Here is a 230,686-nt window from a genome sequence, read left to right as displayed (position 1 = left end):
GAACAAGATCACCTTCCATATCTTTAAATACAATAACGGTTCCAAGTTGCTCTAATGACTTCACAGCGATACGATAACATTCATCCATAAGCTGATTCCTATGGAGTTTATCTTGGCCCTCATCGTCATCCTGTTCAGTGATAAGCCGAATCGCAGCCACCGTAAAAAATGAACAATCCAATGAGATATTTAAGACTTTTGAACGGTGCTGTAGCTCTTGCCGGCCTATATTGCCAGTTACCCAGCGGTTTAGAATATTGTTGCGCAGAACTTGCCAATCCTCTTTAGCATGAAATTGTTCAACATCCTCTTGATTCAGCACTTCAACAATTTGTTCAATGGTTGATTCCAACTCATTTATATTAATGGGTTTGAGAATATAATTTTCAATGCCTAGACTCATTCCAGCTTTTAAATACTCAAATTGCTCATAGCCACTCAAGATAATAAATCTCATTTTTGAATCAAAAACCTTTATTTGTTGAATCAGTTCAAGTCCCGTAAGTTTGGGCATCGTAATGTCAGTAATTAATATGTCGATCCCTTCGTTATGATTGCGCAGAAATTCTAAAGCTTCTTCCCCATTAGTCGCTTGTCCCGCGATTCTCAATCCATATTTCTCCCATTCAATCACTGAACGTAATCCTTCAAGAATAAGAGGTTCATCATCCACGATAAGTATATTGTGCATTATTAGTACTCTCCCTTACGACTGGTATATTCATGATGACTATTGTTCCTTTATTTACTTCACTGGCGATCGTCAATCCATATTCAGTCCCGTAATAAAGTTTAATTCGTTCATTCACATTACATAGGCCTACCGAAGAAGGAGGTTCATCCATTCTCATACTGACTTGAAGCATTTGCTGTAGCTCTGTTAGCTTGCTGGGAGTAATTCCATTTCCGTTATCACTTATAGCAATTTGAATTTCCCCGCCAGATTCAGTAACTTCAATACGGATGAGATTGCCAAAACGGTCAGGTCTAAATCCGTGAACAATATAATTTTCAATGACCGGTTGAATGAGCAATTTAACGATAGAACAATTCATGGCAACTGGACTTATTTGTGATATGATTTGGAGCCTATCTTTATGTCTAATCTGAAATAGCTCCAGATACAAATTACAGTATTCAATCTCATCAGATATTGTAACGACCATGCTTTTCTTAATCATCGTTCGAAATAATGTCGATAAAATGTAAATCATCTGACCTACATCCTTCGCTCCTTGCGTAATTGCCCGCATCCTAATCGCCTCTAGTGTGTTATATAAAAAATGTGGATTAATCTGCGATTGAAGTGCTACTAGCTCTGCATTTTTCTGCGTAAGCTCCGAAATGTACACTTTATTAATATAGAGTTCTAATCTTTCACACATATAGTTAAAGTTGTTGGCAATTAGCTGCAATTCATCTTCTCGATTTAGGTGAATACGTGTGCTTAAATCGCCTTCCTGTAAGCGCTTCATAGATTTGATAATGATCTTCACTTTTTTAGAAAAACGTAAAATAATACCGTATGTAAAAGACATTGCAGTAATAATAAGCGCTGTGGTAATCCCGATAATCCAAGTTCGAACCGTTTTCATTTCGTTGTTGACCTGTGACTTCTGAATGATCCCTGCCATAATAAGACCTGAGCTATTCGTTGTATTTAAGTTAACCTTGGAGATCCCATCCAGTGTTGTCCAGCCATCGGCATGAAGCGCATCGATATGTGGATATCGCTGTCCCATATATCTTCCCAATGAATCATATATAACGTCACCGCTTGGGGTTAAGACCAACAATTGACCATTATTTTCTGCAACTTTTGTGCCAAGCCATTTTGAAATAAGTTCTGCGTCAAAATCTACTATGAGCATACCGATCGTTTTCAGTGTAATCGGATCTTTAATTTCCCTAGTCATTGTATATAAATTGTTATTGTCTTCTCTTATTTCCTTAAGCACTAATTTGGTTTCATGCGAGACCCAGCCATTCTTCGGCAAGGATAATTTTTGCTTAGAACCGTCCATGTCGCTCAAGTAGAATTGCCGGGTATTATTTTTATATAAATAATAAAATTCTTTCTCTGTACTGTATAAAATAACGTCATAAATCCCGTTTTTCTGATTCAAATAGGTTTTGAAATAAGTATCGAACGTATGAGGAACGGAGCTCCCTATGTCTGCATATTGATCTAAACGGTATTTAAGATAATCCTCATAATCATGTTGCAAAAAGTAGGACAAATCCTCACTGACAGAGGCATCGCTATAAATTTGCTGGATGGCTACTTGGATGCTTTCGTACTGCTGATTCATATACAAACTTACATAATCCAGCACCTCCCGATTGGCATCTACATGTTGGCGAGTGATCGTCTGTTCATAGTATTTATATACGGTAATGGATGAGGCAATTAACGTAATTATAATGATCGAAGAGTATATAGCTAAAATTTTATTGAACAGTTTTTTCTGCAAATGGTTTTGATAAAATTTCTTTACATTCAACAAAGCCACCTTCTTTCTAAATATCACCTTTAGGATTAGAAGCTTAACATCACACTTCTTTTTCTGCAATGGAAGCGCATGCATTTTTTATTTATAAATTCTAGCGCTCCAACTTTTCTCTCCACCGAGAGTTTACAACTCACACAAAATCGACTATAGTTGATTTCTACCCCCCAAACAAACCTATAATAACCCAAATAGATCTTAATTTCCTCGTCCCCCATCAACATATTGGAGGGGCTATTACTCATGTTTCTAACCAAACGCAAACTCAACTCCCAACTAAACGAAATTTCCGAATATCGTTACCGGGATCGTATACACATTCCTTTTTTCAACTCAATGATTGACGAACAAGGTGAAATTGCAGCCGAACCACCCGTGGATGGAGAATGGTCTAAGCTACGAGTTGGCGATACCTGGAAAGGCCGCGATTTGTATTTATGGCTAACGACAAATATAGACGTACCCGCTACTTGGGCAGGCCGTAGAGTACTGGGTCGATTTGATTTTGGCGAGACGGGTGCTGGAAATAACTCCGGATTTGAATCCTTATTCTTTTTCAACGGCAAACCCTATCAAGGTGTAGATTCCAATCATACCGAAGTGTTCTTGCCAAATGAAACGGTAGGCACTCAGCTTCCACTGACCTTCCGGTTATGGTCGGGACTCGAAGGTGGCGGCCCTAAAAAGGATCAGACACATGGCATTCGCATGGCTGAAATTTGTTGGCTGGATGAACCAACGGATGATTTCTATTTTACCGCGCTTGCTGTAGTTGAGACGCTGAACGTACTCGATGCCAAAACTCCAGAATACACACAACTTATGAGTACAGTGGACCGCTCCTTTCTTCTGATCGACTGGTCTCGCCCAGGTTCAGACAACTTCTACGCTTCGATCGGGGAAGCCCGCAATTATTTGCGTGATGAAATTAATAAAATGGAGAAGTCCTCACCAGTCACCGTTACCTGTATTGGCCATACCCATATTGATGTGGCTTGGTTGTGGCAATTGAAACACACCCGTGAGAAATGTGCGCGTTCCTTCTCAACCGTACTACGTCTGATGGAAATGTTCCCGGACTATACCTTTTTACAGACTCAGCCGCAACTCTATGAATATATCAAAAATGACTATCCAGAAATCTATGAAAATATTCGGGAACGTGTAGCTGAAGGACGCTGGGAAGCTGGCGGTGGCATGTGGCTTGAGGCAGATTGCAACTTGACCTCAGGGGAGTCTCTAGTCCGTCAACTACTCTATGGAACTCGCTTCTTACGTAATGAATTTGGGGTTGAATGTGACTATTTATGGCTGCCGGACGTATTTGGCTACAGCTGGTCCTTGCCACAAATTCTAAAAAAATCAGGAATTAATACCTTCATGACCACAAAAATTAGCTGGAATCAATATAACCGGATGCCACATGATACCTTTCAATGGCGTGGGATTGATGGCACTGAGGTGTTAACACATTTTATTACAACGCCTGAGCCTTGGTCGGAAGAAGATTCTTGGTTCTACACTTATAATGGCCGGATTATTCCTAAGACTGTAAAAGGAATTTGGGATACTTACCGGGATAAAGAAGTGAATCGCAATCTGTTACTTTCTTACGGATATGGCGATGGTGGCGGGGGTGTGAACCGTGAAATGCTAGAGATGCGCCGTCGGCTAAACGATCTTCCGGGTCTGCCGAAGATTGAAACAGGAACAGCGGGAGACTACTTCCGTACCCTGCAAGAAACTGTTGCAAATACAGATCGTTATGTCCATGTATGGGATGGCGAGCTTTACTTAGAATATCACCGCGGCACCTACACAAGCCAAGCCTACAATAAGCGGATGAACCGTAAGCTTGAACTGCTATACCGTGAGGCGGAATGGCTAAATACACTGCAAAGTGTGATGACAGGTGACTGGTCGAACTATCGTCAGACCGATTTAGACGAGGGCTGGAGAATTATTTTGCGCAACCAATTCCATGATATTATTCCGGGCTCTTCGATTCGTGAAGTGTATGAAGACAGTACGATTGAATATGCACAAGCAGAAGCAATAGGTCAGTCTGTCTGGGAGCAATCCAGTAAGGCACTTATGAGCGGAAATGAAGCCGGTAAATACACGATCTGGAACAATGCTGCTTGGGAGCTGACAGAACTCGTAGAAATTACTATTGAAGCCGGGATGGAAACAGGACATTGGATAAGTTCAGAAGGTAAACAACTACAAGCTCAACGTGAAGGTGACCGCTGGATCGTTGAAGTATCTAACATTCCTTCTCTCGGATACACCACCATTTCTTTCGTAGAAGATGTGAATTCTGAGTCTCTAAGCGCTCCATTCAAGCTAAATGAATCAGGAATTTCAACGCCTCACTTCGAAATTGAATGGAACAAACAAGGTCAATTAGTATCTATCTATGATATAAATGAACAAAGACAAGTATTAGCAAACGGAAGTCACGGTAACGTGTTCCAAGTGTTTGAAGATAAACCTCTGGCCCATGAAGCGTGGGACATTGACATCTACTATCAACAAAAAATGCGCGAAGTAATCGACTGCCGTAGTATTGAAGTCATAGAAAAGGGTTCACTGCGATGTGTTGTACAATTCACATGGAGTTATATGGATTCCACGATTAAGCAGCAAATGATCTTACATGCACACCATCGTCGTATCGATTTCGTGACGAAGGTAGACTGGCATGAGCGACAACAGCTAATGAAAGTAGCTTTCCCTGTTGCGATACGAGCTACCGAAGCCACTTATGATATCCAGTTCGGTAATGTTACGCGTCCAACACATTGGAACACTAGCTGGGATTACGCTAGATTCGAGACTGTGGGGCATCAGTGGGCGGATTTATCAGATCGTGGTTATGGCGTTAGCTTGCTGAACGATTGCAAATACGGTTATGACATCAAGGATAATGTGATGCGTCTATCATTAATCAAATCGGCAACGCACCCTGACCCTGAAGCGGATCAAGGCGAACATACTTTCACCTACTCTATCCTGCCTCATACTGGGGATTGGCTACAGGGTGACACCGTCCGTCAAGCTTGGTCCGTCAACAACCCTCTACGGAGCACCATGGGTCAAGCAGAAGTAGCAACCAAGTCGCTTATTCGCCTTTCTACTCAAACGGTTATGGTTTCTGCGATTAAGAAGTCTGAGGATGGTCAAAAATTAATCGTACGTGTGCACGACTATTCCGGAAGCCGCCAGCAAATTGATATGACTAGCGACTTGAATATTATTTCGTGGCAAGAGTGTAATCTAATGGAGCGTCCTGAAGGGGAAGTCCACACTGAACCTGTCATTACTTTTATACTTGAACCTTACGAACTAAAAACATTTGAAATCGAAGCAGAGAAATTAATAAAGTAATACACAAAAAATAAAGTAACATACAAAAATCGAGGTGTCTCTGTAGCCATGGATCAAAGGCTGCGAGGACACCTCTTTATATATTTTCTCACGATTGTTTCTTATGCTTTTAAGTATACACCTTGTGTAATGAGTGATCTTGACGTATACTCCGAGTAAGGGAGAGATGGATATGAGAAAACTGAGGAAAATCACAATATTCACAGGTATTGGATTATTCAGCCTTGTTTTGATTGCCATGTTTGCAATCAGCGCTTTTGTAATCAAAAGACCGGCGACTACCACCCCCGTAATCGCGGAAGTGAAGCCTTACAAGTGGAATAAAGTCACGCTAGACGAAAATGTCATATCAAGTGATGGATCAGAGTATTTTTTGTGGAATAAAAAGGGTGAAAATAATAACTGGATCATCTTCTTTTCCGGTGGCGGGGCCAGCTGGGATGCCCAAAGTGCAGCACACCCCATCAAGCTTATGAACTTTATTAAAGGTGGAGATACAGGCAACTATTTCCCCAACATCCCCTTCTATATGCTGACATTGCTGAGAGGCATGATGGATACGGATAACCCTGCCAATCCTTTTCATGGCTGGAATGTGGTCTATCTTCCCTATTCAACTGGTGATTTCCATATCGGCAACCGCACGGTTGAATATAAAAAAGATGACGGCAGCCCCTTTACTATGCGTTATAACGGTAGCAATAATGTGCGAAGCAGCCTCGATTGGATATATGCCAACGTGGATAAACCCGGCAAACTACTGATTGCTGGCGAAAGTGCTGGTGGCTTTGGGTCCGCTTTTTGGGCTCCCGAGATCGCCTCTCACTACAAGGACTCCGAGATCTTCCAATATTCGGACAGTTCCTTCTTGAAATCAGACAAGTGGCCAAATGTTGTGAAGCAGGAATGGCAGGCAGACTTCGTGAAGAACTTCGGATATGCCCCTGAAGCGGATATCATCGGGGCAGCTTTTAAAGCGAACGGCCATCTACTTCCTGTGAATGCGATAATATTGCAATCCTACTCGGTATTTGACGAGATTCTGATCCACTTTCAGAACAACATCAACGATTACAAGGGGCCAAGAGATCAAAGCATCATTAATGAGTGGTCACAGGAAATGCGGCAATCTGTTTCTTCTTTGGCAGCCACTTTACCTAATTATTATTACTATCTCACCGACTATGGACTGAACGCAAAGACGGGTACAACTCCGCACACTTTTGCCACCAGAGAGACCTTCTTTCAGGCTGAACAGGATGGTGTGAAGCTTCTGAATTGGTTAGGTGATGCGATCAACCGGCAGAACCCCTATTCAGTGGGCAGCAAATTCCTCATGAATTCGAAGCCAGCTCAGAAATAGTGCTAGAAGCAGCGGAAGAGTTGCAACAAGACAGGAGAGAAAATCAATGAATTTGCGGGAAAAGCAAATGCAAATGACAAGGGAGATCATTAAGGATACAGCGCTTAGCTTATTCTGTGCCCAAGGTATTGAGCGCACGGATATGGCACAGATTGCGGAACAAGCCGGCATCTCCCGGCGTACTTTGTATCATCATTATAAGGACAAAGAAGAATTAGCCGCTCAAATTTATGCCCTTAATCTAGAGCGGATGTTTGGACAGCTGCTGTTTGATTTTGATTTTGAACACCCTGTACAGTCATTGGAGAACATTCTCGATAAATATCTGGCGTTAAGAGATCATCAGGAAGCCCTGATCTACTATGATGCTATTTTTGGAGTTTACTACAGCACGCTTTCCAAAAATCCCGCAGAACTTCCTGACTTTAAGCAGGCTATGGAAGGCTGGTATTCACGGTTAATTCTCCTTGAGACAATTTCAGTCGCTCCGGAGGAAAAAAATAAGTGGCTGGACATTCTGCACAAGTCCACCCACCTGTATTTCATGTATTTACAAAAAGCCGTCATTATTACTCACCAGCGGGGGGGTGTGGTTACGGAGGAAGATCGGGTTATGGACCGGCAATTCAAGGATTTCATTATGTTTGGCGTACGGCAATCCAAGAATCAGACAAACCCTTAATTTCACTTATGGGGCAACCTGACGATAATCGTCGTTCCCGCTCCAACCGCACCGTCCACTTCTATGTTTCCCTGATGCAGGGAGACAATTTTTTTAACGATTGCAAGTCCCAAGCCATTGCCATTATTGTTTCCATTCCGTGATTTGTCTATTTTATAAAATCTTTGGAATACGGCGTTGAACTCTTCCGGAGAAATCCCGATCCCGTTATCACTGATGGTGACCGATACATCTGCTGCACTGTCATCTATACTGATGCGGATGTTCCCGCCTTCCGGTGTGAACTTGATGCTGTTGCTAAGCAAATTCATCCATACTTGCTTCAGCTGGTCTTCATCACCCTTAATTTTGACAGCTTCCGGCAGCTCAAGATCGATAACGAGGCCTTTGGCTGACCATTGTGGCTCACAGGTCACAACGATGGTTCTAATCTGCTCGTCAAGATTAAAGGAACCTGCGTTAAAGGGATGATGTTCAGAATCCAGGGAAGCGAGCTTCAGCAAATTATCACTTAACCTCGACAGACGTTCACTCTCTGCAATGATGATATCAAGATATTCAGAACGTTCCTCTTCCGCGATTAGATCATTGTTCTGCAATGCCCTGGCAAAGCCGGAAATAGACGTAAGCGGTGTCTGAATTTCATGAGAAACGTTGGATACGAAATCCTGCCTCATCTGTTCCAGCTGCTTCAGCTCCCCGGCCATCTCCACATAGCTTTGTGTCAGTTCCCCTATTTCGTCTACTCGGTTTACTTTAAGCTCTACCTCGAAATCACCCTTGCCTAGCCTTCTTGTCGCATTCGTCAAAGCTTTGATCGGCTCCACCAAATATCTGGCGGCAATAAGAATGCATAGACTACCCAGTAAAAGCACGAGTAAAAGCACAAAGAGCAGCATCCGATTGACGATATTTTCGTTCTCGGCAGAATACTGCAAGAACATTGCTTGCCACTCCCCGTTAAACAGAAAGGGCATCCCGATAAAGGTATCCTTATCTTTCGCGGAGGAACGATAGAGTTTTCCTTGCAGCACTTGTTTCACAGCATCGGGAGTGATAGTGACAGCCGGACTATCCTTGAGCCCATAAAAGGTATATTCCCCGGAATGATTATACAGGTGGATAGGGTATGCAGATACCTTAACCATACTATTCAAGAACTCGCCTGTATCCTCAGGCTTGGCGTCATCATAACGGTGAATGATCTCCTTCCCCACTGTGATCATTTCATTCTGTCCCTCGTAACTTATTTGTTTCTGAAAGACATACAAACCAATGAAAAAGGAACAGATCAGACTAAAGATAATGATGCCTAAAAACGTGAGAACGACGCGTACATACAATGTCTTGATCATAGCGCAGGGATCAGCCGGTATCCTAGGCCGCGGGCCGTTTCGATTTGAAATTGCTCGTCGTTACCGCAGAATTTCTCCCTCAACCGGCTTATATGCACATCTACAGTCCGGCCGTCTCCTTCATAGTTCAATCCCCAGATTTGAGAAATCAACTGTTCTCTTGTGAAGATTTGCCTAGGGTGACTAGCCAGCAGAAACAGTAGCTCAAATTCCTTCAAAGGAATCGTTACCGGTTCTTCATCACGCGTAACCTGGAAAGTGCGGCGGTTAAGCACCACATTGCCCAACTGCACAGACTGGGAAGAAACGACCAGCGAGCGTTTAAGCAAAGCCTTTACTCGCATCACCAGTTCAAGTGGATCAAACGGTTTGGTCAGATAGTCATCCGTGCCGAGTTGAAAACCTTTCACTTTATGTGCAGATTCTCCTTTAGCCGTCACCATGAGGAGGGGAATGTTGGCATCAGAGCGCCTGATTTCTCTGCACAGATCCCAACCATCCAATCCTGGCATCATAATATCTAGGATGACGAGATCGACTCGCGAGTTCTCTATAATGGACAGCGCTTTGGTGCCATCCCTGGCTTCTTTGAGGTCAAAACCTTCTTTTCGCAAAAACAAAGACATTAGCTTTCGGATGTTATCATCATCATCAGCAATAAGTATAGTAGCCACGATTGTCCTCCTCTCATAAGCTTACATTATATATGATAAATTCTTGACAAGAAACGAAGTTATCCGAACTGCCAACCCAACAGGTTCCAATAGTAGAAAAACAGAGTTATTGCTACAGCCGAAAGTGCCACTAGTGTATAATGCACACGCTTGAAAACTGTCCAGTATTTATTCTTCCAAACCAGTATAGCCGAGATTAGCAAAGCTAAAGTCAGACCAACCAAAAGGATTGGCATAACTAAACTGAGAGAAAGCGAAAGACTGATACCACTGAACTTCTGCATCGTGTCCATGGACATAACCACCATAAATATCGTGACGAAAGATAGCAGCGCCCACCCGGCAGTTCCCGCAGATAAGCGGATGGCCCACTTTTCCGGAGACGTCATCGCCTTGATCTTGCGTCTGGAGAAGATTAGCCCAAGCAATGCAGTGATGAAAATCAACCCCGAGCCGCCAAGTATGATAAGCCAAAACTTATTCTGATTCAAGAGTGGCGTACGCTCCAGCGGCATTTCCGGTGCCAGACCTAAGAGCATATGTGTAACCTTACCGGACTCATCTGTGCGGAAGCCTATTTGTTCGGTACCTCCCTCGAGCTGGAACAGATTCGGACCGATTTCTCTGTACAGCTGTTGTTCACTACCACTTCCCAAAGATAGCTTATTCTCCTCTACCTTAACATTTAGTTGGGCAAAAAAATTGAAAAATTTATCAATATCACTGTGGTTACGGCGTGTGAATTGATAGGTTCCCGCATATTTCTGAACAGATTCCGCAGAAGTGGAGAATTCAGGCTGCTTCGCTTCAGGATCGGGATAATAACGCTCACAAAAGGCATGGACTAGGCCTGCCGCGGAATCACCGCCCTGACCGCCGTTATAGGAAACAAAGATACCTATTTGCTTGGCAGGCACAAGATAAAACTCGGTATTAAACATGGGGTCGGAACCACCATGAGTGATTAGTCTAAGACCATTGATGCGTTTCTCAGAGAACCCCAGATCTACTCCCGGCAGACGTTTATCAAATTGGTACGCCGTTGAATGCATTAGTTCTGCAGTCTCGGTTCTAAGAATCTGCTGGTCACCATATTTCCCGTTCTGCAGATGGGCAATCATAAAGTGCGCCATATCTACTGCTGATACTGTACCCGAGCCGGCAGGACGAAAGCCGCCCTCGAAGGTAGGTGTGCCAGGAATAAAACTGCCGTTCTCACTCGTGTACCCTACAACTTGATTGGGTATGAATGACTCAGGCAAAGGCTCTACCACAGTCGAATATTTCATGTCGAGCGGATCGAAAATATACTTTTGTATATAGTCATTGTAAGGAACACCGCTGACTTCCTCCACTATCAGACCCGCGAGTGTAGCCCCGAAGTTCGAATAAGAACTCATCTCTCCGGGAGGTCTTACCCGTGCCAGCATATGCTCATTAAGTGTTTCCGAGATTGATCCCGGCAATTTGGCAGGGTCGGTAGTGATTTGATAACCCACTCCACCCTCTTCAAACCCCGCTGTATGTGTCATCAAATGGCGCATCGTGATCGGCTCAGGATAAGTAGCAGGGATCTTCACTGATTTCAGGTAGGTGTTAATATCAGTGTCCAGATCTATCTTGCCTTGTTCGACCAGTTGCATCACCGCTGTCCAGGTGAACAGCTTTGTTGTTGAAGCGATTCGAAACATGCTGGTTGTCGGATCAACCAGTGCCGCTTCTTCCAGATTGGAACTGCCATAACCTTTGGCTAAAATAATTTTGCCGTCTTTCACAATGGAGATAACCGCTCCCGGAATTTGCAGCCGGTTCATATCTTTTTCCATAATTCCATCAACGAAGCTAGTCAGTCCCGCGGTATCATCAAGATTGGCAAATGCTTCAATTTGAGCTGCCGGCAGCGCGGTTTGACCCATTTTGGTCTCAGCCGAGGCCTGTTTCCCGGGAAATACCAAGCTTGCGCCTAAGCCGACACTAATTATAGCCAATAGAGTCAGACCAGCGATCAGCCTTTTTTTCATAGGTGTTAACATTATTATCCTCCGAGTCATCATTTATTGGGGTGGATGATCATCCGCCTAACACTTATAGAGATTATCAGAGTATTATGAATGGAACGTTAACAAGACAATAAAAAAACTAGACAGCAATCCACTCTTAAAAGTGACGGATCATCAGTCTAGTTACATCAGAAAAACCTATAAAAAATACCATAGCGAACGTATGCCTACCACCTTACTGGAGCTCAGTCCCGATCCCTTTTTCTCTCGCCTTTTTCACGAAGTATACCGCTGTTGCGATATCAAAAACCGCCATCCCCATCGGACAAAAGAAAATCGGCTCATCTGCTCTGAGCTCATTCAGGCAATGGCGCGAGACAACATCGGTAATCATTCGGGTATCGGCACGAGTTAACCCATGTTTCAGATGAAGCTGCTGTATGTCAGTATTCTCGCGGCACACCTCATCCCAGTCGTCGACGATTATGGCCTTCACCGAAGCTAATGCCTCAGGCTTATAATCACGCAGTGAAATATTCAGTAGAAGACTACCTTCCGCCGGAAGCATATCGATATATCTATGATTGGATACGGTACAGGTGATAAAGATATTGGACTTTCGATAAACGTCCGCCCACGTCTCCTCCACTTCTATCCTATCCTTATATATAGATGAGATGTCTGACAAATCTACTTCCCTTATATCAAAGATTCGGATACGTTCAACTCGATCTCCGTACAATGCCATAACCATTTGAAAATGATATTGCCCGATTGGTCCCCAGCCGATAATGCCAAGATGAATCCGTTCAAGTGAACGAGCCTGCAAAAAGTGACCAATCATCAGTCCACTGATGGAAGCTGTCCTTACGATGCTGGGGAGCGGAGAGCTTAGGACGGATATAGGCTCGCCCGTAATGGGATCATTCAAGACAATGATGCTATGCGCTCGGGGAAGACCAGCCTGGATATTATCCGGGAAGCTGGAAATCCATTTGATCCCTGCTGCATTCACGTTCCCCCCTACGTATGCGGGCATTGCAATAATACGATTTTGAGGATTCTTATACCTTAGATAAGGTTTTACGGGCTGTGCGTAATCTCCAGAATCAAGTATGCGCACCGTAGTTTCTATCGATTCCACGAGAGAAGGCCAATCAAGCCCCACCTCCCGGATGTCCCGATCGTTTAAATACAGCATTCCACAACCTCCTTTTTCCGTTCGTTAAGCAAGGACATCTCCGCCGTCAGCCGAGAATTCCTGCCCAAATTCATTCTGAATCCATGGGTCAGAGTATACTGTATCGAGGTAACGCTCCCCTTTGTCATGCAGAATTACCGCACAGACAGCTCCTGGAGCCAATTCTTGCTCCATAAGCCTAACAGCGGCAAGGTTAGCCCCTGAGGATGCACCGGCCAGAATCGATTCATTCTGGGCAAGTGCTTGGCATCCTTTTACGATATCCAAGTCTGAGACATGCACGATACGGTCAATTAAATCCGTTCTGCAGAAAGGGGGTACGATGCCAGCACCCAGTCCCGGGAACCGCCGTTTCTCTTTGTTGCCACCAAAAATACTACTTCCCTCCGCATCGACGGCAACAATCTTAGTCTTCAGACCCTGATCCCTTACATATTCCGCGAGACCTCGAATCGTGCCGCATGTACTTACGCTGCAAAACAAATAATCCACTTCGCCAAGCTCAGTCACGATTTCTTTCATGGTCGTATGGTAGTGGGACAAATAGTTATTTGCGTTGGCATATTGATTCGGCCAGTAGCTACCCGGTATTTCCTCCAAGAGTCGCTGCACTCGATTCAGTCTAGCAGGCAGATATTCACCGGTCTCAGGATCGGGTTCGCTAACAAAGTCAATTTTTGCAGTTAATGCTTTCAGAATCTGCAGATTTGTTGTGGTAGTTCTTGGATCAACCACGCTAATAAATCGCAGCCCTAAATATTGGCAAATCATCGCCAAGCTAATCGCCATATTTCCCGAACTCGACTCAATAATAGTAGTTCCCGGCCCGATTTTCCCTTCCTTCCATGCCTCATGGATCATCCGCAGAGCTGGACGGTCTTTCGCACTTCCTCCCGGATTTAGCAGTTCCATTTTTGCGTAGACTTCGAACTCACTGTTCTGGAACAGATTATCCAGCTTGATTAATGGTGTTTTTCCGATAGTCGACAAGATACCGCCTTGGATATTTATGTCCACCTTAGCTTTGTCCTTCTGATAATATAACTTCTTGTTCTTGACCTGCCCGCTGGCCAGCGAATCCCCTTTAGCTACTATAATGATCTCAATATCATCAAGCAGATGGTTGCGAATCATCATCCCGATTTCCGGAATACACTCCCTGATTTCCTCTTTGATTACCGGAATAATAGAGGGCTTCACAGATTTACTCTTGATATAAATAGAGAGCGCATTGTTTTTTACCTTGACCCGGATGATCGCATCTTCAATATGGCGGTATACGACCTGCTCGATATCGTACAGGCTGATTTTCTCACCGTGCTTCAGTTCCTGACCCACTCTTTTTACAATGGACTCAAAGCTTTGTTGTTCAACGCCGTCTATCATCACAGGCCTAAAGTCCCTTACGACGTCATAAGTAACAAAACGAAGAGCTGGCAGCATCCTGCGGACAGTTGAGGTAAGCACCAGAATACTTTCATTGTTCCGAAGCGGCCTTACTTCTTCGTCTAACTCATGAACCCCGATTCCTTCCGCGAAAATTCCGTCGGCAAAAATGTACCTGCCATGATCATGGGAGTAATAAGCGATCGTACCGATTTCAATGGAGCCGTAAGTATCGATGATGTCTCTAGGCTCAATACCGAACAAGCCAGCCATATTCCGCTGCCACTCAGGCGGAGCAATTTCCCCTACCAAAATAATCTTGCGAATTCCGAATTCACGCGGGTTTCCGGCGGCATATACGATATGGTCAAGGATGGACGGCATCGTATAGAGCAAGTCAGGTTTAAAAGCTTTAAGCTGTTCAATATGCTGTTCGATTGGCAGTTCAAAGGGTATTGAACTTTTTTCTAATCCTAACCTTTCAAAAATGGTCAGCGCAGTATTTGCTGCATGTCCAGTGCCCATATCCGCCAACGCTCTCTTACATCCGCTTCCCGCAATAAGCTCGCCGAATAGCTTCGTTTTTATATCCACATAGTATTTGTCATCTTCCTCAGAGTAGAGGATTGCTTTTCTACGGCCTGAGCTTGTACCAGACGTCCTATAAACAGTCCAAGAAGGATCGATGGGTTGGTTATAATAGAAGGTTTCAAGTGTTTTCGAAGACATAAGAGGTAAGTTCTGCAAGTTATAATTCGTTTTCTCCCCATCGACCAGCCCCTTGTACCAAGGGTATTCGTCCATTACTTCTTGCACCTTATTCTGCAATTTACCGAGCAGCATCATAGCCGCCTCCCGTTGACCGCATGCTGCAGCCCAAGTTTAATAAATGCCTCCAATATTCATATGTAGAATTCTTTGCATGTGTTCGATTATTCTGTGGTTGCCCAAGCAAAAACTGCGTAATCCCGTAATATAGCCTATAGATATATAGAACGGAGGAACAAAATGAAGGAGCCAATACGGCGGATATCCAATAAGCTGACGAAAACAAGGGTACTGCTTAGAAAACAAGAGCTAAGGAAGTATATCCCGGTAACGAAAAAAATGAATAAAAACGTACTCTATGAGATGTTGCAAAAACATAGAATGGTGTACATTAAGCCCTGCTGTGGATCTTTGGGACAGGGTGTAATCCGGATTGAAAGATCACAAGAGCATTCCGCCAAAAAACGACCAGCCTACAGCTATCAATCCGGTACGCATAAACATACATTTTCTGATTACGAGATGGCTTATCGGGCAATCTTTAGCGAGACCCAAGGAAAATCCTATTTGGTGCAAAAGGGGATTTGGCTTTTGGTTTATGAAGGAAGGCCATTTGATATCCGGGTAATGGTGCAAAGAAATCTTAAGGGTGGGTGGGAAGCTACAGGCATTGCGGGTCGCGTTGCTCATCCTCGCAAAGTGGTTACGAATGGGAGCCAAGGGGGAACGATTTATCCGGTAGAGGCATTATTAGAATCCTACACAAACGTAGAGAATAGTAGCGCGTTGATCCGGTCCATGCAACAAATTGGAGTGAACTCCGCCAGACAGCTAAGCACAGCCTATCCCGGCCTGCAGGAAATCGGTGTGGATATTGCCTTGGATCGACGCCTTAAACCATGGATCTTGGAAGTAAATACGGCCCCCGATCCGTGCCCGTTTACCAAACTGAATGACACCAGCATGATTGAGCGAATTGTCAAATATGCGAAAGCCTATGGTCGCACATACAATCTTAAATGCATGAAGTCCAAACAGGGTATGGTCTGAACGGATTTGATTAGTGATAATACAAACAGCCCTGATATATAAAAGTCTCTACCAGGGCTGTTTGTGTTGTTTTAGAATTCGGAGTCGCTCACCTTAACAAGCATCTTCCCGAGGTTCGCACCTTGGAACAATTGCAGGAATGCTTCCACCACATTGTCGAATCCTTCAACAACTGTTTCTTCATATTTTAATTTACCTTCTGTTAGCCATTTTCCAAGCTCTTGAAGGCCTTCTGACTGGCGGGCTGCGTAATCACTAAGAACAAATCCTTTGATAAGGGAGCGGGTTTTGATCAATCTGCTCTGAATACGTGGACCCATATCTCCATCTGTACTGTTATAAGAAGAAATAGCGCCACATAGTGGAATACGTGCATAATCATTAAGCAAGCTCATCACAGCATCTGAAATCGCCCCACCCACGTTGTCAAAATAAACATCAACACCATTTGGACATGCTTCTTCCAAAGCCTGGCCTAAATTTTCCGTTGTTTTATAATTAATGGTTGCATCAAAGCCAAGCTCTTTTTTCAAATAGTCGCATTTATCATCGCTACCTGCGATCCCAACGACACGAGCGCCTTTGATTTTGGCAATCTGTCCAACAAACATCCCCACTGAACCCGCTGCTCCAGACACTACGACAGTCTCTCCTTCTTTCGGCTGACCGATATCAAGTAAACCGAAATATGCAGTGAGCCCTGTCAAACCTAGAACACTTAAGTAAGCCGATACTGGTGCAATCGAATCATCGATTTTGGTTACTGCTTTAGCATCTACAGTATTATATAACTGCCAGCCCAGCATACCGATGACTTTATCTCCAGCTTTGAATAGCTCCGATTTGGATTCTACGATTTCTCCCACAAGTCCTCCAGCGATGACTTCATTAAGCTGATACGGAGGAACATACGATTTAGCATCATTCATTCTTCCCCGCATATAAGGATCCACTGATAAATACAACGTACGTACAACAACTTGTCCTTCTTTTGCTTCAACTACAGGAATATCTTTGAACTCGAAATTTTGCTGGGTTGGCATGCCTACAGGACGTGAAATTAACAGGACCTGTTTATTTTTCAACTGATTCATAGATCACTACTCCATTAATATTTATTTTTGCTGCTACCTATAACTATTAACCAAACCCTGTACATGATTATCAAATAGTTATAAAACTATCAAACTATTAAGAAAAATTATAGGTTTCCGGACAGATTATAAACTGTCCAAGAAACCCGGTAATAATTCGCTAAACGTATCCTCTCGAAGCTGGCTAATCTTATTCTGCCCCATACGTGTGACACTTACTAAATCAGCTTCATACAAAATCTTCAGATGGTAAGACACATTAGATTTGTCCATTCCCATAGATTCACCAATGGACCCACATGTATTGTTCTCCTTATGGAGATGAAGATAACGAATCATTTCAATTCGTTTCACTTCTGCTAATGCTTTAAAAATCTTCACTCGCTTTTCATCATCTTTTAAGGAATATTGTTCGATAGTCATAAAACTATTGTATTCTTCTGATTGCGCAAAGTCAATTTACAATCCCATTTCTTAATCGGTTTCATTTTTGTATAATATACCAATCGGCATTAGCGCGGCTCTATTTATTAGGAAGGAGGGGTGGTAGAAATGGACATTACCAAATATGAAAATCTTGTTCCCCGTGTTTTTTTGTTTGTTGATCGCCGATCCTTCCCGGATTGGGAGATTACGAGGAGTAAAATCGATTTCCATGATCTTACCTTCATCGTAGAAGGGAAGTCTGACTATTTTATTAATGGAGAGAAATTCACGGTTGAAGCCGGAGATATGCTCTATGCCCCTTCTGGCAGCATTCGGGAAGCTCAGACCTTTAAGGAGGCACCCATGCGTTCCTTTGCCTTCAATTTCTTCTGGGAGGGGGAGGACAATCATGTGCAGCTCCCTTTTGAGACTGTAACTAGGAATTGGAGAACTAAAGAGATTCTAGAGGATATTAAAGAATTCTCACATGTCTGGATGGGCAAACAACCTTTCTACAAAATGAAGGCCCGGGCCATCTTTCAACTGATAGTGTACCGCTTATTAAGTATCGCCCACCATCAAGAAACACCTCTGATAGATCTAAGAATCCAAAAAGTGATGACCTATATTATGGATCATTATTCGGAGGAAGTTACGATCAAGGAGCTGGCAGATTTGGTTGCCCTAAACCCCGTATATCTTGGTAAGCTGTTTAAGCAGAACACTGGCTCCACCTGTAAAGAATTTATAAACAAGGTGCGGGTGAACAATGCTGAGATGATTCTATCGGCAGGTGGTTTTAATGTGTCCGAAGTGGCAGCGCACTGTGGTTATCAAGATGTCGCCTACTTCAGCAACGTTTTCAAAAATATAAAGGGTTATCCTCCGTCATCTGCCCTGAAATAACGGAGGATGCGAAGAAACAACCCAGTTGTTCGCCCTTTTAATTCAACCTAACTAAGAATGAACGCCTTCCCGCTAGTATAAAAGCTCTCCTCCGGCCCTAAATAGGAATAAGGAAGCTGGGCAGCGGACAATACAAGCTTTTGCAGAACCAGACCCGCATCCAATCCGTAAAAGCGGAGGGTATGAAGACCCTTCGTTAAAGCATGGCTGGTGGTCACAGCATGAATATTGTCCATAACCGCGCGGCACCATGGTTCATTCTCATGATTGCCGCCTTCAAAGTTCGTTGGTAAAGCATCCTTAATCACGGGTGCCTGATCATCGAAACCTATCGAATATTTCAACCCGCTAGTTTGTGACAGATTGTTTGTCGGCGCAATATACGCGGTTAAGCTATAATCGGTGTCCTGCTGCACTAGAATCCGATATTCCAGATAAGGTGCATCCTCCGGTTGTTCAAAAGATACAGCATCCGGAAACATTTTAACCGAGGATAAAGAACGTCCATAGCTGTCAATGGTCTTCCATACCACCCCTGATTTCGAAACACGAGTTATGGTATGCTCCGCTTCAATACACACGATATTATGGGTCTCGATGAATGTCATCGGTGGCACATCCGGAATGTCTATCCAATCCACAGCAGTCTTCACCTTAACTATATTTCCGGCACCGGAGATCGTAATTTCGCCCATCGATGCTTCTTTGACCTTCTCCCAATCTACGGAAACCTGAAGCGTCTCCCCTGCCTCAATCCAGCCGCGTATTTTCTCAAGCTTGATCCAATCCACGCTGCTCCGCACCTGATATTCAAAACCCGCTTCTCCACCGTTACTGATTGTGATGCGATAGTTTTCTTTTTGGAGATTTGTAAATACCGGAAGATTAGCTGTGCCGGAAACATACGCTTGTTCCGTTCCTTCCACATCGACAATCATTAAAGAACCTTTGGCGGGAGCCAGGGTGTTTACATCCGGATAGTTCCACCCTTCTGAATTCCAATGTATATACCCTACATGAGGGGAACTCATCATTCCCTGCCATTTTCCATTCGAAATTCCGCTATTATAAACCAGCTCCAGATACTTATCCCGTTCGATGGTTTCGTGGGTCAGAGCAGCGTAAGTATTTGCCAACATACTATTTCGTTTAGCGTATAGATGGTTCAGTCCAGCATAAATTTGCATTTTGACCACATTGGCCGAGGCAACAGCAGGGAAATATACGAGCTGGAAGTAAGCATCCTTTAGTTGTTCCGGGATTAGCTCATCGTATTTGCCGGCAGCCTTCTCGATCATCACCGCTTGCTCCAGAACTCTGTGCGCCTCATTGTAATGGATAGGACTGAAGGTGGACGGATAAATAATTTCAGGCTTGCGCCGACCGTTCATCCGGGTATAATCCCCTAACAATTGTGCGATTCCCAGACATGTCTCTTGTTCCAGCGCATATCCGAATTGCTGCTCTACCCAACGGTTGTTGTATTCCACAGTTCGATTGATTGCACCTGTCCCCCAAGCCTCAAAATCGTAGGCCAAATCCAGAAAGTAGGAAATGGGCAATTCCATAGGCTTCAAATCTCCGACGTTCACAATCCATACATCACGGATGCCATAGTCAAATGCCATACACATTTGCTCCCAGACTTTTTCAAGCGGGGTCGTATTTAACCATTCATAGGAATGCGGACCACCATGATAGTCAAAATGATAATACATCCCCCATCCTGCGCTGCGGTTACGTTCGTTTTTCGTCGGGATTTTGCGGAGATTGCCAAAGTTATCGTCAGCAAGCAGGATCGTAACGTCATTCAGAACATCCCAGTCCTTCAACCCTTCCACCCCGGCAGTGCCATACCAGTACTTCTCAACTTCCTTATAAACGGCCAAAATTTGCGGCGCATTTTCAAGATTGTATTTCTTCAATAGTTCTTTTTGCGTAAGTATAATGTCCTTCAGCAGATCAATATTCTCCTGGTCGGAGCCCTCCAGCGCAGAGTCACTTTCCCCCCGCATGCCTAGGGTAATCAAGTTATCAAAGTCCTGATTGCGCTTGATTCCGTCTTCCCAGAAATCTGTAATCGCCTGTTTATTACGGGCGAAATCCCATAGGTTACTTGTCCCGTATTGGCTGTATACCTTCTGCCATTCACTGCCTGCCCGGAATAAGGGTTCATGATGGGAGGTCCCCATAATAATTCCGTATTCTTGTGCATGCTTGGCGTTGGCAATCGGGCTGCTTTTACCATTCAGGCTGAATTCGGCGCTCCACATCGCCGGCCATAAATAATTCCCCTTCAAGCGAAGAATGAGTTCAAATACCTTGTCATAGAAATCTTCATTAAAGTCACCAAATCTTTGAGTTACCCAAGAACCTAAAGACGGCCAGTCGTCATTCAAAAAAATACCTCTATATTTAACCGAAGGCTCCTTGGAGATCACATGAAGCTGGTTATCAGGAATGGACAATGCCGGCTTCCTCTCCGGCACAATATCCGCCCAGTACACCCAAGGACTAACTCCAATCTTTTCGGAGATCGAATACAACCCGTAAATCGTCCCCCGTTTATCACTTCCTACAATGACGAGCGCCTTGTCCACTTCCGCTGTGGGTTGTTCAACCACCTGAATTTTATAACATTCTCTTTTACCTTGGATGGCCGATACATCAACGGTTCCCTCCGCGATTAAATCATCGATAAAATCATTGCTGCCTATCGTTCCAGCGATTATGACTGTTCCATCCAATTCGTTCAATTGTGTATATATCTCAGGCTCTACCTCTGTTACCTGTTTAACATCTGCTGCAAAAGACTGTGCCACCCGGCGTAATCCATCATAATCTTTCCCCTTGGGATCCACGTAAATCTTGGCAGCACTGCCCTGCTTCACAAGGTGAAATTCCTTCGTAGGCATGATAATTCTCCCCTTAAGCATCCAATTTTCGTATGACTAGGCACATTATATAAGTAAGCGATTTCAACTTCCATGTGTAAACTAGCAACTTTTTGTAATTATTAAACGAAACTTTGTTTATCGGTTGAACAATCAGGATATTTGGTGTTACTGTTAACAGGTATTCCTTCTAATAAAAATATGTTTTTTGCAAGCGCATCCATAACAAGAAAAGCTTATACAAAAAGCGAGGATGATCAATATGAAAAACAATAACGGGATCATTACAGGTGGCAAGATTGAAGGTCCAAAGGCGCCCAAGGATCCGGCTGAACGCAGGAACGGTTTTTTTGTGCTCTACGAAACCGCGATTGAGGCGACAGCCCGGTCCGAAGGTCCACCTTCACAGGAAGTTTATCTGGAAGGTAACTATCTAATCGACAAGGCCAGATATATTGGCGGCGTCACTGATGAGACAATCCTGGAGCTGCTAGGAAACTGCGTTGGATTTCGCAAATTGGTTCATAGTATTGGAGTGTCTGTGAGAAAGGATCCTGAGCAGAACGAGCCCATCTCTTTTCTATTGCAGAATTGGGGCAAAACCAGCAAATACGAAACAGGCAGCAGCATACGTGTGCCCTGTCCCCCCGACGGTTCAGAAGTCCTCTTGAAGTTAGAGGATTTGGAATGGTCTGAAGAGGATGCGGTGCTCGGCAAATTCGCTTTTGAATTTAAACATGAAGGCGAACTGGCCATTGCGAGTATAATTTTTTATTTGCATGACGGTTATTCTGTACCAGAGCTAGTCATTGAACCGCCCGTAGCGTTTGATTCTAATGAATACCGGGAGATCATTACCCAATCCTTGCTTCATCCGGGCAATAATAAAAGATTAAAAACTGCCATCCATAAGGCTATAAAAGGTGAGGATGTCACGATTGCTTATATTGGGGGTTCCATTACTCAGGGAGCAGGCGCTAAACCGATCCATACAGAATGTTATGCCTACCAATCGTATCTGAGATTTAAGGAATTATTCGGTACGAATGGTGGCGGGAACATCCATTTTGTGAAGGCTGGGGTAGGTGGAACACCATCCGAGCTTGGGGTCATCCGTTATGAAAGGGATATTCTCCGGGAAGGTTCTGTAACACCGGATATCGTGGTGGTGGAATTTGCGGTAAACGACGAAGGGGATGAAACGAAAGGCAACTGTTTTGAAAGCTTATGCCTAAAAATACTTTCCGCCGATAATAGACCGGCAGTAGTTCTCCTGTTCAGCGTGTTTATGAATGACTGGAACCTGCAGGAACGGCTCTCCCCCATTGGCCGGGCTTATAATCTTCCTATGGTTAGTGTAAAGGATGCGGTATCCGGGCAGTTCCGCCTAAGCAAAAATGAGGGGAACATCCTCTCGAAACGGCAATTTTTCTATGATATCTATCATCCTACTAATGATGGTCACCGGGTGATGGCTGATTGTCTGGCTTATTTATTCTCCGAAACCCACAAAACGCTAATGGACGAAGATGATCTCCTATTGGATCAGCATCCGGTCATCGGGAATGATTTTGCGGGAACCCTCCTGCTGGACCGTAAAAGCCATATTGACGCAGGCAGGATCGAGGTGGGCGGATTTTCGGGGATCGATACCGATTTGCAGCGGGTAGAAATGGATGCCAATCCTTTCGGAACTCCGGAATTTCCTCATAATTGGATGCATTCAGCGTCGTCTGATGAACACAGCTTCAAGCTGACGATAACAAGCAAAAATCTCATCCTCGTATACAAGGATTCTGGCAGCAGCGAATTCGGCAAGGCGAACATTTACGTCGATGGTTGTCTTGTAGTCACCGCTGATCCACATGAGAATAACTGGACACATTGCAATCCGGTAATTCTTTATCAAAATGAGGTTAGCTGGGAGCATCAGGTAGAAATCAGAATGGTGCCGGAAGATCAGGACAAGTCTTTTACTATACTGGGCTTCGGCTATAATGTTTAATGAGTTGACCTAGAGCGAGGATAACCCCGGTGTAATCTACATCTGGGTTATCCTTATTGTATCGCATGGAATTTTGTCCATTTTCCTCTAATGTACCGCACAATAAACAGCACCCCTTTGATCAACCAGTCACAATAGACAGCGATCCACGTTGCAAACATATCCATATGCAGCCCATATACCAATACATAAGCAAACATAATTCTACAACAAATCATAGTAATCATACTAACGATCATAGGGAATTTTGCGTCTCCAGCAGCTCGAAAAACCGTGGGCAGCGTATTTCCAAAAGGCCATATCAACATCATGACAATCGCATGACTCCAAACAATCTTTGTTGCCCAGAGTTCCGCTTCTGCTGAAAAATGATAGATGCCCAGTATGCTTGGAAATAAAACTAAAGTTACAATAGAACTGACTACCTGTGCCACATAGATAAAACCACTAATCCTTCTCGTATAATATCTAGCTTGAGCATACTCCTCAGCCCCCACACATCGGGAAATAACAACAGACAACCCTAAACCAATTGCCATTCCAGGTAATGCCTGCAAGGAGGCAATAGTACTTCCTACTGAATTTGCTGCTATTGCCGCCGTTCCAAATGTGGACACCAAACTCAATATTAGTAACCTTCCAATATAAAACATGCCATTTTCCAGCCCATAAGGCACACCAATTCTCATAATCCGTTTGATCATCTTAGTATCGAATGTGTGCCGCAAGGTCTTTTTCAGATAGAGGAGATTCTTAGAGTTAGAGATTAACACAAGAATACAAATAGCAGCGCCCGTTCTGGAAATTAAAGTTGGAATCGCGATGCCGGCTGTCCCCATGTCAAAACCATACACCAATAGCGCATTCCCTGCTATATTCACAAGGTTCACACCCAACATAATTTGCATAGGCAGCTTGGAGTTTCCCATCGTTCTGAATACGGCTGCACCTGCATTATATAGAGCCAAAAAAGGAACGGAAGCCCCAACAATTAATAAATAAGTATTGGCATGCCCATACACTTCTTCTGTAATCGTTCCAAAAAGCCCATTTAAAATAAAACCCTTCAGCAAATAAATCAATATCATAATCACTAGCCCAACTGCACCCGTAAACCATACTAATTGATTCGCTGCTTCTCTGGCCTGATGCGCTTGCTTTTTCCCAAGATATTGACCGACAATAACAGTTCCCCCAGTAGCCAATGCTGCAAATAAGCTAATCAACAGTAGCATGACCATTTCAATTAAAGATACACCCGATACTGCTGATTCTCCAACAGAAGCTACCATGATAGAATTCACCAACCCTACCAATGCTTCTAATAATTGTTCAATAATTAATGGCAGAAATAATTTCATTAGTTCTTTGTCTGAAAATAATCTTTGTTTCGTAATCGTACTTTCCAATTTACTCATAGGATTAGCTCCGTTTTGTATTGGTATTAAATCTATGGTAAATTCAAAAGCGATAAATATCTAATACCTATGCTGGATCGCGTACCATGCCTGAAGTGCATATTTGCGGCAAAGCTATTTTATCAGCGGTAATTTGGAAGGATGTTAAAAATAATGGATGTGCGTGTTCTCAGATATTTTATAACCGTGGCTAAGGTTGGTAATATAACAAAAGCAGCAGAAATCCTTCACATTACCCAGCCTACATTAAGTAGACAGCTTATGGATCTGGAAGAAGAATTGGGGGCCAGCTTGTTTATTCGGGGAAAAAGACAGATTACATTAACAGACAGTGGACTTCTCTTTCAGCAGCGGGCAAAAGAAATTGTTGCGCTATTGGATAAAACAGAACGGGATCTGGCAGAACAAAAAGAGCTAGTTGGCGGAGTAGTTTCGATAGGCTGTGTTGAGTCCTCTGTATCCAGGGCATTACCAAAGTTACTAGAAGAGTTCTCCAATCGGCATCCGAAAGTACAATATGAAATATATAGTGCGGATGGTGATGATATTCGAGAAAAGCTAGACCGGGGAAATATTGATATAGGTATATTATTGGAACCCATTGAAGCCGCCAAATATGACTACATTCGTTTGCCTTATCAGGAAAAGTGGGGAATTCTGATGCGGCGGGATGACCCTCTCGCTCAGAAAATCTCTATTGGGATTGAGGATATTCTTTCTTTACCACTAATTCTCCCCCGCCGTACCCTTGTACAAAATGAAATTGCGAGCTGGCTTGGAGTTGAGAATGACAGCCTATGCATCTTTGCTTCACATAATCTGCTAACAAATGCCATGCTGCTGGTAGAAAAAAAGCTTGGATATGCCATTTGTGTGAGTGGTTCATATACCATCCGAGAAAGCGAGCAAACTTGTTTTGTTCCATTTGAACCTGAACGTAGAACAGGTCACGTGTTAGCTTGGAAAAAGAATAATCTATTTAGTTCCGCAACAGCACGTTTTATTCAATTTATAAAAGATACCTATCATTAATCTCGCTTAAATCTAAACGTGGATCAGCAAGTGTATCTGTAAGACCTAGTTAAAAAAGCAGCTTCCGATGTGTACCGGAAGCTGCTTTTAGCCCTACATTACTGTTTGCGTTATGTTGGGTTCGTGACTCAACAGCTTTTTATCTAAAATGGCCTTCACATCTTTAACAAGCTGTACGGACGCTTCAATCTCCAATTTACTTGTTGAAACACTTTCAATACTGCAACCAATTGGAATCCCCTTCTCCAGCCCGAAATCTAGTAATTCTTCAAAGATTTTTTGCGATAGCTGGATTGATTTATCCAAAATATCATTCGAGTATTTTAACTCGTTTTCTAACCATCCCGGGATACTGATCCCTAACCACTTCATAAATTGTAATGTTTTCGCGGTGCCGCATGGTGCAAGATTAAATAAAATAGGAACCATCTCAAAACCGTTATTTGTATAGTAATAATATAAATCAGACAATAAATTCTTAGATGCCTCTACATTATAAGTTGCCTGAGTGATAAAAAAGTTGCACCCATTGTTGGTCTTTTCGACAACCCGTATATGCTCATCATTCTTTTTTATATGTCTTTCCGGAATGACAACCCCACCAAAAGTTAAATTACTATTTAACTGTTTGCTTAGCTCATAAGCATCTGGTAAATTCAATTTCACCTCTTGTTTACTTGATGAAGCGCCCACATATACTGAAAATCTATCTTCATTTTCGTCAGTTTTAACCCAATCCTCGAACTGGGCTCTTGTATCATTACCGACGCAACGGTAAATTATCTTTGGGACCTCCACCTGTCTTAGATATTTATCACCATAGACAGCCGGATCAATTGTTGGTAAATACGGATATGGTCTTTCATGATCCACTCTGTCTACTTCTTCCTGAACGTCGTACAGAATTAACGCATCTAAATCAAGGTTTTTAAGTCTTTCAACCTGTTTCCGGGCGATTTCCGAGATCTTTTCTGGTGCGTGGCTTGCTTTCGGTGGTGTCATCCCATATGTTAAAATACCCGGTTTTTTGCTCAATATTTTTTGTTTAAATGTATTCTCTGCCGCTCCCAAATTATAAAACCCCTCTACTCGTCGCTTTTAAGATAAGGTTACCATGGCAGGCTTAATATGTGTAACTTCTATTTGCTATATCTAGTTATATTTTAAAACTATGATTCCCTAATGATACTTATCGAGTAGTACATGTTGACAACCATTTGATGTGACTATAATATTAGAAGTCCTGCCAACCTTAGTTGGCGATAAGGGGACCGAAAGGTTCATTCTTATTTAAAAAGGGTGAGTATTATGAATAAAGAAGAATTAATGGAAAGCGCACGTAACACAAAGAAAGCCGCTTATGCCCCTTATTCTAAATTTCCAGTTGGAGCAGCCTTATTGCTTAAAGATGGAAATGTTATTAATGGAGTAAACGTAGAAAATGTGTCTTTTGGTGCTACTAATTGTGCAGAGAGAACAGCAATCTTCACAGCTATTACAAAAGGCTATACTAAAGGTGATTTTCAGGCTATAGCTGTAGCAGGTGACACAATGGATTTTCTGCCGCCATGCAGTATCTGCAGACAAGTATTATCGGAATTCTGTTTGCCGGACATGCCTGTCTATTTAACCAATGAGAAAAAAGAAATCTTAGAGCTGAGTTTAAGGGATTTATTGCCTTACGCATTCAAAAATTTAGAGATGTAAAAATAATTCCTCTCGTAGTGGAATAACAAAAACACGCGTACCTGTGTTAGACAAGTACGCGTGTTTTTTGTGTTAAAAAGCTTAGCTAGACACGAGTTCACAGACCAGACACACAGCGTAAATACGTTGTTACTTACCAAATCGCAATTCCAACCTTATCTTTTTCTTTAAATACTACCTTTATCATCTCCAAAGCATTTCTTACCCTAAATTCAATAAATTCTTTATCATAGTCTGTATGTAGTTCTATAGTATCTAAATTATCAAGCAAAATAAGGAATTCACTTTCCAGTTTTTCTGCATGATTCGAAACCAAATAAATTATTGTGTGGTGCAGGTACCTGCTCCTCCAAAAAATTAGTATCTACAATTATTCTTCCCTTTTGAATTACACTTATTATCAAACTCATATAGTTAAAACCTCTCAATGAACATCATCAATAATAAAAAAAACAAGCGATTCATTGAGATAAAAGATTAACACTTCCTCTCGATGATCGCTTGCTTTTAGTAGCTATGCATAGTCACATTTCTAGTTTTCTGTGATGTGCCACTAAAAACGGGACAAAACAGCCTAAATAGGCCCCATTTTGCCACTTATAACGAGACGGATGTGACACCAAAAACGGGATAAACAGCCTTTTTGTCATCAAAAACAGGATATCTTAAAATTTGAAATAATTTATCCACAAGCACCATAAAAATTTGAATCCTAGATTGAAATATAACACAAAGAAACGAGGGTTTGAATGCCCCCGTTCATCGCTTTCGCTGCCACTACTCCAAAAACGGATTCGTCTTAGCATATCCCTTAAAATCTTCATTGATGAACTTGTTCTGAGCAAAAGCTTTGGCAAAGTGCTCAAGTTCAATACAGTTCTCGTGTTTCTTCAAAGCAATCCAGGCAGCGTCTTCAATTAATTTCTTGATCGAATAAATTAAACCATCTGTTGCCTGGAATATTCTACTCGCCGTATTCGATTCGCTAAGACCCGACAATTTTTCAAAGGGAAGAAGTTGATCGAATTCATGTAATAAACGCATGAAATTTTCCTGCTGTTTACCTGTATCAAATTTAAAACGTTCTAACTTTACCTGATCAGGAACACGCTTTTTGAGTTGAATGCTATTCTCCAAGATTACGGTCGAATTCAGTTCTGGATTTCGTGGATCATCCAAACCAAAAAACACAAATGCAACGCCTGTCAAATTAATAATGTCCTTAAATGTTTCGGAGACTTTAAAAAGTGTTTTCTTCTTGTCCCGATCGATGATATTGTGAAATTCATCAATCATAATAAATTCAATTCCTGTCACTTTGATCAGTTGAACTAATCGTGTTAATCGCTCTGCATTATTGCGACCGTGTTCTGGTTTAATGGCGCCTAAATGGCTGAGAAGCTGAACAATAAGCTCGCCATGTGTAACCGCATGCGTTAATGTTACCGCCAATATGTTTTTTTTAAATCGAATCCCATCGTCCTCCTCTTCTTCCCATTCTTTATAGTTTTGCTTAAGATATCGCTCAAAAATAAAGGTTTTTCCTGAGCCCACTTCACCCGTAATTAGCAAGGAAGGTGGCACTTTAAGGATCACCGATTTTTCATGACACTCCTTAATTTTACATAAAACTCCGTTAAACTTAGGGTATGGGATGACGATATTTTCGATAAGCTTCATTCGATCTGCAAACGTTTCACTCACCACTGGTATCATAATAAGCATCCCCCCAATCCTCATTATCATCATATACAAGATTTTCGTTAAGATGGTTCATTCTTTCTTGATTCGCTTTGACTTTATCCTCAAGAACTTCTTTTTGAGTCTTTTTAGAAGTTGCATTGGAACCTTTTGTAGTGGCCTTTGCCTGATCTCGTTTCATTTTTTTATGTTTTTTCTGGTCCGCATTAATGTCGTTGGCTACATTTTCCATCGCCAATGCTTGTGTTATCATATCTTCCTGACGTCTAATTTTTTTGATTTCATCACGTATGGTTAAATGTACAGCTAAACTTAAATCCTTTGAATATTCTTGATCTAAACATAAAACCGTAAGATACTTTTTCGAAACATTAGTATCATCAAGAACATAAATTTTTGAAATATCATCTGGGTCATATTTAATAATTACTTCATTGCCTAGTCCCAGTCGCAACCGTTCTAATTTCAAATTCCATAATTCAGGGGAATGATATTTCAATCTACGAAATTGTATTCCATGATTTTGTATAGTTCTTTTTTTATACGGAAATAGGATGATACTTAACTCAAACATATCCTTGTATTGCTGCGGCGGATCTTTTTTAACCCCTTCTTTCCATAATTCTAGCGGAAAGTTTTCAATGCCTTCATGAAATCGGATGGAGTAAACATCCAACAGCCACTCAAAAAATATTTTCATAAAGGCATTTAATCCCATGACTGCTTTTTTATCAGAATCGTATTCCTTATCATTTCTAATTTTTGTGTTAGAAAATGTGGTTCCTGGAATTTGATGAGCAGTCTGATAATTAGCAGTTTGAAGAAAGCGCTCCACTATACCCTTCGAATAGGGATGTTTGGTCTTACAGTATCGATACTTAATACCCAGTTGATCGCAGGCCAATCTCAAGCTCTTATTTCTAAATTCTTTACCGTTGTCCAGAAGAATAGTTTCTGGCAGTCCATTCGCCAACCAATCATTTTTCAGGTGCGGATATTTTTCCTTTATATTTTTTTTACAAATTGTATTTCTAAGTGTCAGCATGGTCGTCACATACCCAGGAGAATCCATTCCAATATTTACACCAACGACATAACGAGTTTTCATATCCACAGCAACAGTTAAATGAGCCCTTGGTAAGGGTACTCTCGTTTCATCATCAACAAGAATTACATCAATTGGAGTTGAATCCATTTGTACGATTTCCAGTGGTCTCGTAGGCTTCTCCATCACACCGAAGTATCCCATTTTAGTTTGTACATATAGTTTTCCATATTGCTTCTTTGCAATTTCATATTTACTTATTTCCGAAATCACACGATACAGTGTTCTTAAACTAGGCATTTTTAATACTGGTTCTCCGTTCACCACTTTTACCTCGTTAATATGATGGACTTTTGCTAAGATTAATTTATGAATATTTGATATACTTCTTTTTTCTTTTACTAAATAATATATTTTCAAAATATCAGTTATTACGTTCCTAACTTCTTCACATATAAGTCTCTCTTGAGGCCCTTTTTTGTTATTATCATCAATAAGGCTTCGAATATCGTTTTCACTGTCAACGTATTCCTTAAGCCAATGATACAACCGAGTTCGCGAAGCTTTGATTCCTTGATTTTTCAATTCTGCCACCCGTTGGTTCACCCGCTTTGGAAAGCTAGGTTCATCAGGATCGTTTTCTAATAATGGTTCGATACACTTCAGTCTTTTTTCTGCTGCTGCTTTCTCATTCTCAGTCATGGACTCATAATCATTAATTTCGATCTCTTCATCAACTGTCTTGTCATTTTTACTAAGAAGTATTAAACGACTAGAATCCATCGTATTTAACAATTCCAGAATTTCATCCGAGGTAAACTCACGTTCGACATTGAAAGCTTCTGCAAGTGCAGTATATACGCATTCACTTTCTTGCTCAGGTGTATACGACTTACGAATAATCTTGTATCGCATCTTTTGATGAAGAAATTCTGTACCTACGTCAATCATGATTCTTTTCATAATTTAATATCCCCTTTCTTTGATATGTATGAATTGCTTAAAGTAAGGGGGGAGAATACTTCAGGTCATATTTACTCACAAATATATTTTTTAATGAAACTGTATTTTTTTGAAAGCAGATAGTTGATATCTCATTTTGTTGGATCAAAAGTATAATATTAGATATTTTAGCATTAGTCTCTTTAGCAATATTTACGATGGAAAAGTAATCATCATTTTGATTATATATTTTCTCAGTCTCAACTTTGACTTGGAGTTTCTGTATAAAGTTAACAACATCCTCTTTTTTAAATAAGTATTTAATAGGTAAATGCTCTTTCGAAATTATAGGATTTAAAAGTTCATATTCAACCAGTTGCAATACATGTCTGCGTCCAACATCTAATAGAGCTCCAACATCTCTAGAAGTTAGAAACGATTCAAAATTTTCCTTCCATTTTATTAATGCTGATTCTTTGAAGACTTTTATTTGCTGGCTATTAAAGACTTTTAATTGATAAGGTATTTCTCCAGCTTCAGCAAGCTTATTTATATGGTTCACTGAACTCCGTAAATAAGTAGCCGCTTCAGCTATAGTTAAGTATTTATTTTCAGATGATTCCAAATCTATACTAGAAAAAATTTTGCTCCAAGGAGAATATAATTCTTTTTTAATATTGAAAATATAATCTAAATAAGTATCTTTGCAACTTTCTTCATAATTCAAAATGGATTTAATATGTTCCCGTGTATTTCTCTTATTTGCATCAACGAGCTCATAAAGAAATTTTAATTTTCTTTTACTCAAATCAATAATTGTATTACAAGATACGGCAACCATCATTGATATCAAGAAAATATCATCATTGATCTTACGACTGTGCATAAAGCTCATAATTTTATCTTTTATTTTAAATTCACTATATAACTCATTATTCGAACTGGACCCTTCAAGAATTTTAAGAACAGAATGAAAAGCATTAAAAAACTCAGCGGGTTGAATTTCCCTATTCGTTGAATTCATAATTGGGTTGTTGAAATTCAATGCTTCATAAAGCAGTTCTTGTGATCTTAATATATTTTCGTTTGTTACAATGTTTGATTTGGAAAGGGAATAAATGTACCCACACCTACACCTTTCTAAAAATAAATCTTTAATTTTTATTCTTTCATGGCAACGTTGGCATTCATTAATTAAAAACGTTTTATGGAATTGGCATACCGTAACTGCTCGTATATCCCATGATATTCGGTGGTACTTTTTTGCTTTTAAACAATGTGGGCAGAATCTTGTCCAATTACTGAGATAATGGTGTGTAATTTTGCTATTTTCCTTTTTTTTGCTCTTGAAATATGAACTATCGAATTTGTTTAACAATAGACTTTCAAAAACTTTATTATTCCCAACAAGTTCTCTGGCATTTTCAAATATTTTCGTATCTCGCATGTAATTTATGCTAACGGTGCTATAAAATCCTATTAAAGCTTCGATACCAATATGTGCGCCCACTGCCAAACGATACAAGTAGCTATACAAACTTTCATCAGGTAAAGGAATTGGTTTAAACAGTGTCATGTAATCACCTCTATTAATATCAATGACCCGAAAATTTCAGAATATACAAAAATCCTAAAATTTTCTTTGGGAATAATAGGGGGATTGATAGATTACTTTTTTTATAATCATATCTACATCTTCTTAATTTGGTGAACATCCAACAGACACGTTCGTGAGAGCCCTATGGTTGCATTTTTCAACGTGCCCTCTCGGACCCACTTACGAAGTTTATATGTCGATAGTTGAAATTGTTGAGCAGCTTGTTCAATGGGGATGAACCTTCCTTTAAAGTCATCGACCATTTTCTTCTCAAATAAATATTGTTTTCTTCCATTCTTAAGTACCAATACCGTTGAAGGCTCAAGCAGCTTTGTCTTCATAAATAGATGCATTGTTTTCTCACCAATACCCAGGATCTCCATTACGTCTGATAAATGGTACCCCCGATGATATCGTCTTTCATTCTTGATGATCTCTACACATGCTTGAATATCTTGGACATCAAAATAAAGATTGGTCAGATTTGGATTTTCAACTGTAACATAAGGAATTAATTTCTCTTCCTTTAGAAAGCGAATGATGTGCTTAATAGAAAATCCAGTCACTGAATACTTAGTTATGGCAGCATGTAGCGAAAGTTTCCCTTCAGTGCTTTTAATTCTCGCCTTTTGGCATAAGCCAATAATTTCTTCAATCTGCTTCCTTTTAATCAGGCCACTCTTGTCAAAAGAAAAGTCTACGTGCAAAACACCTTCCCTGACTAACTTGGATACGGTATCACGCTGTAAACCTAACTGTTTGGCTGCCATATCCCTGCTTACTAGCTGGGCTTTTTCTTTGACTTTTTTTCTGAAATCATTTACGTTAATTCTTTTTCGAGTGATTCTTCCTTTTTCAATTGTTTTATAAGCAACCATTTGCAGTATGCGTTCGACTGCTTGATATGTTAAATTTGTACTTTTTTTCACTTCTTCTTTTGAAGCATAACCTCGTTTTTTTAACAGGGCCTTATGTTGTTTAAACACGGAGAAGTCAATTCTGATATTGCCAGCATCTGCTTCTTGAATCCAAAAATCGTTATAAGCGCTTTGAATCTTTAAACAATCCTTCTGTACAAACAATTTTTCAAACATTTTCTTTTGCTCATACATAGTGGCTGATGGTTTATCCTTAAAGCATGATAATACGCGGTGAAAATTCACTGGGAAGTTTTGATACATCCAGTACACATTGGTATAAACCAGGCTGTTTACTTTATTCTGAAATGAGGTTCCTATTTTATTCGTAAAAATATGAATCGGCGAATCTTCATGAACAAAACTTTTGAGACCTTCTAACAAGTAAAAACTGTACGAAGCTATTTGCATTGCATCAATAAAGGGTACTCCTGAAGTTGGTCCATCCTTGCTTTGTTCAGAAACTAACAATTGTTGAATGTATACTTGTGATTGAAAAAGGATTTCATCTTCGGTAACCTCCTCTGATTTCTCTTTCAAAAACGATTGACTACAATTAGGGCATGATTGGGTTTCCATAAACGATCTCATGCTTATTTTTCGTTTACAGTTTGGGCATTCATCAAGTAAATAGCAGTGATGCTTTAGGCAAACGGTAACTGGATGAAAACACCAGTGATATCTGTGGTACTTTCCCTCTTTTAAACAGCCAGGACAATATTTAATACCATTCTTCAGCAGCAGTCCCTTCTCCATATTTCTTTGTTTAAAATAATGCAGCGACATATTTTCTAAGAACTGATGCGGTTGATCTGACGAAGCAGCAATGGCTTGGATGGATTTTAAAGAGAAGATGTTGTTATCACAGTTCCTCATGTTACTAAAAAAAACACTTAATAAATCCTGAGTTACTGAACAACCATTAGAGGCAGCAATTCGGTAGACATAGCTGGACAAACTTTCTTCCATGTGGATAAGAGGTTTAAACAACAATTTAAACATAACGATCACCTCATTATCATTATGGTCAATTATCCCAATTTCATACTTATTAAATTTTAATTATCTGATATATGCGTTCATCATCATACATACTTGTATCCGTTGGGCATATAATTGAATTACGCCGTATTGATCGTGGCCTCTTTATTAAGGAGAGGACATACATGATTATTATTGGAAGTAACTTGTTATTGGTTATTGCGATGATCTTTACGATTTTGAAAACGAGTTTTTGGATTCGAGCGAAAATCACTATTGAAATTGGCAACCGCTCTAAAAAGAAAGAATAACACCGCTTTAACTAAAGCATATTCTTGAGTCCATAATCAATCGGCGCATTTGTCCTTTTAGGACAAATGCGCCACAAAAATAAATATATACAGACAAAGCGGACATTCTTGAGTGAATGTCCGCTTTGTAGTGCATTACAACAATTCCTACACAATCATAACCATATTATAATAAAAGTAGTGGATGATTTATTGAGACAAATACATTCAAAATGTGGAAGGAGAAAAAATGAATCTTACTGAATTACTAAAAATGAGGGGTTTCGATACTACGCAAGCAATCAAAGTCATTCGGCACCAAAATTCAGCATGCGATACTACACTATTATATAAGAAAGGAATGTTAGAATTTTACCAAAGTATTCAGCATAAACACGTATTTAAAGATTGTGATTATATATTGTCCTTTTTAGGTGATGTAGGAAGAAAGGCAGTATTCGTTGGGGCATATCGAAAAATTAATTATCAAATGTTTGACCCTACCAAAATATATATCCCCCAAGACTATCCATATCCTGAAACTTTGCAAAAGGATCGCTATTTTTACACCTTTGAAAAAATAGATTTACTGACAGACCTAATCGATCGTCTGGTTATTAATTGGGGAACGAGAATCTGGCATAATTGGTTAAAAGAATATCAACCAAGAGAAGTCGTGGAAATACTACCTAAAGGATATACAAAAGATTTTCCAGGTTTTTTAGAACTGATTGTATCTTTTGAAGAATTAAGCAAAATCATTCTTAATCCAGATGCTCATCGAATTTGGCATACTATGCTCTCTTCTGTTGCAGGAATCTATTTAATTTTGGATGGAGTAACAGGCAATCAATATGTCGGGTCGGCTTACGGTCAGAATGGTATCTTAGGTAGATGGAGAAGTTATGTAGAAACTCAACATGGAAACAACCTTTCCTTAATTCAACTTTTGCAGATTGATCCGAATAGACATAAAACATTTCAATTTTCAATCTTACACACACTGCCAATATCAATGACACCAGTACAGGTAATTGCTTATGAAAATATATACAAACAAAAGTTAGGATCACGTGCATTCGGACTGAATGCAAACTAAGCTAATACTCATTTTTAAAGCATCTAATTTTCAGGAACTTGTATTCATTTATTCATCCTTATTTTCTTTTTCAGCTATGTACGTTATCTTCATAATATTTTTCCGATTAAGTAGAGACTCTTTCGTATTATAATTTTTATTTCCAATAGAATTAACAATATAATCTCCGCGATGAGTAATATTTATTAACTTGAATAACTGAGGTGATTCTCCGATTAACTGAATTTCTAAAATTACATTTTTAAAGTATCTAGATTGTATCTCCTCAACCGTAAATTGAACTATGATCCACAAAAGTATGCATGTAATAACACATAGTCCTATAAACAGACATAGAAAGCCAGGAAGTGATGGGTCGACTGTTTTGATATCAAACGGAAATATCAAATCAAATACCCTAATAGCATTGACTGCTGAAGTGAAGAAAAACAAAATAACAAAAATAGCTAGGCTGACCATTGTCATTTTTCGATTTCTTTTGTGTAAAAAGAAAACAAAACATAATAATGGAATCAATAAAAAAACAAACAACCATGGAGTATACGTAATACCTGATACATTGTAGGTGGAATAGGCGGCCAAGCTAAGTAAGGCTATTATCATAGGAAGAATTGTTACTGCACTTATCATTCTTCCTATCTTAACGTTTGACTCCATTTTTTCAATTTTACTTAAATTCCGTTCTAAAATACGGCTTACTGTCTCTATTGGGATATTAGGTATACTCAAAATCCAAGCCTCCACCATTTATGGTTTAAAACACTAAATCATAATCGACTAAAGTCCATTCTCCTGTATAATCACGAGGGTGTCTAGGTTTTCTTTTATTCTTATCTTGAAAACACTTGAGTTTATCTGCATATAGAGTTATCAATTTTTCAACTTGTCTTTTCCTTGTGATGTATTTACTTGAGTCAGATCCCCACCCTATAATAACTATAGGATTTTCCACACAACTTACAACATCAAGAATATAACTATCATTATACCGTTCATAATTAAGGTCCCTATTCCGCAAGTTTTTAGTATCAGGGGTCATATAGGAAAATAAATTTATGACTTCAATACCACCGTACCCAGCATTGATTAAGAAATTCGTCACATTCATTACCGTTCTGTCGGTTAAAAGTTCAGTGGCTTTGCTTGGGTTGAGCATAAGAAGAACACCTTTTTTCTTCTCTTCATCCCATGTTCTTGAAAGTCTGTATCTGTATTCACCATTATCTGAGAATATCGCTCTAGATGTAATAGTACTTTCACTAATTTTAGGAATCATGGATAGGATTACATCTCCAATCAAACGCTTTTATATTTTTATTATCGTTTAATATAAATTCATCAGATATCTCTGTGTAATAGTTTGGATTTACTTTATTCAAATTGATATGGTCTTAATGATTATAGAAATTCATGTAAATCTCCAAATAATAAACTACAATATAACATCTTTAAAATAACAATTTTTTTCATGGGGAATTAATTGAATTCCTGCCGCCTTGTAACGGGCCATGACATCTTCTTCATCCCAGTTATTTGGCATTTTTGATCTTAGCGACATTTTTGTTAGTTTCAAGTTTTCTTCTTTGTTTATAGTTGCAGTCCATAATTTTTTTATTAATATTTGATAAATAAAGTCCTCCGTTAAAGATTCATCTCGTGCTTTGGCTTCACATTCATTAATGATATAGTTCTTTTTAGGAATTACATGTTCATAAACCAATTCGCTACTTTCCCATTTTCTATTCATTAAGCGCTCTAATGCATTCATACTGACGTAATCCGTGCTATATCGCCAGTTGTTATATTTCTTTGGCAAATGAGGCTTTATTAATGTAATATGGCAATTCGCTAAAAATTTATTTCGGGCCTCTCTCATTGAATTCATATAAATTTTGTCCTCAAAAGGAAGTCGATTTAGGAAATAATAATAATGCCTCGCTAAGCTTCTCATTATTTCTTCTCTTTCGGGAATCATTGTAATTCCTCCTTAATGACAGCTCACATTTAGCATTTGATATATGAAACAACCAATTCAAAGTGCTTTTTATTGAACATATTATATTTCGGCGACTAACCCTCTATTTCCTTTTTATTCATTATTTCGACAAATTTCCCTCAAATAGCTCAATTGCATTGTTAATTAAAGTGAAACATTTCGTTCACATTTGCGAAATTTGTTATACCTATTTGAATAATTGGCAATACCGTGAATTGGAGGTGTTGCACTTGCAGTGGCAGCTACAAGACACAGATCAATTTTCGCCTGGAATGGTCCAGTATTACGCCCGCCAGTTTTTGCTTCCCCCTTTTCTAACAAAGGTTCTTCTTACCGCTGGCATAACAAATGAAGATCTGTATTACACTTATGCCTACCCCAGCTTATCCGATTTGCACAATCCCTACCTCTTTAAAGATATGAAAAAAGTAGTGTATCGCCTCTATAAAGCTATGGTGCTTGGTCAACGAATTTGCATCTTTGGCGATTACGATGCAGATGGGATGACGTCAAGTGCGCTGCTATATCGAGCACTCTGCTTTCTTAAAGGAAATGTTTTCGTAAGGGTTCCCACTCGCTCGGAAGGGTACGGGCTCACAGCAGAAGCCGTTGAGAGAATAACAGCAGCAGAAAACCCTGCTCTCATCATCACGGTCGACAATGGATCGAATTCGCATGAGGCTTTAGCCGCTGCGGTAGTCAAGGGAATCGACGTTATTGTAACCGATCATCACGAGATCACGGGCGAACTTCCTAAATGCTATGCCTTTATCAATCCAAAACGAGAAGACGACACCTATCCTTGTACCCATTTATGCGGAGCTGGGGTTGCCTTTAAAGTTGTACAGGCACTGTTTGCCATACGGAAAGACCTCGATTGGACTAGACATGCCTGGGAGTATATAGAACTCGTTGCCTTGGGCACCGTTGCAGATTTAATGCCGCTCATTGGGGAAAACCGAGCGCTAGTGAAGCTGGGGATACACAAAATGAACGAAAACCCTTCACCTTTATTTAAACAGCTTTTTAAACTCCTACGAATTACAGAGATGGATAGCTCTATCCTCTCGTTTCTTATCGGACCTCTCTTTAATGCCTGCGGCCGAATTGGCGATCCCAATTTCGCGGTAAAGTTGCTCATCACTGATACAAATGATGAAAAGGATCTGATCACTCTTATTGAATTAAATGAAACACGAAAATATATGACAGAGATTCAGTTTGAACAGGTTGATCAGATTATTCAAAAGCAGCATCTTTATAAGAAAAATTTGATTGTCGTCATGGATGAACTACATGAGGGGTTAATTGGGATATTAGCCGCCAAAATTACCGAAAAGTATAAAAAGCCTGCAATCGTATTTACGAATCGTGGAAAGGGCTCTGCACGTTCGGTACCGAACACGAACTTTTCTATTGTAGGAGCCATTCAAAGTTGTAGCCAATACTTAAAGACCTATGGTGGGCATCTGGCTGCCGCAGGGCTATCCCTGGAGCCTAGTCAACTCCTAAGTTTTACGAATGCGATCCAAACAGGCGCTCTTAAACAAAACCTCATTCAGCCAATTAAAAGGTATCATCACGAGCTGTCCATCCCACAGTTCGATGATGAGTTCTTCGATCATTTCCGAATGATGGAGCCGTTTGGAATCGGAAATGAAAAGCCTCTGTTCTACAGTTCAGCAAACCCAAACCAGTATCAGGTGGAATTGTTCGGGCGAGACCAACTTCACGCTTCCCTTCACTTCCATCGAAAAAAGGCGCTCGCCTTTTTTAAAGCTCCTTTATTTCCAAATGCCCAAAGCCGCCACATGGAAATTCTGTACACTCCAAACTCCTATCAAAAGAAGGATTTTATTGTAAACGATTTAAATGTGCTCTAGCAAAAAATGAAAACGGACCCTCATACTTGAGGCGTCCGTTTTCATTACTTCTTAATCTGCATCATTTTATAAATGGTGAATGCGGCATCTGCCCGAGTTGTATCCGAATAATCCAAAGCTCCTTTACTATTTAGGCGAACAATCCCTCTATTGACCACCGCCTGAACGATCTCAGGACTCCACCAATCCCAATCTGAATTCCGATCCACAATTTTAATTTTTGGAGATTCGCCTTTCAATTTTAAAGCCCGCCCTGCCCAAAGGGCCATTTCAAGTCGGCCTAAGGCTTCATCAGGATAAAGTAGACTCATATCTGTTAATTTGAGGACACCGTGGTCAAGTGCAGCCGCGATGTATTCATTTGCCCAGTGGTTAACAGGCATATCATCACCATAAGCCGTTGTTTTTTTGGAATGCGGCCATCCTTGCGAAACCACGATCCATTGGATAAATTCTTCACGGGTGATAATATCCGTTGGTCGAAAGGTATTGTCTTCATATCCTTTAATGATTCCCTTCGCCAATAAACTTCGAATCACTTGTTCATCCTTATGTCCCTTCAAATCGCCGAAGGGCACAGACGGGGTGGAGATATGCAGATCACCGTTCGCATCGAATAGCCACTTGGGATATACCTGTCGGTTCATTGCCACTCGTTCATTGTTAATAGGAAAGCTCCCCCAGCCCCACACCGTTCCATCCGATCGAATCGCATACGTAGAAGCATCATTCACAGCATAATCGACTACTTTAGTGAGTGATTTATACAATACTTTTTCGTTGGAATTAGGACCTACACGCACTACTTTTCCGTTACCTAATTGTCCAAACCCATTATCTCCCCACATCCAGAGGTTACCTGACGTATCTAGTGCTCCGTGTGGGTCATCACCTTTTAGAGAAACAAAATTACTCATGTTGGAAAAACGAAAAAAGCTGGTTTGGGTTTTCCGCGTATAGATTACCCCGTCGCCTAACAAAACATAGCTCCAGCTTGCACCGACGACACGCTTATTCTTGAGCTGAGGTTGTAGTTGATAGCCTCTGCCAGAGGCAATGTATTGGACAACTTCGCCATCAGGTGCGGCCAAGTAATCTTTCACTAAAGATAAAAATTGATGATTCGGTGTGTATTCGATCGGAAAATGAGCATTCATCGGACTATTTCCGAAAATATCCGCAGGATTAGGCCCAGCAGCAGCCCACCCCCACCCCCAAATCGAACCATCCGTCTTCAGGACTAATGCATCCTGCCTGTTTGGGAATGAAACATAAGCGACATCTGACATGAGGAACGTCGGAATGAGTACATACTTCGCATCCATTTGACCCGATTGACCGTATTGATTATCCCCCCACGTGTACAAATCCCCATTTTCAGCTAGTGCAGCGGAAAACTCCATCGAAGCGAGAACCTGTTTAACTTTCGGCAAGCCCTTCACCTGGATAAGGGTAGATCGGAAGGTAGTCGTTCCATCTCCCAATTGCCCTTTTTCATTCTGTCCCCAAGCCCATACCGTACCATCATCTTTTAGTAACAAGGCATGACCTGCGGATTGACTGGAGATTTGTATAAATCTTGGGCTGACTGTCGCCGAATCGGCTGCGGCCGCTGGAGGATAGAACGGAAGAAATAATAGGATGCTACATAAAAGAATCACCAAACGTTTGATTCTAAAGTTCATGCTTTACCTCCGTCTCTGCGTATACATACTGCCTAATCTCGCGTTACAGCGTATTCTGTGTAAAAATATCGGACCGCATCATCGAGGGCTTTAACGTTTCATAATCCACTTTAAGCTCTAACATTGCCTTTGGCCAAAACGCAGTGGAAATCCCCCCATGACGGCGGCTAATACGTGATCTAATATGTCTTGCTACTGTGTGAGTTGATGGACAACTTCATCCACAATTTGAGGGAATCCACCGTAAGCAATAAAATCGCGGATTGCTGAAACCAAAAAGTAAAGGAAGACAACAAACAGAAGGACGCGTATCCACGAAGGAACCAGTTCATTAAACGTCCAGAGCGCCCATTTTAGAATACCGACGACGATTGCCTTTAGGATCGCGAACGGAATTTTCACCAGTTCGCCTGCAACGGCTTTCGCCGTATGAGTCGTGACGGCCTCAACTGGAGTCAAAGCCTTCTTTGCTAGCTTTGCTGTAAAATATTCAAACAGCGCCAAATCTCTTCCCTCCTTGCTTTACATGTGACGGAACGCTGCCACCATATCCTCAGCTTCAATGACCATGAGATCCTGGCTGCGCGAAAGCGCGAGGCGGTTGTTTTGGGCCATTCGCACCTTCTCGACGAGGTTACGTGCCCAGCGGCCGTTGCCCTCCAGCACACCGCCCGCTTGGGCAGCAAGAGCAAACGTCTGTTGCTCTAATGCCTCTACGGCTTCTGCCGTCAGGACAAACTGCTTGGAAGAAAACGAACGTTTTACGATGTCGACGATCTCATTCGCCGCATAGTCAGTAAAGGTAAAGCGAAACGGGATTCGTGAATGTAGTCCTGGATTTAAGGAAAGCAGTTCTTGCATCTCCTTATTGTAGCCTGCCAATATGACCACGAGGTCACCGCGCTGATCTTCCATGGCCTTGACGAGGACATCGATGGCTTCGCGACCAAAATCATTTGGAGATTCGGAGCGTGCTAAAGCATAGGCTTCATCAATAAAGAGGATGCCTCCTTTCGCGCGATTGATTAATTCTTTCATGTTTGCCTCGGTGTGGCCGATATAGCGGCCAACGATGCCCGCACGATCTGTCTCTACTACATGGCCATTAGCAAGTAGACCCAGTCCGTTCAAAAACTTCCCGATAATGCGCGAAACTGTCGTCTTCCCTGTACCTGGTGAACCCTCGAACATCATATGCATGCTAATCTTTTCCATGGTTAATCCTTGCTGCATCCGTTTTTGTTCCAATTCCACGTGATGGAGGAGGCTTTGGATCTCCTCTTTCAGCGAAGATAGTCCAACCATGGCGTGAAGTTCTTGCATCGCTTCGTCGCGGAGCTCGCGCTTACCGATAGCCGCAGGATCAATCTCTTGTTTTCCGTACTTTCGAGGCATACCTGCGGCTAGTCGTAGATCATCTGGCAAGATTTTTCCGATATACCGATCGGTATTTTCGGCTGACACGCGTTCGTTGTGCTCTTTAATGACGCGCTCCACGAAATTGCGTGCCCAGCGGCCATTCCCTTGGATCACTCCGTTACGGTGGCAGAAGTTTACGATCTCTTGGAACTCATCTTTAATTAAGTGGCAATCGTAGCCTTTGGCTTGTAGCATCGTGAACACGATCTGTCCAATCTCCAGAGGCGTGTAATCTGAAAATGCAAAGGTGTACGGCACACGGGAGCGAAAGCCTTGGTTTCGATCCAGGAACCGTTCCATATCGCTAGCATAGCCTGCCATAATAACGACAATATCCTCTCGGTAATCTTCCATCGCTTTGATAAGTACATCAATTGCTTCTTGGCCAAAATCGCTCGGGGAGTCCGATTTAGCTAGCGCATACGCTTCATCAATAAACAAAACCCCGCCCCAAGCTTGTTCAAGCAGATCGATCATATTCTCTTCTGTGGCACCGACGTGAGTACCGACAATGCTAGACCGATCGGCTTCGATCAACACCTGCTCTTCAATCAAGTTCATTCCATACAATAAATCGACCATGATACGCGCCATTTCCGTCTTGCCTGTGCCTGGAGGCCCTGAAAAGATCATATGTAACGTGGGTTTCGTCGAAGTGATCTTTCCCAGTCGCTGAGTAATCAGGTGTCCCTGCATTTGCTTAATAAAGCTTTGAATTTCAGCCTTTAGCGGAGCTAGCCCCACCATCTGGTCCAGTGTTGCAAGTGCTTCTTGCAGTACCTCCTCACGATCATGAGGACTTTCATTCTCATCTTCTTCTTCATATGGATTTTCTTCTATTAGAGCTTCCTCGTCCTCATCCTCTTCATACACTTGCTGCTCAGGCGGTGCTGGCTTTGCAAGCGCGGAAGCCTTGGCCGCTGTTTTTTGAGTCTGTGATGGCGCTACCGTGCGCTGAACAGGGCGTGAAGGAGCCAGTGTAATGACCTGTTCAGGTGCTTCCTTCTGAGGGGATTTTGCTGCCTGATAGGCAGCCATTCTCGCGCGGTTCATAAACCGCGCAAATAACCAACCCCCGAGCAAAATGAAAAGCCCCCGCCAGCTAAGCGCAATGTTTTCCACAGAATCAACAAAGAACGGATACACGAGCACATCCCAGCCACTGCCGATCAGCTCTACCTTGTTCATGAGCATCACTGAAAAACCATACATGACGATCCAGTAGGAAAGCATCAACCCTGTAAGAAACGTAGAGTCAAGATTTTGATATCGTTGCCTTGCTGTTGCGATCACGATAGCAACAGCAGCAGCCGCTATTGCCATTGTCAAACCTAATAGGGCGAACCCTACGCTAAAGGCAAGAATTCCATAAGCAATAATTGCGCATCCTTCTGCCATTCGCCGATGAAAAGAGGGTCCTGACAAAAACAAGAAGAGCGCCGTTGAACCATAACAAGCAAAAAGCATTTCCGCGTGCTCCACCGCAGGATCAGCGGAAAATAGACCTAACAAGGCCATGAATGCATAAGTGAGTGTTAACGCTAAAATTAAACGATTGGATACGATGAGTAGGCGATCTACGTTTATTTTCATATGTCTTATCCTTCGTTCTGGCGTATCACTCGTCGGGTTTCTTGAACCACTTTCCACTCTTTTATCGTCTTCACGATCGAAAACGGAGCAATGATCCAGCCAACCAATAACGTCAATATCGCCCGAAATGGATTCGACAGGAAGGTGCCAAACATGCGATATGCCCATGGCAAACTAAAACCAAGGTATGCGTAACCCAACTTCTCCCCTATTCCTGATGCTGATGTCACACCTCCGTATACGCCCAGCGCAGCAAAGACAAATGCAATCACAAAGCTACCTATGATTCGTTGTTGAACACGCTCGTTACTCTCCAGTAAGCACTTCTCACATTGCATGACCGTAAATCGTTCCGAACAAGCGGAACACATCCCTTTTCCGCAGCTATGACACTGCACAACTGCCCCTATTCCCTGGTGTTTGTAACACTCCATCCGATGTCCTCCTTGGTCATATTCCTTCAATTCCCAACTAGTGTATCACAATGTTCCTATGAGGTTCCATATTTAAAAATGTTCCTATCAGTCCGTTTTTGTGAACAGATTATTTCTTTAGACTCAAGAGTGGGAGGGACGTATGGATATATTAGAAGCGATTGGACAGAGAATACGCGAAGTAAGGTTGGAGAAGCAGTGGACCCAGGAAGAGTTAGGTGAGAAAATCAGTGTTTCGTATAGTTATATTGGCCGTATAGAACGTGGTCAAAAAAATATTTCACTTCAAACTTTAGAGAGAATTGCCCACGCCTTAGAGGTAAATGTCTTTCAATTTTTCACATATTTAGATGCTTCTCAACTAATTCAAAGTGAAAAAATGAAAGAGATTCAGAAAATTATCGAAGTACTTTATATGCAAGATCTTCAGACTATTCTGAAGCTTAAGCCTCTCCTTAGTGAAATACTTAAGCAAATGAGAAAATAAACGCAGTTGGCTGTTGCCAACTGCGTTTATTTTAATTTTAAATCAGTTTAAAATCATAAAAATATCAAATCTTTGATATAGGAATATCTAACTTAATAAGTTCATCATTCGATCTAGTAGATCTATCAGCGACTCTTGAGTTATTTGATAATAAGTCATATAAATTGTTACTATTGCAAGAAAAATAGTAACAATTGTTAAGATAATTGTTCTGCGTTGTAATGAAAAATTCGTCTGAATTGTTAGTATTTCTAGAGTGGTATCGATCATCTTGACTAATGACTCAGAATGTCGATATGTCTCATTAACTAGATGCTCCGCATTCGCTACAATATTCTTAACCCAATTTCCTCTATAAAGTTTCGAATCTGCTGGCTCCCACTTAATCGATAAAAGTTGCATCCTAGCTGCTCTATTTTGATAATCACCACTCTGTATTTCACTTTTAATTCTATTTAGCATATGTCCATTTCTCTCGATTGTCAGTCTTTGTTTAAGAATATTTTTGTACTTGATTTTTTTATTCTGAATTGACTTAAATATGCTGACCCTGAATACAGCAATTTGTTTACTCATAAATAATGTATATCTTCTGATAGCTAACATGGATAACAAACCTTTTATTAGATCATCTGATTGAATAATAATTTGATGATCTAGATCAGTGTACCCAGAATCTAATTCAATTAGAGAATTACATGTGATTTTAATAGAATCATCAATATTGGAATCTGATAAACTATCTGCATATAGCTGCCAAAAACCATCTTCAGAAATACTGTGTTCAACATATCTCATTGGTAATCCTATTGAATCCCAAAATTGATGCTCATAATTTCTATTTTCCCATGAGCAATATTCTTGTTTTATTTTATAAACTAACACACTTGGAGAATTAATCTTATTTTTATAAAAGAAAGATGATATATGATTACTACCAAGAAATGAAAAAAAACTCCATTTTAACTCAAGTATATAATCTTCAATTTTTCTTCTTTTAACGTATGTCGCATCATAATGAGAACTTCCCCAATATTTAAATATTTTCTTAATGCTTGGTTTGAAAACAATTTCCTCTACTTCATTCTGATTGATAATTTGACTTAATTCCATTAAATATGCATCTGATGGAATTAAACGATACTGAATAGCTATAATTGATGAAGACACTTGCGTTGACTGTATATTAATACTATGTAACAGTTTACCAATCTTTATGTTCTCTTCAAACTGAATGTTGCCTAGATTGCTCCATCGTGATCCATGAATGTTATTTAAATAATTATCAAAAGTTTCATCAACATGATTTGGATTATTAAAACTAAACCTAGCAGGGTACAATTTCAATAATCTTTTTATCCCATTTCTAATTTCAGGTATTTCTTCAACTAAAACCAAGTCCACAACTGTGATGGAAAGTAAATCAACTTGAACACCACTAGGTATTGATATGTCCTCATTAATACTTGAATAGTGAAGACCATGATACAAACTTGCTAAAAAATCATGTTTATTCCGCTCTTTCAAGTAGGGTTTTAGCATAATTAATTTTTTTGAGATCTTACGCTGCAATTTTTCAACTCTGTCAAATCTACTATTACTAAAAGGGTTTTTAATTTTCAAAATATATTCACCTCTACCTCTAAATATTTTTCTATTTCACAAATTTATAGTCTTCGCTATAGCGGCAATTGTGTTTAAAATTCGTACATCCATAGAACGGCCCTCGCGAACCTTTTCTATAGACCAAAAACCCTCCACACCTTGGACATACTCTTGGCTTTTTCAAAATCTCTACATGTCCATTAGTGTATTTACAGCCAGGATAATTTGTGCAACCTAAAAACGTTGTATTATTCATCCTACGCGTTAAATATCCCGTTTTGCATTTGGGACACTTTGGATTCTCCGCTACGCTCTCTTCTTGTGTCACCAATTCATACGGAATCTTATCCTTCTCGATCAGTTCCTTCACAAAAACAGACATTCGCTGCTCAGAGGCTAGAATATAAACGGAGTTTCGTGTGCGCGTTAACGCCACATAAAACAGACGTCGTTCCTCCGCAAATTCAAATACCTCTTGATCGGTCAGTACCCAGCCTAGCACAGGATCATCCGCGATTTTATTCGGGAATCCCACGAGACTGTTCTCCGCATTCAGCAAGATAACATGATCTTCTTCTAGCCCCTTGGATTTATGGGTTGTCAAAAACGAGATCTGAAGCTCTCGGTACTTCGAATAGGTAATTTGAGTCTTATCAGTATTCAAAAGAAATTCAGGCGCATCGTCCAAAAAATTAATATCAAACCCATTTCGACCGAGCAAAAGGATCTTCGCTCTTTTTCCAAAGTCCTTTATAATACGTTCAATGGCTACGCACAGCGCTACCGCTTTGTCTTTTTGGAACCCTAAGATTTGAATAGGTTCTGGATTTTGATGAATGGATTTCAGTTCTTTTCGTAACTGGTTTTTATTTCGCATCACAAAGCGGCCAGCTACATCTACAAGCTGCTGCGAGTTCCGATATGTTTGCTCGATCTTCATCAACTCATGGGCTCCAAAATACTGACCAAAGTGGGTGAAGAGCTGTAGGTCCGAACCCGCAAAGCGATAAATCCCCTGCCAATCGTCTCCAACACACATGACTTTGGCTTTCGTCTGCTCTCTTATCGCCTGAACCAGAGCAAAGCGGCTTTTTGAAATATCCTGATATTCATCAATGATAATATAAGCGTAGGGAAAGTAAGGCTTATTTTTCCTAACAATATCAGTAGCCTGGTTAACCATATCATTAAAATCGATACTACTTATCTTCTTCAAATGAATTTCGTAATAGTTGTAAATCGGCCGCACCAACGATAAGAATAGCTCCGTCCGCCTTTTCAAAAAAGGAATTTCGGCTTTCGTTTGGTTTTGCTGAACAAATGACTCGAATTGACCTACCTCATAACCACTGGATTTAAACAAATTAATAAAGGTCGATAGCAGCTTCACAAACTCCTTAAAGTATTTATCTTGATTCTCTTTATAAACACTATCAAAAATCGACAGATAATCGGCTTCTTGAAACTTTACCTTGTGGACCTGTAACTGCTCCCGTAGCTTCTCTAGGAGCACTCCCTGTTTATTGAAGTATGAGTACGTTTCAATCAGCGTCGTCCCCTGTGAAGCGTGTTGCTGTCGCTTCCACTCCATTCCTTCTAGATACTTCCGCTCTTCTATTTCACTTAGCCAAGGCGTACGTTCCTTTTCATCTACTCCAAAATGCTCAATGTAGAGATCATACGCGGGTAAGTAGAAATCGGGTTTGTACTGGCGATACTGTTCCGTTCGGGTATCAAGCGGATAGTCCCGCTCATATTCATAATCGATTGAATTCAGGAATAAGAAGTTCGCAATCAACGTCTCTTCAAAACTCTTTACCGTTTCACCTGCCAAGGTTTTTAATTTACCCTTTTGCGCTTTCACCGCATGATCAACATAATCCGTTTTCGATATTTTCCCCTTTAAGGTTTCAAAATCTAGGTTGCGATGGAAGTCATGGTACTCCCCCAAATTCTCAAACTCAGAATAATCTTTAGGAATACTAAGGTAATAGCCGAAGAATTCGATAAGGTGTTTAATCTGCTGACCTTCTTCAAATATCTTATCCTTCATATACGATTGTATAACTCCCGCAAGGTCGCTAAAAATATCAGGTTTGGCTTGTCGATCCTTCGCAATAATCTCAAGGCCCAAGGCATGAAAGGTTTTTACGGAAACAGGGAGGTGAAGACGGTGTTCGATCCTCTCCGTCATTTCTAAAGCTGATTTCTTGGTATACGAAATGAGCAGAATCTCTTCGGGCTTTACGCCCTTGTGTTCCACTAAGTACTTCACCTTACCCGCAATCGTGAGCGTCTTCCCACTTCCCGCTCCAGCTAACACCAAGTTGCTATCCTCATCGGTGACGACAGCAACCCGCTGCTGGTTATCCAGGGACTTCCCATCAATATCGCTAAGTAATTTCTCGGCCTCCAATAACTCTCTCTGGATGAATTTTTTATTCCAATCCGATCGAAACTTGGTTAGGCCTCTATAAACATTGATGCTGTCGGTCGTCGATTGGGAGATCCCACTGACATCCCCTGAGCTGAAGTAGTCAAATGTATCTTTATACTGAGAAGTCAGTTTCTCAGCTACAGAGTGTGTGAAATATTCCTTACGTGCATTCCCTACATCCAACAAAAATGTCGCAGTACGTTCCGTTTGTGATGCAATCTCTTCATTGATTTGCTCAGTAGTGGTGCGTAAATTGTAATACATACTCCAGTATTTTTCTTTTTGAGTTTGAAAAAGGGCTTTTATTTTCACATATCGAGGATCAAGATTACGTTCGATGGGTACCGCCTTAAAATAGTTATCAAGTAAAGGGTTGATGGTGTACGGAAGGTCTTGAGCATAATATTGATGCAAATGTTTTGATGTCGCATTAGTGATTTGCTCTTCAGAAATATAGAATCTCTGCGAGGATATTTCTTCAAATCGTTTCTGTAACCTTACATCTGAACCTGCATTAAGCTTCATTTGATATTCAAGCTGCTCCAACATTTTATTCCAATTAAGATTTTTAAAATAAGTTCTTATCCATGAAATCAAAATATATCACATTACCCTTCATGCTTATTGAACTAAGCGTAATTATTTTCCATAGATAATAGTACCAAATTTAAGGCTAATACACTCATGAATAATATTACAAAAGCTATCGTTCGACAAATGGATGTTATATACCCTGATATAGATAAATAAAAAAGCAAACTTTTTTACGAGTTCGCTTTTTCATTTGCGGTTTTAGAATACTTGTCCATATATTCATCCCAATAATTATCATCATCATTCACAATACTATGAAGCCAAAAATACATCATCAAGTTTTCTAAATACTGCTTCTTCCCTTTTATAAAAGGTTTCCCTGAAATACGCGGATAAAGCGTGTTTAAATTGAACAAATTGTTCTTCTGCTTAAAATCATAATTGTACTTAATCCATTGTTCATTACTTTTTATTTTATGCGATCGCGGCCAATACTCATCATGATCAAAAAAGTGTTCAACCCAATGAGAACAGAAAGCATACAGGTTAACATTATACTTTTTCCACGTCTCTTCTATCCAGAGATCCACTTCATCAGAAATCTTTATCTGAAACTCTGTACCCCTGGGTTGGCTTTGAATCTGATAGAAGTCCTTAATGAATCTATATAGCATTTCAGTCTGATCCTTTAAAAAAGGATTTTTTTTAATAACAAGTGCATAAATTTCATAGGAGGAACTCCTAAATTCATTATCTGTATTATATAGAAAAAATAAATCATCTTTTTTCAGTGAGCGTCCTATCGAACGATCGATTTGCTTGTTATGATCATCATAAATTTGTACTAACCAATCTTGAACCTCAATTAAAGATATACTCTTTCTGTACTTGTCCAGACGCTCATCATTTAATATGGTTTGTTCATCCATTTTCGTGATGTCGAGGTACTGATTAAAATACTCAAATACATAATCGACACATATTTTCATGTTAGCGGTTCGATCCTTTAAACTGAATTCGTTTATCTGATCTTCTTTCTTCCTACGAGCCATATACTCTTCAATCGTAAGCACGCTTCACCCTCCAATTTATCCTAGCTATTCATCCTCCACAGCCACTAAACCATCAACATAGTCCGTCATCTCTTGTAGCAAGTTTTTTGCTTTTTCATCATACACACTAGCTGATTTCTTTTTTTTCAGTAAAGTGGACTCTACCTCAGTCAGTTCTTGTTCTACATCCTCTAGATACCCTTTCACCTCAACCTCTGTGTGTTTAGGTAGCGGAGTCCCTAAGCTATTTTGGGCTGCTGCTGTTTGAAGCTGTTCCCACCCCAACCTAATTCCCTCTTCTTGGCTCCTCAAAGCATCCAAATAATTATTAAAGTCATATTCCACATTTCCAATTTGATAAGCATCATTCTGAATTTGATATTCATCATTTCCAAGGATGTAGAGCTTGTCCTGAACAATATAAAGCTGATCAAAATTGAGCGGCGTAACTTTAGCTGCGTTGAGGAGATCCTGCTTATGCTCTTTCATTTCTCCCCAGTGCTGTTCATAACTCTGAAATACGGCCTCAAATTCCTTAGCAATATTCTTGTTGGATTCCATATTTTTATTTAACAGTTGAATGGCTTCGGATAAGCGTTGATTCGCATGTTCCACGGCACTTTGTTGTTTTTTATTAGCAAGTTCTTGCGCTTCAGCTTCCTTCTGCTTTGCCGCCAAGGCTTTACTCTGCTCTATTTCGTTTCGCAAGATACTCACTGTCTGGTTATAGTCATCAACAGTTGCAGCAGTGAACGAAGCAGGCAATAAACTTCCATCTTTTTGATTTGGGAAGTACAGAGTTAACAAACCCTTATCAAAAGTACCAGTTATCGTTGTCCCGTTTAGACTGCTGAAAATTCCACCTTGAAAATTCAGACTGATATTTTTGTCACTAACCACCCCTGTAAAGGGATACGATTCCGTTTCGATTTCCTCTTTACTTTTTGATGTTCGCTGCATCGTACCGTTTAACTCTTGCTCCTGCTCGGTCCAGCTAATAAAAAGCAAGCCTGTCTCTTCTGTAAATAAATAACCCTTTAGAGCATTTTCTTGTGGAATAGGCGTAGGTACAGGTGTTATTAAGGCGGTTACTCCAGAGGGGACTGTCGGTGCTTTTGAATCAGAAATCTTTTTAGGTTCGTTAGACTGACAACCAGCCAGTGTAATAATAAAGACTCCAACAAATATCATTTTTTTAACACCATGGCCACTCCTAGTCATTTCGTTGACTACTTGGAATATCATCTCTGACTCCAAAGAACTCATCAAAATTCAAAGAATTAACAGTTCTTTTATCAATAAAATCGAATACATCAAATACACCATCATGAGGAATGGCTACATATCTAAATGTTGGAACGAATAAGCTAACTATTGAATCATCGAAGATTAAATCTGCAAACTGAGGATTTACTATAAGTTTCATTTCACTTATTACATCAATCCCAGCATCATTAGGATTATCAATTATATTCATAAATGAAACGCCTAAAAAGTGTATGTAATTGCATTGTCTTAATCGAGAGATTACTTCAGTCATTTTATATCTTATCTCATCAGCCGACTCAATATTAATTCTCTCAGGCAAATCAATAAATGCTGCACCAATAGCTGGATCGGGAGTAGGTATTTGCTCAATTGAACTCCTGATTTGAGCGTTTGCTCTTCTCATATTATTTTCAACGGCCGTCCTAGTTGTACCAAAAAGATTTTTGCATTCTATAAATAACCGAGGCTCGACAAAATATTCGCACAAGCTTTCTTGTGTGACTCCTTTTGCATCCATATTACAAAAATATATTGTTTTATTTTGAGAAAGAGTAGAGCCAATATAAAACTCATAACATAAACTGTCGTAATCTTCTTCATTTTTAGCTGAAATTAAGTTTTGAACTTTCTCATCCCATGCCTTAGGATTATTTCGATCAAAATATTCCTTTATACCTCTTAAGTTTTGCATTGATTCCAGAGGAACAAGAATTTTTGCTAATCCTTTCATTAATTCTTGTGTTGCTTGTCCATCTGACTGAAGAACTTCCATCGTCTCATACCATGTCTTTCCGAAATAAGTTCCCCTATTAAAGCGATAATTTGTTCTATTGAAAATTTCCTTTGCAAGTACAAGTATCGAGTTCAATTGATCAATTAATTCTAAACGTCCTCTTTCTCTATCATCCATAGAAATACCTCTTCTCGTCAAAATGAGAATCCAAATATCAATTCAGATGCATTAGGATTCATGTTATTCAATATCTTCCACTTGCTCATCTGGTAAAATCGCAAAATTGTTGTTATCAATTTCCTGATGGATTATACGCTTCTTTAACATCTTACTAACGATCTTTGCTCGCTCCTCAAAAAACTTATTGTAATTATTATCCCATACTCCAAATTCGTCTAGATCCCCAATTAAATGAGTCTGCATTGTTTCTTGAAGTTCGGGGTTGGTCTTTTTAAATTTGGTCATATAACGTGAGGGTGCCAACGCGCCAATTTCCCTCTTATTTAAATAGTCATCAACAATTGTTATGTTAAGAATGTGGTTGATGTAGAATTCATCCTCACTCTTCTTTTTCAAATATGCCCTTGGGAAGAAATGATGATAATTTTTACTGTTGGCTTGCTTAAGCCAATAATTACTAATGTTTACCGTCGAACGATCCACGAAAGACTCGGGCTTATAATACGCATACAAGCAAAGAATCGCTTTAATAAAACTTCGTCCAGCACTAAATGATCCATTATCGATAAGAAACTTTTCCGATGTATTGATAGGCCAATCATATTTTGGTAATTCGCCGCTAATAATTTGGTCTATTTTTTTTATGTCTTGCGCGAGTTTGCTTTCCACCCCTGACGAATATCTCCCTGAAAGAGACACCCGCCAGAAGAAATCTTGGAGCTGCTTTTGAGTATCACCCGTTGGTTTATCAGGATGAATATAAAAAAAGTAAGCAAAAGGAACAATCAATGCATTATAAGGCAAAAGCTGAGAAACAGGTATGCGAAAAAATGATCTAAAATATTCAACGGCTCTATGAATAGCATCTATAGCTTTATCCCAAACTGCAATAAATTGATCTTTACTGAGCTTTAGTATAACCTTTTTTTGGCACTCCTTCTCAAGAATCACTGAAACTGTCTGAAGAACGATGGCATCTGAGATTGTTTCATAATCAAGCGGGCGTAATTCTTCAACAAGCTCTTTATATTTTTCGGATAAATCAAAGTTTTTTTCTACATCAAAAGTTTTTGCAATCATAATTTCAAATACAGACAAGGGCTTGCCACCAACATTTATTCTAGTGAAGATCTCTGTTGCAACATCTATAGGTGCATCTTTGATCAGAACAATGGAATAGCTATATGCTTCAATCCGTCTTTTATATTCTTCAAGAAGACGTAAATATTGAGAAGGATACTCAGCTAGTAAGGTCAATCCGCCATAAAGCAAATCAGCTAGCTTTATGTATGAGCCAGGTTCCTTATCTGTAACATCTAAGGTCACAATCTGGTCATCCTTGGACGCTGTCAAGTCTAGGTATATCGCCGAATAATCATCAGCTTTGTTAGCATCACGTTGAATCTTCGCCCCCTTTAAGCTTGCAAAGAGACTTGTCATTCGTTGTTGGCCATCTAATACAAAATTAACGTATTCTCCTTCGACTGGTTCTGGAAGAATAATGTTCCCCAAATTTCGAACAGATCTAAGTCTCTCTTTAGTTCTCCAAAAAATGAATGTTCCAATAGGATAACCTTTAACAATACTGTCCATCAATTGTGCTGATTTTTGAATATCCCAAACAAAATCACGTTGAAATTGTGGAATTTTTATTTGCCCGCTCTCAATCTCTGCAATGATCGAAGAGAAAGCCTTCGACTGTGGTTCTGGAAGCATCATTTGAATACACCCTCTGCCAAATTTATGTATGAATTTATTATAAAAACAAGAATTCATTGAAATTAATGAAAAAGCCAACCGAAACATCAAGCTATACATGTTGATGTCGTTTGGCAGATGTTTATATTTCAATTAAAGAAATATTTTAAATCGACTTCTCGTTTGGTCTCAAATTTCATCCTGTCTTTGTCTTTTTTTTCTCAATCTTCGGTTTTTCATTCATTATGACGGGAATACCAAGTGGATCAGCTACTAACATTAAATTATTAATTGTTCTATTAATTGTATCCAGTATGTATTTCATATTTTCTTCTTTGTACTTCTCTTCATGATGAGTAACTCTTTTCATTGGATCACCTAGCGGAAGGCCATTATAGAACATTTGCATGGTATATCCTGCTTCTGCTGTTTTTTTTAGTAGAGAATCAGATATATCCACAAATGGCTCATAAATGAGTGTAAACTTAGCAAAAGCCTTCTTCTCTCCTTCTTCCACTCCTTTTCGATATTCAATTTCCATAAGTGCTTTAATCTCTTCAGGTCCCTTATTCTCAAGTGGATTCCTTTTCATTGCAAACGATTTAATGTAAGTAGAACTAATTAAACCGATTATAAAGCTAATTATTATACTTAGGATTGCCACGGTTAACGACATTTTTTTACTCCTTTACATTATAAAAAATAGCAAATCGCTTAGTACTATTTTACTACGCAAAATCATAATCTTCCACATAATTCCTTCATTTACATGGAAAAAAGACATTTTCTCACTATTTATTTAAAACTTGCAATAAAGCTTATCTAGCATGATAAACTAGCTTGTATAAAGAAGATTAAAGAAGTCTTATCAACTGTATATTGAGACCAAACAAATTCCAACCAACGTATTCATTAGAAAATTTCTGTATTCACTATTTCTCTATAATTTTTGTTTTTATTTGGATAAATCTTATAGAAAGAAGGTTCACTTATGTCTCACCATTCGTTATCCTTTTGCCTTAATTGCTCTATGCAGCTCACAATGGAAAACAAAGGGTCTGACCAATATTGCAGCGCGTGTATATCGATTTGTGATAAGTCATTTCAATCGTTCAGATCTCAGTTAGATTCAAACATACGACTTCACCTAGACAACGTATCAAGTCACGATTTAACCATTACCGAAAGAATGTTCTTGCATAGATCAAATATAGAACTCGCCAATTTGTATCGGGATTATATCTTTCCCTTTGTGACATACCATCAATATCAACTGAAGTATATACATTCATCAAGACTTTATCTAGAGCTTGCAATACATGGCGACTCATATTCAGACCTCTCAAGTATGGATATCTACCGCTATAATTGTGAACAGGACAATGTAACTCCAGACAAGGAAATTCCCTATTGGAACTGGATAAATGAAATAACCATTCTTATTAACTGTGACGTCAATGAAGCAGTTGCCGCTGTTACAGAATTATTAGAACAAGGCCTATTAGAACTAACTATCAGGAAGGGATTTACTTATTTTTTGATGATACCTCAAACATTAAAAAGAGGACCTAACTACTCCCCAGATCGTATGAGAGAAAATGCAAATTCTGATGGGATGTGGAGAGAGTAGTTTGTTGATCCTTTGACTTATATAGTCGAAAGTCTCCCTATGATAGGAATATAGCAAAGAGGTAATTTACAAATGATAACAAGTCAATTTAGAAAATTAATCAGACAATATCTAGCGCCCGCATTACATGAAGTTGGTTTTTCAGGAACTGATTATCATTTTGTTAAAGTTGACAACAACCATGTAATACACACTATTGTTATCCAGGCTGATAAGTATGGTGGCTCTTGCGTTGTTGAGCTAGGGGTTCATTTCGATTTCCTTCCAAACCCTTTGGGGGAATTAATTCCTGCCAAAAAAATAACCGTCTATGACTGTGAATTTAGAACTCGCATAGTTCATGAGTTAACCTGGTTTCAGTCAAATGTTCTACGCAAAAAGAAAAGTGAAGCTTGGTTTCGATATGGCGATACAGAAGATGAGTCAGTGGCTGTAGTACATAAAATGAGAGAAATGATTGTTCGTCAGGGGACAATGTACTTCGCTCAATTCAATGATTTTCCTCATATAATAACCTCAATAACAACGAACGAGTTATCTCACCGTACGAAGTTACTGGACGCCTATGGAGCGCCTTTGGATTTAAGATTAGCCTTGCTAATCGCACGTACACATGCTTTTCTCGGAAATACGGTAGAAGCCGCCAATTTCGCTCATCGGGGACTTGAAAACATCGGTAACGTAACAGGGCTAATTCAGGACTTCACAGAATGTATCGATTAAAGTATTAGGTAGATTAACGATCCCACGAGGAGGATGGTAGTGTTCTCACTAATTGAAGATTTTCAATATCGAGAAAGTTACTTTATTACTGGGAACCCTTGGTTACCAATAATTATTATTAGTATTTTAATTATTTCCATTGTATTTATCTTTAAGCTACTAAGAAAGAAGCGTTGATTAACTTCAGATGCTATTGACCTCCCATGAAAATCAAATCTAACAGACAGGATTGGTTGTACGTGAACCCCATACATTACGAAATCATAAAGAAGAATCTTACGATATCTTATAATGACAACGTGTTCGAACGGATATTACAATATGAAATTAAGCATCAAGTGGACCAATTAGATGTCGTAGAAGAACAAATCAACAGCTTCATTTATAAACAATATGGGAAGTCTTATGCTTCCTTTTTTTCAGATCAAAGCACAAAACTATTAAACAATGTACTCTTCCATACCTACAACTTCCATAAATATCACAAAAAACATTTCCGATATGAAGAAAATCTGACAGCTATGCTGCTTAAGACCGATTTACAAAATGTCGATTCTTCTTTTATCCGTTTGCCGTTTCAAAGCATCTATATTTCCGTACCTAAAAACAGCTTTAAATTAACCGCTGAGCAGAAGCATTTCTATGTAGAAGGATTCTATATTCACGAAGTAAACTTGGCTACTTTTGAAAGGGATCAAGTGATTAAAGAACTTGGTAAAGGGATTACTAAATTCATACGAATCTTAACTGTACTCACCCCTGTAGGCAGTGAAGCCCTCCCTTCAATTGAGGACTACAACTACATCACTCTCAATTTACGATTTAAACGTGGCAACGTATTTGAACAGTTGGAAGAGAACTATAATCGAGCAGGACTGACAAATTTTGCAGATCAAGCAACTGAAATCTTTTCATTTGTCATCAACGCTATTTTTTATTTGAATTCGTCATCACAAGAGGTCGATTACATCGAACTGAAGCAGGAAGTGGAGCAAGAGAAAACAGACGACAATCGTTCAACTAGAACTTCAAAAATCCCTTATTACGCCGTTGGGAAAACCATTGTGATTTCAAAACAAGGCGGAAAGCCTGCTCCTGAAAACAACATGGTTCAGCAAGGCACAGATAAAATTCTTGATAAGCAATGGCTCGTTCGAGGTCACTGGCGTAACCAAGCGCACGGCGAGAAGCTCTTGCTTCGCAAGCTCATTTGGATTCAGCCTTATTTAAAGGGAAATCTTCAACAGCCCTTACTTCATACTGATTATTGGGCAAAGCCATAAAACTAAGAGAACTTGAGGAGGCTATTTTTAATGCATAAATTTGAAGAAGAAGACGAATATCATGAAGGTGATTACGGAAAAAGAATATGTGATTTTTGCGGTAATGAGGTAGATTGGACCGAACCCGTTACCGATATTGATGAAAATGGAAAAGAATTTGAGCTGCGTTCATGCTTGATGTGTTCTTTTGACGGAACAGGTATTGCTAGCAGGGAAGAAATTCAAGCAATGATGGATCAAATGAAGAAGGACAAATGAAATAAATTATGAAGAACGGAAAAAATTAGTTCAATGGCAACAGCGGTTACCAAGAATTGGGTAATAACTCCTTGGTGGCCGCTTCTTCTTTTTGATGAAACAACCCAGCTTAACTTATTGAAGAGTATCCTTTCGAACAATTTGTACGTTCGTACGCAAATAATACCTGTCGTTACTATGAAGGGACAATGCGCTGAAGCTAGTTATTATTCGGTTTTTCTCACATAGATGATTCCCCATCCATATGTCTACAGGTGCGCCAATTGTAGCTCAGCATCTGTAATGATTCGTTTAGTCATACTTTATCCTCCATCTCTAATGCGCTCCATTTCCCGTTTAAGCCTTTATTAATCTTGTCCTAAAACCCTTTATGCATGAACACATAGACGTCTATAGAGCAAACAAGTAGACATAACATTAAGTCCAATGTCTTCCCTGGTATAACCTTCTGGAAGTTTTTATAAATCAGAAGCAAAATATACATTTCATCACATTTCGTGATCAACTTTAATTTACTGGAACAGTAATGATATGCTTGCCATCTATATCACTTCAGATGGCATTGATTTTTTAAAAGCTACATTCTAACCCATACCTAAAGTGAAACCCGCTAAGCTTGGCTTGCGGGTTATTTACTATATTTATAAATTTATCTCTTTCCTTTATTTCTTTTTATTTCGTTAATAATTCGTTCACCTAAATCAATGTTCGAGAATTTTTTCTTGTTAATCTCTTCTATATCAATGTATGTAGCTATTGTTTTCGAAGAATCACTAATAGTCACAAACACAAACTTAGCATCAACTTTTAATGGATCAATCTCACAGTGAATATTATAATCATCGCCTAGAATTCGTTGAATTTCTTTTACGGTCACTAAAACATCTTCTTTCGTATATCTTGGCGTTGCATCTAAATTCAATTCATTCACTAGTTCATTCACTAGGGTTGATAATATTTTAGAATCTTTCATAATATTAGCTCCTTTGCTAAAACAGGATAATTTTAAGTATTTACTAAAATAATATCATAATAATAAAAAAGGCAGTGTGATAATAATGGCAAAGTGTTATACAGAAACATTGGTACATTTAGTAATGAGCGACCCTGAATTCGTGTACATGAAGAACTTATTCGAGATTCTATTGATTACTGAAAAAATGCCTTCGGGATCAATCATGGATACAGAATTCTTAGATTTTGTAAAATCCATTAATGCTTCTTTGAAGACTAAGTATTAAAAATCCCTGAAAAAATTTGCTGTTCATTTTTTTAGTTTTCATTAAGAAACTTTTTTAATGAATTGATAAGGATGTACCGTATAAGACAATTTTGAGCATAATGTATTACACTAATAAGGAAAAATTGATCGTTGGAAAAAGCGGCGCCAAAGACTTAGGCAGTAAAGTCTTTGGCGTCGCTTCTTCTAATGAATCGACTCAGATTAACATATTGAAGGACATCCTTACAGACAATCTGTGTGTTCGGCTGTAGCTGTTTTCATTTGATATTCCTAAAATAGAGGATATCCTATCCATATCTCTACAGGGGCCACAATTTAAAATTGCACCTTTCAGATTATTATCCTTTGTGGGATGAATCGCTCTTTGCGCCTTCAGTAAACCAGATTCTTCACGTGCCGTCTAGAAGCCCTCTTTAAAAAAACACGTTAGTTTACTTAGGTCCCACTAACAACCATTCTTTAAAAAGCCTCAGCGCAGATATCGTTGTAATTAATTTATATGCATCTATTTTACTCCACGCTGATGGATTATCCCTCCCATGAAGAACTCTGTTTCTATTTATTAAGTTCGAACGGGAGTTATTAAATGGTCTATTCTTAAATAAACTATTTTCTAGGAGATAAACAATGGATGACCCAATGATATTATCAAAGCTTGTTGTTTCATCTTTTTCTTTAAGTTTAGGCCGTATAACATTAATGAGTCTCCATCCAATATCTTCGGTTTGACCAATGTTTTTAAGCTCATGCTCAATTGCTGTTAGCAGTGATGGAATACAGACTTTAAACATATTACTTTCAATGGATTCAAAACACTCCCGATAAAATTCTTCCCAATCCTTATTACTTGAAGAGAGAATATACTCCTTCTCATTTTTATACAAGCTTAAACCATTCGCTTCGAAATACTCTAAAAATTGTTTATCCTTACTATTCTGAATATCTGCAGTTCCGCCAATCCGTCTATATACAGGTAGAGACATACAAGCTGAAAGACACCAGCCATACTTCACATTGCTAACACATTCCTTTGTCAAATTTGTATAGAATTCTCCCAAATCATTTTCGGGGATCTCAGGAATATCAATTGTGGGTATCTCTAGTTGTTCAATTAGTTCAAACATCTCCTCTAAAACTTCCAATAATGGTAGAATATCCTCTAATTCTTGCGGCACCTTATCTTTAAAAAACTTATGTAGAGGTCTTGGCCATTTAGCAAGTGTCTGTGACGTCCCATTCATTTCATTGGAATCCTTTTTATTTAAACTCATCGAAATCCCTCCATCTCTTACTTCTACTCCAAAAATACTACAAATCTGAAGTAGCCGACCCCAACCCAAAAATCGCTTCCTTCAAATTTCCGCTTATGTCATCAGGCAAATAAATAAATGCTTTCATTTAAGTTGCCTCAATCAGTAACACATAATCAATATCAGCGTTCCTTTATTATCACGTCTAGCTGCGTCGGAATACAGGGCAGAAGTATTACGAAGTCGTGAAAATAAAGTTGCGCTCATGAATTTTATGCTCTGAAAATAAGTTAATTGACTCACTACACCAATAGTTTTAATATGCCCTAACGTTAATTCGAAAAATTATATTTAGCTATATTCTTCACCTGTTTGTTCTCATGCATTGTCTCACTCAATAGAAAAGAATCTATAATTAATGGCAGATTTTTTTGCTATTTAGGAAGTAAAATTGAAAAGAAAATACTAGTCGGAGGTTATGTTATCATGGACAAAAAACAAGAACCATCTATTGAGGAAATTATCATCCCTCATTTGGAGCAAGCAAAAAAAATGCTTGCAAACAGAGAACAGGAAAATCTGAGTCAGCTATTGAGTGAAGTAATTGATCTTTTGCAGGATCACAAAGCACAAATTGAGCACGGAGCGCTTAGAAACACAGCTTATGCCGATCTGCTCTTTCGCTATTTGCCATGTTTCGTGACTCCAATCATCATTACAGGGGAAGGAGAAATTCATAACGGCACCTGCTTTTTTGTGGAACTCGAAGACAAATGCATTGCCATAACAAATCATCATGTGGTCCAATTTTGGCGAGATCTTCGAAAAGAAGGAAAACCCGCAGGTTTTCAAATTGGCGATCTGATTCACAAGGAAAATCTAGAAGAGTTGATCCTTGGAGATTCGGATTTACTTGATCTTGCCACGATACTAATTACCCGCGATATTAAAGAAGAACTTACGCAAAAAGGAAAGCAGTTCTTCCGTTACCACCATACACGTAACGCTGAAGTGGGAGATCGAGTGTTTGCTTTAGGCTGGCCAGGCGTCCTGCGAGAAGACGAACATGATGAGTACCAATCCACCTCTTATTTTGTCGCCATCCAGGGAGAGGTGATGGATGCGACCGACCGTAAGTTGGTTGTGAGTATAGCGCGGGAAAATTGGGATAAACGCATGGGGGAACGGGAACTAGAAGAGTTGACTGAATTTGGCGGAATGAGCGGCGGGCCTATCTTCCTTTTTGTCGACGGTGTGCTCCATCTGGTTGGGGTGATCTTTCAAGACCTGGGTAAGGGCGGTCTATGGGGAGAGGGACTTCAAGCCGTTCATGCTCATTTCATAAATCCAGATGGCTCTATTGAGGAGTTATGATTGGAATGACCAATGTCCGTGAAAAAGACCTTGAAAGTACTATAGAGTTATTCCCCTATTGGAAACATTAGCTTTATGGAAACAGCGGCGACCAAGACTTAAGCATTAAGTTCATGGTCACCGCTTCTTTTTTGATTAGCTTATTAAGCTATCGGCACATGTTAGTCCAAAACCAACCTTTTTCTTTAAAAATTACTCTCTCATCTGTATTGAATTTCAATCTTCTTTATTCTTGTACTTGCTCATCATGAACATCCAACACAGTGTAATTTCATGGTAATATATACCTAGAAAATGAATCATAACAAAAAGGAGTATTGTCTGCATATGATTCCTACACATGTTTATTTAGAAAAGTTTGGACTTCACGGAATTGTCCGCATCTCCACCCGTTCATGGACCACAGGTAACCGCCCAATTGAAAACGATCGGACTGAAGAATTCGTGGTAGCAAAGCGCGGCAAGCAAACACTACGTCTTACCGTGAATAGTCTACTTCAAGGTGACGGCCAGCGGGATTCCTGGGCCAAAGAAGAATCGCTGAGTAAGGATGCATATGAAGAAATGGTACGCGAGCATGGCATAGTTGACAATGACCTCTTTTATCACCACTGGAACGGACGAGAGCAATTGAAGAAAGACTTGCAAGCAGCCGTCGAGCGGCGGTCCCTCGTTGTAACCAGTGCAATACCCTCATGGAAATTAAGGCAGGGAGGTACGGTTATTTTTGGAGTTGCCTCGGATTTCCGAACGCTTGCATGGGAAGCAAGGATTTGATAGCTGCTGATTACAGTCCTTCGCACGCGATTCGCCTTAAACTGCAAGAAAGTGAAGCCTATTTACGAGAGCATTAAGAAAATGGTTCTCCCAAATACGAAACTCTATTTTAAATTTGCTTTATCTAAGTCTACATTTCTCTTCGAATATGCACTCTGAACTACAGTGTATATCCAACAACATTTTCAACAAAAAAAGTATATATTAAGTATTCATACGAATAACCCATTCCCTAATGTTGATAGCTCTAAGATTTAATTCCATAAAATCAAAAGATGATAATCCAAACTGGATTAACAATGGACGTTTAACGGCTTTGAGTGAGTCATTACGTTAACGGAAAACATTATCTCAACGGTAACAGCAGCGACCAAGACTTAGGCAGTAAATTGTTGGTCGCTGCTTCTTCTTTCGATAAACAAACCCAGCTTAGCTTATTGAAGTACACCCTTACGGATAGAAAATAAAGTATAAATTGTCAGGGCCTTAAACTTACGGGCAGGATAGTGTAATCTCTGATTTGATTCTTAAGATGGTTTGCACCTATTAAGAGACTTACGCCATCGCTCTTGCTGGTATCATTAGTTCTTGCAGTTCTGACACAACAAGCCTCAAACCTGTAAATAAACGCTTAAATAGTAGAAGTACGATTTTATATTCCAAACCAAGCTTTAGCTTGCTGAAAGCAGCTGCGTTAGCAAGGGGCGTGGTTCAAAACCACCTACCTTCAGTAGCCTCCCTTTTAGTCGGCTTTAGCCGAAATCACTCCATGGTGGTTTAGCCCACCAAAAAAGAATCTCCATCCTTTAGGATGGAGTGGTTCAGTGGATTTCAAATAACAGTGAAATGGATTATCGCGAATAAATTAGTTGAGTTAAAGGGAGAAATTTGCATGCATGAAGTAAATAAACGGTATCAATCAGTAAAAGTAAGCTATTTGTTAATGCTCAAGTGGTTTATTTTTGGGGCTATATCCGTAGAAATAAGTTTTTGTATTATTAATTTCATGAAAGTTTTGAACAATAATTTAATCCAACTTAAATATGAATGGACTTTCTGGCTGCTCGTGGCCCTCTATAGCTTTTTATTAATAGCATTCTCAAAGGGAATGGGCAAAAAAGCCGCTAGTATATTGCGAAGTAAAAGGATAGATCTTCTCATTGTAACTTTATCGGGATCTTCTTCAATGTTTCTTATTGGCGGAGTCGGAATAGAATTCATTGAAGAATGGCTTCACTCCGTTCCTTGGTTATATTTAACATTAGTTTCAACACTTCCAATCGTATTTTACCTTTCGAGAGTTATTCGTGTACTTCAAGTCAATAAAGAATCATCTAAGAATCGGAGCAAATCACTTTTTTTGAGTGATAGCGAGGGGAAAATAAAAAGTGATGATGCCTTTGAAGTTTATGATACCGCAGAAAGATTTGCAGAGCGGGTATACAATCAAGGATCTCCCGAAAGTTTAGTCTTTGGGATTGATGCTCCATGGGGGACTGGTAAATCAACTTTTGTTAATTTATGCAAAGGAATTTGGGGTGAGCGTTTTAAAAATAATATTATAGTATATACCTTTGACCCCGTTAAACATGAAAACAACGATAATCTAATGGAAAAGTTTGTGAATGGTCTTGTAGAAATAATAAGAAGTAATTTTTTTGCGCCAGAACTCGAATCGTTGCTAGCAAAATATGTCCAGTTATTGAACGATTCAAAGTTAACATTCTCTATGTTTAATCTAAGATTCGGGATACCGTTTGGTAAAGCATCCGTTGAAAATATTCTTGAGAAATTACAGATCGTCTTAAGTAATATAGACAAGAAAATCATTATTGTAATTGATGATATAGATCGACTTAATTTCTCAAGTATCAAGGAAGTATTGTTCGTTGTTAAGAAATCATTTTCTCTTCCAAATATCTCATATGTAATGTGTTATGATACTGAAAATATTACAGCGCTGGAACAGCATAAATTAGATTCCGAGAAAATTATCGAGTTTCTTGAAAAGTTTGTTAACATTAAAATCAGTCTTTATTTGGATCATAAATTGTTGTTACAGTATTTTACTGAGAATAAGGATGAAACGTTAGATAGAAACTTACTTAGCAACCCTAAATTAGTGTCCAAAGCTGTAGAAGGTCTTAAAGATATTTTTGATTCTAGTGATTTTCATTTATACATTCCGTTTATTGGTGATGCAAGAAAATTAAAGAGGTTAGTAAATATAATTGTTATGCTAGAGGTAGAGAAACTAGATTTTTCAAACTCAGATTTTGATAAACATGATCTCATTCATTTACTGATGATTTATATGAATTATCCTAGTATATTTAGAAAAATATATTACACTGAGTCTCAAGGTAAACGCGGGTTCTTTTCAATTTCAAAAAATTCTTCAAGTCGTAAGGATAATAAATATACAAACTCTACAATGTACACGGAGTATCTAAAAGGTCTGAATAATAACCAGCAGTTTATTTTAAATCAAATATTTGACGCCGAAAAACGATTAGGTTCTGAAAGGAACATATCGGAGGAGAAAATTACATCTTATGCTTGTTTTAATGGAACAAAACACAGTACTAGTATAGGGAATCTTGAGCGATATTTAAACTTAATAATAAAATTGTCAAAGCCAATTCAAACCGAACAATATAAATTCTACGTAAACTTAAAAGATGAAATTTTAAGTGAATTAAGTATATCAGAGATTTTTAGTCGTAAAGAGTTTTCATTCTCTAAGGGTGAAGAACGTCATGAACAGTTATGGAGAGTATTATTGAATACAAGTGCGAACAGTTTTTCTTTAGAGAAATCAAAAGAGATCCTTCAATATGCAATAGACTCAATTAATAATTACTCTATATTAAGACTACAAAAACACGGGATAGGATTACGAGCAAGCTGGATTCAATACACTATAGTAAAATTGTTGGACAAGTTAGGGTGGGCAGATGACGCAGGAACACATTGGAATAATTCGGATTTAAATGTAATCGGGATTGCAGAGTGGATATTTGGAGAAAAACAATACAAAAATGCGGGGATATTGGATCTACTAGCTGCCGAGGAAAAAGGGGTACTTGGGTTATATGATCTGTTAACATTTCGTCTATATTGCTGCTCAGATCGAAATGAAGATATTTATAACTTAACAAGATCTCTATCTAGACATGGAGGAAAGCAAAATCCCACTTCGGGTGAAGTTAGAAGTATTGTTATTGGAGAAATGCGAGAAATTTCTCAGCATATATTTCAAATATTTAGATCTCAATATATTGATAAAGGTAAGAATATCTTCGAAGAGGTTTTGGAACTATCTTTAGATGAATCTTGCAGTAGATCGACTGATTATATTAAATTAAAAGTTCCATTTAACATCTTGGATAAAGAATTAAATAAGTTAAAATCAGAACTACTTTCATTTATGCTTTATCAATTAGGTAGTATAAAAATTGGTAGCGGGGTTCCATGCGGTTATTATGATATTAAAGGGAATAAGGATCTGCATGAGATTAACATGGAAATGAATAATTATCTCTTCGATTTTTGTTTTAACACACAGAACTCTGAAATGGCTACCGAATACTTCTTATATTATCTGTTTTTAAACTATACAACAGCTTACGGATATACAACTAAACACACTCCAAGCATTGAAGATTTTACTAATGTACTTAATAGAGATCGAATTATTGATTATTGGAAAAGTAATAAGGATGAAATTAAATCAAAAAAAATTACATGGGGCAGTGATTTAATTACAGGTAATAATTATGAAAGAAAGTTTACCGATTCTATAGCGGTTACTTATGAATTTCTAGATAAGTTATTAATAAATAGTGAAGGTCTGAATGAAATTAAAGATACCAATGAGTTTAACTGAAATGGATGAATCGATTAAGGTATAACGTGCATTACTCTAACAGGAAACGTGGGTTCAATGGAAACAGGCGGCGACCAAGACTTAGAAAGTTTAATCTTGGTCGCCGCTTCTTCTTTTGATAACTCCCCAGCTAAACTTATTGAAGAGCATTCTTACGAACAATTTGTACATTCGAACGCAAATAATACCTGTCGTTACTTTGAATCGATGATGGGCTGAAGTTGGTTATCATTCGGTTTTTCTCACAAAGATGATCCCCCATCCATATGTCTAAAGGAGCGCCAATGAGCATTAAACTTTTTAGTTCGGCGTCGGTTGTGATGATTCGGTTTTTCATTAATAAGACTTCCTTTCTAATGGGCTCCACTTCGCGTATAAGCAACTAAATGTCCTAACCACATAAAAGCTTTATATATGAATGAAAACGCGTCTGCTGAGCAATTAAGCGGGCTTCCTTTTATGTCCATGCTCCCTTAGCTATAATCAATCTCGATGTTCAAAAGTAGCGCCATAATCCTTCGTTTTTTCATTGCTAACTTTCTATAACCGAAACAACCCGCAGCAGTTAGAATATTAAATCTGACTTAATGAAAATAAAAAGGCTGCCTTTGTTTATCTGACAGAGTTCTGAAGAATTCTTTAAATTTTGGCTGACAAATAACCAATGTGAATTTACCGCTCTTGTGAGTGTACGATTTGATACATAAAGGATTATAAGCTTGGTATGTCTTTCCTTACTAACCATCCATGCACCATCGTTACAGGGCGCTTTATGGAACTAGAGAGAAGCATTAGTTTAATGAAAACAGCGGCGACCATGACATGGGTAATAAAGTCTTGGTCGCCGCTGCTTCGTTAATGAATTAGTTATTTTCTTCTTGCTGAAAAAACTTACTTACGAAGTTTTTTCTCTGAGTTTAAGTTATTTAGTAATAAAATTCACGAGAGTTCTGATAGCGATAATCATGTCATCATAATCCGTCTTACCATCTTTAAGAGCCACATTTAGTCCTAAAACTTTTATTCTTTGCATGTTAAGTTTTCTTGCTTTCTCAAAAGTGGGATTAGCCAAAACAATGTAGTGGTGGCTTTTTACAATTTCATTTAAATTCGTGTACAAGTCTACAAAGAATTTGACATTCAACGAAAATCCAAGATATAGTAAAGGACGGCTCGTTATAATGTGGTTTAATTTATACACTAATCCACTATCTTCGTACAACTTTGTATAATCTGCGGCAGAAACAATCATAGTATCTTTTCGTTTAATATGCCCATGGATGTGCAGAACTTGACTACTTTCATCAAGCAATTCTCTAAGATTGTCTACATCGTTTAAGCATAATGGTGCTCTATAATCTACCGAGTAAGATAGGAATTTTTCTAAAAGCAAATCATAATTCGTTGTAATATATAAATTCGAATTGAGCTTAATCACATCATAAAAATTATGAAGTTCTTCATCGACACCAGACTTTTGTTCGCTCTCAATGATTTTTATAATGGCATCTTTAATTTGGTCATCGTCATTTAGATAAACAGACCATTCTTTTAAGTAGTCCAATGCTTTTAATAAGTCACCTTGTTTCGTATAGTCCAAATACGTTTCTTGTTGGTTCGACTTTGAAAACATTGGATTAAATTTTTCAAGTAGCTGAGTCCAATTGGGAAGGCCCAACGGAACGGATAATCCTGAACCTATAAATGGTATGATTTTTGATCGTTCATTTTTCACTAAATCAAAGTTCTGCTGATACTCTTTTAGCAAATACTTATCTTCAAAATATTGTACGATTTCTAGTCGTAATTTATTTACGCAATCCTTGTCAATTTTATACTCACTATGATACTCGTGCTGAAAATCATTTGAAATTTCTTGACCGCAAACAATACATAAATCGGATTTGTTATTTGCTGACCATACAAGTTCATCATCATCCATGCATTCATAAATAACTTTTTCAGTAGAGTTTGAAATTAACCACTTATTTAATTCATCATATTCTGGACGATTCAAAAAACTCTCAAACATAAAACTGTCATACGTATTATCTGCTCCCTCATCTAGAAAACGCTCAATTTCATAAATGTGCTGATTAGTAATCTCTGTAGCTATTAAGGTTTGTAACGACATTATGAATAATCTCCTTATTAAATTGACGATAAGCGATAAGCGTCACTTTGAAATATTTTTTCCTGGCTTCAATTGTGGTTTGAACAACATCTAGATTAGATTTGTCGTTATGATCTACGAACCATGACATCGACCATTTTTCAAGATACTTTGTATTTTCAAAATCCGTTAACAGACTATAAATCGTGTCAGAGTTTGCAATACATCTTGTTGCCCTATTGGTACCAGTAGAACTTCTATTGGATTTTGCATTTTTATAAGATATTTTTGTTGGATATCCAATCATATCCAAAGACCGTGCTTTTATTCTCATATCATCTTCTTCGTAATTATTCATAATAAAAATGCCTAACATTAGCGCTTTAACCTTTTCTTTAAAATCATTCATTTGTGTAGCATTCGCGGGCTTCTTTCCACTCTTAATGTGTGCAGCAGCCTTTCTGCCAAACAAGTCTATATCGGATTTTGTTATGCTGTTAATATTTTTTCTGTCATCATCAATAAGTTTATTGAATAGTTCTTTGCAGTAATTGGACATCCCCTCTTGGTCTTGCTTAAACTCAAAATTCGCCTCAATACTTAAAGGTTCAATAATTTTTTTCAGCATGTACGTATGGAATGCACTAGGGCTTGTTATTTTATCGTCTTCATCCTCATCAAACATATTAGCGGTGTGTTTATTCAAAATCAGGAAATATCCTTCTTTAAAATTTATCTCTACACCACCCAGTAAATACTCATTCTTGGTGGATTCAACTTTTTTCACCACTCGTTTTCGATATATATTTTTCCCAACTAAGAATCGCATGGTTTGAATGATACCATTCTCTTCTGTGTAATCAAACCCAGCAATAAAATGGCCACCATCAACAGTGACATTTATCAAATCCATAAGATAAAAATCTTCGGCAGTGATCATTTCTTGAACGGGAACAGAAAGATAGCTTTTAAAACTATCAATTACCCGTTCTGCTCGTTTCAGGAATAATTGTTTCGCTGGTTTAATTGGAGACTTAATTTTATGGATATAGATATTGGTCAATCGCCCATATAAAATATGTTCAAACAGGAGTTCATTGATCCATTTTCTATATGAAGGTTTCTTAGCAATCAGTTTCTCATAATACTTATCAAAACCAACTGTAGAATCGGAGTAGCCCAGTTCATCAACAATGATTTCCTTGAACATTTCTACATCAATGTATTCTAAAAATTTGTGCCCATTAAAGACGTAAATTTTCTCTGCCTCCATAGCCATCCCCCTCTACTATGCATAATTATCTGTTGGCCTATAAACCAATTTAAAAATAGTTTTCATTAGAATGGATAAATTCGACATTTTACTTTCAAATCCTGCAAAATGATACTTTAATATCAAACGAGTTTAAAATAGTTTTTCCTTAGAAAAAATGTACAGTTATCACGCATAAAATACTCATCACCAATTTTTATTGTTAGATTATTATAAGAATGAATACATCCAATGGAATCGGGTTTGTCTAATATCCATGCTTCCACTTCTACAGCAGACATAATGCAATTATCAATTTGTTGGTTGGTTAGAATACGAATACGATTTTTATTATTTTTCATTTCCATTCTCTCCTTTGAGATAAAAATAAGCACCGCTAAATATACATGGTTTACCCATGGATATTCGACGGTGCTTCCGTTTTAAAAGTATTCAATTAATTTAAGAATAATCAATTCCAAATCTACTGTCAACAAATTTAGATTGAGAAGTTATCTATTTATTCGAAGCTCTGCCTCTATTGCAAAGCATATCGGGTAAAGTGAATGAAAATCATTATGTTTACGTGCAAGATTAGGAATCCAATAGCGACCGTGTGCAAGCCAATGCCGATAAGTTAATAGGCTTTTGTAGTCTGAGAATATATGTAAAACCCCAGGTTTAACTTTTTTCCAGCTCTCCAAAATATGATCCTCCAAAGATACTCTTTCTTTATTATCACTATATATTTTAAGAAATAATCGATCTAAATCACTTTTTCCTCTTTTATTCACGCGCTCATCAAAATCAACTCTCAGGCTAGCTTCAGTAGCGGCAAGTAAATTAAACGTAGAGAGACGGTCAAGTTCCGCCTCCCGAGAAATAAAAATTTCTTCAACTTCCCTGGGAGTGAGGCCAATAAACTGATTTGAAATAGGCTTAACTCCATTAAGTACATTTTGCTTCAATAATCTTAGCGACTCTAAAGAATCACTAAAATAGTTAGAGACCTCTTCTAGAGTTAGCTCGTCATGTGAACGCCTTAGCTTTGTCATCCACTGATCACCTTCATTAGGTTTTCTTTGAATGTTTCTACATTCACTTCAATATAATGAAGCTTTGGGGTGCGTATCATGAAATGCCACACCTGTTCTTCTGCTGGCTGAACAACTGGACTCTCTGATGCTGGAAGTTTATCAAATGGTGATTGCACCTTGAATTTGGGACCTCCTGAGTTTGTCAAGAGAAGAACAGCTTTCCCGAGAGGACCGTCCATATCAATGCGTCCCATGGCACCGATGATATTAATACCGATAGGAGTAAGCGTCACTCTAGACCTGCCGATTTGGATGATCATCTCGTCTACTTTATAACAGTATCCCTGAACACCGCTTAGTAGTTCTTCAAAGATGTCTCGTTTTTGTATGGTCAATTTAGCGGAACCCTCATCAACGTATACTTCTAATGCTTCTCTAGCAATTTTGTAGATCTCTTCAATCTGTCTACTAAAATCCTCGACTTGTTTTTCCGCGTTTTCAGGAGAAACTTCTTCTTGTTGAGATTTAATAAAATCATCAAAATCCATTGTATAAAACTCCTTTATTATGGTTATTATTCTTCGCTTAATTATCATTTCTAAGTATTAGTTGTTTTTAGGGAGAGTATGTTGACCCGCCATGATTGCAGAATTACCTTCCAGTTCATTAATAATTTCGTCAGCATGATCATAATATTTTTCACTAAGTTCCAATCTTTCCAGTTGTAACTTATCATCCAAAAACTTATGTTTCACTTCAAATTCAGTAAAAATATCAGCCCATGTTCTTACGTAAACTTTATATTTTTTTATTTTATAAACCAATCCGCGTGATCGCTCACCGTGGTTCATAACATTCTCATATAGGTTTTCAATGAAACCTGACTTATCTGGTTTATTCCCAATCAAAATGAACTCCCACTCCATCTGTGACGAATTAAACTCTTCTTGGTTCATGATTACATCCAGATAGCTTATAACCTGATCATATTGCTTCTTACCTAAGGGTACAGAAGGATGCTTTAATTCCACTACAACGTTACGTACTTTATCAATTTGTTTGTCCCATCTAACCATAAAAATATCCATTTCTTTACGTTTGTCCACATGCTCAATATGCCCATCGATCTCTTTCCCCGTTAGCAAGTGAACATGCCGACGTAATGCTTGCTCAAATTTAGGCTCTGCTGCTGTTACTAGGTGATATTGTTCCCCAAATATCCAATAATGTTTTTCAACAAATTGCTGTACATGCTTCACTTCATTTGCCATCAGTTCTTCATCATATACAATCTGCTTTAATTCATTTATGGCCTTGTATCGATCTTGTATCAATCGAATGGTCTTTATTACATTGGTTAGCCTTGTTTTCTTCAATACATCTGCTAATTCCGTTCGTTCGTCACTGTTCAGTTCAACTATTCCATTCAAAATATCAAAAAGGCGCTCTTGCTCACCTGAATCCATGATGAGATCCAAGAAGCGAACAAAGGTCTTCTTCTGCTCCACATTCAATTTAGAGAAAAGTTTAGGTTCTACTTGATACAACTCACGTATTAGTTCTTCTAATTCATCTTGTCTTGCCTTATCCCATGAGTTATTACCATACTTCGGGAATGCCTCAACTACTTTCAAATCTTTAATAATGGTATCTGTATATTCCTTTAAAAATGGCTTGCGTTTTTCTTTTAGAAATTTGTTAAGGTTCTCGATTAAAAATTTATATTCATCCGAATTTTGATCGTATCCAAATAAAGCGATTTCCGCTGGTTGAACCTCTCCAAAATGGAAATCGTTAAAAATTTGACTTTCAATAAATAGGCTATGATAAAATGTATCTCCCTTGTTGTTGAATCGAGTGTTGATTTTATGCTTTTCATTTCCTAATTGATCTAAGAAATAATATTTAGAATATTCTAAATTCATTCGTTCTTCCCAACGCACATATTTCACTTTAAATTCAGTATTGGTTGCATCATACCTGACCGTAAAAAACTCTAAATCCCCAACTACCCTAGAATAATCAAGTCGTTCTCCATTGATTGTTATTGCGAAGGATTTATCCGCATTAAGTTCTAGAAACCAACCGAATTCTTTACATAAGAACCTTTTTAAATCAGCAAGATTAAAATCTTTATATGTAATACCTTTCAAAAGCACGCATGTACCTGTTCCAGCCGAAGTTAGCTCGGGAGTAGACGTTTCATATGTATCTAAACTGTTTTCATTGACGGTTATTACATAACGCTTTATTTCTTCTCCATCTAAGTAGGTAGTAATCCATTGTGCCTCGGAACAGAAACGATGAAATGTCAGTCGACCTATTCCGTTTTTCCCATGGGTTGCTGAGCGTATATTCCTCTCCCGCATCAGTGGATCAACCTGTTTTTCAGATTCAAAGAAGGGAGTGAATTTACGCTCCAATTCGACTAAACTAATTCCATAACCATTATCGTTAATTTTAATATCACTCACTGCATCTAACCCACTATGTGTAGTATGAATTTCAATAGTGGTTGCCTTTGCATCAAAACCGTTCCAGATATATTCCGATACCGATTGTAAATAAGTAAATTTCTTTAACGATTTCTTTATCCCTTTAGTTGTTATTTGGATTTTTTTCATCACAATCAACTCCATCTGATGGGCTACTCGAATCGTACCATATTTTGTATTACCTATAAATTGTTTTCTTCAAAAGCGATAATTCAAGATAATTTTATATACTATTGACTTGGGAAGGAGAGAAATAACAAGCAATACTAGATATACAGAACCAAATAAGACATGATCACCAGATTTTTAATTTGTGTGGCTTCAATAATAATTCAAAACAAAAACCCATGATTTAGTATCATGGGTTTTTGTTTTGAATTATTAAGGTTTGAATCCAATAAAAGAACAGGGGATACTAATAAAATGTAAAACCCCTTAGCAGTAAGCTAAGGGGACCAATAAGGTTTTTTTAGTTTCGATGTAGTGGATCATCTTCACGCCCTGAAGGCTGCATATGTAAACCAATACGTTAAAGATACACTAAAATTCATTTTATGTCAAGACCTTTTTTTAAGTTAGCTATTTGTTCTTCAAGATCTTCAATTTTCCTTCTCTGTAGCATAAAATAATCAAAAGCGCATATTTTAGTGAATTTAAGTTCAATTTCCTCTAAAATCTTCGTGTTAGAGATAGAGCCGATAATTCCCGTTTTCGTAATTCGATTTTTCGAAATACAACGTAACTGATGCATCAGAATATAAGAATCGTTTTCGATTTGAGGATAGTCCTTCTTAAGTATAGGAATAATATCACCTTTAATATCTGGCGATAATTTATTTAAATCTAAGCTGGTTTGTGATGTAATTGGAACAACTATTACCATTCCAGTATAATCCGCTAAAACAATTCCTGTGTGTGTTAAAGCTAATTCTCTATCGATATTACTTGTTCCGAAATCAATACTAAGCAATTTCCCCTTTGTAAATTGTTGATTATAGTTAAAATCTTCTTTTCCGCCACTAATTTTTTTTCTAGAATACTCTCTAGTCCCTCCAGATTTAGAACCAAAGGTTCCGTACTCATTTAATATTCCTTCCCATAATATTTTTTTTATACATTGTTCCACTTCCAAGTCCTTTAACCAGTTATAAAAATTTTTAGAAACCTTATCAATTTCAAAGACAATTTCAGGAAAATCTCCTGCTCTTTCATTTTTTATGCTTTTATCTTTTAGTAAATCAAATAATTTCATTGTGTTTATTTTAGGCATTTATATTATTCCTCCCCATTTATTTCATTTTACGACAAATAGGGAGGTTTTCCTACCGAACAAATGTTTGAATATCGATTTAATCAACAATTGTATTATTACATACTTAGTACTGAATAATTCGGGATTTCATATATGAGATTATCTGTATAAAAATGAAGCGGAATATTATTTCACAACCAGTTTGACAACTTTAAAACACGGCTAAGTTGCTTTGGGTTTCTGCATTTCTCTTAAAAACCTCGAAGGGTTGACGCTTTCCAGGTATCCATTCCAATTTGAACGCTGCTTCGAACAGGTTATAAACAACTTACTTTCTGCTCGCGTAACAGCTACATATAAGCCACGCCGCTCTTCCTGTTCTTTGTCGGGATTCCCACCACTTCTTCCAGGGATAAAGTGATCTTCAAGTGCTATAATGAATACCGCTTTGTATTCAAGCCCCTTTGCTGTGTGAAAAGTGGACACCCCAACCTTGTTTACCTGTTGATCAATATGATTTGAATCATCATTCAAATCTATTTCTGCCAACATATCCGTAAGTGATGTGGAAATCGTCTTAGATATTCTATCTCTCAAAAGGTCAAGATGCCGCTTTTCTTCATAACTTGTTGCCTCATCGAATTCCTCTAAATCCGTCTCAATATCGAGCGCTTTATAGAGCCCATCAAAGATCTGGACAAATGACCTAACACTATTTGCTGAGAGGCAATACGTTGCCATTCTCTTAATTGTAGCATCCACTTCATCTTCAGCAAACATTGCGGAAAGTTTATCAAGCGTTACGCTGCCGAGGTTCGTTTCGTAATGACCATACAAATCAAAATCCTCATTTAGCTCATAACGTTTGGCAAAAGCATTCATTAAAGCTCCTAAGATAACCTCATTGTTCGGATCTGCAATTAGCTTCATTGCTGCGATGATAAATTCGGTCAGAAGTACGCTTTTGTTTGCAAAGTTTTTCCCAAAATGCTGGAATGGAATTCTTTTCTCAAGCAAATTCTTATCGATAACTTTTAGAGAAGGGTGTCGACTTCGGTACAAGATAATCATTTGCCGATATTCCATCCCTGCTTTATGAAGTTCTTTGATCTTATTTGTCACCCAATCTGCTTCCTCTTCCCACGTATTAAAACCCTTTCCCCATACCCCATCTCCTTCTTTGTTTGCTCGACCAATTAAACCTTTCTCTGTTCGATCGTCATTGAACTTAATCAAACGATTCGCGACATCAAGGACTTTTTGAGGGGAGCGATAATTCTCGTTTAACACGATTTTCTCCGCCTGCATTAGATCAATATATTCTTGTATGACAGTGGGTAATGCACCTCTCCACCCATAAATGGATTGATCGTCGTCAGCGACGGCCATTACGTGCTCTGCTTTACTGCTGAGCAAACGAATAAGCTCAAGCTGCATTCGATTGGTATCCTGCATCTCATCGACTAAAATATAGGGAAATGCATTTTGGTAAAGTTCCAGAATACTCGGTTTTTCTTTAAATAATGTTACGGTCTGAAGGATCGCATCATCATAATCAATCAAGTTATTCGCATTCATGCGCTGCTGATATTCCACTGCCGCAGCATGAAAATTTATTACTCCTCCATTTTCGGTCTTGTCCATGTAGTCTTTGAAATCAATAGAGGAGTTCTTCAACTCGCTAATTCTGCTTTTAAAATCTTTAGGTTTCATTTTTAGCTGTGTGCTTTTTACAACACTCTGTAGTAAATGCATTTGGTGCGCTGTAGAGATAAACGTAAACTCTCGGTTCATGTTGATTTTGTCTCCATACGCTTTTAAGACCCACATGCAGAAATTATGAAATGTGCCAATTCTTAAACGCTTTTGATCTACCGTACCAATTGAACTAACTCTTGATTTCATTTCATTTGAGGCTTTATTGGTAAACGTAATTGCCAGTATTCGTTTGGAATCCATTAGTCTCCCTGATTCGAACATATAGGCGATTCTACTTGTGATTACGCGTGTTTTCCCCGTACCTGGTCCTGCAAAAACCATCGTATTTTGGTCAAAAGATTCGACAGCGAGACGCTGCTGTGAATTAAGCTTTTCAAGACTCTTCATCATCTGCATCATCCACTTTCCAAGGTGATTCATAACCTGCGAGTTCAATTACAAGGTCCAAAGTATTTTCATAAAAATCTCTTTCAAAACTTTCCCAGAATGTCTCACCTATCATCCGCCCTGTTGTCCGACCTTTTATCTTGCGGAAGCCACCTGCAAGAGCTTTTCGAACACGTTCTTCAGCTTCAGGAACACTATTTAAAATGGGTACACAACTGGATAATTCCGCCCCCTGCTTACGAAGGTCTTTAATTTGCTCAGCTTTATCAGCATCAAAAGAGTTAACAGCTCCTTTTAAAGACGCAAACAACTCGTCAATGCGTTCTCTTGAAAGTGACTGTTCCAAGAAGGTAATTAACCCTTTAATCGGCGCACGCAGGCACACAAATCCTTCAATATCCCCCATATCAACATGCCTTGGCAATTCGTACAGATTATCTGTTATTGCTTTAATTTGATTGAGCTCTTCTTCATGTTTCTTGTCTTTCGAATCGTAATCAATCATCGCAGCGCTTGGAATGTCAAAGTTTTTGAGAAGTTGGATGAGTGCTTTAATATTATTTTTTCCACCTGCATTAATCACAGATATACCCGTACGATCCAGGTCATACAGTTCAGAGAACCAAGTATTTTCTAAACCCAAAGCAGGAAACAGACCCTGCTCTGTAGGTCCTTCCACAAGTAGCACTGCTTTTGCAAAAAATGCATCCGCTTTTCCGACATCCAAATGCTTTTCGTAAGATGCAATATAGGCTTCGGGAAACTTATCAGAAAGCTGAATAGTCGTTGCGCTTCCATCAGCTTTTTTTCGAACCAAACAGATTTGACGCGGATTGATCCATTCCAACAAACTAGGAGAGTGTGTAGCAACCCAGACCTGCCGCATTTTGGAGAGTTCCATAATTTCTCGGTACATGGATCTCTGTGAGTGCGGGTACAAGTGCGACTCAGGTTCATCTATTGCAAAGATCCCTTCTCGAAGCTTACCGATTCCTGCAAATGCCCGAAAAACACTCACGGTTAAGACACTTTGCAGTCCTAGACCCAATTGCTCAATATTCAAATATCGATCACTTCCTGCGTGCTTTAGCTGCAACTGAATATTTTTCTTAATATCAACGCTTGAAGAAGCCGCTACTGTAAGACGCAAAAGGTCATTAATATCGGGCATCTCGATGATTCGACGAGTAACCTCTGATACACCGTCTACAAAGGCACTGATATCGACGTTATCTTTTAGGGAATCTCCCGCTTCATCAAGTTTTTCGAGGATTACAGTTTCCTCTGCGGAAAGATCGATTTGCTGAAGAATACGGCCGAATAAGCTGCCCTTATTAGATTTGATGGCACGATGGTCACGAAGCGCATCTTGGTAATAAAACGAAATCAATCGCTTTTCCGTGAAACCAACTATCCTCTCTACCTGTCTTCCATAAACTAAGGAAGGTTCGCTTTCTTTTGTGTCCTTGTCGTAAACACAGTTAAACACAAGAGGTAAAAACCATGCTTCTTGTCCATCTATCTCTTCGATATCCACCATTCCAACAAAATGTGCTCGGAGTTCATCACTAAGATCGGAAAAAATAATCTCAACCTTAATTGGTTCATCTATATTATAGAAATCGGTCTCTTGGAACTCTAGAGTCCGAATGGACCGTTCAGGATTGAAAAGATAATGCAGAATCGTTAAGATGCTTGTTTTTCCTGCGTTATTTTCGCCCACCAGAACGACCATGTCCATTCCATTTACTACTTTCGGAACGATTGTAACTTCATCATCGAAGTTTCTAAAATTCTTGATATGTAATTGTTTAATTCTCACTATTATTCCTCCGATAAGGTTTTTATTATGACGAACCTGAAATATAGAACACTTTTATACATACGAACTTATCATATTTTGTCTAAAAATAATGTCGAATGTTGGGAGATTTAGTATTCTCATAATTTCCCCATTACTCCTTGTTTTTCTTCTATTCAATACGCTATTATAAAGCAGTGAATGCTGAGTATCTGGAGGATTAAAATGGATTGGAGACAATATGAAACACAAATTTACGAAAAGCTAAAATCCGAGTTTCCTGGGATTAATATCTTATTTAACCAAAAAGTATTTGGTCACCAAAGTAAAGTTGAGCGCCAAGTAGATGTTTTAGCGACTGGATCGATTCTAGGACATGATATAAAAATTGCAGTTGAGTGTAAATGTTATTCTAAAAATATTGATGTGAAAATTGTTGATGGATTCATTGGATTTTTAGAAGATATCAAAGCTAACCTTGGCATAATTATCACTAACCAGGGGTTTTCTCCAGCAGCCAAAAATAGAGCTGATGCAAAAGATATTCGTCTTGAGATTCTCTCTTTTGAAGAATTTGAAGAATTCGACTTCGCTGGGATGTATGAAGAAATTTATGAAGAAGAAGCAGGGTTAGATCCATTACCTGACGATGAAGGTGTTGCAGAACGAATAAATGAACATGATGATATTAGAGAAATCATCGACATAGCCGAGGAGTATAAAGGTTCATTATCTGGTTATTCAGAAGAGATTTTTGAATTTTATGAAGATATCAAAGAGAAGGTAAATAGCTCAGAAGATGTTGATTACGTAAAGGACACTTTGAATGATTTCATATCTATATTCCATAAGAATGATATTGTTAATGATAATAAATATAACTATTACTCAATAATTCTTAGCAATTTCTCGTTAGCTCATTTGGCTGCCTTTTGGGACGATCTAGATTTAGATATTAAAATCTTCAACTCAAAGGTGAATGCCATAATTGAAGAGTGCACTATCTCAGAGAATTTTTCTTTTGATTCCAATTTAATAGTGCTTAATAATCTGAATGATAAAAAGGCAGTAATCTACAGTTGGGGGAACGTTTCACCTGACAGGGGTGGGTCCGATAGAATTCCATTTCGATTAACTGTTGATGAGGATATCGAGGCTACGGGAATTGTTGAACTTAGCTATGGAGATTATGAGGTTTCCGATGGCGGCTATGCGAATCCAATTGTTGCAGATAATTTTGACTTAAACGTAAGAGATATAAAAACAAGTCTGGAGTTTTATATCAGTAGCTCACTTGAGATTTTCGTGAATTTTAGAGACAAACTCTACGAATTATATATTAAATAAATATAACGCAGAAAATACACAAGTGTACTTTCTGCGTTATATTTTTACAAAGGAACCACATCATCCTTTGAATATTCAGTTTGAATTAAGGGACTTTAATGACTTTGGCTTTTTTACCTTCAACAAGAATGAAATCACATGGAGCTAGCATTTCATATGCACCTTTCAGCTCAATTGTCGTATAAAATGAAAGATCCTCCTGTATGCTATAAGCATATCTAGTTAGTTTATCATTAAATAAACCATCTGTACTTCGCGGGAAATTTTTATAAGCGACTTCGTTATATTCAGTTTTCAACAAACTTATAAAAGCTTTTTCAGCATCTGCAATAACAGATAAGTCATCGGATAAATAATACATATCCTCTTCAATATCATTTTCTGTACTTATCACATTTATATTAGTTTTGTCGATATCAAAAAGAAATATAACGAGTTCATCTGTAAGACGCGATCCGTATGTTTTAATTTGTGCATTTGAGAGAATTTTCAACCTACCGTGATGAGCTTGCTCAAATAGCCTGGAAAAACTATCTCCCTTTTTTGAAATCCCTACGTAATAAAGCTCAAATCTTGTGAATTGTCTGAAATCAAATTCGCTTTCAACTTCTACTTGTATTTGATCACGCCAAAATAAAAAAAGAAAAATATCTGGTGTGAACCATTTTACTACATTTTCAGGTTTATTTAATGTAAACCGAATTAATTTCTTTCCCATTTCAAGATAAATAGTATCTTCTTCATCTTCTAATAAATTCAATTCCTCTCTTATATTATAATATATCCAAGGACTTTTTATTTCCCCCATTATTATTTTAAATTTTAGAATGCCTGTAAAGCCTTCTTTTTTCATTTCTTCATCATCAAAAATAAAAAACAACTCTTCTCTGTGCCCTATCATGTAAAGTTTTGATGCTTTAACACTTTCTCGAACTGCTTCTACCTCCCACAACCAAACACCCTCTTGATTTGAAATTGGAGGGTAAACTAACTGCAATTTATTAATTAAATGTCTCACCATATCACCCTTTTTATCATTTTATCTACAATGTATTTTAATAATTTGATTATTTAATTGATTCTTTTGAATGAGCTTGTTGTGAAATTCATCATTTTATTTTGTAGCCAATACTATTTATGTATAGGTCTAGAAATTGAAAATAATAGTAGTGATTCAAGCAATCTAATCTGACCAATCAAAATCAGATAAGATTGCTTGTATGGAAATTGTGTTAACTAGCGTTCCTTGGACGACCTCTTCGTTTCGATCCGTCTGCTTTCAAATCAACTATAATATTTTCAATACTTAGTCCATATTTGTGAATAGCATAATCAACTGCCATTAACAGTTCATTATAAGTCCACATAACAACTTTTTTATTATACCTTCTAGCTAAATCCTGTAGTTTAGCGGTAAACCCTTGCTCAAGTTCACCCGCAACAACAATGCCAATAACATGCGTCATTGTATCTGTGCACTTGCCATGGAATTGCTCAAGCATCTCCCGCCCTTTATCACTTGCACTTGTAATTTCTTTCTTCTCATAACTCTTAGCAATGCCTACAAAAACTGCATCGTCCATATTTAACATCTTCATGTTGAAGCTAATATCACCATATTCTTGACCATGATGGGGATGTAGCTGATGATTTGTAAAGGTAACAAAAGGTTTCATCACACAGCGAACGCTATGTTCTTTTTGACAAGCCTTACAACCATCTGAGCTTTGCTTTGAACACTTTTCCTTTAGGAGCTCCATAACTTCTTGTAATTCTTCTCTACGCTGTTTTGAAATTCTACGCCCCCATACTTTTTCAAACTCAGGGATATCCTCCACGCGGTACATGACTCTGGAGGCTTTATTAGCAGAATAGTGTACAACGTTATTAGAGAGATGGAATTGCTCCTCCTCAGCCATAAAATCAACCTCAGGGAAGTATTTCTTAATCATACGCTGCATCAATGATGTCAGAGCTGTATTAGGATACATCAACACACCGTCATACCAGGAGTTAACCCTTACTTTATGGCTCATCAGGCATGTTAGTTGATCCTGTTCTAAGTTTTCCGAGCAGAATCCACACTTTACGGTTGTGACTTGTCCCTTTCTGCTCAATACCATAATCTCAAATTTACCGCAGGATGGGCACACCAGATCCGCATGTTCCTGGCAGCCCTCACAATAAGGTCTAAACCGTAAGTTCATATGTTTCTTTAGTGCTGCTACTAGTTTTTCTGGCTTTTCGCTCAGTAACTTATAGCTTTCGATACCCTTCTTTTTGCAGATAACTATAGCTTTCATCAGTTCTACAATGGCTTTCTTTTCGTCTTGGCCATATGCGAATGTTTTAACTTCGCTGTCATCGGCAATACCAAATGAATTGAATTTTTCTTCAATATCACCATTAGCATGGATGGTATTCATGTGGTTCATGATCTGGCCAATTCGCCACAGCCCCCATCGTCTCATATCCGTCGCCTTCAATTGTCGCGTCAAATAAATTTTGCCCTTTTCACAGTTTACTCCCAAGGTAGAAAACAGCTCTCCATCTTCATCAATAGCCTCTTGGTAAACAGAACTTGGCGAGTCATATCCCTCGTACTCTGGATTTTGACTTATTTTATTTCCTAATTCCTTATCTGCTAATGTAATTTTTTCAATTTTTCCCGAAGCATCAGAGGAATTAGTACTGAAAGTCGTTCTTTTCATGGAGTCTTTAGGAAATACACGTTCAACAACAGACTTTGTAATATTCACGGGGATTAATAAGCAGGCAAAAGCTTCTTCAGCTATACTAGAAAGGGTCCCGACTAACAAATCACTGGGAAGATTAATATTTACGTACCGTTGGTCAAAATTGATCCACATAAATCCGTACTTTAACTCATAAATGAATTCATTCTGTTCAGTCTCAGGATCAATGAAATTATATTTTTCGTTATATTTGAACGCAATCTCCAAGGTTTGAGAATCAATAAGTGTCTGATCAACAGCAAATAATGAGGCTACATTGTCATTCGAATAGGGAACATCTCTAAGGCGTTGGTTTAATTTCTTGATGGCTTTATCTTCTTTGTGGGCTTGTATAAATGATGCTGAAGTGGTTTGCGGGTATAAGGACTGGAGATGAAAAAGACGAAAGTTAGGCCGATTACTATAACGATTTTCTTCAAAACATAATTCAATGTGTTCTTCAGTGATTTCAGGACTCTTATTAATAATTTCAATCAGTTTAGCTTTTTCAACACGTTGGAGCGCTTCTTTAATATTCTTCTTTGTTTCTCTTCCGTTCACTGCGCGGTATCGATTTTTTAAGTCTTCATCAGCTACATGGGTATACAGCAATTTGCGGATTGCTCCATTTTGAACGTGGAGCAGTTTACTTGATTTATTATCTGACGGCATACATTATGACCTCCCCTTGTTGGTTGTTATGGGAACCCTATGCGTTTCTTGCTGTCTTTTTATTAAAGAAGGGGGAGCCAAAATTCGCTCCCCCTATGCTGTTACTTGTTTTGATCTTTTAGAATTTGAGTCAGTGATTTGTCGCCAAGACGTTTTCTTAAGGTTCCAAGTTCCATATCACTTCGAACCCCAAAATCAACCCCATACTTAGCTTCGATATTCCCAACCCTTGTGTCTGCACGCTTCTGACGATATTGCCCATCCTTGTTACGATCACGCATTGAAATTCCTCCTCACAATGTTTGTTATTGCATAAGGAAAATACGGATTTCTTAAGAATAGAATTACATCTGTAAAATCTGTGCAAGAATGAAGTTTTACTTAAGATTGGTCTGAAATAGCCGATTTTAGGCTAAAATAGGGCTGAATTTTAACATTTGTTTACATATTTAAGATTTTTGCCTGTGGATATCCCGTTTTTGATGACATTCCGTCCCGTTTTTTATGGCGATATCCCGTTTTTGGTGGCACATCACATTTTCCCATAAAACACTTATTGGCTCTAACGTTTACCCACAGCGACTATACCCGCAATTGCCACAAGTCTTACAGCCCTCAATATTAATCAGCGAGGCGCTGCCGCAGGATGGGCAAAGGTCACGGGAAGCCGTAGCATGGTTATGTCCATGATGACCACCATGTCCATCTTCCGTAGCTGACGGAACGCTCGATTTTAACTCCGCATTTAACGCTTCATTGAAATCCTCCAGCTCCAAAGTTGCCGCAATAGGAGCAGGTACATGATCATCATGAGCATTGTTCAGCACATGTGATTCCAGTGCCTTAGCTACAGCGTCAGCAATGGATTCAACACGATTCGCACCGAAGCCTATAGCTCCTGATCCGCCAATGCCTTTCAGATGTTTAATCAACAGCTCCACTTTCTCACCATGATCTCCGTAACGGAGGAACAAGGAGCAGACACGGCCTAGTGCTTCTGCCATAGCAAAGACGTCAGAACCTGCTTTACCTACATTCAGGAAGATTTCAGCCGGTATTCCATCAAGGTCATTGATCGTAATATATGCCATCCCAAATGGTGTGTTGATTTTATAGGTAGCGCCGCGCAGAACCTGCGGACGTTTTTTGTATTGTTTATCCGCCTCTTTTGTAGTCACTTGAGGCGCTGGACTTGCTGCTACCACACTTGTACTAGCTTCTACAGTAGTTGCAGCTTCCTCTGCCGCACCCGGAGCGGCTTCTTTTTTGTCTTCCTTCTTCGTGGTTTCCAGAACTTGAACGTCACGGCTTCCATCGCGGTAGATCGTAACACCCTTACATCCTAGATCAAAGGCCATTTCATATAGCTCAGCCGTCTCTTCAACCGTAAAGTCAGACGGGCAGTTCGCTGTTTTGGAAATAGAGCTATCTACCCAGCGTTGGATCGCTGCTTGCGCACGGATATGATCTTTAGCTGACAGATCCATCGAAGTTACAAAGTAGTCCGGTAGCTCTTCACCTGGATGAGCTTCCAGCCACTCTTGAGCGATTGGAACAAACTGTTCATCATAGCCAAGACGACTTTGACGGAAATACTTGAAGGCAAAATAAGGCTCAATTCCCGTAGAAGTCCCCACCATTGTACCTGTACTACCTGTAGGTGCTTGTGTAATCACTGTAACGTTACGCATACCATGTTCACGAATCGCTTCACCAACCTCTGGATACGCTTCGACTATATTTTTCATAAAGCCGCTCATTAGATATTTCTCAGTATCAAAAGCTAGGAAGGACCCCTTCTCTCCAGCAATTTCTGCCGATGCAAGGTAGGCTTCACGAGCCATAAAGCCGTATAGCTTGTCCAGAAACTCCAACGATTCCGGGCTGCCGTAACGGATGTTCAATTTAATCATCAGCTCCGCCAATCCCATGGTTCCGAGACCCACGCGGCGTTCCTTTTTCTGATTCGCTTCATTTTCCGGGAAATGATAAGGTGTTTTATCAATTACATTATCCAGAAAACGGACAGAATAACGTGTTGTAGTCGCAAGATCTTCCCAATCTACATCATGATTTTTCTCATCGTAGAACTTGGACAGGTTCACCGCAGACAGATTGCAGACTCCCCAGCCTGGCAGGCCTTGTTCTCCACACGGATTCGTACAAATAATCGGGTTGAAATACCAGCTGTTAGACATCTGGTTATAGTATTCCATGAACACGACGCCCGGCTCAGCGGATTTCCATGCCGATTCAATGATCGTACGCCACACGTCACGCGCTTTTACGGTGCGATAATGGATAACGTTTTTGCCGGCAGCTTTCCACTTGTCGAGATCACCATCCCACATTTCGTTATATTCAGGATCGGTTGTATCCGGGAATACGAGATCCCAGTCCAGATCTTCTTTTACAGCCTTCATAAAACCATTGCTCACACATACCGAAAGGTTAGCATTAGTGACTTGGCCCATCGTTTGCTTCACGGTAATGAAGTCCTCAACATCGGGATGCCAATCATTAATCATTAGCATGAGCGCACCACGACGGCTGCCGCCTTGCTCAATAAGCCCCGTAGTATAACTAAACAAACCGCCCCAAGATACAGAACCACTGGATGAACCATTAACCCCTCTAACAATCGCACGACGAGGACGCAATGAAGACAGGTTAATTCCCACCCCGCCACCACGCGCCATAATCTCCGTCATTTCAGACAAAGTCTGCATGATGCCGCCACGGCTGTCTTTTGGAGAAGGGATTACATAACAGTTGAACAATGTTAATTCTTCACTAGCACCTGCACCAGCCGCAATACGTCCACCCGGCACAAGCTTCCAATCATCCAGGATTGAGCGGAATTTGCCCGCCCATTCTGCTTGAAGCTCAGGTGTCTTCTCTACAGAAGCCATCGCTGTGGATAGACGGTCCCACATTTCCTCAGGAGTTTTTTCTATATTAAGGGTCAACTTTTCAACATCCGATTTCACAAGCTCGCCACTGCGTGTCTTTACAGTTACAATTCGACCACTGCGCTCCACAATTTCTCCAACTTCCTTAGTTGGAAACTTCGGATCATCTTTGGTCAGCACCAATACAACATCGCCTACTTTAGCATTGTTGCTGTCTGCATCCTTCCAAGCATAACGATCCAAAAATATTTTTTCACTTAGCCCTTCAAGGCGTTGCTTACGTTCCATTTTACTCAATAAAAAAACCTCCCGCATGTGTAGTAGATATTAGTTTCCGGTCCAAGGTATGGGCCCACAACAAAAACTCCCTTACCATCCTCCGTTGCTTAACAGGTGTATGTAGGAAGCTCATCTTGTCAATACAAATACCAGCTAAGCACTCTATAAAAAATACATTTTCAAGCTTTTGTCACAATATATTGTGTGCGTCAGCTTTTAAACTATACCACATATTGTATCGAAGGTCTTATTCGAAAATAGAGTCAAGTTGCCGAATTATCGCAAACGTTGCTGCTTTTTCTCGCTCTTGCTCTCTTTTTTAAAGGCTATCGTGAAAAATAGGAGGTTATGAATTCTCTCGTTTACGAGCATACTACTCTTACGAATGGTGATATAAATCCGAGCTTGAGGAGGCTGCATTATGACGCAATTATTCCGTAATTCTCTACCCCAGCAAGGGGGAACACCCGCGCCGATACTGCCTGTTCCTCTTTCTTTTGACCGGAATTGGTTGCAAGATCTGGAGCTCAAATTGGAAAAGGGCGGCCCATGGGGAGACTACCGTTTATCTAAGCTTGCCGTACAAGGAGAGGAAACAGGTCTAGTAACGAGCTTCGATGAGCTGCAATGTATGAAGCATTTATCCGGCTTGTCCCCTCTTCCCCATCAGCTGGATACAGCGCATAAGGTTCTGTTCGAAATGTCAGGCCGCGCGATTCTTGCAGATGAGGTTGGACTTGGCAAGACCATTGAAGCAGGACTGGTGCTGAAAGAATATCTCGTTCGCGGTCTTGTCTCTAAAGTGCTTATTCTCGTACCTGCTTCTCTAGTATTGCAATGGGTTCGTGAGCTGAATGCGAAATTCGGCATCACTGCTGTCGCTCAGAAAAAGGCCTATTCTTGGGGCAACGCCATAGTCGTCGCATCGATGGATACCGCCAAACGCGATCCGCATAAGGAAATCTTGCTGGAAAATGAATACGATATGTTGATCATTGATGAAGCTCACAAGCTGAAGAATAAAAAATCGACCAATTATCTATTTGTACAGCAATTACGCAAAAAATATTGCCTGCTGCTCACCGCGACTCCCGTTCAGAATGATCTGGGCGAACTCTTTAATCTGATCACTATACTGAAGCCGGGGCAACTTGGAAATCAGGGCGATTTTGCCTCAAATTTCGTGGTTGATAAACGCCAGCCCAAGAATGAAGGTCAACTGCGGGACGAGCTTTCGAAGGTCATGATCCGCAATCGCCGTGGTGAAGGTCCAGTTAATTTCACGAAACGAAGAGTCCGTAATATTCCCTTAGTTCTCTCCCAAGAAGAAAAAGATTTGTATAACAGTGTTACTTCCTTTGTCAAAGACCAGTATCAGGAATCCGGCGGCAATCTTAGCAGCATGCTTTCTCTGGTAACCCTTCAACGTGAGGTGTGCAGCAGCCGGGATGCCGTCTTTATCACTTTAGTTAATTTGATCAAAAAGCTGCCTGCGGATTCACCAAAAAGAGACCGGATGATGGAGCTGCTACAGACCCTCCGTACCGTTAAAACAAACACTAAAGCTGAAACAACCTTAGCCCTCATTCAAGAAATGAATGAAAAGGTCATCGTCTTCACGGAATATCGCGCAACTCAAGAGTATTTACTACAGTATTTCCGTGAACATGGGCTGATGTGTGTATCTTATTCCGGCGGCATGAACCGTGGCAAAAAAGATTGGATGATGGATCTTTTCCGCGGCCGGGCTCAAGTTATGATTGCTACGGAAGCCGGTGGTGAAGGGATAAACCTGCAATTTTGCCACCATATGATCAACTTTGATCTGCCTTGGAATCCCATGCGCGTGGAGCAGCGTATCGGCCGTGTCCACCGGTTAGGGCAAGAAAATGACGTAGTGATCTACAACTTGTCTACGCAAGGCACGATTGAAGAACATATCCTGCATCTGCTGCATGAGAAAATCAATATGTTTGAAATGGTGATTGGCGGGCTGGATGTAATCCTGGAACGTTTTGAAAAGAAGGAATCGCTGGAGAAAAGTTTATACAAAATCATGCTCGAATCCCGCTCCGACGAAGAATTGCGGCATGAGCTGGACCATATTGGTGAATCCCTCAGTGAATTGACACAGGGTATTAAAAAAGAAAGTGGGACTGCGACATGACCCTCACCGCACAGGAAGTACGCAAGCATGTGATGGACTATCTTGAAGCCACTGAATGCTCCATCATTGAGGCTTCGCCCCTTCACGTAACTGTGAAATTATCACCTAGAGCTGACAAAATGCTCACCGACCGGCCGTATTATTGGGGATTCGTGGAGCGCACAGGTGTAGATCCTGAGACCCTTTCTTTCACCTTTGTTTTTGATCCGGAAAAATACGACAGTCAAGCTGCTGTAGAGATTCCCCCCATTGCAAATCGTAGTGCTGGCATTTTGAATCAGGTTGTCACCGGAAGCCTAACTACAGGTGTAACAAACGATGCAGAGGCCAGCGCTGACTTACTCGAATCCGCCTCCCCGGGCTCAGAAGCAGTGAGTGCTCCATCTACTGACCCGGAGGAAAGTATCCTAGCCCGCTACTTCGGCATTGTGCCGGCACTCCCACGAATTGGGCCAGGAATGATCCGCAGAGAGGATATTATTTACGGAAGCAAGCGATTGCAACAGATTTGGAACGCCGCTAGGGACGAAGGGAAATGCCTTTATTTATTTGAGGACCCGGGCAGCAGGCAGCGAAACACGCTGTTCTCTGCCGCTTACGAACCATGGCTTAGTGTCTGCTATAAAGTGGAGATGAGCTGCGATTTGAAACGTGAAGAACTCCATTATCTTGGCATCTCCCTAACAAAGGGAACCATCATTGATGACTTTAATGCAAAAGTTTCCACAAAAGAGATGATGCCACGCTTGCCGGAAAATGTGCATATCCAGCCTTATGAAATGACAGTAGCAGCCGCTACCGAACTATTGGAAACTCATCTTACCGCTCAGTTAGCAGAACTGGACTACACTTGGGCAGAACAGGCACGTGAGCGGCTAAGGGTTGAGCTGGATATCATTGATGTCTACTATGGAGAGCTGCTGAAGGAGCCTGACGAAGAAAAACGCCTAGCGACTCAAGAGCAGTATAATCGGCGCCGACAAGAGACCATTTGGCAATATGAGCCGCAAATCGCAGTTTCTGCGGTAACCTATGGACTGTTTCATCTGCGGAGCCTATAGAATGCGACCCTACTCGCTAAAAGCAGGCAAAAAAACAAGAGAACTTCCGCCTTCCGGCGCGACAGCAAGCAACAGCCTTTTTATAGCTTGTCCCCTACAATAAAAAGGAAGCTTATACTTTCTGAAATTTCATAACAAAGAAAGGTGAACGACGCCATGAAAATAAGTGTACGGCGGAGGCTGCTTCTTGCAGGTCAAAGCTGCTTCCTCCTGCTTCTATGCATCGGACTCATTGCAACGAGCTCCGGTTCCTCTTCTGCGCTTGCCGCTTCCAGAGTGAGTGTAGTTGATTCAGTCACACAGGATTTACTACCAGTACTGCAGATGGATATCTTACCTTCACCCGGCACAGTCCAGGAATTTGCCAAAAGTACACTGAACAAGCTCGCAGCAGAAGCTCCATTTACAGCCTGGAAGAACGCAGGAATAGAATATTATCCTCTGGGTCCAGGTACGCATAGCTGGCTTGTCAACGTTATGAAAGGTGAACAGCGGATCGGTTACATGATCATTTCGGCTACGGATCAAGGTGGTTATATGCTTAGCGAATATGGAGCTGGCACTTACGGTCTCCCCTATAGTTTATTAGAACTGCGCCAATTTTTGGTGCAGGAAGGACTTATACCTTCATCTTTTACAGGCAAAATAAAACTTACAGCCTTATATGCACCACTTCTACCCGTATGGAAAATCGCCATTGACGATAAGACGATTTTTATCAATGCTTCCGTACCCCAAGTTTTACCATGGACGCTCAGTAAAGCGGAAGAAGTGCTTAAAGGGCAGCAGACAGAAACGGATGTAATCACTAACTTAACTACTGACCTGTCGCCGCTTTCTGCCTATCAAAGCGGGGGAACAGATGATCCTTATAAAGATATCATGTGGTTGACCTCCCCAAAACTGCTTGCTGTAGGTGGAGACAATATCGCCGCACTGATTCGTCCCAAGGAAAGTATTGCTTATCAAGCCGCTGGCCGAAATGATATTGTAGGGGCCCCTTTTATGATTACAGGTTATCAAAACTGGTTGCCTGCTTCGAATAAAACAAAAGCAATAAACAACATGCCCACCGTTTATGCAGCATCAGGACCAGAAGGTAGAAGATATTTACCACTCACTGCCTTGCAGGCTATCGGAACACTGCACAAGCTGCCCGACAAAAATATCTATAACTAAACATAACAAATAACCTTCCGCTGCCACCCTCGACAAGGCACTGGAAGGTTATTTGTTATTTGTGAAATTCAATCCTTGTCACTGTGGCTCCATTTGCTTCGCCAGATCGACCAACCAAGCGGAAGCATACCGAACCATTTTTGTGACCACGGCTGCTTTGTAGCCGCTCTACGAGCATGAATGGCACGCGGATCCTCGATATAAACAACTACCTTCTCAGTGATATACTTTACAAGCTCATCGCCCCCGGAAGCCATTTGTAACACCTCCTACATTGTAAGTGAATTAAGATAGCCAGCGTCGTTCCATGCTCTTAGTGTGCACCACCAAGCATATATCTAAACTCTTGTCTCGAATTGTTCGAATAGGTTTACCTATTAAAGCACAATCTAACAAAGAATCTAGGGCACGAGGTTATTCACATGCAAGGAGGAGTTCATTTGAACAATGGGAGAAATAAAGCTTATTCCAAGACAGCAGCTGCAATATGTAGCTTGCGTATTACTTTAACCACAGTTGGACTTCTAATGCTGTTTATGGGGAGTGCATATGCTTCTGCAACTCCATCCAAACCCGTAGTGAATGATGAACGTCAGCATCTCTTAAGCCACGGTCACCGTATGATCTTAATTGACGCAGGACATGGGGGGATCGACGGAGGAACTTCCTACGGGAACATTCTTGAAAAGGATATTACATTAGATATCTCACGCCGATTATTTCTGCTGCTGCGCAGCGATGGATTTGACGTTGCCTTAAATCGTAATGGAGATTATGCACCAAGCGATGAGAACCGCTGGCTGCGCAGTAAATCCCGGCATCTGCGCGACCTTGCCCAGCGTAAAGAGCTGGCTGAGACATTACCAGCTACTGTAGTCGTCAGCATCCATGTTAACTGGGCACCTTCACCATCCAAGCATGGTCCGCTAGTATTATATCGCCAAGAAGGGCGCAGCTTTATCCTCGCCCAGACCATTCAGCAACAATTAAACAGTCTCTATAATATCCAGGCAGAGACAAGACCGGGTAAACCTTTTTATTTACTCAACAAAATAACCGCCACAACCGTAATTGTTGAGGCGGGTTTTGTAAGCAGTCCGACAGATCGCGAAAAGCTGTGCACCCCTAAAGGGCAACAAGAAATTGCTGAAGCAATTGCTGGCGGCATAGTAGCTTATCTTATGGAAGTGTAGGATTCGAGTTCCATTTCATTTCGTTTTTAACGAGATCAGAAATGCCTATAAATTCAACATCATCTTTTATTTGCTCAACACCGCTGCGGATGCCTGCGGCGGTTTCTTTTCCATATACACCAACATGACCAATGGTTACGCAGAATCGTTGATCCTTCGCCAGATTATTTACAAGACCCATTTGTTTCAGCACATGATTAGCTGTGTGTGTATCATCCAAAAAAATATGGTTCTCTACGCGCGGCAGTCCCATTCGATAAGCCATATTGCCAGCAACAGAACGGTAGTTGGTCTTACTGTCCACAAAAAACAATCCCCGCTCTTTGCAGACGGCTAAAATCACACCCATAATCCGTTCGTCCCCGGTAATCTTAGAACCCATATGGTTGTTTATACCGATAGCATAAGGCACATTATCGAGCGCGGCCTCCACCTTTTGACGCACTTCTTCATCAGACATCTTAGCCAATATAGCTCCGGGTCCAAGCCATTTAGGATTACCCTGGCGTGGCTCCATCGGCAAATGGACCAGAACATCATCTCCGCGTTCATGCGCGCGTGTGGCATCCTTCACAGATGTAGGCAAAAAGGGCATAACCGCCACAGTAAGCTTTATCGGCAGCGAAAACATTTCATCCGTCCCTTTCATGCCATTGCCGAAATCGTCAATAATAATTACGACCTTATTACGTTGAGATGTCTTCTCTTCACTTGATGTGTTTGTAGGTTTGTCTCTGGACTCGGCAGCTGAAACAGACGGTGCCATGGGAGCGATTAAAGTAACCATTAGAGCAGCAACAGCAATCCAAATTAGTAAATAACGATTAAACTTTCGACTGTCCTTCATCAAGAGGAACGCCTCCTTCGTCTTAAACAATTGTTCTCATTGTTTGGTTCACGAAGGTTAAATATGTACGAGGAGGGTTCGCAATAATTTACAATCGGGCTTTTTCTATTGTCCCCGCGCGTCTGCGGCAAGAATTGCTTCCAGCACATCCACAGCTTGAACTTCAAAAGGCATATTCCAGATGGGGCTATCCCCAGTACAGCTAGCTTCAGCCACCATCATTAATTGATCAATATCCTTACTGGTAATTCCAAGATCGTTGAGAGTAACGGGAAGGCCGATTTTTTTACAGAAGCCAATCACCTGATCAACCTCTTCATATGGTGCTTTCTCCAGTACAAGCTGAACGATCGTAGCAAAAGCAACCTTTTCACCATGAAGAGTATTCCTGCATTCCTCATGCAGCGTCAATCCATTATGAATTGCATGCGCCGCAGCAAGTCCTCCACTTTCAAACCCAATGCCACTCAAGTAAATATTGGCTTCAATAATATGTTCCACCGCAGGAGAGGTGATGCCTTGCTTAACATCTTTTAATGCCGTTTCACCCTCTGCAAGAAGGGTATCCAGACAGGCACGAGCTAATGAAAGGGCTGCAATAGTGCTAGTCCCACCTGCGTGTGTAATAGCCCCAGATTCTCGACAAGCTCTTGCTTCATAAAAAGTGGACAAAGCGTCTCCCATTCCAGCAACAAGCAATCTTGCAGGAGCTTTAGCAATGATATCGACATCTACGATAACCAGATCGGGATTTCTTTTTAATGGAAGATAACAGTCAAAGTCTCCCTCATCCGTATACAACACAGATAAAGCACTGCAAGGTGCATCCGTTGAAGCCACTGTGGGTACAATAACTACCGGGAGGTTACTCATGTGGCTTACTGCTTTTGCCGTATCTAAGGTCTTGCCGCCGCCAATCCCTATAATGACTTCGGCATCCTTCAAGCCAAGTACTGCAACTATCTCATTAACCTGATTACGGCTACACTCGCCCTTAAATTCACACATTACTAGCGGCATTTCGTTCATTTCAAAACTGTATGTGATCTCTTTTTTGTACACAGAGAAAATATAAGGATCAATAATGGCATAAGCTCTTGTCGCTCCAAGCTGCAAACAATAATCTCCCAGCTTACGAATTTCACCATGTCCTTGTATATATTTAGTCGGTGAGCAGATGATCTGCGTCATGGTTCACTCCTCCTTTTATTTACATTCATATTAGAAGGATTGACCACATTCAGCTATTAAAAAGATCCCTTTAACCACCAGCTTAAATGAATCCACCATTCACACGGATCGTTTGCCCTGTAACCCACTGTGATTCTTTACTGGCTAAGAACAACACAATGCTTGAGATATCCTCAGGCTCGCCTAAACGTCCAAAGGAATTCATATTCCCCACGGTCGCAATCTCTTCCGCTGATTTCCCTACGGTAAATAACTCCGTATTCACAGGTCCAGGTGAAACAGCATTGATAGTGATTCCTTTTCGTCCAAATTCTTTGGCCAGCTGACGAGTGATTTGTTCCACTGCTCCCTTAGTTCCTGCATAGACGCTGTAGGTCGGGAACATTTGACCCGTAACGGAAGTTGAAAAATTGATAATCCGTCCGTTGTCCTTCATATATTTAGCTGCTTGCTGGCATGCAAAAAAGGTTCCTTTCACATTGATCGCAAACTGCTTGTCGAAATCCTCTTCCGTCATATTTAAGATCGGCTTCGTAATCATAATCCCGGCGTTGTTGACAAGAATATCGAGTTGTCCATAGGCTTCTAGTGTGGTTTGGAATAATTGTTCGAGTTCTGCCACTTGGCTGATGTCTGCCCGAATAGCGACGGCCTCTCCACCCTTTTGCTTAATACCGGTTACGACTTTCTCGGCTTTGTCGGGGTTACTCGAATAGTTAACGACCACCTTCGCACCCTGTTGTGCCAAGTTCTCCGCAATTTCCCGGCCCATGCCTCTCGATGCACCTGTTACTAATGCTACTTTTCCAGCTAAATTCTGGTTCATCATTACTCCTCCTATTACTTTGTCCTTCTTGTTGGTCTGATTATAAATCGATCGATTACAAATTACAAGTAACATTTTTTAATATTTGTCATTTGAATTCGTTTTGCACACGGGATTTATACCGTTCATTTGCTACTTGTCGCTCAATTCAGCCTAATCTACGGGATTTATACCGTTCATTTGCTGCAAATCGCTCGATTCAGCCTAATCTACGGGATTTATACCGTTCATCTGCTGCTAGTCGCTCGATTCTGATCAATCAATGGGATTTATACCGTTCATCTGCTGCAACTCGCACAATTCAGCCTAATCTACGGGATTTATACCGTTCATCTGCTGCTAGTCGCTCGATTCAGCCTAATCTACGGGATTTATACCGTTCATCTGCTACTTGTCGCTCAATTCTGACCAATCTACGGGATTTATACCGCTCTTTCGCTACAAGTCGCTCAATTCTGACCAATCTACGGGATTTATACCGTTCATTTGCTGCAACTCGCACAATTCAGCCTAATCAACGGGATTTATACCGTTCATTTGCTGCTAGACACTCGATTCAAACTAATCTACGGGATTTATACCGTTCATCTGCTACTTGTCGCTCAATTCAAACAGATCAACGGGATTTATACCGTTCATCTGCTGCAACTCGCACAATTCAGCCTAATCTACGGGATTTATACCGTTCATCTGCTACTAGTCGCTCGATTCAGCCTAATCTGCTGGATTTATACCCCTATAAGACACAAAAAAACCTCCTGAATATCAGAAGGTTTTAAGTAGATGTTACAAAGAAATCCCGGAAAGAATCAAATCCCAAACGGAGGCGAAATCCTGATCAATCATAGCCGACTGCCACTCTATAGCATGTGCTGGATGATGATACCGCGAAGTAGCATTAAAAATTGCTCTAGCCGTTACCATTGGTTCCACCACTCTATACTCTTTGGATTGTATGCCTTTTTCAATAATGCCTGCGATTTGCCCAATTAATTGATCTACGTGTAGGGTAATCATATCCACCGCTTCTAAAGTTACAGCTGCATACATAGCAAACATTTCGGCATCATCCACAGCATAGGTGCGTTTACTACGAATCAGCGTATCCATCCATAATCGGAGCTGCTCTTTGGCATGCCCATCAAAATGCTCTGAAATATTCTTTAAGGGCTCTGAAATATTATGCTGCAACCATCTTTCGGTTACTGCTTCTCGCAAAGCAGATTTACTGGAAAAATGTCTATAAAGCGTACCATGACTTACTTTAAGCACCTTCGCTACATCAACAACAGAAGTCTTGTCCGGGCCAAAACGCCGGAGCACTTGTTCAGCCGCATCCAAAATGTTCTCTTTTGATAATGGAAGATCATTCGACATATGTATTCCCCTCGCTCTATCTCTGGTGGTAATTATCATAGCATATCATGTTCAAAAACGAACTGACAATATTACCAGTTTGTCATTCGTTAAATCATTATCAGTATATACTCGCGCCCAATTATTAAACTAAGGCCCCAGTTTGGTTTCTAATTCTCCGTAGCCCCTGTTCTCCATGAATTCGGACTGAGGAGCCCTTATTTTCAAAAATCACCGTAATTCATCATGCTATCGGACTCCAATGCAGCTATTCTCCCAAATCCCCTCCTTTTTGGCGTTCTAATGTGCAAATAAGAGCTATGCAGTCCGAAAAGTTAGCCAAACACACTAAATTGAGCAAATAGCTGCAATACGGTCCGTTACGATGAAGAAGCCCAGTATCTAGCAATGCACCTTCTGCAAACCTAACGATTTCGCCAAAAAACCTCCTTGATCTCTCAAGAAGGCGGGCAACATCATCTGCTTTTTTGCTCAATCCGGTCTAGCCTCGTTCTAACAAACTTACCGACATTCGCGATCGCTTGCTGCGCCTCTGGCAGCATATAAGCTAAAAATTGAAAGACACTCCACATGTTCTCCCATATTTCCAGTCCTACATGAACATTCGCGGCTTGTGCTCGTTCAGCCAACCTCGTTGCATCGCTTAACAATACCTCGTGGTCGCCTACTTGAACAAGTAAATCAGGTAATCCCTGCAAATTCATCCTTAAGGGAGATAGTATAGGAGCTAGTTCTGTCCGAGCACCTAGATAAACATCAATTATTCGTCTATTTCCTTCTAAGCTGCCTGTTGGATCAAACTCCGCTCGACTCAGATACGATTCACCATCCAAATGGACAAGATCTGTATGCGGCGAGATTAAAAAAGCACCCGCCGGCAATTCCACACCCGCATCCCGTAAAGTAATCAACGTCATCAGCGCAAGGCTGGCTCCAACAGAATCCCCTCCAAGCACGACATTCCCGGCAGAATATCCATTCGCGAGCAGCCACAGATAAGCGTCTATACAATCTTCATTAGCAGCCGGATAAGTAAACTCTGGTGCCAAGCGATATTCAATGATTAGGATCTTCGTGCCACTAGCTTTTGCAATTCGTGTAACCAGATCCCGATAAAATTCACAAGTCCCCGAAATAAAACCCCCACCGTGGAAATAAAGGATCACTGCATCAGCGGGTGAAGCAGATTTCACAGGAATAATCCACTCTCCGCTTAAGGTTCCAATCATGACCCGCTCGACGATAACATCAGTAGGACTGGGCATGTTTGCAGCGGTCGCGGCCATCTCCTGCCGTATTTGCCCGATAGACTTGCTATCCAATCGGTTGCTTTGTCGCAAATAATCTTTGATCGCTGCAAGCTGCTCTATACTTGTCTTTTCCATATCGTTAATCCCTCCTACAATTCTTTTCAACTCAGATTGTAAAGTCTGTAGGAGACTACAAGGTCAAGTTAAGAATCCATTTTTAAAATTTCGAGCGTGGACTGTACACCTGGGTGTTTATCTGTGGCTAACAAATTTTTTCTCAAATCTGCGAGGGCTGTTAGTTTTATTTCCTGTTTTGCAATTTCACCACGAACTCGATCCATTTTCTTATCCACAACAGTTACAAAATCATCTATGCTAATGCCGCTGCTTTCAGATTTAGTGAGTGCCTTCTTAATTTCCTTTAAAGTGAAACCACACAATTTAGCATTATGTATAAAAACAAGTCGGCTAAGCACCTCATCCGAATAAAGACGATAACCAGCTTCTGAACGTAAGGGAGTGCTAATTAATCCGAGCTCTTCATAATACCTTAACGTCTCCATTCACATTCGCCATTTTAGCAATTTGGCCTCGCAAGTACTCTGGCATAATCAGCGCCCCCTTATAATCCCCTACATTATACCAAATCCAGAGGCAGCAGAGGACATCAAAGAAGCATCAAGGGACAGCAAAAGAACGTCAACAAGTAACTAAGCTCCCTTTTAAAAACTCCTTATTCACGCACAAAAAAAACGACATTTCTGCCGTTTTCTCATTAATCATTTCCCAATTCACTACACTTCACTTCGAACTGCATTTTTCTGTATAAGCGAAATCTGTCCGGCATGAATGCCTGTATGATACATAAGTCTGCCTATCGCTTCAAGCGGTGTAGATGTGCCAAAAGCCGACTCCACACTCACATGCCATGCTTCTTCCGGAAGCTCCTGCATCGCAGCAGTTAGATTCTCATTAGAAACAGTCAGCAGATCAACAAGTTCACTCAATGTAGAATATGCCGCCTTGTCGCCTTGAGGATTAGGTTTTCCAAAAAACCACTCTGCGAACATAAACTCAACCTCCGCATTATGCTGAATTAATCCCCCAATCGTAGAGTTCCCTAGCTTAAGGTTAAGATCTTCTTCCGGCAATGCCTTCACCATTTTATGAAATCGCTCTTGCACCGCTTGCCAGATTGGCAACACTGAAGTGAAAGTCATAGATTATTTGCTCCCTTGTACAGTGGCTTCTTCATCTTTTTTCTTGTCGATCACCACATGGTTGAACAGGTTCGCATCTACGTCGATGTCAAAGGCCAAGCCAAAACCAACAACATAACGACCTTGGACAGGTGTCAATTCAAACAATGAAAAATCCAATCCACGCAGCAAATTCACCATTGCCACCCCATGATCAGCATTAAACAATTCAAAGATCTCCTCATGCCCGTCATTCCCGATATTGCTTGAAGTGCAATTCCACCGCACACGTTCCGTTGCAAATTTATTATTCGTCGCAGACTCATCTGCAATTAGAAGCGCATCTACAAACTCGTTGTTTTCCATATATCTGTAATGCTCGGCGATCTTACTAATGTAGATATACAGCTTGCCTTCATGCTTAACAAAAGGAGCATAGCTGATAAAAGGTTTTCCTTCGTCATCAATCAAGCTCAAAATCAGATTTTTACGATTCGCAATAAATTGCAAATAGTTTTCTTTATTTTTCTCTACATCTACAGGCTTCTTCATTATAAAATCCCTCCATTAATAGGTTATGTAATCTAGCCACGAATCTAGCGAACGGTACTTAGCAAATGAATACGAGGTTTCGTCTCTGTAGGAACATATTGAACTTCGGCATCCATTCGGTATATATCCCGGATCATATCGGTTGTCATAACTTCATTTGGTGTACCATACATCGCCTTTTCACCCGCCTGCACCACAACAATACTATCACTATAGGTAGAGGCTTGATTGAGGTCATGTAATACCATCACGACAGTCATTCCCATCCCTTGATTTAGCTCACGTACTAGCTCAAGAACTTCATGCTGATGCGAAATATCCAAGTAAGTGGTGGGTTCGTCAAGCAACATAACCAAAGGACGCTGCGCCAAGGCCATAGCAATCCAAGCACGCTGTGATTCACCACCGGATAACGAGGAAACTGCTCGATCCTTATAATCCTTTAAATGTGTCTTCTCCAGTGCCCAGTGGACAATGTCCATATCCTCATGATTTAATTTTTCGAACCATTTTTTATGTGGATACCTTCCATAGGAGACGAGATCAATCACGGTCATATCATTTGGTGCTTGGTTCTTCTGGCTCAGCATACACATTTTTCGAGCGACTTGTTTGGCAGTCATGGATTTTAGATCCGTACCATCGAGTGTGACCGCACCCGTATGATATGGGATTAGTCGTGATACCGCCTTAAGCAATGTAGATTTACCTGAGCCGTTCGGTCCTATAATCGAGACGATTTCACCCTTTTTTACGGAAAAAGAGAAGTTGTTAATAATGTTTTTCTGCTCATACCGAATCGAAATAGAGTCGACAGTAAACATGTTAGAACGCCTTCTTTCTCATCAGGTATAGAAAATAAGGTCCACCGATCACCGCCATAAGGATACCCGCAGGAATATCTAAAGGTGCAAATAAGGTACGTCCACCTGTATCTGCTATCAACAATACCAATGCACCAAGTCCCATACTCATCGGCAAAAGAAATTTATAGTCTGAACCCACCAACAATCGAGCCATATGTGGCACAACAAGCCCTACAAAGCCAATCATCCCAATAGCTGCTACAGAGATAGCCGCTAGAAATACTGCCAGCAAGGAAAGTAGAATACGAATTCGGTCCACATTTTCACCTAAATTCGAAGCTACCTGATCCCCTAAACGTATAATATTCGCCTTGCGGATCGCGAAAAAGGATAAGATCCAGCCTGCTATGGCATACGGGAAAACCATCATCAAGGCATTGTTCCCTTTAGCAGCCAGACTGCCGTTTAACCATTGGACCGCTGCCGGAAGTCTGTCACTGTACATGATGGTCAGGAGTCCTATTACCCCCCCGCAAAGAGCATTCACAGCAACTCCTGATAAAATAATAGTGATGGGCGAAATGCCGGTTCTTCTCCACGCTAATGCATATACAATCCCTGCAGCGATTAGTCCACCCACAAAAGCCGCAATTGGAATGAACTCCGTATATTGTGGGGCTGCAAGCATAATGACAAGCACACATGCAGCTGCTCCACTCGTTACACCGGTCAATCCTGGATCAGCAAGTGGGTTGCCCATCACGGCTTGCAGAAGAGCACCCGAAACCGCGATATTTGCCCCAATGATCATCGCCAGTAATACACGCGGCAAACGAATATCCCATATGATGGTCGCATTCACCGCTTTTGCCGCTGAACCAAAGATCGTGCTTAGGATGTCTGGTATAGAAATGTATACTGAGCCTAGTCCAATCGCAATTATAGCGGCAACGAACGCAAGTGCTAACGTTACAATAACAATAATTCTGCTACGAGATGTATTTATCACTTGCTGTCTCCTTTAATTATTCATAGAAGTATTTTGCAATTTCCGTTAAGGCTGTTTCCGCGTTAATAATCGAAGTGACACCGAAAACGCTGTAATCTAGAATGTTGATTTTGTTATTTGCATAAGCCGAGAGCTTTGTCCAAGTTTCATTTTTCTCTATTTCTTTTTTGAACTTATCCTCTGTCGCTCCGTGGTCGCCTGAAGCGAGTACGAGAATGATGTCTGGATCAGCGGCTACAATGTTCTCCATATTGATAGGTGAGTAAGTGTCAGTAACTTGCAATACAGAAGTTGCGATGTTATCAGCACCAAGCTTTTTAACCAAGCTACCTAAATAAGATTTCTCACTCATGACCATAAAGGAATCTGCGGTTCCGATTACGAGCAGCACGCTTGGCAGTTCTTTGCCTTCTGCTAATTGACTCAGCTCATTTTCTTTGTCCAAAATCTTAGTTAAAGCAGCATTCATTTCATCTTTTTTATTAAAATAAGTGCCTAATACTTTGAGGCTAAGCTTTAGATCCTCGAATGATTCTGTTCTCAAATATGCTTTTTGTAGGTCGATTCCTTCTAGCGATTTGTCTAACGTGCTGCGAAGTGATTCCGCTCCCAGCAGCAAGTCCGGTTCGAGTTTGGTTACTACTTCCAGATCCGGCGCCATAGGTGATCCAATACGATCAATTGTTTCGAAATCAGCAGGGATTGGATTCGTTGAAGTTGGTACACCTACCGGAGTTATGCCGAGCAAATAAAGCATTTCTGTTAACGGTACAGAAGTTGTTACAATACGCTCCGGTGCTGTGGCAGGGAATTGGCTTAAGGCTTCGTTGAACAACGTTTCATCCACACCATCATTCTCCAGACTGTACACCTTGCCGGCTGCTTCCGATGTATTCGCTACTTCTGTTGTATTTGCCGCATTTGCTTCTTTAGATTCATTAGCAGTTGTATTCGTTACTGCTTCATTTTTTGGATTGTCCGCTGTATTTGTAGACGAACATGCAGTCATTGCCGTAAGCGCTGCAATAACCAGGAGTACTAATAATTTTTTCAAAATCTATCCCTCCAAATATGTATATTTATACGTTTCATGTAGTGATAATGATTTTCATTTTCACTCATCGATTCCTATGATAATCGTTATCAATAAGAAGTGTCAAGAATTTTATTTTAATTTTAAATAAGAAGGATTTTCCTTATTGTCCGTTGAAGCCAACTAGCATTTCTAATAAAAAAGCCACGCCCTATGGGCGTGACTTCAAATAGTGGTGTATGAGATCCAAGCGTTAGTCAGTAGCTCCTGTATTTAAAACCCCATAATGAATAAGGTCTACAAACTCATTTTCTTTATAAATATGCTGTAACAAAACGCCTTCTTTCAGCATGCCAGATTTTTGCATAACCCGACCCGAACCAGGATTTGTAGCAAAGAATCTGGCATACACTTTGTGATAATGTTTTTCTGTAAAAGCAAAATTAATGACCGCTTTTGTTGCTTCTGTAGCATATCCATTACCCCAGTGTTCCTCACCTATCCAATATCCAAGCTCGCCGTTTCTGTGTGTCCGGTTATTTCTCAGTCCTATAGCACCATACAGCTCGTTTGTATTTTTATCAGTAATAGCGAATTCATATGAATTATCCTTATTGAACTCATCTTCATGTGTTTCAATCCATGATAACGCACATTCAATGGGGTATGGATAAGGTAAAGTTAATGTACTTTTGTAAACATTATAATTATTGCAGAGCTCACTGACACGCTGTGCATCAGACAATGCAAAAGGTCTTAAAATCAATCTTTCAGTAGTAATTGTTCTCTTCTCTGGATTGTACAATGGTATCCCCCCATTAATCTAAATATTATAAAACAAATACAAGCCAGATAAACAAAAAACTTGGCCACCACTGCTTACCCGCTTTCACAAACAGCCAGCCAAACACCAAAGAAAAAGCAGTAATATACAAGCCGCTTTGCAGACCATGTGTCAAATGACCTAATCCCCAAGTCAGCATTAAACCTATTCCGCCATAAGGAAGAGAAGGATTCTTAAACCATACTTCTCCTGCACGCTGCATTAGCGCAACCAATAGTACAACTAGTACAGCTTCCACAATGTAATATATGTTTTGAACCAAGGCAACCCATATGCCCATAAAACCATGTTCTAACTTAAAGTTTTCATATTCTCTATAAATCTGTGGAATGCTCTCCCCATTAATCCAAAATTCCAGCACTGCGAACAAAAAACTTGATATAAAAGCTACAATTAACAAAGGAATGACCTTAGAGCTCCAACGCAAAGATATAACCTGTTCAATCAACTTCCTCTTCCTGAACCAAAGTAGAAACATCATAGCTCCAACTGTCCACAATAGGGTGACTATGCTCCAATGAACAACTAGTACGTACCAAGGGCTGACAAAAAAGTCATCTATATTAAACAAATCCCCCCATAACCATTGATCTAATCCCATGATGAACATATCCATTCCTAACATTAAAAACACAAGCAGTCCTAATAAAAAATATTGAATACCTGATATATTCCCTTTTTGTTTCATGAAACCTCTCACCCGCCTTATATATTGTCCATTTTTGTACTATATTCCCAAAATTATGATGCTGAAAGTATGGCATCCCCTCAATCTGTTTGTCTGTAACAAATCACTCACTTGAATCATTGTTAGAAAAATAAAAAAAACAGCACGCATCGATATAAAATCGACACATGCTGTTTACTATCAGGACTTGTCCAAACTAGAATCTAGCCACAAAAAATTCGCGGTCTGCGGGAACGTTAAAACTTCTTATAGTAGCTCCACTCTCATCTCTCAAAGTGAGAAGATAAGGTACCGATGTTAAGGTACTAATTGTTGGGAATCTAACTACACCAAATTCGTCAAAATCAGCAGTTACTGTTGTAGTCCCAGCTCTTAATGAAGCTGTCCACCCCGTAGTATCTTTAGGTGTACCCGTTGCATTTGTACCAATAGCAACAACAATAAATCTATCCAGGGTCTGTCTAATTCTCCGTTTCTTTCTCGTAGGAGCTGCTTTCGCTTTTTTAGCCGCGAGAACTTTGCTAGCCATAACTGCTTTCTTGTTAACTGGTTTCTTAATCATTGCCATTTACTTCACCACTTTCTTTTTAGGATACGTTAGTAAATGCAAGAATCGTAAGGTTTGACCTCTCTTTCACCTACAAATCTGAAAATATGTTAAATCCTAGTTTCATAGTTTCGTGTCCACTAGCTCTGCAGTGCATATAATACCTTCAAGAGGTGATTCATTACTAATGAACGGTCAAAAATGGCTAGAGAAATATCATTCGAAAATGCACCATTCCTTGAGAAAAAGAGTTCAACGTTCCTATCTTCCAGGACATAAAGCGAATACCATTCCCGTTATCATTAAATTCAAACAAAAAATAACTACAGCCCAGCTACAGTCTTTACAAAACCATTTAAAATCCCACGACTTTCCGATCAGACATCATCTTCACCTGCTTAATTCGATATCATCCAAAGTTTCAAAAAGCTGCTTGAACCGGATGTGCCGCTGGGATGGAATCGAGAAAATTTATTTGGATCAAGTCAAAAAAACATCCCTTAATATAGCCACACCATCCATTGGTTCTACAACCGCTCAAAAGAAAAAGGGGCTTACCGGAAAAGGAATAAACATTGCGATTCTTGATACAGGGGTGTATCGGCACCCTGACCTGTTTCGCCCTGTTAACCGTATAGTTGCTTTTAAAGATTTTATCAATCATAGAAAACAGCCCTATGACGATAACGGCCATGGAACTCATATCGCAGGGGATGCAGCAGGCAACGGATGGATGAGTAAAGGAAAATACAAAAGCCCTGCTCCAGAGGCAGGGATAGTAGGTGTCAAAGTATTAGATAAAAATGGCGATGGATATGACTCTACAATCATTAAAGGAATTGAATGGTGTATTACGAATCGGAGAAGACTTCATCTTCGTATTCTTTCGATGTCATTTGGGGGTAAGGTGAATCTTCCTTGTTCAGATGATCCACTCTGCCAAGCTGTAGAAAAAGCAATTAAAGCCGGACTGAACGTTGTAATAGCAGCTGGAAACAGCGGACCGGGACGCAGTACGATCGAATCACCAGGAATTAGTCCTTCAGCAATTACTGTCGGTGCAGTGGATGACCGTCGCACGCTCACGCAAGCGGACGACCGAATCACTTGGTTCTCCAGTCGTGGACCCGCACCGGGAGGAAGGAAGAAACCAGATCTCGTTGCTCCAGGCGAGACGATCATCTCCCTTCGTGCTCCACGATCCAAGCTGGATCGCGAGCTTCCTTATTTGCGGATAGCTAAAGATTACTTTGTGCTGTCCGGTACCAGTGTCTCAACACCTATCGTCTCAGGAGTGGTCGCGCAATTACTCCAGAAGAACCCTTCTCTTACGCCTAAGCAAGTAAAATCCATACTAAAAAAGAACACGTTTCGCCTTAAACTAAGTCCTAACACAGCAGGATGCGGTGAGATCAATGCGCGGTTTCTATCGTAAATCCGCTTCTTTTTTAAAGGCAGTAATGACGGAAACCGACAATTCCTCTGTAAATATACCTGTAGGCTCTATTTCTAATAAAGCTGATTTCAAATCATCTTCAAAACATTCTAAGTTACCTCTAAATAATCGCTTAGAAGCATAAGACGTAGAATACAAATTTCCTAGTATTGAATCAACAGTCCATGTGATGGAATAACTCGGTAATACCCGTCTTTCAACGTCTTTAAAACTGGATCGCTTTACAACATCCTCATGTTTTTCTTGGGGATGTTTATATGTACCTTTTCCGGCTATTCTTTCGTCACCCAACCAGCGTTTCACTACTTCCTCTACCTTTTGTTTCCAAGGTAACGGTTCTTGTTGTTCATTAAAAGTATCAATTACAGCAATACCGCCGTTATCATCTAAACTATGATAGAGAATTTCAAGAATGGATTCTCGGTCCATCCAGTGAAACGCCTTAGCCATCATAATTAGACGAAAGGAACCCCAGTTATTGGATAGTTCTTCCCCTCTCCCCTGTTGCCAGCTAACATTCTCAACCCTGTTGTACTGTGATAACAGCTTTGCTTCATCTAGCATCTCTAGTTCAGTATCTACGCCAATGATTTCTTCGAACCAATCCGCGAACCTTAGCGCTAACTGCCCAGTACCACACCCTAAGTCTAGCAACCGGCCTTCTCCGTGAAGTGAGAATTTGTCCACTAGATATCGAATCAGTGAGGACGGATATAGCGGGCGATATCTGGTGTAATAGCTTGCAGTATCTTTGAACAGATCCGGTCCATAATCATTCATAGCTGAACTCCCCCTTCTTTTTTACCAAGGACAAAATCATAGCAGATATGTTATGCAAATAAAAGGCTATCCAGAGCATTCCGGGCAGCCTTTTATTTATGTGGATATAGCCCAAAATAATTAAAAATATTGACAATTAACTTCGTTGCATATATGGTTAATTACATAACTAACTAACCAATGAAGTTGGCGGTGAATACATGGGAAACTTAATGGATGATACACGACCGATATTTATGCAGATCGCCGAACGAATAGAAAATGACATCATCGAAGAAGCACTGCTGGAGGAATCACAAGTTCCTTCGACAAATCAGTTTGCTGTTTTCTACCAGATCAATCCGGCTACAGCTGCGAAAGGTGTGAATTTGCTTGTGGATCAAGGGATATTGTACAAAAAACGAGGAATCGGTATGTTTGTAGCTTCTGGAGCGCGTACAGTATTGATGGAGAAGAGAAAAGAACAATTTTATGAACAGTATGTAGTAACCATGATCCGTGAAGCTGAAAAATTAGGAATTACGTTGGATCAATTAACGATTATGATTCAGAGGGGAGACAACAAGTCATGAATGAAGTTGTTGAAATCAAAGGATTAACTAAGTCATACGGAAATGTCACTGCCATCCATGAACTCAGTTTTTCTTTGGAGAAAAACAAGATATACGGGCTTCTCGGCAGAAACGGTGCAGGAAAAACCACAATAATGCATATGATCACAGCTCAGCTTTTCCCCACAAGTGGTGTCCTGAACGTATTTGGTGAACATCCATACGAGAATAACCGGGTTCTCAGGCAGATTTGCTTCATTAAGGAAAGCCAAAGGTATCCGGACACGTACCGAATCATCGATGTACTGGAGGTATCCGAATTATTTTTTCCAAACTTTGATCGGGAATATGCTCACTCTTTAATCAAGGATTTCAATCTGCCCTTAAAAAGAAGAATAAAAAAGCTATCCCGAGGTATGCTCTCGGCTGTAGGAATTGTAGTAGGTCTAGCCAGCCGTGCTCCGCTTACCATTTTTGACGAACCCTATTTAGGACTTGATGCTGTAGCTAGAAGCCTGTTTTACGATCGCCTAATTGAAGATTATGCTGAAAATCCACGCACAGTTGTTTTGTCCACCCATTTGATCGATGAGGTAAGTCAGCTTTTAGAGCATGTTATCGTCATCGACAACGGCAAGCTAATAATTAACGAAGATGCTGAAACTCTTCGCGGGCAAGCTGTTACGGTAATCGGCGCGACAGCGAAGATCGAAGATTTTATCGACGGCAAACAAGTCATCTCCCGCGAGTCTTTTGGCGGATTGCTTACAGCCACCATTATCGGCTTCAACGTGAAGGATCAAGCACATGCTGAAAAGTTAGGCTTAGAAATCTCACCTGTATCTTTACAGCAATTAATTGTTCATCTCACAAATAAAAAATCTCTAGGAAAGGAAGTGACCGTGTAATGAATCCTACGGCAGGTATGTTAAAAATGCATTTCAGAGATAAGTGGTTATGGTTGTATACGCCTTGGGTAATCTTGTTATCCAGCTTCTTGGTAAATGTCATCGTCGCTTCTTTCATCCAAGAACCAATCTATACCGGCGGTCTCGTCTCTATCTTCATTTATATGTTAATCACCGGTATACTCATTTTGGTGCAGACCTTCCCTTTTGCTCTGGGCTTAAGCCAACGAAGAACGGATTATTTCATAGGCACTTCCTTAATGGCTATTATAACTAGCACCACCTACTCAATTCTCCTCTACCTGCTCGCAATCATTGAAAGCAAGCTTACGGGTGGCTGGGGTTTGGAACTACATTATTTTCATTTGCCCTTTTTAAATGATGGTAATGCCATGGAACAGCTGTGGATGTATTTTGTGCTCTTTCTTAATATGTTTTTTCTGGGGCTAATGATATCCAGCATCTTCCGGAGATTTGGCCGAAGCGGTTTGTTCATTTTCTCAGGGGTTACGTTTATCCTGTGCAGTCTAGGTGTATTGTTAATGACCTATAATCAGTGGTGGGTAGACCTCTTCAACTGGTTTGCTGGATATACCGCATTTGAACTTGCCTTGTGGTCCATGCCTTTGACAGTCGTGTACGCTCTTTTATCGTTTTTGATGCTGCGTAGAGCAACAGTGTAATTCATTATCCTATAAAAAACAGGTGTGTCCCAATAGCCATACAATGGTTGCTGGGTGCACCTGTTTTCTTTCGTTGCTTAGACTTTGATCTAGACAACAAACTTTATTGGATTCGAGCATAGTTGCGCGTGCGATGGTGCTATCGGATTCTGCGGGGCGAGTAGCTTAGAAGCAAACACAGTGTCGCTATTGCAGATATCGACGGGTCGAAACACAGATTAGTATTTCGCTAATCAGCGCGTCCGAAGGCTCTATCGGACTACTGACCTTTTTCGTGGCTTAAAGCACATTTGGATTTTATCGAGCCAGCTGACCTTATTCGTAGCATTAGAGCACATTTGGATTTTATCGAGCCAGCTGACCTTATCCGTGGTTTTAGAGCACATTTGGATTCTATCGGACCCAGCTGACCTTATTCGTGGCTTTAGAGCACATTTGGATTCCTATCGGACCCCACAGTCGCTATTGGCATAAAAAACGCCGAATTCATTCCTTTTTCCATACAATAGCTGCACTGGGGTCCGAAACTATGCTCAAAAAGCGATAAATGAGCAAATAGCTTCATCTGAGTCCGTTGGCCTCAGGTGATGATGACTCGGTGGTACGAGTAGCATAGAAGCAAAATACAAATTAGTTTTTATCCAATCTGCGCGTGGAGAGACGCTACCGGACTCCGCTGACCTTATTTGTAGCATTCGAGCACATTTAGATTTCTATCGGGCCAACTGACTTTATTCGCAGCTTAGAGCACATTTAGATTTCTATCGGACCCAGCTGACCTTATTCGTGGCTTTAGAGCACATTTGGGTTCCTATCGGACCCCACAGTCGCTATTGGTATAAAAAACGCCGAATTCGTTCCTTTTTCCACGCAATAGCTGCACTGGGGTCCGATACTATGCTCAAAAAGCGATAAATGAGCAAATAGCTTCATCTGAGTCCGTTAGCCTCAGGTGATGATGATGACTACACAGGGCGAGTAACGTAGAGGTAAAACACTAATTAGTATTTCCCCAATCTGCGCGTGGAAAGACGCTATCGGACTCCGCTGACCTTATTCGTAGCATTCAAGCACATTTAGATTTCTATCGGGCCAACTGACCTTATTCGTAGCATTAGAGCACATTTAGATTTCTACCGGGCCAGCTGACCTTATTCGTGGCTTTAGAGTACATTTAGATTTTATCGAGCCAGCTGACCTTATTCATGGTTTTAGAGCACATTTGGATTCTATCGGACACCACTGACCTTATTCGTAGCATTAGAGCAAATTCGGATTTTCATCGGACCCCACAGTCGCTATTGGTATAAAAAATGCCGAATTCGTTCCTTTTTCCACGCAATAGCTGCACTGGAGTCCGAAACTATGCTCAAAAAGCGATAAATGAGCAAATAGCTTCATCTGAGTCCGTAAGCCTCAGGAGATGTTTCTTAAAGATTTCTTTCGCTTAAGCACTACCGTCTGCTGAAAAACATAAAAAAAGGATTATAAAACTGCTGCTAGAGCAGTTCTATAATCCTTCTTAGCTATGCGGTCAAGAGGACTCGAACCTCCACGATATTGCTACCACTGGCACCTGAAGCCAGCGCGTCTGCCAATTCCGCCATGACCGCGTATTATAATGACTCGCTTATTGCGGTCACAAGATAGATCATACCACGCTGAGAATCCAACGTCAATATATTTTCGCCGTTTTCTTATCATCCATTAATTTATGGATAATTATTGCTTTTGTTGGCCAATATAAGGTATAATGAGAACAAAAGTTCGCATAATATAAATGAGGTGATTTATAATGGCGACTACAAAGCTAAACACATCCATTATTGATGAAGAAGTAACTAAAGAAGAACTGTCCCTGGTCAGAAGCTATTTGCTGCTAACGTTTATTCATAAAGTTTTCGAACGTGACTGCCGTGTAATCAGTAGAAGCGGCCTGTTTAAGACCCCTCAGCTATATATGGAGCTCGTATCTGGTGCCACAAAGAAGACGTCACTAATGCTTCAAGAGGTTACGCGCGAGCTGAGCTCCCATGATTTGAAGATTACTACCGTTCGCCAAGATCAGCGAGGAGTCGAAGCATTATATTCCTGCAGAGGATTTCAAGGAGAGATGAATATATTATGGCCAGGCTTCCGTCGAGAAATGATGTTGCGCATGCGCGCGTATCTCGGACTGTCCACAGAACTCTCCATACTCTCCAGAGAAGAGAATGCGTCTGAACTAGCTCTAACTATATAATCCCCAAATGACATTACAGAAACAGCTCCCGCCCAGTAGGGCGAGGAGCTGTTTTGTATTATGAAGATTATTACTGCGGAAATTATTACTGTGAAGATTATATATTATCCGGATCTTGTCTTGGTTCACTAAATGGCTGGAATATATAATTGCGATCCAGCTTCACTACTCGTCTATTCTGACGACGTATCATCACCTGAGAATCATCCCAAGCAAGAACTATCCCTTTAACATCGTTACTTTCCAAGCCATCGCGCACTACACGAATTTTCTCACCGGAAATCCGGTAGGCATCCAATTGCTCATCGCTAATCATCATTAATCCCTCCTGTCATAGCTTGTCCTATTTAGTCTCAGAAAAAAGACCCAAATGATAAATCATCTGGGTCTCATGTAGGCAATTAACGACTTGCATGTCTACTAAAGCATTCTTATATCAGCGCTTCATTCTTCTCAAACCAGAAGTCAAGAACTTTAGCGGACATCACACGTTGCTCCAGATACTCCACTTGGTTAGTTGTGAATTTCTCCCTCCACGGGAAGGATAACTCTTCGCACAATCCTTTGATTGTCAGAAGCTCTGACCAGGCTACATAGCGTTTGTACCAAAAAAACTGAGGATGTTCAATCATATAGGGATACAGATCGTCGAATTCCGTGTGTTTGCAATCCAGCGCACGCTCGAAATGATCCTTGGCCTCGGTTAATTTATCAATAAAAAATTGTTCAGTCACCGGTTCTTTCCCCATTGTGACGCCTCCTCCCTATGTCTAATTTTTATTATAAAGGAAAATCCATAGGGTGAAAAGCAGTTGTTTAAAAAATAGGCCTGTTCTTATTGCCAATTAGGTTATTCCCCAAATTCGATGGTGCCTCCATTTAGAGAGGTAATTCTTACGAGTGACTCCAGACGAATGCCTTGCTCTCTGATCGTCCGAGCCCCTGCCTGAAAGCTTTTTTCTACTACAACACCAAGACCAACTAGCTCAGCGCCAGAACGTTGAATGATCTTAATCAATCCACGCGCCGCATCACCATTGGCAATAATATCATCAATAAAGAGGATTTTATCCTCTGGAGAGATGAACTGGCGAGACAACATAATATCGGTAACGATTCCTTTTGTAAAGGATGGAACTCTTTCGCAAAGCGCATCCGGATCAGCTAACAGAGTTTTTTTGCGGCGTGCAAAAACTAGCGGCACCTTTAATTCATACGCGGTGGCAAATGCCACGGCAATGCCCGAGGATTCAACGGTCACAATACGAGTAATTCCTGAATCCGCAAACCTCCCGGCAAACTCCCGTCCCATTTCCATCGTAAGCTGTGGATCAACCTGATGATTTAGCAGTGCATCCAGCTTCAGCACCTCATCCGAAACGACGACACCTTCTTCCAAAATCCGCTGTTTCAACACTTCCATGACTTTGAACCTCCAATACCCTTTATAATCGCAGACATTCCGTACAAATTAATCACTGATCATAAAGCAATTACGACGGAAGTCATGTCCTACTGATCCTCATCATAACCTGTACTATACAGAGTACACAAGGTTATCCTGCACAGCACTCGTTATGAATTTTCTTTAGCTTCGTAAAACTATTAGGAGGGGAGCCATGAAATCACATGTCCGAACATTACAGATCGCTTTCACTTATATTGGCACCATTGTAGGAGCCGGATTCGCCACCGGACAGGAAATATTAAAATTTTTCACACGTTACGGGCACTGGGCAGTCCTGACCATCCTGCTCTCAACTATATTGTTCATATGGCTGGGTACAAAAATGATGGTCATTGCTCGGCGAATAGAAGCGGAATCCTATGAAGACTTTAACCGTCACCTCTTTGGGGAACAGGTTGGAAGCACCATCAGTTTGTTCACGATGGTCGTCCTGATCGGTGTAAACAGTATTATGCTTGCAGGAGCCGGCGCTATTTTTCAGGAGCATCTCGGACTTCAATATCAGACTGGACTACTTATCACATTGCTTGGTTCATACTTTCTGCTAAAACGAGGGATTTCCGGTATTCTGCAAATGAACAGTATTGTAGTTCCTTTAATGCTTACTCTGTCACTCATCATTATTTTTAATACTTTTCAAATTCCGGGAGCTGGACGGTTCCTGTTCCTTGATAACGATCGCTCTCTCTTTGGTGCATGGATGTCACCGCTGCTCTACACCGCCTTTAATTTAGGGATGGCACAAGCTGTTTTAGTCCCTATGGCTCGTCACACAGAGGAAGAAAAGTCCCTTGTATGGGGCGGTATTATTGGGGGTACCGGGATTGGTTTTATGTTGATCGCCGCACATTTCGCAATGAGCTCACAGATGCCAGGGATTCTCAAGTTTGAAATTCCGATGGGCAGCATCGCCGTCCGGTTGGGTACTGTAGTGCAAACTATATATCTGCTGCTGATCTTTTTGGAGATCTTCAGCACTTTTGTCGCCGATATTTATGGAGTAGCTGTACAGCTTAAGCAACGGCTTCCCCTATCAACTGCACTAATCACGCCACTTCTGATGCTGGTCTGCTATTTACTGAGCCAGTTTGGCTTTAGTTCACTGCTCTCCGTGTTCTACCCAATCTTTGGAGGTTTATCACTGGTCTGGGCTGTCAAGCTGCTGCGAACGCCATGGTCCTCTCCACCAGGAGATAATACCTTATCGAACTCAAAGGAGAAGGGGAACAGTCTCGTATCTGTAAAACCAATCACCCGAACTACACGGAAATAACCGCTGCTGTAGGAATCATACGTGCTGCCGCTTCCGCCACATGCTTGTGACAGGTCATCATCACAATCTGGCGGGAGATCGACAGTTCTCCAAGAAGTCCAAGCGCAGCATGAAGACGAGACTCGTCAAAGTTAACGAAGAGATCATCGAATAACAGCGGCAGCGATACTTGCCGTGACATGGTCTCTGCCAGTGCCAGCCGGATGGCAAGATACAGCTGTTCTGCCGTCCCTCGGCTGAGCAGTCCACTGTCCAGTAGTCCCCCGTCCTTGTGTTCAGCTTTCAGCTCTTTATGCCCTAGTGTCATAACAACCCTTTTATATTCCCCTTCCGTCAGCTTGGAGAAATAGTCTGAGGCAAGCAGTAATACCTGTGGCTGCTTCTCCTGCTCATACACACGGCGAGTTCGCCCGATTAGTTCGGCAGTTATCGCTGCCACTGCATATTTATCAGCCACGATCCGCAAGGCTGCTCTCTGCTCTTCCAGTTGCTGAATAACGGAATCCTCCACGCAGCGCTCCTTCAGATACTCCCTTTCCTGAAGCAGCTTGCCTCGTTGCTCCAGCAGGGTGTTCCAACCCTCTTCCTGCTGTTCCATCAACTCTTCAGCCAATGACCGCTCCAGCTGCAATGCTTCTGCATCATGATGATTTAATAGTTCCAGCAGAGCAGCAACCCGCATCTCCTCCCAACCACCGAACATAGCAAGCTCCCACTGGCGAATCGATTTATTCAGATCACTGCGCCGCTGCACAGCTGCTGACCTGCGTAAGAAATCCTCTCCACCACTCGCCCCGCCTTCCTGTATCAGAAGCTCACGCTGTTCTCTCAGCTCACCTAATATCCTGTGGCTCTCCTTAAGTTCTTCATCCACATCCTGCAATCTTGACTGCATAGTTTCCCGGCGAATCAAGTCCTTTTTCAGATCATCCCATGCTCTTTTTCGCAGTTCCAGCCAGCTTAGTAGGGTTAATGCAGATACTCGTTTCCCCTCTTGCGGATCTATTTCAAAGCCAGCTGCTGCTACACCAGACTCGTCGCTAAGATCAGCACCGGACTCATAAATAAGAGCAAGCAGCTCCTCCTCAAACACGTTACATTCTGCTTCCAGCTCCTTCAATCGTAAGGAAAGTTTATTCTCTTGGCGCAGCAGCTCATTCCCTTGTTCAACCATAGCAAAAATATCCGGCAGCCCTTCAGGAGATAATCCTTCTGGCAGCCTGCGTTGGCGAAGCCATTCTTCATATTGCTCTGCAGTTTCCGTGAATGCCGCCTCCGCCCGGTACATTTCTTCAGCGAGCAGCTTCTCTTGGCCTGCCAGCGTCTCCAGCTCCGTGCGGCAGGCATCACGCTCGGCGGCATAGCGTTCGATGCGCTGCCGCCAAGCTGACCAAGCCTCCATGAGTCTGCGAAGCTCCCTCATAGAGGCCTCCAGCCCGCCTGCGTCAGGGCTGGACCCCGGGGCGGCCGTCCGCCGCCCCGGCACAACGCTCTCCGGCTCCGCCCCGGAGAGCAGCTGCCCCGCAGCCGCAGCATCTCGGCTGCGGCTGCGCTGACGTCCCCGCCATGCTCTGGCGGGGACGCTTCCGGCCGGCGCGCTCCGCGCAAGCCGGCCCAAAGGGCCAGATCGGCCGCACACAGCAGGCCGATCGCAAGCACGGCGCTGGCTGGCGGAGCACCGGTCAGCCACAGCGCTGCGGGGAGCAGCACGGTTAGTGCTGCCCCAGCCCACAGCAGGCGCCGGTAGAGCGCGGCCATGCGCTTCGCGCCAAGGCCGTCACTTCCGGCGCCGCGCGCTGGCCCTTCGCTGAGCTGCGCTTCGCGCCAGCGTTCGGCCGCCTGCTGCAGCTCGTCCCACAGCTGCAGCACTTCACGGGCGCTGCGGGGAGCCAGCTGCGCAAAAGATTCCGCGCCGGTAGCATGCTCACGCGCCAGCGCCCGTTCTGCTGCTTGGAGCGACGCTGTGGCAGCGGCCAAACGGGATCGCAACGACTGCCGCGTTGCACCCTCCGCCTCCATGCGGCGGTCATAACTAGCGAACACCGCCGCAAACTTCCGTGCAGCTTCACGATCCGCTGCTGTACCGGAGAATGAAGTCAGCTCTGCAGGGCCCCAGCTCACATCAATGCCGCGCAGAATTCGCCGCAAATGCTCATTCAGCGCTGTTAATTCTCCCTCAAGCCGCTGTCTTTCCGTTCTACGGTTCTCGTAACTGCTCCGATGCCGGTCCAGCCGCTCCAAAGCAGGCCCCTGCGCTGCTAATACTTCATCTGGAGGGTTCTTTGCCAGTTCAATAATAAGCTCGCTTAGAAGACGTTCATAACGTACTACTGCTCCCTGTGCATTACGAATTTCTCCTTCAAACGCCTGAAAGCGAGTTGCTCCTTCTTCAGGAAAGGCTGAAATCAATGGCAATCCTTGCAGCTCTAGCTGAGCCTCGCTCCACTTTAGCCACAGCTCACGGACTTCCTGTGCTTTTCGAAACATCACTAGCTGCTCTCCAGTGAGCTTGCGCTGTTGTTCCAATTCATCTAGCTCCGACTCCGTTGCCCTAAATGCAACTATATTATCGTTATATCGCGGAAGATAAGAACGGCTCTCAACCATTTGTCGCTCAAGCTTTTCTATGGCTTGCACAACTTTTGCTGCTTCTTGCAGCTTGCCACGAGGTTTGTACAGCTTCTCAGCTTCCTGCACCAAACGGCGTTCCGCACGCATGATTGCACCGCCACCGCCCATACCTGCATGAAAAAGAAAGCTGCTCATCTCCTCAGATTGAAGGGCAGCAAGCTCCTGCAGCTCGTCCAGTGAAACTGCGAACAATTGCTGGAACATACTCCTAGAGATCCCCCCAAGTAAATGTCGTTCCATTTCAGCTTGTCCCAGCTCTTGAGTCGTTTCATTTGGATGATTTACTGTAATGTTCAGCTTTTCATTTCTTCCTGATCCCTCAGCACCTGAAGCAAAACGGCGAATGGTCCACAAACCTTCATTACTGTCACGTATCTTCAAGGTTCCCCCATGCAATCCGCCTTGCATAGGTTCATACCTTTCCAAGGGATTTCCACGGCTTGGAATTCCAAACAGCATAGAGCGTATGAATTGCAGTGTCGTACTTTTTCCAGCTTCATTACGCCCATAAAGTACGGTCACTCCCTGCGTTAAATGAATCTCTCGATTGTGAAGACGCCCGAAGCCATTGATATGCAAATGTTCAATTCTCATCGTTTTGCCCTCCGGATTGTTGATACGAAAGACTTTCCGCCGCTTCAACAGTATCATCCATCTCACCAAGCATCGTGATTCCCTGCTCTGCTGCACCACGTAGCCAGCTCAACTTCTCTTCTTGACTAGTCATAGACAACAGCTTTCGCAGCTCCTGATTCTCCAATAACGGTTTGAGCGCACTATTTAATAGTTCTTCGAGCGCTTCCGGGGAATGTTCCGTATGCTCTGCAATGCGCAGCATTTCTCCAAGAAAACTATCTTCTTCCAATAAGCGTTGGCGATCAATAGCTAAGCCGGACTCGATGGCGAACCCTTCGGTCCAGACAAGCCCTTTGTAATCTTTACGCTCAGCCCTAATCGCCTCACGGCGCTGGAGTTCAGACAGCAGATCCTCTGCTGCCCCTTTTTCAGCCAATACTTTATGTACGTCCCCTCGCCCACTCAGACGAAATCTGACCACCGACATGAGCTCCGGGAGCTCCGCGCGGATGTCTTCAATAACCCGCTCCACTTTCTGTATCCATTCTGCTTCATTGCTTAACCCTTCTATAGATAAGTCTCTAACCTGCCAGCGGACGAAATCCAGTTCATGAAATTGCAGAGTGGATCTTCCAGCCTCATCTACATCCACAATATAACAACCTTTAGCTCCGGTTTCCTTAATGCTGCGCCCTTGTATATTGCCTGGATACACAATCACAGGCTTCTCATGCAGCACACTACGTTTATGAATATGTCCAAGCGCCCAATACTCAAACCCCCGTTCGATAAGGTCCCTACGACTGCAAGGAGAATAGGTCTCATGCAGCAAATCACCATCTACATTGCCATGCAGCATCGCAATATGAAACAGGCGGCTGCCAGGTTTACGAGAAAAGGTTACAGCAGTGTTGTTCGTCACTTTCGCCGTTGGATAAGAGATTCCACTAACGATGGCAACTTCTTGGCCATCTATACGGCGGTAAGCTGTAGCGTGTTCCGGCTTCTCTCCGCCAAATACGGTAACATGCTTTGGCATTTCCGTTGTCAGACGCAGTCCGTCAAGCGGATCGTGGTTGCCATGAATCAGGAACACGTTAATCCCATGCTCACCGAGTTCTTTGAGCGCTTCCTGAAATCGCAGCTGTCCCTGTAATGAAGCATCTGAAACATCGTATACATCTCCACTAATGACAATAAAATCAACGTTCTCTTGGATCGCAACGCGGACAAGCCGCCCGAGGGCGGCAAAGGTAGACTCACGTAAATAAGCACGAATGGCTGGCGAAATATGCGCCAGCCCGGCAAAACGGCTATCCAGATGTAAATCAGCAGTATGCAGAAAGCGAAATGGTATCATAGCTGCTCACCCTTTCGTTCCTGAGGGATACTGTAAATAGGTTTTTTTAAGTTCATTAGCAACTCGTGTCAACGAATATAGGCTTTTGGCTTTATCCCATGCGGAACGTGAAAGCTCATAACGATAAGCCGGATCAGATATCACCTTCTCTAATGCATCAGCAAGAGCAATCTCATCGTCCGGACTGACCAATAGGCCATTCACACCATCTTCAATCTGCTCCGGTATTCCGCCCACATTTGTCCCCACTAAAGCCAGGCAGCTAAGTGCCGCTTCCGCAAACACTGAACCGAACGCCTCCGCCCGAGAGGGCAATACGAAAATATCAAAGAAAGGCATGAATTCTTCAGGGTGCAGCGTATATCCGTAAAAAATTGTTTCATTATAGATCCCTAAATGTTGGGCCATCTTTTCCAGATCCGCACGTGAAGGACCATCGCCAATAATATGCAGTACATACTCATGGCCGCGATTTTTAAGCTCCGCGCAAGCTTTGAGTAATATATCTATTCCTTTAGCCGGAACCAGACGTGTCACGGTCACTAGCTGCGGAATAGCATTATCATGCGGAACAGGCTTAAATCTTTTTTCATCAAAACCATTCGGAATAACACCTATATTAGAAGGATCAATAATATAAGGGGCCACATAATCTGCAAAAGATCGCGACACCGTCATTAATCGATCACTAACATGCTCAAGTTCACGATAAAGTGAGACTAGAAAACGATGCTCCAAGCCATCCTCTGAAATCGCTCCATTTAAAATCAATTCTCGCTCGTAACTGGAATGCAGGGTATGAATTAACGGAGTATCAGGGAACACTTTTTTCATCGCTAAGCCAGCAATCGGATGATGAGAATGAATTAGATCATAGGGCTTACTCATCCGCAGTTTAGTCCACCATAAATAATCACGATAGGTCTGAATATATTTCTGAACGATCGGACTTTCTCCATACTGCGTCCAATCAAACGTCTCGAATATTACTTCCTCATGCCCCTTATTGCGAATCCGCTTAGGCAGCCAAAACAAATCCATCTCCCAACGGCTTGAACGGAATCTTTCCTGAAGATAAGGGATCATAGATGATACCCCACCGGGTTGCTCCGGCGGGAAGAAGAGCGCTTGCAGCAAATTCATATGGTACATCCCCTTTACAATTGCCCTGTGTACTGTAAGACTTGGCAATTATGATATAGTTGAATATATGTAGAATTTCAGGTACGATTACGTTCCCCATACCTTGATTTTATCGGTATAAACATGAAACAGCAACTAAGAAAAAGGAGAATGAGCTATGAAGGAAGAACAGCTGCCTGCCTCTTACACCGCATCTATTAAAGAAATGCTGGGGCAAGAGGCAGATGCTTTTCTAGAAAGTTATTCAGCACCACGAACGCAAGGACTGCGCTTTAATCCGCTAAAAAGCACCTCAGCCATAGGCCAAGTTGCGGTGGACCGTACAGTCTCACAATTTAATTTGAAACCTATCCCATGGTGCCAGGGCGGGTTTTATTATGATGAGCCCGCTCGACCAGGCAGACATCCTTACCATGCCGCTGGACTATATTATATTCAGGAGCCTTCCGCAATGTCCGCAGCTGAACTGCTGGCACCTGAACCCGGTGAAACCGTCCTCGATCTTGCAGCAGCCCCTGGAGGTAAAACTACGCATATCGCTGGTTTAATGCAGGGACAAGGCCTCTTAATCTCTAATGAAATCCATCCGGAACGCGCAAAAATTCTAGCAGAGAACGTTGAACGCCTGGGCATTAAGAATACCCTCGTAACCTGTGCAACTCCAGAACAGCTATCTGCGCGTTTCCCGCAAGCTTTTGACCGAATTATGCTGGATGCTCCATGTTCTGGAGAAGGCATGTTCCGAAAAGATCCAAAAGCCATTCAAGAATGGTCTCCCGCTCATGTAGTTATGTGCGCAGCGAGACAATGGGATATCCTGCAAGACGCCTACCTTATGCTTAAACCAGGGGGTACTTTAGCCTACTCTACCTGCACCTTTAACCGTCAAGAGAATGAAGAAACCATTGCTCGATTGACGGCTAGTTACCCCGATATGGAACTACTCACCTGCAAACGCCTTTGGCCGCATTTAGAAAAGGGCGAAGGTCACTTTGTAGCACTCCTGCGTAAGCAAATTGACACTGCATCCGTGAATGTTGATGCCAACCGCAACGCCAAAAAACGCCGAAGCAAAAACAACCCAAAAACTAATTCTTCTGTATGCGATGCCTACCAGCTTTTTCAAGACTGGGCTGCGGTAGAGCTGCCTGGTCTTTCATGCCAAGGTGTGCCACTGCTCTTCGGAGAATCCCTTTATTTGCTGCCAGAATCCTTTAATGGCAACCTCCACACCGGGCTGCTGGACGGACTGCGTATTCCACGAGCTGGACTACATATTGCCCATTTGAAGAAAAACCGGATTGAACCTGCTCATGCATTAGCTATGGCACTTCAGCCCTTACAAGCATCACGAAGCTTTGATCTCAGCAGTGAGGGTCCGGAAATACATGCTTGGCTCCGTGGTGAAAGCCTGCCTGTCCCCAGCGAATTACATGGATGGACGCTTGTAACTTTAGATGGTTTGCCGATTAGTTGGGGCAAGGCGAGTTTAGGCCAGCTTAAAAATCATCTCCCTAAAGGATTACGTATCCTAAAAGCCCATATTGACGAGCAATAGGCCATAGACCAGTACAACAGGCCCTCTTCGGCATATGATGTCATTATCTCAGAAAGCTGCGACATCAGTCACAGCAATTGAGAAGAAGACATAAGTTGAGGAGGAATAAATCATGGGTGAATTTCATGGAGGAGCCTTCACTTCGACCGGAGCGATTTTGGTACTTTTCATCTTGCTGGTCATCATTTCCCGTTCGTTGTTTGTTTAATACCTTCCCGGCTTAATTAGCTGGTGAAACGAAGCGGCTGTGTCGTCCTTTTTTGGGGCGGTGCGGCCGCTTTATTTCTTTCCGACATAACATCTCCATTTGTTATTCTCGTGAATATTTACCATCTGAAAGCCCGATTTCAGACACGAACTCTCTAGGATTTTTGGCTTGCTCAATCAGTGCATTCAATAACCCCATATTTGTACCTCCCAATCAATTGGCCATGCCCGCAGCCTGATCACTTGATATATGTTCCGTAAGATTTTCTGCTGTAACTGCCCACTTATCTGCTTGATACTCTATTTTATGAATACTAGTATATGAAGTCGGGAAATGGGCACTCTTATTCGTCCACGGTAGCCCTTTTAAAATATGGTATATAACATTAATTACGCCACCATGAGTCACCACAATTACATTTTCATTTGGATCAGTACTCTCCAGTTCATTACATAGTTTTGAGAAGCTTGAACTTATTCGTGTAAAAAATTCCTGAGGACTTTCTCCTCCTGGAAATCTCTCATCCATTCTTAAAGCCGAGAAATAAAGACCCGGGTATCGTTCATTTGCGATTTCATGGGGCATTCCAGCGATTACACCATTGTTCGTTTCTCTCCAATACTGGCTGCTTTCAACAGGCAAATTAAGCTCTCTGGCGATCTCATTTGCTGTATCTAACGCACGTTGCAAATCACTACAAAGAATACGGGTTATGTTAAAGCTAGATTGATTTCCCTTAAGATAATATCCAAGACGTTCGGCTTGTCTATATCCCTCTACTACAAGTCCACGTTGACTCCACCCCCCACGAAAGCCTTCATCATCTATTCCATGCCTTATAAAATATATAGCCATCGATTGTATACCTCCTGAACAAGATTGTTATACATTTGCCTTAAACTTCGAAAACGTTTGTTTTTTTAGTTGATCCCAATTGGGCGTTGCAATGTTTGCTTGTTGCTTCAAAATATCAAATGAATCAAACAAAGCTGCTATTTCGCTAAAAGAACCGTCCACTAATTTCATAAACGGCAATTTATGAATTATTGTCAGACCATAATATACAGCCTGCTTGTGCTTTCGAACAAAGTTAACTTGACCTGCTGGAGTAACAGTATAGCTTAATTTCTCCATGATTTGAAACCCCTCGTCCATTACTGAAATAGCTTGTTTTAATAGCTTCTTATCTTTGGATACCTTTTTCAAATTCCCGTCATGAAGATAACTAAGGGAGTTCAAAGCCACTATTGGCACGATATGACTTTTGAGCCAAGCATCCATATCGTCATGATAACTTAGCTTATACTTAGCGTTCTCAAACGCTTTTTCCAGTAAGTGTTTTATTGGGACCTCACCGTCAAGACTGCCAAGTACCATTTTCCCTCCTGCATGTATTTTGATAACACGGCCGCTCGTTTCACGAATTCCTGCACTCAGCTGAAATCCGAAGAGTATATTTTTCCTCACATTGCTCATTTCCTGTAAATCTTTTTGCATTCCATGTGCATCGCCATTGTTCCCCACAAGAATTATATTCTGACTATGATTATTAGCTAGAATAGGTAACACGGCAGGAAAATCATTATATTTCATAACAACAAAAATAAGATCATAGAGCTCATCAGATGGAAGCGTGGAGATGATCTTTACTTCATCCACAGTGTTTTTAATTTGAAAATAATGGCGAAGCACAAGTCCGTCTTTCGTCAATTGCTCAGCTCGCTTTCCTCTGGCAAGCATGGTGACATCATTTCCCCCACGGACTAGAATATGTGCAAGATAGCTGCCCAATACTCCCGCTCCAAAAACTAAAACTCTCATATTTAACTCCTCTATCCCTTTTTAGACATTTGTTGAATTTTGATCAACTGTTCGATAAAATCAGATTATCACATCTCTGGTAGGGTTCAATCGTTAGTTTGACCGGTTTTGTTGATTTTTCAACAGAATACAATACATTGTTTAAAAAAAAGGGAGTCTTACCATGGACAGAAGAATTAAAAAAAACCAAACAGCCATCATGAATGCATTAATTCAACTGATGGCTGAAAAAGATTTTGAAAAAATAACGATCAACGAAATCGCAGAGCGCGCTGATGTAAACCGCGGAACGATTTATTCCCATTATGCGGATAAATACGATCTGATGGATAAATGTCTGGAGGCTCAGCTCCAGCAACTAATCGAAAGCTGCTCCGCAGTGGAGGATGAAACCGAACCTAATCCCTCGAAGGCGTCATTGCTCCGCACGCTGGAACAATTGGAGGAGAATGCTCTCTTTTATAAGACTTTATTAAGGAACAAAGCTTTGCTCTCCTTTAGAAACCAATTACAAGAAATGATAAATGAGCAGATTAAGGTACAATTTTTAGAAAACAATTTTAACCTGGATGAGTTGAGTAAAGATATATCTGTGCAATTTTTGAGTTCGGCGACTGTCGGAGTGATTGAATGGTGGTTTACCCATAGTAATCCTTGCTCTGCAAAAGAGATCACTGAAAAGTTATGGTCCATGCTCGATCTAAATCTGCAGATGATCGGTTCTCAAGCTTGAATATGCTCTCCCGTATCCATCTCATAAATGGAACTGATGATTTTTTCAATGGGAATCTCCTTAATAGATATATCAAGGATCTCTACCTTTTCGCTAAGAATATGCAGAAACTCACCCATTTTACATTGCTCGGTATCGATCAGCAGCTCCACTTCGTAATCCGATATTCTTTCCGATATCAAAGTTCCAGGTAGATCAATATCTCCAATAGTTGTGGCGGCTGAAAGCCTGACTACTTTTTTGGTGCCCAGATGCAGTCGAAGTTCAGAGAACTTGTCGTCATATACTTTTTTCCCTTGATGAATTATAAGTACTCTTTGAACCAAACGCTCTACATCTTCCAAGTCATGTGTTGTCAGAATAAATGTGGTGCCTTCCTGATTCATTTGCTTAATGAATTCTCTGATTCTTTGTTTAGCTATCACATCCAGCCCGATCGTCGGCTCATCCAAAAAAACCACAGGTGGTGAATGAAGCATCGCCATAATAAACTCGCATTTCATTCGTTCTCCCAGGGAAAGGGTGCGCGTAGGCTTAGTAATAATATCGCTAATCTCAAACATGTTTACAAATCGGTCTAGTCTTGTACGAAAGTCGTTCGTAGGAATATCATAAATTTCCTTGTTCATATAAAAGCTATCCAATGGGGGAATGTCCCATATTAACTGCGATTTCTGTCCGAACAATACCCCGATTTGTTTTACGTATTGATTTTTCTGCTTATGAGGGTTGTACCCTAGAACATTTATTTCGCCCGAGGTAGGATAAAGAACGCCTGTCAGCATTTTAATAGTCGTAGATTTCCCTGCACCGTTTGGACCCAGAATCCCAATGATTTCTCCTTTTCCAACACTGAACGAAAGATCTTCTACAGAGGTAATGATCGATTTTTCACGGTAAAACAGACTTTTAAATACGCTTTTTGCATCTTGTCCACGGTGATAGGTTTCATATTGCTTGGTTAAGTTCTTGACGGTAATAATGTCCAAGTGAAATTCTCCTTCTTAGAGCTAAACTAATCTTTTATCCTCCAGCGCTTTTGTAACTGCGAAGCATGTATGTATAGAGCCAAATTCCGAAGGCAGCAAATAACACACAAGGAATAATCGCTATAAAAAAATAGGGTTCCCATCGGCCAATCAGTGTAGAAGCTGGAAAGTAAGCAATCATGGAAACCGGAAACAGAAAAGAACTCACGGCTACGACTGCTTTAGGAAAAATCGTCCCTGGATAACGTCCAAAAGACTTAATGCTCTCAAACATCTCCGGCAAGCGGGAATTCGCCACCCATTTGAAGGAAATTGCTGCCACAATAAGCGCCACGCCGAACATAACAAGCAGCCCTGCACCAAACAACAACAGGAATAATAACCAAGAGCCGATGGTCATCCCATCGATTCCGCTAAGTGCGTATACGAACATAACTACACCTCCACCTAAAAGCCCGATACTTTCGAATTCAAAAGATCTGGCCAACAGCAGAAAGAGGCTCGAGGCCGGTTTAATTAATACCACTTCCAAAGTCCCTTCTACAACATGAGACATCGTATTCCACATAATTCCGTTAAAAAAAATCCCGGCACAAGCCGTAGACAGAATAAAAACGGATTGAATTAACAGCGCCTCTTTAAAGGTCCAACCTGCAAATGAAGCATTCGAATTATAAATGAATACCGTTACTAGAGGAAACAGCACATTCCCTATGAGCATGATAAGACTATTAAGAATAAAATTAACACGATAAGTGATAGCAGCAGCAATATTCGCCTTCATGCAGGTTTTATATATTTGATACATACGTTTCATGCGCCCACCCCCGTAAAATGCTTAAGCGACACCGCATACAGCACCCGGCAGACAACTCCGGCAATAATGACGGCTATCAGCTGCAGCAATAATACTTGAGGAATAGGTAAGGTTATATCCGCTAAAGTATAGCTACCTGTATAGACCATTGCGGGAAGAAAGGCCGTATATTGAAAGGGTAAGAAAAAGGACGCCATTTGTAAGGATTTTGGGAAAAATACCAATGGAATCAGCGATCCTGAAAATATCCCTTCGCAAAGATTAAAAAAATTACGAATACTAGAGGATTGCACCATCCAAAAAGCGACCATTCCAATACTATAATGAATGAAAAAATTCATCATAAACGCCATAGCTATCGAAAGAATCGCGTATAGTAAATTTGCGGGTAAGACATCAATATGAAAAATAAAGAAAAAGATCATAAAGCAGGGTAAAAATTCAAATAAAAGCCCAAGTACCCTATGCCCTGCCTTTTGAGACAAAGCAAAGAACATATGATTCAGCGGTCTTAACGAAAACGTTATGAATTTCCCGGTACGAATAAGCATTTGTAAATTCCAATCGGCAAAATCCATAGTCAAATAGTTGATCAACATCGTGGCGCAAAAATAAGAGAGCATCTGAGAGAGCGACATCCCGTTAATAGAAGATTCCCCGCTATAAACAGCGCTCCATATATAATACTGCACTAAAAAGTACACTGGGCCAACAAAAATAGAAACCATCGAATGCGTCCTGTACGCACTCCATTCCTTATAAGTAACAAAAGCAACCGCCCTCATAATGCGAAAGCGGTGCTTTATCATCTCAAACATAAGTCACATCCTGCCTATCTTTGATATCTCACAACATATAATCTTATTCTTATTCGAGTCCGGACCAGATCACATTGTTTGTACCGAAAATCCCTCTACCGTCCCATATATTTTTATGAAAAGGGATATACCAAACGGCAATCAGCTTTTCTACCGGATCAACGACCAAAGAACAAGACCCCCATCCTTCGTGAAAAAAAGTGCCTTCAGAATAAGATGTACTTTCATTATATCGAAGGTCTGGCCCAAGACCGTATGGTCTATCCGCTCCTCCATCTCCCCATGCGTAGTTTGGAATTTTTTCAGAATTGAACCGCTTGGTCATTCTCTGAACAGCCATCCGACTTAAGACATGACCCCCTTCGTATTCCCCATGGTTAAGCAGCATGATTCCGAACTTTTGTAGATCATTAACGGTTGAATACATTCCCCCACCAGTTCCGGGAGTCTTGATTTCTTCCTCAGACCTTTGTTCTTCATCCGTAATTTCCCCGTTTTGCAGCTTCTGAAGATATTCCTTGGCTTCTTCCGAACGAATAGCGATCCTACCAGCTTTCTCAGGCGGTATATCAAAGAAAGTATCTGTCATGCCTAACGGTTTTACAATGTGGTCCATTATGTAATCTTCTGCAAAAACACCTGTTATTTTCTCAATAATTGCACCAAGAACCACGTATCCGAACGAAGAATACATCCATTGAGTCCCTACCGGAAAACGAATGCCATAGGAAAGTCCAGCTTTAATCCAGTTTTCTTTTCCAAGCTCTGATTCATAAATATACCACCATGCACTTTTATAGTAAGTATCACTTATAGTGCCAGGATCAGGTGCGATGCCGGAGGTATGAGTCAGTAAATGAGCAATTGTAATCGGCTTAAAAGGGTCGGCATCAAACTCTGGAAGAATAGTACTAACTGGTTGTCCCATAAAAATTTTTCCATCATCTGCAAGCTGCCAGATCGCTGTTGCCGTAAACAGCTTGGTAATAGAAGCGATTCGAAAAATTGTATCCGTTTTCAATTCTTGGTCGCTATCTTCTTCGTAACTGAAGCGTCCCCCCGCTCCATTAGCAAATATTTTCCCATAACGACTAAGAGAATAAATATAGCCATCGGCTACTTTCTTATTACAGAGATCCTCATAAAAATGATTAAGTGCCTCTAATCGGTCCTCCCTGTAATTCACTTCGTTCAGCTTGCTAAGCTCTGTGGATGATAACATTATTCGCAGTCCCCCTTATTATTCAATAAAATACATGATGCATAAATATCTTGCAATAAAACCCAAATAATTGAAAGGGTGATTATACATATAACTATTTTATACTGCTCCAATAATTCTGTAACAGCAATGCTGTAATCTCGTTAACGGTTTGTCGTTAGAGATTTAACTAGTGCCATTCCACTAACCAGACCAAATACTACCCCATCATGTATGCTTGCAAATTTGTAGATCTCTATGTTCGAAATGTTAAAATACATTACTAAAATTGGATACATAAGCAGAAGAAAACTTGGAAGAAACGCAATAAACAACAGCGGCCAATTAACAATAAAAGCTTTAGGTAATCCTTCTAATAACGCCAGATAGATCCCATAGACAAACGGGACAATAGCCGTGATCCATACAGTATTTTCTAATTGATAGTTCTTTTGTGCCTCTTCAGTGTAATGACTAATCAGCGAGTTTCCATAATGTAATAAGAGCGCCCCCACTATGATCCAGACAAGATAATATAAAAATTTTGAATTCCGCATCTTCATGAAATCACTCCGTTTCTTTTTATATAGTTCATTAGAATGTCTCTATTTAACTTACCATATAATCCATACTTTGGATATTACATTAAAGAAAACTGGCCCTAACTAAAAAGGCTACCTCTCGGCAGCCCTTAAATTGAATTCCAACTCCCCTGGAGGATAAGTTTATCTGCGTGGCATGGTGACGCCTGCTTTGTTGTTATATTTTTCCGTAGCTTCCTTGATGACATCGTTACCGCCCTTAGAAAGCCACTCCTCCACAACCTTCGGCCAGTCGCTGATAGGTTCCTTGCCATATACCATCTTTACCATGTGCGTCAGCAGTACCGGAGGAGCCGTGTCCGAGTTAGGTGCAATGTCTGGATTCTTCACCAAGGCATCTAGCCGCGGGTCGAACTGAATTCCGTCACGGCCTTCGTTAGCCAGGATAGTATCATATACATTGATCAAGCTTCTGCCTTCTTCTGTCATGTTTAGGACACCCTTATTATAAGTAGTATCCTGCACCATCCAGAGGAATGACTGGCGGTAGCGCTCCTCATCTATAGCGGCGGAATCCGCAGGAGAGGTGTATACAATTTTGCCGTTCTCTTCCTTGTAGGTTTCGTCCTTAATCCCAAAGGTAAAGAAGGTTTCTGCCTCTTCGCTCAGCATCCAGTCAAAAAATTTCACGATATCCGCAGCATTCTTCGTACCTTCCTTAATAAAGTAGGTGCGCGTAGCGGAGCCGTACAAGTAGGAGCCTCCTTTTCCATCGGGTCCCACTGGCGAAGGAATGATTTCCAGCTTGGCGGACGGCGTCGTAGCCTTCAATTGCTGCTCCCACTGCAGAAGCTCGTTGGCATTCATCGTCCACATGCCCGCTTTTCCTGAGAGAATCGCATTTTTGTAGTTGGTCGGGTTAATGGTGGCAAATTCCTTGTTGATCAAACCCTCTGTATACATGGTGTTGTAGGTTTGTAACGCCTTCATCATATTTTCGCTATCCATAAACTTCGGCTGAACCTGGCCGTTTACTTCCTCGAACATAGTCAGATACGGAAAAACATCATAAGCGCCAAAGAAAGCATCCGCATATTTGAAGTCTTGACGGCCCATGTACGGGTTCTCTATCCCCAGCTTTTTGAAGGCACGCAACACAGTCAAGTACTCATCGACCGTTTTTGGAACCTGCAAGCCGGTCTGATCCAGCAGGTCCTTACGAATCCAAGTCGCCCGGCGGGAGGGATTGGACAGAAACTCCGGTATAGCATAAATTTTCCCTTGATAGGTGACGTTCTCCCAAGCTTCCTTCGGGATTACTTTCAAAAGGTTCTGGCCGTTTTGCTGCAGCAGATCATCTAGTGGCATGAACACACCAGCTTCAACGGAACCAGCCATTTCCTTGCCATTTACACCGCCCGAGCCTTGAACGACATCCGGAATATCATTAGTGGCGAACATCTGCACCATTTTCTGCTCGAACTCTTTATGAGGAACCAACACTATATCCAAGTCTGTGTTTGTCATCTCCTCCAGCTTTTTCACCCATTTGTCCTTGTTCAAGTCGGGTGATTTCTCAACGTAGTTAAAAGCCAGCGTCCGCATCGAGATCGAGAATTCAGTTTTCTGCGGCGTATTTGACGCCCCTCCGGCAGTCTCTTCTTTGTCCTTGTTCGAGCAACCTGCAATAACGGTAGCACCCATTACAGTAACCAGACAGATGCCAATCCATTTTTTCATAATATAACCCTCTCCTTGTACAATGGGGTGTATACGTAAAATGAAGATATCTTAAGACTAATAAGCTTTTGGGATCTCAACCCGGTGGGTAATTCCCTGATTCGTAAAGTAGACATGAACCCCATGGTCCTGATCGTCCATAAAGTACGATACGTAATCCCGGCTTCCTGCTTTTTGGGGAATCAGAAGAGTGACGATCCGATGGCTTACAGCCTCTTGGGTAGAGGCAGTCAAATGCCAATGCTCGGGCAGCCCTTCCCATTCTTTCGGATCTACATCTGTAAATTGATTGCTTTGGCTAAGAGTCATTTCTCCCGAGGAACTATAGACAAATCTGCCCTCCATCTGAGCTTTTTTACCATTTACTTTAAAAGATTGATCCTTCAACTTCATGGAATACAGCGTATGAAACAGCCAATCCAATTTTCCCGGACGTTGCAGCTCGACACTGTCTGTGATAACAAAGTAAGCGCTATCAAAGAAAAATATTTCCCGCACATACCGCTTGATATAGGGTACATTCTCGCGGTAGGCTTCGGTGGCATCCATTTGCGTGTAGTCAATGCCGGGCGTACTATATGCTTTCAACACCTTGCCGTAGGCTGCCATGTTCTTCGACTTGTCCGTGCCAGCATATTGGCCTTTGCCGTCAATGAGAATTGCGTTCTTGGAGCGGGTCTGCCTGCGCCACTGCATATGCATCGTACTGTTGAATGCAACGTAATAACCGCTTTCGATAGCCAAAGGCTCGCCGAAGGCATGCAGCAGGAAGGCGTTTTGATCCCCATGGCTATGGCTCACAGAGCCGTAACGGCTGCTCTTAGTCAACAGCATGATATGTTCCTGCGGATCCTCCATCCGATGATGCATGGCCACCCATCCCACATCCTTAAACCACTTCAGAGGTTCTGCAGCCACCGGTGGCTCTGAAGAAATCTGCGGATAATCTGTGCGATAAACCATCTCATCGAACCGGAAATCCCACCAGCCGTAGTTATAGAAGATCATCTGGGTGTCAGGGTTCAGTTCCTTAGTTTGCTCAAAATACCATTGGTACTGGCCATTCCCGGTTAAACCGGCGAATTGGCGGATATTGAAGCCCGTCTTGAGATTGACCGGATCTCCCAGTGACGATTGATCGCCGAAGCTGGCCCTCACGGTATCCGGACTGAAGCAATAGAGCGGAAAGTCACCGGTTTTGCGAAAGAAAGGACGGTCATAGAAATTGATTGCCATGTATTTGCGAATTAGATTGAGCGCCTCTGTAACGAATGCCATCTGAGTGGTCCAATACATCGGACCTTCGGCCCACCCGCCATCTTTGCCACCCCATGGAGTATACATGGCGGAGAAGTACTCCAGTGTATAATCAAGCCATTCCTGCGCCTTCTCCTCCTCACCCAACATGGAAATACAACAGGGTACGAGTACAGAGGATAAAGAGCGGATCGCATGGCTGTCATAAGGAACTTGATGGATGCGGGAACGTTCGATGACATGGAATGCGATCTGCCCGGTTCTTCGCAGTAGCGCCTGCCTTACCTTAAGGCGTTCTTCTTCCGCCAGAGAGCCGTAAAGCCAATCATAGCCCCATGCCAACGCTCCGGCTATGCGAAAGGAGCATTCATCGTTGTAATCCCGGCTGGTGGTACCATCTGTGTTCCAGCTTGCAGCATGAAGCAACCACTCTTTAGCTTTGGCGATAAGCGCCTCGTCCTCCAACACAACTCCAGCTATAGCAAGATGCCGGATAGCATAGAAGACTTCCTGACAGTCCATATACATCTGCCGCCATAGTGTGGCAACACGCTTATTATCTGGATACGGTGCAGGCTCGGGAATAAGCTCGCGCTTTGTCCAGGGTAGAACGGAATGCTTCAGGAAGTCTTCCCAGCCAGTTGAAGTCGGGTCTTGGCGGACAACTTCCCGGTAAGACGGTAGCTGTTCCGCTTGAAGCCAAAGCCGTGGATGGTTGGCGGAAGCAATTGAATATCGTTCTGTACGGGAAGGCAGTGGCGTTAGCGGCAATTCATCCTCCACCACAAAAGCTCTTACTTTACTCCACTCGGAACGGATATCATTCTCCCCGATAAGACTGTATCGCCAATAATACGGGCCGGGCGCCAATGGCTTATCCGGGGTAAACAAATTATAGGGAATTCTACTGTAGGTCAACGTACCTTCAGACTCAAATTCAGTATTTGAGGAGATCTGCAGCTCATACATACTCTCTTCCAGACATGCAGGCATCCAAGTAAACCGCGGAGGATTCTCTCCAACATCTGTATGTTCATCTGGCCCATATGACAGGTCGAGTACGCCGCTGGTAGGTTGAAATAAAGGTTCTAACATCTCTACTCCTCCGTATTCCGGGACTTTTCCTGAATCAGTCCCGCTTTAGGGTCAAGGCAATAGACCACTACTTGCCCAGTTGTTGCTATTTGGATTCGGGGCGGTTTGCCCACCTGACTCACTAGCTTCAGTACAGCAGGTTCGTGACCGTCCCGATAAACCGTAATAAAATCAACCGACGGGCCTTTGTGCCGAAGCATAATACCTCGTAGCAATCTACTCGGGTCTTCGGCAATACCCGGTGTGCGGATTTCATACATAGTGGAGCCGGGCGCCAGTAGGGTACTCGTGGATACTTCATACTCCCGGCTGGTGCTCACTCCATCATAACGGATATTCCACTCCGTATTTAACGTACATTCCGTCTCATTTTTCATTGCGGACAGTACTTCTACTGAGCCATAACCCGCTTCCAGTCCAAGGACTGTCGGAGAATCCTTCTGGACACGGTGAGGGTCGAACGGTAACAGCAAATGTCCCGTCGGATGAAACCATAAGTCTACTTCCTGACTCCGCTCCGTCACCTGCTCAACATGAAACCAATCCAGCAGCCAACCGTCGGCTAATACAAGATGCCGGTCTAGAACAGCTCCTTCATAGGCGCCGTCTGAGCGAATCCATAAGTACGTAGCGTTGCCTTCCTGGCGGAATTGACAGCTGCTTCCGGTATGTGGAGATTGGGAGCGACCTCCGATGGTGACCGTGTTATGGCTCGCGGTTTCGGAATACCATTCCTTGCGCAAAACAGATCCATAAGGAACCATACCCAGCTCGGGAGCAACCTCGCCCCATCGGTGCATAATCGTAATATGAAGCTTGTCGAAATGCCCATGTGATCCGCCATGCTCTCCGAAATCCGCCAGAACGGACAACGGATTGCCCGGGTGGCGGAGCACGGCGAATCCGGAATCCGGCAGTAGGACAGAGTCTCTCACCCTGTAACTGGTCTGAAGTTCCTTACTCTCACCTGCTCCATACAACACTGCCTCCAGACCAGTCCTTAATTCCTGTCCATATAGATACCTATACGCATTCGCCAGTATTGGCTGGAGACTCGGGTCTTTGTAAACCGCAATACCTATTTCAAATACTTCAGCAATTTCTCGGGCGAAAGGAACTCGCGCATAAGGACCATCATGCACGGCTGGAAGCTCCCCGTTATCGCCGCTAAGCTCTACCAACAATTGAAACATGCCACGGATGGATTGTCCCTGATCTCCTTTGGCAGCATAGAGGTCAACTCCGAAGCGCCCGTACATCTCGGCTGCTATGAGATAAGCCCGCAATACAAAAATATGGTAGTACGTGCTGCCTTCAAATTCAAAACCATCTGGCTTCACGCCAATGGACAGATGATGATAGAATCCGCCTTCTCCCTCCAGCAAAGAAGCAAGCTTTTCTCTGGTACCTTTGGCGGCATATACACAAGCCAAGCTAGCGTTCAGCCATGCGGTATAATTGTTCTCTGCATTCTTCTTCTCGTAAATGAGGATGTGGCGGTATTGCTCCATACTCTCCTCCAGCATCGAGAAGAACACTTGCAGCTTTACCTCTTCCTCCCCAGTGAACGTTACTCCATGATCCACAAGCAGCAGATAGGCCCGGATAAGCGTGGTGGACCAGATAGCCTCTGTCAGCGCCTGATGAAAGGCACGGCCACTAAGCATCCAGGGTTGAGCATCGGGATGAACCGGATACAAGGGGAACTGCTCCGCATAACCGACAAGAATCTTCCGGGCTAGGCTGCTATAGAATTCTTCTCCGTCTGTGGCGAATATCACGGCAGCTTGCAGGGCGTATCGCGCCATTGCCTGATGCCGGTATACCAGCCATGCTCCCCGGTAGGGCTCACCTTCCAGCTTGCAGCCCTTCGGACAAGAAAAGACAACCGCATTTTGCTCCATAACATCGAAGATTAGCTCAGTATGATGCTGGGGACATACATATTGGTGCCACCAGCCACCAGGTTCTGTCGGGAGCAGAATCTCTTCTCTCCGGAAGGCATCCAGCTCCATTTTCAATTTATCCACCGCAAGACCAACCCAGGAAAAAGTATCTGCTTTCTCCTTAAGGTTCATCATCGCATGAACAAGCCTCCGTTAATTTCAATAATTTCGCCTGTCAGATAATCCGACAGCTCTGAAGCGAGGAAGAGTGCCACATTGCTTACATCCTGTGGAGCACCTTCCCGGCCCAGCGGAATCTTCGCAATGGTTGCCTGTCTTGCCGCATCCGCAGTAAAGGTAGCATGGAAAGCGGTCTGACCGATAAATCCGGGAGAGATAGCGTTTACATTAATCCCGTGAGGACTCAGCTCTTTGGCAAGTCCCTTGGTATAAGACCATACCGCAGCTTTGCCCGCTGCATAAATGGAAGCCCCCGGTCCGCCGCCGTCATGGGCCGCAAGAGAAGATACATTGATGATTTTACCGCTTTTCTTGGCAATCATTCCTGCTGATACGGCTTTGCAGGCAAACACGCAAGATTTAAAATTGACGTCCATCACCTTGTTATAATGCTCTTCGTTCATTTCAGTATTGGGAACCCGATTGACCATACCGCCTGCATTGTTGACGAGAATATCGATGGTTCCGCCGAAATGCTCCTCAATTTCCTTCACCATATTGTCCAATTGGGCAGGACTTGTTGCATCTGCCTGAAAAGCAAAAGCTTCTCCTCCGGCCTGACGGATCGCGTCCACCGTCTCCTCCGCAGAACCGAACAAATAGTTTACCGCCACTTTGGCGCCGGAAGCAGCCAAAGTCTCCAAGATTTGTCGGCCTATCCCTGCATTGGACCCTGTAACAAGCGCTATTTTACCAGTCAAATCAATTTTCATTTCCCATTTCCTCCTAGTAATAGTTTTTTCTGAAAACATCTTTTTCTCACTCCGCAGGCATGGATAAGATCAACCGGGTTCCCTCATTCTCCACACTTTCGACACTTAACCCGTATTGTTCACCGAACACCATTTGAATTCTCCGGTGCACGTTCATGAGCCCGATTCCACCTCTATGATAGAGGGAGTCTCCTTCCGTATCCGCCAGCTGATTCAGATTCAGCTTCTCACGTAGCTTATCAAGCCGTTCGCGGGACATCCCTGCGCCGTTATCCTCTACAAGAACTAGAAAACGATCTCCCTCTTTTCTGGCGTCGATTCTAATATAGTGCTTGTCTTCAATTCCCTCGGGAAATGCATGCTGAAAAATATTTTCGATCAAGGGCTGAAGTGTAAGCCTGACCATCTTAGCCAGTAGCAGCGTCGGCGGAATTACTACGTCAATTTCGAACTCCCTGCCGATCCTGTGCTTGAGAATCGTCATGTAGCTCAGTACATGATTAAGCTCATTGGCAATCGTAATCTCCTCCAAATTAGTTTGGATGGAGTAGCGAAGCATGAAGGCCATGGCCTCCACTATTTCTGTGATTTCGTCCGAATCCTGAACGACCGCGTAACATTTGATAGTCTCTAATGTGTTATATAGATAGTGCGGATTAATCTGCAGCTGGAGTGCCTGAAATTCAGCTTGATGACGCTCCAGAGCCTCCTTCTGGGTGGTAAGCTCCGCTTCGTATACCCGCTCAATCATTTCGGAAAGCCGGGTCACCATGAGATTGTAGCTGCGCATCAATCCCCCCAGCTCATCCTGACGGCCGTTCATCTCAAGCCTGCGCCACTTGCCTTTTTCCGTCTCCCTCATGCCCTCCTTAAGAATCAGGATGGGCTTCGTGATGGATCGTCCGAACCAGGTGGCAAGGAGCAGTGTGCCGACAAGCGTGAGAACTCCTACCACGAGCGTGGTCGTACGAATGGTAGAAATAGGCTTGCGCAGCTCACCAACGGGTATGGATACTACAAGCTGCCATTTGGAATATTCGGATTTTCTCGACACGAACAAATACTCTTTCCCGTCTACTTTTTCCACCACAGAGTCATTTGGGTGTTGAAATACGTTCTGAATATGCTCAGCAGATAACCCAGGGTGGTTATTATTCCCTTCCGCCCGATATAGGAGTTTGCCGAATTCGTCCATGATAAAGTAGGACCCGCCCTGTCCCAGATCAAGAGGTTCCCATATGCGGGCCAGATCCTCTGCCTTGAATTCAATGGCGACTATACCTTTGGGACGATAGGAAGAGACGCCTCTGATTCGGCGGACCATCGTAATAATGTTCTTGTCCCCTTCATTCATCACATTCGTGTTGAGAATGGTGATGCGGCCGCTCTCCGGCGTATGTTCGCTTAAGAAACGGTAGCGTTCCTGAGGATGAAACTGCAGGCTATGCGCCTGATAGGAGTTATCATCGCTAATGGCCTTGCCGTGTTCACCGATGACGTACATCAGATTAATCTGGGGATACAGAATAAACAAAGAACGAAACAAATACTTCTGAATGTCATTCGTATATTGATAGTAGGAGAAGCTATCCTCCGGGTCCATATCCAAGAACTCCTTGACTTGATTGTAGGATAGGATGGAATCGCTAGCCTTTTCATAATTTTGCAAATACAGATCCGTTTGATAAGACGCACTTCTGATGACTTGAGCAATGGACTTCTCTGAAGATTTATCCAGCTCAGCCGAAGCCTGAAAATAAGAGATAAATCCAACCATGGACAAGGATAGAAGAATGACGGTCAGAAAGGAGGCAAACAGCTTGTTTGACAGACTCTTTCTCATTAATCGATCCCCAGCTGGTTGCGGTACTCAGAAGGAGCCAGCCCGGTGAACTTTTTGAACGTCTTCGTAAAATGAGGATGGTCTGCATACCCGACTTCATAGGAAATATCGGTGATCCGATAGCTTGCATCAGCAAGTAATCTTTTGGCCTTCTCCATCCTGCGTTTTATGCGGTAATGTACAAAGGTCTCTCCCGTTGAGTGCTTAAACATCTGGCTGAAATAAGAGGCATTTAGCCCAAGTACTTCTGCTACTTCTTCCAGCGATACTTCCTGGGCGAGATGCTTTTCAATAAATGCTTTAGCTTCCTCTATCGGATCCTTCGCTTTACCCTTGCGCTTTCTACGAAGCTCTTCCAATATAGCTGCTGACGCTTCTGCGAAGCAGTGAAATAACTGCTCAGGTCCAGCTTCTGGGGACAAGTCTAACACGCTTTTACCGGGTGTAACTGAATTGACAAGCAGCTTCTTCACGAGCAAAGCGTAGCCCTCTTCCAGAAGCTCTTTTTGCTGAATTCGGCTCATCTTACGCTGGAGAAAGTCAGTTTCCCATTCCTTCAGTACAAGGTACAGCCTTTCTTTATCCAAGGTCCAGATGGCATCATCCATACGCACGACCCATTCATCGAGCTTAGCGACAGAGACAAAACTCTCTAACTTCTCTCTATGCGCTTCCAGTTTGGCGATCACATTTTGAAGGTTCCCTTTGCTCACGGGTTTCAGGAGATATTCTTTCACTCCATAGGACAAGCATTGGCGGGCGTATTCAAAATCCCCATAACCCGAGATGACAACAGTCTGAATATCCGTCTCCATCTCCGACAGCCGCCGGCACAGCTCCAGTCCGTCTACCTTGGGCATACGGATATCTGTAAAAAGAAAATCCGGATGCTCCTCCATAATGAGCTGGATGGCCTCTTCGCCATTCTGGGCCAGCTTAATGTTATACGGATGCTCGCCGCATTGCTGGATCATGATAGAAAGTCCCTTTCGAATCATGGGCTCGTCGTCTACGATTAATACACATCTCATCCATGGATACCACCTTCCGATTCGTCTCGCTTAACGCGTTCCTATTCTACCACAATATGATAGATCAGGATTTGACGGATCCGACCATCATTCCTTTAACGAAATGGCGTTGAAGAAACGGATAAATCATGATAATCGGAATAGTAGCGACAATGATAACAGCCATTTTGATGCCCTCAGGTGAGGTGTGGGCCAAAGAGCTATACACTGAGGAAGCCGGATCAATGCTGATATCGTCCGTCTCGAAGAGCTTCTTCAACATCACCTGCAGAGGCCATAATGACGGCTTGTTGATATAATACAGAGCGCTCATGTACGTATTCCAGTGCCCGACGGCGTAGAAAATCCCCAATGAGGCCATTACCGGTTTAGACAACGGCAGTACCATATTGACTATGATCCGCAGCTCGCCACACCCATCGATTCTGGAGGAATCTATCAGCTCCTGAGGCAGCTGCATGAAGAAGCTTCTCATCACGAAAAAGTTAAATGCGCTGATGGCGCCCGGAATCATAAGTGCCCATAAGGAGTTCATAAGCCCCAAATTTTTGATCAGAATAAAGTTTGGAATAAGAGGGGCGCTGAATACCATCGTGAACAATACCATCATCACGATGTATTTACGTCCTACGAATTCCGGCCGGGACACCGGATAAGCGAGAGACGCTGTCGCAATCAGATTGATGGCGGTGCCCAGTACCGTAATATAGACGGAGACACCGAACGCCCGCCAAATGGAATGATCGCTGAAAACGTACTGATAATTGATTGCGGTAAATTCCTTTGGCAACAACCCTACCTTGCCATTAATAATTGCTTCAGAGCTGCTAAAGGACTGGGCAATCACATTCAGAAACGGCAGAAACATAGCCAAAGCGAGAGCGGTCAGAAACAAAAGATTGAACACATTAAATAGATTCTGGCCGCGAGTATAGCGTACTCTCATCATCCCTACCTCCATAAAGAGCGATTAATACAGCGATTCACCGGTTGTTTTTTTGCTCAAAATGTTGCCGATGAGCACCAGAATGAGTCCAACTACCGACTTGAATAGCCCCACTGCTGTTGTATAGCTGTATTGCTGAGACAGCAGCCCCGCCTTATAGATATAAGTGTCCAGAATCTCCCCGTTCCCGGTATTAAGCGCGTTCAGGAATACCCATACCCGCTCGAAGCCAAGATCAAGAAATCTCCCGATATGGAGAAGGAACAAAATCATAATCGTCGGTATCAGAGACGGCAGTGTAATGGCTAAGGTTTGTTTCCAGCGCCCGGCTCCGTCTACTTCAGCAGCCTCATAAAGATCTGGGTTTATTCCTGCCAACGCGGCCAGATAAATGATCGTACCGTACCCGGAATCCCTCCAGATACCGGAACTGATCAAAATCGTGCGAATGTATGAATTTTCACCAAGAAAATAAATTGGTTCAAAGCCGAAAGCTTGTAAAACCTGATTCACAATCCCTGTTCCTGGAGAGAGGATACCCAAGGCGATACCGCTGACAATTACCCAAGACAGGAAATGGGGCATATAAACCACCGTTTGCAAAAACCGTTTGTAAAACACAAGCCGAATTTCATTCAGCAGAAGCGCAAGCAATATTGGAGCCGGGAAGGCAAATATAAGATCATACAAGCCTAACAGAATCGTATTGCTTAAGATTCTTCCGAAATCCTGGTATTGAAACATCGTCCTAAAGTGCTCAAGTCCCACCCATTCACTGCCTGTAAAGCCTTTAAAAATGTTATAGTTCTGAAACGCAATAACTGAACCAGCCAACGGCAAGTACTTGAAAATGATAAAATACAAGATCCCGGGAATCGCAATCACATAGAGTGCTCTGAATTTCCACATGTTTAAAAGCAAGGATCTTTTCGTGTCAGCTTTGTAGTTAATAAGGTCAACCCCAGTTAACTTAGCTTTCATAACCGTTTCCTATAGGTCCTGTTTTCAGCAGGTTCGCCGGAGCATTCTCGTCTAGGGGAATTTCTTGAAATTCGATGGTAATATATCGTTCCTCCCGATCAATTATTCGGGATAACTCCCGCGTGAATACGGTGACTATCTCCACCTTCTGCTCACTCGTTCGGCCTTCGTACATCCTAATCTCAATATGTGGCATCGGCCTTCCTCCATTTCCTTGAATAGTGAATGAATCTAACCTCATTCTACCTACAATAAAGCGCTTGCAATATGGAGTTTCTATGAGTGAGCTTGTGTTTTCTTTAGGGTATAATCGGTAACGGCCAACCCTCTACTCCCACATGATCATTTTTGAAATAATTGCTACTTATACTGTCAATAAGATTCCCCTGTAGGATGATCCCTTTTCCAGCAAGAAGTCGAATACCGTTCGTATTGCCAATCAGCGAATTTGCGATCAATTGAACGTCCTGCGGGTCGCCCGCTCCGATATCATTTGCTTTGCTGTCGCCGGGATCATGCTCAAGGGATACAGCCCAATAATTCGACGCGGTATTGTTGCGAATGATATTTTCCTTAATGATAGTACCTGGCCCGTTCAAAATCTGAATGCCCTTGGCGTCCTCTATATGAGTTGTATTCTCAATCACATTTCGCTCAATGACTGTATCCGGGGTGCCCATAGTTACATTGATTCCTTCTCTTGTATTACGAATCATATTGTCATGGATATAGTTGCGCGGTCCTGACTTACTGTGATTGCTAGGTGCTGTACCCCCGGTGTTTCCCAGTCCGATCGCAGCGCCGTAGGGAATGTCGCTAATCACATTACCGTATATCTCGTTCAAATATTCGAGTTCTCCGTGCAGATCGATGGCATCCAGCTTTGTATTCATAAACTGATTGTTTCGCAGGACATTGTTATGGGCAACAAATTGGATCAGCACCCCATGCCGCAAATAAGGGCCCTCGAAATGGGAGTCCTCCACAACATTCCAAACCGTGTCGTTTTCATACCCGTTGCGGTCCTGCTTGGCCATGCCCTGAATCGACACACCATAGCCAGCACCACCCGGCCCTACATCTGTCGCATTTCGGAACGTGCTGCGGCGTACGACAATATCACGGCTGTTGTCGATACACACACCCATACGTGAATACTTCTCTACAGTAACCCCATCAACCGTGATGTTGTATGACGGAACCTCACCAAAATTTGCGATGGTAATCATGCTGTCAGGACCACCTGCGTCCGGGTTGTTCACTTTATGATCCGTCGTGTAGACACCGTTCCAGGTAGAAGTCAATGTGAGGTTGGATATGGACAGATCATGCTGTCCGGATACTTTCATCAGGGCGCTGTTTTTTACCTTATGGAGAGATGTCTTAAGGATGGTTGTTGATTGATCCTCACCGCGAAGGTTTACTCCTGACTTGAGCTTCAAATTGACAAGGGTATCCAATGTTGAGTTCAGATTATAAACCCCAGACGGCAAATAGACCTCATCGCCGGACTCAGCGCTGTTTATGGCAGCTTGAATAGCAATACCGTCATCTGTGTCGTTATCGGCGAGATCAGCATTATAGTCCAGCACGTTCAAGATGCGCCCAGTGGTTGTAGGTGAGGAATGAACCGGATGCACCGTACCATCAGGTTCGGTTAATCCGGGAGCTGTGAATGGGATCGGTTCCCGGGGGGGATTAGGCGTGTAGTTCGGGATGCTGGCTACAGGTGTATCGCCATTTGCGAACGGCGCATAGAGGTTTACCTCCGATAAACTTGTAAACGCGCTGCCATCAGAATTCCCAAGACCCACGATCCGCACATATCTGGCTTCTGTGTCAGGAAGATCAAAAGGTTGCATCTCTATGGTTCTGAACATACTTGCACCAGTCCATATCGTAGTCCAAGCCAAACCGTCATTTGAGGTTTCGATACTCAATTGAGCCGTGCGCGTGTCACCTTTATAAACGGCAATACCTAAATAACTGATCTGCTTCCGTTCGCCTAAATCGTATTGGATCCACGGGCTGTTACCTGCGGCGGACCAGCGGGTGAACAAGTTATTATCGATGGTATTCGTTGCGATATTGCCATCGCTGTCGCTGGCTGTCACGTTTGCAATCGGGTAAGGAGTGATGGGTTCTGTAAGCGTTGACCGGGTAAAAGAAAGCGGTACGGATGTATTGCCCGACTGATCCACCGCTTCAACCTTAAAACTGTAAGCCGTGCTAGGGCTAAGCCCAACGGCTGTATACGTTGCATCGGTAACATTAGATAACAGGGTGTTATCCCGGTATACGCGATAGGAGCCGATACCTTGATTATCGCTGGCGCCCGGCCATGAAAGTTGAATGAACTCTGTACCTATATTGACAGCTTTCAGAGAACTTCCATCCGGCCAGGAAGGTTTCTCATGGTCGCTTGAAGGTGCAACCGCTTCTTGAACAACAAGCTGTGGACGGGGGTTGCTGTTGCCATTAGCTTCTTTCGAATAGACATTGAGAGAAATTCCAGTGCTTGACGCATCACCAAGCAGAAAAGCGATATTACCGCCCCATGCGGACAATCTTTCTCTGACAAACTCGGACACATCGATGCTGTAAACCTGTGGAGCTCCTGATTTGTCTGCCGTTACGGTAAATTTCCCACTTAACGAAGCAATGGTCAGATCCGTGACAGGCGCATTGCTCCAAGTCAGCTCCGATTCAGTCCAATTTATATCCTTTAGGCCGAATAACGAAAGTTCGAGGTCCGCATTGGATGAACCCTTTTTGGCAGCAACATTAAAAATGTACCTGTTTGCAGGATTGCTATATGAAGAGACATCAAATTTAAAATACACATATTTCTTGTTCTCGGCGCCAGAAGAAATACTGAACAATCCATTGCTGCTGCCCGTCGCGCTATTGAAGTTTACAGTGGGCTTGCTGCTGTCGATGACTGCATCGCCGCTCGGTGTCAGACTGGCTAGATCGCGGTATACAACCTCATCATCATCAGGTGTTGTTGCCATTCGATTCTCTACATATTGATCCATAAAAGCCCAAGCCTCGGCGCTTGCTTGCTCAGCCGCTTCGCCGATAAAGCCGTGACCTTGTTTAGGTACAATTTTGACATCGACCACTTTCACGCCCGCATCCTTCAATTGATTGGAGAACGTAATGCTGTCCGTATATGGGATCGTTGCATCCACATCCCCATGGCGGATGAAAAAAGGCGGATCGTCCGGTGACGCATAAGTGCCAGGCATGGCCAACCTTGCCTGATCTGGCACAGAGAACGCGTCGTTCCCGCCCAAAAGCGCTTTCACAGATTTATAGCTATTAGCGAAGTTTGTTGTAAAATCCGCTGGACCGTAGAGATCGACAACGGCTTGCACTTGATCAGAATATTGCTGCCAACCGCCATTCCCTTCCAAATCCGGAACGTTTACGGTATGTCCTGTATCCAATGTGATTGTCTCGCCTGACTTGATGTTCCCAGTCGTACCGAGCAGTGAGGCCAGATGCCCTCCTGACGACGAACCCCATACACCGATCCGGCTCGGATCTAGATGGAATTCTGCCGCATGCGCGCGCAAGTAACGAATAGCAAGCTTCACATCCTGAATTTGCGCCGGGAATGGCGCTTCCGGGGTTAAACGGTAATCCAGCGATACTCCGATATACCCTCGCTTGGTTACATAGTTGCAGATACTGGCAAGGGCTTGCTTACGGTCTCCGTGATTCCAGCCTCCACCATGAATGTATACCATCACTGGCATGGGTGCTTGAGGCGGGATCTTAGGTACGGCAATCGAAGTATAAATCGGCCGCGTTCCAGCATTCCCAATCAGCACATCTTCATACAGCTTAACGCCTTCAGGAACCACAAACGGCTTAGGTTCAGCCGGTGTAGGGATTGGCACCGGTGTCTCTGCGGGTGGTATTCCGGGAATCGCTTGAGCTTTGAGGGCGACACTATCGATGTACATATTCGCGCTCATCAATTCACCCACACGGACCCGGATTTTGACGTTCGGATTGTTGTCAGCTCCGCTGCCCAAGTTGTGGACTTTGAGTTGATTCGGCTCACTGTTCTTTTGTTCCTGCGTCCCTGGGGACAGCTTAAATTCCTCCAACGTTGTCCAATTTATCCCTCTATCACTTGACCATTCTACGATGACGCTTCCTCCGATGTAGGAGGATGCCCGTGTATAATAACTCAATTGAAGATTGCGGTACCCCGTCGAATTCACTGGCAGCGCCAATGCATCCTTGCCATCGATTTTCACCAGATTCGGTACGGACGGGGCCGTGGACGAAACCGAAGTTTTCGCCATGCTGTTTCCTTCGCCTTCCTGCAGCCAAGGCCCCGGAATGGCCATACCACCGGTAGATCCAAAATTGTCAGGGTCATCGAAGTTTTCCTCGTAGAGCGTAACATAGTCATCAGTTATTCCGTCTGCATAAACTTCGGTAAGCGCTTGCATTTCCAAGGGCGAATATAACAAAACCAATGACAACAGTACTCTAATGCCCACTCGAAAAGCATTCCTATATAGTCCGTTTCTCAAATGAATTCCTCCCTGACATGGTATAGGTAATCACAAGCATTATGGAGTTCAAACCTCTTTTGAGATGCAGCTTATTAATGTCGGGACAAAATCACACCATCGTTATTGTTATAACGTTCTGTTGCTTCCTTGACGACGTCACTTCCCCCTTTCTGCAGCCATTCCTCCACCACCTTCGGATAGTCGGAGATCGGCTTTTTGCCGTATACCATATTGATTACATGCGTCAATATAACTGGCGGCAATTTATCTCCACCTGGGGTGATGTCCGGGTTTTTCTGATAGCCCTTTACTTGCGGTTCAAATTGAATCCCGTCGCGTCCCTCATTCGCAAGTACTGTATCGTAGAGCTTCATCAAATCTTTTCCTTCGGGTGTGAGACTAAGCGCACCTTTATTGTAGGTAGTATCCTGTACGAACCACAGCAGGATTTGACGGAACGTTTCCTCATCAACTTCATCGGCTGTTTTCGGTCTGTTATAATTAATATTTCCGTTCTCTACAGTGTAGTTTTCTCCTTCAATTCCGAAGGTAAAAAACTTTTCCGCTTCGTCACTAACCATCCAGTTGAAAAACTTGACGATCCCGGCAGGATCTTTCGCATCTTTGTTAATTAAATACGCTCGCGGCACCGTACCGACAAGACGAAGTCCCCCCTTACCGTCAGGTCCTGTGGGCGAGGCGATCAGCTTCATTTTACCAGTAGGCACCTGTTCTCTTAGCTGCTGATCCCATTGGATCAACAGGTTGGCATTCATGTTCCAGATGCCCGCCTTGCCTGCAAGAATATCGTTCTTAAATTTCGTGGGATTAATTGTGACGAATTCCTTGTTGATCAGTCCTTCGTCGAACATTGTCTTGTACGTTTGGATCGTCTTTTGCATATTCTCGATATTCATAAATTTCGGGACAATTTGATCCCCTTGTTTCATAAAGAAATTAGCAAAGGTATCGTAAGATCCGAAGAACATATCCGAATATACAAAGTCCTCCCGGCCCATATAAGGATTCTCCACACCCAGCTTCTTAAAAGCACGCATGACATTCAGGAAGTCATCTACTGTTTTAGGCTCTGGCAGTCCTGTTTGTTCCAAAAGATCCGCACGTATCCAAGTTGCCCGGCGTGACGGATTGGACAGCCATTCCGGAATCGCGTAGATATTACCTTTCGCATCGGTCTCCTTTTCCCATGCCTCCTTCGGGACTCTCTTGAGAAGATCTTGCCCATACTGCTCAAGCAATTCATTTAGGGGCATGAATACTCCGGCCTCCACAGAACCTGCCAACTGAGGGTTCGTCAGCCCAGAGCTTGCTTGCACGACATCCGGAATGTCGTTGATCGCGAACATTTGAATCATTTGCGAATCAAAATTTTTCTGCTGCATCAAACGGATGTTAAGATCTGTATTTGTAAGTTCCTCCAGCTTTTTGACCCATTTGTCATCATTGATATTCGGATGATTGTCTGCATACGAAATGTTTCCGCTCCGGAACGATATGGAGAAAGCAGTGGTTTTTTCTGAACTCTCCCCTGCTTGCTCTTCTCCCCCCTTATTAGAAGAGGAACATCCATTTATAGAGACGGCTAATAATGAAACTCCCACCATGGTAAGCATCCAACGCTTCATTTCCATCAACTCCCTATTATAAAATTGGGGACACTTCAGTAGAATGACTAGAAGTTCGGAGGGGCTCGATCATGGGCCGCAACAGTTTTGCTAAATGCTCGCTCATTAGCGTGTGTCCATAATCGGAAGGATGAATCAGATCGGAGGTCAGCGAGGTAAGATCGCGCATGACTGATGCGCCATCCAGCAGATGTAGTTGTGGATGTTTATTGCTCTCACAGTAACGAAGCAGCACTTCGTTAAAAATCCCCTCTTGGACATGAAGAAGATGGCCTGCATCAAGAAAATACGTTGCACGATTCGGATAAATCGTAGTAACGAAGACAGGTTTGTCAGGATGACTTTTGATAACCCGGTCCAGCATGTAAGACACTCTACGCTTGAATTCCTCGGGAGACACTACAGCACGCATATTGACACCAAGTTCAAGAAATAGAAAATCCCAATCCTCACGCTCAGCCAGATGATCGGCAACTACGTCCTCGCAATAACAAGATCCGCTAAGCGCAAGATTTAGCACATCCACACCAAGTCTGCGCGCTGTCTGCTGTAAGTAACCATTGAAATGATGCGTGGATCCCGCGCTCTGGCTGATGGAAGATCCATAGGCGAGCATCGTAAGCTTAGGTAGCTCATCCGGTCTAGGCGCACGTACTTCACAACCAAAAGTATCCACATCGTAGAAAACAGCTCCGAAACGATCAAAATGCAAACGCCATACGTTAGAGGAAAATCCAGACTGATTCAGCCGCTTACTTGATACCTCTGTAAAACGTTCCGGCTCCTCCAAGTGCAGAGTGGTTACCGTACCCGCCTGCAGAAAATGCTGAGAATGAAAAAAATCCCCTCTGCATACCACAACGCGGCCGTTACTATCATTCGATCCGACAGTAACCCTAACATGCTTGGATTCGGTGACAAACCGCAATTCGCAGCCGTTCGATTGTATAGCTTTGGTTCTTCCTTTCTCTGACAAGCCATTGCGCACATGCTGCGGAAAACGTTGGAGATGCAATCCAGATTGATAGGGTTTATGAACCAGCTCCGAAACATTGTGAAAATAAACGCCTTCCTTTTCCATCTTTGCAGCTACACCACCTTAATAAATTCGAAATCGTATTAACTCATATCTGACTTCTATTGCATCATATAATAACAATAAAAGCATAGTCAATATGTTTTTATTGTTATTATGAGTCATATATGAGTCAATTCTTGTACATCAAACAAATACTTTAACATAACAAAAAGCACAGATTCAGAATTGAACCTATGCCGGGATTTTCACATAAACTTTCAGTCTTCAAGAGTGCTGAGTCTCCTGATTTACCGCATTCAATATTTCCTCAAGTCTGCGGCATAACTCGTCGTTGTCCAGTAGACCTGAAACAAACATCATGATATCACGTTGAATCTCTTTCAACTGGAGGTTGCTTAAACCCAGCTCTGTAACCAGACGATAGGTAGGGAAGATCTCACGGTAAAGCTGAAAACGGGCCGGACGATAACCCACTTCCTCACCTTCCCAATCCATCACCAAACGGTTGGCTGCAATATTCAGTGTCTTACGCCTAATGATCAGTTGCGCCTCGTGTGAGGTGAGAAAATCAACGAGCAGCATGGATGCATCCTTGTTCTGTGATTTGCTGTTAACCGCCAGTCCATTTATAATCAGCAGCGTATCAGCATTTTGCAGCCGAGGCAATGGAGCAATATCGAATGCCAAATCGGATTGACGCAATTGATTCAAGAAGTAATAGGTCGTCATTATCATGGACACTTTGCCTTGCAAGAACAAGGCTTCCGCATCCGCATCGCTCTCAGACAATACAGCTGGAAATACATCCTTCATGCCTATCAGCTTTCGAATGGTTCCTAAACTGTCGAGTAGCTTTGAGCCACTGAACCGAAATTTGCCTTCATCATCCTGTTCTGCCGCAAACGTCGTACCGCTCTGAAGCAGGAACAACGGCCACCGGTTACGAGAAGGCAAATAAAAATAAAAACCATACCAGTCATGACCTTCAGCTACCTTTCGACCATTAGCGAATAAATCGTCCCAGGTCCAGCTACTGTCTGGTGGTGATACGCCGGCTTCCTTAAAGTGCTGTTTATTATAACAAAGCACGACTGGAGAATAAATGAAGGGGCGAACGCGATTACGGTCACCATACCGGAACGGGTCGGAAAGAAAACGATACGTGTCCGGCTGTTCCTCCATCGGCTCCAGCAGCTCCGTACAGCCTTGCTCCAAAAAATCCTGATAATTGTTATTATTCATCAGTACGACATCCATGATTTCCGACTGCAAATATTCCTTCAAAGATGTCGAGTAGTTTCCTGAAGACAACTCGAGCGGCTGAACGTCGATATGCGGATAGCGTTTGCCGAACTCATTCAGTAGCTCTTGCATCTCTACAAGCTTGGGGATGGTGTTCACATATCCGAACTTGATCGTCGTTCTGCCTTCCTCTACAGGGGGAATTACCCGATTGCCAACACGCGGAATTTTCTCAATTAAGCCTTCATCCACCAGCACCTTAAGCCCGTTGCGCACAGAAGCGTTACTAAGTCCGAAGCGCACCTCTAAGTCACTTTCTGAAGGAAGATAACTGCCGATCGCTATACTTCCCGAATGAATTTCATGTCGCAAGGTTTGAATCATTTCCTCTAGCCTGATACGGAAAAATTTTCTGCTATTCCTTTTCTGCATTGGGTTTCCTCGCCATCTTCCGATTAATCGAGCCCATAGGGACAAGTTTATATAGTATTCATCATACTGAAATCCTTTGGGAACGACAAGTATCGGAGTGTGGCCCCATATAGCTTATGTTCTGCACCCACGGTGTCATACAGATCGGTCAATACACCATAATCCTCTTAATACCCCATATAACTCTCCAAACCGGCTGGATCTATAATGAGCATTTGCTTGTTTCCGATTAGCTCAATAAGACCTGAATCTTCAAACCTTGAGAATTTTCTGCTAATAGTTTCGCGGGTGACCCCAACATAACTGGCTAGCTCTTCACGAGACAACGGAAGGTCAATATGAATATGAGCGCCACGCTGCTTACCATATTTGTCGCTGAGTTCCATGATCATATAAGCAATTCGTATTTCGGGATCTTTGGTCGCCAGGCTTTGAGCCAGATTTTCCGTATGGGCTAGTCTTTTGGTCACACTCTTCAGTAGCCTGAGCGAAATATCCGGATTATCCCTCATCAGCTGCTCCATATCCGTTCGGGTCAGCATGCAAATGTTAGTGTCTTTCAGAGCATAAGCACTGAAGTTACTCAGCTCATCGCTGTTAAAAATGCTCAGTTCCCCGAAAAAGTCTCCATTCGTCAAGATGTGCAAAATTTGTTCCTTGCCCTCAGGAGTTGTTTTGGATAATTTAACATGCCCTCGCTGAATAATGTACAGCGTATCTGACGGCGCCCCTTCCAGAATTAAAGGTTGACCTTTAGTAAACTTACGATGCTTGATCATAGCGCTGATCCGGGAGAGATCGTCATCGCTTAACGCAGCAAAAATAGGCACCTTGCGGGTACAAGGTTCAGCAGCGTATTGGCAAGAATACTCCTTCATAAATGTCCCCCCTGTTGTTCATTTTTTTGTACAACTCCTACTTTCCTTTAGGATACAGAAGTTTTTTTGTCTTCAACCGGCGCAAAATGACTGGTATCTTCACCGCATACCGGACAGACCCAATCTTCAGGCAAGTCTTCAAATGCAGTGCCTGCAACAACATCCTCATCGGGATCGCCTAATGCCGGATCATAGATATAACCACAGGGTAGACAAATGTATTTTTTCATCTTTATCATCTCCTAAAAAGTTAATAGTTTAGTTCAACCTGGTTTGTACTTCAGCCATAATCTCCTCGATGCTACTCCCGTTAACATCGATCCCCTCAAGGGAGATGCCATACTCAACAGCGGTTTTATACCCCAGAGAAGCAGCTGCACCTTGCCAGGATATCGCACCGATCATTGTGTTATCTTTCACATAGATACGCGTATACGCCCCATTGTCATCTCCGCTTACCGCCGTATCGCAACACTGTTCATCCACGTTGCCTATCGAAAATAAAGAGATACCAAAGGCGGTAAACAAGGTAACCGGAACAGCTCTACGATACGCCGTCAGATTGGCGACCATATTACTGCCGGCAATCCTGCCCTGCTCAATCGCTCCGCCCCACAGTCCTTCCACATGCCCGTTAATTTCAGCCACATCTCCGGCTGCATACACATGCGGATCATTTGTTTGCATTTGTTCATTTACGATAATGCCCTGCCGGACTTGAATATTCGAGCCACTTACCAGTTTCGTATTCGGTACAATACCAATAGAGTAGACTACATGGTCACAGGAAAAATGAGATTGGTCGTGCAGCGTAATTCCGGTAACATACTCAGTTCCTGTTATAGACGCTACATCAGCTCGAAGAATAACCTTCACACCTGCTTGTTCAAGGTTCTCTTTAAGGAGCTGTGAGGATTTCTCATCAAGCTGTCTGCCCATCAACCGGTGAAAAGCTTCGATCACCGTTACCTGATATCCAGCTTCATGCAGCGCCCAAGCGGTTTCGATTCCCTGCACTCCCCCACCGATTACGGCTACATGGCTGCCATCCTGCAGGTTTTCTTTCAATCTGTCCGCGTCGTTCATATCCCGGAGGGTATGAACATTGTTCAGGGCGAAGCCCTCAAGGGAGAGTGCACGATTCTTCGCTCCCATACACAATAAAAGCTTATGATAAGAAACACTCTGCCCATCTTCTGTCACAACTATTTGCCGGTCCGGGTGGACAGAACGGATTCGGGTCGAGGTTTTTACGGAGATACGGTTATCGCGGTACCATTTTTCCTTTTTAATCAGCACCTTCTCACTGTGCAGGTCGGTAAACAGCCCTTTGGTCAGCTTAATCCGGTTATAGGGCAGTTGACTTTCCTCCCCTAGGATCGAAATTTCCGATTCTGCGTCTTGATCACGGATGGCTTTGGCGGCATGGACGGCGGCTACTCCTCCGCCAACAATAACGTAATGTTTTGTCATCCTATGTTCCTCCTCCCTAAAATGAACTCAGCAGCAAATCCGAAACAAATTCAGCCGCATTTTTAATTTTTTGAACTTTCTCAGGCTCTTTCGGGGAAAATCTGATTCGTACAGGGAACTCTACATGTGTCATCCCCGTGGTTTTAATAACCTCAGATGTGCTTTGCACCGTCATGTTTGTTCCATTCAGATAATCCTGAATGACTTCAATGGCTTCACCACTCCAGCCGTAGGAGCCAAAGGCTGCAGCAAGTTTACCTTCCAGATTCATATTGTGCAATTCTTTCAGAATGTTCTCCAGGTTCCCAATCATGTCCGCGTATTTAGTGGAGCTGCCAATAAAGACCGCGTCCGCTGACGTTATGCTGTTCAGAATATCAGTGGCACTACTTTTATCTGCATCCCAGACCTCTGTCTCTATATTATTTTCCTGCAAGCAATCCTGTATGATTTTGGCCATCTTCTTGGTACTGTTTTTGATGGTGGTATATACGATGGTTGCCTTTTTTCCTTGCGTCGTTTCACGGCTCAACCGAATCAAGCATGGAAACAGGATCGTATTGGCCTTTAGAGTAAAAGGCCTCCCATTCCGTTTTCTCCAGTCCAAGCCAATACTGTGCATCAGGATCGATCGGCTCCCCGTCATCGTCGTAACCTGAAGAATCGTCTTCAGATTCATCGATAAGCTCACTTCCATCTACAAGATAGTAAAACTCCTTATCGTTAGCATACAAGCTGTAAGATGTTTCTAAAAGACTGCTAGCGACAGTGCCTGCTGCGGCAAAATTCGGCAGACGGCTGATATCCAGCTTCAGAGTGTTGGTGTTGCTGACACGCACCCCGCCGCTTTGAATATCCTGTTTTTTGGTCACATCCAGATGGAAATTCTTTATTGCTTTGGAGGCTGCTGTTACTTTGCTGATCATTTGATCCGCAGTTACTGCTGATGTTGTAGCTGCAGACACGACTCCAGGATTAGACATCCATCCGATCGTTCCGGACAGCAATAAAGCACCTACTGCCAAACTAGTACCTATTGTTTTGAAAAAACTGTTCATGTACTTCCCCTTTCGGCCCCTTGTGATAATGTAACGCCGTATAGGTCGAAATAATAAAAGAGCTCAAAATAGACTACATATTCTTAGAGCAATCCTTTATGCTTCATAAGACATCCCTATGGCGGCCTGGCGATCATTTCCTTCTGTCGAAAGGCTTTAGACCCATGGCTTTGTGTCATCATCTTTCGATGATTTTACCTTTAACGCGGACATTCAATTAGTTTTAATTAGATTACGGACGCATGTCCCACCGCTAATTTTATCATGGTTATAATTACCTGTAAACGACTTATCTTCCATTCGAATTCGCTATGATACTCAGAAGAAATACTACAATCAAAATGAAAAATGAACGATTACATACGCTTATAAGTCTTATTAATGAGAACAGCAAAGACAGGGGGTGCAGCAAAATGAGTGACCGGGAAATTTTCGAGCTCTATAAAGAACAAGTATATTATTTTTGTTACTACTTAATGAAAAATCAGGCAGATGCGGAGGATATTTCCCAAGAGGTATTTGTAAAAGTTATCTTAGCGGATAAGTCGAAGGTAAGAAACTTGAAATCTTGGATTTTACGAATAGCTTCAAATGAGTGCAACAGTGTGATCAAAAGGCGTAAGACGGGGTGGATGAAAGAAGTACGTAATTATTTACTATCCAGGTCTGAGGAATCAAACCCTGTAGAAAAACGTTTGGATCGACAAGAAACTAAAAAAGAATTACAAGGGTTATACAGTCAGCTTCCCGACAAAATCAGAATGGTAGTAGTCCTTCGTTTTATCAACGAATTGACTGTACCCGAGATCTCTAAAGTTATGAGCATACCCGAAGGAACTGTAAAATCCAGACTGAACAAGGGACTTAAAATACTAAATAGAATGGGTGGAACCCAACTAAAGGAGCTGAATAGTAATGAGTCTCTATCTTGAAAAAGATAAACATATTCCCCGACCGGATTATGATTTGATGTGGACTGCCATAGAACAAGAAGCATATAAACGTCAAAGAAATCTGTATGCCTCCCAGAATACTCCTAGGTCTAATAAAAAGGTTGTTCCTATCAGTATTGTCTTCTCTTGCCTCTTACTTGTAGCCATTCCTGTATTCGCTAGTATGACGATTAATTGGGATAAAATTGGTGGTCGAAGTGTGAGCAATGCATTAAATAACGGCATCGGTCAACAGTATAATCTTCAAACTTCCAGTTCAGGAGTAACAATGAATTTGAACGGTGTTGTAACTGATGGAGAAAAAATGAAAATGCTGTTATCACTTGATACTAACTCTGATCTATCCCAATATACTGGATTTGCTACAGAGGAAAACCTCATGACTAGTGAATCCGGTGCCAAGGCAAAGGTATACGGTTATTTAGAATACGATCCTGAAAGCCAGAAACTCATTGGAGTATATGAGACACCTGATACATTAAAGGATGATAAAAAGGACTACAGGTTTGAAGCTCGGAATCTCATTTTTTACCGTGATCGGAATATTCCCTTACAATCTAATCATAAAGCAGGGGAAACTATCGATACTGGAGTTAAGCAATATCCAAGCATTCAAATCGAATCCGTTCGACATGTTTCCAATCAAACCATTATCCGTTACAAAGTCGCTGCATCACCATCTGACTTAGGACGGGGTAACCCCCATTTGGTAGTTAGTACTGGTGGTCAAGAGAATGAAGCAATTCCAACCATCATGCCTAACGAAGGATCGGATTTATTTATTGAACAGGTTTTCAATATAACTGAATCAGATTGGAAGGAAGCTAGTCTTCATTTTAGTTACATTGAAGAAGCGAAACGATTTTCAGGTACGTGGAAGTTCGATTTTAAAGCAGATGGACAAAAAGCAAGTGAGGCGATTTACACTAAGAAACTGTATAACAATCCTGAATTTCAAGAAAAGACCGGTATAACCTTAGATCAGCTAGTCGTTACCCCTTTGGATATCCAAATTCTAATAGATGAAAATGATTCTCTTAAAAAAGGAATTGTCCACTATAATACCGCTCAGTTGGTTATAGGTGATCAAACAATCACTGGGGGTTGGAATTTGAAGGGAGATCATTCCGAAAGCTACCAGCATTTATTTCAATTCGAATCTCCGGAATGGTATAACGACTGGTCCGATGTTCCAATGAAACTTATATTAAAGGATGCTGTCATTGAGAAACGTGATACTACTAAGAATTGGATCACTATAAACAAACCTAAAGAAGAAAAGCAGTTCACTTCACTTGATGTCGATGGGTTAAAAATTGAATTCACTTACTATACTGAGGGGGAAAATTTGATTGTCGAATCAACATCCAAATCTTCTGGCTTCAAAAGCGTTAACCAAACTACGTTATGGATTAATGGCAAAGAAGTTGTGCCAGAAATTACACCTAAGGGCATGATATCTACAGGAACTAATATTGATAACTACAAAGATATCCCTTTCGACGAAAAAATCGAACTGAACCCTGGTATCTATAAATATAGCGATCCTAGCCGGAACGAGGAAATTAAACTTTAATACAGGAAGTTAATCTAAGGGCGGATTATTTTTAATAGAATCAATTCTGTTTATGTATCTCTTTTATTTCCTTCACAACAAAAAAAGCATAGAACGGACTCAAGTCCGCTTTATGCTTTCCATAATTAAGATAAACAATATTTAACCAGCGCATCTCGCACACCATGCTCGTTGTTAGACCCCGTTACAGCATTCGCTGCCGCTTTGACCTCAACCGGAGAATTATCCATCGCAACACCCATACCCGCGTATGTAAGCATAGAAATATCATTAAAATAATTACCGATCGAAAGAACTTCCTCTTGCGGAATTCCCAGCTTCACAGCCAGATTCTTCAAGGCGTTGCCCTTGGAGGCTTCCGGATGCATCAAATCAACGAAAAATTCACCACTGCGCAAAATATTGTACTCATGGGTCCAAGTACGCCATTCACGTTCAGCTTCGTCAAGGATTTCTGATTGTGTAAATACAGTAAACTTAACAACCGGTTCACGGAAATCTTCCCATGCAGGCAGTGTAGCCGGTACGATACGGAAGTGTTCATACATATAATTGGCTTCTTTGGTCAGGTTTTCTACATTATCTACATACATATCAAAAGCCGTATTCACATCATAATGAATATCATGCTTTCTACAATAATCAATATAAGGGTCAAGACCACGAGCATCCATACCGTATTGGTGCAGCACTTCCCGATCTTTCACACGAACCGTAGCAGCTCCGTTATGACCCAACACATAACCAGATAATCCCATTTCCTCCATGAAAGGAATCGAGTTCTGCGGACTGCGGCCGGTACATAACACGATTTGCCCGCCAAGACGCGTAACCTCAGCAATGGCTTCTTTATTCTCAGCGCTCAAGTGGTGATCATCATTCAACAGTGTACCATCTACATCTAGTGCAATCAGTTTGTATCTCATACTCCCACCATCCTTGTCTTTCTTTTTCTATATATATTGAACCTGGCTATTTGAGTTAAGTTTCAGTCGCAACTGCTATCCCAAGTTTCCAAATTCAATTTATATACCATTTTTTCTATATATTATTATTCTGATGCTTCTGTACTTAAGAGTGCCAGTTCCTCTAGCGTAAGTTCACGACTAGCTCCCAGTGGCAGGCTTTCATCCAGCTTCAATTCTCCCATAGATACTCGTTTCAGAAAAGTGACTTTTTTGCCGACAGCTTGGAACATTCGCTTCACCTGGTGAAACTTTCCTTCTGTGATGATCAGCGAAATATGTGAGATTACTTTACTGCCGCGTTCTCTTCCCAATATAGTTAGCTGTGCAGGTAAAGTAACATATCCATCTTCCAGCTCGACACCTGCCGCAAAAGCCGCTACATCGTCTGCATCTACGTCTCCCTCAACTGTAGCTTCATACGTCTTAGGGACATGCTTGCGTGGCGATAGTAGCTCGTGAGCAAGCTTTCCATCATTGGTGAGCAGAAGCAGCCCTACTGTGTCCTTATCTAACCTTCCTACAGGAAAAGGTTCAAACTGTACATATTCCTGTTTTAAAAGATCCAGAACGGTCCGATCCCGCTTGTCCTCTGTTGCCGAGAGGACTCTCGGTGGCTTATTCATCATAAGATAAATAAATTCGCGATAGGTAACAAGCTCGCCGCCAACCACAATTTTATCGTGATAAGGGTCTACATGAAATCCACTATCCTTGACGACTGCACCATTCACGGTAATTAAACCTTGCTTTGCTTGTTTACGAATATCGCTGCGGGATCCTACCCCCATATGGGACAATACTTTATCTAAACGCTGCTTTTTTGCAGTTTTCCCTGATAGGCTCATTCTTACATCCACCTCCAGCCTGCGGGATATTCATTCTTGAGCACACCGTCCTGCCACTTCCCCCAGCCTGCACTATAACCATCTATGCAGACCAGAACGTATCCTTTTTGGGTAGTTCCTATTTTAATAGAGAGACGTTCTTGACCAATCAACAATGTCTCTCCTTTAAGATAGGAAATAGCTTCATTACTCGTACTGGAAAGTGAGACACTTCGGCAGCTCTCTTCAGGGTGTAACGCGGTAGCCATTGGATGTCCTGGGATAAATCTGCCGTTACGGACATGTCCTACGTACCATCCTGGACGAATCGCCTTTAATCCATTTAATCTTTCCTTAGGTAGTGGGGAGATGTACAGATGATCACCGAAGAAAATCGGATACCCTTTTGGCTCCCAGCCAAGCTGATCTTTTATAAAATCTCCATATGCAGCCAAGGCTTGCTCTTCTCCAGATCCTTGACGGCCACGTTCAGCCCCAGCAGCAGATTTATTAGAGAACTTACCTTCTTTCCTTCGTCTGGCTTCTGGTTTGTTTGCGGATTTAATATGATCAGTGCCTTTTTTATTCGTATTCCGTGTAACTGCGCTCAACTTAACTTCGGCTTGATCACGTTCCTCCGCAGATACCTTTGGCCCCACATGCTGCAGCACAGCCATGAAATGTCCTTCACCTTTTACTTTATGCGGCCATAGTCTTGCCGTCCCTGATAGTTCTCCAAAACCAGGAGCAAATGAGCCAGTGCCTCCAACTGTAATCACCGAAAACTGTGGATGTTCAGAAATAAACTCCGCTATAATTTCCTCATTTTCTTCTGTAGCAAATGTACAGGTCGAATAGACAAGTGTACCTCCCGGTGCCAACGCTGTTGCAGCAGAACGTAAAATATCCCGCTGCATGGCAGCATATTTGGCAGGTGTACCTGAATCCCACTGCTTCACCATGTCTTCGTCTTTACGGAACATCCCTTCACCTGAGCATGGAGCATCAATCAAGATTTTGTCAAAATAAAGCGGGAATGCCGCTGCAATATGATCTGGACTTTCGTTTAGTACGATACCGTTGCGCACCCCATACAGCTCTAGATTTTTGGCTAAGGCTTTCGTGCGCTCTGGATGAAGATCATTGGTAACCAACAAGCCTTCTCCTGAGAGCTTGGCAGAAATCTGTGTGGATTTGCCCCCAGGTGCAGCGCATAAATCAAGGACACGATCTCCTGGCTGTACATCAAGTAGTTCCACAGGTGCCATAGCGCTTGGCTCTTGAATGTAATACAATCCCGCGTGATAATGTGGATGTTTACCTGGTCTGGCCCCATCCTCTGTATAAAATCCGGTTGGACACCACGGAATGGGTTCCAGCTCTAAAGTGGAAAGAGCTTGCAATTTCTCCACTGAAATTTTCAAGGTATTAACACGAACGCCTCCGTTAGGGGTCTCCTTGTACGAATCCGCAAATTGATTATAGTCCGTTCCCAGCAAGTCCATCATACGCTCGCTGAAAGAACTGGGCAGTTGTGCCGCCATGATGCCGTCCTCCTGATAGTACTGCTAAAATTTAGGTGTTTAAATATTCAAGGAACACCCTTACGGGTGTCCCTTTGGCAATACTCATTTATAGAGGATCATTATTTACGATGAGATGAGGTCGGTCTTTGAGGACCTCGTCGTTGAGGATTATTCGGTGTGATCACCTTAGCCGCAGAGTTCACTTCATCCGCTAGACCTTGATCAATGATTTCTATAGTCAGATCATAATAAGAAAATGGCTGCTGCTCAGACTCCATGCGGCGAACATAATCCTTCACTTCCACCACTAGCTTAGCCAAATTAATGCCGAGTGTCACTGCTGAATATTCTTCCAGCTTGGCAGCAGCCCCGCTTAACATAATCGTTGCACCACGCATATTATTATTACGGCAATGGTACAACCCAACAGCTACTTGGAGAAGTGCTTTGTACAATGGGTCGCGTTGCTTGGCAAGCCATAGCTCTTCGAGCACCTCGTGACATTCGAAATAATCCCGGTCACGATTAAAGTACACTAGATAAGCCAAGTACAACGGATCATAAGCCATCCGGCAAACTATCCTTTTTAGCTGCGGAGAGAAGTCCCCGTACATGATCCAGAAGCTCCTTCATCGCTTCCATGTCCTGAGCCTGCCATATTTCGTTAAATCGAGCCTGAGTATCTATAGCCTCATTCACCAAGTGATAGAAATACAATTGATGAATAGATTTGAGAATTTGAGTCGTCATATTCGAGTTTTCCTCGAAGGTCTTTTGCGCTTCCAGGATTTCATCACGAATACTGGACATTTCGCTGTCCAAGATGGAGGCTGCTTCAGCTGCGGTTTTCAGGCGCACTCGCATTTCATCCGGCAAGCTTTCCCGATATTTATAATTCAGAGAGTGCTCTATGGTTGCCCAAAAATTCATAGCTAGTGTACGAATTTGGATCTCTGCGAGCACTATTTTTTGTCCCAGAGCTGTCTGCACAGGATATTTAATAATCATATGAAAGCTGCGATAGCCGCTCTCTTTATAATTGGTAATGTAATCCTTCTCATACAGGACTTCAAGATCCTTACGAGCCCGGATATATTCGGCCACTCTGCGGATATCCTCCACGAACTGGCACATAATCCGGATCCCGGCTATATCTTCAATGCCTGTCTCCAGATCCTCCATCTTCACATTCAGGCGCTTAGCCTTTTCCAAAATGCTTGACAGCCGCTTTACACGGCCAGTTACGAATTCAATCGGCGTGTATTCCTCTCTTTTCTTCAACTCCGAACGCATTGTTTTGAATTTAACTTTCAATTCTTCCACAGTCTGTTCATATGGAAGCAAAAAAGTTCCCCAGTCCCTGCCGTCCATCGCCTTCGTCCTCCTGTCCTTTCGACTCCTTCAATCAGTGATGATCAGCACCCACTGCTTCAGAGATATGACTGAATCCGTCCCGCCGTAAGAGCTGCCGTAATCCGGCATGCAGCCTGCGGTTAACCTCCGGTCCTTCGTAGATGAGTGCTGTATAAATTTCGACCAGACTTGCGCCTGCTCTTATCTTGTCATACGCATCCTGACTGGTGAATATGCCCCCTGAACCTATGATCGGCATCTTCCCTTCAGTCTGGCGATAAATCCTACGAATGATTTCCGTTGACCGGTCACGAAGTGGCTTACCGCTTAATCCACCTGTCTCATTAGCCTTTTCATGACTAAGTCCATCCCGGTTCAACGTAGTATTCGTAGCAATAATACCATCCATACCAGCTTCTGTCAGTGATTGAACCATATACTCCAATTCAGAGTCACTTACATCTGGAGCAATCTTAACCAACAAGCTCTTATTCATGCCTGTGGCTTTACGCTGAATCTCCATTTCTTCCTTTACTTGTGCTAGCAGGAACGCTAATTCGCTGCCATGCTGGAGACTGCGCAGCCCCGGTGTATTTGGTGAGCTGATATTGACCACAAAAAAATCACCGTACGGATAAAGCGTACGGATACACTGACGATAATCTTCATGAGCCGCTTCATTACTAGTTATTTTATTCCGTCCAATATTTACTGCTATTGGAATTCTGCGATTTTTTAATTTTTTTAGACGCTCTGCCATAGCGTCAGCCCCTTCGTTATTGAAGCCCATACGATTGATCAGAGCTTCATCAGAGGGAAGACGGAACAAACGCGGGCTATCATTACCCGGTTGACCCTTAGGGGTAACCGTCCCCACTTCCATAAATCCGAATCCGATCGAAGAGAATCCAGAAACGGCCTCGGCATTCTTATCCAAGCCTGCTGCCAGTCCAACTGGAGTCGGAAAATGTATGCCAAACAGATCAACTGCTAAATCTGCCGTTTCAGGAACGCCATACATTAAACGCAATGCCGCGCTTCCCCCTGGAACTGATGATGATTTATCCAATCCACCTATGACGAGATGGTGAGCCTTCTCAGGGTCCAGCTTAAAGAAAATTGGTTTACCAAAATTACGATACAACACCGTTCTCGCTCCTTAAGGGGTACTTCACTAATCCACGTGTCTACCCGATTCTGTAGGTTTCTTCTTAATTTTAGCCTTTTCTTGAACAAAAGAAAAGCATTTTACCCTGTAAGTGTGCAGAGAGCTTAACCCAAAGTATAGTAATTTTCTTGTAAACGCATTACAATATAGGGGTAATCAGCGATTAAGAGAGAAAGAAGGTATGCTGGATGTCAACTAAACGTAAACCACCAACTTTGCAGCAAAAGAAAGAAGAAGTTAATCGTAAAGCGCTAATGTGGATCGGCGTAAGCTTAACTTTACTAATTCTTCTCATCATCGTTCTGTTTATAGTTGCCGGGAACTAATTCAGCCAGTGGTACACTTTGTGGGGGTTGGTCTGATCATACGGAGCAGCAGGGTTGAAGCGTTTCGCCGGCAGCAGCTGCTTTTCAGGCAGAACCCCTTTACTTATCACCACTTTTGTTCCTTTTGGAATCATAGCGAATAGTTCTTCCACATCTTCTCGACTCATCCGAATACAGCCAAGGGATTCATCCTTGCCGACACTTTCTGGGTCATTGGTGCCATGAATAGCGTAATTACTATCTGAAAGTTGTAGTCCGCGGCTTCCGAACTCCCCATTATCATGACCATTTGGATTGACCACTTTATCTGTAATGATGAAGTTGCCTTCCGGAGTCTTGTCTCCCCCAAGCCCTACTTCATAATTTCGTAGAATGACAGAGCCGCTGACTACTGCCAAGCGGTGTTTTTGTTTATCCACAATCACTCTAAGCGGCTGGTCAAAAAAGGGAACGCCCTTTCCACTACTTCCACTCTCACTTAACGCTGTCGGTATGACCATTCCCGCCTCAGCAGTTGAGCTTGGAGGCTCACCCGCAACTTCCGGTGTACCCAGTGCCTTAGCAGTTGCTATATCCTTTAGAGATTTGAACTCACGCTTCATAACTGGTGTCGTCCCGCCAATCCAATTTTCCGGAAAAGGTCTGGTCAATTCCGCCAAAGAAGCCGGAAGCTTGCCTTTATGATTCTGATAAGCCCTCATTGCACTCCATAAGGTAGCTAACTCCTCTTGATCCCCCTGCCACTTAGCTGCATCCACCGCAAGTTCCCCTTGCTCTGGCGGTTCGCATGCACATGCCGCTGGATCATAAGATTGGTAAACCAACCGTCCGTTCCCATTCTTCTGCAGTGTGGAATTAAGCGGAAGCTTCTCTTTCCACAGCAGCCACTTCCCTTCCCGCTCCATGCCCAAAATAGCAGCTTGAAACGGTTCCTCGCGCATTAGCATAGTTGCCATCAGCTTCCCTGACGAAGCCGAAGCTCTACTCTCTTGCGCTGTATACATCATTTTTCGTGCCTCTAGAACGGGTTCCTTCTCAACGTCTTTTTGATCAAGCGGATCTTTAACTTCAGAAGTAATCGTGTCTTGAACCGTATCCTGATCTCCCGCAATATCTAGACCCGGAGCCACAGCCGATGGCACCATAACCAGTAATAGAAGCATTAGCCCAAGCATAATGTAGCGGAATCTTTGCTGCCTTCGGTCCCGCTGGCGGCTTGCCTGAAGCAGCCCTTCCTCATATTCCCGTAGCGTTTCCGCAGGCACCTTACTATGCTCGAAAGCTTCATATACTTCTCCAGCCTGATTGAAGCAATAGTTAGCTTTCCCCTGTTGACCGTTCTTATAGTATTCCTTACCCAGCAAGTACCATGCCATCTTATTGTCTGGATGCATCTGTACATATGCTTTGAGGTGCTGAGAATTTTTCATCGGAACCTCCGAAATTTTATAATTCCTTCCTACATTAATATCGGTCAGACATCGCAAAAAAGACATCCCTAGCTGAACAAAAGTTCGCAGGAGATGTCTTTATGTTGTGCTAGAAGTTACAAAATCCCGGCTAATTAGCCCTCTTTGTTAAAAGGCTCATCCGCAATTTTAATAGAGTCGGTTGGGCATCCATCACAAGAATCCTGGAGATCATCAAACAAATCATCCGGAATCACTGTGATGCCGTGGTTTCCGTCATTTTCATAAATAACTTCAGCCAAACCTTCATCATCGTAATCAAAAATATCAGGAGCCGTTGCGCCACATGCACCGCAAGCGATACAAGTGTCTTTTTCGACCCAAGTGTACTTAGCCATTTTATCTCTGCCTCCCGTTGAACAATACAGCGCTGTTGTACCAGCGTCTTATATTTTCTCATATTAATATAAAAAGAATACAATTTCAATTGATTTTCAATACGTTTGCATTTCTGACGCATTCTACGGCATCTATTTTGACATGTTATAGAATGTTCTTGTTACTCTTTATCAGACTCGACAGATAGAAGATTATCCTTTTGCAACGAAGTGCCACGTTCTTTATGATTGCGAAGCCTTGCAGAGTGAGAATCGCTTAACATCCCGGCGGTCAACACTGCATTTTCACCGAATTTATTACGTAGCATGTCCATAGTCTTGTTAAGAGATTCTTTCTTAGGCTGACGTTCGTAATCGAACAAATCAAGCTGAATGGCGGAATCCTCTTTAGCAATCAAGCCCTGCAGGGTCACACCCAGCAGCCGCACAGGCTTCTCCCCATTCCAATGACGAACATATAGATCGCAGACGGACTTGTAGATATCCTCCCCACTCTCCGAAGGAGCCTCTAGCTGACGCGAACGGGTTATGGTCTTCATATCGGGTGTCCGAATCGTCAGCTGCACCCCTGAGGCAACAAGACCTTGCTTACGCAAGCGCCGGGCTACCTGATCACTTAAATTCAACAAAATCGGTCGTACCTCAGCAAGACCTATGACATCCCGCGGCAATGTTGTGGTGTGGCCAATCGACTTACTCTGCTCCCGCTCAGGGTTAACGATCCCATGATCAATACCGTTGCCTGCACGCTTTAGCCATGAGCCCATAACTCCGAAATTCTCAACCAGCATATTTTCATCAGCCGCTGCTAATTGACCAATACTGTAAATGCCCAGTTTGCGGAGCTTTTCTGCTGTTTTTCCACCAATGCCGAACATTTCATTACAGGGCTTGTCCCATAAAATCTTAGGCACATCCCGCAGCCGCAGCACCGAAATGCCGTTTGGCTTTTTTAAATCGGAAGCCATTTTCGCAAGCAGCTTATTGGGAGCGATCCCCACTGAGCATGGCAAGCCCAATTCTTCCATTATACGGCGCTGAATCGTCTCCGCTATTTCCATGGGTGTACCGAATTGTCTGGAGCCAGTTATATCAAGGTAACATTCATCGATGGACACTGCTTCCAGTAACGGAGTATAGCTATATGCAATCTGCATAAAAGCATTAGAATATTTGCGGTATAAATGGAAGTCCGGTTTAATAACGATAAGCGATGGACAAATACGAAGCGCCTTCTGAACCTGCATTCCCGTCGAAATCCCCATTCTGCGGGCGACGTAGGAACAAGTCACTATGATCCCTTTCCGCAATTCAACACTACCCGCAACCGCAGTAGCTTTGCCTCTATATTGGTCAGGGTCCTCTGCCTCATGCACAGAGCAGTAAAAAGCATTCATATCGACATGCAGGATAACCCTGCCACTCGTTGGATAATACTGATCAACATTCTGCACAATATCTACCTTCTTATCCTCAGGTTTTCTATTGTCCAATTTAGAATAACTCTCCGCTGCGGTTAGGTCAACTTAAGAGGCTGTAAAGTTCTTTGTTACATTCCCGCGTAAAAATGCTATAATATATAAATTCATTTCCCTATAAGGAGGACTCTCATGTCTAAGTCCATCTCCATCTTCGATACTACATTACGCGACGGCACCCAAGGTGAAGGCATCAGTCTGTCGGCTGACGACAAGCTGAAGATTGCCAAGAAACTCGATGATCTGGGTGTGCACTATATTGAAGGTGGCATCCCGGGAAGCAACAATAAAGACATTGAATTTTTCAAAAGAGTCAAGGAGCTTCATCTGAACGCCAAAATTACAGCGTTCGGCAGCACTCGGCGGAAGAATTCCTTGGCCGAAAACGATGACAATTTAAAACGTATGATTGACGCAGGGGTTCCTGCTGCTACACTCGTCGGAAAATCTTGGGATTTTCATGTACACACTGCATTACAGACTACGCTTGAGGAGAATCTCGCCATGATCGGCGACTCCATATCCTACTTGAAACGCCAAGGCCTTGAAGTGATTTTTGATGCCGAGCATTTCTTCGACGGATACAAGAATAACCCTGAATATGCAGCAGCTGTTCTGTCCAAAGCTCGGGAAGCCGGAGCAGATTGGCTTGTAATGTGCGATACCAATGGTGGGACCTTACCTTACGAAATTCATGAGATTGTTACCGCTCTAAATCAACAATTGCCCGGAGCCAATCTTGGAATTCATACTCACAATGACTGTGAGCTAGCGGTTGCCAATGCACTTAGCGCCATCGGAGCTGGAGCACGGCAAGTACAAGGTACCATTAATGGTTACGGTGAACGGTGTGGTAACGCCAACCTATGTTCTATTATTCCTACACTACAGATCAAAATGGGTTATCACTGTATTCCAGGCGATTCATTATCGCAGCTTACCAACACTGCCCGCTATATTAGTGAAGTGGCTAATGTTAATCTGCCGGTAAATCAGCCTTATGTCGGAAATGCAGCTTTCGCACACAAAGGTGGAATCCATGTCTCCGCCATCATGCGTGATTCACGGACCTATGAGCATATCGCTCCCGAGCTTGTCGGGAACAAGCAGCGTGTGCTGGTTTCCGAACTTGCCGGACAGAGCAATGTACTCTCCAAAGCGCAGGACATGGGTTTAAATCTGGATCCAAGCAGCGAGCAGGCTCGCCGGGTAATCGAGAAGATCAAAACGATGGAACATCAAGGTTATCAATTTGAAGGTGCCGATGCCTCACTGGAGCTACTCCTTCGGGAAGCTACCGGCGAGATGAATGAAACCTTTACCTTTGAATCCTTCAAGATGTTAGTTGAGAAAACCGCAGAACATCCAGTAGTATCTGAAGCGTTCGTTAAGCTGAAAGTTGGCAGTGAGAATCTTTATACTGCTGCTGAAGGTAACGGTCCAGTCAACGCACTCGATAACGCGCTTCGTAAAGCATTACAGACCTATTTCCCACAATTAAAGGAAATGCATCTATCCGACTATAAAGTCCGTGTAATAGATGAACAGGATCAGACTGCAGCGAAGGTAAGGGTATTGATTGAATCCAAGAACTTCACAGACACCTGGAGTACGGTTGGTGTCTCCAGTAACGTAATTGAAGCCAGCTGGGAGGCACTTGTTGACAGTATGCGCTACGCGCTTCTCAATGAGCTCTCATTGGAGAATGAGAAGACGACCAGCAATGAACCTAGAGGCCTGGTCAATCATTAATTGATCACTTATAGAATTTTGTAAGACAAAAAGAAGCTTCCCAAAAGTAGAATTCTACTTATAGGGCAGCTTCTTTTTTATTAAATAGGCTATATAACGGACTATTACTTTAGCCCATAGACTATGGGCGGTGGGCGGTGGGCGGTGTGTGGTGTGTGGTGTGTGGTGTGCAGTGGGCGTTGAGGGATGTACGGGATGCATGGGGTGCGAGTTCGGGTGCGGGATGTGGGGGATGCGAGTGCGGGTTCGTGGCGAGGTAGAGTAATTGGGGAAAAACTCCCTGAAAATAGCCGATATTCGCTATAAATGAACGGAAATAGGGAATTCCTCCCTAAAAATCAAGGTGATTTCATTATTTTCCACCAAAACAGCTAGATTAGAGGGGTATTTTCCCTAATTATTCGTTGAATGACCCGAGATCTCGAAATAATAGGGAGAAATTCCCCAATTGTTCTAACGAGGCTTCTTTCGGGTTTCCAGCCATTTCTGCTCCACGGTATAGTGAAATTACTGCTTGTGGTCTACTATAGCAAATCGCGGCTGACCAAAAACGCAGATCAGCGATCCTCCAATAAGAAGAATCGCTGATCTGTAGACTTTTGCTGTTTGGAGAAAAAAACAGATCTGTCTCCATATGGGACAGCCTGCTTCATGATTCGGTAAGCTTGATTATTTTCTCCTCCAACTCTTCAGGACTAAGAATACCTAGAATAATCTCAGAGATCACTCCATTCTTATCAATGAGCACATTGGTGGGAAAAACAGCTCCATTATATTTGCTGTACACCTCATCTTTTACATCAAACATAACCGGAAACACAAGACCGTATTTCTTGATAAAACGTTCAGCATTGGGTTTATAATCCTGACTGCTCACATTAATACCGTAAATATCTAGTACATCCTTATACTTAGTGGCCATAGTATTAAGTTCAGGAGCTTCCTGCTGGCAGGGATCACACCATGAAGCCCAGAAATTAAGGATTACCGCTTTATCTCTGGGGCCATCAACAACATAGGTAGTCCCATCTGTTCCCTGAAGTGAAAACGAAGGTGCACGCAGTCCAGCCTTAGGTCCGCTCTTCATCGGCAGCTCATTTTGCTGCGCAAGCACAGCTTCTGCTTTTGGCTCACGATTATGCCACACCGTAAACACAGCAACACATACAACTATGAGCAATACTGTTATATTTAATTTGTTACTTGCTTTCATAGTCATCTGTTCCTTTACAATTGGAATAGTTTTCTACTATTGTACCCTCAATAGGTTAAATTTCAAACCATCCATTTTTTACACAATAATATATACTTTTATAATAAAAAAAGAGGGTTTCGTCTGCGACGAAACCCTAATGAAGAGAGAGGGGTGAACAAATGGCAGCATTCCAGGGAAATGTCCAGCCAATAAGACTGAAAAATTCCGCACAGCAAGCACTGGGGAAGCACCTGCTGTCCTGTTATCCGCATGAAGCATGTGGAGTCCTGCTGGGTGCTGCCGCAGCGGGTGGCATGCTCATTGATACTTACGTACCCTTGCGCAACGTAGCGCCAGACCCGCTGCACACCTTCACTCCTCACCCTGAAGAGTGGATTAATATACTGTACAACGAACCGACAATTATCGGCCTATTTCATTCCCACCCACATTCAGCACCTATCCCTTCAGTTGCCGATTATAAAGGATTGACAGCACTAGGACCTGAGTTTGCGCTCTATCTTATAGGTTCTCCCAACGCCAAAGACAGCGCCAATCCCATTCTGAACGGATTTTATATTGAGCGTTTGCCTGATGAGTGCGGTAATTTGTCCCGCGGTTTATCCCAAGCCCCGCTTCATGTTCTACTTAAATAAGCATAGAGATCTCCCAAGGTATCCACTTGGCCGCGCTCCGAAATTTCCCGCAGGTAGATCACCCACAGCTGAGCTGTCATCTTTGCGTCTTCCAAGGCATGATGACGGCCATGAATCGGAATTTCATGCACATATAGCAGCTCATCCAGCGAATAATTACTTCGCTGTGGCTCAAGCCATCGCGCTAACATCATCGTGTCCAGCACACGGTGGGTTAGCTGAACTTTAGAGGTTTTCCATAAAGCAGCATTAAGAAAAGCCTTGTCATGTGAGCTTGCATGTGCCACCAGCACATTCTGACCTACAAAGGACATAAAATTATGAAGGCCATCGATTAAGGAGGGAGCGGATTGTGTCATTTCTTCCGTAATCCCAGTCAGCCTTGTAATATCCTCCGGAATAGCCGTCTGACAGTTCACCAGTGTATAAAAGCATTCCTCTTCTTTAATCTGCTCTCCAACAACCTTGACGGCTCCGAAAGACATAATCTCATCCCCATGCTGATGGGAAAAGCCTGTAGTCTCTAGATCAAAGATCACTGTCTCTAATTCAGACAATGGGGTATGCAGCACCTCAGGCCGCCGCTTCTCTCGCATCAAAGATCGAATAAAGGCCATTTGCTGCGCAGTCTGTTGCGCAGTTTCCCCACCTCTCATCGAAGCAATTGCCGAGGGCATTCCACCTTGTCTTAGATTACTCCAGAATCCTCCGCTTTTGTTCGGCTCCCTCATGACCGCCACCTTTCCGCTGAGCGGAGCTGACGCTGCAGCGCCCGATGAAGGCGTCTGACAAGCAGCAGGCTTTCACGCAGCTCAGACAGCAGCTGCTTATTCTTCAATTCACTCTCAGCTACATAATCACTGCTGATTAACAATCCATTCTGAACACTATATGGCGTGTTCACTCGCAACCGCATTGCTAACAAGAAAGCTCTGCGAATATCCTCTAAATGTTGATATTTCCCAAGCCTATCAAGCGCTTCAATCCGCTCTAATGTCGAGCCAGCTCTAATGCCATGTAGTAATGACAACCGTCTAACAATGTTCACTAACGGAATATAGACCCCATACTTCACATCAAATCCGCCTGCATAATCACCAAACCGTTCTGTTAACACCTGTCCCAGTAAATTCAAAGTCGCTTTGTGGCGCACTGTATTGCGAAGAACAGCATTAGACAGCTGCTCATTTTCCGCAAAGCCTTCATAGAAAGCTTCTTGCCACTTCGCTGATAACTCCACGCTTCCTGCCACATGACGCATATCAGAAGAGATAATAAGATACCGGATCGGCTCCCATTCCAACTGATTTCTCCAGCTATCAAGCTGCTCTATCCATTCAGATAATGTCTTACGCCACATGACTTGGGAGCACATTACCTTCCCCGCACATTTCTCATATCCTACTTCTTCAAGCATATCGGATAACAAAGTTCCGAAAAATTCGAAATAGCGATTTTTTTCCCCATCAGGCTCTCCTTCGACTATCAGGCCATTATCCTGATCGCTCCAAAGCGTTGCCTCCTGCCTCCCACTGCTGCCAAACACAATAAAGGAATAAGCACAGGGAGGCGGGCCATAGCCCGCCTCTTTCATCTGCGCCTCACATATGAGTACTGCGGTTTGGGCAATAAGATCATGCATAGTATTCACACGGAACATCCATTCCTCTATAGGAATAACATTCAACTGTTCGAGAAGTACTTTTTGACAGGCAACACGCCTCTCCCTAAGCTCCTCTGACGAACCGGCCAATACGATGGTCCTAAAGCTTTCTTCATTATACTCATCTGTTAACTCCATCGCTGCCACACGGTCCGCCTCCCTGTCCGAGGTGAAATGTTATTGTTTAAGGGTTTTGGATTCCGAATCTGCGATCAATTTCATTTGCTCAGGGTATCCGTAGGTACCATGCTCACTGATATCCAAACCCATCAATTCTTCTTCTTCTGTAACACGAAGTCCGATAGTTACCTTCATTACATACAAGATGATGAAAGAAAGAACGGCTACAAAAACAAATGTTCCAACCACACCAAGCACTTGAACCCCTAGTTGATGGAAACCGCCACCGTAGAACAATCCAGCTTCACCTACCAAGCCGCCTTTAGTAATAAGCTCAGGTACAGCGAACAGCCCCGTTGAAACTGCACCCCACATCCCCGCAATACCATGCACCGAGAAAGCATAGATTGGATCATCAAGCCCTGCACGTTCCAGCCATTGGGAAGTCATGAATGTAAAAGCACCGGCTACAAAACCAATAATGATTGCTGCCCATGGATCAACGAAAGCACACGCTCCTGTGATTGCAACCAATGCAGCCAGAACACCATTCAGCATCGCTGGAATATCAGATTTACCAAAGTATAACCAAGAAGCAATCAATGCTGCCAAACCACCTGCTGCTGCTGCGATGTTCGTTGTTAGGGCTACGTGACCGAAGAAACCGCCCATTGGGGACAAAGCACTACCTGGATTGAATCCGAACCAACCAAACCAGAGGATAATAACACCGAGTACAGTAAATACTTGGTTATGACCTGGAATGATCACGGGTTTACCTTCTTTATTAAACTTACCAAGCCGAGGCTTAAGCAATATGGTTGCTACCACTGCTGCCGTTGCACCTGTAAGATGGACAACCGTGGAACCTGCATAATCTTGCATACCCAGCTCAGCCAACCAGCCACCGCCCCATACCCAGTGAGCTACAACTGGATAAATTACGACGGAGAACAAAATTCCGAAAATGATATACACACTTAGCTTCGCACGTTCTGCCATACCACCAGATACGATAGCCAAGGAAACTGCTGCAAAGGCCATTTGGAATAAGAATTTAACATTTAAAGTAACATCAGAAAATGCAAGTGATTCAAAAGAAGCTGCGGTTGAATCTCCTCCGTACAAGAAGCCTGTAGTACCGAAGAAGCCATTGCCGTTACCGAAACCAAGTCCAAAGCCGATAGCCCAGAAGCAAAGACTTGCGATAGCCAGGGTAAGTACTGTCTTACCTGCTACGTGCCCTGCATTCTTCATCCGAACCGAACCCGCTTCGAGCATTGCAAACCCTGCTTGCATAAAGAATACTAAAATGAATGCCAGGAAGGTAAACGCTGTGTCCAATCCGACTTGTAAGTCAACGTTCGTCGGACCGTCCGCTGCAAAAGCACTTACCGGATAAATCATCAGTGTAATCATGGCCAGTAACATCATCAACCATTTCTTTTTCATTTTTACCCCACTCCCCAATGTTATATTTTCTAACAAAGCGTGAAACTCTTAATGTCATTATAATCAGAAGTCAGGTAAATTGACAAGACTATTTTAGGAATGTTTTTATTTTATTTTATTTGAGCACACGAAATTTTCACAGTACTAATGGACTAGAGGTCCTAAAGGCCTGATTCTAGCTGCATTTTCATTAAAATAACTACGCGTACAATCTCATTTATATTACCTGATAATTGAACGCATCTTTTACCAAAATCACAAAATACATAACATTAAATGTTATGTATTGGGGTAACTTATATTTTTCAACCCCAATCATTCTTCAAATTTGATATTCCTTTGAGTTTGAGTGTATTGTATAGAAACTACAGATCACCGTTCATGAATTAACCCTTCTTTACTGCATATACTTTATGAAAGTATGACGTTTGACTGTATGGTTTCCAGTTTGTTATCATTACAGATAGCATAAGAAACCATCAATTTAGGAGATGACCGCCACTTATCGGCAGTCGTATTCAATTAGTGAGGCGAGATTAAATGGGGATATGATTTTGTATCGAATTGGAGAATTAGCTAAGGCCGCTCACATTAGTGAACGAACTATTGATTATTACACGAAACTGGGATTAATCTCCCCGGAATCTAGAAGCACCAAAAATTATCGGCTATACAGCCATGAAACCTTGGCCGCTTTAGAACGTATTACTCAATTAAAGCATGACAAGTATTCATTGGAAGAAATCAAATCTATGCTAGGCAAATGGAACGAGGCAACACCAGAAACTGACGTCTCTGATAAATTAGTTGAGTTAGAGCAGCAAATGCAGCGGCTAGAACGGGAAGTAAAAGCCCTTGAACCTCTTATTAGCGGTTTGAAGCCAGGACAGGCCAGTCGCGTACTTTCAAATCTGCTCCCTCAGGGATTAGCCTGCATGGAAGCGATCCGGCTATTGCTTACGCAAGGACCGCCAATGTAAATACCATATTTACAATACAGTGGAGGAATGCATCTATGTTTATGTACCTATTAGTAATTATTGCTTTTCTTTTCTCATTGTGGGCACAGTTTAGAGTTAAAGGAACCTTCAGCAAGTGGTCAAAGGTAGCCAATTCGAACGGCCTGACTGGATATGAAGCCGCGAGACGTATGCTCGACGCTAACGGCTTACACGATGTTCCGATTGAACCTGTAAGAGGCACACTCTCAGACCATTATGACCCCATCCACAGAGTTGTACGCTTATCAGAGCCTGTGTATTATGAAAGTTCCATCTCTGCAATTTCTGTCGCTTGTCACGAAGTAGGCCATGCGATTCAGCATAAAGTAAGTTATCCTATGTTGACACTTCGTCACCGGATGTTCCCGGTAGTTAATTTCGCATCAGGCATCGCACCTTTCATGCTGATGGCAGGTTTCATCTTCGGTTACTTTAATCTTATAGGCTTGGGTATCATTTTCTTCTCAGCCGCTGTTGCATTCCAGCTGGTAACGCTGCCTGTAGAATTCAACGCCAGTAACCGGGCTCGTCAGGTCATGGTAGAACAAGGTTTCATCCGCAACGAAGAAGAACGCGGAGTAGCAAAGGTTCTCAACGCCGCTGCATTAACTTACGTTGCCGCTGCTCTAGTATCCTTGCTTGAATTGCTCCGCTTGATCACCGTCTTTTTAGGCAACCGCGACTAACATCGCATACCTCTAAACAACAAAAACCCCGGAAGGCTAAGAGCCGACCGGGGTATTATTTTGCCTAGCTTTAAAGTAGGAGATTAAAAAAGTCCGAAAGGAACGTGCCACCAGCGGTAATTTACTATCTGTACGGTAGATCAAGCCAACCGTTCTTGTCACCGCAGGCTCCACAACCTTCACCTGGGCTGGTTGAAGAGGATTCGTCTGATAGAACGCCATCTCCGGAAGCAGGCTTACACCCATCCCTGCGGCCACCAAACCACGAATGGTATCGGTCTCTCCGCCTTCAAAAGCAATCTGCGGTTGGAATCCCGCCTGCAAGCAAGCTTGCCAAACGATAGGTCTCAACGAATAGCCTTGGCTGAATAGAACAAACTTCTCTTTTTGCAGCTGTTCCAACCGGATTTCAGATTCTCCTGCCAGCCGGTGATTCTGAGGAAGAATCGCAAACAACTCTTCAGTCATTACAATATCCCCCGAGACATGCTCATCATTCTCCGGAAAAGGCGAAATGAAAGTTAAATCCACTTCGCCAGACAATACATCTTTTATCAAAGAAGGGTAAGACCCTTGTTTGAAACGAAATTTGACATGAGGATAATACTTACGAAAATCTGCAACGATAGTCGGGATGAGATGTGTGCCAAGGCTATGCGGGAATCCAATCCGAATCTCACCACGCTCGGGATCCAGAAATTCATGTACCTCATTTACCGAATGCTCCAGCTCCTTAAGGATACTCTCAACCTTCTTGCAAAAGAGCTGCCCAACCGGGGTAAGCTGCAGATTGCGCCCTTTTTGCATGAATAGATCAACCCCAAGCTCTTGCTCCAGCTGATGAATCTGACGGCTTACCGCAGACTGCGCTACATGAAGCTCTTCTGCCGCTCTTGTTACGTGTTCTTTTTGAGCTACCTTTAAAAAATATTGCAGCTGTCTTAGCTCCACTCCATCATCGCCCCTGTCTTAGGCTTTTTTTGAATATACGAATAATTAGCCCATATACGAAAAAGCCAGAAACCAAACCTCCGAGATGTGCAACCCAATTCACATTCGGTGTAGCAAACGACATAATGATCCCGATCATTAGCAATCCGTATAAAGTCTTACGCGAGCCCTCATCCATCATCGCCCGTTGAATAACGGCAATGTATAAAAATGCACCATAAATGGCGTAGATTGCTCCAGAAGCGCCAACCGAAACCGTACCAACCTCTACTACTGAGCGAGCGCTAATCGCAATTGTAAGCAGATTTGCCAGAAATCCACCCGCCACATAGAGCAGCGCATAACGCCACCAGCCCAGCAATCGCTCCAGAGGCGGTGCAAACACCAGGAGAGCGAAGCAATTAAAGAACAGATGGGAAAACCCATTATGTAAAAAAATAGCGGCCAGATAGCGCCACAGTTCCTCTTTGTACGGACTCACATCAACTATAGCACCAAAATCAATAAGCGTTTGAATATTTGTTGATCCTCCGTTAATTACCGTCAGGATAAACATGATCACATTGGCCAATATAAGCAGACAGGTTACCGGATAATACCGGACATAACTTTTCCAATTTTCGTACCGAATAAATATCATAACACCCATCCCTTTACATATATATCTTGTCCGGTTGGACATCTTCCTGCTATTAAGATTATAATTTATTGTGGCAGTAAGAATCCAATATTATAATTCGAGGAGGAAAACAAGGATATGACGCAAGAAAAAACAGGCGTAGCTACTTTTAAAGGCAACCCCATCACTCTCGTAGGACCTAAGCTAACAGCTGGTGATCCTGCACCCGATTTTGTTCTGAGCAAGAATCTTCTGGAAGACGTGTCTCTAAGTGATTATGCCGGTAAAATCAAGCTAATCAGTGTTGTCCCTTCTCTTGATACCGGGGTATGTGACGCACAGACCCGCCGGTTCAACAGTGAAGCCGCAGAGCTTGGTGACGATGTGGTAATTCTCACTGTAAGCACAGACCTGCCGTTTGCCCAAGCTCGCTGGTGTGGTGCTGCCGGCATCGATCGAGTTATTACTCTATCCGATCACAAAGCAACCTCATTCGGTCAAGCCTATGGTGTGCTGATTAAAGAATTCCGCTTAGATATGCGCTCCATCTTTGTTTTGGATAAGAACGACAAGATCGTATATGTTGAATATTTGAGTGAAATGACCGAGCACCCTAACTATGAAGATGCTATTGCTGCTGTGAAGAAGCTGCTCTAATTATTTAATCAGTAGCGGTTATTCCAACAATACTTAATTATCTCTGTTAAAAAAGCGGCAGAAGGTCCATCCTTCTCCCGCTTTTTTTGTAATAGAAAGATTTATCGATAACACACTGAGCAGCTCACCGTTTACGTAAACGCATTCATACTACCCCTAAGCAAGAAGGGTTTGACGGGCCTCTAAAAATCAGTCTGCTTTGTATTTTCCTAATTTTTTGTCCAAAGATGCATACAAGCGTTGAATCACACGGTAATTCGCCCCGAGATCACCAAGTGAACCTCTAGATGCAGAATACATATCTACACCACAACGAACAGGCGTCGTATTAAGCACCGATACCGTAATGTCCAGCGTACGGCCAAATGCCGTTCTTTTCTCAAGAGTAATCTCACCTACAGACTCCACTTCGTGAAGCACCTTAAATCCAGGAACTTTCTTTAAAGTTGATGAAACTTCTTCCCATGCTTTGTCTTTAGTTAGATTGTAATAACGCGTTTTCAATGTCGGATCTTTGGCGCGGTCGCTTGTTCCATCATGACTGCGGAATAAGCCAACCAAGGTTCTTTTTAACGACAAAATTCTTCCCCCTCTACAAATCCCAAGTTCATTATTCTAAGTGTAACACTCTTGTCTCAGGAACAAAAGGGTATAACTCACTTTCCCTTTATTCCAGACATACAAAAAAGCGCCCGCTCCCATTATTCACGGGAAACAGGGCGCCTTGGCTTAAACAAGAGAAAACCCGCTTATGCCGTCCGGCTACAGTGTCTTCTGAACCTGCTAGAGCAGGTGGGTGATCGCAGAAAACGTTTTTGAATTCCCCAAGTCATATAGACAGGGCGGTTCAGCTGCGCTTCGTGTAGATCTCCCAAGACATTATCATTGGTTCAAAACAACGAGTAACCGTAACGTACATCGCAGGATTTGTTATTATTATATTGCGTTTTAACGAAAAAGTAAACCTGTATGCGCTTTATTTTTACACAGGAATTAATTACCTGGAAATATAAACGCTTAATCCAGCATTTTGTTAAATGCGTTTGGTGTCCTTTTCATCAATTTCATCCTCGTAGTCATCATCATCGTCATCGTCGTCATATTCATCCGCCCGATTGTTCAATGCTGCTTCTGCTTCTTCCTGCTCTTTCAGTTTCTTCTTTTCTACTTGCAGCTGTAGCTTATTATAAGTAGCGTAGAAGTTAAAGAAGGCCGCCATTGCAATCAACGTTGGAATACAAATGAAATACAGAGCCGGATATCTAAGACCGATATAAACAAGAACCGCGGCTGCAATCAATGTAGAGAACACACGAATTGGGCGCGCTATAGTCAGCAATATAGAATTGGTCATCACTTGCTTGAAGCCCATTTGGTAATGAACCACAATGGAAAAGAAGTTAAACATGGATACCGACAAAAGTATCATCAGCACCAACATCAAAATACCAACAATTCTAAAGTTAGGCATTTGTGTCATGTAAACTGTTACATCAACGTACATAACAACGAACATCAATGTATAGATAACTCCTCCGAGCATACTTTTTACATAGTTCTCTTTATACCCCTGAAAAAATGTACGAAAAGTTCCTACATCCGTATTCCCCATTACCCACTTACGTACTACAGTAAATAAAGCGGCTGAAGCTGGAAACACCGTAAAGGGCGCTAGAATTCCCATTGCCCAGTTCAATGTAATTTGCTCGTTCGCTCCACCTGCGCCTGTCCCTAACATAATCATCTTTAAAACACCAAAAAACAAAAACGGGGCGGAACATAGTGCCCATAAGATATTACTTCCTGCGATACGTGAAATCCATTCTGTGACGCGGTATAAGCCGCCCATTGCTCCTTTAAACTCCAATTCCCTTCCTCCTCTGTCTCTTACATACTACATATCTTAACTATACCTCATTTGACCTCCTCATTTCCATAGCCCAACTTTCTGAATTATAGACTATCGTCTATACGTAAAGCCTTTATAGTCCATATATTAGGATTGTAACCATAAGAAATACCAAAATCCCCACATTTTAAAGGAGGTTATCTCATGTCTACACCTGTTGGCTTCGGCGGTTGGACCTCTACAGGCACGATCCTCGTATTGTTTATCTTGCTCGTTATCATCACTCGTACATTCGGATACTAATATCACACAAAACAAATTCGCGCCCTACTAAGGACACAACAATTCACCAAACATCCTTATATTTCAGCAAAAAGAAGACGAGAACCGCAATGCGGCATCTCGTCTTCTTTGCTATCTTGACGAAGTATTAATTATCCAAATCTTCACGTTTTGCAGGACGAGTGCTCGTGCTGCTTGGACGAGTGTATGGTTTACGCTCTGCGCTGCGGTTTGCACCACCGTCACGAGCTGGTGCGCCATCACGGTTGCCTTTATAGCCACCGCCATAGCCGCCACTGCCGCTACCGTAGTTGCTGCCACCGCTGCTATAGCCACCACGACTACCGCCACCGTTATTATCACGGTTACCACGGTATCCGCCACCGCTACCGCTGCCACCGGAAGTACCACGGTTTCCGCCATAACCACCATTAGGTTTACGGCCACTGCGGATATCGTTTTTGCCACCACGACGTTTAGCGCGAATTGGATCTTCAGGCGTCAATTCAATTGCGGAATCCTTCTTGTCGCCAGTGAGAAGCTTCATAGCTGCGGACAACAATTGTACGGAATCATATTGCTCAAGCAATTGAATAGAAATTCCTTTGTACTCGTTCAACTCTCCGCTTTCTACCACTTCAAGCAAACGCTCAGCAGTAACGCGTTGTTTACCTTCAATAGCTTCAGCCATTGTTGGCAAAGGTTTACGAGTAATCCGGTGACGAGTAACACGTTCGATCAAATGCAGGTGATCGATTTCGCGTGGAGTAACGAATGACCAAGCCGTACCCTCTTTACCTGCGCGTCCAGTACGACCAATACGGTGTACATAGCTTTCAGGATCTTGTGGCAAGTCAAAGTTAATTACGTGAGTTACGCCGGATACGTCCAGACCACGTGCCGCTACGTCAGTAGCTACCAGCACGTCAATGCTGCCATCACGGAATTTACGCATTACAGCATCACGTTGGTTCTGTGACAAGTCACCATGCAATCCATCAGCAGAATATCCGCGTTTTTGCAAAGCTTCAGCAAGCTCATCAACCCGGCGCTTAGTACGTCCGAATACGATAGCTAATTCAGGTGATTCCATATCAATCAAACGACTAAGAGCTTCAAACTTTTGACGCTCAGGCACTTCCACATAAGCTTGATCAATCAGTGGGGCACTGATTTGTTTCGGAATAACGGAGACATGTTGCGGGTTGTTAAGAAATTGTTGAGCTAGGCGTTGAATGTTTGGTGGCATTGTAGCAGAGAACAACATGGTTTGACGTTCTACAGGAACGAGCTTCAAGATAGTCTGAATATCTTCCATAAAGCCCATATCCAGCATTTCATCTGCTTCATCCAATACAACAGTTTGAACATCATCCAAACGGATCGTTTTACGGTTGATGTGATCGAGCAAACGACCAGGTGTACCAATAATGATTTGTGGTTTCTTTTTCAATCCACGGATTTGACGTCCAATATCCTGTCCGCCATAAATCGCCAACGAGCGAAGACCTTTGAAACGGCTTAGTTTGCCAATTTCTTCTGACACTTGGATGGCCAACTCACGAGTTGGTGCCATAATAAGGGCCAAGATTTTTTCGTCTTCACGGTTAATCTTCGAAATGAGGGGGATACCAAAAGCAGCAGTCTTACCTGTACCAGTCTGAGCTTGACCGATCAGATCCGACCCAGTCAATGCTAATGGGATCGACTGTTCCTGTATCGGTGTTGCCTCCTCAAATCCTAACTCTGTGATTGCTTGTAGCACTTTTGGCTCCAAGCCAAATTCTGCGAATGTTTTCAAATTATTCATGCTCCTTCTATACAGTGGACATTCCACATGCTTGTCTGTATTCTTAAGTAGCGGTAAACACATTTATAGGCTGTCCAATCATGCTCTATTTTCTGCATGATATAGCGCTTTTGGGACGAAAAGCCTCCCTAATCATCAGGTACCTTGTTGTACCTGAGCAACTGTAGCTTTACATCCGATGCAATGCAAAAATACCATTGTAACGTTCTACTCAAGAATATCCTATACATTATATCACAAACACATGTGAGAATACCAGTGGGTTCCTTTCTTTTCATTGCTTTCATGTTTTATTTTTTTAAATATATAGATAAGGGTGGATTTACTTGTTAAGACAGATTTTGAATTGTTTGGTTGTTTTTTTAGGGGCAGCACTGATCGCCAGTGGATTTAATCTATTTTTAATTCCACACCGTTTACTAAGTGGTGGCGTATCTGGACTTTCCATGTTAGTGGGTTATTTCACTCCATTAAACATAAGCCTCTTATACTTGCTTTTTAATATTCCTCTACTGGCTGCAGGCTGGTTCCAGTTAGGCCGGAGATTTATTATTATGAGCATGTTATCCGTTGTGTTTACAACCTGGTTCTTAACGGTGATTCCTGAGCATCTGGTGGCTACAGATATGCTACTGTCCTCTGTATTTGGCGGAGTTCTCGTTGGGATTGGCTGCGGTATCTCCTTCCGTGCAGGAGGTTCTTCCGGAGGTTTTGACATCCTGGGTTCAATTATCACTAAATACCGAGATTTCCCGGTCGGAAATGTAGTCGTAAGTTTAAATGGACTAGTTATCCTGGCGGCCGCTTATCTTGACCAGAACTGGAATTTAGCACTTTCATCAATGGTATCTATATATGTAACAGGTAAAGTGTTGGATATGATTCATATCAGCCACTTAAAGGTAACCGTATATATTGTAACAAACCGTACAGATGAATTACTGCAACATCTAATAGGCCTTCAACGAGGTGTCACAAAGATTAAAACAGAAGGCGCTTATTCTCACGTTGAAAAGGACATGCTAATGACGGTAACAACCCGCTACGAACTTGCAGAGCTGCAACGTATCATCCGCACGACAGATCCTCAAGCTTTTGTAAATATTGTTGAAACAGTGGGTGTTATGGGTTCCTTCCGGAAAGACAAAATGAGGAAATAAAAATTCCTAGTATTGGAAAATGCACCAAACTCAGAATTATGATATATTATACACACGCAGAACCCTAACAATTTCATAAAGATTGAGATTTACCCCTCTTTTTTCCAAAGCACTTCGTTTTCCGATGAACACTGAATCTATTCAGAACTATCGAAAAAGGAAAGGGTGATTTTTGTGGAAATGGAAACGGTAAAACTGTCAGCAATCGTCATGAGGTGGTATCCTGATATGATGCCGTTTCTCAAACAGGACGAATTAAATTCAGTAATCGTTCTGCGAGACGGGCTAAGTATTCTGGAACCTGCAGATGCCATGGATATTATCCATTACAGCATCTGTGAACATCAGAATTCTGCGTATCTTCAATGAGCAAGCCGCAAGAGAAGTCTTGATAGTTGCCGCCTTGGGTTCGGCCCTGTTGCCGATTTAAGGCGGCATTTACTTTTTCCATACCGTTTCGAATCCATACATCTCGTTTATAAACAACAAAGGCGGTTTTTTATTCCCAATCTGAGCTAATATTGTTACAACACTGTTCTTTTTGGGAGCAACCGTTCCTATATAATTTAGGGGAAAGTACATAAAGGGAGAGAAAAACGAATGAACATCACCTGGGCTCTACTGATGATGGCCTTGGGAAGCGTAGGCGTACAACAGAACCAACATGACGCTGAAGTGGCGATCGCTTTGAAGTCCGCCATGAATCCCCCCATCATTGCACAACAAAACAACAATTCGAATGTAGCAACTCCAGCTCCAAGCGCTTCACCTGAAGCAACAAACTCAGAAAGTATGTTACACACCGATCCACAGCCAGATGCACCCAAAGTAAAAGGCATCTATGTTACCGCCTACAGTGCTGGTGGGGAACGAATGGAAAAGCTGCTCACATTGCTTGACCAAACCGAACTTAACTCAATGGTTATAGACATTAAGGACGATGCGGGTTATATCACGTATAAGACCGATAATGCCGACCTTCAGAAACTCGGTAACCCTCAGCCTTTTATTGGAGATATCAGCAAGTTAATGGAACGTTTGAAGAAACATGATGTTTATCCTATCGCCCGGATTGTTGTTTTTAAAGATTCTATTCTTGCCAAGAAGAACCCGCAGATGTCTTTTGTTAATACTGACGGCACTGTATGGAAGAATAAGGGCGGCGACAGCTTTGTTAATCCTTATAATGAAGATGTGTGGAAATACAATGTGGATATCGCCAAGGAAGCTGTTAAGCTCGGCTTCAAAGAAATTCAGTTCGACTATGTTCGTTTTCCGGAAGGATTCGAAAAACGTGCTGAAACCCTTAAATACACTAAAACCAGTGATTCACGCGTAGAAATCGTATCTAATTTTGTTAAATATGCCAAAGCAGAGCTAGCTCCACTTGGTGTCCGTGTGTCCGTAGATATTTTTGGATATGCCGCATCTGCCCCTGCTGAGGGTATTGGCCAGGACTTTGTTAAAATATCCAAGAATGTGGATGTTATCAGTCCAATGGTTTATCCAAGCCACTATTCAACGGGATGGTTTGGTGTGAAGGAGCCCGACTTAGATCCTTATGCTACAATCAAAGGCTCCATGGTTGATACACATAAGAAGCTTGATCCACTGGGCAGCTACAAACCCGTTATTCGGCCTTGGATTCAAGACTTTACAGCAAGTTGGCTCGGAAGTGGTCATTATGTGAAATATGGTAAAAAACAGGTGGAAGATCAAATCCGCGCTTTAAAAGATGAGAACGTGGATGAGTTCCTTCTCTGGAACGCCAACAATCGCTATACAGCCGATGTTGATTACGAAAAACAATGAATACAGCCCTTATTATTTATAGCTGATCTGATATACGTATGCTAAAGACCCGGCGTCTGCCGGGTCTTTTAACGGAAACTTATTGAACTATTTAACCTATTCCTTGAAAAACCATAAAGAATGAGGCACATAATTATGATACAGACCACCTCTTTAAAACAAAAGGCAGGACAATTTTTTCATATTTTATTCCCAATCCTTGTTACACAAATTGCTTTATCCGCGATCACCTTCTTTGATACTAATATGTCCGGTAAATTCGGAACCGTCGATCTGGCAGGAGTTGCGATAGGAACTAGTCTTTGGATTCCAATCCAAACCGGTCTCAGCGGTATTCTTATGGGGATCACACCTATTGTTTCACAGCTCATCGGGAGTAAAAAAGATAAGGATGTTGCCTTTCAAGTCACACAAGGTATTTGGCTATCACTGATTGTTTCTATCATTGTCTTGCTTATCGGCAGCTTCGCCTTGTCACCTATTCTTAATTTTATGAACTTGGAGTCTGGTGTAAGAGATGTCGCTTTCCGCTTCCTCAGTGCTATTTCGTTTGGGATTATCCCCCTATTTGGATATACGGTTCTTCGTAGCTGTATAGACGCATTAGGGCAAACACGCGTATCCATGTGTATTACACTGATAGCTTTGCCTGTAAATGTAGGTTTGAACTATTTGCTCATCTTCGGGAACTTCGGATTCCCTCGTCTCGGGGGTGTTGGTGCAGGGGTAGCTTCAGCCATTACCTATTGGGTTATATTTGCCGTTGCTCTACTGTTCATATATCGTTCTCAGGCCTTTGTAAATCTCAGATTATTCCGTAATTTCTACTTCATATCGTTAAACAGCATTAAAGATTTGCTTAAAATCGGAGTACCCATCGGTTTCTCGATTTTTTTTGAAACAGCTGTCTTTTCCGCTGTAACCTTGTTAATGAGCAGGTTTGACACTGTAACAATTGCCGCTCATCAGGCAGCAATCAATTTTGCAACAACACTCTATATGATTCCGCTCAGTATTTGCATCAGTCTTACCATTCTCGTTGGCTTCGAGACCGGATCTGGCAGACAAAAGGATGCACGCCAGTATGCCATAATGGGTATCGGACTGGCGGCAATCCTTTCGCTGGCCACAGCTTTATTACTCTTGTTTGCCGGAAATCATGTAGCTGGTCTATATTCAGATGAACCCGATGTCATCTCGTTAATTCAGCATTTCCTGATCTATGCAATCTTTTTCCAAATCTCAGATGCGATTGCTACACCTACTCAAGGGGCGCTTCGCGGATATAAGGATGTTAACCCAGCCTTTATCATTTGTTTTATTGCCTATTGGGTAATTGGCTTACCTACAGGTTATGTACTTGCAACTTATACAGATCTGGGAGCATTCGGCTACTGGATTGGTCTTATCACCGGTCTTGCCATCGGTGCGACCCTGCTATTGTCTCGGCTTATCAAAGTTCAACGTCGTTATGCCGCACAATACACACAGGAACAGCCACAGAGTTAACGATCCATATTACACAAAAAAGGAACAGTGCGAATCTCGCAGCTGTTCCTTTTTATATATAGGGTCGCTAATTATTGGGAAAGACGGGAAGCCAGCTCGTACAGCTCCAGGTCAAAGCCCTTTTTCGTATTTACAACGAGATCAATATCCGTAAGGGTTAATTCACCTTTGATGATACCACAAGCCTTGTCGGATTCACCCTCGATTAGCTTACGTACGGCAAAATCGCCAAGACGGCTAGCCAGATTCCGGTCTCCAGGAGTTGGTGTTCCACCCCGTTGGATATGTCCGAGTACAGTAACACGTGCATCCAGAGAAGCATGACGGTCTTTCAGAGCTTGAGCCACATCTTCACCTTTGCCAACGCCCTCGGCAACAATTACGATACTGTGACGTTTACCTCTGATAAAGTTATCGCGCATCCGGTCAGCAACTTCATTCAAATCATAAGGCATTTCCGGCACAAGAATTGTTTCTGCTCCGGAAGCCAGTCCAGCATGCAGCGCGATATCGCCACAGTGGCGTCCCATAACCTCTACAATCGAAGAACGTTCATGGGAGGACATAGTGTCACGTAACTTGTTAATAGCGTCTACAACAACGCCAACCGCTGTATCAAACCCGATAGTGTAGTCTGTGAAGGAGATATCGTTATCAATCGTACCTGGCAAAGCCATAGTCTTGATACCGAGTTTACTTAATTTGTTAGCTCCTTTATAAGAACCATCTCCACCGATAACTACTAGACCATCGATACCCAGTTCATTAAGGATATCCGCGCCTTTTTGTTGTCCTTCCGGTTTCGTGAACTCCAGACATCTTGCAGACTGCAGAACAGTACCGCCACGTTGAATAATATCTCCTACACTGCGAAGATCCATTGGGAAGATATCGCGATTCAGCAGACCTTGATAACCACGTTGCACCCCAAATACCTCAATACCGAAATAAAGTGCGCTTCTTACAACCGCACGAACAGCGGCGTTCATCCCCTGTGAATCTCCACCACTAGTCAATACTGCGATTTTTTGAATTTTAGACATTCTGTTGTTCCTCCTTAAAATTGTGCGAAGCCTGATACTTCTTATAAAAATAACTTCGCGACATGGTTACAAAAAGCGTTTGCGTATCCAACGGCTGTTAGCGAAGAAGAACAGTCTTGTAAGCGGACTGCCTTTCATCAGGCTTTTAGATACAGAGCGAACTTCCCGCTGTTCGCTAACTTTCGGATCAGATAAATAAAGTGCCAGCAATCCCTCAATCACCATACGATGCATCGAAGACTCTGGAAGATTACGAACATCCTTACGGGCCCACTCAACCATTGCAGCGATCCGACTCAGCATGGTATCCGTGTCATCATAATAATTGCAGAAATTAAGATCACCGCCTGCTCGGTCCTCTTCCTGATCAATCAGATAATCCAGCATAATATGCAGACCACATACATGCGGAAAATACGCGGCTCGAATCGAAGCCGCAGAAGCTTGGTTCAGCTTCGGATCACATGCGGATAGAAATAACATAAATACACCTAGCGTTGATCCCGTTGCAGCCGAAAACTCATTCCATTGCAGATGTGGCGCTCGACTGCCCTGTTCCTCCCACCACTCCTTCAGGGCTGTTTCCCTGAGTTCCGGGCGGATGTGCTTATACACTTGTAAATCTGTATAGAGCACAGCCAATTCTCGAATCTCCGCTGCAGCAGCGGAATAACCTGGCAACAAAGAAATCATTTCTTGGCATTTACGAACCAGCCTGTACAAATATCCGCCGTCATTCTGTTCACTTCGAAGCGCATAATAATTACCTGGCTCAGCATTTGGATCAATAGCATCCAGCATAGATTGATGCAGCAGCCTGAAATCTGCAGGATCAAGCGAAGTACTGCGATCACATAAGTTGTCCAGATAATCACTGATAGTTTGATAAGCAACAATTAGCGGAATCAGTATATGTTTCATCGATAAATTGCCGGCGGCATAAATACCACCGCCTATGCAATGAAACTCTTTAGTTTCAATGCTGGCAAGTGCTTGCTTCCGGAGCTCGGGATCGGGAATCCCGTTCGCATCTTGGCGCCAGAAATGGAGACATTCTCTCACTTCCGGCAGCACGTACTTATAGACCCTGTTCATAAGTCCCAGTGGACCACGCGGGCTAAGGTAACGGCCTTGCTCTAATTCACTCAATGACAGTGCCTCCACATTGTTGTCTCCTTATCCAAATCACCACTTATTATAATATGATCAGGCGTATTTGTACAAACAACAAAATCACTTTCGTAAAATCATGAAAGATTCAGAAATACAGCAGTTTTTAAAAACATCTCCCCATTGCTTTATGCTATACTAGGCATATTTCAATTTCGGAGGAGTGCAATCCATGTTTTCAAAACGGACCGGCAGCCTTTACAGTGATCAAAACTGGCTGCGTTCCTTTCTCTTTACCATATATGGTACCAGCGTCCTTGTAGTTTCCTACTTTCCTTTATTCTACACACATTTAGGGTTTAGCAGTTCTCAGATAGGCTACTTGTATTCCCTCGGTCCCCTTATCTCCATCCTATCCAATCTATTCTGGAGTATGATAAGCGATAAGTTAGGCACCGTTCGAAAGATCATGTTCATACTACTTGCGGGTCAATTAGTAACTGGTCTTCTATTAGCGAGAGCGACCGAATTTTCATCTGTCATGCTTATTTTGTCCTTCTTCTACTTCTTCTATTACCCAGTTTTTCCGCTTGCCGATACAATGGCTATCAAAGTTGCCGAAAGACACGGACGTAACTTCATTACCATTCGCGTTTTTGGCTCCTTAGGCTATTCTTTCTTTGCTCTAACCGTTGGCTATGCATTAAGAGCATTGGGTTCTACTTGGAGCTTGACTCTATGTATCATTATCATTATTGCTGCACTTTTAATTACCCTAGGTCTTAAGGATGTTAAAAGACCTGCTGTTATAGAAACAACGAATCAAGATAAGGACACAGCTGAAGCTGATAATAGCAAAAATGGACTTAAAGATATATTGTTGCAAAAAGAGGTGCTGTGGTTCTTCGGCTGTGTGTTTGTACTCGCGTTAGGCCATAGAATGAACGAAGCCTTTCTGACGATCAGTCTAAAACAACTAGGCGCTGGCGAGGAAATCATTGGCTGGGCATTGCTCGCGTCAGCTCTTAGTGAAATCCCTGTATTATTTATCCTCAGCAGATACGGCGACAAATTCAAAGAATTGCCCTTGCTGGCCTTGGGGAGTCTGATGTATGCTCTGCGTTTTCTTTTGATGTCCCTGGCGGATCATCCAGGCTCAATGATTGCCATTCAAGCCATGCACAGTATATCATTTGGTGTTTTTTATGTAACATCTGTCCGTTATATCACCCGGATTATCCCGGATCGCCTGCGGGCCACAGGTCTTGCCATTTTCACCGTTGTTTGGTCAAGTGCCTCTGGGCTGCTCAGCGGTACCTTTGGCGGCATTATTTATCAAGAGGCGGGGCGTTATATTTTTTATATAGTGGCTACGGGTTTCAGCTTACTTGCTTTTGCAGGGTTTCTGGGACAGCATTTATTGAAATCCAACCTGGAGCCGATCAATTATTTCAGAAAAAAGAACAAAAAAGCCTCCCTATAATTAGGTTGGTATTATTCCATAATACAAAAAGGTCGTTGTACTCCCCTTCACGGGAGTGCAACGACCTTTTTCATTTAGGATAACATCTATTGTGGGCGTAAAAAAACACAGTTCCCGAAAGAACTGTGTTCTGTAAGTTGGTAACCACTCTTGCAAGGGCTTGCCAAGTAAATTATATATTTGTAGCAGACAGCTTAACTGTCCTGCTGTTTCTTATAATTTTACTACGTTTTCAGCTTGCGGTCCGCGACTACCATCAGTGATGTCGAATTCTACTTCTTGACCTTCGTCCAAAGTCTTGAATCCTTCACCTTGAATTGCTGAGAAGTGTACGAATACATCTTCGCCGCCTTCTACTTGAAGAAAACCATAACCTTTTTCTGCGTTAAACCATTTTACTGTACCTTTCAATTGAACAACCTCCTAAAAATAACCGCCATATATGGCGTATAACTATAGTATACTGCAATCTTCTGATCAAATCAATCAAACCCAACCCTTAATATATGATTTAATTTGCTTTTCACTTCTCCAGTGCGTTATCATTGAGCCAAAAGCCAAAAATCGCCAGGGTGGTAATGATAATGATCAAAAAACATGAAATATACAAAACAGACAAATGGAATATGATGACGGTAGAAGTTCAAGGCCGCTACATTGTACTCCGCGAAATTTCCGATCAATGGGGAGAAGAAACACATACCTTCCTGAGTCGTCCAGCGATGATGCAATGGGTGAATAACCGCTTCAACAAAGAATCTTATAAAGACAATGAAGAAGAGTACAAAAACATCATTGCAGCTTTCAAACAGGTATAACAGGAAATGAATAACGAAAATCTCACGATTTATGTTGTCCTAGTCCTCTGTCTAGGCGCAGTATTAATTATGACCAAGGATCGTGTCCCGCCAAAATTAAAGCGGGGCATGGCCATGGCTGCGGTCGTAATGATTCTGTTTGCTTTCATCTTTGTTATTTATAGCTTGTTGGCATAACTACCATATAAAGAAGACTAAATATTAATAATCAGGACTTAGCAGGGCATAATAAGCTGACTCTACTTTTCAAAGAGGAGGACGTCATGCCTATTACACTCAAGTCCATCCCTCTTCTACTTGTGCTCAGCTTGCTACCGGGTGAAATATCATCCACAGTATTGCCGAGGGAGATTATGCCTACTACATCTCATCATTCTAGGAGGGTTTCTATGGAACAATTATTGAAGAGAAGTGAAGTACCTGCTGAGAATCGTTGGAAGCTTGAAGATATATTTGCCTCTCAGAAGGATTGGGATGCAGAATATGCTGCAGCTAAATCACTGATCAAAAAAGCTGCTGATTTCCAAGGTAAACTTGATTCCGCAGAAGCTGTGAAACAATGTTTTGAGCTGGATGACAAGCTGTCCGTCTCCACTGAGCGACTCTTTGTCTATGCTCATATGCGTCAGGATGAAGACACTGCTAATCCTGAATATCAAGCTTTGTCCTCCAAAGCGAAGAAGCTTGGGATCGAAGCAGGCGAAGCCTTTTCTTTTGTAACCCCAGAAATCTTGGCACTGCCTATTGAGAAGCTGGATCAATTTATTGCTGATCCTGAACTGTCCGCTTACACCTTCACTTTAAAAGAGATGAAACGTGAGAAAGCGCATGTATTGTCCAAGGCCGAGGAAGCTCTGCTTGCCCAAGTTGGAAACCTAGCACAAGCGCCTCAGAACATTTTTAGTATGCTGAACAATGCAGATCTGAAATTCCCTAAGATTAAAGATGAAGATGGCAAAGAGGTCGAGCTGACTCACGGCAACTATATCAAGTTCTTGGAAAGCTCCGATCGCGAGGTTCGCAGAAATGCTTTTAAAGCAGTCTATGACACCTATCGTAAGCAAAAAAACACCATCGCAGCAACGCTTAGCGCCAATGTGAACAAAAACGTCTTTTTCTCGCACGTCCGCAAGTATCCATCTGTAATGGAAATGTCTCTTTACGGTGATAACATTCCAAAAGAGGTATACACCAACCTGATCGATACGATTCATGAGAGTCTTCCTTTAATGCACCGTTACATGAAGTTGCGTCAAAAGCTGCTTGGTGTGGATGAGTTACATATGTATGACCTATTTGCACCACTAGTGGATGAATATAAGCTGGATATCACGTACGAAGAAGCGAAGAAAATTACCAAAGAAGGCCTCAAACCGCTGGGTGAAGATTATCTGAATGTGCTGCAAAAAGGCTACGACAATGGCTGGATTGATGTCTATGAGAACGAGAATAAACGCTCTGGAGCTTACAGCTGGGGCCCTTATGGCACACACCCATACGTCCTGCTGAACCATAACGATAATCTGAATAGTATGTTTACTCTGGCACATGAGATGGGTCATGCTCTACACTCTTATTTTTCAGATAACGCTCTGAACTATCGGGATGCACAGTATACTATTTTCCTTGCAGAGGTTGCTTCGACTACCAATGAAGCTTTGCTTATGGATTATCTACTCAAAAAGTCTACAGATCCTAAGGAAAAAATGTATTTGCTCACCTACTATGCCGATCAGTTCCGGACAACGATTTTCCGGCAAACGATGTTCGCAGAATTCGAAAAGATCATTCATCAGCGTGTTGAAGAGGGCGATTCGCTTACCCCACAAGATCTTTCGAGTATCTACTACGACCTGAATGTCAAATACTACGGCAAGGAAATGGTTGTGGATCAGGATATCGAGATGGAATGGGCACGAATTCCGCATTTCTATAACAGCTTCTATGTTTACAAATATGCAACAGGCTTCTCGGCAGCGACTAGCTTTGCCAAACAAATCCTTGAAGAAGGTACACCGGCGGTAGATCGTTACCTCGGCTTCCTGAAGAGCGGTGGCAGTGATTACTCCATCAATATTTTGTCAAAAGCAGGCGTTGACATGTCGTCTCCTGAGCCGATTCGCGAAGCGATGAGTGTGTTCGAAAGTGTTATCGAGCAAATGGAACAGTTGACCAAATAAGGCAGAGAGCTTAGTATTACATTAATCCCTTGCCCTATCTGGGCAGGGGATTTTATATTGTTATATCCCCCTGAGGAGGAAGAATTCAATGAGAATTCAATGGTCACTAATTGCGGGTCTAATCTTCGCGCTGCTAACCGCCATATTCGCAGTCATCAACGTTGATCCCGTTCAAGTCAATTTCGGTTTTGATGTGGTTAATATACCACTTATACTCGTTATTCTTGGCTGCGCGTTAATTGGCGGAATCATCGTGGGCTCTTACGGCATTTTTCGTCAATACAAACTACAAAAGCAAATTAAAAGCTTAACTGCTGAGCTTACCAAGCTTCGTGATGCCGACACTTCACTGGATTCTTTTAACACAGACAATGATGGCTTAACAGGAGGGCTTAACTAATGATTACCATTCAACCTAATGAAGACTACATACTTTCCATCCTAAAAAAATTACTCGACACCCCCAGCCCAAGCGGTTTCACCGCACAGGTAATGACACTAGTTGCTGAAGAAGCAGCTGCGCTGAACATACCTTTAAGCTGGAATGAAAAAGGCGGTGTAATTCTTAACGTCCCGGGCCTAGATCCCTCTCGTACTATTGGCATCAGCGCTCACGTGGATACACTTGGTGCCATGGTCCGCTCGATTAAAGCTAATGGTACACTGCGTCTGACCTCTGTAGGCGGCTTCGCCATGCACAGCATTGAGAATGAATACTGCACGATCCATACCCGTAGCGGCAAAACTTATACAGGAACCATCTTAACCAGCCATCCATCTGTTCACGTATATCCAGACGCTCGTGACTTCAAACGATCAGAGGAGAACATGGAAGTACGTATTGATGAGCTGGTATCTTCTAAAGAAGACGTACTCAAGCTTGGCATTTCCGTCGGAGATTTCATTTCTTTCGATGCACGTGCAGTGATTACGCCTAGCGGCTACATTAAATCCCGTCATTTAGATGACAAGGCAAGCGTGGCTGCCCTTCTCGGATTGCTGGAAAGTATTAAACGTGAAGGCTGGAAACCTCTCCACAACCTCTCTTTCCTCATCTCTAACTACGAGGAAGTGGGACACGGTACAGCTTGGATTCCTGGTGAAATCAATGAAATGATTGCTGTTGATATGGGCGCCATGGGTGATGATCTCAGCTGTAAAGAAACCGATGTATCTATCTGTGCAAAAGACTCTTCCGGTCCTTACGATTATGTTATGACAGGCCGTTTGATTGAACTGGCAGAAGCACTCGCAATTCCTTATGCCGTTGATATTTATCCTATGTACGGCTCCGATGCTTCCGCAGCGCTCAGAGGCGGAAACAATATCCGTGCAGCATTGATTGGCCCAGGTGTACATGCCTCCCACTCCATGGAACGTACGCATAAGCAAGCTGTAGTGAACACTGCTAAGCTTCTCGCTGCTTATGTGGGGACAAACTGAGGTTAGCTCTGGCAAGCTGAAACAGCTCTGGAGGCGCAGACAGGGACTTATCCTCTCCCTTCTGGTGTTATTAATAGTGGGGTTAGCGCTATCGTTGTTTCTGGTATTTAGAAATCACAAGGAAGATCCCTTTAAAGGTCTTCCTCACGCCTATAGCTTTTTGGAAACAGTGAGTACAGATAATGTGCAGCTCTATATGATGTCAACTTCACCTGAAGATATTAAGCTCAGGGCCGCGGGTGTCCCTTTACGGCAAGTTAATGCATATGGGATTAACGGAGGTTTTTTCTATCAAGATGCGCTTTTATCCATGGCTATCATGAATGATACTCCAGTCAACGGAGCCCCGAAGGGTTATGGGTCTGGCTGGTTCAATGCTAAATACGCACGTGGAACCCTTGTCTGGGATGGTGCCAGCAGCAACTTCTCCGTACAAGTTGTCTCTTCTGGAGAAGAATTGAAGATTACTGATCGCCAGCATTATTTTGCGCAAGGTGGCATCAGTATGAATCTGGGACACGAAGACTTATGGGAAGCGGCAGTAACTGCAGAGCATCTTCCTTACGCTGATGAGAAACGCCTGCGCTCAGGTATGGTGTATGACAACACAGGAAAGCTCTGGCTGATTGTTACCCCAACACTCTCAACAGCGGCGGAGTTCCGCTCAGCGATCCTCCAGACAGTGCCTGCTAAGGGTCTGGAGGGCATCTTCTTGGACGGAGATGGTTCTTCCCAGATGAATGCGAAGGAAATCATTGTACCCGGCGATTCTCGGTCTGTAGTGCAAATGATTGCTGTGGACGGAACGAAATAAAAGAGTAGAATTCTCCAATTAATGGAGGACCCTACTCTTTTTTTTGTTTATTGGTGGTTCGCTCGTTCTTCAACAGACACTGCCGGACTTTCCGGTGGTCATCACTTACGGCTGGTGCTTACGGACCCAGATGATGTTATTCGCCAATTTTCAGCCAATGGGGCACTGCTTCGGACCCCAGTGACGTTATTCAGCTTGAAAAGCTACGTATTTGGTGCCTTTTATGCTAATAGTGACTGCTGAGTCCGTAAACATTCCAAATGTGTTATAATACTGCGTTTAAGGTCCGCTGTGTCCGGGTAGTGATTCGTAAGAATCACTGTGATCTAAAAGCCAGCATCAATCCCAGACTTGCTCCAGCTTATCTGAATAATAAGAAATGGCCTTACTGTAACTTCTTATCCCTTCATCCGCAGAGGTTTCTGCCAACAGCTTAAGCAGCAGCTCCATCGCTTGACTATGCTCTCCAAGATTGTGCAAGGTCATGGCTAGGAACGCCGGAAATTCCTTATTCTCCGGGTACTCCTGAACAGCCTGCATCAGAAGACCTTTTGACTTCTCGTATTCTCCGAGTGTCCGGTAGGTGCTGCCCAGTCCCAATAGAGCTCCAACTCTCTGCTCAGAGGGTAATCCTGACGCCAAGCTTTTCTCATAAAAGGGTACTGCTGCCCGCTCCAAGCCCAGCACATCATGCGTCCAGGCCAATTGATATAGAAGTTCAGCGTCCCCAGCATTCTGCTCATATAACTCAAACAGCATCATTTTGGCTTCTTCCGCTTTACCAGCGTTGCGTAGGGCAACGGCAGCTTTAAGTTTATCTTCCACACAGAGCCCTCCCCTATTTTCATTCAAAGCCATCCAACGGGTTTAAGCCTTACCAGCGATTTTCTCCGCAAGCTCGTTCAGATAGGTCCAGCGTTCCATAAGACGCTCCAGCTCTGCTTCGGCTAGGCGTTGCTCCTCTACTAGCTCCTGCAGCCTTCCTGAGTCAGCAAAAGCCGCCTCCATCTGTACACTAATATCCGTCAAACGTTGCTCTGCAAGCTCAATTTGCTCATCAATGCCCTCATATTCACGCTGTTCCTTGAAGCTGAATTTGAGTTTTGTTTTGGGAGCCGTTGAAGGTGCAGGGTTGCTGCCAGTGTCCGCGGCCTCTTTTCGCTTTGAGCTTCCATCTTCTTTGTTCGATTCTCCAATGCGTGACGGTACATTTTTGGCCAGCCATTCTTCATATTCCGTATAATCGCCAACGTGAATCCGGATATCGCCATTTTCAAAAGCAATCAGCTTATCTATCGTACGGTCCAAGAAATAACGGTCATGGGATACAGTAAAGACGACACCCGGAAATTCATCCAAATAATCTTCCAAAACAGCCAATGTGCCGATATCCAGATCGTTCGTAGGTTCATCCAAAAGCAATACGTTAGGTGCTCCCATCAATACACGAAGCAGATACAAGCGTCTTTTTTCGCCACCGGACAGCTTCGAGATCGGTGTCCACTGCATCGCTGGAGGGAACAAGAAGCGTTCCAGCATTTGACCAGCCGTAATCACACTGCCGTCTGCTGTCCGTATCACTTCTGCTTCTTCCTTTACGTATTCAATGGCACGCATACTGTCATCCATATCCTGATGCTCTTGTGTAAAGTAACCAAGCTTAACCGTAGCGCCAAGCTGAACTTCACCTTTATCGGGTTGCAGCTGACCTGCAATCATATTTAAGAGTGTTGATTTGCCGCTGCCGTTCGGGCCGACGATGCCCACTCTATCCTGGGGTACAGCGATATAGCTGAGATCTTTGATTAGCTGACGACCATCCAACGCTTTCGACAGGTCATTAATTTCAATGATCTTGCGACCTAAACGTGTAGAAGCCACAGAAATATCCAATGAACCGTTCGAGCTGCTTCCTGTACTCTCTTTCAGCTTCTCGAAGCGGTCGATTCTTGCCTTCTGTTTCGTTGAACGGGCTTTGGCACCGCGACGAATCCAAGCCAGCTCTGTGCGCAGCAGGTTCTTACGCTTCTGTTCAGCAGAAGCTTCTCGTTCTTCGCGATCGGCTTTAAGCTCTAGAAACCGTGAATAGTTAGCTTCATAACGATAAAGCTGGCCACCATCTAGCTCTAGCATGACACTAGCCACACGCTCTAGGAAGTAACGATCATGCGTCACCATCAAAAGAGCGCCGCGCCGTTTCTGCAAATATTGCTCCAGCCAAGCCACGGAATCCGTATCAATATGGTTGGTAGGCTCATCAAGAATCAGCAGTTCAGAGGGGGTAATCAGTGCAGCTGCCAGAGCCACACGCTTACGTTGTCCACCAGAAAGTGTGTCCATTAACGCATCAAACTTTAAGATGCCTAGCTTGGTAAGCACGCTTTTGGCTTCACTCTCCAAATGCCATGTTCCCGCAGCGTCGATCGCCTGCCCAATCTTTACTAGTTTTCCTTCCAGTTCAGCATTACCAGGCTGCTGTTCAAGCAGAGACATAGTCTCCATGTACTCACGCATGGTAGCAAGGTCTGGATCATCCCCGGCGAACACTTGCTGTAAAACTGTATTCATAGGATCATAAGGAGGATTCTGCGCCAAATATTGTACTCTTACATTATTCCCGATGGCAATTTGTCCACCATCCGGAGTATCCAGACCGGCAATAATCCGTAAAAAGGTTGATTTACCCGTTCCATTCACACCGATCAAGCCAATTTTATCCCGATCGTCCATACCAAATGAAGCGTCGCTAAAGAGTACTTTCTCGCCATAACTCTTGGAAAGATGTTCCACGGTCATAATATTCATGCTATTTCCTCGCTTGCCTTATATTTTCATAAAACCGGCCGCATCTAACCAATGCTATTTACCCGGTTTATCATCCTATCCAAAATTCAGGTGATCATGGCCCCTCTAATAAAAAGACCAGCAGCGAAATCAGCGCGTTTATACGCGTCCTCCTCCGTAAAAGACGGGTCAAATAAGATATCCATCTTCAAACGATCCAGCATCCCTATGTAGGACTGTGCCATAAGCTCAGGCTCGGATGCTCCACCTTCTAATAATACCTTGACCACATCTTGCATGTATTGCTCCATAAATTGTGTCATATACGCCACTAATTCAGGATTATTGTTAGGGGCACGGAAAAAAAGCTTCGTATGCCGCTTGCGTTCATAATAATAATTCAGGTGATGTTTAGCAATGATCGACAGTTTACCGGCCAAAGTATCACTAGCCTTCAGCCTTTCCTGTAATTGCAGGAGAAATCCCTCACAATCGCGGCGCGTCACTGCCATGAATAATTCTTCCTTGCTCTTGAAGTATAAATAAACGGTGCCCTTTGCTATCCCGGCTTGCTCCGCCACTTCCGACATCTTCGTTTCGTAAAATCCACCTGAACCGAAGAGCTCGTATGCGGCATCCAGAATAGCAGTATGTTTTTGATTGGATGCGCTACTCATCGGTCCCTCCCTAAACTGTGCCGTTCAAAGCTTAAATTCAAATGCTAAATGATCATGCTCAGCAGTAAGGCAGCTGCACCGCCGAGGATAGAGCTGATGGCATTGACTGCATCATTGCTCATCCACTTCCAGCCTCTGGCGTGTACAGCTGGAGCCCCACAATGCTGTGAGCCTTCCACTTCTCGGCCGCATACCGTACAGCGGTTCATCTGCTGCACGGTTGCACCAAGGATAGAGTCGGCAAAGGCGCCGACTAATCCTCCGGCAAGTCCTGCTAGGGTAAGCAGCACGAAAGAGTGATCCGGCATGCCGGATATCATTCGCAGCAGCCAAGCTGACGCACCGATGAGTGCGCCTCCTGCTGCTGCTGCCACCGTACCCAAGCTGGATACGCCTCCCGAAGCTCCGGCAGCAAGAACTTTACCTGTAAGGACAGAACGAGGCGGTTTCTTGCTCAGTGTTCCGATCTCCGTAGCCCATGTATCCGAGGTTACTGTAGCCATTACACCAATAAATAGGAACCCCCACAGCTCATGCGGGAAGATCGCATTCAGGAGAACCAGAACCATGCCAAGTCCACCGTTAGCAAAGACCTGCCCGGCATCTCGGCGGCCCGTCTTAGCATACGTCAGCTCTAATTCTGCTTTATTATCATGATGAAGTTTGGACAGCAGGCTTGAAGTGATGAAGAAGATCAGCAATATCCCAAACCAAAAAGCATTTCCGGCACCAAAATAAATAGTGCCCATCACTACCGCGGCAATCATGCCAGAGAGACTTAAAGACTGCTTCCAATATGCCGCTCCCGCAACAATCAAAGCGCCTAAAGCGCCAATAACCCACTGCATAGATTCATCTCCAACAGATCTATTAACCGATCAGGCAAGTCCCCATCAGCTTGTCGCCCCAGTACAGCTCGAAAGCGTCGCCAGCTACAGTAGGACCCACGCCTGCCGGAGTACCTGTAAATATCACATCGTCTTTCCCTAACCCGTAGCGCTCGGCGATAAAATCAACAATTTTTTGAAGTGAAAAAATCATGTTTTTAACATTGCCGCGTTGTACTTCCACCCCATTTTTCACCACTGTAAAATCAGTTTCCTCCAGCTCTTCCTTATCTGGAAACGCTATGTAAGGGGTGAGTGGTGCGGCATTTTTAAAGCCTTTAGCTGGCGTCCACGGCAAACCTTTCTTCTGCAGATCATTATGCACATCACGCAGCGTGAAATCCAGTCCCAGTGCCATTACATCTACCAGATCCTCCACGCTCATGCCTGGTGTATAATCACGTGCAATACGCAGTACAAGTTCACCTTCATAATGAATCTGGCCCGCATCCTTTGGCAGCTTAATTACTGCTTTATCGAGGGAAACAGCCGCATGTGAGGGCTTCATGAAGATGAGCGGCTCCACTGGCACATTGTTACCCAATTCCTCCGCGTGTAGCTTGTAGTTGCGTCCAACACAATATAGATTATTAACAGCAGCGCACATAAACAGTCAGCTCTCTTTCCCATCGATTTGGATTATTTATACCTTCAGAAAGGTGTCGCCCCATATATCCGGGCGGTTTGTACAGATCATTATATCAGAATGCATGTCGGCTAAGCGACGCATCTCTTTCGCTTTGTTCACAGTCCAAGCCATAATTTCCACCCCACGCTCGGACAAAAGCTTAGCCAGTCTAGGATTCAGACGCGAGAAGCTAATCGAAAGTAAAGAGCAATCCAGTTCATGCAGCCTGCGTGCAGGATTGCCAAATCTGGAATCAAAGATCAATCCGGTGCGAAAACGGGGATCAATTTCCTTGACTTTTTTTAATGCTCCAGTATCAAAAGAGGTCAAGACCACGTCGTCCCGCATACCTTTTGCAGAAATAAGATCCGTCACCGTCTTCTCAATGCCAGGATACATATCTCCCACTGTTTTCAGTTCAATATTTAGACGCAATCTTCCGGAGGCTAGTGACAGCACCTCTTCCAAAGAAGGCACCCGCTCGCCCTGAAAAGAACGCCCTTTCCAGCTCCCCGCATCCAGACGCCGGATATATTCCCAGTCCATGTTCTTCACCTTGCCATGACCATTGGTCGTCCGGTCCAACGTATAATCATGAATGACAACAGGAACGCCGTCTTTGGAGAGCTGGACATCAATTTCCATCCAGTGCACATAGGGCATGGCAATCGCCATCCGAATGGCCGCCAATGTATTCTCTGGAGCTTTACCGGAAAACCCTCGATGGGCTACACACAAATTGTTCATCATAAGGACCTCCCAGGAACCCTATTTGGTAACTTGAGTGACTTTACCGTCGCTGCCGATCTTTACCCGTCCTGCGGATAGAGCTTCTACTCTTTTTAACAAAAGCTTTCCATCCACTTCGTTCATCGGCACAGGCTGTGCTAGCTCGGCTTTCATAGGCTTCAGCTTTAAGGAGCATTGACCTTTTACACTACATTCCGCCTGAAAAACCGCAGTTTCCCAAGTGGCAGGCACTGTAGATCTCGTGAAAATAAAATTCCCGGTGCTGTAGGCAATCCATTTGCCCTTGTATGGCTCCACGCCTTGCAGAACATGTGGATGGCCACCAATGACAAGATCGGCTCCTGCATCGATAAAGCTATGGCCCAGCGACTGTTGCGTTTTATCATATTGTTCTACCCGTTCTTTACCCCAATGGACAACTACGACCACCAAATCTGCTTTCTTTTTAGCTGCAGCAATTGCCTTCAATCCCTCTGCACTATCGTATACGGAGGCAAGGCCCGGCTTATTTGTTCCTGCCATCCAATCCGACGCAGGAATCACCCGGGTGAATCCCAGCAAAGCGATCTTAATGCCCTTACGTTCAAAATATTGCGCCGAATATGCTTCTTTACTGTTAAGCCCCGCACCCACATAAGGAATTCCTCTTTCAGCAAGGTGGTTAAGGGTATCCCGCAAGCCTTGCTCTCCTTGATCAAGCGTGTGATTATTTGCCATATTTACTGCGTCCACACCAGCTGACTTAAGCGCATCCAGAGCGAGTGGTGATCCTTTGAATACAAATTGCTTATTAGTGGCACTTACGCCACCTGTGGTCACTGGAGTTTCCAGATTCAAGATCGTAAGATCATCTTTCTTGAACAGACCATCCAATGCGGCATACGAATAATCGTAACCTTTCTTCTCCAGCAGTTCTCCAGCTTTCCCGGAAAATATAACATCTCCACCAAAATTCAAAGTCACCGTCTTACCAGACGCGTTATCATCTGACGGCAGACCAGACACTGGATCATTATTTGCAGCTTCCGAGCTGTCCTCATCCTTCGCAGGGGTCGCTGTCGCTTCAGGAGCTTGTGTTTCAATGATCTCTTCGGGCTCCTCCTGCGGTGTAGGCGTTGGCTCTGGAGTTGCCGTAGGAGAAGGGCTTGGCGTCTCTGTAGCTTCAGGTGTTGCAACTGCAACCACCGGAGGTGCTGTCTGAGGCTGATCACTACTCTCTGGTATAGGCGTAGCTGTCGCTTCTGCTACCGGAGGTGGTGAGGCGCTTTTCTTGTCAGGGTCATTCGTAAAGCTATAAGTCAATAACACGGTAATCATCAAAAGAAGACCTGCATTGATCCAAGCCCAGGCCGTTCTGCGCTTGCGTCTGCTCTTATGTTTGTTCTTTTGTCTAGAACGCGATCGCGGCGGATACATGGTTTCTGTGATCTCCTCTACTCTCAAATTGTTTTTATTATAGCATATCTATCACAGCACCCTACAAATAAGAGAGTCGATAGAAATAGAAAATTTTACTAACTAAATAAAACAGTGAGGCGCCTCATGCTTCGCCTCACTGTTTTATTTAGTCATCATACTCACATTTCATTCATTAGCTGTTTAGCAACGCTTTCCGCAATAAGCTTGGACTGCTTGATGCAATCCGGCATGGCTATGCCATTAAATCCGGCGCCAATGACATACACACCAGGAAGCGAAGCCGCTAATTCTTTGCGGAATCCGGTGATATTATCAAGATGTCCTATAGGATACTGCGGCATGGAATGCTCTAAGCGGGTGATTTCCGTAAATATTGGATTCGCAGTAATGCCCATGATCTCTCGCAAATCTTTAAGTACAAGCTCCGTCAAAGCCTCATCAGGCAGTTGAACATTCTGTTCATCACCAGAACGACCCACATAACAGCGTAAAAGCACCTTATCATCAGGAGCCGTATGCGGCCATTTCGTAGATGTCCATGTGCAGGCAGTAATATTTCGCCCTTCTTTACGAGGCACAAAAAAACCCGATCCATCATATTCGTTAACAATATCCTTTTTGTTAAAAGCCATGACTAGATTCGCCACTGAAACATAATCCACCGCTTCCAGCGCCGTAACCTCCATATGTGGACGAAGTAAGTCAGCAGCCGAAAAATTAGGCGTAGTGATATATACATCATCCGCAAGCAACCGTTCGCCATTCTCCAGCTCTACCTCATAAATAGAAGGACTCTCAGCAGCCTGAATAGAAACTACGTTAGACTCCGTCCGTTGTTCGACATCATGCAGCTCATAAATCAGACTATGCACGAGACTTTGCAGCCCTTTGCGGAACGTCAAGAAGGTACTCTGTGTAGTCCCTTCCTGTGTCTTTTTATTCTTTCGCCCTGTGCGCATTCCACGAATAAGGCTGCCATACTGCTGTTCTAATTGTCCAAATTGCGGAAAAGTAGCATGCAGGCTAATTTTCTGTATATCTCCGGCGTACATGCCAGAGAGGAGTGGCTCGGTTAAGTTCTCCAGCACTTCAGACCCTAGACGGCGCTCAATAAGCTCACCAAGCGATTCGTCTTCATCATCACGCCGCGGAGGAAGAATAAAATCCATCATCGCACGTATTTTTCCCCCAAACGAAACTAACCCACTTGATAAAAAAGGTTTCAGTTCGGTAGGGATACCGAGTACAAGACCGGTTGGCAATGGATTAAGCTTGTCCCGCTGCAAGATATATCGCTTCTTAGCAAGAGGGTTAGTGGATACCAGCTCGTGATCCAGTTCCAATTCCTTAGCCAGCTCGCACATCTCCGCCCTTTCCGCCAGAAATGAATCCGGTCCCTTTTCAATCACAAATCCATCGCGATGTAAGGTTTCAATCTTTCCACCGAGGTTTTTCTCTTTCTCAAGCAAGACAATATCAGGCTTAATACCCGCTTCTTTATAAAATTTACGAATATAAAAGGCGGCGCTGAGTCCGCTCAGCCCTCCGCCTATGATAACAATTTTTCTTGTGGGGCCAATCATGATTGAGCGGCCTTCATCTGCTCCAGTCGTTTACGAATTACATCGCTCAATACAGACATATATGCGGGATCACTATTCAGTGAGTCAATCCTCATAAGACGCATATCAAGCTCCGAAGCTACGGCTGTTGCCTCAATATCAAGATCGTAAAGTACCTCTAAATGATCGGATACGAATCCGATAGGGGCCACCAATACGTATTCCACCTGTTCTTTACTAAGCTGTTGCAGCGTGTCCAGAATATCCGGACCAAGCCACGGTTCAGCTGTGCGGCCAGCACTTTGCCAAGTAAACTGCCAATTGGTTACGCCTGTTTGAGCTGCAATTGCCTGCGAAGTTTCCAGCAGCTGATCCCGATATGGATCACCCATAGCCAGAATACGTTCTGGAAGACTATGAGCGCTGAATAATACGCGAATCTCATCACGGGTCGCGCCTGCTTCAATATATTGATCCAGCTTCGCCGACACTCTTTGGCTTAACACATCAATCAATTCAGGATGCATATGGTAACTCTCTACAAAACCCATGTCAATCTTGCATGCATCAGCCTTTTCCTGTGCACGCTTGATGTAGCTCCCCACACTCATACTGGAATAGTGTGGCGCCAAAACAATACCCACTGCTTGAGTAATGCCATCCTTCGCCATAGCCTCAACGCCGTCCTCAATAAAGGGGCTGGCATGCTTCAAGCCTTGATAGCAGACAAATTCAACATCTGCTCCCGCTTTATCCGCATTTAATGCTGCTTGTAAAGCTTCTACTTGCCGGTCTGTATTCTCCCGCAGTGGGAATACCCCCCCGACGATTGCTTCATAACGGTCGGTTAACTCTTTAAGCTGCTCCGCTGTTGGCGGATTCCCCCGTCTAATATGCGTGTAATAAGCTTTAACATCTTCTAGGCTCTTAGGAGTGCCATACGACATGACGAGAACACCTATTTTTACTGTCACGGATTCCGTCCCCTTTACAATTTAATAGCCGAACAAATAAATTCTTATATTTTTACGAACGTTGCTTAGCCGTTTCTTGTAATACTTCCTGAGAATAAGCGTGAATATACTCCGTCAATTCTCTAAGTTTGTCTAATGAGGCCTCCGGGAATAATCCATGGCCCAGATTGAAGATATAACCTGGCTCGAGCACCCCTTCATCGATCAGTGCTTTCGCGCGTTCTTTCAAGAGGTCCATCGGAGCTGTAAGCAAATAAGGATCAAGATTTCCTTGAATCGCAAATTTATTCCCTATTCTGCGTCGGCCTTCAGTCAAGCTAACTCGCCAATCCAGCCCGATTACGTCTGCTTGAAGCTTCGTAAGACTTGGCAGTAATTCTCCAGAGCTTACGCCAGGAAAGTATATTTTAGGTACATCAAGATCAGATAATTCAGAAAAAATACGAGAAACCGTTGGCAGCACATACGTTTCAAAATCGCGTGGAGCAAGCGCACCAACCCAACTGTCGAACAATTGGAAGGCCTTTCCTCCACTCCGTACATGACTTCGGAGGTAAGTGATAATCATATCGCCCAGCTTGTCCATCAGCATTTCCCAGACACGGGGTTCACTGTACATTAGCTCTTTCGTACGAATATATCCTTTGGACGGTCTACCTTCGATCAAATAGCTGGCAATTGTAAACGGCGCGCCTGCAAAAGTGATCAAAGGAACGTCCAGTTCCTTATCGAGAATAGCAATCGTTTCCAAAATGTGGCTCAGATCACCCTCCACATCAATGGGTTTTAGTCTCTCCACATCAGCTGCACTACGGATCGGATTCTCAATCACTGGACCGATATCCTTAACGATATCGAATTTCACTCCGATTGAAGCAACTGGATTCATAATGTCGGAATACAAAATGGCCGCATCCACACCCAGCTTGCGAACGGGCATCATGGTTACTTCTGCCGCCAGCTCAGGCTGCTTGCAGATTTCAAGCAATGAATATTTTTCCTTAATTTTACGGTACTCGGGATCATAACGGCCGGCCTGCCGCATGTACCATACGGGAACGTGCTCCGTGTCCTGCTTTCTGCAGGCGCGGATAAAAGTGTCATTGTAGGTCATGATAAGATCTCCATTATATTTTATTAGATTTTTTTATCGGCATATCTACTATTATGCCCTTTTTAAAAGCTTGTAACAACTAATACGAAGAGTTTGGAATGACAATCCTATGACATTACTATGACATGTGTTGCACACATTAAGCTGCAAAAAATGATATACTGATAAAATGGCATTTTTTCCGTGAATCATATATTCTCTGAAATTCTTTGAAAGGATGTGAAAGCACTATGAAGAAATGGGAGACCTGGAAGGTCAACCTCTTAGTGCTTTGGTTCGGGCAATTTTTGGTGAATGCTGGAATGACAATGATTACTCCCTTCCTGACCTTGTACCTTGCAAAGGATCTTGGTGTCCAGGGTGAACATGAAATTGGAATCTGGGCGGGACTTATTTTTGCCGCAAACTTCTTAACCTCTTTCATATTCCAGCCATTATGGGGCAAGCTTGCAGACAAGTATGGACGTAAAATCATGTTGCTGCGTTCCAGCTTTGGGATGGCTATTGTCATGGTATTAATGGGCTTCGCACAATCCCCTTTACAGCTGCTCCTGCTCCGTCTCTTAAACGGTACAATCTCTGGCTTCAATCCCGCCTCCATCGCACTGGTGTCGGGTACTACCCCCAAAGAACGTATGGGCTTCTCCATGGGATTAATGCAATCAGGATCTGTAGCAGGAACAATTCTAGGGCCACTGATTGGTGGCTTACTTGCCGATTTAATCGGATTCCGGCCAATTTTTTATGTCGTTGGAGCCTTGCTCTTCATCGCTTCTCTGCTGGCATTATTTCTTGTTAAAGAAAAATTCGACCGCGCCGAAGCCGCACAGGAGCCACAGGTTTCTGTACTCGCAGGCTTGAAGGAATTAATCAAAATCCCTCAGCTTCCAGCTCTATTCGGTGTAACCTTTCTGCTGCAATTTGCAATGATTAGTCCTATGGCCTTGTTGCCACTCTATGTAGAAAAATTAAATGGACCCGCTGAGAATATAGCCTTCTTGGCCGGGATGGTCAGTGCAGTTACAGGGATCTCCAATATGCTGGCTTCGCCCTTGCTTGGGAAGCTAAGTGACAAGGTCGGCGCACATCGTATTCTGACCTATGCGTTAATTGGCGCTTCACTATTCCTAATTCCGCAGGCATTCGTAACTAGTGTCTGGCAGCTGATTATTGTCCGTTTCCTAATGGGAGTCTTTATGGGCGGACTTTTGCCCAGCGTTAATGCGCTTATCCGCTCCTATACCCCTGACGGAAAAGAAAGCCGCGCATTCGGCTTCAACAGCAGTACATTGGCGCTAGGCAATATGCTGGGAGCTATCTTGGGCGGCTTTCTATCAGGTTACATCGGAATTGAGGGGCTCTTCATTATATCCGGCTGCTTGCTGCTGGTTAATACGATTTGGGTTCGATTGAAGCTGTACAAAGTAACAACACCGCGGTTATTTCGCTAATCAGCTATTTGACCATCGCTAGTGCCAGTCCATCATAGGCAGGCAGACATGTGCTGATAAGGCGTTCATCCGTGGCGATCATCTCATTGAAGTGGCGCACAGCCAGGATGGCAGGACCATTTCTATCTGTATTTAAGGTCCGTCCACGGAGAAAAATATTATCACCCGCGATGATCGCTCCTGGATTGGCCAGCTTGATGGCATATTCCAAGTAGTTAGTGTAGTTCAACTTATCTGCGTCAATGAAAAAGAAATCGAACCTAGCGCCCTCTGCTTCCAATGCCTTCAGGCTTTCCATTGCGGGTCCTATTCTATACTCCGTAGTATCGCCAAAGCCTGCCAGCTCTAAATTACGGCGGGCAAGCTCGGCATAGTCGGCTCTCAGCTCTAGCGAAGTCAGTGTGCCACTTTCAGAGAAACCGCGGGACAAGCAAATTCCGCTGTAACCGCCAAGTGCGCCAATTTCCAAAATACGCTTAGAGCGAGACAGTCTAACTAGCATCGTGAGCAGTCTTCCATACCCCGGCTCGACAGACACCGGCGGCATGCCTGCTTGAACGATTGCTTCTTTTACTTGAAGCAGAATTTCGTCCTCGGTATAAAGTTGTTCACTGTATTCTTCTTGGGTAAGCATAAAGATTCTCCTTTAAGGATCCCCCGTTTGCTCATAGTAAGGGATGACGGGGAACATTTTATGATTTATGGAATGCCGGGCATTGTGAAGTGTCCCACATTCCCCTATACTTGTATGGATGCTTTAAAGGACGACAATGTCGTCTCTTCTTATTGTACTGGCTTTTTGTATTTATCTACAAGTTAAACGGAGTTGAGAGTATTTGAGCAAATTACAATTAATCGCTACTGCCCCTATGGGCTTAGAAGCTGTGGTAGCGCGCGAATTAAACGAACTGGGTTATGAGACCAAGGTCGAGAACGGACGAGTATTATTCAGCGGTGATTACATCGATATCTGTCGCTGTAACTTGTGGCTGCGTACATCTGACCGCGTATTGGTTAAAATGGGCCAATTCCCTGCTAAAACCTTTGACGAGTTGTTCGAAGGGGTTAAAGCTTTGCCTTGGGAAGACTGGATTCCAGAGAATGGAGAATTCCCGGTTGAAGGACGGTCCCATAAATCACAACTAACGAGTGTACCCGCTTGCCAAGGGATTGTCAAAAAAGCCATCGTCGAGAAGCTGAAGCTTTCGTATCATACAGACTGGTTCCCGGAGAACGGTCCTCGATATGTGATCGAAGTGATTTTATTAAATGACATCGCTTTGATCACATTAGATACCACAGGACCCGCGCTTCACAAACGGGGTTACCGCAGACATGCAACAGAGGCTCCGCTGAAGGAAACGATGGCTGCTGCACTTATCCAGCTTAGCCGCTGGAATGGCCATCGGCCGCTGTTCGATCCATGTTGTGGTTCGGGAACACTGTTAATTGAAGCTGCCATGATCGCTTGGAATATTGCACCAGGACTACGCCGCTCATTCCCATCTGAACATTGGCCAGTCATCCCAAAACATCTTTGGGAAGAGGCTCGCGAAGAAGCTTTCGATGCTGTGCGCGACGATTATCCTTTGCAATTAACGGGTACGGACATCGATCCTGAAGCAATTGAAATTGCTGAAGCCGCCGCTAAGAGTGCTGGACTGTCCGGTGAAATCACCTTCAAAGTGATGGCTGCCGCCAAAGCAAGACCTGAAGGAGAATATGGTTGTATCATTACCAACCCTCCCTATGGGGAACGGATCAGTAATGACAAAGAAGTGGAGAAGCTGACCCGCCAGTTTGGTGAAATGATGATATATCTGCCAACATGGTCATTTTTTGCGATCAGCCCTTACAAGGAATTCGAACAATTTTACGGTCGTAAGGCAGACAAACGCCGCAAACTGTATAACGGACGTATCGAGTGTCAATATTATCAATACTTGGGTCCACTTCCACCTAGAAATCCGAAATAATTAGGATCACCCTTGTTTTGAATGCAGAACGGACATCTACCTCGTATGAGGAGGGTGTCCGTTTTTCTCCGAGTATAAGACTGTTTTAGTTTAGCGCCTATAACTTTACGCTCATATATTTCTACGAGAAACGTTTATCATCTAAAAAAGACAACAACGTTGTTTATTCTGGTTTTATTTATTTTCTGTGTTAGGAGGTTTTATAATGTCTGGCTTTCCATCAAGTCGGAGCAGCACAACCGTAACAAGTACAATAGCTGCTGTGCTTCGCTCGCGATATATCGGTTATCTCCTTTTTCTTGGCATCATGCTGGCCAAGTTATTATTTCTGCATAGTGGGCTGCATGCTCCCAATATAGATATGAACCGGCAGGACAAGTGGATTGCTGTAGGTTCAGTCATGTTATTGTCTTTTTGGACCCTGTGGCTTCCCCGCCGGGGACAGACGATAGCGTTGTTAAGTATAAACTTGCTTCTGACGCTGCTTATTTATTCGGATATCGTCTATTATCGTTATTTTCAGGATTTTATCACGGTACCCGTATTGTTTCAGGCTGGACAGATGGATGCACTTGGTGGAAGTATCTTCGCCCTACTGCGTCCTTCCGATCTTTATTTGTTCGCTGACTGGCTTCTGCTTATTGCCTATGGAATCGGAATAGGGTTATACCACCGGAAAACCCATACATACTTGTCTAATGCCGCCCCTCGCCGTTCTGGGCAATCTCACTCTTATTCTCAAACCGGTTATTCCCGCCGCTCTTCACGCCTGAGCAGGACGCTAAAAAGAAGCGTGAATGGCATCGTTGCTCTGGCGCTAGGTTGCGTGCTAACCTTTGGACCTATACACACCTACGCTACTACCTGGGCTAAAGATCTATTCACTGGCAACTGGTGGAGTCTGGCGATGTATAACGTAACCGGACTAATCGGTTTTCACGGTTATGATATTTACTTATATGCTAAAGATCATCTAGGTCCGCAGCCCGAGCTTTCGCAAGAAGAAGCCACCTCAATGCAGCTCTGGTTCAATGAACAAAACACTGAGCAAAGTGCCAATAATGACAGCTTTGGAAAATACAGCGGAAGCAACATCGTTGTTATTCAAGCTGAAGCTTTTATGAACTTTGTAGTTGGACGCTCAATATCCGGCCAGGAGATCACGCCTAATCTGAACGCTCTAATCAAAGAAAACACCTATTTCAGCAACTACTACCATCAGACCTCACAAGGCCGAACTTCCGATGCGGATTTCACGTCCAACGCTTCCCTGTACCCGCTGGTCTCCGGCTCGGTATTTGTCCGTTACCCGGATCATCAGTTTGACACGCTGCCTGCTATTTTGAAATCAAAGGGCTACAGTACCAATGCTTTTCATGCGTATGAAGGCAGCTTCTGGAATCGGCAGATTATGTATAACGCGATGGGTTATGACCATTTTTATAACAAAAAAGACTATACAATAGACGAACCTCTAGGCTGGTCTCTGGGTGACAAATCCTTTTTGCGGCAATCCCTCGAAATTATGAACACTTCAGAAACGATACAGCAACCTTTTTATTCATTTTTGACTACACTATCCAGCCATCATCCTTATTCTCTCCCTGCAGATAAACAAGGGCTTGATACTGGAGAGTTCAAGGGCACGATCTTCGGAGATTATTTGCAGGCTGTTCACTATACGGATGAAGCTTTAGGGGAAATGGTCAAAGAGATGAAGCAGCGTGGGCTGTGGGATAATACCATTGTTGCTTTCTATGGAGATCATGATAATTCGATCCAGGAGACCTCTTATTACGAACAATTTCTTGGCAAAAGCCTTAGCGCACTCGATATGCAGCAAATAATGCATCAGGTTCCCTTGCTCATTCATCTGCCAGGCTCTAACGCCTCTGTCCTAGATTCAGCTCCAGCGGGTCAGTTGGATCTTACACCTTCCTTGCTCCATTTGCTGGGGATCTCACGTGATCCTTATTATCTCATGGGCAATAATCTGTTTAGCGGGCATGAGCGTCTTGTAACGCTGCGATCCGGCGCCTATGCCGATGCAAAGCTGTCTTATCTCCCCAGCGAAAATGGGCAATTTGCCAGCGGAACCTGTTATAGTCTCGAAAGCCGGGAAGCCGTTGACGTAGGGGAGTGCAGTATCGGGTATGAGACCAGCAAGCTCCGGCTACAGATCTCCGACGATATCATGAAATATGATGGAATCAAGAAGCTCAAGAACACACAATCTGCACCTTAAGCTTACATCCGGGTAAACGAAGAGACTGTCCCAAAAACTACCGAAGATAGCTGCTGCGATATCCTCTCTATGTTGGACATTTACCACTTGATCGTTGTTGGAAGCACGTTTGGTTTTCCGATACGTGAAGTATCTCACTAACGGACACAGCTGACCCTAAACGCAGCATTATCCGAGATTTGGAATGCTAACGGACTCCAGAGCAGCTATTAGCCTGAAAAACGCCGATATGAGCCTCTTTCTGAGGAATAGCGTCACTGGGGTCCGAAATCTTGCTTTAAAGGTTAAAAACAGGCAAATAACGTCATCTGAGTCCGTAACCCCTATGAGATGAGGAGATGAGGAGACGGTGGGATGATGGTGGGATGATGGTGGGATGATGGGTCGATGAGATGAGGAGACGGAGAAATGACGGGACGATGGACATGATTGAAGTAAGCCGCCAATGGCAAGAAAACGCAGAGCAGCGATCCTCCAAATAACAGGAGAATCGCTGCTCTGTTTACTTTTACTTATTCTGAGAATGAAGAGGGATCGACCCTATTATCTTAGTTGATAAGAACTCAGTATTATTTCTGAACGGAGGGCTGTTTGATAAAAGCTTCTGCTTTCTTCAACACTTCATCCTCCGTTGGAGCACTCACATAACGACCATTCACATAAACAAAAGCCCGTTTGCCACATGGACCGCAGTACGACTTGCAGCCGACCTTGATCTCAGCATCAGGTGCCATTTTTTGCAGCTTAGGGATAATACTTTTCAACTTCATGAAATTACATTCATCGCACACTTGTATTTCGTTAGCCATGGAGCAACCCTTCTTTGTGTTCGAAATTTACAGGCGAGTGTTTAGTGATCGCCGTGATTACCTTTAGAGGGATTCGTAATGACAAAACCTTCTTGTGGAAGATACAAATAATCAACGACCACGCCATCAAGGAGTGGTTGGCTCGGATCAAGAATAACATCGATTTCCTTATCTGTCGATACTACAACATCGTTCTCTTTAGGCGTGTCCAAGTCCAGTCCGTAGTGAGCATGATCACCGTGTGCATGTGTAATTGCTACGCGCAGCTTCAACTCGCTGTTTCCTTCAAGCTCCATTTGTTTCTTTATCACTTTAGCCGCATTACGGGTAATTTTGACCTTCATCTATATTCCATCTCCTAGTCCGAAAATTAAATACTCAATTACTTATTTTAAAGGTAAATGATATCTAAAAGCAACTATATTGGCTAATTAGCTCTGAAGTTCTTGTCGAAAATGTGCGGTGTTACCCTATTCACCCTGCTGAAGGGTGGGATATTTCCGTCCCATTCGTGACACGAACCAGCCCATCAGCAGCATGGTCACTCCAATATCATCGATCGGAATAAATGGCATGAAGTCCGGCAAGACCCAATAGAGCAGTACTGGAATTGTAAATAACAGCTTGTCCCCCATTGCTACTTTAGGGGAGCGGATGTATTGCCAGGAGCTACTGAAGATATGGGACCATTGTTTTAGTGACAGTATTTTTTTCAGTTTCATGGTGACCCTCCTCCCAAATAAAAAGGATACAGCCGCGGATAACGTGTAGTGACGACAGCGGCCATACCCTATGGTTTATTTTACGCAAGTTTACTGCAAATGTTTCATAATTATTTCACATTGGAAAGGAGCGTTGCCAATATAAGTCCTGTTTCCAGGGCCATATCTTCAAAATCTGCTAGTGGCAGCGGATTTTTGCCAATCCCAAGCTCCACAGTAAATCCAGGTTTGCGGAAGGTCTGAATAAACCAATCCTTATATCCGGCATCACTTCCAGTCAGCTCCACTGCCCGGTAACTGCTCGCAACTGCCAGCTGCGCGGCTAATTCGCGGCTCTCGGGAGGCTCATACCCGCGGTAGTTCCAATAAATCTCTCCTCCTTGGCTATGCAGAGACACTGCAGCTTCGCCAGGCGCTTTCTCAGCCAGGGCTGCCAGAGCAGCTGCTTCAGGCTCACTCAGCGGCTCAGGGCCGCTGTAATCCCGCGGTGAGGGCTGCTTTACTCCCCGACGTTCCCGCTCCTCTTCCCAATGAGCGGGAAATTGATCCCCAAGATCCACACCGCGGATGTTAGCTTTCCAATGCCGGAAGCTGCTTCGTCCACCATTCCATTTCATGAGGTCATCATAAAACGGATGGTCAGGCAAAACCCCTTCCTGAACCAGCTCCACGCCATCTGGATTAGCCATAGGCACAACCCATAATGTCCAGTTTTGGAACCAAACCTCAGGGTTGTGTCCATTCCATTCCAAGCCTTCAGCATAAGCTGCTGCATACTCCTCTATGAAGGACATCAAGCATGGCGAAGTCAGCCATTCATTGGCATGTAAAGCGGCGTTAACATGCAGATGACGAGTGCCGTTCCCGATCTTGAGTACATGGAGTGGCTTGCCGAGTACGCTCGTGCCTATTGTGGCTGCTTGTATAAACGGGTATTGGACAAGCAAGCTGGCAATGTCGCTCTCAACATCAGACGGACCATACTCCCCGCGCAGAAACACCACGCGGTCTGGAATCGGGGGTGGAATGACAAGTATTTTTCCAGGTGTACAGCAGCGCCCTGAGGTCACACCAGGGTTAAGCTTCTCCAAATCCTCTAAATTCACATTAAATAATGAGATTATCCGTTCTGGAGTGTCCCCTTCCTGCACAGCATACCTTTTACGCGGCGAAGATGGCAGAAATAAAACCTGGCCTGGGTATAAATAAGATTGTCTCCCAACCCATGGATTACCTTGAATAACATGCTTAGGAGTTAATCCATGTAGAGCGGCAATTCGGCTTACGGTATCTCCCCTGTTTGCAATATATTGTCGCATTAGGTCTCATCCTCTCGGCCTTAAATTGCTGATACAGCAATACAAAAACAGCGGCATACAGCACTTAACACTATTGTATGCAAGCGCCACTACCCGGCATGAAGGAGAAATGAATCACAAGAAAAAACAACGTCATCGCCCTTTATAGATGGCTACCATTTCTCATGAAAATAAGGATATTACAGTTCCACAGCATATAAATGCTTATATTTCAAAAAAACAGACCGGGAAATGTGCTTTCCCAGTCTGTTTTTCTTTTACACTCCCATAGAGTTTGTCCCTATTCAATTCAACATTGCTCCTGCTTATAACGTGGATACTTGCCACACTACTGGAGTACGTCTAATTTGTTCTCCAAGCCAGTCTCGCGCGATGCTTTGAAACATCTCAGCATCACCGCTGCAGAAGAACTGATGAATTGGACTTTCATCGCCAATGGACAGCTTGCCTTTGTCATATAAAATTGTGCTGATCTCACGAGCGGTCTCATCTGCAGAACTGATCAGCTTGACTCCCGATCCCATAGTCTCACCAATGGGTTCTACAAGAAATGGATAATGAGTGCATCCTAAAATTAAAGTATCGATGTTAGTGTCTTTAATGCCTTCTAGTGCCTCTTCTACGATATCGTAACTTTTCTCTGAGCGGAACTTGCCTTGCTCGACAAGTGGGACAAGCGCTGGACAGGCTTGACTTACAACCTCAACAAAAGGGGACAATTGCTTTAATGCGTTAGTATAAGCTCCGCTGTTGATGGTTCCTACCGTACCGATCACGCCGACATGTCCGCTTTTGGTTGCGCTAATTGCTGCGCGGGCTCCGGGATGAATCACCCCAATTACAGGGATGGAGACCTTCGCTGAGATATAATCGAGTGCCGCAGCTGTTGCGGTATTACAAGCGATAACGATCATTTTAGGATTAAACTGGATCAAATAATCTACAATTTGTTCAGTAAACAGTTGTACTTCCTCGGTCGAACGGGGTCCGTACGGAGCTCGGGCAGTATCTCCGAAATAAATGATCTTCTCCCGCGGGAGTTGCCTCATCACTTCTTTGACAACTGTTAACCCTCCCACACCTGAGTCTAATATTGCTATAGCTTGCTGCACGAACACACCGCTTCCTTCTACTTGTTTTGTGTAGCTTATGTAAGGTGAAAACAAAATGTACCTGGCTTTCAGCCCCAATTGCAGATATTACTCCTTTTGCCCTCTTAGTTCAAGACTAGTCTTCTTCCATCATTTAACAAGCGGGTGCAAACTAATTAAAAAAGCCACCCTCCGCCCAATGCGAAAAAGCGGCTCTATTATAAGAGAATGAGTACTCTTTTACCACTGAAACAGAGGATTTAAACCACGGTCCCATTATAGAATTTCTTTATCAACCTTGTCATCTTGAACGACTTCTTCAAGGCTAACTTCTTCGCTTACATCTTCACTAATAGTGGCCTCAACCAACTCAGTTTCCACTTCCAAAGTGGCAGCAGCCTCTTCAACAGCTTCAACAGCTTCTACAGCGTCAACTGCTTCTACAGCATCTTCTGTAGCAATACCGCTTACAGTTACTGTGATTTTTTCTTCTTCATCAACAGCATTCGCACATGATTTGCTCCATTCCCGAACTTCATGCACTACATGCCCAATCGAATCTTTTGCTTTGTCATAAATCTCAATGCTCTTGTCTCCGGCTTGAACGGCAATTTCTTGAACCTTCTCAATACCAGCGGCAGTTCCTTCCGCAATATCCTTGCGCAGCTCTTTACCTGGTTTAGGTGCGAACAGCAGTGCTGTTACCGATCCAACCACACTGCCGACTAAAGCGCCCCATAATAAGCCTTTGGTGTCCTTTTTCATCGTTTCATCTCTCCTTTAAATTCATTGCTCCCCGCTCTACCGGGCTAATGCCTATATCTGCTATATCATAAGCAGCAGGGGATTGTCTTGTGACTAATTATTATAACTTTTCAGAAGTTTTGTCTGTAACATTTTTGGGTACGATAGCGTAGCGGCAGCAATGGCCGCCCTCTGCCATACATTCATTACGTGTTACCTTAGCATCCAGCAGTTCTTCGAAAAGACTATGCTCACATTGGCAAGCCTTACGATACTGGGTAGCCACTTGGCGAATCGGGCAATTGTACTCCCTTATGACATATGAGCCATCCTCTTCGCGGTTCCATTCTGCCATATATCCACCGGCATTTTGGATGGAAGATAATTCGGCGACGCGTTCTTCCAAATTCCGCCGTTCCATCATCGGAGCATACTGAGCGAGCATCCGGCGGCGGCGTCCTTCAAATAATGTATTAACAGCATCCAGTCCACTGCCGTAATCCAATTCACGCAGAAGCTCCAAAGCCAAGTTGTGATAACTTTTTGGAAAATATTCTTCGGCTCTCTCCGTTAATGAGTACATATGTAAAGGCCGCCCCATCGCTTGCCGGACCACTTTTGTCTTTGCAAGCCCTTCTTGCTCCAGCTGAAGCACATGACGACGGACACCCATCTCTGTAATTCCCAATTCTTCTGCCAGCGCGCCGATGGTCAGTGTTCCTTTCGTCTTCAGGAGCGTCATAATCATTTGTCTTGTCGATCCGTTTTCCTGCCCCATCTTCATCATAAAGGAACCCCTCTCTTTCACGGCTATCGCCTATTCTATGTGATTCTATCCTATGTTATTATAGCGGTACGCTGGCTCCAAGCTCCTGGTCCAAATATTTCCGTACCTCAACGGCAAACTGCTCAAGTACTTCCGAAAGAATGGGGGTAAGTGGATGCAGATCACCTCTCTCCCAGGCATAATAATCCTGAACGAGTGGCTTACGCAGAGCAACTAATTCTATCAATCTTTCATAAATCTCACTTTGACCTAGCACTTTCTCTTCATGAATAATAGAAATTATATCCTCATAACTTCCAGCATCACGCATAATAAACCCGTCAATGAGACAGCTACCAACGTCTGTTACAACCTCTATTGCCAGATGGAGGCAGCGTTCTTGTATTAGTCCGGTTAATGTTGTACCCTCCCAGGAAGCTGCTACAGTCCGAAGACCAGCGGTAATATCAGGGATTTGAGCAAGAATGGTTTCGATTTGATTGCGGTTGACATAATACACAGCAATACCCCCATGTCGATAATAGTTAGAGAATCGTCCTAATCTCTACTTACCGCGTTTGCCACGGCGTTTCAGCCAGAAGAACATTACGAAACATGCTCCGAGAAAAACGACTAAATAAGTTAACGCTTCCATTGGATACTCAAGCTCACGCATTCCTGTCACCGCTTCCGGTATAAAATGATGATACTATATTCAAGCAGCAGCTTAAATTTCGTAATCTACAGCAATTGAGAGCTCTTTGACTTCATTAATGTGAGCAATAACCTCTTTATGAGCCGGGTGAACCTGATACGCCTGTAAATCCTCTAGAGAAGCCACTTCTGTGACTAGAGCAATATCAAAGGAACGATCGGAATGAATGATGTCAGCACCCACCTCGATGGAGAGAAGCTGCGGGATCTTGTCTTCCATATTACGCAGTACCGCTACCGTTGCTGCTACGCTTTCTTCGGACCGATCTTTTAATTTGAAAAACACAATATGTTTGATCATTCTATATCGCTCCCTAATGTAATATTGTAATTAGATATTAAAAATATATCATAAGCGTAGCTGTTCTGAAAGAAACTTAAACGGTGTTGTCAGAAATAGCAGCATTAACCATTGCCGATATACCAGAAAGTGTTGTAGTATATTTTTAAAAAATCGGAGGAATTATGCCTAATAACCAACAAGAAACTCATAATATCCAGGCGTGGTCTCTGATCAATCGCAAATACCTTGGACAAGGCGTTCGAGTCAAAAGATTTCGCCGTCCAAAGCGCAGCCAGATTAGAAACCGTGTGCTGCTTGCTGTATTGATGGCTAAGGATATCAAGCTGTCACGACTCGCAGAAGAGCTTGGTATATCCTCACGCAGTGTAAGCGCTTGGGTATACGAAGGTCGTATCCCTTCCAACAATAACATTGACAAGACCTGCCGCCTATTGGGGTACCCACCCCACATTCTGTTCAATGAAGCATTGATTCGTCAAAGCCCTATTGTATGTCAGCCTACACCCTCACGTTTTATGAAAAGAAGTATTACCAGTTCACCGCGCAGCAATGTTATCCTGACCGGACTTTGTATGGTTTACGATTTCTCAGTAACGGATGTAAGTATCTGGATAGGCGTCCATCCTGGAACATTTCGAAAATGGCTCCACAACAGCCATCTGCCGACCCCTGCTCTGCAGGAAAAAGCCGAAGCTTTCTTTCGGATTCCACGCCATATTCTATTTGCAGACTGCGGAACGCTCTAATACAATCCTCTCACAAAACACGTCTAACACAGCCCTTCTTCAAGAAATCATGAGAAGGGTTATTTGCCATACCTTTTTTTCTTAAAAAGAGGTCATACTACTGTGTGTAAATATATTGTGTAGTACTAAAGAACGGGTCAGGAGGCGCAAGATGAAACTTAACGGAATACTGTCAAAGGGCTATACCGATACTTGGAATGTGGCCCCTGGTGTCATTGGACTTCGCACTATGTTTGTAAATGTCGCATTAATTGGCCAGCCCTCTTCGGATTGGGTTCTTGTAGATACTGGTCTTAGCTCATATACAGGCAATATTATTGATTTTGCTACGGAGCATTATGATAAACCTCCGGTGGCAATTATCCTGACGCATGGGCATTTTGACCATATTGGGGGTGTAAAAAGGCTTGTTGAGGAATGGAATGTGCCTGTATATGCTCATCCGCTAGAACTACCTTTTCTGACAGGTAAAGAAGACTACCCTCCAGCCGATCCGGCCGTAGGCGGCGGGCTTATGAGCATGATTTCCCCTTTATTTTCACATCATGGCATTGACCTTGGTTCAGCCGTTCATCCCTTGCCGGAAGACAGGACTGTCCCTGGTGCGAAGGGCTGGGAATGGATCCATACCCCTGGACATAGTCCTGGACATATCTCCCTGTTCAGGCCTGAGGATAGAGTGCTGATCGCAGGTGATACGTTCCTTACGGTCAAACAGGAATCCGTATTTGCAGTGGCTACGCAGCATCAGGTGGTGCATGGCCCACCCTCTTATTTCACGACAGACTGGGAAGCTGCTGAGAAATCGGTCCGTACCCTCGCCTTGCTGAATCCACATCATGTTCTTTCGGGACATGGAGTACCTATGGAAGGTGAGGAGCTGTCCACTCAGCTTGCTCATTTATGCAAAAATTTCAAAGAAATGGCGCTACCGGGTCAAGGTAAATTTGTGTAAAAAAGGTACTCCTGATCAGCGCACAGAGGTCTAGGGAAAAAGTCCCTATAATTCATTTGATATAGCCAATTCACGGATATTCAACGAAATTATAGGGAGTTCCTCCCTTAATTATTTGTTTAGTGCAGATTTACGTGCGACTATATATCTCAGTATGTATTGATGTTTTTTTCCAAGCGGTCCACATAAAGTCTCCACACATGAGCCAGTCGAAATTATTTTCGAACCTGCAAAATGTTGTCTTAAATCTTCATCACTAAAAAAATGGGCGTATTTTCCCTCTTTGTATTCGTAGGTTCCCGGTTCCAAAAGTGTTCCACAGCCGTTGTTCGCATCCTCATCGGAAAAGCTGGTAAAATAGAGCAAGCCATCCGGCCGCAGCTGTTCCAGACAATTAGCTACGAGCCTGCGGCGATCCTCTTCGAGAAATAAATGCAATACGTCATAGCAGTAGACAGCATCAACCTGTACTTCAGAAATAGGATCTAATACGGAACCTGAGATAAAATGGCTCTTGGGGTCCCATTCTGCCGCCATCTTTAACGCGTCCTCGCTCAACTCAATGCCTAAGGTCTTAAACTCATCTGAGAACACCTTCGTATTTCTTCCGTATCCCGCACCTGGGACTAAAACTGATTTCACGTTATGTTGCCGGAATATATCCCTTGCTGCCTGAGCTGTAGGACTAGGTTCACTCCCCCAGATCATACCTTCCTGAGCAAATCTTCGATTCCAGTATTCGGACATAGATTAGACCTTCTTTTTAAATTTATTCGCTAATTTCATCGCAAGGAACTGAGGGATCAGGTTCAGCATACTAAAAAATATAAACGACCCTGTAGGTCCAAGTGGTTTGAAAAACGCCCCGTCCCAACCGCCTTCCCCTGACAAGTTGCTAATAAAATAATAAGAGACAAATGCAGAAACGATATTCCCAATGACTATAGCAATTATATTATTAGACCATTTTCCCAAAAAAGCTATTAGCGATGTTATGACGATCATCATTAAATAACCAACCATTGAACCATGATTGAAATCTTTATCCATCGCGAAATATACAAATGGAAAACAGTACACAATAATGATCAGGAGATTCAATCCTAATTTTCTCACTGCATCCCCTCCTCAGCTAGTATTTCACTCTATACCAATACTGATAAATCTCCTTAAAACCCAGCTTGTCATACAAAGCTGAAGCCCCCGCATTCGCTTGCACAACTTGTAGAAAGGAAGTTGTTGCTCCCTTTGCTCTACCCCAATTAAGCAACGCTAGCAGCAGCTGTTCCGCCATTCCCTTTCTACGATGAGCAGGGGAAGTGACAATATCATACAGACCCAAGTACCCGTTCTGAATCACACCAAGACCACAGGCGGCAGGAACACCCTGATTAAACAACAGGACATAACCCTGCTGCAAATGTGATGCAGACAACATTCTAGTTAAGGTTTCACGGTTCTTATCAGACAACCCGGTAAGCTCACTGAAGGCGTGCAGCCACTCTTCAGTTAAACTCTCCTGTATCTGAACCGTATAACGCAGATCGGGGCTCGCTAAGCCCCCCAGATCAAGAAGCCTTACAGATGAAGGCTCGGCAATTGTATAGCCACGCTCTGCAAGAATCTCATCAAGCTTTGCCGGCTGGATGTAGGGGGTTATTTTGAACACGGACTGTAGTCCAGCATGCTCATAATACCGCTCCGCAAGCTTGATTTGTTCTGCGAGTTCAACCTGAGAGCTGTCAGCCCCGTATAATGGATTGACCGAATTGGCCCTTTTTGTATAACCAGCTGCCGAACGTAGAATCCAGCCCTGCAGGAGTACACTTTGCTCCGCCGGCCAAGTATTAAGTGTGATTTCTTCTACGAATTTATACAGCTTAATCCGCTCCTTTTGAAGCACGTTTATTACGCATCGCAGGCAGTAATTTCACAGCCCCCTCCCCTTGGGAGGTAAAATAGTCATATTCGGGAGACTCTTTGCCATAGAGAGCTATCTTCCCCTCACCGTTATAATGAACACCCCAACCAAAACGCTTTGGCAGCAGTGAAGCCCTTAGACAAGGATGATTTTTGGAAAATAGTTCGTTCCATATTTCTTCCTTACGGGCCAAACGTTCTTCCTGTGGAATTTGTTTATGGCGCACATGAACCTCGTACAGAAGTTCTTCATGATTGTATTTGTAGGGCTCATTAATTAACAGTTCATATTGAATCACATGTGCAGGCGGGAGCGTTCGGCAAGACATCGGAGGAACTCCTATTTCCTCAGGGCAGTCCTCTGCTACACGAATAAAAGTATCGGTATAGCTCATTTGCATCACCTCCATCTTAAATAGAAATATATTCCTTCTATGATAAATCATTTTCCTATTCTAAGCATAGCCGAATTTTCTGAAGCCCATGATGGATGAACAGCAAAAACGGCCAATCCTCTAAACTACGGAGGATTGGCCGTTCTCATTTACCAACTCGACTTGGTAATACCCGGAATCTGACCTTTATGCGCCAATTCGCGGAAAACAATTCGGGAAACATTAAATTTCCGCAAATAGCCTCGAGGTCTGCCAGACACTTTGCATCTATTTTTTTGACGAGTTGCGGAGGAATCACGTGGCAGCTTTTGCAAAGCCATATAGTCCCCTTGTTCCTTTAGTTCTTTTCTTTTAACAGCGTATTTGGCAACTAGTGCTTGTCTCATCAATTCTTTCACAACTTTAGATTTCTTGGCCATAGTTCGTTCTCCTTCCATCCTTTAAATCTACTCGTTCAATGCACTCTTCAAGGCTTCCAGGTTCTTACACATGATTCCTAAATAGTCCAGGTTTTGACTGCGATCTTCCTCTGTTAATCCTTCAATTGGGTTTAGAACGGCTGCTTTGGCACCAATCTCTTTTGCTATTGTGTCTGCCACACTGGAGGATACAAGTGTCTCGAAGAAAATCGTCTTCACTTTATGCTCTTTCGCAAACTCCACAATCTTACTCATATTTGCGGCAGAAGGCTCCTGCTCCGGAGATAGTCCGGCAATCGGGACCTGAGTTAATCCATACTGCTTGGCAAGGTATCCAAAAGCCGCATGCTGAGTGATAAAATCCTTGCGTTTAGTATCCTTAAGACCGTCCTTAAATTCTTGATCCAGTTGCTCCAGCTTAGCTACATAAGCATCTGCATTTGTCTTAAAATCCTCGGCATGTTCAGGCGAGGCAGCAGCTAAAGCTGCTTCAATGTTACGCACTTCTTGAATGGCTAGTGCAGGATTGAGCCACACATGCGGATCTAATCCACCGTGATCATGCGAATGCTCTTCATGAGCATGTTCCCCTTCTTCATGATTATGCTCTCCTTCTTCATGAGCATGTTCCCCTTCTTCATGGTGGTGGTCAGCTTCTTCCTCTTCCGTGCCTTCCATGATGTCCAGACCCTTGCTCGCTTCTACAGTAATTAACGGAGTACCAGATACACTTTCCAGCACCTGATCTACCCAGCCTTCCATTCCTGCGCCATTATAGATCAGCATATCCGCATCTGAGATTTCTGCCATATCTTGTGCAGTCGGTTCCCAATCATGGGGTTCGATTCCTGCCGGTATGAGTGCTTCCACGTCCGCCAGATCTCCTGCCACATTTTTGGTAAACTCGTAAATTGGATAGAAACTTACTTTAATATTTAATTTAGATGACTCCGGAAGGGCTGTAGCTTCTGCGGCTCCAGAAGCATTCGTAGTAGTAGAAGAATTAACAGCATTATTACCGCATCCGGCGGCAATAAGTAACGCGGACAGGGACAAAATGGCTAAATGATGGATTCTAAATTTCATTGAGAGGTGTAACTCCTTTTCTGGAAATAGTTTTATGAATTCGCCGACGATTTCTTAGTCGGATCAGCTTCTGTACCAAAATTGCGATTAATAAAAACGATAGCAGTATAAGAGCAATCGTCCCACCAGGCGGTGTATTGATGTAATACGAGGCACTTAGGCCACTAAAAACGCCGAGTAACCCTACGCCGATTGAGATCAATATAGCTGTCGTAAAACCAGACGCTATACGCAAAGCAATCGAAGCTGGCAAAACAATAAGCGCTGAGACTAACAGCACTCCAACAACTGGCATCGCAGCAGCTACTGTCATTCCAGTTAGTACAGCAAACGAAAATGATAACCAGCCCACATGAACTCCACTGATACTAGCGGTCTCTTCATCAAAGGTCAGATTATATAAGGATCTGCGTAACACAATAAAATAGATCAGACCGATTACAGCAACCACAGCGATAATCTTTAATTGAGTGTCGCTGACCGCAACGATGGAACCAAACAGATAGGAACTGAAGCTTTTACTTAAATTCTGCTTTAAGCTCATAAGTACAACCGCCAATGCTAATCCAGAGGTCATAATAATAGCTACCGGAAGCTCACTATATGTACGATAAGAACGTCGAAGCTGTTCGATGACAATACCACCGAGAATCGCCACCATGAAACCACTTAGTGCCGGATTAAGCTGTAGTATTGAGCCTAGTGCCACTCCTGCAAGCGAAACATGAGAGAGGGTATCCGCCATTAGGACCTGACGGCGAAGCATGAGATATACTCCGAGCAGCGGACCGATAATGCCAATTAAACCACCGGCCCAAAATGCACGTTGCATGAATTCGTAACTAAACATTGCCAACCCTCATTCTCCTTTCGTTCCAGGCTGATCAACGTATCCAGATAGGAGCTGGTCTCTTCCAGGCCATGCGTCACCATGATTACGGTCCGGCCGTGTTCACTGACATCATGGCGCATCAGCTTATAGAACCCAATGCGACTGTCCAGATCCATCCCCGTAGTAGGTTCATCGAGAACCAATATCTGCGGCTGTTGTGCCAATGCTCGAGCGATGCAAATCCGCTGCTTCTGGCCGCCTGACAGTTCTCCTATCTTCCGGTCTCGCAAATGCCACATATCCACCTGCTTTAAACTTCGCTCGACGATCTCATCATGCTCAGGTGTAAAGCGTCTAAATAATCCCAGCCTTGGATAACAACCCGAGCGAACCAGTTCGATCACTTTACTTGGGAACCCTGCGTTAAAAGAAGCTACCTGCTGTGGAACATAGCCGATAACCATCTTTCCGTTATCTGATAACTCTTTATTCAACTGAACCGTTCCACTCCATGGACGAAGCAGGCCGAGCATTAGCTTCAGCAGGGTGGTTTTAGCAGCACCATTGGGTCCCGTTATACCAATAAACTGTCCGGTATGAATATCTAATGAAATATCATCAAGAACAGGTTCATCCCCATACCCGAACACTACATTCCGCATGGATGATAGGATCATCATGCCTCGCCTCCCTTCTGACTGTTGTTATGTCCACCTCAGATTAAATCGTAAGTTTTACGATTTAACAAATCTGATGATATCGTAATCATTACGATTTGTAAACCCAAAACTAAAAATTAATCGTAATAATAACTATTAGGCCTCTTTTGCATACAACAAAAATCCGGAATCCCACCTTCTGGATTCCGGATTTCCACCGTTAATTTACTAAGTATCTATTCCTCAGCAGCCGCAAGGAGTTCTTCAACAGGCCACGGAAGTGGATTGTTAAACTTTGTCCAATCCTGCTTCAGCTCCTCCGCTGTCAGCAGACATCTGTCCAATCTGGCTTCGAGTTGTGCCTGATCTATATTTACACCGATAAATACGACTTCATTTATTCTATCGCCCCACTGCTCGTCCCATTTCGCCCGCAGCTCAGGTTCGTTTTCCAGCACCTCCAGCTGATGATCCTTAGGCATTGTAGCCAACCAGTAACCAGCAGGACCGAACTGAATGGAAGGTCCTGCCTGACTTATAGTAGCTGCAAGATCGCCTTTTGCCGCTACCCATACCACCCCTTTTGCCCGAACGACCTCTTCCGGCCAGTTGCTAAAGAAAAAACTTAATCTTTGCGGGTGGAACGGTGTTCTCCGGCGATAGACGAAAGAAGAAATCCCGTATTCCTCCGTCTCAGGGGTATGGGTTTCTTTATTCAGCTCCGCGATCCAACCAGAGGATAAGCTTGTTTTCTCAAAATCAAACAATCCGGTATTAAGAATCTCCTTCGGATCTACTACGCCGTTAATTGTACGGATCAGCTTAGCAGACGGCTGGAGTTTACGCAGCACAGCTTCAAGCTTGTTGAGTTCATCTTCTTTCAACAGATCGCACTTATTAAGCAGCAAGACATCACAAGTTTCGATCTGATCAATAAGCAGATCCACAATATCGCGGAAATCCCCTTCGCCAGCCGTTTGGTTGCGGTCCATCAGACTATCACCTGAGGAGAAGTCATGCCAGAAACGCCCAGCATCCACAACAGTCACCATCGTGTCTAATTGAGCCAGCGAAGTCAGATCAATATCCAACTCGGGATTGGCATAGGTAAAGGTCTGTGCCACTGGTACAGGTTCGCTAATGCCTGAGGATTCAATCAGGATGTAATCAAATCGCCCTTCCGCAGCCAGTTTTTGTACTTCGACAATCAAATCATCACGAAGTGTACAACAGATGCAACCATTGGACATCTCAACCAATTTCTCTTCAGTTCTAGAAAGCGTATTTCCGGACTTCACCAGATTCGCATCCACATTCACTTCACTCATGTCATTTACAATAACAGCTACTTTAAGCCCGTCACGGTTGTGCAAAATATGATTCAGCAGCGTTGTTTTCCCAGAGCCCAAATATCCACTGAGCACGGTAACAGGGAGCTTTTTCATCTATACCACTCCTATCGTTTATAAAATCAAGATTAAAAGCCTCCGCCCTTAACGGGTTTCGCGATGTAAGGTTACTCTTTTTAGGCGTGGACAATATTTTTTCATTTCCATACGCCCTGGATGATTTCGTTTATTCTTGGTAGTGGTATAGTTGCGATCTCCTGTCTCCGTACATGCCAAAGTAATGATTACTCTCATCGTTTCCATCTCCTTTTGATTAAATCGTAATAATTACGATTAACACATCGTACACGGTTTATTCACAATCTGTCAACTATGATCTTGTAAAAATTTCAACTCTCTTAATTTTGTGGTCTTTCTGGTGGACAAATTACGTATAGATGGAATTATAAAAAATATGATTCTTGTAATTCCTAGAGAATCAGGCAGGAGTGGAGATCATGAAGATACCAGTAATTATTTTGAGTGGGTTTCTGGGGAGCGGGAAGACAACTCTGCTGTTGTCCCTGCTGAAAGAGAGCAAGGTAAGAGGGCTGAATCCAGGAGTAGTAATGAATGAACTGGGCAAACGAGATGTGGACGGGTATATTTTGCAAGAGCATACCGGTACAGCTGTAACTAAACTGCTGGACGGATGCGTATGTTGTAGTCGCAAAGAGGATTTGGCAGATAGCCTGATGGTGCTGCTGAGAGGACGTCCAGATGCCATTTATATGGAGTTGACCGGCGTCGCCGATCCTGAAGAAATCGCCAAAACGCTGCAGGAAACCCCTCTACAGGATCTGGTGGAGCTGCACTATACTATCACTCTGTTAGATGCGGAAAATGCTCTGGAATATAACAGCAGACTCTCCTCTGACAAACAGCTCGTTCGAACCCTGCGTAAGCAGCTCTCCACAGCTGATCTTATTGTCGTTAATAAAAGTGATCTCGTAGAACCGGAAACCTTATGGCGAATTGAAAAAGGAGTTCGTAAACAAAATACGGAGGCTGAAATTGTGTACACCCATTACAGTGAAATCAACCTCTCTCCGATATTGTCAGGAATTATCCCACGTAAAATCATAGCTCCGGCTCCACAACGAGCGCCTCAAACCTTCAAAGGAGCATCACTGAAACAAATGCATTCAGAGCATGGGGGAACCGCTGTAAAAGAGCTGCATGAGGAGCAGCATGCTTCTTTCTCGCAGGTAACAGCCATCACGTTAACCATTCCGCAGGTAAGGACAACCATGCCTTCTAAAGAACGCCTAGAGGCCTTCTTCCAAGAATGGGGTGACAACCTATTACGTGCCAAGGGGCATATTCTTTTGTCCGAACAGGAGCCGGTTCAGCTTGTTCAATATGCGGGGATGCGTACTACCTGGGAAGCCTCTCGTTATCCTGGTATGCCTTATGTGGTGTTCATCGGGATGAATATAGATGAAGAACAGCTGGCAGATCGGTGGTCCGCCTTATTCGAGTTTTGACTACCTTTTCACCATTAAAAATACTGCCGTTGCTCCTCCCGATCTCGTTCCTGATTATCATTGGTTTTGTATGGCTGCCGAATCATCTGGAGCTGCTGGATAATGCGTACATCGACACCTTCAAAACCGCTTTTATCGGCATATTACTGGAAGCCTTGCCGTTTGTATTAGCAGGAGCATTGTTATCTTCACTGCTTCGCGTCTTTATCCCGGATGAAATGATTTCCCGGTGGATTCCGCGGCGACCTCTTCCGGCCATTCTGTTCGCATGTCTGCTCGGAATTATTTTTCCGGTCTGCGAATGTGGAATGATCCCGCTCGTCCGCCGGCTTATCCATAAAGGTATGCCTGTTTACGTGGCTATCGTGTTTATTTTGTCCGGACCGATCCTAAATCCTGTTGTCTATGGGGCAACCATGACAGCATTTCGCAGCCACTCGGAGCTGGCCTATGCCCGTATGGGTCTGGCTTTTGCTGTAGCCTGTCTCATAGGCTTGATAATCTACGCAACGGTCAAAAAATCTCCCATCCGCCTAAATGTTCAGCGTGAAACGGGGGAAGCTCATCAGAATAATTCTCGTGGGGGAAAAATAGCCGCTGTTTTCGTCCATACCTCAGATGAGTTTTTTGAGATGGGAAAATATTTAATGATCGGCTGCTTATTAACCGCTGGCATTCAGACATTTATGGTTCAAGACAGTCTGGCTGCGATCGGAGCTAAACCGCTGGGTTCATATTTTTTCATGATGGGACTAGCATTTGTACTTTCGCTCTGCTCCACCTCAGATGCCTTTGTAGCTTCCACCTTCGTACATTCTTTTCCATCGGGGGCTCTGCTCGCTTTTATGGTATTCGGACCCATGCTGGATTTCAAAAATTCATTGATGTTGCTCTCACTGTTTAAGACCAAATTCGCTCTTTATTTGTTCTTTCTGATCTTCGCAAGCGTGTTTATTGGGGCGGTATTCATGTCCTTGTGGATGTAATTCATAGAAATGGTAAGCTGTTGCTTACAACATGGGTAGGAGGATAGAGCATGAATGACTCTCGTAGCATCCGGTTTCACTATTTGTTAAGGGCGGTCATTCTGCTCGCTTTCGCCCTCTATATCGGGCATCTGGTACAGCAGGACGCTTTGCATTATTATGTAGCTCCTAAACTGGCACGCTGGGTTCAATTATGCCCAATCCCGCTAACACTTATGGCGCTCAGTCTGGCCGTACAGGCTTTATTTGGCAAAGGCAGTGTTCTCTGTGACTGCGAGCATCGGCTCCCACATTCTTTTTTCAAAAGTACAGCGCTATATGGATTATTCCTTTTTCCACTGCTGCTTGGATTTCTTCTTCCGGATCGCGCTTTAGGAAGTATGGCTGCCGCTAAAAAAGGAATCTCCCTATCCTCCTTGCCCACTGAAGCTAAAAATTCCGCGAGATTCGAGTCCATTGATCCTTACCATGAGGAGCTTACTGAGCTGGCCAAGATCCTTTATGCACAACCTGTGGTCCCAGTTTATTCAGCGATTTTCTCCGAAACCTTAGGTGCGCTTGACCTGTACAAACAACAATTTGCAGGCAAAGAAATTACTATTTCCGGCTTTTTATATCGTGATCAAGGTGAACATTCAGAGAATTCTTTTGCCATAGGTAGATTTCTGGTCCAATGCTGTACTGCCGATGCTACACCTTTTGGGATATTAGTGGATTCGGGCACACTAAAAAGCCCGCCTACCGATACCTGGATAGAGGTCCGGGGCAAGCTTCAAGTTGTTCCCTATAAAGGTCAAGAAATTATGCAAATTAGTGCAGAGTCTATTACACCTGTCAAACAACCCGCAACACCTTACATCTACACCAGTCCTGACTCTATCACCGCATGGAAGGAGCTAGAAGGCTCAACTAAGATTACTAAATAATCGCATCTAGCTCATCCTCATCATGCTCAGACATATTAGGATTAAATACTTCTACCATAATACGAGCTGGAATACAGATAATTTGCTGTTTGGGTCTTGAGATGAACCCCATTTCCAAAGCAATTCTTAAGGGAGCATCAGAATAGGTCATTTGGATTCCATAATCAAACACCTTTAGCGTATTGTGGCCGAATTTCGTTTGAATATCTATAATTTGTTCTTCTTTAGTCAAAGAAACGGTTTTGTACTCTTTACCGTCCACCGTAATTATAGCTTTCAAATCCCCTTGCTGATATTGCTCATTGCTGCTGTCCCACCACTTCATGCCATAAATCAAGCCCGCAGCTAACAAGGCTATCACAATAATTAAAATATCCCCGCGCTTCATTGTTAACAAGGTAAGAATCCTTTCATGACAAATAATATACGTAATGATTACGATTAATATCAATATATTAATCATAACCCTATTTGTCAATGATGCTCACCTAAACGAATTTGGGCAGACCATTCTCTTAATACCCGGTCGAGCTCTTTTATCGAGATGGGTTTAGAAATGAAATCCTGCATTCCAGCACTAAGACACATCATCTTATCTTCATCTCTTGCAAAGGCTGTAGCCGCAATGATGATTGGAGTCAGTCCAAGCTTCTCACGTATGATTCCCGTTGCTTCTATTCCATCCATAATAGGCATCTGAATATCCATAAATACCAAATCATAATGATTGGAAAGCACGGCCCGAACCGCTTCCTCACCATTTAAAGCGAGGTCAGGAACATATCCCCTCTTTTTCAGATAAGCCTGCATAAGCTGCTGATTCACAGGATGATCTTCCGCAATAAGAATGGACATCGGTCCATACTCACCGGCAGTTAACTCTTTAACAGCAGATTTATCATTTCTGACCACATCTGTTGAGGCGTTGACGGTCACTTTCTGATCCCATTCCTCTTTGGGTAGAGAGACCTCCACTGTAAAATAAAACTCCGAGCCTTCATCCTCACAGCTATTGACACCGATAGATCCGCCAAGAAGCTCGGCCAGCTTTTTACTTATGGCAAGTCCAAGCCCTGTTCCGCCATATTTACGATTGATCGACGGATGCAATTGCGAGAAGGATTGAAATAATAGACCTTGGCTGGAAACTGGAATCCCCAACCCTGTATCTTTTACGATAAATTTCACGATAAGATTTCCGGATGCCTCTGAGGCTTCTAACATAACAGAGATACTGATTTCACCTGTCTCCGTAAATTTCACTGCGTTCCCAACCAGATTTACGAGAATTTGACGCAATCTCGCCCCATCAGTCATGATGACGGCTGGAAGCTCAGGAGATAACTCGCTAGTAAGTAAAAGCCCTTTCTCCTTAACCTTCGGATAAAACAGTTCACAAACGTTCTGTATCACTTCATGCAAATCCACCATTTGCAGTTCAAGCGTCATCATGCCTGCTTCAATTTTGCTGAAATCCAGCACTTCATTCAGAATATGAAGCAATGCCTCTCCGCTTTTGTTAATGATCTGTGTGTAGTAGCTTTGCTCTTCATCCAGCTCCGTCCCAGATAAAAGATCAGCCATCCCAATAATACCGTTCATAGGCGTACGCAGCTCATGGCTCATGATCGCTAGGAACTCCGATTTTGCCCGGTCCGCTTCCTCGGCAGACTCCTTCGCCCGCACAATCTCCTTCTCCTCCGTGATATCACGAAAGACGACAACCGCCCCAATCCGTTCATCACCATCAAACAGTGGGGTCATTCGATATCTGACTAAAAAGCTTGAACCATCCTGCCTCCAAAACACACCCTCCCTATCTTCAATAGTGAGATTATTGGAGCGCGAAGGAAGCAGCGTCTTCTGAATTCCTGTAAAAGACTCGTTATCCAGCCAGGTCTGGTGAATCGCATGAAATTTGCTGTTTCCCCACTCAGTAGGATCGAAACCCAACATAGTAATGGCTGCTGGATTAATGAACATCGTGTTGCCTTCAAGGTTCATCCCAAATATGCCCTCAGAGACCGAATTCAAGATCAAGGCATACTCGTTACTTAATTTCTGTATTTCTTCAAAATGACGCGTACGTTCCCCAATGTCGCGGGTTACACAGACAAGCTCCTGATTCCCGCAGGTCTCAGAGTAAATATACCGCAGTGTCGTTTCTGTCCAAATACAGGTTCCGTCTTTGCAAATAAACCGGAGAATAACAGGCTCAAGCTTCTTCCCTTCCATACAATTGCTGAGATATGAAGTTAATTTGATTCTGTCCTCCGGATGTATGTAATCAATCCCTCTAGTTCCGTACATTTCTTCTGGTGCATAGCCAAACATAGTCTGGCAGATGGGTGAGGCATACAGATAGGTAAAGCTCCCGTCCGCTGCATTACGTGAAATGAAGTCCATAGAATTTTCTGAGATCAGACGATAGTTCTGCTCACTTTCCCGCAGTTGTTCTTCCATTCGTTGACGTTCG

208 protein-coding genes, 1 tRNA gene, 1 other RNA gene, 1 pseudogene and 1 riboswitch (2 of these 212 running past the window's edge) are annotated in these 230,686 nt (G+C 42.7%); of the genes and pseudogenes, 62 read left to right on the top strand and 149 right to left on the bottom strand.

Translation table 11 applies throughout. The annotated features are described in order from the left end of the window. A protein-coding gene (locus tag MKZ09_RS12025; protein ID WP_036689621.1) for a response regulator transcription factor crosses the window boundary here: on the bottom strand, positions 1–691 show its 5' end (the start). Its footprint begins 884 nt before the window's first position; the window shows 691 of its 1,575 coding nt (coding positions 1–691); its start codon is at positions 689–691; its stop codon lies off the left edge, out of view. Next, the gene (locus MKZ09_RS12020; protein WP_179089553.1) at positions 666–2,504 is read right to left on the bottom strand and encodes a cache domain-containing sensor histidine kinase; all 1,839 of its coding nucleotides are present in this window, start codon (positions 2,502–2,504) and stop codon (positions 666–668) included. Before MKZ09_RS12020 ends, MKZ09_RS12025 begins: the two co-directional genes overlap by 26 nt. 249 nt (positions 2,505–2,753) lie before the next feature. Here MKZ09_RS12020 and MKZ09_RS12015 point away from each other — a divergent pair, with 249 nt between their 5' ends. From MKZ09_RS12015 to MKZ09_RS12005, 3 genes are all read left to right on the top strand, one after another. Further along, positions 2,754–5,900: an alpha-mannosidase gene (locus MKZ09_RS12015; RefSeq protein WP_076204505.1), complete on the top strand. Its 3,147-nt coding sequence runs from the start codon at positions 2,754–2,756 to the stop codon at positions 5,898–5,900. A gap of 172 nt (positions 5,901–6,072) precedes the next feature. Further along, positions 6,073–7,263, top strand: a complete 1,191-nt coding sequence (locus MKZ09_RS12010) for a pectinacetylesterase family protein (protein WP_256715051.1) — start codon at positions 6,073–6,075, stop codon at positions 7,261–7,263. A 46-nt stretch (positions 7,264–7,309) separates the two neighbouring features. Then, positions 7,310–7,945, top strand: a complete 636-nt coding sequence (locus tag MKZ09_RS12005; protein ID WP_076133501.1) for a TetR/AcrR family transcriptional regulator — start codon at positions 7,310–7,312, stop codon at positions 7,943–7,945. 2 nt (positions 7,946–7,947) lie between these two features. On the opposite strand, the gene MKZ09_RS12000 is transcribed toward MKZ09_RS12005, so the two are convergent. From MKZ09_RS12000 to sbnA, 5 genes are all read right to left on the bottom strand, one after another. Next, the gene (locus tag MKZ09_RS12000; RefSeq protein ID WP_076204508.1) at positions 7,948–9,300 is read right to left on the bottom strand and encodes a HAMP domain-containing sensor histidine kinase; all 1,353 of its coding nucleotides are present in this window, start codon (positions 9,298–9,300) and stop codon (positions 7,948–7,950) included. Next, on the bottom strand, positions 9,297–9,974 hold the full coding sequence (locus tag MKZ09_RS11995; RefSeq protein WP_076100805.1) for a response regulator transcription factor: 678 nt from the start codon (positions 9,972–9,974) through the stop codon (positions 9,297–9,299). The genes MKZ09_RS12000 and MKZ09_RS11995 overlap by 4 nt, the downstream gene beginning before the upstream one ends. A gap of 59 nt (positions 9,975–10,033) precedes the next feature. Beyond that, a complete protein-coding gene (locus MKZ09_RS11990; protein ID WP_076204511.1) occupies positions 10,034–12,007 on the bottom strand; it encodes a serine hydrolase domain-containing protein in 1,974 nt (657 codons plus the stop codon). Between the two features lie 202 nt (positions 12,008–12,209). After that, positions 12,210–13,175 (bottom strand): 2,3-diaminopropionate biosynthesis protein SbnB, encoded by a 966-nt coding sequence (locus MKZ09_RS11985; protein ID WP_076133504.1) that lies wholly within the window; start codon positions 13,173–13,175, stop codon positions 12,210–12,212. Positions 13,176–13,199: 24 nt separating this feature from the next. Beyond that, complete coding sequence (gene sbnA, locus MKZ09_RS11980; RefSeq protein ID WP_305953770.1) at positions 13,200–15,407, bottom strand: 2,3-diaminopropionate biosynthesis protein SbnA; 2,208 nt, start codon at positions 15,405–15,407, stop codon at positions 13,200–13,202. 162 nt (positions 15,408–15,569) lie between these two features. On the opposite strand from sbnA, the gene MKZ09_RS11975 reads away from it, so the two are divergent. Beyond that, the gene (locus MKZ09_RS11975) at positions 15,570–16,379 is read left to right on the top strand and encodes a YheC/YheD family protein (RefSeq protein WP_076204513.1); all 810 of its coding nucleotides are present in this window, start codon (positions 15,570–15,572) and stop codon (positions 16,377–16,379) included. Between the two features lie 71 nt (positions 16,380–16,450). Here the strand turns inward: MKZ09_RS11975 and MKZ09_RS11970 are convergent, their stop codons facing one another. After that, positions 16,451–17,473: an NADP-dependent oxidoreductase gene (locus tag MKZ09_RS11970; protein ID WP_076104641.1), complete on the bottom strand. Its 1,023-nt coding sequence runs from the start codon at positions 17,471–17,473 to the stop codon at positions 16,451–16,453. A 126-nt stretch (positions 17,474–17,599) separates the two neighbouring features. Next, a complete protein-coding gene (locus tag MKZ09_RS11965) occupies positions 17,600–17,896 on the bottom strand; it encodes an ArsR/SmtB family transcription factor (RefSeq protein WP_038569940.1) in 297 nt (98 codons plus the stop codon). A gap of 129 nt (positions 17,897–18,025) precedes the next feature. On the opposite strand from MKZ09_RS11965, the gene MKZ09_RS11960 reads away from it, so the two are divergent. After that, the gene (locus tag MKZ09_RS11960) at positions 18,026–18,805 is read left to right on the top strand and encodes a helix-turn-helix domain-containing protein (RefSeq protein ID WP_076204516.1); all 780 of its coding nucleotides are present in this window, start codon (positions 18,026–18,028) and stop codon (positions 18,803–18,805) included. 47 nt (positions 18,806–18,852) lie between these two features. Here MKZ09_RS11960 and MKZ09_RS11955 read toward each other — a convergent pair whose 3' ends face one another. Continuing rightward, positions 18,853–21,720 carry a glycosyl hydrolase 115 family protein gene (locus MKZ09_RS11955; protein WP_256719202.1) on the bottom strand — a complete coding sequence of 956 codons (2,868 nt, stop codon included), beginning with the start codon at positions 21,718–21,720 and terminating at the stop codon, positions 18,853–18,855. A 241-nt stretch (positions 21,721–21,961) separates the two neighbouring features. On the opposite strand from MKZ09_RS11955, the gene MKZ09_RS11950 reads away from it, so the two are divergent. Continuing rightward, the gene (locus tag MKZ09_RS11950; protein ID WP_076204520.1) at positions 21,962–23,704 is read left to right on the top strand and encodes an SGNH/GDSL hydrolase family protein; all 1,743 of its coding nucleotides are present in this window, start codon (positions 21,962–21,964) and stop codon (positions 23,702–23,704) included. Positions 23,705–23,757: 53 nt separating this feature from the next. Here MKZ09_RS11950 and MKZ09_RS11945 read toward each other — a convergent pair whose 3' ends face one another. After that, positions 23,758–25,122 (bottom strand): MATE family efflux transporter, encoded by a 1,365-nt coding sequence (locus tag MKZ09_RS11945; RefSeq protein WP_076204522.1) that lies wholly within the window; start codon positions 25,120–25,122, stop codon positions 23,758–23,760. Between the two features lie 153 nt (positions 25,123–25,275). Between MKZ09_RS11945 and MKZ09_RS11940 the strand changes: the two genes are divergently transcribed. Beyond that, positions 25,276–26,154 carry a LysR family transcriptional regulator gene (locus MKZ09_RS11940; protein ID WP_076204525.1) on the top strand — a complete coding sequence of 293 codons (879 nt, stop codon included), beginning with the start codon at positions 25,276–25,278 and terminating at the stop codon, positions 26,152–26,154. A 93-nt stretch (positions 26,155–26,247) separates the two neighbouring features. On the opposite strand, the gene MKZ09_RS11935 is transcribed toward MKZ09_RS11940, so the two are convergent. Beyond that, positions 26,248–27,225 (bottom strand): methylenetetrahydrofolate reductase, encoded by a 978-nt coding sequence (locus tag MKZ09_RS11935; protein ID WP_232061270.1) that lies wholly within the window; start codon positions 27,223–27,225, stop codon positions 26,248–26,250. A gap of 237 nt (positions 27,226–27,462) precedes the next feature. Between MKZ09_RS11935 and MKZ09_RS11930 the strand changes: the two genes are divergently transcribed. Next, positions 27,463–27,861, top strand: a complete 399-nt coding sequence (locus tag MKZ09_RS11930) for a cytidine deaminase (RefSeq protein ID WP_038569934.1) — start codon at positions 27,463–27,465, stop codon at positions 27,859–27,861. A 777-nt stretch (positions 27,862–28,638) separates the two neighbouring features. Here the strand turns inward: MKZ09_RS11930 and MKZ09_RS11925 are convergent. The 4 genes from MKZ09_RS11925 to MKZ09_RS11910 all read right to left on the bottom strand — a co-directional run bounded on the left by MKZ09_RS11925 (position 28,639) and on the right by MKZ09_RS11910 (position 35,065). After that, positions 28,639–29,577, bottom strand: coding sequence for an ATP-binding protein (locus tag MKZ09_RS11925; protein WP_076204527.1), 939 nt, complete (start codon positions 29,575–29,577; stop codon positions 28,639–28,641). After that, positions 29,558–31,570: a Mu transposase C-terminal domain-containing protein gene (locus MKZ09_RS11920; RefSeq protein WP_076204531.1), complete on the bottom strand. Its 2,013-nt coding sequence runs from the start codon at positions 31,568–31,570 to the stop codon at positions 29,558–29,560. Before MKZ09_RS11920 ends, MKZ09_RS11925 begins: the two co-directional genes overlap by 20 nt. Positions 31,571–31,607: 37 nt before the next feature. Next, a complete protein-coding gene (locus MKZ09_RS11915; protein ID WP_076204534.1) occupies positions 31,608–33,125 on the bottom strand; it encodes a TniQ family protein in 1,518 nt (505 codons plus the stop codon). Between the two features lie 113 nt (positions 33,126–33,238). Further along, positions 33,239–35,065, bottom strand: a complete 1,827-nt coding sequence (locus tag MKZ09_RS11910) for a TniQ family protein (protein ID WP_076204537.1) — start codon at positions 35,063–35,065, stop codon at positions 33,239–33,241. 164 nt (positions 35,066–35,229) lie between these two features. Between MKZ09_RS11910 and MKZ09_RS11905 the strand changes: the two genes are divergently transcribed. Further along, positions 35,230–35,355, top strand: a complete 126-nt coding sequence (locus tag MKZ09_RS11905) for a hypothetical protein (RefSeq protein ID WP_256719203.1) — start codon at positions 35,230–35,232, stop codon at positions 35,353–35,355. A gap of 229 nt (positions 35,356–35,584) precedes the next feature. Then, on the top strand, positions 35,585–36,433 hold the full coding sequence (locus MKZ09_RS11900) for a GIY-YIG nuclease family protein (protein WP_076204540.1): 849 nt from the start codon (positions 35,585–35,587) through the stop codon (positions 36,431–36,433). Between the two features lie 48 nt (positions 36,434–36,481). Here the strand turns inward: MKZ09_RS11900 and MKZ09_RS11895 are convergent, their stop codons facing one another. The 3 genes from MKZ09_RS11895 to MKZ09_RS11885 form a co-directional block, all read right to left on the bottom strand. Continuing rightward, positions 36,482–37,162 carry a hypothetical protein gene (locus tag MKZ09_RS11895; RefSeq protein WP_076204543.1) on the bottom strand — a complete coding sequence of 227 codons (681 nt, stop codon included), beginning with the start codon at positions 37,160–37,162 and terminating at the stop codon, positions 36,482–36,484. A gap of 25 nt (positions 37,163–37,187) precedes the next feature. Next, positions 37,188–37,709 carry a DUF1643 domain-containing protein gene (locus MKZ09_RS11890; protein ID WP_076204546.1) on the bottom strand — a complete coding sequence of 174 codons (522 nt, stop codon included), beginning with the start codon at positions 37,707–37,709 and terminating at the stop codon, positions 37,188–37,190. Between the two features lie 156 nt (positions 37,710–37,865). Next, a complete protein-coding gene (locus MKZ09_RS11885; RefSeq protein ID WP_076204549.1) occupies positions 37,866–38,408 on the bottom strand; it encodes a hypothetical protein in 543 nt (180 codons plus the stop codon). Between the two features lie 251 nt (positions 38,409–38,659). Between MKZ09_RS11885 and recJ the strand changes: the two genes are divergently transcribed. Continuing rightward, the gene (gene recJ, locus MKZ09_RS11880) at positions 38,660–40,312 is read left to right on the top strand and encodes a single-stranded-DNA-specific exonuclease RecJ (RefSeq protein ID WP_081394259.1); all 1,653 of its coding nucleotides are present in this window, start codon (positions 38,660–38,662) and stop codon (positions 40,310–40,312) included. A gap of 44 nt (positions 40,313–40,356) precedes the next feature. Here recJ and MKZ09_RS11875 read toward each other — a convergent pair whose 3' ends face one another. From MKZ09_RS11875 to MKZ09_RS11860, 4 genes are all read right to left on the bottom strand, one after another. Further along, positions 40,357–41,997 (bottom strand): S-layer homology domain-containing protein, encoded by a 1,641-nt coding sequence (locus tag MKZ09_RS11875; protein WP_076204552.1) that lies wholly within the window; start codon positions 41,995–41,997, stop codon positions 40,357–40,359. A 192-nt stretch (positions 41,998–42,189) separates the two neighbouring features. Further along, a complete protein-coding gene (locus MKZ09_RS11870; protein WP_076204555.1) occupies positions 42,190–42,501 on the bottom strand; it encodes a hypothetical protein in 312 nt (103 codons plus the stop codon). A gap of 18 nt (positions 42,502–42,519) precedes the next feature. Further along, positions 42,520–45,009, bottom strand: coding sequence for an AAA family ATPase (locus MKZ09_RS11865; RefSeq protein WP_076204558.1), 2,490 nt, complete (start codon positions 45,007–45,009; stop codon positions 42,520–42,522). Between the two features lie 5 nt (positions 45,010–45,014). Beyond that, positions 45,015–45,443 carry a hypothetical protein gene (locus tag MKZ09_RS11860; RefSeq protein WP_076204561.1) on the bottom strand — a complete coding sequence of 143 codons (429 nt, stop codon included), beginning with the start codon at positions 45,441–45,443 and terminating at the stop codon, positions 45,015–45,017. Positions 45,444–45,585: 142 nt separating this feature from the next. Here MKZ09_RS11860 and MKZ09_RS11855 point away from each other — a divergent pair, with 142 nt between their 5' ends. Further along, positions 45,586–45,930 (top strand): helix-turn-helix domain-containing protein, encoded by a 345-nt coding sequence (locus MKZ09_RS11855; protein WP_076204564.1) that lies wholly within the window; start codon positions 45,586–45,588, stop codon positions 45,928–45,930. A gap of 87 nt (positions 45,931–46,017) precedes the next feature. Here MKZ09_RS11855 and MKZ09_RS11850 read toward each other — a convergent pair whose 3' ends face one another. The 7 genes from MKZ09_RS11850 to MKZ09_RS11820 all read right to left on the bottom strand — a co-directional run bounded on the left by MKZ09_RS11850 (position 46,018) and on the right by MKZ09_RS11820 (position 56,114). Continuing rightward, complete coding sequence (locus tag MKZ09_RS11850; RefSeq protein WP_076204567.1) at positions 46,018–47,553, bottom strand: hypothetical protein; 1,536 nt, start codon at positions 47,551–47,553, stop codon at positions 46,018–46,020. 31 nt (positions 47,554–47,584) lie between these two features. Beyond that, positions 47,585–50,497 (bottom strand): UvrD-helicase domain-containing protein, encoded by a 2,913-nt coding sequence (locus MKZ09_RS11845; RefSeq protein WP_179089554.1) that lies wholly within the window; start codon positions 50,495–50,497, stop codon positions 47,585–47,587. Positions 50,498–50,736: 239 nt separating this feature from the next. Beyond that, complete coding sequence (locus MKZ09_RS11840) at positions 50,737–51,579, bottom strand: hypothetical protein (protein ID WP_076204574.1); 843 nt, start codon at positions 51,577–51,579, stop codon at positions 50,737–50,739. A 24-nt stretch (positions 51,580–51,603) separates the two neighbouring features. Continuing rightward, positions 51,604–52,803, bottom strand: a complete 1,200-nt coding sequence (locus MKZ09_RS11835) for a hypothetical protein (RefSeq protein WP_076204577.1) — start codon at positions 52,801–52,803, stop codon at positions 51,604–51,606. Then, positions 52,772–53,737: a hypothetical protein gene (locus MKZ09_RS11830; protein ID WP_076204580.1), complete on the bottom strand. Its 966-nt coding sequence runs from the start codon at positions 53,735–53,737 to the stop codon at positions 52,772–52,774. Before MKZ09_RS11830 ends, MKZ09_RS11835 begins: the two co-directional genes overlap by 32 nt. 63 nt (positions 53,738–53,800) lie before the next feature. Then, entirely contained in the window at positions 53,801–55,459 is a 1,659-nt protein-coding gene (locus MKZ09_RS11825) for a DUF262 domain-containing protein (protein ID WP_076204583.1), read from the bottom strand. 175 nt (positions 55,460–55,634) lie between these two features. Continuing rightward, positions 55,635–56,114 (bottom strand): hypothetical protein, encoded by a 480-nt coding sequence (locus tag MKZ09_RS11820; RefSeq protein ID WP_076204586.1) that lies wholly within the window; start codon positions 56,112–56,114, stop codon positions 55,635–55,637. Positions 56,115–57,140: 1,026 nt separating this feature from the next. Between MKZ09_RS11820 and MKZ09_RS11815 the strand changes: the two genes are divergently transcribed. The 3 genes from MKZ09_RS11815 to MKZ09_RS11805 all read left to right on the top strand — a co-directional run bounded on the left by MKZ09_RS11815 (position 57,141) and on the right by MKZ09_RS11805 (position 59,332). Further along, positions 57,141–57,791: a DUF4304 domain-containing protein gene (locus MKZ09_RS11815; protein WP_076204592.1), complete on the top strand. Its 651-nt coding sequence runs from the start codon at positions 57,141–57,143 to the stop codon at positions 57,789–57,791. Positions 57,792–58,030: 239 nt separating this feature from the next. After that, positions 58,031–59,074: a hypothetical protein gene (locus MKZ09_RS11810; protein WP_076204595.1), complete on the top strand. Its 1,044-nt coding sequence runs from the start codon at positions 58,031–58,033 to the stop codon at positions 59,072–59,074. Positions 59,075–59,104: 30 nt separating this feature from the next. Next, complete coding sequence (locus MKZ09_RS11805) at positions 59,105–59,332, top strand: hypothetical protein (RefSeq protein WP_076204598.1); 228 nt, start codon at positions 59,105–59,107, stop codon at positions 59,330–59,332. 649 nt (positions 59,333–59,981) lie between these two features. Here the strand turns inward: MKZ09_RS11805 and MKZ09_RS11800 are convergent. Then, complete coding sequence (locus MKZ09_RS11800) at positions 59,982–60,305, bottom strand: hypothetical protein (protein ID WP_076204601.1); 324 nt, start codon at positions 60,303–60,305, stop codon at positions 59,982–59,984. Between the two features lie 701 nt (positions 60,306–61,006). Further along, positions 61,007–61,846, bottom strand: a complete 840-nt coding sequence (locus MKZ09_RS11795; protein ID WP_076204607.1) for a hypothetical protein — start codon at positions 61,844–61,846, stop codon at positions 61,007–61,009. 465 nt (positions 61,847–62,311) lie between these two features. Between MKZ09_RS11795 and MKZ09_RS11790 the strand changes: the two genes are divergently transcribed. The 3 genes from MKZ09_RS11790 to MKZ09_RS11780 all read left to right on the top strand — a co-directional run bounded on the left by MKZ09_RS11790 (position 62,312) and on the right by MKZ09_RS11780 (position 67,865). After that, a complete protein-coding gene (locus MKZ09_RS11790) occupies positions 62,312–63,199 on the top strand; it encodes a trypsin-like peptidase domain-containing protein (protein WP_076204610.1) in 888 nt (295 codons plus the stop codon). A 327-nt stretch (positions 63,200–63,526) separates the two neighbouring features. Continuing rightward, positions 63,527–63,976, top strand: a complete 450-nt coding sequence (locus tag MKZ09_RS11785; RefSeq protein ID WP_076204613.1) for a hypothetical protein — start codon at positions 63,527–63,529, stop codon at positions 63,974–63,976. Between the two features lie 892 nt (positions 63,977–64,868). Continuing rightward, positions 64,869–67,865, top strand: a complete 2,997-nt coding sequence (locus MKZ09_RS11780) for a P-loop NTPase fold protein (RefSeq protein WP_076204616.1) — start codon at positions 64,869–64,871, stop codon at positions 67,863–67,865. Positions 67,866–68,787: 922 nt separating this feature from the next. Here MKZ09_RS11780 and MKZ09_RS11775 read toward each other — a convergent pair. From MKZ09_RS11775 to MKZ09_RS11735, 9 genes are all read right to left on the bottom strand, one after another. Further along, positions 68,788–69,999, bottom strand: coding sequence for an SIR2 family protein (locus MKZ09_RS11775; protein WP_076204624.1), 1,212 nt, complete (start codon positions 69,997–69,999; stop codon positions 68,788–68,790). Further along, positions 69,962–71,251 carry a hypothetical protein gene (locus MKZ09_RS11770; RefSeq protein WP_076204628.1) on the bottom strand — a complete coding sequence of 430 codons (1,290 nt, stop codon included), beginning with the start codon at positions 71,249–71,251 and terminating at the stop codon, positions 69,962–69,964. The genes MKZ09_RS11775 and MKZ09_RS11770 overlap by 38 nt, the downstream gene beginning before the upstream one ends. Positions 71,252–71,373: 122 nt before the next feature. Beyond that, on the bottom strand, positions 71,374–71,592 hold the full coding sequence (locus MKZ09_RS11765; protein WP_076204631.1) for a hypothetical protein: 219 nt from the start codon (positions 71,590–71,592) through the stop codon (positions 71,374–71,376). A 150-nt stretch (positions 71,593–71,742) separates the two neighbouring features. Next, positions 71,743–72,285, bottom strand: a complete 543-nt coding sequence (locus MKZ09_RS11760) for a hypothetical protein (RefSeq protein WP_076204635.1) — start codon at positions 72,283–72,285, stop codon at positions 71,743–71,745. Next, complete coding sequence (locus MKZ09_RS11755) at positions 72,282–72,815, bottom strand: hypothetical protein (RefSeq protein WP_076204640.1); 534 nt, start codon at positions 72,813–72,815, stop codon at positions 72,282–72,284. The genes MKZ09_RS11760 and MKZ09_RS11755 overlap by 4 nt, the downstream gene beginning before the upstream one ends. A gap of 57 nt (positions 72,816–72,872) precedes the next feature. Then, on the bottom strand, positions 72,873–74,891 hold the full coding sequence (locus MKZ09_RS11750; protein ID WP_076204645.1) for an ATP-binding protein: 2,019 nt from the start codon (positions 74,889–74,891) through the stop codon (positions 72,873–72,875). Between the two features lie 418 nt (positions 74,892–75,309). Continuing rightward, positions 75,310–76,032 carry a type II toxin-antitoxin system PemK/MazF family toxin gene (locus MKZ09_RS11745; RefSeq protein ID WP_076204650.1) on the bottom strand — a complete coding sequence of 241 codons (723 nt, stop codon included), beginning with the start codon at positions 76,030–76,032 and terminating at the stop codon, positions 75,310–75,312. 204 nt (positions 76,033–76,236) lie between these two features. Then, the gene (locus MKZ09_RS11740) at positions 76,237–78,120 is read right to left on the bottom strand and encodes an ATP-dependent helicase (protein WP_256719206.1); all 1,884 of its coding nucleotides are present in this window, start codon (positions 78,118–78,120) and stop codon (positions 76,237–76,239) included. Continuing rightward, positions 78,107–79,942 carry an ATP-dependent nuclease gene (locus MKZ09_RS11735; protein ID WP_076204659.1) on the bottom strand — a complete coding sequence of 612 codons (1,836 nt, stop codon included), beginning with the start codon at positions 79,940–79,942 and terminating at the stop codon, positions 78,107–78,109. The genes MKZ09_RS11740 and MKZ09_RS11735 overlap by 14 nt, the downstream gene beginning before the upstream one ends. Before the next feature lie 204 nt (positions 79,943–80,146). On the opposite strand from MKZ09_RS11735, the gene MKZ09_RS11730 reads away from it, so the two are divergent. Beyond that, on the top strand, positions 80,147–81,268 hold the full coding sequence (locus tag MKZ09_RS11730; protein WP_076204663.1) for a restriction endonuclease: 1,122 nt from the start codon (positions 80,147–80,149) through the stop codon (positions 81,266–81,268). Positions 81,269–81,353: 85 nt separating this feature from the next. Here MKZ09_RS11730 and MKZ09_RS11725 read toward each other — a convergent pair whose 3' ends face one another. From MKZ09_RS11725 to MKZ09_RS11710, 4 genes are all read right to left on the bottom strand, one after another. Next, on the bottom strand, positions 81,354–82,220 hold the full coding sequence (locus MKZ09_RS11725) for a hypothetical protein (protein WP_076204667.1): 867 nt from the start codon (positions 82,218–82,220) through the stop codon (positions 81,354–81,356). A 280-nt stretch (positions 82,221–82,500) separates the two neighbouring features. Then, positions 82,501–84,675, bottom strand: coding sequence for a hypothetical protein (locus tag MKZ09_RS11720; protein WP_076204670.1), 2,175 nt, complete (start codon positions 84,673–84,675; stop codon positions 82,501–82,503). Between the two features lie 101 nt (positions 84,676–84,776). Further along, on the bottom strand, positions 84,777–84,956 hold the full coding sequence (locus MKZ09_RS11715; protein WP_076204674.1) for a hypothetical protein: 180 nt from the start codon (positions 84,954–84,956) through the stop codon (positions 84,777–84,779). Between the two features lie 288 nt (positions 84,957–85,244). After that, positions 85,245–87,875: an adenosylcobalamin-dependent ribonucleoside-diphosphate reductase gene (locus MKZ09_RS11710; RefSeq protein WP_256719207.1), complete on the bottom strand. Its 2,631-nt coding sequence runs from the start codon at positions 87,873–87,875 to the stop codon at positions 85,245–85,247. A gap of 412 nt (positions 87,876–88,287) precedes the next feature. On the opposite strand from MKZ09_RS11710, the gene MKZ09_RS11705 reads away from it, so the two are divergent. From MKZ09_RS11705 to MKZ09_RS11695, 3 genes are all read left to right on the top strand, one after another. Further along, complete coding sequence (locus MKZ09_RS11705) at positions 88,288–90,033, top strand: DEAD/DEAH box helicase (protein ID WP_076204682.1); 1,746 nt, start codon at positions 88,288–88,290, stop codon at positions 90,031–90,033. Continuing rightward, complete coding sequence (locus tag MKZ09_RS11700; RefSeq protein ID WP_076204685.1) at positions 90,030–91,094, top strand: YqhG family protein; 1,065 nt, start codon at positions 90,030–90,032, stop codon at positions 91,092–91,094. The genes MKZ09_RS11705 and MKZ09_RS11700 overlap by 4 nt, the downstream gene beginning before the upstream one ends. Before the next feature lie 156 nt (positions 91,095–91,250). Further along, entirely contained in the window at positions 91,251–92,273 is a 1,023-nt protein-coding gene (locus MKZ09_RS11695) for a hypothetical protein (protein WP_076204688.1), read from the top strand. 68 nt (positions 92,274–92,341) lie between these two features. Here MKZ09_RS11695 and MKZ09_RS11690 read toward each other — a convergent pair whose 3' ends face one another. Next, positions 92,342–92,530, bottom strand: coding sequence for a YqzE family protein (locus MKZ09_RS11690; RefSeq protein ID WP_036689445.1), 189 nt, complete (start codon positions 92,528–92,530; stop codon positions 92,342–92,344). Between the two features lie 183 nt (positions 92,531–92,713). Here MKZ09_RS11690 and MKZ09_RS11685 point away from each other — a divergent pair, with 183 nt between their 5' ends. After that, on the top strand, positions 92,714–93,466 hold the full coding sequence (locus tag MKZ09_RS11685; protein ID WP_248549233.1) for an N-acetylmuramoyl-L-alanine amidase: 753 nt from the start codon (positions 92,714–92,716) through the stop codon (positions 93,464–93,466). On the opposite strand, the gene MKZ09_RS11680 is transcribed toward MKZ09_RS11685, so the two are convergent. The 3 genes from MKZ09_RS11680 to MKZ09_RS11670 form a co-directional block, all read right to left on the bottom strand. After that, on the bottom strand, positions 93,453–94,313 hold the full coding sequence (locus tag MKZ09_RS11680) for a divergent polysaccharide deacetylase family protein (protein ID WP_081394265.1): 861 nt from the start codon (positions 94,311–94,313) through the stop codon (positions 93,453–93,455). The genes MKZ09_RS11685 and MKZ09_RS11680 overlap by 14 nt on opposite strands. 105 nt (positions 94,314–94,418) lie before the next feature. After that, positions 94,419–95,504, bottom strand: a complete 1,086-nt coding sequence (locus MKZ09_RS11675; protein WP_076204691.1) for a glycerol dehydrogenase — start codon at positions 95,502–95,504, stop codon at positions 94,419–94,421. An 82-nt stretch (positions 95,505–95,586) separates the two neighbouring features. Then, the gene (locus MKZ09_RS11670) at positions 95,587–96,330 is read right to left on the bottom strand and encodes an SDR family oxidoreductase (protein ID WP_076133575.1); all 744 of its coding nucleotides are present in this window, start codon (positions 96,328–96,330) and stop codon (positions 95,587–95,589) included. Between the two features lie 486 nt (positions 96,331–96,816). On the opposite strand from MKZ09_RS11670, the gene MKZ09_RS11665 reads away from it, so the two are divergent. Further along, positions 96,817–97,092, top strand: a complete 276-nt coding sequence (locus MKZ09_RS11665) for a hypothetical protein (protein ID WP_143767324.1) — start codon at positions 96,817–96,819, stop codon at positions 97,090–97,092. Between the two features lie 24 nt (positions 97,093–97,116). Here MKZ09_RS11665 and MKZ09_RS11660 read toward each other — a convergent pair whose 3' ends face one another. The 11 genes from MKZ09_RS11660 to MKZ09_RS11610 form a co-directional block, all read right to left on the bottom strand. Further along, on the bottom strand, positions 97,117–97,707 hold the full coding sequence (locus tag MKZ09_RS11660) for a TetR family transcriptional regulator (RefSeq protein ID WP_076204694.1): 591 nt from the start codon (positions 97,705–97,707) through the stop codon (positions 97,117–97,119). Between the two features lie 455 nt (positions 97,708–98,162). Beyond that, positions 98,163–99,092 (bottom strand): alpha/beta hydrolase, encoded by a 930-nt coding sequence (locus MKZ09_RS11655; protein WP_076204696.1) that lies wholly within the window; start codon positions 99,090–99,092, stop codon positions 98,163–98,165. 68 nt (positions 99,093–99,160) lie between these two features. Then, positions 99,161–99,520, bottom strand: coding sequence for a MerR family transcriptional regulator (locus tag MKZ09_RS11650; RefSeq protein ID WP_076204699.1), 360 nt, complete (start codon positions 99,518–99,520; stop codon positions 99,161–99,163). Between the two features lie 231 nt (positions 99,521–99,751). Beyond that, positions 99,752–100,177: a DinB family protein gene (locus MKZ09_RS11645; RefSeq protein WP_076204702.1), complete on the bottom strand. Its 426-nt coding sequence runs from the start codon at positions 100,175–100,177 to the stop codon at positions 99,752–99,754. A gap of 3 nt (positions 100,178–100,180) precedes the next feature. Continuing rightward, positions 100,181–100,708 (bottom strand): HugZ family pyridoxamine 5'-phosphate oxidase, encoded by a 528-nt coding sequence (locus MKZ09_RS11640; RefSeq protein ID WP_076133580.1) that lies wholly within the window; start codon positions 100,706–100,708, stop codon positions 100,181–100,183. Positions 100,709–100,752: 44 nt separating this feature from the next. Beyond that, complete coding sequence (locus MKZ09_RS11635; RefSeq protein ID WP_076204705.1) at positions 100,753–101,532, bottom strand: ABC transporter ATP-binding protein; 780 nt, start codon at positions 101,530–101,532, stop codon at positions 100,753–100,755. A 1-nt stretch (position 101,533) separates the two neighbouring features. Further along, on the bottom strand, positions 101,534–102,523 hold the full coding sequence (locus MKZ09_RS11630) for a FecCD family ABC transporter permease (RefSeq protein ID WP_076204710.1): 990 nt from the start codon (positions 102,521–102,523) through the stop codon (positions 101,534–101,536). 16 nt (positions 102,524–102,539) lie between these two features. Further along, the gene (locus tag MKZ09_RS11625) at positions 102,540–103,577 is read right to left on the bottom strand and encodes an ABC transporter substrate-binding protein (RefSeq protein WP_081394267.1); all 1,038 of its coding nucleotides are present in this window, start codon (positions 103,575–103,577) and stop codon (positions 102,540–102,542) included. Between the two features lie 232 nt (positions 103,578–103,809). Continuing rightward, positions 103,810–104,361, bottom strand: coding sequence for a GNAT family N-acetyltransferase (locus tag MKZ09_RS11620; RefSeq protein ID WP_076204713.1), 552 nt, complete (start codon positions 104,359–104,361; stop codon positions 103,810–103,812). A 25-nt stretch (positions 104,362–104,386) separates the two neighbouring features. Further along, entirely contained in the window at positions 104,387–105,088 is a 702-nt protein-coding gene (locus tag MKZ09_RS11615) for a hypothetical protein (RefSeq protein WP_076133585.1), read from the bottom strand. A gap of 196 nt (positions 105,089–105,284) precedes the next feature. Next, positions 105,285–105,656: a hypothetical protein gene (locus MKZ09_RS11610; RefSeq protein ID WP_076133586.1), complete on the bottom strand. Its 372-nt coding sequence runs from the start codon at positions 105,654–105,656 to the stop codon at positions 105,285–105,287. 166 nt (positions 105,657–105,822) lie between these two features. Between MKZ09_RS11610 and MKZ09_RS11605 the strand changes: the two genes are divergently transcribed. Continuing rightward, complete coding sequence (locus MKZ09_RS11605; protein ID WP_076204717.1) at positions 105,823–107,070, top strand: S8 family peptidase; 1,248 nt, start codon at positions 105,823–105,825, stop codon at positions 107,068–107,070. Here the strand turns inward: MKZ09_RS11605 and MKZ09_RS11600 are convergent. Further along, entirely contained in the window at positions 107,062–107,871 is an 810-nt protein-coding gene (locus MKZ09_RS11600; RefSeq protein WP_076204720.1) for a class I SAM-dependent methyltransferase, read from the bottom strand. The two genes, MKZ09_RS11605 and MKZ09_RS11600, sit on opposite strands and share 9 nt — an antisense overlap. A gap of 200 nt (positions 107,872–108,071) precedes the next feature. Here MKZ09_RS11600 and MKZ09_RS11595 point away from each other — a divergent pair, with 200 nt between their 5' ends. Genes MKZ09_RS11595 through MKZ09_RS11585 form a run of 3 tightly spaced genes read left to right on the top strand, consistent with a single transcriptional unit; the run spans position 108,072 to position 110,013 of the window. After that, on the top strand, positions 108,072–108,443 hold the full coding sequence (locus MKZ09_RS11595) for a GntR family transcriptional regulator (protein ID WP_076204724.1): 372 nt from the start codon (positions 108,072–108,074) through the stop codon (positions 108,441–108,443). Beyond that, the gene (locus tag MKZ09_RS11590) at positions 108,440–109,330 is read left to right on the top strand and encodes an ABC transporter ATP-binding protein (protein WP_076204727.1); all 891 of its coding nucleotides are present in this window, start codon (positions 108,440–108,442) and stop codon (positions 109,328–109,330) included. The genes MKZ09_RS11595 and MKZ09_RS11590 overlap by 4 nt, the downstream gene beginning before the upstream one ends. Further along, positions 109,330–110,013, top strand: a complete 684-nt coding sequence (locus MKZ09_RS11585) for a hypothetical protein (protein WP_076204731.1) — start codon at positions 109,330–109,332, stop codon at positions 110,011–110,013. Before MKZ09_RS11590 ends, MKZ09_RS11585 begins: the two co-directional genes overlap by 1 nt. Positions 110,014–111,542: 1,529 nt before the next feature. Here the strand turns inward: MKZ09_RS11585 and MKZ09_RS11580 are convergent. Then, positions 111,543–111,626, bottom strand: a tRNA-Leu gene (locus MKZ09_RS11580). 182 nt (positions 111,627–111,808) lie between these two features. On the opposite strand from MKZ09_RS11580, the gene MKZ09_RS11575 reads away from it, so the two are divergent. Next, complete coding sequence (locus MKZ09_RS11575; protein ID WP_051491615.1) at positions 111,809–112,255, top strand: hypothetical protein; 447 nt, start codon at positions 111,809–111,811, stop codon at positions 112,253–112,255. 97 nt (positions 112,256–112,352) lie between these two features. Here MKZ09_RS11575 and MKZ09_RS11570 read toward each other — a convergent pair whose 3' ends face one another. The 3 genes from MKZ09_RS11570 to MKZ09_RS11560 all read right to left on the bottom strand — a co-directional run bounded on the left by MKZ09_RS11570 (position 112,353) and on the right by MKZ09_RS11560 (position 113,678). Beyond that, positions 112,353–112,571 carry a hypothetical protein gene (locus tag MKZ09_RS11570; protein ID WP_076186635.1) on the bottom strand — a complete coding sequence of 73 codons (219 nt, stop codon included), beginning with the start codon at positions 112,569–112,571 and terminating at the stop codon, positions 112,353–112,355. A 115-nt stretch (positions 112,572–112,686) separates the two neighbouring features. Further along, positions 112,687–113,004: a hypothetical protein gene (locus tag MKZ09_RS11565; protein WP_036689410.1), complete on the bottom strand. Its 318-nt coding sequence runs from the start codon at positions 113,002–113,004 to the stop codon at positions 112,687–112,689. Positions 113,005–113,105: 101 nt separating this feature from the next. Next, positions 113,106–113,678: a xanthine phosphoribosyltransferase gene (locus MKZ09_RS11560; protein WP_038569895.1), complete on the bottom strand. Its 573-nt coding sequence runs from the start codon at positions 113,676–113,678 to the stop codon at positions 113,106–113,108. A gap of 196 nt (positions 113,679–113,874) precedes the next feature. On the opposite strand from MKZ09_RS11560, the gene MKZ09_RS11555 reads away from it, so the two are divergent. Continuing rightward, on the top strand, positions 113,875–114,996 hold the full coding sequence (locus MKZ09_RS11555) for a YkvI family membrane protein (protein ID WP_076204734.1): 1,122 nt from the start codon (positions 113,875–113,877) through the stop codon (positions 114,994–114,996). Here the strand turns inward: MKZ09_RS11555 and MKZ09_RS11550 are convergent. From MKZ09_RS11550 to MKZ09_RS11535, 4 genes are read right to left on the bottom strand one after another with little or no spacing between them, the layout of a single operon-like run. Further along, complete coding sequence (locus tag MKZ09_RS11550; RefSeq protein WP_341040830.1) at positions 114,983–116,419, bottom strand: ATP-binding protein; 1,437 nt, start codon at positions 116,417–116,419, stop codon at positions 114,983–114,985. The two genes, MKZ09_RS11555 and MKZ09_RS11550, sit on opposite strands and share 14 nt — an antisense overlap. Further along, the gene (locus MKZ09_RS11545) at positions 116,416–118,221 is read right to left on the bottom strand and encodes an AAA family ATPase (protein WP_341040829.1); all 1,806 of its coding nucleotides are present in this window, start codon (positions 118,219–118,221) and stop codon (positions 116,416–116,418) included. The genes MKZ09_RS11550 and MKZ09_RS11545 overlap by 4 nt, the downstream gene beginning before the upstream one ends. After that, positions 118,211–119,563, bottom strand: a complete 1,353-nt coding sequence (locus MKZ09_RS11540; RefSeq protein ID WP_076133595.1) for a metallophosphoesterase family protein — start codon at positions 119,561–119,563, stop codon at positions 118,211–118,213. Before MKZ09_RS11540 ends, MKZ09_RS11545 begins: the two co-directional genes overlap by 11 nt. Positions 119,564–119,569: 6 nt before the next feature. Next, positions 119,570–120,706, bottom strand: coding sequence for a glycosyltransferase family 4 protein (locus tag MKZ09_RS11535; protein ID WP_036689393.1), 1,137 nt, complete (start codon positions 120,704–120,706; stop codon positions 119,570–119,572). Positions 120,707–120,863: 157 nt separating this feature from the next. Between MKZ09_RS11535 and MKZ09_RS11530 the strand changes: the two genes are divergently transcribed. Together MKZ09_RS11530 and MKZ09_RS11525 are read left to right on the top strand one after the other, a co-directional pair. Further along, a complete protein-coding gene (locus MKZ09_RS11530) occupies positions 120,864–122,264 on the top strand; it encodes an RsmB/NOP family class I SAM-dependent RNA methyltransferase (protein ID WP_076204740.1) in 1,401 nt (466 codons plus the stop codon). A gap of 112 nt (positions 122,265–122,376) precedes the next feature. Continuing rightward, positions 122,377–122,472, top strand: coding sequence for a sporulation protein YjcZ (locus MKZ09_RS11525; protein ID WP_197069771.1), 96 nt, complete (start codon positions 122,377–122,379; stop codon positions 122,470–122,472). A 213-nt stretch (positions 122,473–122,685) separates the two neighbouring features. Here the strand turns inward: MKZ09_RS11525 and MKZ09_RS11520 are convergent, their stop codons facing one another. Both MKZ09_RS11520 and MKZ09_RS11515 read right to left on the bottom strand, forming a co-directional pair. Further along, the gene (locus MKZ09_RS11520) at positions 122,686–123,327 is read right to left on the bottom strand and encodes a histidine phosphatase family protein (RefSeq protein WP_076133597.1); all 642 of its coding nucleotides are present in this window, start codon (positions 123,325–123,327) and stop codon (positions 122,686–122,688) included. Positions 123,328–123,354: 27 nt separating this feature from the next. Beyond that, positions 123,355–124,293 (bottom strand): ketopantoate reductase family protein, encoded by a 939-nt coding sequence (locus MKZ09_RS11515; RefSeq protein ID WP_076204743.1) that lies wholly within the window; start codon positions 124,291–124,293, stop codon positions 123,355–123,357. A gap of 163 nt (positions 124,294–124,456) precedes the next feature. Between MKZ09_RS11515 and MKZ09_RS11510 the strand changes: the two genes are divergently transcribed. Next, a complete protein-coding gene (locus MKZ09_RS11510; protein ID WP_076133599.1) occupies positions 124,457–125,026 on the top strand; it encodes a TetR/AcrR family transcriptional regulator in 570 nt (189 codons plus the stop codon). Here MKZ09_RS11510 and MKZ09_RS11505 read toward each other — a convergent pair. The 23 genes and pseudogenes from MKZ09_RS11505 to MKZ09_RS11395 all read right to left on the bottom strand — a co-directional run bounded on the left by MKZ09_RS11505 (position 125,017) and on the right by MKZ09_RS11395 (position 153,299). After that, positions 125,017–126,015 (bottom strand): ABC transporter ATP-binding protein, encoded by a 999-nt coding sequence (locus MKZ09_RS11505; protein ID WP_256719205.1) that lies wholly within the window; start codon positions 126,013–126,015, stop codon positions 125,017–125,019. The genes MKZ09_RS11510 and MKZ09_RS11505 overlap by 10 nt on opposite strands. 34 nt (positions 126,016–126,049) lie before the next feature. Then, positions 126,050–126,832 (bottom strand): ABC transporter permease, encoded by a 783-nt coding sequence (locus MKZ09_RS11500; protein ID WP_076204746.1) that lies wholly within the window; start codon positions 126,830–126,832, stop codon positions 126,050–126,052. Beyond that, positions 126,829–127,650: an ABC transporter permease gene (locus MKZ09_RS11495; RefSeq protein WP_076133601.1), complete on the bottom strand. Its 822-nt coding sequence runs from the start codon at positions 127,648–127,650 to the stop codon at positions 126,829–126,831. Before MKZ09_RS11495 ends, MKZ09_RS11500 begins: the two co-directional genes overlap by 4 nt. A 49-nt stretch (positions 127,651–127,699) precedes the next feature. Beyond that, positions 127,700–128,872: a serine hydrolase domain-containing protein gene (locus MKZ09_RS11490; protein WP_076204749.1), complete on the bottom strand. Its 1,173-nt coding sequence runs from the start codon at positions 128,870–128,872 to the stop codon at positions 127,700–127,702. 143 nt (positions 128,873–129,015) lie between these two features. Continuing rightward, positions 129,016–129,408, bottom strand: coding sequence for a hypothetical protein (locus MKZ09_RS11485; RefSeq protein WP_143766631.1), 393 nt, complete (start codon positions 129,406–129,408; stop codon positions 129,016–129,018). Positions 129,409–129,576: 168 nt separating this feature from the next. Further along, the gene (locus tag MKZ09_RS11480; protein ID WP_076133603.1) at positions 129,577–131,133 is read right to left on the bottom strand and encodes an extracellular solute-binding protein; all 1,557 of its coding nucleotides are present in this window, start codon (positions 131,131–131,133) and stop codon (positions 129,577–129,579) included. A gap of 57 nt (positions 131,134–131,190) precedes the next feature. Continuing rightward, positions 131,191–133,485, bottom strand: a complete 2,295-nt coding sequence (locus tag MKZ09_RS11475; protein WP_076133604.1) for a DUF4962 domain-containing protein — start codon at positions 133,483–133,485, stop codon at positions 131,191–131,193. Positions 133,486–133,487: 2 nt separating this feature from the next. Continuing rightward, complete coding sequence (locus tag MKZ09_RS11470; RefSeq protein ID WP_076204753.1) at positions 133,488–135,566, bottom strand: heparinase II/III domain-containing protein; 2,079 nt, start codon at positions 135,564–135,566, stop codon at positions 133,488–133,490. Next, positions 135,563–136,324: an SDR family NAD(P)-dependent oxidoreductase gene (locus MKZ09_RS11465; protein ID WP_076204755.1), complete on the bottom strand. Its 762-nt coding sequence runs from the start codon at positions 136,322–136,324 to the stop codon at positions 135,563–135,565. The genes MKZ09_RS11470 and MKZ09_RS11465 overlap by 4 nt, the downstream gene beginning before the upstream one ends. Positions 136,325–136,370: 46 nt before the next feature. Beyond that, the gene (locus MKZ09_RS11460; protein ID WP_076204758.1) at positions 136,371–138,167 is read right to left on the bottom strand and encodes a sensor histidine kinase; all 1,797 of its coding nucleotides are present in this window, start codon (positions 138,165–138,167) and stop codon (positions 136,371–136,373) included. Then, positions 138,167–139,198 carry a response regulator transcription factor gene (locus tag MKZ09_RS11455; protein ID WP_076204762.1) on the bottom strand — a complete coding sequence of 344 codons (1,032 nt, stop codon included), beginning with the start codon at positions 139,196–139,198 and terminating at the stop codon, positions 138,167–138,169. Before MKZ09_RS11455 ends, MKZ09_RS11460 begins: the two co-directional genes overlap by 1 nt. A 64-nt stretch (positions 139,199–139,262) precedes the next feature. Then, positions 139,263–140,147 (bottom strand): carbohydrate ABC transporter permease, encoded by an 885-nt coding sequence (locus tag MKZ09_RS11450; protein WP_111503412.1) that lies wholly within the window; start codon positions 140,145–140,147, stop codon positions 139,263–139,265. Positions 140,148–140,168: 21 nt separating this feature from the next. After that, positions 140,169–141,125, bottom strand: a complete 957-nt coding sequence (locus tag MKZ09_RS11445) for an ABC transporter permease (RefSeq protein ID WP_036689353.1) — start codon at positions 141,123–141,125, stop codon at positions 140,169–140,171. After that, complete coding sequence (locus tag MKZ09_RS11440) at positions 141,115–141,321, bottom strand: tautomerase family protein (protein ID WP_076204765.1); 207 nt, start codon at positions 141,319–141,321, stop codon at positions 141,115–141,117. The genes MKZ09_RS11445 and MKZ09_RS11440 overlap by 11 nt, the downstream gene beginning before the upstream one ends. Before the next feature lie 103 nt (positions 141,322–141,424). Beyond that, the gene (locus MKZ09_RS11435; protein ID WP_076204768.1) at positions 141,425–145,681 is read right to left on the bottom strand and encodes an alpha/beta hydrolase fold domain-containing protein; all 4,257 of its coding nucleotides are present in this window, start codon (positions 145,679–145,681) and stop codon (positions 141,425–141,427) included. 74 nt (positions 145,682–145,755) lie between these two features. Beyond that, entirely contained in the window at positions 145,756–147,309 is a 1,554-nt protein-coding gene (locus MKZ09_RS11430) for an extracellular solute-binding protein (RefSeq protein WP_076204771.1), read from the bottom strand. Between the two features lie 16 nt (positions 147,310–147,325). Further along, on the bottom strand, positions 147,326–148,390 hold the full coding sequence (locus MKZ09_RS11425; RefSeq protein WP_076204774.1) for an SGNH/GDSL hydrolase family protein: 1,065 nt from the start codon (positions 148,388–148,390) through the stop codon (positions 147,326–147,328). A 222-nt stretch (positions 148,391–148,612) separates the two neighbouring features. Further along, positions 148,613–150,022 carry an extracellular solute-binding protein gene (locus MKZ09_RS11420; protein ID WP_076133614.1) on the bottom strand — a complete coding sequence of 470 codons (1,410 nt, stop codon included), beginning with the start codon at positions 150,020–150,022 and terminating at the stop codon, positions 148,613–148,615. 167 nt (positions 150,023–150,189) lie between these two features. Next, positions 150,190–150,900, bottom strand: a complete 711-nt coding sequence (locus tag MKZ09_RS11415) for a Crp/Fnr family transcriptional regulator (RefSeq protein WP_076130124.1) — start codon at positions 150,898–150,900, stop codon at positions 150,190–150,192. A gap of 47 nt (positions 150,901–150,947) precedes the next feature. Next, positions 150,948–151,130: a rubredoxin gene (gene rd, locus MKZ09_RS11410; protein WP_076130123.1), complete on the bottom strand. Its 183-nt coding sequence runs from the start codon at positions 151,128–151,130 to the stop codon at positions 150,948–150,950. 28 nt (positions 151,131–151,158) lie between these two features. Further along, positions 151,159–152,373, bottom strand: a complete 1,215-nt coding sequence (locus MKZ09_RS11405; protein ID WP_076186683.1) for an NAD(P)/FAD-dependent oxidoreductase — start codon at positions 152,371–152,373, stop codon at positions 151,159–151,161. Between the two features lie 16 nt (positions 152,374–152,389). After that, positions 152,390–152,905, bottom strand: a pseudogene (locus MKZ09_RS11400) (flavodoxin domain-containing protein); the annotation flags it as partial. After that, positions 152,895–153,299, bottom strand: coding sequence for a hypothetical protein (locus MKZ09_RS11395; RefSeq protein WP_341041858.1), 405 nt, complete (start codon positions 153,297–153,299; stop codon positions 152,895–152,897). The pseudogene MKZ09_RS11400 and the gene MKZ09_RS11395, both read right to left, overlap by 11 nt. A 249-nt stretch (positions 153,300–153,548) precedes the next feature. Then, a riboswitch (cyclic di-GMP riboswitch) is annotated at positions 153,549–153,640 on the bottom strand. A 204-nt stretch (positions 153,641–153,844) separates the two neighbouring features. Between MKZ09_RS11395 and MKZ09_RS11390 the strand changes: the two genes are divergently transcribed. After that, on the top strand, positions 153,845–154,363 hold the full coding sequence (locus MKZ09_RS11390; RefSeq protein WP_076204779.1) for an RNA polymerase sigma factor: 519 nt from the start codon (positions 153,845–153,847) through the stop codon (positions 154,361–154,363). Further along, entirely contained in the window at positions 154,347–155,960 is a 1,614-nt protein-coding gene (locus tag MKZ09_RS11385; protein WP_076204782.1) for a DUF4179 domain-containing protein, read from the top strand. The genes MKZ09_RS11390 and MKZ09_RS11385 overlap by 17 nt, the downstream gene beginning before the upstream one ends. Positions 155,961–156,085: 125 nt before the next feature. Here MKZ09_RS11385 and MKZ09_RS11380 read toward each other — a convergent pair whose 3' ends face one another. The 6 genes from MKZ09_RS11380 to MKZ09_RS11355 form a co-directional block, all read right to left on the bottom strand. After that, positions 156,086–156,886, bottom strand: a complete 801-nt coding sequence (locus MKZ09_RS11380; RefSeq protein WP_076133621.1) for a Cof-type HAD-IIB family hydrolase — start codon at positions 156,884–156,886, stop codon at positions 156,086–156,088. Between the two features lie 125 nt (positions 156,887–157,011). Then, positions 157,012–157,773, bottom strand: coding sequence for a pseudouridine synthase (locus tag MKZ09_RS11375; RefSeq protein ID WP_076204785.1), 762 nt, complete (start codon positions 157,771–157,773; stop codon positions 157,012–157,014). Positions 157,774–157,775: 2 nt separating this feature from the next. Beyond that, positions 157,776–159,296 (bottom strand): RsmB/NOP family class I SAM-dependent RNA methyltransferase, encoded by a 1,521-nt coding sequence (locus MKZ09_RS11370; protein ID WP_076204788.1) that lies wholly within the window; start codon positions 159,294–159,296, stop codon positions 157,776–157,778. Between the two features lie 101 nt (positions 159,297–159,397). After that, a complete protein-coding gene (locus tag MKZ09_RS11365; RefSeq protein WP_076133624.1) occupies positions 159,398–159,847 on the bottom strand; it encodes a DUF309 domain-containing protein in 450 nt (149 codons plus the stop codon). Beyond that, a complete protein-coding gene (locus MKZ09_RS11360; RefSeq protein ID WP_036689325.1) occupies positions 159,837–160,649 on the bottom strand; it encodes a GTP pyrophosphokinase in 813 nt (270 codons plus the stop codon). The genes MKZ09_RS11365 and MKZ09_RS11360 overlap by 11 nt, the downstream gene beginning before the upstream one ends. A gap of 34 nt (positions 160,650–160,683) precedes the next feature. After that, positions 160,684–161,778 (bottom strand): quinone-dependent dihydroorotate dehydrogenase, encoded by a 1,095-nt coding sequence (locus MKZ09_RS11355; RefSeq protein WP_076133625.1) that lies wholly within the window; start codon positions 161,776–161,778, stop codon positions 160,684–160,686. Positions 161,779–161,987: 209 nt separating this feature from the next. Between MKZ09_RS11355 and MKZ09_RS11350 the strand changes: the two genes are divergently transcribed. Then, positions 161,988–162,125, top strand: coding sequence for a hypothetical protein (locus tag MKZ09_RS11350; protein ID WP_167348489.1), 138 nt, complete (start codon positions 161,988–161,990; stop codon positions 162,123–162,125). Here the strand turns inward: MKZ09_RS11350 and MKZ09_RS11345 are convergent. The 3 genes from MKZ09_RS11345 to MKZ09_RS11335 all read right to left on the bottom strand — a co-directional run bounded on the left by MKZ09_RS11345 (position 162,122) and on the right by MKZ09_RS11335 (position 165,425). Further along, the gene (locus MKZ09_RS11345; RefSeq protein WP_076204792.1) at positions 162,122–163,555 is read right to left on the bottom strand and encodes a L,D-transpeptidase; all 1,434 of its coding nucleotides are present in this window, start codon (positions 163,553–163,555) and stop codon (positions 162,122–162,124) included. The two genes, MKZ09_RS11350 and MKZ09_RS11345, sit on opposite strands and share 4 nt — an antisense overlap. A gap of 134 nt (positions 163,556–163,689) precedes the next feature. Next, on the bottom strand, positions 163,690–163,932 hold the full coding sequence (locus tag MKZ09_RS11340; RefSeq protein WP_076133627.1) for a ferredoxin: 243 nt from the start codon (positions 163,930–163,932) through the stop codon (positions 163,690–163,692). A 161-nt stretch (positions 163,933–164,093) separates the two neighbouring features. Continuing rightward, positions 164,094–165,425, bottom strand: coding sequence for a DNA polymerase IV (locus MKZ09_RS11335; RefSeq protein ID WP_282579938.1), 1,332 nt, complete (start codon positions 165,423–165,425; stop codon positions 164,094–164,096). Between the two features lie 117 nt (positions 165,426–165,542). Between MKZ09_RS11335 and cimA the strand changes: the two genes are divergently transcribed. Then, on the top strand, positions 165,543–167,162 hold the full coding sequence (gene cimA / locus MKZ09_RS11330; RefSeq protein WP_036689313.1) for a citramalate synthase: 1,620 nt from the start codon (positions 165,543–165,545) through the stop codon (positions 167,160–167,162). A gap of 397 nt (positions 167,163–167,559) precedes the next feature. Here the strand turns inward: cimA and MKZ09_RS11325 are convergent, their stop codons facing one another. Further along, entirely contained in the window at positions 167,560–167,796 is a 237-nt protein-coding gene (locus MKZ09_RS11325) for a hypothetical protein (protein ID WP_076204795.1), read from the bottom strand. A gap of 15 nt (positions 167,797–167,811) precedes the next feature. Continuing rightward, a complete protein-coding gene (locus MKZ09_RS11320) occupies positions 167,812–168,375 on the bottom strand; it encodes a TlpA family protein disulfide reductase (protein WP_076133629.1) in 564 nt (187 codons plus the stop codon). Between the two features lie 161 nt (positions 168,376–168,536). On the opposite strand from MKZ09_RS11320, the gene MKZ09_RS11315 reads away from it, so the two are divergent. Beyond that, the gene (locus tag MKZ09_RS11315) at positions 168,537–169,013 is read left to right on the top strand and encodes a Mov34/MPN/PAD-1 family protein (RefSeq protein WP_076203259.1); all 477 of its coding nucleotides are present in this window, start codon (positions 168,537–168,539) and stop codon (positions 169,011–169,013) included. On the opposite strand, the gene MKZ09_RS11310 is transcribed toward MKZ09_RS11315, so the two are convergent. From MKZ09_RS11310 to MKZ09_RS11300, 3 genes are read right to left on the bottom strand one after another with little or no spacing between them, the layout of a single operon-like run. Next, entirely contained in the window at positions 168,995–169,744 is a 750-nt protein-coding gene (locus tag MKZ09_RS11310) for an exonuclease domain-containing protein (RefSeq protein WP_076133631.1), read from the bottom strand. The two genes, MKZ09_RS11315 and MKZ09_RS11310, sit on opposite strands and share 19 nt — an antisense overlap. Next, complete coding sequence (locus MKZ09_RS11305; protein ID WP_076203312.1) at positions 169,741–170,814, bottom strand: DUF294 nucleotidyltransferase-like domain-containing protein; 1,074 nt, start codon at positions 170,812–170,814, stop codon at positions 169,741–169,743. The genes MKZ09_RS11310 and MKZ09_RS11305 overlap by 4 nt, the downstream gene beginning before the upstream one ends. A 39-nt stretch (positions 170,815–170,853) precedes the next feature. Then, positions 170,854–172,248 carry an ammonium transporter gene (locus tag MKZ09_RS11300; RefSeq protein WP_036689307.1) on the bottom strand — a complete coding sequence of 465 codons (1,395 nt, stop codon included), beginning with the start codon at positions 172,246–172,248 and terminating at the stop codon, positions 170,854–170,856. A gap of 548 nt (positions 172,249–172,796) precedes the next feature. Here MKZ09_RS11300 and MKZ09_RS11295 point away from each other — a divergent pair. Both MKZ09_RS11295 and MKZ09_RS11290 read left to right on the top strand, forming a co-directional pair. Further along, positions 172,797–173,228, top strand: a complete 432-nt coding sequence (locus MKZ09_RS11295; RefSeq protein ID WP_036689305.1) for a MerR family transcriptional regulator — start codon at positions 172,797–172,799, stop codon at positions 173,226–173,228. A gap of 35 nt (positions 173,229–173,263) precedes the next feature. Next, positions 173,264–173,935, top strand: a complete 672-nt coding sequence (locus MKZ09_RS11290) for a zinc metallopeptidase (RefSeq protein WP_076125126.1) — start codon at positions 173,264–173,266, stop codon at positions 173,933–173,935. A 36-nt stretch (positions 173,936–173,971) separates the two neighbouring features. Here MKZ09_RS11290 and MKZ09_RS11285 read toward each other — a convergent pair whose 3' ends face one another. Both MKZ09_RS11285 and MKZ09_RS11280 read right to left on the bottom strand, forming a co-directional pair. Then, positions 173,972–174,886, bottom strand: coding sequence for a LysR family transcriptional regulator (locus MKZ09_RS11285; RefSeq protein ID WP_076125124.1), 915 nt, complete (start codon positions 174,884–174,886; stop codon positions 173,972–173,974). A 4-nt stretch (positions 174,887–174,890) separates the two neighbouring features. Further along, positions 174,891–175,526: a rhomboid family intramembrane serine protease gene (locus tag MKZ09_RS11280; RefSeq protein WP_076125160.1), complete on the bottom strand. Its 636-nt coding sequence runs from the start codon at positions 175,524–175,526 to the stop codon at positions 174,891–174,893. Positions 175,527–175,643: 117 nt separating this feature from the next. On the opposite strand from MKZ09_RS11280, the gene tpx reads away from it, so the two are divergent. Continuing rightward, on the top strand, positions 175,644–176,162 hold the full coding sequence (gene tpx, locus MKZ09_RS11275; RefSeq protein WP_076125122.1) for a thiol peroxidase: 519 nt from the start codon (positions 175,644–175,646) through the stop codon (positions 176,160–176,162). A 189-nt stretch (positions 176,163–176,351) separates the two neighbouring features. Here tpx and MKZ09_RS11270 read toward each other — a convergent pair whose 3' ends face one another. The 3 genes from MKZ09_RS11270 to MKZ09_RS11260 form a co-directional block, all read right to left on the bottom strand. Then, positions 176,352–176,741, bottom strand: a complete 390-nt coding sequence (locus tag MKZ09_RS11270; protein WP_036689295.1) for a DUF1499 domain-containing protein — start codon at positions 176,739–176,741, stop codon at positions 176,352–176,354. A gap of 159 nt (positions 176,742–176,900) precedes the next feature. After that, positions 176,901–177,092: non-coding RNA, 6S RNA (gene ssrS, locus MKZ09_RS11265), on the bottom strand. Positions 177,093–177,195: 103 nt separating this feature from the next. After that, complete coding sequence (locus MKZ09_RS11260) at positions 177,196–178,029, bottom strand: YesL family protein (RefSeq protein ID WP_076133633.1); 834 nt, start codon at positions 178,027–178,029, stop codon at positions 177,196–177,198. A 186-nt stretch (positions 178,030–178,215) separates the two neighbouring features. Between MKZ09_RS11260 and MKZ09_RS11255 the strand changes: the two genes are divergently transcribed. Next, positions 178,216–178,314, top strand: a complete 99-nt coding sequence (locus tag MKZ09_RS11255) for a hypothetical protein (RefSeq protein ID WP_036689290.1) — start codon at positions 178,216–178,218, stop codon at positions 178,312–178,314. Between the two features lie 127 nt (positions 178,315–178,441). On the opposite strand, the gene MKZ09_RS11250 is transcribed toward MKZ09_RS11255, so the two are convergent. Then, positions 178,442–180,094, bottom strand: a complete 1,653-nt coding sequence (locus MKZ09_RS11250) for a DEAD/DEAH box helicase (protein WP_076203254.1) — start codon at positions 180,092–180,094, stop codon at positions 178,442–178,444. A 335-nt stretch (positions 180,095–180,429) separates the two neighbouring features. Here MKZ09_RS11250 and MKZ09_RS11245 point away from each other — a divergent pair, with 335 nt between their 5' ends. The 4 genes from MKZ09_RS11245 (at position 180,430) to MKZ09_RS11230 (ending at position 184,584) form a co-directional block, all read left to right on the top strand. Beyond that, a complete protein-coding gene (locus tag MKZ09_RS11245; RefSeq protein ID WP_036689285.1) occupies positions 180,430–181,263 on the top strand; it encodes a YitT family protein in 834 nt (277 codons plus the stop codon). A 180-nt stretch (positions 181,264–181,443) separates the two neighbouring features. After that, positions 181,444–181,632, top strand: a complete 189-nt coding sequence (locus MKZ09_RS11240; protein WP_036689649.1) for a hypothetical protein — start codon at positions 181,444–181,446, stop codon at positions 181,630–181,632. Positions 181,633–181,863: 231 nt separating this feature from the next. Next, positions 181,864–183,075 (top strand): putative glycoside hydrolase, encoded by a 1,212-nt coding sequence (locus tag MKZ09_RS11235; protein WP_076133634.1) that lies wholly within the window; start codon positions 181,864–181,866, stop codon positions 183,073–183,075. A 135-nt stretch (positions 183,076–183,210) separates the two neighbouring features. Beyond that, positions 183,211–184,584, top strand: coding sequence for an MATE family efflux transporter (locus tag MKZ09_RS11230; RefSeq protein WP_076133635.1), 1,374 nt, complete (start codon positions 183,211–183,213; stop codon positions 184,582–184,584). Between the two features lie 71 nt (positions 184,585–184,655). Here MKZ09_RS11230 and pfkA read toward each other — a convergent pair whose 3' ends face one another. Together pfkA and MKZ09_RS11220 are read right to left on the bottom strand one after the other, a co-directional pair. Continuing rightward, positions 184,656–185,627, bottom strand: a complete 972-nt coding sequence (gene pfkA, locus MKZ09_RS11225; protein ID WP_036689277.1) for a 6-phosphofructokinase — start codon at positions 185,625–185,627, stop codon at positions 184,656–184,658. 66 nt (positions 185,628–185,693) lie between these two features. After that, a complete protein-coding gene (locus tag MKZ09_RS11220) occupies positions 185,694–186,776 on the bottom strand; it encodes a tetraprenyl-beta-curcumene synthase family protein (protein ID WP_036689648.1) in 1,083 nt (360 codons plus the stop codon). 193 nt (positions 186,777–186,969) lie between these two features. On the opposite strand from MKZ09_RS11220, the gene MKZ09_RS11215 reads away from it, so the two are divergent. Continuing rightward, positions 186,970–188,220: an MFS transporter gene (locus MKZ09_RS11215; protein ID WP_076133636.1), complete on the top strand. Its 1,251-nt coding sequence runs from the start codon at positions 186,970–186,972 to the stop codon at positions 188,218–188,220. A 213-nt stretch (positions 188,221–188,433) separates the two neighbouring features. Here MKZ09_RS11215 and MKZ09_RS11210 read toward each other — a convergent pair whose 3' ends face one another. Next, complete coding sequence (locus MKZ09_RS11210; protein WP_036689272.1) at positions 188,434–188,631, bottom strand: cold shock domain-containing protein; 198 nt, start codon at positions 188,629–188,631, stop codon at positions 188,434–188,436. A gap of 173 nt (positions 188,632–188,804) precedes the next feature. On the opposite strand from MKZ09_RS11210, the gene MKZ09_RS11205 reads away from it, so the two are divergent. From MKZ09_RS11205 to MKZ09_RS11175, 7 genes are all read left to right on the top strand, one after another. Then, complete coding sequence (locus MKZ09_RS11205) at positions 188,805–189,038, top strand: hypothetical protein (RefSeq protein ID WP_036689271.1); 234 nt, start codon at positions 188,805–188,807, stop codon at positions 189,036–189,038. Positions 189,039–189,044: 6 nt separating this feature from the next. After that, entirely contained in the window at positions 189,045–189,215 is a 171-nt protein-coding gene (locus MKZ09_RS11200; RefSeq protein WP_036689267.1) for a hypothetical protein, read from the top strand. 212 nt (positions 189,216–189,427) lie between these two features. After that, positions 189,428–191,218: an oligoendopeptidase F gene (gene pepF / locus MKZ09_RS11195; RefSeq protein WP_076133637.1), complete on the top strand. Its 1,791-nt coding sequence runs from the start codon at positions 189,428–189,430 to the stop codon at positions 191,216–191,218. An 88-nt stretch (positions 191,219–191,306) separates the two neighbouring features. Then, positions 191,307–191,618: a LapA family protein gene (locus MKZ09_RS11190; RefSeq protein ID WP_042126298.1), complete on the top strand. Its 312-nt coding sequence runs from the start codon at positions 191,307–191,309 to the stop codon at positions 191,616–191,618. Positions 191,619–191,620: 2 nt separating this feature from the next. Next, on the top strand, positions 191,621–192,661 hold the full coding sequence (locus MKZ09_RS11185) for a M42 family metallopeptidase (protein ID WP_036689645.1): 1,041 nt from the start codon (positions 191,621–191,623) through the stop codon (positions 192,659–192,661). A 76-nt stretch (positions 192,662–192,737) separates the two neighbouring features. Then, complete coding sequence (locus MKZ09_RS11180) at positions 192,738–193,475, top strand: hypothetical protein (protein WP_341040825.1); 738 nt, start codon at positions 192,738–192,740, stop codon at positions 193,473–193,475. Positions 193,476–193,496: 21 nt separating this feature from the next. Then, positions 193,497–193,718: a hypothetical protein gene (locus MKZ09_RS11175; protein ID WP_076203244.1), complete on the top strand. Its 222-nt coding sequence runs from the start codon at positions 193,497–193,499 to the stop codon at positions 193,716–193,718. A 96-nt stretch (positions 193,719–193,814) separates the two neighbouring features. Here the strand turns inward: MKZ09_RS11175 and MKZ09_RS11170 are convergent, their stop codons facing one another. From MKZ09_RS11170 to hemE, 10 genes are all read right to left on the bottom strand, one after another. Beyond that, the gene (locus tag MKZ09_RS11170) at positions 193,815–194,300 is read right to left on the bottom strand and encodes a tetratricopeptide repeat protein (protein ID WP_256715060.1); all 486 of its coding nucleotides are present in this window, start codon (positions 194,298–194,300) and stop codon (positions 193,815–193,817) included. A gap of 42 nt (positions 194,301–194,342) precedes the next feature. Beyond that, positions 194,343–196,280 (bottom strand): ABC-F family ATP-binding cassette domain-containing protein, encoded by a 1,938-nt coding sequence (locus MKZ09_RS11165; protein ID WP_076133641.1) that lies wholly within the window; start codon positions 196,278–196,280, stop codon positions 194,343–194,345. Between the two features lie 86 nt (positions 196,281–196,366). After that, positions 196,367–196,936: a TetR/AcrR family transcriptional regulator gene (locus MKZ09_RS11160; RefSeq protein WP_076098408.1), complete on the bottom strand. Its 570-nt coding sequence runs from the start codon at positions 196,934–196,936 to the stop codon at positions 196,367–196,369. Positions 196,937–196,980: 44 nt separating this feature from the next. Next, positions 196,981–197,784, bottom strand: coding sequence for a DUF92 domain-containing protein (locus MKZ09_RS11155; protein WP_076133642.1), 804 nt, complete (start codon positions 197,782–197,784; stop codon positions 196,981–196,983). 22 nt (positions 197,785–197,806) lie between these two features. Next, on the bottom strand, positions 197,807–198,430 hold the full coding sequence (locus MKZ09_RS11150) for a fumarylacetoacetate hydrolase family protein (RefSeq protein ID WP_076133643.1): 624 nt from the start codon (positions 198,428–198,430) through the stop codon (positions 197,807–197,809). Positions 198,431–198,466: 36 nt separating this feature from the next. Continuing rightward, complete coding sequence (locus MKZ09_RS11145) at positions 198,467–199,198, bottom strand: glycerophosphodiester phosphodiesterase (protein ID WP_076203240.1); 732 nt, start codon at positions 199,196–199,198, stop codon at positions 198,467–198,469. Positions 199,199–199,219: 21 nt separating this feature from the next. Continuing rightward, positions 199,220–200,617, bottom strand: a complete 1,398-nt coding sequence (locus MKZ09_RS11140; RefSeq protein WP_076203237.1) for a CapA family protein — start codon at positions 200,615–200,617, stop codon at positions 199,220–199,222. Positions 200,618–200,778: 161 nt separating this feature from the next. Next, entirely contained in the window at positions 200,779–202,203 is a 1,425-nt protein-coding gene (gene hemG, locus MKZ09_RS11135) for a protoporphyrinogen oxidase (protein ID WP_076203233.1), read from the bottom strand. Next, positions 202,200–203,156: a ferrochelatase gene (gene hemH / locus MKZ09_RS11130; RefSeq protein WP_076133647.1), complete on the bottom strand. Its 957-nt coding sequence runs from the start codon at positions 203,154–203,156 to the stop codon at positions 202,200–202,202. Before hemH ends, hemG begins: the two co-directional genes overlap by 4 nt. Before the next feature lie 52 nt (positions 203,157–203,208). Beyond that, positions 203,209–204,270: a uroporphyrinogen decarboxylase gene (hemE, locus tag MKZ09_RS11125; protein WP_076125097.1), complete on the bottom strand. Its 1,062-nt coding sequence runs from the start codon at positions 204,268–204,270 to the stop codon at positions 203,209–203,211. Between the two features lie 230 nt (positions 204,271–204,500). Between hemE and MKZ09_RS11120 the strand changes: the two genes are divergently transcribed. After that, a complete protein-coding gene (locus MKZ09_RS11120) occupies positions 204,501–205,721 on the top strand; it encodes an MFS transporter (RefSeq protein WP_038569803.1) in 1,221 nt (406 codons plus the stop codon). A 4-nt stretch (positions 205,722–205,725) separates the two neighbouring features. On the opposite strand, the gene MKZ09_RS11115 is transcribed toward MKZ09_RS11120, so the two are convergent. Continuing rightward, on the bottom strand, positions 205,726–206,355 hold the full coding sequence (locus tag MKZ09_RS11115) for an O-methyltransferase (protein ID WP_076133648.1): 630 nt from the start codon (positions 206,353–206,355) through the stop codon (positions 205,726–205,728). A 202-nt stretch (positions 206,356–206,557) separates the two neighbouring features. On the opposite strand from MKZ09_RS11115, the gene MKZ09_RS11110 reads away from it, so the two are divergent. Both MKZ09_RS11110 and MKZ09_RS11105 read left to right on the top strand, forming a co-directional pair. Next, positions 206,558–207,697, top strand: a complete 1,140-nt coding sequence (locus MKZ09_RS11110; protein ID WP_036689227.1) for a THUMP domain-containing class I SAM-dependent RNA methyltransferase — start codon at positions 206,558–206,560, stop codon at positions 207,695–207,697. A 205-nt stretch (positions 207,698–207,902) separates the two neighbouring features. Then, positions 207,903–209,942 carry an LTA synthase family protein gene (locus tag MKZ09_RS11105; protein ID WP_076203228.1) on the top strand — a complete coding sequence of 680 codons (2,040 nt, stop codon included), beginning with the start codon at positions 207,903–207,905 and terminating at the stop codon, positions 209,940–209,942. A gap of 569 nt (positions 209,943–210,511) precedes the next feature. On the opposite strand, the gene MKZ09_RS11100 is transcribed toward MKZ09_RS11105, so the two are convergent. From MKZ09_RS11100 to MKZ09_RS11060, 9 genes are all read right to left on the bottom strand, one after another. Continuing rightward, the gene (locus MKZ09_RS11100) at positions 210,512–210,751 is read right to left on the bottom strand and encodes a DUF1450 domain-containing protein (protein ID WP_036689224.1); all 240 of its coding nucleotides are present in this window, start codon (positions 210,749–210,751) and stop codon (positions 210,512–210,514) included. 41 nt (positions 210,752–210,792) lie between these two features. Continuing rightward, entirely contained in the window at positions 210,793–211,095 is a 303-nt protein-coding gene (locus MKZ09_RS11095) for a HesB/IscA family protein (protein WP_036689223.1), read from the bottom strand. A 126-nt stretch (positions 211,096–211,221) separates the two neighbouring features. After that, the gene (locus MKZ09_RS11090; protein ID WP_036689222.1) at positions 211,222–211,473 is read right to left on the bottom strand and encodes a hypothetical protein; all 252 of its coding nucleotides are present in this window, start codon (positions 211,471–211,473) and stop codon (positions 211,222–211,224) included. Between the two features lie 110 nt (positions 211,474–211,583). Further along, entirely contained in the window at positions 211,584–212,792 is a 1,209-nt protein-coding gene (locus MKZ09_RS11085; RefSeq protein ID WP_076203224.1) for a M14 family metallopeptidase, read from the bottom strand. 305 nt (positions 212,793–213,097) lie between these two features. Then, positions 213,098–213,904, bottom strand: a complete 807-nt coding sequence (racE, locus tag MKZ09_RS11080) for a glutamate racemase (protein ID WP_036689641.1) — start codon at positions 213,902–213,904, stop codon at positions 213,098–213,100. A gap of 255 nt (positions 213,905–214,159) precedes the next feature. Further along, complete coding sequence (locus MKZ09_RS11075; protein WP_076133652.1) at positions 214,160–214,648, bottom strand: YtxH domain-containing protein; 489 nt, start codon at positions 214,646–214,648, stop codon at positions 214,160–214,162. Positions 214,649–214,748: 100 nt separating this feature from the next. Continuing rightward, entirely contained in the window at positions 214,749–215,414 is a 666-nt protein-coding gene (locus tag MKZ09_RS11070) for a helix-turn-helix transcriptional regulator (RefSeq protein WP_038569796.1), read from the bottom strand. Positions 215,415–215,472: 58 nt separating this feature from the next. Further along, the gene (locus MKZ09_RS11065) at positions 215,473–215,913 is read right to left on the bottom strand and encodes a DUF86 domain-containing protein (protein WP_076133653.1); all 441 of its coding nucleotides are present in this window, start codon (positions 215,911–215,913) and stop codon (positions 215,473–215,475) included. A gap of 207 nt (positions 215,914–216,120) precedes the next feature. Beyond that, positions 216,121–216,408, bottom strand: coding sequence for a Dabb family protein (locus MKZ09_RS11060; protein ID WP_076203220.1), 288 nt, complete (start codon positions 216,406–216,408; stop codon positions 216,121–216,123). A gap of 164 nt (positions 216,409–216,572) precedes the next feature. Here MKZ09_RS11060 and MKZ09_RS11055 point away from each other — a divergent pair, with 164 nt between their 5' ends. Further along, complete coding sequence (locus tag MKZ09_RS11055) at positions 216,573–217,157, top strand: helix-turn-helix domain-containing protein (RefSeq protein WP_036679391.1); 585 nt, start codon at positions 216,573–216,575, stop codon at positions 217,155–217,157. A gap of 151 nt (positions 217,158–217,308) precedes the next feature. Beyond that, on the top strand, positions 217,309–218,112 hold the full coding sequence (locus tag MKZ09_RS11050) for an MBL fold metallo-hydrolase (RefSeq protein WP_076203216.1): 804 nt from the start codon (positions 217,309–217,311) through the stop codon (positions 218,110–218,112). Positions 218,113–218,223: 111 nt separating this feature from the next. Here the strand turns inward: MKZ09_RS11050 and MKZ09_RS11045 are convergent, their stop codons facing one another. The 10 genes from MKZ09_RS11045 to rpmG all read right to left on the bottom strand — a co-directional run bounded on the left by MKZ09_RS11045 (position 218,224) and on the right by rpmG (position 225,066). Continuing rightward, positions 218,224–218,859 (bottom strand): class I SAM-dependent methyltransferase, encoded by a 636-nt coding sequence (locus MKZ09_RS11045; protein ID WP_076203212.1) that lies wholly within the window; start codon positions 218,857–218,859, stop codon positions 218,224–218,226. A 3-nt stretch (positions 218,860–218,862) separates the two neighbouring features. Then, a complete protein-coding gene (locus tag MKZ09_RS11040; RefSeq protein WP_076203207.1) occupies positions 218,863–219,228 on the bottom strand; it encodes a hypothetical protein in 366 nt (121 codons plus the stop codon). A gap of 16 nt (positions 219,229–219,244) precedes the next feature. After that, the gene (locus MKZ09_RS11035; protein WP_081394218.1) at positions 219,245–220,015 is read right to left on the bottom strand and encodes a GNAT family N-acetyltransferase; all 771 of its coding nucleotides are present in this window, start codon (positions 220,013–220,015) and stop codon (positions 219,245–219,247) included. After that, positions 219,993–220,427 carry a DUF6157 family protein gene (locus tag MKZ09_RS11030; RefSeq protein WP_081383129.1) on the bottom strand — a complete coding sequence of 145 codons (435 nt, stop codon included), beginning with the start codon at positions 220,425–220,427 and terminating at the stop codon, positions 219,993–219,995. Before MKZ09_RS11030 ends, MKZ09_RS11035 begins: the two co-directional genes overlap by 23 nt. A 149-nt stretch (positions 220,428–220,576) precedes the next feature. Then, entirely contained in the window at positions 220,577–220,846 is a 270-nt protein-coding gene (gene rpsN / locus MKZ09_RS11025; protein WP_076133658.1) for a 30S ribosomal protein S14, read from the bottom strand. Positions 220,847–220,873: 27 nt separating this feature from the next. Continuing rightward, positions 220,874–221,932 (bottom strand): metal ABC transporter substrate-binding protein, encoded by a 1,059-nt coding sequence (locus MKZ09_RS11020; RefSeq protein WP_076203203.1) that lies wholly within the window; start codon positions 221,930–221,932, stop codon positions 220,874–220,876. Next, positions 221,922–222,788, bottom strand: a complete 867-nt coding sequence (locus MKZ09_RS11015) for a metal ABC transporter permease (protein ID WP_076133660.1) — start codon at positions 222,786–222,788, stop codon at positions 221,922–221,924. Before MKZ09_RS11015 ends, MKZ09_RS11020 begins: the two co-directional genes overlap by 11 nt. After that, positions 222,734–223,441: a metal ABC transporter ATP-binding protein gene (locus MKZ09_RS11010; RefSeq protein WP_076133689.1), complete on the bottom strand. Its 708-nt coding sequence runs from the start codon at positions 223,439–223,441 to the stop codon at positions 222,734–222,736. The genes MKZ09_RS11015 and MKZ09_RS11010 overlap by 55 nt, the downstream gene beginning before the upstream one ends. A 218-nt stretch (positions 223,442–223,659) precedes the next feature. Beyond that, positions 223,660–224,868 (bottom strand): GTP-binding protein, encoded by a 1,209-nt coding sequence (locus MKZ09_RS11005; protein ID WP_076203199.1) that lies wholly within the window; start codon positions 224,866–224,868, stop codon positions 223,660–223,662. Positions 224,869–224,916: 48 nt separating this feature from the next. Further along, positions 224,917–225,066, bottom strand: coding sequence for a 50S ribosomal protein L33 (gene rpmG, locus MKZ09_RS11000; RefSeq protein WP_076098468.1), 150 nt, complete (start codon positions 225,064–225,066; stop codon positions 224,917–224,919). Positions 225,067–225,269: 203 nt separating this feature from the next. Between rpmG and MKZ09_RS10995 the strand changes: the two genes are divergently transcribed. The 3 genes from MKZ09_RS10995 to MKZ09_RS10985 are packed head-to-tail and all read left to right on the top strand — an operon-like array spanning position 225,270 to position 228,210. Further along, positions 225,270–226,298, top strand: a complete 1,029-nt coding sequence (locus tag MKZ09_RS10995) for a CobW family GTP-binding protein (protein ID WP_036679372.1) — start codon at positions 225,270–225,272, stop codon at positions 226,296–226,298. Then, positions 226,295–227,284, top strand: a complete 990-nt coding sequence (locus tag MKZ09_RS10990) for a permease (RefSeq protein ID WP_076133662.1) — start codon at positions 226,295–226,297, stop codon at positions 227,282–227,284. The genes MKZ09_RS10995 and MKZ09_RS10990 overlap by 4 nt, the downstream gene beginning before the upstream one ends. A 50-nt stretch (positions 227,285–227,334) precedes the next feature. Continuing rightward, positions 227,335–228,210 carry a TIGR03943 family putative permease subunit gene (locus MKZ09_RS10985; protein WP_076133663.1) on the top strand — a complete coding sequence of 292 codons (876 nt, stop codon included), beginning with the start codon at positions 227,335–227,337 and terminating at the stop codon, positions 228,208–228,210. Here the strand turns inward: MKZ09_RS10985 and MKZ09_RS10980 are convergent. Then, on the bottom strand, positions 228,203–228,598 hold the full coding sequence (locus tag MKZ09_RS10980; protein ID WP_076133690.1) for a NusG domain II-containing protein: 396 nt from the start codon (positions 228,596–228,598) through the stop codon (positions 228,203–228,205). The two genes, MKZ09_RS10985 and MKZ09_RS10980, sit on opposite strands and share 8 nt — an antisense overlap. Before the next feature lie 86 nt (positions 228,599–228,684). Beyond that, positions 228,685–230,686, bottom strand: the 3' portion of a protein-coding gene (locus MKZ09_RS10975) for a PAS domain S-box protein (protein ID WP_076203195.1). The gene runs 1,103 nt beyond the window's last position; only the last 2,002 of its 3,105 coding nucleotides appear in the window; its start codon lies off the right edge, out of view; the stop codon is at positions 228,685–228,687.

The organism is Paenibacillus sp. FSL R5-0908, assembly GCF_038006245.1.
Classification (GTDB): domain Bacteria; phylum Bacillota; class Bacilli; order Paenibacillales; family Paenibacillaceae; genus Paenibacillus_AQ; species Paenibacillus_AQ odorifer.
Note: the sequence above shows the minus strand (reverse complement) of the source record. Positions and strands in the feature narration are given on the sequence as shown.

Excerpts from the sequence above, each read along its gene's own strand:
- MKZ09_RS12015 (WP_076204505.1), top strand. The coding sequence starts at position 2,754 with ATGTTTCTAACCAAACGCAAACTCAACTCCCAACTAAACGAAATTTCC.
- MKZ09_RS12010 (WP_256715051.1), top strand. The coding sequence starts at position 6,073 with ATGAGAAAACTGAGGAAAATCACAATATTCACAGGTATTGGATTATTC.
- MKZ09_RS12005 (WP_076133501.1), top strand. The coding sequence starts at position 7,310 with ATGAATTTGCGGGAAAAGCAAATGCAAATGACAAGGGAGATCATTAAG.
- MKZ09_RS12000 (WP_076204508.1), bottom strand. The coding sequence starts at position 9,300 with ATGATCAAGACATTGTATGTACGCGTCGTTCTCACGTTTTTAGGCATC.
- MKZ09_RS11990 (WP_076204511.1), bottom strand. The coding sequence starts at position 12,007 with ATGTTAACACCTATGAAAAAAAGGCTGATCGCTGGTCTGACTCTATTG.
- MKZ09_RS11985 (WP_076133504.1), bottom strand. The coding sequence starts at position 13,175 with ATGCTGTATTTAAACGATCGGGACATCCGGGAGGTGGGGCTTGATTGG.
- sbnA (WP_305953770.1), bottom strand. The coding sequence starts at position 15,407 with ATGATGCTGCTCGGTAAATTGCAGAATAAGGTGCAAGAAGTAATGGAC.
- MKZ09_RS11975 (WP_076204513.1), top strand. The coding sequence starts at position 15,570 with ATGAAGGAGCCAATACGGCGGATATCCAATAAGCTGACGAAAACAAGG.
- MKZ09_RS11970 (WP_076104641.1), bottom strand. The coding sequence starts at position 17,473 with ATGAATCAGTTGAAAAATAAACAGGTCCTGTTAATTTCACGTCCTGTA.
- MKZ09_RS11965 (WP_038569940.1), bottom strand. The coding sequence starts at position 17,896 with ATGACTATCGAACAATATTCCTTAAAAGATGATGAAAAGCGAGTGAAG.
- MKZ09_RS11960 (WP_076204516.1), top strand. The coding sequence starts at position 18,026 with ATGGACATTACCAAATATGAAAATCTTGTTCCCCGTGTTTTTTTGTTT.
- MKZ09_RS11955 (WP_256719202.1), bottom strand. The coding sequence starts at position 21,720 with ATGCCTACGAAGGAATTTCACCTTGTGAAGCAGGGCAGTGCTGCCAAG.
- MKZ09_RS11950 (WP_076204520.1), top strand. The coding sequence starts at position 21,962 with ATGAAAAACAATAACGGGATCATTACAGGTGGCAAGATTGAAGGTCCA.
- MKZ09_RS11945 (WP_076204522.1), bottom strand. The coding sequence starts at position 25,122 with ATGAGTAAATTGGAAAGTACGATTACGAAACAAAGATTATTTTCAGAC.
- MKZ09_RS11940 (WP_076204525.1), top strand. The coding sequence starts at position 25,276 with ATGGATGTGCGTGTTCTCAGATATTTTATAACCGTGGCTAAGGTTGGT.
- MKZ09_RS11930 (WP_038569934.1), top strand. The coding sequence starts at position 27,463 with ATGAATAAAGAAGAATTAATGGAAAGCGCACGTAACACAAAGAAAGCC.
- MKZ09_RS11925 (WP_076204527.1), bottom strand. The coding sequence starts at position 29,577 with ATGATACCAGTGGTGAGTGAAACGTTTGCAGATCGAATGAAGCTTATC.
- MKZ09_RS11920 (WP_076204531.1), bottom strand. The coding sequence starts at position 31,570 with ATGAAAAGAATCATGATTGACGTAGGTACAGAATTTCTTCATCAAAAG.
- MKZ09_RS11915 (WP_076204534.1), bottom strand. The coding sequence starts at position 33,125 with ATGACACTGTTTAAACCAATTCCTTTACCTGATGAAAGTTTGTATAGC.
- MKZ09_RS11910 (WP_076204537.1), bottom strand. The coding sequence starts at position 35,065 with ATGTTTAAATTGTTGTTTAAACCTCTTATCCACATGGAAGAAAGTTTG.
- MKZ09_RS11905 (WP_256719203.1), top strand. The coding sequence starts at position 35,230 with ATGATTATTATTGGAAGTAACTTGTTATTGGTTATTGCGATGATCTTT.
- MKZ09_RS11900 (WP_076204540.1), top strand. The coding sequence starts at position 35,585 with ATGAATCTTACTGAATTACTAAAAATGAGGGGTTTCGATACTACGCAA.
- MKZ09_RS11890 (WP_076204546.1), bottom strand. The coding sequence starts at position 37,709 with ATGATTCCTAAAATTAGTGAAAGTACTATTACATCTAGAGCGATATTC.
- MKZ09_RS11885 (WP_076204549.1), bottom strand. The coding sequence starts at position 38,408 with ATGATTCCCGAAAGAGAAGAAATAATGAGAAGCTTAGCGAGGCATTAT.
- MKZ09_RS11875 (WP_076204552.1), bottom strand. The coding sequence starts at position 41,997 with ATGAACTTTAGAATCAAACGTTTGGTGATTCTTTTATGTAGCATCCTA.
- MKZ09_RS11865 (WP_076204558.1), bottom strand. The coding sequence starts at position 45,009 with ATGAAAATAAACGTAGATCGCCTACTCATCGTATCCAATCGTTTAATT.
- MKZ09_RS11860 (WP_076204561.1), bottom strand. The coding sequence starts at position 45,443 with ATGGAGTGTTACAAACACCAGGGAATAGGGGCAGTTGTGCAGTGTCAT.
- MKZ09_RS11855 (WP_076204564.1), top strand. The coding sequence starts at position 45,586 with ATGGATATATTAGAAGCGATTGGACAGAGAATACGCGAAGTAAGGTTG.
- MKZ09_RS11845 (WP_179089554.1), bottom strand. The coding sequence starts at position 50,497 with ATGAAGCTTAATGCAGGTTCAGATGTAAGGTTACAGAAACGATTTGAA.
- MKZ09_RS11835 (WP_076204577.1), bottom strand. The coding sequence starts at position 52,803 with ATGATATTCCAAGTAGTCAACGAAATGACTAGGAGTGGCCATGGTGTT.
- MKZ09_RS11830 (WP_076204580.1), bottom strand. The coding sequence starts at position 53,737 with ATGGATGATAGAGAAAGAGGACGTTTAGAATTAATTGATCAATTGAAC.
- MKZ09_RS11825 (WP_076204583.1), bottom strand. The coding sequence starts at position 55,459 with ATGATGCTTCCAGAACCACAGTCGAAGGCTTTCTCTTCGATCATTGCA.
- MKZ09_RS11820 (WP_076204586.1), bottom strand. The coding sequence starts at position 56,114 with ATGTCGTTAACCGTGGCAATCCTAAGTATAATAATTAGCTTTATAATC.
- MKZ09_RS11815 (WP_076204592.1), top strand. The coding sequence starts at position 57,141 with ATGATAACAAGTCAATTTAGAAAATTAATCAGACAATATCTAGCGCCC.
- MKZ09_RS11805 (WP_076204598.1), top strand. The coding sequence starts at position 59,105 with ATGCATAAATTTGAAGAAGAAGACGAATATCATGAAGGTGATTACGGA.
- MKZ09_RS11800 (WP_076204601.1), bottom strand. The coding sequence starts at position 60,305 with ATGAAAGATTCTAAAATATTATCAACCCTAGTGAATGAACTAGTGAAT.
- MKZ09_RS11795 (WP_076204607.1), bottom strand. The coding sequence starts at position 61,846 with ATGAGTTTAAATAAAAAGGATTCCAATGAAATGAATGGGACGTCACAG.
- MKZ09_RS11790 (WP_076204610.1), top strand. The coding sequence starts at position 62,312 with ATGGACAAAAAACAAGAACCATCTATTGAGGAAATTATCATCCCTCAT.
- MKZ09_RS11785 (WP_076204613.1), top strand. The coding sequence starts at position 63,527 with ATGATTCCTACACATGTTTATTTAGAAAAGTTTGGACTTCACGGAATT.
- MKZ09_RS11780 (WP_076204616.1), top strand. The coding sequence starts at position 64,869 with ATGCATGAAGTAAATAAACGGTATCAATCAGTAAAAGTAAGCTATTTG.
- MKZ09_RS11775 (WP_076204624.1), bottom strand. The coding sequence starts at position 69,999 with ATGTCGTTACAAACCTTAATAGCTACAGAGATTACTAATCAGCACATT.
- MKZ09_RS11770 (WP_076204628.1), bottom strand. The coding sequence starts at position 71,251 with ATGGAGGCAGAGAAAATTTACGTCTTTAATGGGCACAAATTTTTAGAA.
- MKZ09_RS11765 (WP_076204631.1), bottom strand. The coding sequence starts at position 71,592 with ATGAAAAATAATAAAAATCGTATTCGTATTCTAACCAACCAACAAATT.
- MKZ09_RS11760 (WP_076204635.1), bottom strand. The coding sequence starts at position 72,285 with ATGACAAAGCTAAGGCGTTCACATGACGAGCTAACTCTAGAAGAGGTC.
- MKZ09_RS11755 (WP_076204640.1), bottom strand. The coding sequence starts at position 72,815 with ATGGATTTTGATGATTTTATTAAATCTCAACAAGAAGAAGTTTCTCCT.
- MKZ09_RS11750 (WP_076204645.1), bottom strand. The coding sequence starts at position 74,891 with ATGAAAAAAATCCAAATAACAACTAAAGGGATAAAGAAATCGTTAAAG.
- MKZ09_RS11745 (WP_076204650.1), bottom strand. The coding sequence starts at position 76,032 with ATGCCTAAAATAAACACAATGAAATTATTTGATTTACTAAAAGATAAA.
- MKZ09_RS11740 (WP_256719206.1), bottom strand. The coding sequence starts at position 78,120 with ATGAAGAGTCTTGAAAAGCTTAATTCACAGCAGCGTCTCGCTGTCGAA.
- MKZ09_RS11730 (WP_076204663.1), top strand. The coding sequence starts at position 80,147 with ATGGATTGGAGACAATATGAAACACAAATTTACGAAAAGCTAAAATCC.
- MKZ09_RS11720 (WP_076204670.1), bottom strand. The coding sequence starts at position 84,675 with ATGCCGTCAGATAATAAATCAAGTAAACTGCTCCACGTTCAAAATGGA.
- MKZ09_RS11715 (WP_076204674.1), bottom strand. The coding sequence starts at position 84,956 with ATGCGTGATCGTAACAAGGATGGGCAATATCGTCAGAAGCGTGCAGAC.
- MKZ09_RS11710 (WP_256719207.1), bottom strand. The coding sequence starts at position 87,875 with ATGGAACGTAAGCAACGCCTTGAAGGGCTAAGTGAAAAAATATTTTTG.
- MKZ09_RS11705 (WP_076204682.1), top strand. The coding sequence starts at position 88,288 with ATGACGCAATTATTCCGTAATTCTCTACCCCAGCAAGGGGGAACACCC.
- MKZ09_RS11700 (WP_076204685.1), top strand. The coding sequence starts at position 90,030 with ATGACCCTCACCGCACAGGAAGTACGCAAGCATGTGATGGACTATCTT.
- MKZ09_RS11695 (WP_076204688.1), top strand. The coding sequence starts at position 91,251 with ATGAAAATAAGTGTACGGCGGAGGCTGCTTCTTGCAGGTCAAAGCTGC.
- MKZ09_RS11690 (WP_036689445.1), bottom strand. The coding sequence starts at position 92,530 with ATGGCTTCCGGGGGCGATGAGCTTGTAAAGTATATCACTGAGAAGGTA.
- MKZ09_RS11680 (WP_081394265.1), bottom strand. The coding sequence starts at position 94,313 with ATGAAGGACAGTCGAAAGTTTAATCGTTATTTACTAATTTGGATTGCT.
- MKZ09_RS11675 (WP_076204691.1), bottom strand. The coding sequence starts at position 95,504 with ATGACGCAGATCATCTGCTCACCGACTAAATATATACAAGGACATGGT.
- MKZ09_RS11670 (WP_076133575.1), bottom strand. The coding sequence starts at position 96,330 with ATGAACCAGAATTTAGCTGGAAAAGTAGCATTAGTAACAGGTGCATCG.
- MKZ09_RS11660 (WP_076204694.1), bottom strand. The coding sequence starts at position 97,707 with ATGTCGAATGATCTTCCATTATCAAAAGAGAACATTTTGGATGCGGCT.
- MKZ09_RS11655 (WP_076204696.1), bottom strand. The coding sequence starts at position 99,092 with ATGGAAAAGACAAGTATAGAGCAGCTTGCAGCGATCAAAGATTATTTG.
- MKZ09_RS11650 (WP_076204699.1), bottom strand. The coding sequence starts at position 99,520 with ATGGAGACGTTAAGGTATTATGAAGAGCTCGGATTAATTAGCACTCCC.
- MKZ09_RS11645 (WP_076204702.1), bottom strand. The coding sequence starts at position 100,177 with ATGACTTTCACTTCAGTGTTGCCAATCTGGCAAGCGGTGCAAGAGCGA.
- MKZ09_RS11640 (WP_076133580.1), bottom strand. The coding sequence starts at position 100,708 with ATGAAGAAGCCTGTAGATGTAGAGAAAAATAAAGAAAACTATTTGCAA.
- MKZ09_RS11635 (WP_076204705.1), bottom strand. The coding sequence starts at position 101,532 with ATGTTTACTGTCGACTCTATTTCGATTCGGTATGAGCAGAAAAACATT.
- MKZ09_RS11615 (WP_076133585.1), bottom strand. The coding sequence starts at position 105,088 with ATGAAACAAAAAGGGAATATATCAGGTATTCAATATTTTTTATTAGGA.
- MKZ09_RS11610 (WP_076133586.1), bottom strand. The coding sequence starts at position 105,656 with ATGGCAATGATTAAGAAACCAGTTAACAAGAAAGCAGTTATGGCTAGC.
- MKZ09_RS11605 (WP_076204717.1), top strand. The coding sequence starts at position 105,823 with ATGAACGGTCAAAAATGGCTAGAGAAATATCATTCGAAAATGCACCAT.
- MKZ09_RS11600 (WP_076204720.1), bottom strand. The coding sequence starts at position 107,871 with ATGAATGATTATGGACCGGATCTGTTCAAAGATACTGCAAGCTATTAC.
- MKZ09_RS11595 (WP_076204724.1), top strand. The coding sequence starts at position 108,072 with ATGGGAAACTTAATGGATGATACACGACCGATATTTATGCAGATCGCC.
- MKZ09_RS11590 (WP_076204727.1), top strand. The coding sequence starts at position 108,440 with ATGAATGAAGTTGTTGAAATCAAAGGATTAACTAAGTCATACGGAAAT.
- MKZ09_RS11585 (WP_076204731.1), top strand. The coding sequence starts at position 109,330 with ATGAATCCTACGGCAGGTATGTTAAAAATGCATTTCAGAGATAAGTGG.
- MKZ09_RS11575 (WP_051491615.1), top strand. The coding sequence starts at position 111,809 with ATGGCGACTACAAAGCTAAACACATCCATTATTGATGAAGAAGTAACT.
- MKZ09_RS11570 (WP_076186635.1), bottom strand. The coding sequence starts at position 112,571 with ATGATTAGCGATGAGCAATTGGATGCCTACCGGATTTCCGGTGAGAAA.
- MKZ09_RS11565 (WP_036689410.1), bottom strand. The coding sequence starts at position 113,004 with ATGGGGAAAGAACCGGTGACTGAACAATTTTTTATTGATAAATTAACC.
- MKZ09_RS11560 (WP_038569895.1), bottom strand. The coding sequence starts at position 113,678 with ATGGAAGTGTTGAAACAGCGGATTTTGGAAGAAGGTGTCGTCGTTTCG.
- MKZ09_RS11555 (WP_076204734.1), top strand. The coding sequence starts at position 113,875 with ATGAAATCACATGTCCGAACATTACAGATCGCTTTCACTTATATTGGC.
- MKZ09_RS11550 (WP_341040830.1), bottom strand. The coding sequence starts at position 116,419 with ATGAGGGAGCTTCGCAGACTCATGGAGGCTTGGTCAGCTTGGCGGCAG.
- MKZ09_RS11545 (WP_341040829.1), bottom strand. The coding sequence starts at position 118,221 with ATGAGAATTGAACATTTGCATATCAATGGCTTCGGGCGTCTTCACAAT.
- MKZ09_RS11540 (WP_076133595.1), bottom strand. The coding sequence starts at position 119,563 with ATGATACCATTTCGCTTTCTGCATACTGCTGATTTACATCTGGATAGC.
- MKZ09_RS11535 (WP_036689393.1), bottom strand. The coding sequence starts at position 120,706 with ATGAATTTGCTGCAAGCGCTCTTCTTCCCGCCGGAGCAACCCGGTGGG.
- MKZ09_RS11530 (WP_076204740.1), top strand. The coding sequence starts at position 120,864 with ATGAAGGAAGAACAGCTGCCTGCCTCTTACACCGCATCTATTAAAGAA.
- MKZ09_RS11525 (WP_197069771.1), top strand. The coding sequence starts at position 122,377 with ATGGGTGAATTTCATGGAGGAGCCTTCACTTCGACCGGAGCGATTTTG.
- MKZ09_RS11520 (WP_076133597.1), bottom strand. The coding sequence starts at position 123,327 with ATGGCTATATATTTTATAAGGCATGGAATAGATGATGAAGGCTTTCGT.
- MKZ09_RS11515 (WP_076204743.1), bottom strand. The coding sequence starts at position 124,293 with ATGAGAGTTTTAGTTTTTGGAGCGGGAGTATTGGGCAGCTATCTTGCA.
- MKZ09_RS11510 (WP_076133599.1), top strand. The coding sequence starts at position 124,457 with ATGGACAGAAGAATTAAAAAAAACCAAACAGCCATCATGAATGCATTA.
- MKZ09_RS11500 (WP_076204746.1), bottom strand. The coding sequence starts at position 126,832 with ATGAAACGTATGTATCAAATATATAAAACCTGCATGAAGGCGAATATT.
- MKZ09_RS11495 (WP_076133601.1), bottom strand. The coding sequence starts at position 127,650 with ATGTTTGAGATGATAAAGCACCGCTTTCGCATTATGAGGGCGGTTGCT.
- MKZ09_RS11490 (WP_076204749.1), bottom strand. The coding sequence starts at position 128,872 with ATGTTATCATCCACAGAGCTTAGCAAGCTGAACGAAGTGAATTACAGG.
- MKZ09_RS11485 (WP_143766631.1), bottom strand. The coding sequence starts at position 129,408 with ATGCGGAATTCAAAATTTTTATATTATCTTGTCTGGATCATAGTGGGG.
- MKZ09_RS11480 (WP_076133603.1), bottom strand. The coding sequence starts at position 131,133 with ATGAAAAAATGGATTGGCATCTGTCTGGTTACTGTAATGGGTGCTACC.
- MKZ09_RS11475 (WP_076133604.1), bottom strand. The coding sequence starts at position 133,485 with ATGTTAGAACCTTTATTTCAACCTACCAGCGGCGTACTCGACCTGTCA.
- MKZ09_RS11470 (WP_076204753.1), bottom strand. The coding sequence starts at position 135,566 with ATGATGAACCTTAAGGAGAAAGCAGATACTTTTTCCTGGGTTGGTCTT.
- MKZ09_RS11465 (WP_076204755.1), bottom strand. The coding sequence starts at position 136,324 with ATGAAAATTGATTTGACTGGTAAAATAGCGCTTGTTACAGGGTCCAAT.
- MKZ09_RS11460 (WP_076204758.1), bottom strand. The coding sequence starts at position 138,167 with ATGAGAAAGAGTCTGTCAAACAAGCTGTTTGCCTCCTTTCTGACCGTC.
- MKZ09_RS11455 (WP_076204762.1), bottom strand. The coding sequence starts at position 139,198 with ATGAGATGTGTATTAATCGTAGACGACGAGCCCATGATTCGAAAGGGA.
- MKZ09_RS11450 (WP_111503412.1), bottom strand. The coding sequence starts at position 140,147 with ATGATGAGAGTACGCTATACTCGCGGCCAGAATCTATTTAATGTGTTC.
- MKZ09_RS11445 (WP_036689353.1), bottom strand. The coding sequence starts at position 141,125 with ATGAAAGCTAAGTTAACTGGGGTTGACCTTATTAACTACAAAGCTGAC.
- MKZ09_RS11440 (WP_076204765.1), bottom strand. The coding sequence starts at position 141,321 with ATGCCACATATTGAGATTAGGATGTACGAAGGCCGAACGAGTGAGCAG.
- MKZ09_RS11430 (WP_076204771.1), bottom strand. The coding sequence starts at position 147,309 with ATGAAGCGTTGGATGCTTACCATGGTGGGAGTTTCATTATTAGCCGTC.
- MKZ09_RS11425 (WP_076204774.1), bottom strand. The coding sequence starts at position 148,390 with ATGGAAAAGGAAGGCGTTTATTTTCACAATGTTTCGGAGCTGGTTCAT.
- MKZ09_RS11420 (WP_076133614.1), bottom strand. The coding sequence starts at position 150,022 with ATGCAGAAAAGGAATAGCAGAAAATTTTTCCGTATCAGGCTAGAGGAA.
- MKZ09_RS11415 (WP_076130124.1), bottom strand. The coding sequence starts at position 150,900 with ATGAAGGAGTATTCTTGCCAATACGCTGCTGAACCTTGTACCCGCAAG.
- rd (WP_076130123.1), bottom strand. The coding sequence starts at position 151,130 with ATGAAAAAATACATTTGTCTACCCTGTGGTTATATCTATGATCCGGCA.
- MKZ09_RS11405 (WP_076186683.1), bottom strand. The coding sequence starts at position 152,373 with ATGACAAAACATTACGTTATTGTTGGCGGAGGAGTAGCCGCCGTCCAT.
- MKZ09_RS11395 (WP_341041858.1), bottom strand. The coding sequence starts at position 153,299 with ATGATCAGCAAAGTAACAGCAGCCTCCAAAGCAATAAAGAATTTCCAT.
- MKZ09_RS11390 (WP_076204779.1), top strand. The coding sequence starts at position 153,845 with ATGAGTGACCGGGAAATTTTCGAGCTCTATAAAGAACAAGTATATTAT.
- MKZ09_RS11385 (WP_076204782.1), top strand. The coding sequence starts at position 154,347 with ATGAGTCTCTATCTTGAAAAAGATAAACATATTCCCCGACCGGATTAT.
- MKZ09_RS11380 (WP_076133621.1), bottom strand. The coding sequence starts at position 156,886 with ATGAGATACAAACTGATTGCACTAGATGTAGATGGTACACTGTTGAAT.
- MKZ09_RS11375 (WP_076204785.1), bottom strand. The coding sequence starts at position 157,773 with ATGAGCCTATCAGGGAAAACTGCAAAAAAGCAGCGTTTAGATAAAGTA.
- MKZ09_RS11370 (WP_076204788.1), bottom strand. The coding sequence starts at position 159,296 with ATGGCGGCACAACTGCCCAGTTCTTTCAGCGAGCGTATGATGGACTTG.
- MKZ09_RS11365 (WP_076133624.1), bottom strand. The coding sequence starts at position 159,847 with ATGGCTTATGATCCGTTGTACTTGGCTTATCTAGTGTACTTTAATCGT.
- MKZ09_RS11360 (WP_036689325.1), bottom strand. The coding sequence starts at position 160,649 with ATGGACGGCAGGGACTGGGGAACTTTTTTGCTTCCATATGAACAGACT.
- MKZ09_RS11350 (WP_167348489.1), top strand. The coding sequence starts at position 161,988 with ATGTCAACTAAACGTAAACCACCAACTTTGCAGCAAAAGAAAGAAGAA.
- MKZ09_RS11345 (WP_076204792.1), bottom strand. The coding sequence starts at position 163,555 with ATGAAAAATTCTCAGCACCTCAAAGCATATGTACAGATGCATCCAGAC.
- MKZ09_RS11340 (WP_076133627.1), bottom strand. The coding sequence starts at position 163,932 with ATGGCTAAGTACACTTGGGTCGAAAAAGACACTTGTATCGCTTGCGGT.
- cimA (WP_036689313.1), top strand. The coding sequence starts at position 165,543 with ATGTCTAAGTCCATCTCCATCTTCGATACTACATTACGCGACGGCACC.
- MKZ09_RS11325 (WP_076204795.1), bottom strand. The coding sequence starts at position 167,796 with ATGGAGACAGATCTGTTTTTTTCTCCAAACAGCAAAAGTCTACAGATC.
- MKZ09_RS11320 (WP_076133629.1), bottom strand. The coding sequence starts at position 168,375 with ATGAAAGCAAGTAACAAATTAAATATAACAGTATTGCTCATAGTTGTA.
- MKZ09_RS11315 (WP_076203259.1), top strand. The coding sequence starts at position 168,537 with ATGGCAGCATTCCAGGGAAATGTCCAGCCAATAAGACTGAAAAATTCC.
- MKZ09_RS11310 (WP_076133631.1), bottom strand. The coding sequence starts at position 169,744 with ATGAGGGAGCCGAACAAAAGCGGAGGATTCTGGAGTAATCTAAGACAA.
- MKZ09_RS11305 (WP_076203312.1), bottom strand. The coding sequence starts at position 170,814 with ATGGAGTTAACAGATGAGTATAATGAAGAAAGCTTTAGGACCATCGTA.
- MKZ09_RS11300 (WP_036689307.1), bottom strand. The coding sequence starts at position 172,248 with ATGAAAAAGAAATGGTTGATGATGTTACTGGCCATGATTACACTGATG.
- MKZ09_RS11295 (WP_036689305.1), top strand. The coding sequence starts at position 172,797 with ATGATTTTGTATCGAATTGGAGAATTAGCTAAGGCCGCTCACATTAGT.
- MKZ09_RS11290 (WP_076125126.1), top strand. The coding sequence starts at position 173,264 with ATGTTTATGTACCTATTAGTAATTATTGCTTTTCTTTTCTCATTGTGG.
- MKZ09_RS11280 (WP_076125160.1), bottom strand. The coding sequence starts at position 175,526 with ATGATATTTATTCGGTACGAAAATTGGAAAAGTTATGTCCGGTATTAT.
- tpx (WP_076125122.1), top strand. The coding sequence starts at position 175,644 with ATGACGCAAGAAAAAACAGGCGTAGCTACTTTTAAAGGCAACCCCATC.
- MKZ09_RS11255 (WP_036689290.1), top strand. The coding sequence starts at position 178,216 with ATGTCTACACCTGTTGGCTTCGGCGGTTGGACCTCTACAGGCACGATC.
- MKZ09_RS11240 (WP_036689649.1), top strand. The coding sequence starts at position 181,444 with ATGGAAACGGTAAAACTGTCAGCAATCGTCATGAGGTGGTATCCTGAT.
- MKZ09_RS11235 (WP_076133634.1), top strand. The coding sequence starts at position 181,864 with ATGAACATCACCTGGGCTCTACTGATGATGGCCTTGGGAAGCGTAGGC.
- MKZ09_RS11230 (WP_076133635.1), top strand. The coding sequence starts at position 183,211 with ATGATACAGACCACCTCTTTAAAACAAAAGGCAGGACAATTTTTTCAT.
- pfkA (WP_036689277.1), bottom strand. The coding sequence starts at position 185,627 with ATGTCTAAAATTCAAAAAATCGCAGTATTGACTAGTGGTGGAGATTCA.
- MKZ09_RS11215 (WP_076133636.1), top strand. The coding sequence starts at position 186,970 with ATGTTTTCAAAACGGACCGGCAGCCTTTACAGTGATCAAAACTGGCTG.
- MKZ09_RS11205 (WP_036689271.1), top strand. The coding sequence starts at position 188,805 with ATGATCAAAAAACATGAAATATACAAAACAGACAAATGGAATATGATG.
- MKZ09_RS11200 (WP_036689267.1), top strand. The coding sequence starts at position 189,045 with ATGAATAACGAAAATCTCACGATTTATGTTGTCCTAGTCCTCTGTCTA.
- pepF (WP_076133637.1), top strand. The coding sequence starts at position 189,428 with ATGGAACAATTATTGAAGAGAAGTGAAGTACCTGCTGAGAATCGTTGG.
- MKZ09_RS11190 (WP_042126298.1), top strand. The coding sequence starts at position 191,307 with ATGAGAATTCAATGGTCACTAATTGCGGGTCTAATCTTCGCGCTGCTA.
- MKZ09_RS11175 (WP_076203244.1), top strand. The coding sequence starts at position 193,497 with ATGGAGGACCCTACTCTTTTTTTTGTTTATTGGTGGTTCGCTCGTTCT.
- MKZ09_RS11165 (WP_076133641.1), bottom strand. The coding sequence starts at position 196,280 with ATGAATATTATGACCGTGGAACATCTTTCCAAGAGTTATGGCGAGAAA.
- MKZ09_RS11160 (WP_076098408.1), bottom strand. The coding sequence starts at position 196,936 with ATGAGTAGCGCATCCAATCAAAAACATACTGCTATTCTGGATGCCGCA.
- MKZ09_RS11155 (WP_076133642.1), bottom strand. The coding sequence starts at position 197,784 with ATGCAGTGGGTTATTGGCGCTTTAGGCGCTTTGATTGTTGCGGGAGCG.
- MKZ09_RS11150 (WP_076133643.1), bottom strand. The coding sequence starts at position 198,430 with ATGTGCGCTGCTGTTAATAATCTATATTGTGTTGGACGCAACTACAAG.
- MKZ09_RS11145 (WP_076203240.1), bottom strand. The coding sequence starts at position 199,198 with ATGAACAATTTGTGTGTAGCCCATCGAGGGTTTTCCGGTAAAGCTCCA.
- MKZ09_RS11140 (WP_076203237.1), bottom strand. The coding sequence starts at position 200,617 with ATGTATCCGCCGCGATCGCGTTCTAGACAAAAGAACAAACATAAGAGC.
- hemG (WP_076203233.1), bottom strand. The coding sequence starts at position 202,203 with ATGATTGGCCCCACAAGAAAAATTGTTATCATAGGCGGAGGGCTGAGC.
- hemE (WP_076125097.1), bottom strand. The coding sequence starts at position 204,270 with ATGACCTACAATGACACTTTTATCCGCGCCTGCAGAAAGCAGGACACG.
- MKZ09_RS11120 (WP_038569803.1), top strand. The coding sequence starts at position 204,501 with ATGAAGAAATGGGAGACCTGGAAGGTCAACCTCTTAGTGCTTTGGTTC.
- MKZ09_RS11115 (WP_076133648.1), bottom strand. The coding sequence starts at position 206,355 with ATGCTTACCCAAGAAGAATACAGTGAACAACTTTATACCGAGGACGAA.
- MKZ09_RS11105 (WP_076203228.1), top strand. The coding sequence starts at position 207,903 with ATGTCTGGCTTTCCATCAAGTCGGAGCAGCACAACCGTAACAAGTACA.
- MKZ09_RS11100 (WP_036689224.1), bottom strand. The coding sequence starts at position 210,751 with ATGGCTAACGAAATACAAGTGTGCGATGAATGTAATTTCATGAAGTTG.
- MKZ09_RS11095 (WP_036689223.1), bottom strand. The coding sequence starts at position 211,095 with ATGAAGGTCAAAATTACCCGTAATGCGGCTAAAGTGATAAAGAAACAA.
- MKZ09_RS11090 (WP_036689222.1), bottom strand. The coding sequence starts at position 211,473 with ATGAAACTGAAAAAAATACTGTCACTAAAACAATGGTCCCATATCTTC.
- MKZ09_RS11085 (WP_076203224.1), bottom strand. The coding sequence starts at position 212,792 with ATGCGACAATATATTGCAAACAGGGGAGATACCGTAAGCCGAATTGCC.
- MKZ09_RS11075 (WP_076133652.1), bottom strand. The coding sequence starts at position 214,648 with ATGAAAAAGGACACCAAAGGCTTATTATGGGGCGCTTTAGTCGGCAGT.
- MKZ09_RS11070 (WP_038569796.1), bottom strand. The coding sequence starts at position 215,414 with ATGATGAAGATGGGGCAGGAAAACGGATCGACAAGACAAATGATTATG.
- MKZ09_RS11060 (WP_076203220.1), bottom strand. The coding sequence starts at position 216,408 with ATGATCAAACATATTGTGTTTTTCAAATTAAAAGATCGGTCCGAAGAA.
- MKZ09_RS11055 (WP_036679391.1), top strand. The coding sequence starts at position 216,573 with ATGCCTAATAACCAACAAGAAACTCATAATATCCAGGCGTGGTCTCTG.
- MKZ09_RS11050 (WP_076203216.1), top strand. The coding sequence starts at position 217,309 with ATGAAACTTAACGGAATACTGTCAAAGGGCTATACCGATACTTGGAAT.
- MKZ09_RS11045 (WP_076203212.1), bottom strand. The coding sequence starts at position 218,859 with ATGTCCGAATACTGGAATCGAAGATTTGCTCAGGAAGGTATGATCTGG.
- MKZ09_RS11030 (WP_081383129.1), bottom strand. The coding sequence starts at position 220,427 with ATGAGCTATACCGATACTTTTATTCGTGTAGCAGAGGACTGCCCTGAG.
- rpsN (WP_076133658.1), bottom strand. The coding sequence starts at position 220,846 with ATGGCCAAGAAATCTAAAGTTGTGAAAGAATTGATGAGACAAGCACTA.
- MKZ09_RS11020 (WP_076203203.1), bottom strand. The coding sequence starts at position 221,932 with ATGAAATTTAGAATCCATCATTTAGCCATTTTGTCCCTGTCCGCGTTA.
- MKZ09_RS11010 (WP_076133689.1), bottom strand. The coding sequence starts at position 223,441 with ATGATCCTATCATCCATGCGGAATGTAGTGTTCGGGTATGGGGATGAA.
- MKZ09_RS11005 (WP_076203199.1), bottom strand. The coding sequence starts at position 224,868 with ATGAAAAAGCTCCCTGTTACCGTGCTCAGTGGATATTTGGGCTCTGGG.
- rpmG (WP_076098468.1), bottom strand. The coding sequence starts at position 225,066 with ATGAGAGTAATCATTACTTTGGCATGTACGGAGACAGGAGATCGCAAC.
- MKZ09_RS10995 (WP_036679372.1), top strand. The coding sequence starts at position 225,270 with ATGAAGATACCAGTAATTATTTTGAGTGGGTTTCTGGGGAGCGGGAAG.
- MKZ09_RS10985 (WP_076133663.1), top strand. The coding sequence starts at position 227,335 with ATGAATGACTCTCGTAGCATCCGGTTTCACTATTTGTTAAGGGCGGTC.
- MKZ09_RS10980 (WP_076133690.1), bottom strand. The coding sequence starts at position 228,598 with ATGAAGCGCGGGGATATTTTAATTATTGTGATAGCCTTGTTAGCTGCG.